Raw genomic sequence first — 199,154 nt, 5'->3', positions numbered from 1 at the left:
AATGATTGTCCTTTTCTTGCCATAAAAAAATCCCCTCCAGATAAAACAGTATTGAGTCCATCATATCAGATGGACTCTTTTTTTACTGTCTACCTATAGGGGATAATACCATCATTCACTCTTTTTTATCACAATTATCTACTTTCCACTTCAACTGAAACTACTCGATCTATCTCTTTCAGGGAACTATATAACTCTGTTGTATATAAATCTTCTGGAGCTAAAATAACCATCTCTAGTTGCTGAAATGCTCCACTATCTATATCTTTAATTTTCACGCGTTTCACATGCATGCCTAAATTTTTAATTTGCTTAAATATACCATCTAACTCATGATGCTCTTTAACAGTAATTTTTATAGATAAATCCTTTTGTCTTAATGAATACGGTCCTGCAATTTTCACAAGTTGCGGAAGTACATTAATCGCTAAAATAATTAAAACCATCGCAACTGTCGCTTGTAAATAAAATCCCGCACCAATTGCGATCCCTAAAGCTGAAGCAGCCCACACCATAGAAGCTGTTGTTAATCCAGAAATAACGTCATTACTTCTTCGTAAAATGACACCCGCGCCAAGAAAACCAATTCCACTAACAATTTGAGCGGCCAGTCGCATCGGATCCATATTTGTATGTCCTGGAACAGAATATACATGTACAGATTCAATTGAAACCATCGTAATTAAACAACTTGCTACAGAAATAACCATACTTGTTTTCACACCAAGTGGTTTATTCTTTAGCTGCCTATCTATCCCGATGAATAATCCTAAAAAGAGTGCTAAACCTAATTTGAGTAAAAATTCATATGACATATTCCCATTCTCCTTACTTTACAATGTTTCCCTTAGAATAACTCACTATAACTCTTTTATGATATCAATTCCAGTCTTTTCTATTCATTTAACGTAAAAAACCGAAAAAACATTTATAACGATGTTTCTCCGGCTTTTTATTACACTTTAGATTCTTCTTTATTTCTGATCTTTAATCTTAATTTCTGCATCTTTGTAGAATGCTAATTTACTGTCATTATACTCTTTTGTAAATTTGTTAAACTGCTCTTTCGACTTTTGTGCTTCCACATTTAATTCATTAACAGTTTTAACTTTTTCACCGATTTCTTTTAATTTCGTTTCTTTTACTTTTAATTTTTCATACAGTTCTTTTTCAGTCGCTAACACTTTCGTGTAATTTTCATTCATCTTTTGGAATGCATCATAACGATTCTTATACGACTCTTCTACTGCTTTTGCTTGTTTTTGTAACTTCTTATCTTCAATCTTCTCTATATTACTTTGAACAGACTTCGTTTCCTTCTGTGCTTTTTCTAGCATTTCTTTCTCACTTTTCAATACTTTTTCACGATCGTCTACATTTGCAGTAGCTTGCTCTATTTTCTTCACAACTGCTTCATTATGTTCTTTACCTTCTTGCAAAATTTGAGCATATAATTCTTGCCCTTGTTTCTCTAATTGCTCTAATTTTTTTGCTTCATCCACTAAAGATTTTTCTTGTGTTGCTGCTGTTTCAAAAGCTGTATATAGATTTTCTTCTGGCTTTTCACCGAAACAACCTGTTAAAAGTCCTACTGATAATGCTCCAACTACTGCTACTTTTCCATACTTCAACGTTCATTCCTCCATTACATACGGTTATCATGCCAGAAGTTCACTGGGAAGTGACTCTCTTCATGATAAGCTTCAAACTCATAACCTTTTTCTTTTAGTCCCTTTAAAATTGCTGGCACAGCAGCAACTGATTGCGGGTGAATATCATGCATTAAAATTACTTCTTGTGGTTTTGTTGCGTTTGTTAATACGTTTTGAGCAATTTGTGCTGCAGCTGCATCAACTGGCATTTTATTGTATCTCCAATCTAATGAATCAATTGTCCAATCCCATACTTTAAATCCGCCTTCTACCACTTTATTTCGAAGACCTTCATTCAATCCAGGCATCGAACCATATGGAGGACGTGTTAATTTAGGTGATTTCCCAATAATATTAGCGATTAAACCTTGATCTTCTTTCATCTCATTTACATACTCGCCATTTTTATATAACTTTGCGAAATTATGTGTCATACTATGCATGCCTACATAATGACCCTCAGCATTTTCACGTTTCACTAAATCAGGAAATTCTTTTACATTCGCTCCAATTAAAAAGAACGTCGCCTTCGCATCATGTTGTTTTAGCGTATTTAATAATTCAGCCGTATATTTCCCTGGTCCATCGTCAAATGTAAGATAAGCAACTTTTCTTTCTTTTCCATTAAAACGACTTGGTGCCGTTTTATTCATTTCAACTTTCGGCTGTTCACTTGCAAGCTGCACTACATTTTCTTGTTTCGCAACAGCTTTTGCTGGTGAAGTAATTGATTGAAACATGTAATACCCAATAGCTACTGCGGCAATCGCTATTAAAACGACTACTATTTGTTTAATTTTTAAAGCTTTTTCCATTCTATCGAATTCCTCTCCCTATTAATCTTATATATAAATCGCCCAATATAATTATACATCTATTTATTTTTATTTCACCATATAAATAGATTTTATTTGTATTATAATGGGAGTTTTATCAAAATTGTTGTTCCTATTCCTTCTTTGCTTGTAACACTAAGCGCACCGCCATGAAGCTCCACCATTTTTTTAACGATAGCTAAACCAATACCTGCACCTGCAGCATGATTATTAATTTGGTAAAATGATTGCTCAATATATGGTAAATGTTCTTTAGCAATTCCAATCCCTTCGTCTCTTACCTTAATCACTGCTTGTTCTTCTATTTTAGTCGCTTCAATGTGTATTGTACTTTTTTTATGTGAATACTTAATTGCATTTTGAACAATATTCAAGAAAACTTGCTTTAGCCTATTTCGATCTCCCATCAATTCAATTCGGTCTATAGTAGTAATAAATTGAATTTCCTTCTCTTCCGATTTAGGAGTTAATTGCCAAATCGTCTCCTCTAGTATATCGTACAATTGCACCTTTTGTTTATATAAATTAAAATGATTTGATTGTAATCTTGAAAAATCTAACAATTCTTCTACTAAATGAATCAACCTATCTGTCTCACCTGAAATAATGCCCATACCTTGCTTTATTTCTTCTTCTGTTAAATGATCTACTGTTTTTAACGTCTCACTCCAACCTTTAATTCCTGTTAAAGGCGTTCGTATTTCGTGCGAAATAGAAGCAATGAATTCATTTTTCATCTGCTCAGCCTTATCTATTTTATAGGCCATATAATTTAAACTATGTGCCAAGTCACCTAATTCTCCAGGATAATCTTCTTTAATTTTTTGCTTTAATGTGCCTTCTGCAATTTGTGAAGAGGCTTGAATAATGGATTCAATTGGCTCAACAAATGAATTTGCCAAACGTCTACTAATTAAGAAGACGACTCCCGAAATAACAATACCTACAGAAATAGTAAACGTAATAATTTCAATAATCTTTTTATTTACATTTGTTAAAACAGTCGTATATTTTAAAACACCAATAGTTTGTCCTTGATGTATAAGTGGGCTTAGCACCTCTAGTTGTTTTTTATTACCTTTCTTAGTAACTTGATTATACATTTCACCTTCTAATAATGATTGTGGAATATTGACTTTACCTTCTATCTTTTCACCACTTGAAGATTGTATAACCGAGCCGTGACGATCAATTAACTGTAATTCTGTTCCTTCTAATTGAAAGCTACTAATTATGTCACCACTATATTCTTGTAACCGAATAAAGTATAGTGAATTGTATTCTGAAAAAAAACGTGTACTCGTTTTCGCATGAGACTCTATATATTGCACAATACCATTATAATAGTATCGATAAATTGAGACTGAAAATACAACTTCAAATAATACAAGCATAAGTGTAATGACCGTCATAAAATATAAAGTCACTTTCCGTTTCATCTTATACTTTCCTTCCACACATATCCTTTTCCCCACACCGTAAGAATAAATTCAGGTTCTGATGGATTACATTCTATCTTTTGACGTAACCGTCTCATATTTACATCTACCACTTTCGTCTCACCTACATAATTGGTTCCCCAAATCATATTTAAAATTTCATCACGCGAAACTGGCTTTGAAGCCTGATTCATTAAATACTGTAATATCATATACTCTGTAGGTGTTAAATCGACTAATTGTCCATCTTTATACAATCTTTCTTCTATAATATTTAACGAAAATGGACCTGACGTAACAATATTCGTTTTTTCTTCATGTACTTCTATTCTTCTTAATAAAGACTGTATACGTGCAGTTAATACTACTGGACTAAACGGTTTTGCAATATAATCATCTGCACCTATTCCTAGTCCTTGCACCTTATCTTCATCTTGTACACGTGCGGTTAACATAATAATACCCATTTTTTTATTTTCTTTCCTGATAGCCTTACAAACTTCTAAACCATTAATCCCCGGTAACATTACATCCAGCAGTGCTATATCAACAGTTTGTTCACTCAAAATTTGTAACGCTTCTTCTCCAGTAGTAGCTTCTATTACATAAAATCCAGCACGTTTTAAATTCAAAACAATAAAGCTACGGATTGTTAATTCATCTTCTAAAACTAAAATTTTTGACATAATTCTCACCTCCTACTCTTGTTGATAATCCGCTAGCGGTTTTATATATGCTTTCACTTTTTCAAATTTTGATTGCTTCGGTACTGCATATACGTGAGAAGCCGTTTTAATTGCTGCGCTGTAGCCTTTTATATTGAACCATTCTTTCCGCTTAAAAATATGAACTTCAAGCCATATTTCATTTGTTCTTGTATCCAAAAACTTTTGAGAATTTGATTCTTTTTGCTGATCTGGTATTGTAATTTTCCCTATTAACTCTTTAGGGATTTTCACATAATACCCTTTTTCTATATCTATATATCGTTCTTCAATTGGTTTAATTCCAGATTCACTCCACTGTATGTAACGTTCGAAAAGCGGACTATCACCATGTGATTTATCTTCCCAACCTTTTGGGCGTACAGTACGAACAAATTCAATAATGCCGTCTTCATTAACATCTTTACTTTCTACAACATATTCATTAAATAAATCTTCTTTCCCATCTATAGGTAATACTTCATAATGATCCTGATCAAATTTTGCTACATAAGTTATACCTGAATGAGCCCCTGTTCCCGCATCGATTACAACTGCCTTTAATGATTTAGAAATACGACCCATTTGTATTCTTTGAATACTATTTATATACGGATCAAATGTAACCTCTGACAATACCTTAAACTTTTCAATGAACTGAACCTTCAACTGTTCATCTTTCATATGCGAAACAAGGCTTATGTCTTTAAAACCATTTTTGTTTAAATCATCTATAAATAACTTTGTATACTTCTGTCTATAAAATTCCTTTATATCGTCACTCTCATCGGAAAAAACATACATTGTGTTTTCTAATAAATCACGATTGGTAGTTATTCCTATCAATAGTTCCCTTTCCCCACTCCCTGTGAAATCTCCTACCTCAACAATATCTACTTCTTCCCCATCAAATGTATAGGTTGACTTCATATTCCATCCATTATTTTTCTTCTCATATACGGCTAAATATATATGATAATCTTCATTAGGTATTTTATATACGATGACAGCTTCTTTTTTATTATCTCGCTCGAAATTCATTGACCATGTCGTCTGTTTATCTCTATTAGACATTGGAGTAAGTAAGCGATAATTAACAGGTAAATCTTTATCAATTTGTTCCTTTAATTCATTAATCCATTTTTCATTTGTAGGAGCTTCCATTAGACTTGTTGGAGCTTCAGACATTTTACATCCAGTCAATATAAAGATAATTCCCATCATGCTTAACCATTTCTGCATATGATATCTTTCCTTACCACAAATTTTGAATATGTCCTTTTACTTTTTTACCTATCCATTATACTCATACATATGAGTATAATTTTTCTAAACTAAAAAATCGTTACAGAAAAGTTACAAATACATTCCAAAAAAAAAAGATTGGCAAAAGCCAATCTTTTTTTATTATTCATTTCGGACTGATTTTGGCGTTACACCTAAATGATCATTTAATTTTTTTGAAATATCTTTTACATTTTTTTCATTTGGAATGTAATAATAAATACCACCGATACGTTTATCTGTGCCTTCTATTTGCAATTTTTCCATTTCCAAATTAGATCCTGCCATATTTTTTGTAATGGCAAGCATATCGTCAAATGTTAAGTTCGTTTTCATATTTTTATCAACCGCATCTAGTAAAGAGCCCATTTTGCTAATTGATTGAACAGACATCGCTTTTTTGGCAATTGCTTCTATTACAAGTTGCTGTCTCTGTCCACGCATTGCGTCACTATCAATTTTACGCGTTCTTGCAAGTGCAAGTGCTTGTTCTCCATTTAAATGTTGGTAACCTTTTTCTAAATGGATCATACCAGCTTGGTCTTTACTATCTTGTTCAGTGAAAGTAACTGGTACATCAATATCAATACCACCAATTGAATCGACAATTTGTACGAATGATTCAAAGTTAAACTTCACATAATAATCAACAGGGACATTTAAGAATCTTTCCACCGTATCGCGTGTGCTTTCTACGCCACCAAATACGTGAGCATGAGTAATTTTATCTAATTTTTTTCTAGTTGGAATATAAACACGTGAATCACGTGGAATACTTACTAGCTTAACAGACTTATCATCTTTATTAATTGTTGCTAATAAAAGTGCATCTGTTCGAACTGCTTCGCCATATTGGCTTTTTCTCATTTCACTTCCATCTACACCCATGATTAATATTGAAATATTATCCTTTAAAGGTTCAACTTCTTTATCACGCTTTGATGACTTTTCAATTTTCGCATACGCATCATTTACAACAGCTTTTGCTTTATTATATATAAACGAACCATATCCTACTCCTCCAAAAATAAGTAGGAAAAATGGAATTAATATGAACCATTTTATTGACTTTCTTTTAGAACGCTTTTTATTACTTCTCGTATTTTGTTCTAATTCAGAGCTCATACCCATTCGCCTCTCTTTCTCTTTACCAAGTATAATGTAAGTCTATTTATCTTCATATTGAATTTCCTTTCACTAACCTTACAATTTTGTAAGGTTACTACTTAAACCCAATACGTATTCCATTTCACATTATACTCTCGTACTTATTTTTGGCAAGTCACTATTTACCAATTTCAAAAATTTAGCACTTCGTAACATGCGGATTTACAAATTTATTAACTCTTTCATTTTAAATTAGAATGTCTTTTTCCTAACAAACGATATGAATAAAGAATTCAGCTAATTATAAAATCTCTATGAATACAGTATATTTAACTTTATTATTTCTCAAACGGCGTATACACACTTTTCTTCCCCTGATTATCAATGTAAGCCGACTTTGCTTTTATTTTCGTCTTTTCTACTTCCATGTCTTCATTTGAGAAGTTCACAATGATTTTAATATCTTTTCCATAAGAAACAGATTGTACTAGCTTATCTTCTGACAAATACGCAAAATTCGTCATCTCTTCTTTTACTGCTTTTTCATGAACTTCATTCCAAACTTTTAGATGCTCTGTAATTTCTTTTTTATGTTTATTCCACTCTACTTCATCTAAATGGTACAACGGAGGAACATTATACAATAATTCAGACAGCATTCGATTTCCAACTTCATCTTTTACCTTTAAACTTCCCCATTCCCAATGATGCGTTGTAATAACGGAATCATTGTATACTAATTTATATAATGGTACTGAATATACTGGGTTTAAATATACTTGTTTATATTCTTCTTTCAATGGTACTTGTTTTGCATATTTTTCAGGCACATTTTGATTTGGTGACCAATATCCACCGACATAATACGGACTTGTTTTATTTTTCCGCATATCTTCATCGTCCCATTTAATAACAGGTGTTTCAATTCCGTGTGCAAATGCAATCGTACTACTAGCAAAATCATTTCCACCTTCAGAACCAACGACCATACCCTTTTCTTGCGCAATGTAGTCCATTCGTTTTAAACGTGCTTTTAAATCTTGCTCTTGTGTCGTTATATGTTTCGCTGAATAGTCATCGTAAATTTCACCTGTCGCATCACAATCAATAAACCATGAATTATATTTAGGACCATTTTGTAATATATCATTCATGCGTTCCTTTACACTAGGCAGCGATAAAGTCGGGTTTAACTTGCGACCTCTGCCTAAAAAGCCTTGCACCTTTTCTCCGTTTTTCTTCGTTACAGTAGCCTCTTCATATAATGATGGGTCATTAAAGGATGCTGTGTTCCAATTTTTATCACTTTTTTCGTGAATGGAATGATATGAATCATACGGACCAACTAAATACCCCATTTCCTTCGCTTTTGTCACGAAATTAGGTTGCATAAATCCTTGTTCCCAGTTCGGCAGACCAATCCACGCTTTTTCTATTCCTACCTCTTTCATTTCCTTTAGTATGTCCGTTCCATCTGCATTACCCCATTTACTTACCTCTTCAACCGCATCACCAAGTAGCGACTTTAATAAATGCTTATTTAAGCTATACAATTCTGTGTTCGTTAAGTGACCTACACCTTTCTTTAATAGCACACTAGCTTCCTGATCAACGTTTTGAAAAATATCCTCTTTATAAAATTCCTTCATGGATAATACTTCGTTTATATAACGTAAAATAACATTTTTTTGATACTTATCAATGAAATCTTGTTTACTTACTTGATCTAATACATTCAGTTCCCCAGGCTCTGAACTATTCTTTTGAATAAGTTCTTTTATATGACTAAACAGCGGGCTATTTATTTGCTCCCTTAGTTTTGGCCAATTTATATTATTTTCTGATAGACCATTTTGATTCCAAAAATAAAAATGCGCCGCTCCATATAACTTTTCGATTTCTTTATTTTTTCTAGCCTTTTCTTGTAATGTTTTAAATTCACCTTTTCGAACAATATCATCCTTATACAGTTTAGCAATGCTTACCGCATCATTATTTGTCACATATAATTGAAATCCATATGTTTTATTTTTATTTATGCTCGGAAATTCATGTGTAAAATCAAATCCTATTTTCGGATCCGAATGAAACTTCAATTCATTATTAAACATATTGTTTGCAATATATACAATTGAATATTTCGAACCATTTAATGCGAAAAACTTCATAGAAAATGATTCAGCAAATGAATATGCATCATCCTTTAAAAACTTCTTCCAATTCTCATCATTGCTCGGAATTTGCTTACCCTCCCATAACGGAAGTGTATAATTTTCAGCTTCTACTTTCGGCCATGTAAAGCTTTCTGCACCAGTCGATTCCACTTCAATGTTTAAGTGGTCTTTTTTCTTTTCTACTTTTATTTTCACTTTTTGATCTGGATATTCCCACGATGTACGATCCTTTTCTTTTTTTACATTCGATACCTTCATTTTCGGTAGGGGTTGTGATGCCTGTTCCTTTACCCCCTCATGTTCTACAGTTAATGTGAATGTTTCTGGATTTACATCATAAGTAAAATCTTTATACGTCGATTTCTTTATTTTAGACTCTTGTACAGCATTACTACCTTTTACGTCACAACCGACTAAAGTCGAAAATGGCATAGTTGTTAGAAGACATATCGCTATCATTTTTTTCATCCTCTGCACCTCCACCAATGAATATACAGGTGGTTTGTTACAGGAATGTGGCAAAAAATAATAGAGCTAGCATTTTGCTAGCTCTATTTAGAGTATTAAAAGTTGATATGAACAACTATAATTCGCTTAGAAGATATGTAATACAGTAACTGCATTTTTTCTCAACAATTATGAAACTAAACAAATTAAAATTTTAACAAGCATTCTTCAACTGAAAAAATAAGTGTATACAATGTATCCTAAAAGTAGTACTAAAATGATTATTCCTGTACCTTTCCAATTCATACCGCCTGTTATATCAACTGGACTACCCGTTTCCGCTCTATTGAGTCCGTCACGTAAAGAACCCATAGGATTACTTTTTAATTCACTTTGTCTCATACGCTCTCTTTTTTCTTCTGGTGACTCTTTATTCATTTAATCACCTCCAAAATGAATGCACTCTTTACTTACATTATTCAAAATCAACATTTGTTTTATATTTTTTCCGAAAAAACCTAATTTAAAATAGGTTTGCAACGTAAAGAAAGCTAGCCATGCCAGCTTTCTTTACGATCCAATATGCTCTTCCTTATTTACAATAATACCTTTATGGTCGATTTCAAGCTCACATACTTTCATATCTGTAAATACTCTCGCTAATTGCTCAGCGATTTCTTGACGTTTCTCATATGGCGTTAATATAAAAATAGATGGTCCCGCACCGCTAAGTGCTGTACCGTACGCACCAAATTCTTTTGCGCATTTACGAATAGATGGTAATAACGGTACGAGTTCTAAACGATATGGCTCGTGAAAATGGTCTCTCTCCATCATTTCACCTACAACTTCCCACCGCTTTTGACATAATGCAGCTACTAATACGTTACTTATCGCACTAGCTTTAACTGCCTCATGAAACGGAAACATCTTTGGTAATACAGATCGACTTTCATCTGTATTTAATTCTTCATTCGGAATAAGAGAAATTACCCCTAACTCCTTGCTCTCAATTCTTACGACGGAAATATCCTTTCCATCAAGTGCTCCGATTACAGTTCCACCTAATATAGAAGCAGCAACATTATCAGGATGTCCTTCAAAATTTGTAGCAATTTGAACTTTTTGATCAGCAGTTAAGTTCAAATTGCCTAGTTGATTCGCAAGTTCTATCCCAGCTACAATCGCTGATGCACTACTTCCTAGCCCTCTTGTTAATGGGATATTACTAGTAACTTCTATTATATGGGGTGATATAGAAGGACAGACTTTACATGCCGTGCTAACGATTAAATTTTTATCGTCTGTCGGAATTGATTCTTCAAAGGAATGGATTACTTGCCATTTATCAGCTTTTTCTTTAACCACCACATCTAAATACAATGACAAAGCTATTCCAACTGAATCAAATCCAGGACCAACATTTGCCGTACTAGCAGGGACACGAACACTTAATGGTATCACGACATAATCACCCCTTTAATATGATCTTTAATCTGTTCTATATCATTTGACAAACTTGCGATGTCTAGTTGATTTGAAGAAATAGCGATATCAGGATCCTTCAAACCATTTCCAGTTAATACTGCAACAACTGTTTCTCCCTTTTTGATTTTTCCAGATTTAACATGTTTAATTACGCCAGCTAATGAAGCATTTGATCCCGGTTCAGCGAAAACTCCTTCAGTTTTTGCCAATAACCTATACGCATGTAAAATTTCTTCATCTGATACCATATCTATTTCACCACAAGACTGCTCGGCAGCCTCTACTGCATACGACCAACTTGCTGGGTTACCAATGCGAATTGCTGTTGCAATTGTTTCAGGCTCTTCAATTACATGCCCTTTTACAATTGCCGCTGCTCCTTCTGCTTCAAAGCCATGAATTCTTGGCTTCTTATAACCTTTTTCTTTCTCATATTCACAGAAGCCTTTCCAATATGCTGTAATATTCCCTGCGTTCCCAACAGGGATAGCTAGAACATCTGGTGCATTTTGCAATTGGTCACAAATTTCAAATGCTGCCGTTTTTTGTCCTTCAATTCGATAAGGATTCACTGAATTTACTAATGTAATCGGTTCTTCTGCAGCAATATTTCTTACAGCCTTAAGTGCATCATCGAAATTCCCTTCTATTGAAATAATTTCAGCTCCATAAGCGACCGCTTGCGCTAATTTTCCATGCGCAATCTTTCCTTCAGGGATTACGATTATACATTTCATCCCAAGACGTGCCGCATATGCTGCAGCTGATGCTGATGTATTACCTGTTGATGCACAAATGATTGCTTCTGAACCTTCTTCTTTCGCCTTAGCAACTGCCATCACCATACCACGATCTTTAAAAGAACCTGTCGGATTCGCTCCTTCGTACTTACCATATAGCTGAATCCCTAATTGCTTTGATATATTTAATAACGGAATAAGAGGTGTATTTCCTTCCATTAAACTGACATCAGGTGTGTTTTCATTCACCGGTAAATAAGAAGCATATTGTTTCAATAGTCCTTTATACATATTGTTTTTCCTCCTCAATAATGTAGTAACTGTTTATTTCACTTGCGACAGCTTCTATCGCTCCTAAAACTCGTTCGAATTGATACTTGGAAGTTCGATGTGTCACAACAACAACTTCTGCCAGTTCACGGTTTAAAGGTAATTGAATAACTTCTTTTAAACTTACAGAGTAATTAACGAAACATTCTGTTATTTTTTGCAACATCCCAGGCTCATCTCGTAATGAAATACGCAAGAAATATTTCGAAACTACTTCTTCATCACCTTGTAATTCATAAGGAACTGGTTCTTTTAACGCACTTTTATTTTTCGGCACTTGATTCATATTTTTAACGATGGAAATAATATCACTTACTACAGCAGAACCAGTTGGCAACTTTCCAGCTCCAGGTCCGTAAAACATTACTTCTCCTACCGCTTGACCGTGAACATATACTGCATTAAATTCATTATTCACATTTGATAATGGATGCTGGCTCGGTAAAAGCGTCGGTTCTACACTTAAATGAATGGCTGATCCTTGTTTTTCTGCTTTCCCAATTAACTTCATAGTAAATCCTAACTTTTCAGCCATTTGTAAATCTTCTTTTTCGACATTTCGAATCCCTCTTACTTGCACATCATCTAATGAAACATTCATCGAAAAACCTAAGTTTGCAAGAATTGCTACCTTTCTCGCCGCATCTAGTCCATCTACATCTGCTGTCGGATCCGATTCTGCAAAACCTAATTTTTGCGCTTCCTGTAAAGCCTCTTCATAAGACCATCCATTTTGACTCATTTTTGTTAACATATAATTTGTTGTACCATTTACAATTCCCATTATTTTTTCAATTTGATCTGATGCTAGCCCGTCAGTTAGTCCTCTTAACACTGGAATACCGCCTGCTACGCTCGCTTCATAACATAAATCACAATCATTATTGTTCGCCAGTTGAAGAAGCTCTGCACCGTATACAGCCATTAAATCTTTATTTGCTGTCACGACATGTTTCTTATTTCGTAAAGCCTTAACAATATGCTGCTTCGCTTCTTCAATTCCGCCCATTACCTCTACTACAATATCAATATTCGAATCATTTAGAACTTCATCTGCATGACTTGTTACTGCAATCCCGTCAATACAAACATCGCGTTCTTTTTCCAAATCACGTACAACGACTGTTTTCACTTTCACTTCGTATCCTGTATCAAGAGCGATTTTTTTATAATGTTCTTTCAAAATATGAACAACACCACTTCCGACCGTACCTAAACCTAATACCCCAACATTTATAACGTTATTCATCTTCTAATCTCCTCCTACAATTTTATTATTTATCTCTATCAATCACCTTGCTCTGCTTTTTAATCATGCAGGTGGTGGTTATTTCCGTACGTACAAATCGTTCCATGTTACTGCACCTCCTTTCAAAGTAAAAAAACACACCCATCCCTAGGAAAGGGACGAATGTGTTTTCGTGGTTCCACCCTTGTTCCAATCTAGACGTATTTCTCCCTAGATTGCTCAAGTTCAGATAACGGCTGATACCGTCAATAATTACTAGATTACTCGTTCACTATTGAAGTTCAAAGGTGGTAAAATCATTTCTCGTGTTAGGAAGCTCACACCCTTGACTTCCCTCTCTGTAAACCGTAAAAATGATTTCGTGTCCTTATCATTACTTTTTCGTTCATGTTTATTTGTTAACTCATTATACTCGCATAAAAAACAAAATCAATACTATTTTTTAATTATTTTAAATTTTCAATCTCTAAATCCGTAAAAAAACACACTCATCCCTAGGAAAGGGACGAATGTGTTTTCGTGGTTCCACCCTTGTTCCAATCTAGACGTATTTCTCCCTAGATTGCTCAAGTTCAGATAACGGCTGATACCGTCAATAATTACTAGATTACTCGTTCACTATTGAAGTTCAAAGGTGGTAAAATCATTTCTCGTGTTAGGAAGCTCACACCCTTGACTTCCCTCTCTGTAAACCGTAAAAATGATTTCGTGTCCTTATCATTACTTTTTCGTTCATGTCTATTTGTTAACTTATTATAGTTATCAACTTTTTAAAAAGCAAGCCTATTTTTACTAACTATTTTCAAGAATTTTTTTTATTATATTTCACAATAGCATTATGCAACTGCCACTCAATTTACCTATTTTGTCATTTCTCCAGTTTATAAATCAACGGTTCATATATAAAGTGAAACTTTAATCAGTGGGGATTTTGTTCATCCCCACTGATTATTAGCCTTCACCAATCGGGCTTTTACGGGCAGTTGATCCCCACCTGACTTCTTTGTTTTCGCTGAATTTTGAGGTAGGGGTCTTACCACCCGTTAATGCGGGATAAATCCCCCATTCTAAAACCCGTACACATCCGCTCTACAAAGCTATATCAATAAAATTTTTAATACAATCTTTTTGTATAACTTTCTTCTAAAGAACGTGCAACATCTTCTTCTGAAGTATTCACTTTCGCATGCTCCAGCAACATTTTTGCTGCTGATGGTAACTCTTTTTTATTTAACCAAGATTCTGGATCCCACATCTTAGAACGAATAAACGCTTTTGCACAATGAATATAACACTCTTCTATTTCAACAACAATTCCAAGCAACGGATTGCGTCCATTCGCCTGCATTTCTTTCAAAATTTCTTCGTCGTTTGTAATATACGCTCGGCCATTTATTCTGAGTGTCTCCCCAAGACCTGGAATAAAAAAGATTAGTCCTACACGTGGATTTGAAATAATATTCAAAATGGAGTCTATACGACGATTTCCTGGTCTTTCTGGAATGATAATATTATTATTATTGAGTACGTATACAAATCCAGGTGCATCTCCTCGCGGCGAGGCGTCACACTCCCCCAACTGATTTCCAGTGGATAATACTAGAAAAGGAGATTTAGAAAGAAAATCTATGCAATGGTGGTCTAATGATGAAATGACTTTTTTCAACGCTCGCTCACTTGGTTGCCCCAATATTTTCCGTAACTCTTCCTCTGTTGAAATAATTGATTTTATTTCCGTACGCTCTATCCCCACTTATAACCACTCCTTTTTCTTTATTTTTCCAAAATTCAATACAAATATTGTATAATAAAATTTGAGGAAAGGGGAATTAAAATGACAGAGTGGTTAACAATATTTGATCCTGAAAGAAATACACTTGGGAAGAAATTACGTGATGAAGTGCATCGTGACGGCGATTGGCACGAAACATTTCATTGCTGGTTTGTAGAAAAAGATACTGAAGATATGTTTTTATATTTCCAATTACGCTCTAAAAATAAAAAAGAAGCTCCATGTATATGGGATATTACTTCAGCTGGACATATTATGCATGATGAAGATGTACAAATTGGTGGTCTTCGTGAAATTGAGGAAGAATTAGGGCTTTCCTTTCAAACTAATGATTTAACATACAAGGGAATCTTTAAAATAGATTATGAAATTTCAAATCTTACTGATCGCGAGTTTTGTCATATGTATTTTCACAACGTCATCAATCCACTTCCATTCGCACCAGGTGAAGAAGTAGACGATGTGATGAAAGTACATGCAACTTCTTTTCTACAACTATTAAAAGGAGAGATTTCATCTTTAACGACTATTTCAGTCTTAAACAATACACCGATTACGATAACATTTGAAGATATTTATCCGTATGATCTTGCATACTATGAATTTGTTATAGAGCAAGGAAAAGAATTATTAAAAAATAATAGTTTATAAATAAAATAGGACTCCTAGCATAATATTGCGTAGAGTCCTATTTTTTATTATTGTTCAAGGATTTTTAATCTACTCTCTACTTGTATAAATAAACGAATGATTAATAACAGCATAACCACTATAATCGCTATTATTGTATGTGGATATCTAAACAGTATACTAATAACACTTCCAATTAACATCATGATAAATCCGTTTTGCTTCATCACTTCTGCACTATACCTGTTACCCGCATCCCATAATTCCTTATTTTTCATAGATCGTTTCGTACGATAACCATATGCCGCATTAATATCGGTCGGTGGATTTTTTTGAAGAATAATTGCCGCAAGTATAAAAATAATACCAATCAATATGCTTATTCCTATGTTTACTAGTGCATCAATCAATTATATCCCCCCTAACTTACACTTTCATTATACGACATAACCCTTATTTTCCTAATTTATAACACATTCACTTTCTTTCTTTTGATGTCTGGAACATACTTGGAAGTGTTACAAAACGTGCCCCTTTCGTTTTTAACTGCGGAATGATTTTGTCTAGTGCATCAACAGATCCTTGTAAATGCCCACCTGGAGTAGAATGCTGCAGTATGACACTACCTGGAAATGAATTCCCTAACACATTATTTGTAATCGTATCGGCACTTACACCTTTCCAATCAACTGTATCAACACTCCACTGTACAATCATAAAATTTTGCTCAGTTGCCCAATTCAATTGATTTTCAAGTATTTCACCATACGGTGGACGTATAAATTTAGGCGCATAGCCGGCTAAACGTTTTAATATTTCTTCCGTTTTTATAATTTGATTACGGTACTCAGCGTCATTTACTTTCGCTAAATTCGGATGACTGTACGTATGATTACCAATTACATGCCCTTCATTTGCAATACGCTTTACTACATTCGGAAATTTTTCTGCGTTTTCACCAAGTAAGAAAAAAGTAGCTTTTACATTATGTTGTTTTAACTTATCTAATATTTTTGGCGTGAATTCTGAATCTGGTCCATCATCAAATGTAAGAGCTACTTCCGCTTTATTATACGGTCCTGAAAATGCGTACGCATATTTTTCAACCCATGTAAATGGTGTCCACGATCCACGATCATCTGCTTTCATTTGTACTTCATAGCTTTGAGGGATATATGCGTATGGCAATGCGCTTATATAATCTCCATAATAAAATGAGTTATATGGCATATAAGCATACGAAACATCTCGTTCTAGTCCCCATTGATATGGAGCAAACATTTCTGGCGAATAAAAATAATACATGATAAAAAACCTCCCTAAATTTTCATATGTGATTCATCTGCACTTTGTTAGAGAAATTGTTATTCATAAACAAAAATAAGACTGTCCTTAATTAGGACAGTCTTACTGCTTACTATTATTAATAAATCGATGTACTATCTTTTGGCAAAGCTTTCACATGTTTTAAATAGTTCGTCACTTTATCATCATCATCTTGCGGATATTGATATTCATATTTGTTAGCGATTTCGTTCGCCACTTCCCTAAATAAATTACCCATAACAAAGAATGACTCCCATATGTTTTCATATTCTGCATTAGAAAATGTTCTTTTAAATTGCACCCACATATCTTTTTCAATATATTGCTCGAAATGCTTTCCAAACTTCCCTGTATTAACTGTAAAGTCTGTTTTCATACCAATATGCCATTCTAGCATTACGATGAACATATCTCGCACTGGTCCTTCAAGCATTCCTTTTGCATAAGAAAGTTCCTCTCGCCATAACCCTTTTGCGATATTCGTACTACACCACCAAAATTCATTACAACAATCCAAAAACTCTTTTTCTGTAGGCTTTTTTATTAAGTAATCCTTATCGCTTGCTGGCGGGAATTCTTCCAGACAATTATCTTTATCAAGAAGCAGTTTACTTAAACTATCTTGTCCAACGAACTTTTTTATTAACTCAACTAGAACTAGCGTTAAATCAATCCGATTCCCATCCATGAACTGCATTAAATATGGAAACTTCCCGTCTTCATCTGGTGGAACTAACGACATTTCTTCTGGCATTTGTACAATCATTATTTCTCCAAATCTATGAATCCAATTATGATTAGACGTAAAAGATTGTATATCATTTACAACATACATAATATCATAGTCTTGAAAACAATCTCTTTTCACATTTGGATTTACACGCGATCCATTCAGGATGACAGCTCGAATTCTTTCATCCTCTATTGCTGTATTTATAATTAAATCTAACATTTCTTTTTCAGTTCTCATCTACTTATAGCCTCCAATTTTTTAATATACAATATAGTGTTATGTATATTGGAGGTCCACGAGCTAGTCTCGTTATACACGATACATGTTATAATTTTTGAAACTTCTTTTTCATTCCTTTTCCCTCCTTACATCACTCTTTTACAACTGCCATTCCTTTCAATTTACCAATGCTTTCTACCATTCACTTTTAATTATACCGAAAATTCTGTCTTGAATACAAAAAATAAAGAAGGGACATCTACCCCTTATAGAATAGATATCCCTTCTTTTAAAGTTAAATTTAATTCCTATGGATTAGTAGACCAAAGCCCAGCAGATTTAATAAATGTACGTTTATTTAATTTCAGCTGCGCTACGATGAATTCTGCAATATCTTCTGCTTGCATTACTTTATCAGGGTTTCCATCAGTTAATCCTAAATCTACAGCCATATCAGTTGCTACTGTACTTGGAGTTAAAGCTGTTACACGAATGTTATGTTTGCGAACTTCCATCGCTAACGATTCTGTTAAGCCAAGGACACCAAATTTAGAAGCACTATATGCACTTGTTACAGGTGCGCCTTTTTGTCCTGCTGTAGATGAAATGTTAATGATATCACCAGATTGTTGTTCAATCATGCTCGGTAAAGCTGCACGAGTTGCATAGTATACACCCATTAAGTTTACTTGAATGATTTTTTCCCAATCAGCAACGTCTAGTTCTAAAAACTTACCGAATTTAGAAATACCAGCGTTATTAATTAAAATATCGATAGATCCTAAACCATTTTTTAACGTTTCAATCGCAGTTGTTACTTCTTCGTATGAAGAAACATCAGCAGTTGCAATAACGGCTTTTACACCTTCTGCTTCTACTTCTTTCGCTACAGCTTTTAAGTTTTCTTCTGAACGAGCTAATAAGCCTACATTTACGCCTTCTTTCGCTAATGCGATTGCTACAGCGCGACCAATCCCTCTACCTGCTCCTGTAATTAAAGCATTTTTACCTTGTAATAATTCTGCCAAGTATAACACTCCTTAATCATCTCAGTTATGTATTATATTAAAATTGTATCTATGTTTATGTAAAAAGGCAATGATGCACTTTCATGTGCGTAGGTTACTTGTAGGTAACTATAGAAAGTTTTTATTTATAAGTTTCATTTTTTTACCATTATTCATGTAAAATAAAAACAAATCCAGCATAGGGGAGTGTATGAGTATGAAAAGAAAAAAATGGTTCTTGTTACTAACTGCAGTCGGACTATGTATCATATTGTTTGCACTGTACTTTATATTTGGTAACCCACTAAATTATAAAGTAATAGAAAAAGATACTAGCCATTATCTCCATACTAAAAAAGGTTATAAGCAAAAAGAGATACAAAACATAACCGGAAAATATACTCCCCTTTATAATATTGGCTATTATGCAACAGTAGTATATAAAGACGAACCATATTTCACCTACTCTTATACATACGATGATAATAAAAAAATAATACAAGACAACGGTATTTTAGGAAGACACACTGAGTCATTTGAACATCTTAATTTAAACTGGTCGTTGTTTGACCAGTTAGTAGATGGTATTCATACAAACTTGCAAGGAAGAGGTTTAAGAGAAAAAAAAGATTATTCTATACGACACGTTCAATTCATTGATATAGATGACGATAAAAACGGTGCGGAAGCATACGTTGACTTTAAGAAAGATAAAGAATCCGATTACTCATATCGTATGAATAGCGAAGGAAAAGCTTATCAATATAATTGCAGTAACGGTAAATGCATTTTTAAAGAGAAATAGTGTTAGAAGGTTCTCCTTCTAACACTATTTCTCTTCATGATTCGGCATACGCACAATAAATTCAGTACCTTTTCCTTCCTCACTCTCCACTTTTATCTCTCCTTGATGAAGGTCGAGTACTTTCTTTACAATAGCTAAACCTAAGCCACTTCCCCCATAGGCACGATTTCGTGAAGAATCCGCTTTATAAAAACGCTCAAAAATATGTTGTTTCTGTTCTTCTGATATACCAATTCCTGAATCACGGATACGCACTTCCACTACTGTCTCATGTTCCTTTAACTGAATAGTAATCGTACCACCGCTTGGAGTAAATTTAATACTATTATGAATTAAATTAATCCACACTTGACTCATACTTTCTTGGTCAGCAATAACATATACTTTTTCTAAATCTAGTTCTAACTCAATTTCTTTTTCAGCCCAGAGTGGTTCACTATTTAACACAATTTGCTTTAATTGTTGATCTAATCGATAGCTCACTCTTTCTGGTGTATACTCTTCTGATTCTAAAAGAGTTAGCTTTAGTAAATTTTGACTTAGTTTAGATAATCTCGTTGTTTCAGTTTCAATAATGGTAAGATAATGCTTTCTTTTTTCCTCAGAAAGATTATCGTCTTGTAGTGCTCTAGCAAATCCTTTTATAGAAGTTAACGGTGACTGTATTTCATGAGAAACATTCGATACAAACTCTTGTCTCATTTTCTCCATCGTATTCAGTTCATCTGTCATATCATTTATACTTTTTACGAGCACGCCAATTTCACCATCATACTTTTCTTCATTTCTTATTTTTACGGAGAAGTCTCCTTTTGCAATTTTTTGTATCGGTTCAATAATAGTCCAAATCATCGCCTCTCGTTTTGGTCTCATTAATATTCCAATCAATGTCCAAATAAGAATAATAAAGACAAAACCGACCATATCACTAATTAGAAAGGCAACAAACGGCGATACGTTTACGTCAAAAGCATTCAATAAACTAGTTGCTACATAAAATGCGATAGACCAAATGATAGTAAGAAAAGAAAAGAGCGCTAATACCGCCCCAAATACTTTCAGCATCTTCAACTTACTCATTCGTTTTCTTTTTCTCATTTACTTACCTCTAAGCGATACCCTAATCCTCTTATTGTTTTAATACTAAATTTCGACTGCTCTTCTTGAAACTTCTCACGTAACCGATTAATATGAACGTCTAGTGTACGTTCATTTCCTTCAAAATCATATCCCCATATTTCTTCAATTAATTGCTCTCTCGAACAAGTTCTTCCCGATTTAGACCCTAAAGTAAAGAGCAGCTCAAATTCTTTTAACGGTAACGTAACCGTTTGTTCTCCAGATGTAACTTCGAATGTTTTACGATTTAATAATACATCTCCAACTTGAATCGATTGCGAAACAGTAATTTGGTAACGTTTCAATAATGCCTTTACTCTCACTACTAGTTCTATAGGATCAAATGGTTTTACAAGATAATCATCTGTCCCAAGGTGAAATCCTTTTACTTTTTGTGATGTTTCCCCTTTGGCAGTTAGCATCAGAACCGGGATATCATAGTATTTTCTTAATTCAAAACATACATCAAATCCATCCATATTTGGCATCATGATATCAAGAATAACCATATCGACTTTTACGTCATCCATTTTCTGAAGTGCATCTACTCCATCAATTGCCTCATATGTTTGAAAACCTTCTCGTTCTAAAAATACAGAAACGAGTTCTCTAATGTGTGGATCGTCGTCTACTATTAAAATTTTAGGTATCAAAGGAACCATTTCCTTTCTACTTAGCATCTAATATATTTTTTAAAAATGAATCATCAGTGGAGTAAAATCCCACTGATGATTCATTTTATAATGCACCCTCTTTAATTTTCAATTGCTGCGTTGCAAACTCACGATACATATCATGCGTCTGTAATAATTCATCATGCGTACCACTACCTGTAAGATTCCCTTTTTCAATAAAGATAATTTTATCTGCATCTACAACAGTAGAAAGTCTATGTGCAATCACTAATGTTGTTCTGCCTTTCATTAAGTTATTTAATGCTTTTTGAACGACAGACTCAGATTTACTATCTAAGCTTGAAGTTGCCTCATCGAGCATAAGAATTTGCGGATTTCGAAGTAACGCTCGGGCAATAGCAATTCGCTGTCTTTGTCCCCCAGAAAGCTTCACACCGCGTTCTCCAACTTCTGTTGCATAACCGTTTGGTAAGTCATGAATAAACGCATCAACATATGCCATTGCAGCTACTTTTTCAATTTCTTCATCCGTTACTTCGCCCTCGACACCATAACAAATATTATCACGAATCGTTCCATCAATTAACGGACTATCTTGTGATACGTAACCGATTTGACGTCGCCATGACTCTAATGAATAACTCGTAATTGATTCTTCCCCTAATTTAATGGCGCCACTAGTTGGCTCATAAAAACGTTCCAATAATGAGAATAACGTTGTTTTCCCACTACCACTTGGTCCTACAATTGCTGTCACTTTTCCAGATTCAATTGTGAAATCAATATTTTTCAAAACTTGCTCTTCTTCGTTATACTCAAAATGTACATTTTCAAGAACAATCGGTTGCTTAGCATTTGTCACTTTCACACCAGTTTCATGATCTTCTACTTCATATTCTAAAATCGTACTAATTCTTTCCGTCGCACCAATTGCCTTTTGGAATTGTGTAAAGAACATAGATAATTGACTCATCGGCATTACAATTTGAACTAAATACAAAATAAACGCTACAAGTTCACCAGTTGTTAATGCACCGCTAGAAACTCGCATCCCGCCATATCCTACGATAATAACAAGTAGTGCCATTAAAACAAACGACATAACTGGCGAAATTAATGCTTGCACTTTTCCTTCTTTCAAACCAAATTGTAATAACTTTTGTATACCTGTATTACCCGTTTCATATTCTCTTTTTTCTGTATTTGAAGATTTCACTAAACGAATTTCTGATAACACTTGCGTTAACACACTTGTAAAAGATGCCGTTTCATCTTGAAGCGCTTTTGAAATCTTATACATTTTTCGTCCAAGTGGAACTAAAATTAACACAGACAACGGAATAACCGTTAAAAGTAACGCAGTCATTTTCCAATCTAAAACAAATAATACAATTAACGATCCAACAATTGAAATACCGCCTGTTAATAAGTTTGACAAATGCTCAGAAATTAACGTTTTCACTACACCTGTATCATTCGTCATACGGCTAATTGTATCACCTGTTCTATTTTGATCGTAATAAGATACCGGCAAGATAAGTACCTTTTTCCACAAACGTTCTCTTAGTCCCGCTACAATCTTCTGCCCAATATAATTTAGTAAATATATAGACAACCCTGCCGCAATAGTTTGCATTACAAAGAAAGCAACTAATCCAACAATTTGTCCTGCACTAATTGAAGAAAGCGAAAAATTATCTACTAATCCTTTTGTAAGCATAGGAATAAATAAACTCGCTCCCGTAGAAAGCAAACTCATTAATAACGCAAAAACTAAAATTCCTTTCGGAGGATTTGTATCTTGAATAAGGCGTAAAAACTGCCTCCAACTCCCTTTTTTCTTCATTTCATTTCTAACTTCCATTCCTGTTCATCTCCTCGTGGTAAACCAAACTGTTCTTTCTAAAATTAGAATACGATACAAATGTAAACTGAATGTAAACACACTTTTTCTATTTTTACAAAATATACATAAAAACTCATCTTTACAACAGATATAAATATCTGATATTATTACCTGGTACTTAATATTATTCTATGTAAATTATAGATAAATAATTTACAACACGATATAAATCTCCAGTTAGTGAAAGGAGTATCCTTTTTGCAAACAAATATACATTCTGAAAAGGAAACAATTATTTTTATTCATGGATTAGTTGGCAATCGTCGCGCCTTCAAAAAGGAGCAAAAACGTTTTTCTTCCTCCTACAACATTATAACTTATGACTTATTAGGTCACGGTGATGATAAAGGAAAAGCAATCGACTTTTCATTACAGCGCCTCGTAGATCAATTATTAAACTTATATGAGCAAGAAGATATTAAAAAAGCACATATTTGTGCGCTAAGTTACGGCTGTTACATCTCTACAATTTTTGCACAAATGCATCCAGAAAAAGTATTAAGTATTTGTCATATTGGAGGACATTACAATAACCCTTCTCGTTTATATAATGTATTTCAAAATTTTTGGGAGAAGCGAGGAGATGAATACTCTAAATGGCTCTCTCAATACGCAAATACTATTTTTCCAAGCGGTATACTAAAAGCAAATCCGTTCGCAGTCATTTCAAGAAATATTTACTACCGTTTCGGATTACAATTACATTCATCCATAATTGCCCAGTCATTACGACATAGGTTAGAATTCGATTTAAAATCTAAATTAAAATCACTTCCTCACCCTATACTATGGGTAATGGGAGAGCATGATCATCTCTATAAATCTTGTCTATTTGATTTGAAATCTATTTTGCCTAACGTTCTATATAAGGAAATACCGTTAGCGGGACATGCAGCGAACTTATTTCGCCCTAACTATTTCCATGACTTATATGATCGATTTTTAAATGGAAAGTTAAAATAAAAACTATTAAACTTCCAATTTATTTAACTATAAAAAGGCTTCCCAAGTTTCCTTGGAAAGCCTTTTCTCTATACGAAAAGTATATAAAACTACTTTTTCTTAGTATGCTTTTGTGTAACCTAATAGGTGCTTGCTCCAGTAAGAGTTACTTACAGAACTAATACGTACACCAGTTGCATCTGTTTCTGCACTAATGAACTGACCGTTTCCTAAGTAAACACCCATGTGAGAAGGACCTGATTTATAAGTATTTTGGAAGTATACTAAATCACCTGGTTGTGGATTGCTAGTTTTTGTTTTAGAGCTCCAGTATCCAGCAACTGTTTGACGAGCTCCTTTATGACCAGTTTGATTTAATACGTAGTGAATGAATCCACTGCAGTCAAAACCAGCAGGTGTTGTACCAGCAGTTCTGTATGGTGAACCATTTAAAGATCTAGCGAATCCAGCGATTGAAGATGTATCTCCACCTGTTGTTGGTTTTTGTACGTCTTTACCTGGTTGTTGAACGTTATTTGTAACATTATTGTTATTTGTAACGTTGTTTACTCCGCCTTTTACAAACTTAACGAAGTCTGCACTTACGTAACCTGTGCGGCCGTTATGGTTAATTTTGTACCAACCATTTTCAGCACCAGTAACGTTTAATACTTTACCATTTGTTACTCCACCGATTACAGCGTTGTATGTAGCTGGGCCTGTACGTACTTTTAAAGCACCAGTGTTAACAACATAAGAACCACCAGTTTGAACTGTTGTAGTATTGTTGTTTGTAGTTGGTTGTTGTGTTTCGTTAGATACAGCAGAACCACCTTTTGTTACGAAGTCTTTGCTTACGTATCCAGTTCCACCATTGAAGTTGATTTTAAACCAATCTTGTACTTCACCTACAACTTGTACTGTTTTACCTTTGTTTACAGAACCTAATACTGTATGAGATGTACTTGGGCCTGTACGTACGTTAAGTGAAGAAACGTTTACTGTGTAAGTACCTGTTCCTTGTTGAACAGTCGTTCCTGTTTTGCCACCAGTTGTTACGAAGTCACCACTTACATAACCTGTTTGACCATTTACGTTTACTTTGAACCAACCATTTTCTTGTCCAACTACTTGTAGCACTTGGCCTGATTTTACTTTAGAAATAACGTTATGTCCTGTACCAGCACCTGAACGAACATTTAATACATCAGCAGTTACTGTGTATTTTAATTCAGAAGTTGTTTCTACAGTTTTTGTTTCAGTTACAGTCGTTTGAGTTTGAGTTTGAGTTTGTCCATTAATTTCTTTTAGCGCTTCATTTGAAACTTGTGCATGAGCAGAATCCATTCCTGGAACTGCAACGCCAGCTACAGAAGCTGCTGCTAAACCTGCAATTACTTTTTTCATAAGTTGTCTTTACTTCCTTTCCCTACTATCCTCTTAAAAAAAACTAAAACTTTAATACTTTACAATATTATCAAAGTAAAATATTCATCCAGTTCCATTTTTTAGCAAGAGTTTTATTTTTCACACGTAGTTCATTTTAAATGAACAAAGTGAAATCCGTGTGAACTTCATGTGAACTTTATCATTAAACACAGTGTTTTTGCAATGGTTTTTTCAAATTTCTTATATATCGCATAAAAATTCGACATTCCATTTAATATTTTAATATAAAATATCCCTTTTCTATCTATTATAAAAAATTCTATTAACCTAATACAAACTCAAGTATGTATTTCCTTATAAAGCTCCTTACATAAAGTATACTTTCATCATGACAAAAATCACTCTATTTATCAATAGTATAATATTTTTAGAAAACTAAATTTCTATACTATCTACAATTTTGAAATAATTTGACGAATTGTAAGATTTATTTCACAAAAGCCATTTCTCCTTTAAAGAAAACACACACTATATCAACTGTTCTCTTTTTCTTATAATGGAATTTATAGGATATTTATAGTATTATATACATATCTTAATAAACAAGAATTTTAGCGAATTGATTAAAGTTTCATTCCCTTATAAAATGAAACTTTAATCAGGAAGGGTTTTATACATCCTCCGCTAATTATTAACCCTCACCACTCGGGCTGCCCATTAATGCGGAGTTTTATTGGAATAAAAAGAGGAGGCATATTTGTGAGAAATATAATAGATGATCCAATACAAAAAAACATAGAGCTATACTATGCTTTTATTCAATTCGTTTCAATGATAACATTACAAAAAGTATCAGCTATTGAAACACGTAAAAACGAATTAAAAAATCAGATGAAAAATGCCGGACAAAAAAACCCTTATTACGTATAAAAAAAGGTGAACAGGTTATATTCCTGTTCACCTTTTTAAATTATTTATAAATTTTCACACGGTCCTCTAGCGGTTGGAATTCTTTTTCACCAGCATGTACTACCGGTTTACCAAATGGCATTTGCGCAATAAGTTTCCAATTCTCTGGAACATCCCACTCTTTTCTCACTTCTTCATCAATTAGCGGATTGTAATGCTGTAACGTAGCACCAAACCCTTCAATTTCTAAAGCTGTCCAAATTGCAAATTGTAACATTCCTGATGATTGCTGAGACCAAGTTGGGAAATTATCTTTATATAATGCAAAGTTAGCTTGAAGGCTTTCCACTACTTCACTGTCTTCAAAATATAAAACCGTTCCATAACCACTTTTAAATGCATTCATTTTTTCTTCAGTAGGTGCAAAGTTATTTTCAGGTACAATTTTTCGTAACGTTTCTTTCGTAATATCCCATAATTTATCATGTTGTTCTCCTAATAAAACAACAACGCGAGCACTTTGAGAATTAAAAGCTGAAGGTGTATGTTTTACAGCATGATAAATCACTTCTTGAATTTTCTCATCAGAAACTACTTGCTCTTTACTAATTGCATAAATAGATCTTCTGTCTTCAATTGCTGAGTAAAAATCTTTTGCCATCATAATTCCCTCCAATTTTCAATTGAGGCTATTTCATATGTATATATCATATTACGCCCCTCAAACTTATTATTAATAAGCTTATAACTTTATAATATCACAGCAACAAATAAACTCAAATGTTAACACTTGTATTTAGACTCTTTTTCCTTTTTAAAATGAAAATAAAAAGACTGCTCGTTGTTATCTAAAATTAGTAACAACGAACAGTCTTACTTATGTAGCGATCTAGATTCGTATTTTACTTACTTAATTAACTAATCCAAATGCATACGACATTAACTTATTCGTCTCTGTAAAACGTTTTGTTTTACTTGATGTCCCCATGACCACTGTAATAATTCGATTATCACCTTGCTTTGCAGTCCCCGTAAAACAGTATCCTGCACTATCTGTAAATCCAGTCTTTAGTCCGTCCATTCCTTCTATATATAAACTTTTATTATTTTTATTTAACATGTCGTTTGTGCTTATAACATTAATATTATTAAATGCTAGCTGACTTTGACGTAAGTGAGTCACTTCTAATATTTCCGGATAATCTTTTATAAGATGATACGCCAATTGTGCTACATCACCAGCCGTCATTTTTGTTTCACTTCCATCTGGCTCTTGTAATCCAGACGCATTTGCAAATTTAGCATGTTCCGACATTTTTAACTGTTTCGCTTTTGCATCCATAAGCTGAACGAAATCTTTCTCCGATTTTGCCATATGTTCTGCTAAAGCCACAGCCGAATTATTAGCTGACTCAATCATTAATGCATGATATAAATCTTTAACAGTTAATGTGTCATTAACTTGTACTGGGATTCTCGCTCCTTCTGTTTGTGCCGCCTTCGCACTCATTTTTACTGGATCTTCCCAGCGAACTTTCCCGTTATGTATACTCTCTAGTAAGAGATACGCTGTCATCATCTTAGACATACTAGCCGGTGCAAAAGCTTCATTTTCATTATATTGATAAATAATATCTCCATCACTCGCATCGATAATCATAGCTGCTTTTGCGTTAATTTCTGGTGGGATGTACTTTGGCGGGACTACTTTTTCAGTAAATCCTGCTTTAGGTAGTTCTGCCACTTGCAAAGGTTGTCCCTCTACATTCGCTATGCTCTTTTGATTTCCTTGGAATAAGAACCAACATATCCCTAAAATAATAACTAATAGGACTGTCATCCTTCCCCATTTTAACCGATTCATTTCAAAACTCCTTTAGCAAACCTTTTATACACTCACATTTAACCTTAACAACAATTCCTTTATATAGTCAAGGTAAAAGGTATATTTATTCATATACAGCAATGATTATTTTAATTTATTTATGTTAAACTTACAATATTAAAACGTAAGAATATTTAATAATAAAATCTCGTAAATAAAGCGAAACTTTAATCAGCCCTCCCAATCGGGCTACCCGTCAAATAGCGAGATAAACTATTTAATAGAAGGGATTCATACAAATGCTACTTCCAAAAACATTAAAATACGGAGACACAGTTGGGATCTACTCCCCTTCTTCACCAGTAACCTACACTTCTCCAAAAAGATTTGAACGAGCAAAATCTTACTTACAACAGAAAGGGTTTCATATATTAGAAGGTTCATTAACAGGTCGATATGATTTTTATCGTTCTGGTAGTATACAAGAGCGTGCTGAGGAGCTAAATGTCTTAATAAGAAATCCTAATATTTCTTGTATTATGTCAACAATTGGTGGGATGAATTCAAATTCAATATTACCTTATATTGATTATGATGCTTTTCTAAAGAACCCTAAAATAATGATTGGGTATTCAGATGCAACTGCTTTATTACTAGCAATTTACGCCAAAACAGGAATCCCTACATTTTATGGACCAGCTCTCGTCCCTTCCTTTGGCGAATTTGAACCTTTTGTTGATTGCACATACAAATATTTTGCTGAAACTTTACTACATGATCATTCTCTTCCTTATCATATAAAACAACCATTATTTTGGTCAGATGAATTTATTAATTGGGAAGAAAAGACGAAGGAGAAAGAACTTCGACCAAACGATTGGATTTCAGTAATTGATGGAAAAGCTACTGGGCGTATTATTGGCGGGAATTTAAACACGATACAAGGAATTTGGGGTAGCCCCTATATGCCACATATTCAAGAAGGCGACATTCTCTTCATTGAGGACAGTTCAAAAGATGCAGCTACTATTGAAAGAAGCTTTTCATTACTTAAAATTAACGGTGTATTCGATAAAATTTCAGGTATCATTCTTGGAAAACATGAGCAATTTGATGATTGTGGTACAAATCGAAAACCTTTTGAAATACTATTAGAAGTACTTCAAAATCAAAGAATTCCTTTTCTAGCTGACTTCGATTGTTGTCATACACATCCAATGATTACCATGCCTATCGGTGTTCAAGTAGAGTTGGATGCAACAAATAAAACGATACATATTGTAGAACCTTGGAATAAATGAATGCATAGCTTCTATTGTTTTACAATAAAAGCCATGATACTATATAATTTGGAATGTGAAAGATTAAACAAAATATGTTCCAATATCTAACACTAGAAAAATTAGGTATAAATATATATTTATATGCAAAAGAGAGTGAATAAATGAAACCAACTATTAAAAATTACGTATTTTTACATGTAGCTTTTTTGATATATTCTATCATTATGGTTTACATGAAATGGGCAGCTAAATTCCCCATTGCTTCCATCTCATTTTTTGTTGCTTATTTCGGATTAGTTATACTTTTATTCGGATATGCAATTTTATGGCAACAAGTAATTAAACATTTCGAAATTTCAAAAGCATATTCACATCGCGGGATTATTATACTGTGGTCAATGCTTTGGTCAGTATTTCTATTTGGAGATACGATTCAGTGGAATCATTTACTTGGTGCAGCTATTATTATTGTCGGAATTGTGGTGGTGACAAAAGATGAATAGTTATATGTTATTATTTATTTTCGGGATAATTTTAGCTAATTACTCACAAATATTATTAAAAAAAGCTACTTTGCAACAATACGATTCTAGAATAAAAGAATATGTGAATCCTTATGTTATTATCGGCTACTCTTTATTTGTAATTAACGCCGGATTAAATGTTATCGCCATGAAGGGTATGGCATTAAAACAAGCATCAGCATTAGAATCCTTAAGTTATATCATCATATTAATTTTCGGTTGGTATTTCCTAGGAGAAAAAATAACGAAACGTAAACTCATCGGCAACATTATTATTATCGTTGGTGTAATCGTTTATTGTATCCAATAGTAAAAAGCTCCGTTTATCACAAACGGAGCTTTTTACTATTGACCTAAATTTTGCACTTTATCTTTCAAATCTCGAACTTGATCTACCGTCTGCATAAGCTCAGAGTTTTTAAATTGCTCTACATCCACTTTTCCTTCTTCTATCTTTGTCATCGCCGTATCAATTAACGTATTTAACTTTTCGTTATATCCGACGATTTGTTGGTGAATATCCTTTGCTACATCAGGTGGCGTTAATTCATTGAATGCGGGTATATCTTGTTTAATTTCACTAAGCTTCGTTTCTAATTCTTTTCGAGCCTCGCTATCATTAACGGCCTTGTCTGCTAATGCTGGTGCATCATTTGCAAATGCACTTATTTCATTTACATAATCTGTCGCCTTTTGAGCATAATCTATGGAGTTCTTTCCTTCCTCCACTATTGAACATCCCATTAAACCAATTGAAACTATAAATACTAATAAAATTGATTTTATTTTCATTTTAGACTCCCTTCGTCTTTATCATTGTCTGTAATTTTCTCTATACATAACTTCTAGCTAAATTGTTTATAACCTTTTTCAAATAGCTATTTATCCTCTTACATGCCCTATTATCGTTACAACATCTATTTCTATATGTACGCTTATAATATCTTCAATTATATCCATATATCCTTGTCCTATAGCTGTTCCATAGTGTAATGTAAGCCCCTTCTTTCCATACACTGACTTTGGCACTGAAAAAATAAATCTCCTCAAGTTTCTTTCATCAGCTGGTTCCATTATTAAAACAATCCCATCCTCATCAAACATATACGCTCGCCCTCCAACTTTACATTCACTATGGCTCAGTATTGCCTTGGTCAGCAAAATTTAAAACACAATAAGTTAAGATACTCTCTGCTCTATCATAAAGTGAAACTTTAATTAGCCCTCACCAGTCGAATCTTTATCGGCAAATAGCGGGATAAAGTGAAAGTTTAATCAGTGAGGATTTTGTTCATCCCCCACTGGCTATCAGCCCGATTCCCACCTAACTTCTTTACTTCCGCTGAATTTTGAGGTAGGGTCTTACTGCCCGGCAAATAGCGAGATAAAAATAAAAAACATTCATTCTTTTTTGTTAAGAATGAATGCTTTTTAAAAAATCAATTTCTAACTCTAGCATCTTTTTTTGACGAGGTTTTACTTTCCTTACGGGAATTCCAGCGTAAATATACCAATCATCTAAACTCTCTTTTACCATACTCATCGCGCCGACTGCCGTACCTTCTCCTACAATTACATTTGGAAAAATAATAGAATTGGCACCAATAATCACATGTTTTTTTAAAATAACTTTTTCTGCTTTCACATTCCTATATTGATTCGGGACGGTTGGCCCCATTAATGTATTTCCACTGAAATCATCAAGTACTGCATATACGATTGTTTTAGCTGAGATGTTTGCAAAATCATGCATTTCAATCCCAACTTCCCCTCCATATAACGCTGTATACGCTGATATGTGCGAATAACTTCCAATTGTGATTTTACCACTTAAAATGCAAAAATCATCAATTCTTACATGATTGCCAACTGATATAGCACTTGGATTATATATACTTGCTTTTTTACTAACCAATACATTTTTCCCAACAGATAAAAATCCAACTTTCTTTAGTTCTTCTTGACTATAAAAACTATTCATCTACCGACACCACCTTCTGCTCTAAACAAATTACAATTTGCTCTACTAGTTCTTTCGTCATTCCTTCCCATAAAGGTAAACTTACGATTCGTCTTGCTATTTTATTCGTCTTTGTTAAATCTGTAGACTTATAGTTTTTAAAAAGAACTTGTTGGTGGCAAGATGGTGAAAAGTATAATCTAGCTTCTATTTTCTGTTTTTTCAGTTCTTCTATTACTTGTATGTTGCGAACTTCTTCTGGACAAATGATAGGCATAAATTGGTGAATAACCGCTTCTGTCTTTTGGACTTTCCACCCTTTTTTCATTAACCCAGTATTTTGTAACAACTGTTTATACCATTCAGAAATACGGCTGCGTTCTTTTAATTTTTGATCCCACTTTTTTATAGTCGCTATCCCAATAGCTGCTGCGTATTCAGACATTTTACAATTAAACCCCATCATCGTACATTCACGATTTTTATCAAATCCGAAATTCCCCATTCTTTTAATACGTTGTATATCTTCTTCGTTTTTACTATATATGAGCCCTCCTTCACCAATTCCGAACGGCTTTGTTGCATGAAAGCTATATACGATCATTCCACTAAAATCTTGACCGTAATGCATCCCTCCATTCATTAAACCAAATCCCGGCGCCGCATCTACGACAACCGGAATCCCCTTCTTCTCTAATTCTTCATATTTTTCTAAGTTCATCCATGATCCAAAAGTGGCGTACGGGACAACAATCGCAACCTCTTCTTTTAATTCTTCTATCTTATCCAAAAGTACGGTTTTATCCATATACCAATCATCTATTGAAATATCAATAAAGTAAGGTTCCAGTCCACACCAAATAGCGGCTAAGGCAGTCGCAGGGAATGTAAAACTAGGCATGAGAGCATACTTTCCCTTTCTTCTTTTCTTTAGTTGAATAGCCGCCATTAACCCTAACGTTGCGTTTGCTACTGTTGTAACAGCTCCCCTGTTTTGAAAAAATGACGACATAATTGTTTCCTCAAAACGTTGATTTATAGGTCCATAATTCGTATATATGTGAGATGTATCAATTTCCTTCAATTCGTCCAAATACTCACTTACAGGTACAGTTGAAGCACGTAAAAAAGGAATATTCTCCATATCTATCTATTCCTTCCTATCATTTTCGGACAATATAGAGCATATCTGTTTCAGATAATCCAAATTTCCTAGCACTTTTCATTCCTTGTTTTTCCGCTATGTTATATAATTCTACCTTAAATCCTGCATTCATTAATCGTTGAATAAATCCCGATTGATTGTAAATTCTCACATGATCTTCTTGACCAAAAGCTAATTTCCTCAATTGTGGTGTTACAATTAATTCATTCTCTATAATAAAATCTACATTCATTACGATCGGTACTTGAATAATTCCCCATCCATTTGGCTTTAACACTCTATATAACTCTCGCATTGCTTTGTCATCATCAGGAACGTGTTCTAACACATGGCTACATAATATTACATCAAAAGTATTACTATCATATGTAATCCTTGTAACATCAATTTCCTTCATTAATGGATCCTTTGGTTCTAAGTCACCACATACATACGTAATATTTTTATACTCGTTAAACCAATCTCTTAACTTCGCTTCAGGTGCAATATGAAGCATTGTATAGTTTCTATTTAACAAGTCCGTTTCCGTTTCAATGTACGCACGATACAATCTTTCACGATCCATCGAATTGCAAACTGGACATATCCCTGTATCTTTATTCCACATCTCAAATTTATATTTCGGAAAATCATAATGCGCTGGCCAAGGTGAAAATTTTTCAAATTGTTGATTGCAATATTGACAATAACAAGATTCTTTCTCAAACATATGAGCAACTAACTTGTTTAACCCTTTTTTTATCTTTTCATTATAAATTTGATCTAGTTCGCCATTTCTTACTGCATCCTTAACTATAAATCCCGCATTTTCTAAACAATAAGATAAACTCTCTTTATACTCACTTTCGGAGCTTAAAAATCCACTATTATATGCATCTATAATTAATTCAATCCACTCTTCAATTGTCATTAAAATAAAATGCATTTGTTTTTGATTTTGTCCACTATGTTGTCTAAAATAACTAAGAGGTTCATGTATATAAACTACTTTTCCTTTCCTCATCATATCTAGCCAAGTTGCAATATCGTTAATAGCAGAATACGCCTTTCCTTTAAAATACCCAAACTTCCCGTCAAACAATTCCCGATTAAACAAAACAGTTGTCGGCTCACCAACTACATTTTTCAAATTTTTCAACATATAATTCCCTAATTCTTTTCCTTCAAAAAGCGTAGTTTCTTTCGCGATTTTCATATTTAATATTGAAGGTGGTAATATCTCTCCATTCTCATCAATCAGTTCACGATATGACGTCACAAATGAAATATTTTCTAACGTCAAAAAGTATTTCATCATTCTCTCGATCTTTTCATGATGAAATAAATCATCATCTAATAAAAAGTTTATATAGTCCCCATTCGCAAGTTCTACACACTTATTAAAGTTTTCGGCAACTAACGGCGTTTCATTTTTAACATATGTAATACACTCATATTCACGTAAATACGGTTGAATCATAGCATTGACTTCATTATTTGTACTGTCGTCAGAAATAACAATTTCAATATTTTCATATGTTTGATTTAGAGCGCTGTTGAGTGCCAATTCCAAGTAATAAGGTCTATTGTACGCAGGAATAAGTATGCTTACTTTCGGTAAAGGAGAATTATTATTTATATGTTGTTTTTTCTTTTCTATGTTTATTTTCTTTTCTTTAATTTTTTGATAATAGTCTAATGTATATAATATCGATGATGGAACTATCCTTCTTGCGTAATCTAGAAAATTAGTTATCGCTTTGTCTAACTCTTTTTCGGTGGATAAGAAACCATATTGTTCTCCTGCTAGAATACTATGTGAAAAATCTTCTAATCCATCCATCATTTTATTAGATTCATTTAACTGTTGATCTGGATGTAATCGAAAGTAACTAAGTGTCTCTGCTATATATACTGCTTTTCCTTTACTTAATAAAAATAACCATGAAGCTATATCTACGTTACATAAATACCGCCTCTTATCAAAAATCCCATATGGTTCTTGTAAATCATTTTTACGAAATAAAACTGTTGTCGGTTCTCCAATATAATTTTTTTGATCCACAATTACCTTATTTCCTAATTCTGTTCCCTCTATAATGGTATCCTCTTCAAATAAACGGACAGTCGAATAAATATGTCGCAGTTCTTTCCCTTTATCATCAATGACTTGACGATGAGATGTTACAAGCTTAATTTCATTATCTAAATCATTGAAAAAATACTTCATCATTTTTTCAATTTTATTCACATGAAATACATCATCATCCATTAAAAAATTTATATACTCACCGTTCGCTTCATTAAATAACATTAACGCATTTTCAAATTGTCCGAGAGTTGACCTATTTTTTATATAAATAATATTTGAATGATCACATAAGTATTTTTGTAACAATTTTTCTGTTTCATCATTCGTGCTGTCATCTCCAACTATAATTTCTATATTAGGGTACGTTTGTTCTAACACACTACATAACGCCTTTTCAAAGTAACTAGGACGATTATACGTAGGAATTAATACACTTACCAACGGAAGTTGCTCTACCATTTCTTCAGTTCTTTCAATACGAGTTCTCATTTTAACTCTCTCACCTCTTCGCATATTATTTATATACGCGACACAAAAATCACATTACTTTAACTGTATGGAGCCTATATACTTTTATGCAAACAGGAAACAAAATATCATACTTTTCGTTCCTGAATAAACATATTTAATAATGCGGACATTTTATTTGCACCTTTTTTATTCATATGATCACTATCATAAAAATCATCGTCACAAAATAATGGCGAATCAAATAGATCTATAATTTGAAAAGAATATTGAGTTTGAAAATCATTTATAACTTTATAAAAATCTTCTTTTAATTTCTTACTACTACAATTGAAATAATGTGAAGTAACAGGGAACACAACAATTAATGGCTTTATATCGTTTTTTAACAGTAATTCTAAATATTTCTTAAAAATCATTTTATTTTCAACTAAAGTATGAGGATACGCCAATTTAGCATGTGAAGCTGCTCTTATTTTCCCGTGTTCTTCAAAAGGAATATGAAGAGAAGTAGTATTCCATTCAGCATTTATCCAAGGCAGCGTCAATGATTCATCTTTTAGTTCGTCTAATAAAATATATTCAAAATGCAAATTAAAAATAGAAAGAAGTGGTTTCGGAGTATTTAGATGTGAGAATCCATCAGTGGGTAGAGGAGAATGAACTACAGTATGATGACCATCTTGAAACAATGGATAATATACTTTGTGAATTCTATATGATTCAGATGATAACGACATATCAAAGTAAAACGAGAAATAGGCTATTCCTATTAAACAATATTGAAATGAATGATTGTTTGATAAAAGTTGTGACGCTATTAAATAATCATAGTATAGATCTTGCGATGGAAGTGTTAATTTTATTGACTTTTTTGAGAGAAGCTCCGTACTTATGCCACAATGTGGATAAGACAAACCGGTAGCAAACAATTCATACGTCGGATCACTCTTTGTTTTTTTCATAGAAATGTATAAAGACATAAGATCTGGATTTATTTGATAGATAGAAATTAATTTATCCTTCCATTCATACATGTATTTTGTTAAATTAATAATTTTTGAACTTTGCACGCCCCTATTTATCAAGTCATTTGTAAGTTTTTCTGCGTCCCCTCTCCAAATGACTATATATTGAAAAGAACTTTCTATACGAACAACATCTGAAACGTCTACAACATGAACTATTGTTTTACATTTATTTTTGTCTAACGTATTTCGAATCCTCTCCCCTGATAACTCATCACTTAAAACAATGATTTTATATTGCTCCTTCATGTACATCCCCTCCATTATATGTATAATATGAAATTCATTTTTAATTCGTAACAATCATATACACCTGCAATCTAACAAAAAAAATAGCTCCACCATTAGGCGTAGCTATTTTTACAATTATTGCTTATTCAAATCATATTCCTTTATCTAACTCATAAAGTTTACGATACTTTTCATTTTCTTTCAGAAGTTGTTTATGACTACCTTGCATGACAATTTGGCCACGATCAAGGAATATAACTTCGTCTACATGTTCTATTCCTACAAGATGGTGCGTAATCCAAATAACCGTCTTTTCTTCCGTTGCAGAAAACATTGTTTCGATTAAAGACAATTCTGTTTTTGGATCTAAACCGATAGTCGGTTCATCAAGTACAATAATTGGTGTTTCTTGCATAAGAGTTCTAGCAAAAGCAACCCTTTGTCTTTCCCCACCAGAAAACCGCTTTCCCATTTCATGCATTTTTGTTTGTAATCCGTCTGGAAGAGAAGTAACATGTGAAGCTAATTGTGCTTTCTCTAAAGCTTTCCATATCTCTTCATCCGTCGCCTCCGGTTTGCCAATTCGTACATTATTTCCAATTGTCGTATCAAACAAATGCGGCTTTTGATTTAATACAGAAATATATTTAGATAAAAGATTCGTATGAGCTCGTTCACCATTCAATACAACTTGGCCATTTACTGGGCTTAACGCCCCTGTTAACAATTTTAGTAAAGTAGATTTCCCTGTCCCACTTCTCCCTAAAATAGCAATTTTCTTCCCTGCTTTTATTTGTAATGATACATCTTTTAATACAATCTCATTACTATCTGGATAACTATACGATACGTGATTCAGTTCAATATCTACATGTTTTGGTTCAATATAATCTTTCTCTCCATGCAAATCCGTTTCATCATGTAAAACACTATCACTTTCTACGCCATTAAGACGATGGGTAGATTCTACGTACGACGGTATTCGATCGATGGCATCTGCAATAGGAATAAGCGCGTTTGTTACAGATAAAGTCATTAATACGAAAGCTGCGATAACTGTAGGAGCAATTTGTTCACTTGCCGCTTCATTCCCAGTCCATATGATCATCGAAATAACTACAATACCTACTACTAATTGAATGATACTGTCCCGAATATGATACCAGCGTTTCACTCTCTTTTCGATTTTTAACAACTGATCATTTTGTTTTACATACTCATTAATAAATTCATCTTTACGACCACTTGCTTGCCAATCAGATAATCCAAAAACAGCATCTGTCAGTTGTTGATACAAACGGTTTCTTCCTTGCTTTAAAGTAACATGATGTTTCTTCATCAAAAGTAATGATACAAACGGAAGAAGAAAAACGATAATAGCTAACATACAACCTACAATAAGTGCAAAAACAAAATCAAATGCACCGATAACAAGTACGAAGATACTATAAACAACTAGCGCTAATATGCTAGGAAATATTGTACGTAAATATAGGTTTTGCAAATGCTCTATATCTTCGGATAACACTCCTAACATATCACCCGTTTGAAATCGAGAACGGAAAAATAACGCCTGTGGTTCTACTATTCTATATAGCCTCGTTCTCATTTTTTCTAATATACGTAGTACGACATCATGTCCGACTAGGCGCTCTATATAATGAAATACAGCTTGCCCTATACTAAACGCTCTTGTTGCAACAATAGGAACATATACAGCCATTACATTTTCTGGTCTAAGAGCAGATTTTGAGATCAAATAACCTGAAATAAAAAGTAACATCGCTCCTGAACTAACTCCAAGAAGACCAAGGAAAATAGTTAAAGTCATTCTACCTTTATTTTGTTTTATATAAGGTTTAACCCAGTTACTCATTTCTCTCCCCTCTCTTCCCTATGAAAATGTAATGTCTCATTCTCTAAAAGTTCTTCATACGTCCCACTTTCTTTCATTTCCCCTTTATTTAGAATAAGAATATGGTCCATTTGTTTCATCCAATGTAGACGGTGAGTTGCTAAAAATACTAACTTTCCATTAAATAGACGTAACATCGCTTGCTTTATTTCAAATTCGGTTTCAATATCAAGATGTGCCGTAGGCTCATCTAATAAAATGATTGGTTTTTTACTTAAAAGCGCACGCGCCATAGCAACACGCTGTTCTTGTCCGCCACTTAGCATACGTCCACCTTCTCCAATTCTTTCGTGTATCCCATTTGGAAGTGATGTAACGAGTGAACGAAGGCCGACTTCATTAATAACTCTTTCAACTTCTTCATCTGTTGCATTTGTTTCATAAAAACGAATGTTATCCTTTAATGAAAGCGGAAAAATATAAGGTTGCTGCGGAATATAAGCAATATTTTTTTGCCAATCTTCACGAGTAGATCCATCAACTTCTACACCATTTACTAACATCTTTCCACTCGAAGGAGATAAAAAACCTGCTAATACGTCGATTAACGTCGATTTCCCTGCACCACTTTCACCAATAACACCAATAGCACCGTTACCTTCCCAAGTAAAATTAATTCCTTCTAATATAGCCTTTTCAGATTCAGTATTATTAACTTTGATATCTTGTAATTTCAAGCTACTAGAGGCATTCCATACTATATCTTCATTTAAATCTTTCTTTTGTATTCCTTTTTGTTGTTGCAAAATCTCTTCTATTTGCTCCATCGCAATTTGTCCATCTAATGTCGCATGATAATTTGCTCCCACTTGTTTAATCGGCAGAAAATATTCCGGAGCTAAAATCAAAATTGTAAGGGCTGGTAATAGTATAATCGTTCCATCTATTAAACGTATCCCTAATCCAACTGCCACAAACGCAATTGATAAACTCGTAAAGAAATCTAATGCAAAAGAAGAAAGAAAAGCAACTCGCAAAGTACGCATCGTTGCTTTTCTATATCTTTTACTTACTTTTTCAATCTTTCCTTCGTGCTGTTCACTTTTCCCTAAATACTTTAATGTTTCTAAACCTTTTAACGTATCTACAAAATGATTCGAAAGTACACGATATATCTCATACTGACTATCTGCCATTTTTTGCGCTGCTAATCCGAGAAGAATCATAAATATGATCACGATAGGAATCGTTACAACTAAAATGATTCCAGACTCAATATCTAGCGTAAAAACATATAGTACAATTAGACCTGGAACGATACTACTTCTAATCATTTTAGGAATCGTTAATTCAATATATGTTTTAAATTTCTCAATCCCCTCAATTGATAAGGTAACCAGATGACCAGTTCCAACAGTTTGAACATACCTTGGACCTAATGTGAAATATGCCTCTATCAATTGTTTTCTTAGTAACGACCCTGTTTTTTCAGCAAAACGTTCCACTAATATTTGTGATGTTCGAACTACTATGTTACGCGCTGCAAACGCGATACCAAAATAAACAACTTCACTTAATATTGTTTGTACTGTCTCTCCATGAAATAAAAACGTAATAGCTCGTGCTAAAAAGATTGTTTGCGCAATAATACTAAAAGCTTCTAAAATACTAATAATCGTTAACGCTACATATAAAATACGGCTACCGGGATAAGACGGAAGTCCTCTTTTTCTTTTCATTAGTACTCCAAATCGTTGTCTGACTTAACAGGTTGTCTAAATACATAATAACTCCATATTTGACTTCCGATAACGAAAGGCAAAATAGCAATCGCAAAGTAAGTCATAAGTTTTAATGCATAAGCTCCTGATGCTGCGTTGTAAATTGTCAAATCATTCATTGCCCCTAAAGAGCTAATCATAACACGTGGGAACATACCGATAAATACACTCGCACTTAGTAAAATGATCGTTAAACTCGTCATAAAGAAAGCCCAACCATCTCTTCTTCTTTTATTTAATAAAGTGGACACTAATAGTGCTACAAAAGCTCCGATTGGTACCATAATCCATTCTGTTCCATGAGCAGTGAAAATGTCGGTTTTCCATAACCCCACACCAGCAAAAACAAGAAGTGTAATTAATGAAAATGGTGCAATTTTTATTGCAGCAATTCGTGCACGTTCTCTCAATTTACCAGTTGTACGTATCGTAAGAAATTGTAATCCGTGAACAATACATAGTAGGAGAAACATTACTCCTCCAAGTAACGCAAATGGATGAAGTAATTGCAAGAATCCACCTACAACATTTTTACTCTCATCAATAGGTACACCTACCATAAAGTTTGCAATCGCAACTCCCCAAAGGATAGGAGGTAACATACTTCCAATAAACATCCCCCAATCCCATGCACTCTTCCATTTATGATTATCTATTTTCGCACGAAATTTAAAGGAAACACCTCTTAAAATTAAAGCAAGAAGCATAAATACAAATGGAATATAAAAACCACTAAATAAAGTTGCATACCAGTGCGGAAATGCCGCAAACATGGCTCCACCAGCACAAACAAGCCATACTTCATTCGCGTGCCAGAACGGTCCTATTGTATTTAAGTAAACTCGTTTTTCAAAATCATTCTTTCCTAAAAACCTCGAAACCATTCCTACACCAAAATCGAAACCTTCCAGTACAAAGAATCCAACAAACAAGATTGCAATAACTAAAAACCACAACTCATTAAGAGATAACATACTCTTCCTCCTTATCAAATGGATCATGGCTTTGATAATCCTTTTTCGTTTTCTTATTCGTGTGGCCCTTAATGGTACGAACGAATAAGTACACACAAATTCCACCCATAATTAAATACATTGATGTGAATGAAATAAGTGAGAATAATACTTCACCGAATGTTACATTTGGTGATACAGCATCTTCTGTTTTCATTACACCAAATACTACCCAAGGTTGACGACCCATTTCAGTCATAATCCACCCTACTGTATTACCGATGAACGGAAGAGAAATTGCATACACCATTAATTTTAAATACCACGTTTTTTCAGCTAAACGATCTTTTCTTGATAAGAACCATCCGTAAGCTCCTAGAAGAAGCATGAATGTTCCACTCATTACCATCGCTCTAAAACTCCAAAACATTGTATGCACTGGAGGAATATAATCTCCAGGTCCATATTTTTCCTCATATTGTTTTTGAATTTGATTCATCCCTTCAACTTGACCGCTAAACTTATCATACGATAATAGACTTAGCATATAAGGGATTTGAATTTCAAACGAATTTTCTTTCTTCTCTGTATCAATTTTCGAAAATACTGTAAATGGTGCTGGATCCTCACTTGTATTCCATAGCGCTTCAGCTGCCGCCATCTTCATTGGATGTGTCTTAATTAATTGTTGCGCTTGTGCATGACCAAAGAATAATACAAGCGCCGTTGTAATTGTTCCAACAATGATAGAAATTCGGAAAGATTTTTTAAATACTACAGTTTCTTGTCCTTTTGTAATTTTCCATGCACTTACACCAGCAATAAAGAATGCACCTGTTGCAATTGCCGCTGTAATTGTATGCGGGAATTGTACCCATAGTTGTGGGTTTTGAATAATGGCTAAGAAATCATTCATTTGCGCACGACCATCAGCTGCCATTTCATACCCGACAGGTGACTGCATAAATGCACTTGCAGTTAAAATCCAGAATGCTGATAACATCGTTCCAATTGAAAGGAGCCAAATACACATTAAGTGAATTCGCTTCGGTAATTTGTCCTCACCGAATACCCATAAACCTAGGAATGTAGACTCAATGAAAAATGCCAGTAATCCTTCAATTGCAAGCGAGGGACCAAATACATCACCTACAAAACGTGAATACGTTGACCAGTTCATACCAAACTGAAATTCTTGTAAAATACCTGTTACTACACCTACTGCAAAGTTAATAAGGAATAATTGCGTCCAAAACTTTGCCATCTTCTTATATACCTCTTGCCCTTTTACCACATACAACGTTTGCATGATTGCAATAATAAAAGCTAAACCAATTGACAGCGGAACAAAAAAGTAATGGAAAATCGTTGTTGATGCGAACTGTATTCGTGCCAATTCGAGCGTTTCCATACTAAAATCACTTCCTTCATAGTTTTTATAATAAAAGTTAATTGAGCAATCTTATCAAACTCAATTATTAAGAAATACGAAAAGACAAAAACATTTTGTATGTATTGTCGAAAAATATGAAGTTTCAGTTTTTCAAACTATTGTAATGCTATTTTTTACCTTTTCACTATTTCTGTAGTGTTTTATTCGTTAATCGAATTGTATAATATACCTGCATAGTAAATTCAGGTTATTTTTGACGTATTATTGACATCATTTTGTCTGAAATATGTCTTTTGTCATTTTTTTGAATCAGATTTTTCTCATTAGCAAAATGTGTTTTTTCAATATACTTCTTACTTTTATATCTATAAAACAATCGTTTTTTCTTCATACGCTTGACTTTTACTCGGAAAAATGTCCTCGAAAGCACCCACGATAAATGCTTATTTTTTGTCAAGAGAAAAATGTATTTTCAAAATTCAAACTCGAAATAATGTTATTCAAAAATAGAAAACAACTTCCCTCTTCCTCGACTAAAAGTTCATTTTTTTGTCATTTTTCCAGAACAAATAAAAAAACTGAGAGTCGATTAAACTCTCAGTTTTTTTATTTATTTTGCTGTATGTTTTCTAACGGCTGGTAAAATTTCAGTAGCAATTAATTCAATATTTTTCACAATTTTATCAAATGGTACACCGCCAAAATCAATTTGTGCCATAAAGCGTTGTTGGCCAAACAATTCATATTGGTAAAGCATTTTCTCAATGATTTGTTGTGGGCTACCAACCATTAAAGCATCACGGTAATCTATTGCATTTGTAAATTGCTGTTTCGGATACCCATCACCGCGCAGTGTAAGCATACCAGCATTAATGTGAGGGTAATATTCACTAAGTGCATCTTGTGAATTTTTTGCCGTATAAAATAAACTCGTTGTCGCAACTGGTAAACTAGCTGGATCAAATCCGCTTTGCTGAGCAGCCTCGCGGTAAGCATCTACTGACACTTTAAAGTTAATTGCTGGACCACCAAGTGTTGTTATCATCATTGGCACACCTGCACGTCCTGCTTTAATTGCACTAGCTGGTGGACCTCCAACTGCACGCCAAATTGGTAAGTTATTATTTTTTGCTCTTGGAATCACCGATGCATGTGCGAGTGGTGCTCTAAACTGTCCATTCCATGTTACATGTTCCTCGTTATTAATTTTTAATAAAAGATCCATCTTCTCTTCGAATAATTCTTCATAATCATTCACGTCATAACCAAGTAAACTATATCCTCCAATACGAGATCCACGACCAGCCACAATTTCTGCACGTCCATTAGAAATCAAGTCAATTGTAGCAAAATCCTCATATACTCGTACCGGATCAGATGTACTTATTATCGTTGCTGAACTTGCAATTTTTATATTTTTCGTAGCTTGTGCAATAGCTCCTAAAATAACTGTATGAGCTTGTGTTGTAAAATGTGTTTGATGACTTTCACCGACAGCAAACACATCAAGTCCTGCCTCATCTGCTAACTTAGCTGTTTCAATTAGTTCGTGAATTCTTTTCTCTGGCGTAATTTTGTCCCCATTATGTGGATTTAAAACATGATCACCAATTGAATATAATCCAAACTCAATTCCTTTTCTTGTATCTATACGGTATTTTTCCATAGTTACTCTCCCCTTTAATAAAGTAGTATTAGTTTTTTTCTAAAAACGTTGGTAAGTCAAGTTTATCTCCGTATTACCTACACCATCACTTGATTAGTCAATTGATGGTGTAAAAAAAATTACTCTTGCGGTAATTCTTTTTTTTCACTATGCTTATGAACTTTCGTCATCAGCTCATATAATATTTTCTGCTCTTCTTCATTTAATACATCATCAAAAAACGAAGATTGAAATGCAAGTTGCTCTGGCAATGCTCTCTCTAAAGCCGCTTCTCCTTGCTCTGTAAGACTAATTGTTTTCGTTTTCCAATCTTGTTTTCGTACAATATATCCTTCTTTTTCAAGACGAGTTAACATTCGAGAAATGCCACCTTGTGTAACAGTTACCTTTTCAGCTAACTCCATTTGTGTTAGTGGTTGATACGTACGTATTTGCAAAAGCACATCAAATTGAGCTGTCGTTAAATCAAAACGTTTTAAAAACTCATTTGACAATTGATTACTTTGGTTCGTAAATCGTATTAAACGTAACCATATTAATGATCCTATCGTATTATCACGCATGTTTGATCACTTCCTAGCGTTAATCTTACTATCACTTTACCACTCAAGTGATAGTAATGCAAGAGAAAATCACATTTTTTATATAACTCAACTTACTTTTACTTAACTAAAGGCATCACTCGTGTAGTATTAGGTCTACTTGCCATTCTCTACATCTTCATAAAAAAAGGATTAAGCCCCAACGCCAATCCTTATCATGCATTTATTTTTTGTTTTCAAAACAGTATGTTTGAAATTCACACCATCTAATCTATTATTTTCTTTTATCGTAGCGTAAATTCATTTAAGCATACCGTCTTCATGTAAAACCTGTATAAGTTTGCATAAAAAACCCTTGTTTACACCAATTGGGCTTTTACAGGATATATCATTTAAGTTCTACCTTTACTTCCTCTTTAGACATAACATCAGGTCTATAAATTAATTCAAGATTAGAATCACCTTTTTTCGCTTCAAACGTTATGGCTCCTGTTATCTTACCGTTTGGATCTACATCTTTAATTTTAAAAACGTTTTTATTACTAGTTGAAAATGTATGGTCCACGATACTTCCATCTCCTCTTTCAAGGTAAAAATCTAATGGATTAATTCTAACTTTTTGATTACCAATATTCTCTACTGTAACATGAACAATAACAAACTCATTACCTTTTTCCAGCTTATCATATTCTGCCACTTGTGCTATTTGTACTTTATGGACTGTTAATTTTTGATTTCTAATTTGAGTAGTTTTTTCAACATTATATTCTCTTGTATCTTCATTCTTCGTATTTTCTTTTTTGGCACTACTTTGCTCTTCCTTCTTATTATTTGATACAGTTTTAGCTACTTCTTTCTTCTCATCACATGCCGATAAACTGAAAGCTAACGTCCCTGCTAAAGTGACTGTTGCGATTTTTTTAAACATAAATTCCCTTCCCCCAATGTAAAAATGATAAAAATCCCCAAAAACTATATATTATACTAACAGATAAATGAACAGCATATTGTCGTTATGTGTCGAATGTAATAAGGCTATGTATAAATATGAAGTCTTACTTTGCTTCATCTCTCAACTGTTCGACATATGATAAAATTTTAACAATAAGACATCCACCTTACTTACGAACTCTTTATTCCCATAACTATGTGTATCATAAATTTTTAAATAAGAAAAAATTAAAATAAAATGATAAAATTAAACAAATCACTAATGTAAAGGTGGGCAGAACATGCATATTTCTAAACAATTTATAAAACCATTCCCTGAATATGAAGACATATTTTATGATGATTTGGAACAACATAAAAAGCACTTTTTACCCATTTGTTCTATAAACTTACAATGTATTGAACCGGAATTGGACGAATGGGTACATATTGTGTCAGCAAAAGAAATCCATGATGGTTGCGTGGGTGATTTCACCAAACCATTTCACACAAATTTTACGAAAGCAGATACATTAGGATTCGATGTCATTAATGGAAAATATAAATTTGAAGCGGATTGGAATTATTTCGAAATCGAACAAAATAATTCTGACATAATAGAACAAGCCTATGAGAGTAATAAAAGAGATTATCAAATCCGTAAAGAGTATTTTCAACGTAATCAAAAAATTTATCCTTATTCTAGCTTAGGAAAAGAAATAACATCTGTAGAAGTATTAGAACAAGAGTTTGTTGAAAAACAAACAAATGGCTGGGGATTAAATTATCCTGTGGTAAATGGTATCCTAGATGATGTTCGTTTTATGACAGAAGAAGGTGAAGAATTATTAGAAGACTGCGATAACGAAGACGAAATTTTTGACTTTACGAATCTTCTATATGTACCAAAAGATGAATATGGACATCCCTTTACATATGTTGGATTTGTTACAGGATATTATTTTCAAGCTTATGGTGCCGATCGTATTTACTTATTCTTTAATAAAGAATTAAGAAAAGCAGTAATTTGTTTTGAATATACATAAGATAATTAAGAAAAGTCCATTTTGAACATTATTACTTGAATCAAAATGGATTTTTTATAAATAATTTATTTCTATTTCAATTCCGCATCTACTGTGAAATGTGTAAAACCTCATATAATGTAATATCCTCTATCTCTTCAATTTCAGGCTTTACTTCATAAAATTCAAACTGACTATATCCCCACTTATCTGGGTTATACACTATTACATTCCCTTTACAATTTTCTGTATTCTGGACATTCTTATTAAAAAAGTTAAATTGAGTTTCAATCAATGAATTCTTTTGAGAAATACTCCCCACGTATTCAACAACATACTTACATTTCTTAAAATCATCACTTAGATTAACAACTAATGGAGCACCTATATGTATTTGTTGCCAACCAAACGATTGTAAAATATTATCGTAATACCCTTCAAAGATAAATTTATTCATCCCTTCATGCCCATTCCAAATATATAAAGGTGCATAGCAGTTATAAAAATTCCCGTCTTTCTCCGTTTCCGTAATTAAATAAGCTTTAAAATTTAGTGCTTGGAAACCATCAGTTTTATAACCATTATCCTTTACCCTTTTCTTAATAATTTCCATGTCATAATCCTTTGGCAAAATGACCTTATATTGCATTCCAATCATGTTTATCACTCGCTTTCAATCTTATATACATTATGATAAATCGATAAGTAGCTAACGTAAAATAGGTATAAATTATGTTTGGTATCATTTATAATGATAGTGCATAAGGGGCTGAGATATATGGAAATAAATGATCTTATTATATTCAAAACTGTAGCCAGTGAGGGTTCTATTAGTAAAGCTGCTAAAGAGTTAGGTTATGTTCAACCGAACGTAACTGAAAGAATCAAAAAATTAGAACAAGAATTAGAAACACCCTTACTACATAGAGATAACAAAGGCGTTTCCTTATTACCTTCTGGTGACATTTTATTAGATTACACGAATCAAATATTAACTCTATTAGAAGAAGCGAAAGATAAAATTCAAACAAGTGGGTCTTCTTATATAATCGCGACGTCACAATCGATTTTGACTAATTATTTAAGTAAGCGTATTAAAGAAAATTTCATGAATTATCAAATATATGTAGAAAATAGTAGTCATTTGCCAAAATTACTGCAGCAACAAAAAGTTGATATGGTCATCACTTATGAGGATGATTCTGGTGCAGGTTTTAAAAAAGTATTTACTACTTCAATTTCTATAGGCTTACTAAAAGATCAAGAAAAATGTATCATTGACTATTCAAAGGAACTCTTCTTCGTTAGCAATGACAAAAAGTGCCCTTTTAGAAATAAGACGATACAATTTCTAAAAGAAAATAATTTATCTCAGCGTCAACTTCAACAATTAGATTCTTATTCGCTTATGGAAGAGTTTATTCAGGACGGAAAAGGGATAGCCTTTTTGCCGATTAAAAATGATAAATTGGTACCAATTGAAGATGTTCCAGTTGAGAAATTAGCTGTTCATTTTTTTACAAATCAAAACTCTTTCAAACAAATCCCTGATGAACTATTCGGTTAATAAAAAATCCCTCCTTTATGAATCTAAAAGAGGGATTTTCATATTCTATACAATTGATTTTTCACACATTTTGCTCCACTTCTGCACTTTTCTCCTTCTTATTCCGCTTCATATTCTTCAGTCCCTTAACCGTGCCAACTAATCCTTTCGGGAAAACTAGCAATACGATAATGTACAATAAACCAAGAATAATCGTCCATCGTTCAAAGATCGGATACTCTGTAGCTAGTTCTGATAAATAATATTTTAGAGATTCAATAATTCCAGCTCCTGCAATTGCTCCAATTAACGTTCCACCCCCACCAATCATCGTCATCAATAATGCATTTAATGTCATTTCAATTGAAAATACAGTCGTATTAACAAAACGCAATGTGATAACAAATAAACCACCGCTAATCGCAGCTACTACTCCTGCAACAATGCTAGCAATAATTTTATAATGAAGCACTTTATATCCTAGTGCTTCAACACGTTGCTCATTTTGGGAAATTGCCTTTAATACTTTTCCAATAGAAGATTTGGTGAAAAGACGTAACAGAACAAAAATGATAAGTAAACATATAAGTGTTACATAATAAAACGTAAAACGATCACGGAATACGTCTGGTACACCAAATGTAAAACCATCTCCTCCGTGAGTAAGCCCACGCCATTTTTCAGCAAGTACAAAAAATAACTGTGAAATAGCAAGTGTTAACATTGCATAAAAATGACTTTTCAATCGTAAAGAAAGCAAACCAATTATATAACTAACGATTGCTGAAACGATAATTGCAGCTACTATTCCAATTAAAAAGTTCGTTATTGATACGCCTTGTCGATCAAATAAAAGCGCTACCCCATATGCTCCTATCCCAAAGAACATACAATGACCGAACGATACAATTCCTGTATACCCAAGTAATACATCAAAACTCATTGCAAAAATAGCAAAGATGAAGATTTGAGTGAACAAAATTAACAGGCTCCGTGAATCATTTACGAACGGAAATACACTTAAACAAATGAGCATACATACTCCGAAGTATACTTTAATTCGGTCCGATGTGTTGTTCACCATTTCACCCCTTTTCACCAACAAGTCCAGTTGGCTTCACTATTAAGAAAAATAGTAACATTAACATATTAATTGCAAGTGATAAATCTGGTATAAAATACGCTGTAAAAGCACCAGCTAATCCGACAATTAAAGAAGCAATAGCTGAACCTTGAACGCTTCCTAATCCACCGATAATTACTACTATAAAAGCTAAAATTGCATACTGCATGCCCATCTCGGCGAAAATAACGCCCGAATACGGTGCTAATAAGAATCCTCCCAAAGCTGCCATCCCTGCCCCTAATAAAAAGACGAAAGAAAATATCGCTTTTACATTAATACCAAGCGCTTGAACCATTTCTTTATCCATTACACCTGCACGGATCATAAGACCTATCTTCGTCTTTTTGAGTAATAGTAGTAGTGCAATGTAAATAATTATCCCAATCAAAATAACAAATAGACGATATTTAATTAATATAATACCTCCGAATGTAAAACTTCCTTGTAACCATAACGGTAATTTTGCACTAATAGGGTTTGGCCCCCAAAATATTTTAATACACTCACTAAGAACGAGCATTCCTCCAAGCGTAACGAGCAGCTGTCGAACATGATTTCCATATACCGGCCTAATAAGAAACCTTTCTAAAATAAATCCTAGGAACATTCCCATGGCTACTGCTCCAACTAAAGCTAATATATAACTTCCTGTCACATTAAATAACCAAACACCTGTAAATGCTCCCCATGCAAATAAACCACCGTGTGCAAAGTTTAAAACGCTCATTAAACCGAAAATAAGTGAAAGACCTGATGCTAACAAAAAAATGAGCATCCCTGTTGAAATCCCATTTACAAATAAATTGATTAACACATCCATCCTTTTCACCTCGGATTCATGTTAAGAGATTCCTAAATATTTATGACACATTTCCTTATCCTTTTTTAATTCATTCATAAAACCGTTATGAACAATTCGTCCGTTATCCATAATGTAAAAATAATCGCCAATTTGACTGGCCATCATAAAATTTTGCTCAACAAGTAAAACTGTTGTTTTCTCTTTCATCTTCAAAATAGCTACCATTAATTTCTCCACCATTATCGGGGATAGCCCTTTGCTCGGTTCATCAATAAGTAATAATCCATCACTATTAATAAACACTCTTGAAATAGCCAACATTTGCTTTTGCCCTCCGCTCAAGAGCCCACTTTTCTTATTCCAAAACTGCTTTAAATCCGGAAATAGTTCCAGCATCCACTCTATTTTCCCTTCTACTTCCTCACCTTTTCCCCTAGCAAGAGCGAAAGTTTCTTCTACTGTCAAATCATGAAAAATACCTTGATTTTCTGGTACATACCCTATTCCTTTCCTTGAAATTAAATGTGTAGGTAATCCACTCACTTTTGCACTATCATAATAAATTTCACCATCTGCAATGCGGTGAAACCCCATCACTGAACGTAATGTCGTTGTTTTCCCTGCCCCATTTCTACCAAACAGTACAGTAATCGTCCCTTTCTCAACAGCAAGAGATACTCCTTGCAAAATATGAAACTGATCTAAATACGTTTCTATATTATTCACTTGTAATAGTGCCACTATATAATCCCCCTAAATAAGCACTTTGTACACGCTCATCTTTCATAATTTCTTCTGGCAATCCTTCAGCCAATAACTCTCCATGAAATAAAACGATAAGATGATCTGACAAACCTAGTATCATATCCATTTTGTGTTCGATAAGTACAATTGTGCTCTCTGGATGTTTCTTAATATTTTCAATCACTTGTAATATAGCAGGGACTTCCTCAACCGAAATACCTGCCGTCGGCTCATCAAGTAATAACACATCCGTTTTTAAAGCTAATAACATCGCAAGTTCTAGCTTCCTTTTCTCTCCATGTGCCAAATCTTTCGCTAATACGTTCTCTTTTTCATGAAGTAATACTGTTTTTAAGAAACGTCTCGCCTCTCCAACTTGTTGCTTTAATTTTGCTGAACTCGGGAAAAAACTATAGTAATCTTGTACGAATGATTGAACACTTAAACGGACATTTTCAAGTACCGTTAATTCTGGGAATATGTTTGTAAGCTGAAAAGAGCGACCGATTCCTAAGCGTGTTCGATCTGAAATCGATAGTTTTGTAATATCTTGCCCTTTAAAATACACTTCACCTGTTGTGGGTGAAATCTGTCCACTTAGTAAATTAAATAACGTTGTCTTCCCCGCACCATTTGGCCCAATAATAGAAATGAGCTTTCCTTTTTGGACAGTTAAATTTACATCTTTAATAACTTGATGTTCACCAAAAAATACACTAAGATTTTTCGTCTCTAGCAAATGTGTCACGAAATCCCTCCCTTTAAAGCCGTGAGTATGAAAGAAATATGTATAAAGAGGGTCCCCCCTCTTTATACAAAAACAACAGAAAATTCAGTCTATTTATTTTGAACTGGTGGTTCTGTTTCTTTCATCGTTAATTCTCGCTCTAACACTGGCACCGGATAATCAACACCGTCTTGCTTTTTCAATGTGATAGAATACAGTGTCTGCATCGCTTGGTGGTCCTTCTCTCTAAACTTCATCTTTCCTTTCGGTGTATCAAATTCCATTCCTTCCATTTTCTTAATCAAGGTATCTACATCTGTATCACCTTTTGTTTTCTTTAAGGCTTCTACAATAGAAATTGCTGCTGACATTCCTCCTGCTGTAAACAAATCTGGCACTGCACCATTAAAACGTTTTTTATGCTCTTCAACTAGCCAATCATTCACTTTATTTTTTGGAAGTGTGTGATAATATACAGAAAAACCTTGCATACCTACTAATGCATCCATTGTTTTTAATGCTGGTATATCTGGCGCACCTGTAGAAATTTTAATACCTTGCGCTTCCACATTCATATCTTTCAACTGTTTCCAAGGTGAATTTGCCCCTGCCCAAACGATAAATAAATAATCTGGTTTTGAACTAATGATATTTTGAATATTCGCTGTAAAATCTGTTGAATTTGTATCCGCGTATTGCTCATTCACAATGTTCGCACCTAATTTTTTCGCACCCGCTTTAAATGCAGCAATCCCTTCACGACCAAAAGCGTTATCTGGGGCAAATGTTGCAATCTTTACATCTTTTTTCGCAATTGCTGCTGCTCCTGCAATCGCATCTTGTGAGGAACTTCTTCCAGTTCTAAAAATATATTTATTCCAGTTCTTCCCGGTAATACTATCCGCAACTGCCGGTTCTACAACCATAATCTTTTCATATTCTTCAGCCAGTGGTAAAACCGCTAACGTATCACTTGAACTAGACGATCCAACTAAAAAATCAACTTTCTCTTCTTCTAATAACTTCGTAGCTTTTTTAACTGCTACATCCGCTTTCGTTTCTGTATCTTCTACAACAAACTTAATCTTTTTCCCATCTACTTTCCCAGTTCCACCAGTTGCATAATCTAACCCTAATTCAAATCCGTTCACTGTTTGTTTTCCATACGATTCTAGCGGTCCTGTTAAAGAAGCAAGGACTCCTACCTTAATCGTTTTTTCATCCTCTGTACTTGTTTTCTTTCCTGAACAAGCTGCCGTTATTAATAACGAACCTAAAACACAACCAGTAAACATTGTTTTTAGCCACTTACGTTTTTTCATCGACATTGTGATCCTCCCCATACTTTACTTTCTGATAGAATCAAACACGCCAAAATCCCCTGTCCGTAATCATGACTAACTAATTCGATAGATAATGGAAAACTCTTGTAGTACCCTCTACATTCGGCACAAATATATAATCACCTTCCTATGTAATGGAAACGGACATACAATCAATATATATTCTGCAATCCAATTGAAAATACTGTTTCATTTCAGTAATGACCATACAAAAAGACTAACTTATTTTTAAGTTAGTCTTTTCCCCTTAATTAGAGTTAAGTTCTACTTTCTCTAACCCTTCAGCCAATTGTTTCTTATCTAGTCCTTCTCCTATTACTACTAAGTTTGTCGGGAAACCGAAGTCTTGTTCTAATAAAGTTGGTACTCCGAACGAATATTGGAATAGGTGAGGGTATTTATCTCCATGGAATTTCACAAAACCTTTCACTCGATAAATACTATCTGGTAAATTCGAAAGCCATTCATATAATTTGTCTTGATCAATCGGTTTCGTAAATTGATATGTCATTGTTTGTATATGTAAATGCTGTTTGACATGTAGTGTCTCGTGTTCCTCATCATTTGGAAATTCTGCTTCTTCTATATCTTTTAAAGATATATTACAATACTTTGTCTCATACATTTTCGCATGATCATTTATTGCCTTTACTTCTTCAAATACTGTATTCTTATCTTCATCTGTTAGTAAATCTGCTTTATTAACAAGAATGTGACTACCAAATTTCAGTTGCTCATGCAATAGCTGTTGTACATTTGCACTTAATATACTTCGATTTAACCACCTTACTGCATCTAAAACGACTACAATTGATTTCACTTCCAGAAAAGGAGCTAAAATTGGCGAGACACACGCGTCTAACACTTCAATTGGATGCGCAACACCTGTCGTTTCTATATAAATTACATCTGGTCTTTCTTGTTGGTATAACGAATGTAATTGTATTTCAAGCTCTTCTTTTAACGTACAACAAATACATCCTTTAAGAAGTTCTCTTAAAACATTCTCTTTTCCAATAATATCTGTATCTACTGAGTATTCACCAATTTCATTCATTAATACTGCAACTTTTCTATTCTTCTTTTTCTCTGCTAACAATAAATTTTGTAATAATGTTGATTTTCCACTACCTAAAAAACCACCTAATATATGAATCTCCACTTTATTCATTCAACCGACCATCCATTTCTTTACTTCAAATGTATTCAAAGCGTAATAATTACGATTTATATTTATCATTTTATTAAAAGAATGACCATTTGTAAATATAAGAGATTCACTGTTCATTTACTTCATATGCAACTCTAACTCCAGACTCAATTGCCCCTTGCATCCATCCATGTGTTAATGTCGTATGCTCTCCTGCAAAATGTACTTTTCCAGATGGTGGTATAATATACGGAAATAACTCGAGCTCTTGGCCTGGTTCGAAAGCTGTAAATGCACCGCAAGAATACGGATTTTTACTCCAGCTAAAAGATGTTCCAGTGACAAACTCACTATAGACGATGTCACCGTATATTTCCGCTAAATTTTTTAATGCGTACCGAATACGATCTCTTTGCGGGAGACTATCCCATGTTAACGCCTCATCTGCCCACGTATAACTTGCTATAACGATAGCTGGTCCTGGAGTATGAATGCCATAACTCGGATAGTATGTAAACCGTATCGGTAAATCAGTAATAGATTTACCGCCACACTGTCCCGCTTTCTCCCAAAATCTACTTTTAAACTCTATTGCAATTTTAGTTGCAGCAATATAATTTAATTCACGAATTGCTCTTTTTTTAAAATAAGAGAATAAATAGTATGGCTGAACTTCTACAAATCTTAACGCTGAAAATGGAATTGTAATAATAGCAAAATCACTTGTTATTGTAAATTGCTCTAACGTTTGTTCATGATTTCCTTGTAACATTACTTTATTATCTTCTTGTATAATTTTATCAACCTTATACGGCATTAAAATATGTTCCCTTAATTGTGGTAAGAATGCATTCGATAACTTATCCATTCCACCAGTTATTTCATAATATTTCGTTGTTGAAGTAAAGAAAATCATTTCACGTAATACTTCAATTAAGGACATTCCCATATAAGCTTCCATATCAAGAAGTACCCCAATCATATCTATCGCACCATCTGAATAATACTCCATTAAAAATGAACCAAGCGAATACGTTTTATACTTTTTTTCAACGATAAGCCAGTTTTTATCAGGATCCTTCTTAATGTAATTTAGTATTGGTTCTAATACTTCAATCATTAGCTCTTCTGCCGTTTTTCCTCTTTCTTTATCCAAAACCGGATATTCAAGTACACTTGGATCATTTTCAAACACATTCAATCTCGTTTGAATGTTATTCGTATAAATGATATCTGCAAAAGTTTTATTTATAAAAAGGTTTAAAGGTAGTTTAAATTTATGAATATACGCTAAGGTTAACTTATGGGTGTCAGGGATTCTCATCGGTCCCGCATTAAAATATAAACCCACACTAAATGGTTCCCGAATCGTATACACTCTGCCACCTATTCTGTTATTTGCTTCTATAATCGTTACTTCGTGCCCAGCCTCTTTTAATAAAGAACCTGCAACTAATCCAGAAATCCCTGCACCTGCAATCGTAATCCGTTTTGGGTTATTCTTTTTAACAAGCCCTGCATGAATAATATGAAGCATTTCTTCCATTGCTAATGGATTCCCCATGCCATTTCCCCTTTTACAAAGGATTTTACTGAATTATATTCGGTTCACTGAATTCCTATGTTTTGTTCGCGGGTTTGCACGGATAGATTTTCAAATACTTGAATATCTTTTATAAAATGTAATAAACTAGATATGACTCTATAGAAGTAAGACGTATTATCTTACATAATAAAATCAATGAAATTGCGAGGAATTTTGAAATGAAAAAAGGTATTAACCGTGTTGTATTAGTAGGAACAGGAGCAGTTGGATGTAGCTATGCTTACTGCATGATTAACCAGGCTGTAGCTGAAGAATTTGTTTTAGTCGATGTAAATGAGGCAAAAGCTGAAGGGGAAGCAATGGACTTAAGTCATGCTGTTCCATTCGCACCAGCTCCAACTAGAGTATGGAAAGGCAGCTACGAAGATTGTAAAGATGCTGACCTTGTAGTTATTACAGCTGGATTACCACAAAAACCAGGCGAAACACGTTTAGATTTAGTTGAGAAAAACGCTAAAATCTTCAAACAAATCGTTCGCAGTATTATGGATAGCGGATTTGATGGCATCTTCTTAATCGCAACAAACCCTGTAGATATTTTAACTTACGTAACTTGGAAAGAATCTGGTTTACCGAAAGAACGTGTAATCGGTTCTGGTACAACGCTTGATTCTGCTCGTTTCCGCTATATGTTAGGTGAGTACTTCGATATTGGTCCACACAACATTCACGCTTATATTATCGGAGAACACGGCGATACTGAGCTTCCTGTTTGGAGTCATGTTTCCGTTGGTATCCAAAAACTACAAACACTGCTTGAAAAAGACAACACGTATAATCAAGAAGATTTAGACAAAATTTTCATAAACGTCCGTGATGCAGCTTACCATATTATTGAGCGTAAAGGCGCAACTTATTATGGTATCGGTATGTCACTTCTACGTGTTACAAAAGCAATTTTAAACGACGAAAATAGTGTATTAACTGTATCAGCTTACTTAGAAGGTCAATACGGTCAAAAAGATGTTTATATCGGGGTACCTGCTGTTTTAAATCGCGGCGGTGTTCGTGAAATTTTAGAGGTTGAATTAAGTGAAGATGAAGAATTAAAATTCGACCACTCTGTTCAAGTATTGAAAGAAACAATGGCTCCGGTTCTTTAATTAAGATAAAAAGCAATCCAATTTATTTTGGATTGCTTTTTATTTTCATTATCTCCTATGACTTTTTAGTGATTTTCTATCACTTCTTATTTTTTAGTCGCATCCTCATTATTTATATCAAGTACATCTAATAAAAAGATAAAGATTGGTATCCCGATAATAAGCCCCCATATTCCAAGGAAATGCTCTGAGAAGATAAGAATCATAAATGTGTAGAATATTGGTAAATTTGTTTTTGCAGACATAAACTTCGGATTTAAAAAATAACTTTCAAGAGCATGGATTACTGTTATGAATACGAGTATGTATACTACGTACATAACTCCGCCTACGTTGTAAGCAATGATACAAAGTGGAAACAAAGAAATAATCACACCTGCAACAGGAATCAACCCTAGTAAGAAAATCATAACAGCTAATACAAGTAGCTGTGGAAATCCTAAAACGATTAATGCAATGACAGTAAGAATACAATTTACAACGGCAATTAAAAACTGAGCCTCAATTACTTTGCCGAACGATCTTGCAAATCTTTCACCAAAATATGCAATTTCTTCATAAAAGATTTTTAACTTACTATCTTTAAACTTTGATGTAAATGTAATAATACGCTCTTTTTCTAATAAGAAAAACAAGCTTAAAATTAGAGATAATAATATTTGTAAACTTACCTTTCCTATATTTGCTATTGATTGATATATGACGTCTACACCTTGTTCTATATATTTTGATACTTCCATCCCATTAATTGTCGAAAGTGCATATTTAACGATTTCATTATCAGGTGGATTTTGAAAAAACAGTTTAAATTGATAAATTAATTGTGAAATTTGTATCGTCAGCACAGGTAAATATTTATATAATGTTGTGCCTATAAAGGAAACTAGTATTATATATAAACATGCAATAACAATTTTCCGGTTTACTTTCAATTTTCTTGAAATAAAACGTTGAAATCGATCCATTAAAAACGTCAGTATAAACGTAATTAATATTAAATTAATCATACTTTTTAATGCGTATAATACAAGCGCTACTATTATTAAAACGAGAAACCGTTGAAACCCTCTACTTCGAAAAAAACTCTTTACTTCATTCATTAAGAATTAACCTCCCCCTTCAATGGATGGAAATTGAATATATTACATTTTATGAACTCCTATAGACAATCTTTCTTACTAATTGAGAAGAATCCTTTTTTTCTTTTCATATTGTTAGATTCGTTTAACTGGAATCCACCAACATAATTTCGGTGGCAGTTATTTTTCATATAATCTTTTATAAACTAGGTGATTTTCTATTTTTGGACTGCTGTTCATACGCATATCCAATATTGAAAAGCTCTTTTTCACCAAACTGTTTCCCTACAAACACTACACCGATTGGTTCTCCATTTTTATCATATCCAGCAGGAACCGCTAATTCCGGATAACCAGCTACAGCTGATAGAAGGACTTCATCGTTATTAATCATAACTAGAGCATCCAAACCTTTTTCTACTAAATACCTATCTAGCTCTTTTCTTGCATTTTCTTGACTCGTTTGCACTACGTTTTCAAACTCTTCTTTCGTTATAGCAGATTTTTCAGACCCTTCAATTAATGTTTGTCCGTATTTTATTCGTCTTTTACTATCCTTTTTATTAAACGCTATAATCTCTTCTAACGATTTTACCGGTACATTCTTTTGCTGTGAAAGATAGTCGTTTACATTATGCTTGAACTCATATTCTAATGTTTGCAAATTATCTACACCCTCAGCACTTAACTGGATATTATCAGTTAATATCGCACCTGCATCTTGAAGGTCTTTTCTAATTTTTTCTACTACTACTTTTCTATTTTCATCTTGTTGGTCTACAGAAAAAAGAAGCCCTATCTTTTTCCCTTTTAATCCATCTATTGATAAATCCTTTGTATAATCAATTCTTTCTTTATCTTTCATTTTTTCTGTCATAACATCTTTTTCGTCATAACCTATCATTGCATTAAATAACGTTGCTACATCTTTTACTGTTCTTGCCATAGGTCCTGCTGTATCAAGAGTTTCAGCTAATGGAATAATTCCTGTTCTACTTACCATACCTAAAGATGGACGTAACCCAACTACTGATTGCTGCGCCGCTGGTGCAACAATCGATCCCGTCGTTTCTGTTCCAATTGCAAGCGGCGCAAAATCTGCTGCAACTACTGTAGCAGATCCTGAACTTGATCCTGAAGTATCGAATGTAATCGGACCGTACGGGTTTAAATTTTGTCCTTTCTTCCCGCTATACCCGCTTGGCATTTTAAAAGATAAATAGTTCGCCCACTCAGACATATTCGCTTTTCCTAAAACAAATGCTCCTTCTTCTTTCAACTGCTTCACAATTGTTGCGTCTTGATCTGCAATCCAATCTTTTAATACATAAGTTCCTGCACTAGTGGGCATCACTTTTTCCGTCTGTACATTATCTTTTACAACGACAGGAATACCATATAAATTCGAATTTTTGTTTCTACCCCGCTCTTGATCTAACTTTCTTGCTTCTTCCATCGCATTAGGATTTATCTCTGTAACAGAATTTAATGTTATTCCATTTTGATCATGTTCTTGTATTCTAAAGAGATAAATACTCGTTAATTCTTCATATGACAACTTTCCATCATCAATCATTTTTTGAAGCTCATCTACAGTCGCATTTACGACTTCTCTTTCTTTTATCTTTACATTTTCTATATTGATTCCTTTAAGCTGATTATGTATCGGTTGTAGCACTCTTTCTTTATCATATACAATACGCTCAGGTTCCTTTGGAAAATAATTTTTATACACGTAATATCCGCCGGCACACGCTAATAAGACAATGCCTCCAGTGATAGACAGCGTTACCTTTACCCATTTCTTCATGTTGCTTCCTCCACTCTATAAGATGCTTAGCTATACAAAAAAGAGAGTTACCTTTTACTTAACTCTCTCCAATCAAAATGCTAAATGAAAAAATGAAAGATTTCAATCTAATTACTTCTTTTTTTGCATTTGCTTTGCTAACATTTCTTTCACTTGATTATACGTTAACCCTGAATTTTTATTTAAACGCTTTACTTCCTCAACATCAGTACCTACCACTGTATATTTTTTCTCATCATTCATTTTTCTAATTCCCTTCTCACCGTATTATTTCTTATATTTCTTCCCTAAATGCGCATAAATTAACACCACTACAAAAAAGGAAGCTGTTTTTAAGCACAGCTTCCTTCTCGTTACATATTGTATTTCTTAATAAAACTTCACTACATCTTCAGTAGGCAAGAACGTTCTTTCTGCTGGTTGTTCGTTTGATTCACCAAATGGCATTTGACCTACTAAGCTCCACTCTGCCGGAATGTTCCAAGTTTCTTTCACTTCAGCATCTACGATTGGGTTGTAATGTTGTAATGACGCCCCAATTCCTTCAGCAGATAATAGCATCCACACAGTATGTTGTAACATCGCATTTCCTTGATGAGACCAGAATGGGAACTGATCTTTGTATAATGGGGCATTTTCTTGCATTTTTTCTACAGTTGCTTGATCTTCAAAGAATAGAACTGTTCCTACACCTGCATGGAAGCCTTTTAGTCTTTCTACAGTCGCTTCAAAGTTTTCTGCTGGTACGCGTGCTCTTAGTGTTTCTTTAACGATATCCCAAAACTTTTCATGCTCTCCATCCATTAATACAACCATACGACCACTTTGCATATTGAAAGATGTTGGTGCGTGTAAAGCTGTTTTTAACACTTCTTCAATTCTTTCTTTCGTAATTGCATCGTTTTTTGTTACTTTACGAATTGAACGGCGGTTCACGATTGCTTCTTTTAAGTTTGTTGTAGTTGCTGACATTTTAATTCCTCCAAATGTTTGTTTTATAATTTATTTTGTTATTTCATAACAAGCGAATTAGCAATATCCATCGGTATTACATTGCATACCTTCAAATGAATTTGTTTTATCCTTTTCAATTTCTTTATCAATGACCCTTTCTAGTGTTTCTTTACTAGCAAGCCCTTGAATGACTTCATCTCCAATCATGACAGTTGGAACAGCCATAATATTCGCTTCATCATATGCGTGTTGAATTGCTTCTTGATGCTTTTCTTTATATTTACGAGTTACTAAAGCATCTTTAAATTCCGCCTCAGGAAGTCCTACTTCTACCGCTAATTTTGTTAACACATCAATATCTTCAATGTTTTGCTCTTCTTGGAAAAATGCTGTGAATACGCGGTGATGATACTCATTACCTAGTCCACGTTCTTTCGCAAATTGACATCCTTCGAAAGCTAAATGTGTATATGGATGTGGTGAAACACGTGGCAAGCGCATATCAATTCCTAACTTCTTCGCTGTCGGAAGAATGAAAGCATCCCATGAACCTAATTTTTCTGGTTCATTCCATGGATCTATTTTTGAATATGGACTTGGACGTAATTCAAATGGCATCCATTCAATCTCTACATCTTTCTCTTTCGCTACCTCATCTAATGGACCTTTTGCTAAAAAACAAAACGGACATATAAAATCTGAGTATACTTTCATTTTTACAGTCATAACTTTTACACCTTACCTTATCGTTGTAATCAAATCAGTTACATTAATGATAAAAAAATATAAATATTATTTAAGCATTCATTTTTTCTTGCAAAGTTTCAAACAACTGCCCCATCGTAATATTTCTCAAAACTTCTTCCATCGCGGATTGTGCTTGAATTAAAATAATTTCTAACACCGCTTGAATATTCGCCCCAATTGGACAATCTGGATTCGGTTGCTCGTGAATATGAAATAGCTTGTCTTCTTCGACTACGTTCACTGCATGATACACATCTAACAATGTGATTTCATGTAAATCCTTTAGTAATCCCGCGCCACCCGGTCCACGATTTACGTAAACAAAGCCAGCTTGTTTCAAGTACGACATGATTTTACGAATGACTACTGGATTTGTATTGACACTCTCAGCCATATAGTCTGAAGTACAAAGTGAAGATGGATTGTTTTTTAAAATAGATAAAATATGAACAGCTATGGAAAAGCGGCTACTAATTTTCATCATAATCACCACCTCGATGTAATCATTATAGTTACAACTTAAAAATAAGTCAATCCTTTTCATAGATTTTTTATAAGTAAATTAAAAAGTGCCCCATTATGATATATGAGACACCCCTTTTTATTCTGCAAATAGCGCTTGAAATTCTTCAATAAATAGCTGTACAGCGATTGAAGAATCCTTTAATGAAGGAACAGCTAAAGCAATTTCTCTCCATACTTGCGGTTCCAATTCTCTCGTTTGCACATTCTGTGGTAAATTCGTTAAAGATAATTCAGCTAATATTGCAATGCCTAATCCTTCTTGAATCATATTTAAAGCTGTAGTAACGGTAGAAATTACATACTCAGCCCGAAGTGGTACGTTGGCTTGTTTAAACATATCAATGATGGGTGGTTCGTATCCGCCCTTACATAATATGATCGGTTCATTCTCCAAATCACGAATTGTAATAGAGTCCTTCTTACAAAGAGGATGATCCTCTCTTAAGATAGCAACCATTTTTCCCTTCGTTAACGGGACAATCTCCATCTCTTTATTAGGCAAAATAACAATTCCTATATCAACAACCCTCGATATTAACCAATCTTCAACTTCTTTAATTGTTCCTTCACAAAGAACGACCTCTAAGCTCGGATACTTCTCCTTAAAATGGTTTATCATTTTCGGTAAGAAATGTGCAGAAGCACTCGGAAAACTCCCAATTCGAATCGTCCCCACTTCATGTCCTTTCTCCATCGCAACTTCTTGTTCAATCTTCTCTACACCGTTCAAAATCTCTCTAATATGTACAAGAATTCTGTTTCCTACATCCGTAACGAGTAATCCTTGTCGTTTATCACGTATAAGAATCGTAACTCCTAACTCTGACTCAATACTTGAAATGGCATGACTTACAGCTGGCTGCGTCATATTTAACACCCTGGCAGCCTTCGTAAAACTACCTAACTCAATAGTTTTTATTAATACTTGCAGTTGTGTAATAGTCATAACTAATCACTTATACTCCTTATAAAAAAGATTCATTTTATTTATTACATTCGATATCATATCATAGTGAAATGAATAACAACAAGGAGGTCTTACCGTGACACAGCTTTCTCGAACTAAGACGGCCATAATCCTTACCTTTCTCGTTTTCATGTGGGGAATCAATTGGCCTTTATCTAAGTTTGCCCTGCATTATACACCACCCGTTTTATTTGCAGGCGTTCGAACTTTAATTGGAGGATTCATTTTACTCCTTTTCGCTCTACCCAAATATAAAGAATTACATTTAAAAGAAACGTGGCATTTATATGTTATTTCTTCTTTACTTAACATCATTATATTTTACGGGTTACAAACTGTTGGTCTTCAATATATGCCTGCTGGGTTATTTTCCGCCATTGTATTTCTACAACCAGTTTTACTCGGTATTTTCTCGTGGATATGGCTTGAAGAATCAATGTACGGCTTGAAAATTTTCGGGCTTGTTCTTGGATTTATTGGTGTAGGTGTTATTAGCTCAAGCAGTTTAACAGGACATATTTCTGTTATTGGAATCCTTCTCGCGTTAGGATGCGCTATTGGCTGGGCACTTGGCACAGTATTCATTAAGAAGACTGGTCACCGTGTTAATGCCATTTGGATGGTAACAATTCAGCTTCTTATCGGTGGTCTTTGTTTAATCGGATTTGGCTCAGAATTTGAAAGTTGGTCTAGTATTGCTTGGAGTATGCCATTTGTTAGTGTACTACTCTTTATTTCATTCTTTGTTATTGCAATGGGGTGGCTTGCATACTTCACACTCGTTGGAGCTGGTGAAGCGAGTAAAGTAGGGGCTTATACATTCCTTATTCCCCTTATCGCTATTATTGTAAGTTCAATCTTCTTACATGAAGCCATTACAATGAGCTTATTTATTGGCCTATTATTTATTGTTGTGAGCATTTGTTTTGTAAATATAAAGCCGAAAACACTTGCTGTAAGGCAGCAGGTTGAAGTGAAATAAATATGAGAAAGAGCCTACTATTTGTAGGCTCTTTTTTATATCTTATTTTTTACGACGCACTACAAAAACACACGCACCTACCGAAGATACAATTGCCAAAATAGATAAAACAATTGCTATCAACTGCATATTACTAGTACCTTCATTCTTTTCTACATTAGATACTTCACCATGTTCTCCTGTTAATGACGTACCTTTTGCAATTGTAGTAAGTGAATGCGGTTTTTCAGCTTTCTCATCGCCTGTCCATTCAACAATTTCTCCGTCTTTATATTGTTGATATGCATCCCAAGCTATTTTTTGTTCTTTATCCGGATTTTTAGCGACGAAAGTAAATCGCTGGAACTGACCGGGTAAAATCCCTTCTCCTATTGCTTCCCATACTACAGTTTTCACTTTTCCGGCATTATCTTTCTGCTCTTCCATTTTCCACCCTGGCACTGGTTCATACTGTTGGAATTCCACACCAGACGGTATTTTCAGTGTAACTTTTGTTGTTGCTATATTCTTTTCAACTGGTACTTTTATCGTGTAAGTCTCCCAAGAACCGATGTCAGAAGTTGCTGGCTTCACAGTAACGTGCGCACTAACAGGTAACGAAAACATTCCCATTGTAATTGCTGTTGCGATCATTGTTGTTCCTAATTTTTTTATACGTTCCATTTTCAATTAGCTCCTTTTTATCTATCCCTACTCTTTATCCCGCTATTCGCCGGGTAGCCCAATTGATGAGGGCTGCTTAAAGTTTCACTTTATCTGCCACCTACAATAAATTTATAATCCGTATCGAAGCTATCAAGCGATTTCGTTAATCCATGTACTTGTATATTCCAGTTTCCTGTCATGTTAATATACATACCTTCTGCTTCATATTCTCCCGGTGAAACTGCCGAAACTTTAAATGATCCTTTTCCCATATTCATATCTAACGATTGAGTCGTTAATATAATTTGTTCCATATCAGTAACGGGTTGTCCGTTCTCATCCTTTAAAGTAATATGGAATATATTTTGTCCTACTCTATTAGGACTTACATTTAGCGTCATTTCATATCCATTATCTAATTGTTTACTCTCTGTAAAAGGTCCAGTAGGAGGCATCGGTGGTGTTTGTACGTTTGTCATAAAAGCTACGATGACGAAAATGATAATTCCAATGATAAACTCTACTTTCACCGTAGCACCTAATCCTTGCTCCGCTCTCATTTTCCCTTTCACATAATGAATAATTCCCAATATCCCCATGAAAACGAATAAAAGTATCTTTGCTAGTAAAGCTAATCCATACTTCGTATCAAATAACGAGTGGATTGTTGGAATAAAAAATGTACTGTTAAAAAGACCTGTTATTAAAATCACAATGACAGCGCATGTTGCCCACGGTGAAAAACGCTTAATCATATACCAATACATATTCCATTTGTTATCCTCTTTACGTAACAGAAGAATAATAGACGATAAACCACCAATCCATAATGAAGCTGCGAATAAATGTAAAAAATCCATAACAACAGCAATATCTTTAAACTTTAAACCATATGCGTGACTATTAAATGCTTTCATAACAAGTATTCCAATAAACAGCACTATTGGAATACTCCATACTTTAAAAGACGATAGCTTCTCACGCCTCATCGCAAAATACGTAACGATTATAAGCGAACTAATGAGAACCATTTGAGTAATCCAAACATAACTAAAAACAGAAAGCTGTAACGTTTCTTTTAATAGTAAAGGATTGAATGCTTCTAGCCATGAAACATCAGCATTTATTTTCGCTTGCAGTGGTAGATTGAATAACAAGCTAGTAAATATCCCTAATAAGGAAATCCATATTATGTTCTTACTCCTTGATCGAACCGAGGTTGCATTCCCTTTATACATAATAAGATTAAAGAATAGCACTCCTATAAATAGTGAGAAACTTGTATATAAAATTCCACGTTCCATGATCATATCAATTTGCGGAACATATCCCATCTCTTCTACTTGTATATCATCTGCTCCAGCTTCCGCTAATCCAATACGGAATGGAATAACTCCTTGAATGGGATGTCCATCAGCTGAAATAGCTTTCCACTGAATAGAGTAGAGACCATTTTTAAGATTCTCTTTCAATCCAGCTTCTAATAGCTTTTTATTTTTTTTATCAATATGAGCATCTTTTAAATCGACCCTTTTACCTGATGTATCTCTCACGTACAATGTATTAAAACTTGAGATTTGTATGTCCTCATCGAACTCGATTTTCACAACAGACGGTGCTTTCTTCAATGTTTCATTTTCAGTAGGGTTTGATTTCACAACGTATGCATGAGCAGATGCACTTTTCGGTATCAATATGATAAGCACACATGCAAGTAATAACAATGTCCCTAACCTTTTCATTACTTTCACACTCATTTCACTTCTTTCTTCCTCATCGCTATATTTTCATTATTTTTACTTCCCGAGTTTGATTCTTGGGCAAAATATTAACCTGATTAAATATAAACTTCTAGAAAGTATAACTCTTTATTTCTCTTCCACCTCTAAACTTCCAATATAATAGTAACTATTATGATAGATACAACTTACATTTTTAAAGCCGATTGTTATTATATCATAAAATATATTTATGTAAGTTATCAAAGAAGAAAAGTTATCGTGAATCATTTGTGAAGAAAATGTGAAATACATAAATAAAAAGGTATTACGTTATTACGTAACACCTTTAAAAAAATATCCCTCTTCTATTTCTCTTCCGGATAATCACAATACTCGATAATCGTTCCTTCAGTATCCGCTGGGTTAAGATAAATTAACCTTCTACCGTGCTTATTAATGCGTAGTGTATGCTCTAATGTCCGAATACCTTGTTCTTTTAACTCTTCTAGAGCCACCTCTAAATCATCAACACGATACGCAACGTGATGTACACCTTTACCTTTTTGTTTTATAAATCGGGCAATTGGTGAAGTGGTGTTATTTGTCGGTGCAAGTAATTCAATTCTATCTCCATCCACTTCAAGAATGGCTACTTCACTTTCTACACCTGTTGCCTCACTTACGTAACGATCTATTAATTCTCCTGATAGAACCTGTTGTTTTGTTTCAAGATAGTTGTACATCAGAAGGTATATAACCCCCTATTTTTCAGCTTTAATTTTGAAATAGTTACAACAAAGTTGCTCCTTGTATGCTTCCATAATTAATTAATCAAGGTAATTATTAAAACAACATAGTTGTACACTGCACATATATTAGAAGAATATTCAAACTTTACTTATCTCATCGCTGGAGTGTTACATATATGTAATACACACTTGTATAGCGTCACTTTACCCATAAATTCCCACAATCGGAAGCATAAGTTGGCCAGAAAACACTTATTTTTGTAGGTGATTATCTAATTATTTAACGGAATTGGAAGGATAAGTTGGCCATGAGTTAATTATTAACCCATAAGCTTTCCGTGTGTTTTATTCATGTAGCTTTGGCATAATGTTTAGTCAAATTGATACGAATAACCTTAATAAACGAGCAAATGGAACTGACGCTTCCGTTAGTTAATAGTTCACTTTGCCCTCTTGATATGCTTTCTTTACCCGTTCAATTTGAGCAAGGTGTCCTTGTATATGTTGAAGAACTTTCAATTGAAAATAACCTATAAACCATTTATTAATAAAGTTGTTCTTTGGCAGGTTTATCCAAATATATATAGAAAGTATGAAAAAATAGATTTTAACCTGACCAAAGGAGATGAAGAAATTGTTTAAAAAAATCGGTATAGGAGTATTTTCTACAGCAATTGTATTAAGTACCAGTATAGGTTTTTCAGGTATTGTATCAGCAGATAGTCCATCTGCAAATGAACAAGTTAGGAATGGAGGTTTTGAGGATGGGCTAAATAACTGGATTTTATCTAATCCTAATTCTTCTACCGAGAATATTGGAAATTCTGAACCAGGCAATCACTATCTGAAATTAATGCATACAGACACAGCCTATCAGCTTGTTACTGTAAAGCCGAATACAGAATATACATTATCATTTGATATAGCGGGAAGTATAGGTTCTCCAGCAGAAGTAACAGTCGGTAATCTGAATGCCACTCAAGAAATAGTTCCATTAACAAAGAAGCAGTATACAGGATTTAAGCCGGAACATTATGAGATGAAGTTTAAAACAGGTGAGGATGTGTCAAACTTTGCTGTTAAACTTGCTTCCACAGCAAATGGAAGGGCTAAGTTTGATAATGTACAGTTAAAGGCAAATGAGAAATCTTATGTTTTAAATATGGATTTTGATCACAATTCAAGTTTAGAACCTCTTAAACCATTTGGTAATATAAAATACAATATTGAAGAGAATGCAGGAGTAAATAATTCTAAAGGGCTTCATGTAAACGCATCAACCGGTTCAGCATTGTTTGGATCCATAAATTTGAAACCTAATACTACCTACATACTGTCCGCATCTGGAAAAGTAAATACTCCTAGTTCAGAAGTATGGGTATCAGTAGATGTTAATGGAAGAGGCATAGCTAGTTTGGGATTCAATTCCTCACAGTATGAGCAAAAATCGGTCGAATTTACTACTCCAAATTCTACTAATTCAAGTGAATTCTACATTTATCATCTTGCTGCGTTCAGCTTTGATGTCAATCTTGATGATATTGTACTAGTTGAAAAGTAACCATAATAAAAAATATATTTCTATTATTGACACATGAAAATAATTTTAGAAATGAACCGCTATATCCATATCGACTAGATACTTTGAAATATTTATGGGAATTCAGTTCGTTTTTTCATTTTTAGGATTTTTACGTTTAGACACGGGTTGACCTTTACGATGTATGTTAAGAGCTATATTCTCCAAAAAACTATATGAAAGGAGTATCAAAGCTGGAAATTATAATCTACGCTACTTTTAAAAAATGTTTTTAGTAATGATTTTATTTATATAACTAGGAGGGGGAACATGAAATTAATATCAAAAATAGTAATGACTGCGTTAATAGTATTGAGTACATTTGCATTCAATTTAGGTGGAGAATTTGATAAGAGTTTTCTTTCTACCCCAAAAGCATATGGGGATGTAATCAAGGCACTTCCACAAAATGCGTCAAAGATAGAGTTAGATTATGCTCCTAAGTATGACTACGACACAGACGGGTGTTATGCGACTGCAGCAATTTCTCCAGATGGCACGACTAACCCTGGCCTAAGTTTGGGCGGTTCCCCGGAAAGTGTCTGTAGAGATGTTAACCGACTGGAAAATTCAAACACTTATTCTCGGGCCAAATCAAATAATGGTTGGACTGCCATTATGTATGCGAGTTACTTTGAGAAAGATCAACAAACTTCGGGCCCTGTTGCGCTTGGACATCGAAATGACTGGGAACACACAATAGTTTGGGTTAAAGATAGTCAGGTTCAATATGTAACTTATTCAGCACATGGTAATTGGTACACTAACCCTCGCTCAAACGTTAGATTCGATGGAAACCACCCGAAAATTGTATACCATAAGGACGGCGGCTTGACACATGCTTTTCGCCTGGCTAATAGCAATGACGAGCCGCCAGAAAACTATTATCACCAGTGGCTCCAACTACCAATGGTTGGTTGGAATGGCTATCCAAGCCTAGCTATTCGAGAAAAACTAATGACTACGAACTTTGGATCTGCAACACTTGAAATCAAAGATGGAAATTTTGAAAGATCCCTTGCTAGTGCAAAGCCACCCATTAACTTTGACCCTTACGCACCAGAACTAGAAGATGGTGGTACTTATCAAATAGTTTCTACTTTAAATAATAGTAGTGTCGTTGACTTAAATCAAGCAGATGGAAATGTTCAATTATGGCAAAATGGCAACGCTAATAATCAAAAATGGAAGCTAGTATATGATTCAAATAAATTAGCATATCAAATTAAAAATATAGCAAATCAAAATTTAGTATTAGCTTGGAATGATCTTAATGGTTCCAATAATGTGATTGCTACATCTAATCAAAATAAGGAAGAGCAATATTGGATACCAACAGAAGCAGGAAATGGATATTATTATGTAAGGAATAAGAAGGATACAAACAAAGTGTTAGATGTAAGTGGCTATGGTACTGCAAATGGAACAAATGTTACAGTATATAATTTCCATGGTGGTAATAATCAAATATTCAAATTATCTAATGTAACAGGGAGTTTAGCAGGAGAAGTGGAGTCACTTTATAAGGCACAGCCTGGTCAAAGCAGTAGATCAAGTAATAATTTTTCACTTGAACATCTTGCAGCAGGTACCAAAGTACGAGTTGTTTTAGAAGGAGCAGGTGCTACCTCTTTGTCATTTAGCGTTGCAAAAGATATACGTAACGGTTCAGACCGTGGGATTTGGTCAAATGTTAGAGATGGTTCTATTCTAACGATCCCTTCAGGAGATGATAGAAAGAATTTGTATATCGCAGGTCCTCCTAGCGGATATACTTCTAACGGTACATTTAAAGTGAAATTTTACGCTCTTCCAAACTAAAAAATATTATAACGTTTCTATTCCCTTTATATTAATCTAATTAGAAAATGAGTATGCATACTTCAAAAAATTATTTCGGCTTGCTCGATTGGATTAACTATATTAATAGGAAATATAGTGTTTTGTTGCAAAGTTTTGTTAAGAGATAAAAGGGTGGAGATAAGTACAGCTGAAAAACCGAAGTCTGAGCAATGACTTCGGTTTTTTTATATAGGCCGAGTGATGGAGGAGCTGTTCTGGCCTGCAGCAATATTTCCTAATAATAGATTTTTGTATTTTTAATGACTAATTGTCTATCCAGTTCTGTTGCAAAGTTTTTTAAATGAAGTGTAAATCTATATTGATAAATTTATTACAAAATTAGCTATAAATGATTCGAAATCCTAAAGTAAACTTTTACCCAAAAGTTTACTTTGGATTTATTTCAATCACTGTGTTTATAACATTTCTTCGTATTTCGAATAAACATCCCAAAAATTATACATTCAAAACATCACATCTTCTTTTAAACACTTAAAGACGACTTTAAAAATACTCTTCAAATCTTGGAAGCATAAGTTTGCCGCAAACAAAAAGAAGCATAAACTTGCCGTTCCGACAAACTTATGCTTCATATTACATATAGCAAGAAAACAGATATCTTTTGAAAAGATATCTGTCTGTTGTAAGCACATAGCAAATACATAAACAAAAAGGGTATTACGTTATTATGCAATACCCTTTTCAATAATAAAATCCCTTTATTTCTCTTCTGGATAATCACAATACTCAATAATCGTTCCTTCTGTATCCGCTGGGTTCAGATAAATTAATCGTCTGCCATGTTTATTTATTCGGAGTGTATGCTCTAATGTTCGAATACCTTGTTTTTTTAATTCTTCTAAAGCTACATCTAAATCATCGACATGATATGCAACGTGATGAACACCTTTCCCTTTTTGTTTTATAAATCGGGCAATTGGTGATGTTGTATTATTCGTCGGTGCAAGTAGTTCAATTCTATCTCCATCCACTTCTATAATAGCGACTTCACTTTCCACACCTGGTGCTTCACTTACGTAACGATCTATTAATTTCCCTGATAGAACCTGTTCATAAAAACGTATCGTACTATCTATATCACGAACTGCGATTCCGATATGATCAATTGCTTTTTTCATTTTATTTCCCCTAATACTTTATTTTTATTCATTATTAATAGTAACAAAAAAAGTTATAGAAACAAGCGTTTTGTTTCAAGATAGTTATACATCATAAAGTATATGATTCTCTGTTTTTCATTTATATTTACAAACATTTACAATAAAGTTATTCCTTAACTGCCTCTATAATTAATCAAGACGATTATTAAAACAATATAGTTGTACACTATATATATTAAAAATTATACTTCTCTCTTAGTCCAATAAATTCTTTCTGCATTTCAGGGTTTTTAAACTCGAAACATTTAACGGATCCATAACTTCGTATGTTATTTTTAATAATTTTTTCTCCTTTATTAATCAATATAGGGATAATATATTTAATTTTTCGCAACTGATAACCTTCTCTATCTTCAGTATGCATCTGTAAATACTGTACAGTTTTAGGTGTTCTCTTTTCATATCCTGTAAACCCCTTTATACCTAACTCTTTTGCTACTCGATTTTTAGTAACATGTATTGGAGGCTCAATCTGGTATAATTTATCTAAAATGCCTCTTGATTTATGTAAATATTCTTGATCTTTTTCCGGCCAATTCACTTCTCTATAAGTGTTAGAATTGTTATCACGCCTATATTTAACATTCGGCTTATTTTCCATTATCCATTTTTATACAGCCATGCGATTAAATTCGTATCAATTCTTTTTAGATGCATGATTAAAAAATCAGGATGTTTTTCTTTTAAATCTAAATATCTCCTTCGATTTTGATGTTTTAATTCTTCTTGTCTATCCTCAAGACACAATTCATTTTTTAAATGATAGTTTACTTTAGCACCGTATGTACCTAATATTCTCGCTATCTTAGCAATTGATAGTTTTTCAACATATCTTAGCTCAAATAGCTTATCTCTCCAAATTTTTCCGTATTTTTCAATTTTCCAATACGTTTTTTCATCGGAAATATGATCCGGCACCAATTTAGAATAACTAAATCCACAATTACATTCGAAAACCCCTTTTATTTTATCTTTAAATGTTTTTATTTCGACTGTTTTTATAATACGAGTATTATAATGTTCTGCTGCTTTATTCAAACAAATATATGGTCCTTCGCCAAAAGGATTAATTTTCCCCTCATTATTTTCAGTTAGATTTTTCACGGATTTACCCAAAAAAATAGTAAGTAATATATGTCGGATAGGATGAAACGAAGTATAATGAGTTCTAATTAATTTGATAAGCCAACAATTCGCACTATCTGTGATTGTTGAATTCATAAGAATTAATAATTCTTCTCCATAAAACTCTAAAAAATCTTTAAGTAACTTTTTTCTATCAATTAAATCATTTTTATTTATATATCCTTTTTGGGTTAAGATTGTACGATATATTTGATTCACATCTTTGAAATTGTAATTATTATTAGCTAGAAGAATGCTTTCTTTAGTTATATATTTAAGATACATTTTAGTCCTATCCGAATAAGCTACTTCCTTTCTTACTATTGGACAGTTCTCAATAGTAGGTGGCTCTAAATATTGGGTATTACTATATTTATATACCACAGTACTATCTAACAAGTATGTTTCATGTCTCTCACAAATAAATACACTAGGTATCTGATGTTGTAACCTCCAGTACGTTTCTCCAAACTTTTCATAATCGTCAGCTACACAACACGGACAATACTTAAAGTACTGATTTTGTATTGTTGTATATACTCTTGTTCCAATAAGACTTATTACATTAACATTCCCACCATTGCACATAACATCCCATACTTTTTCTTTTATCTCTTTTCCAAAAAAATTTGTATAGTAGAAATACAAAGTATTTCTTTTTATTAAAGAATCTACAGATGGATATGCAAATATGTTTAATCGTTTCATTATGTTATTTAAAGAAGTAGGTAAATCAGTACTAATTGTCCATGATTTACCTGGAATCAAATCTTTTCTTCTTATACTCAACTTTCTACTTGGACTACCTATATGGTTATAATAACGCGCAAAAACACTATAAATAAGCTCATCTTCATATAGACTTGGAAAATACGGTAACAAATAAACGCCTCCCTATGACTATAAAAAAACTACCCATAACATTATTTATAAACCTGTATAATAAATAAGAATACTAATATTATCACTCTTCCATTTAAGAAATTTATTTTAGAGGTTTTTTTATATAACCATTTTCAAATAATGTCTCATAAGCTGACTGTTTTTTCTTTTTCCCCTTATTAATAAATGATTGTAAAACATTTTCATTAAACAATTCATTTTTACTTTTCTCTGTTTTTGTTTCATTGTTACTAATTTGTTGAAGCGCTTCCTTCATTAATTGCGCAATCGTAAAGTTAGGAAATTTATTTATTACGCTCTTAGCTAATTTTTCGGCATTTATTTCATTTACTTCTAAATTCATCAGAGCTAAAATCAATTTTTCTAATTTATTTAACTCTTTGCTTTGACGTTCTTTTGATATTCTTTCCTTTTTCTCTTGGATTCTGGCTTTCATATCAAGTATTGAATGTTGATTTGACATATACTCTTGTAAATCTAAAACTATAATATCTTCATATTTTGCAATTTCCGATTCTATTCCAGATTTAAGTGCATTCAACATTGGTTGAACAAGCTTTAAATCTTCTTTAACTACTTGTTTAATTAAGCCGAATGAAATTTTTTCTATACCCGTTTCAATAGCCCGCCCCTGTGCTAATATAAATATTTTTATTGCTATATCTATAATCCCCTGACTTTCTTCATATATTAAATTAATAAAATCTTGATTAAGTTCGATATGTTCTTTTGTCCACTGATAATCCCATACACTTGAAATCAAAACCTCCCAATCTTCAGAATTATCAATTTGCTACCAAACCATATCTCCTTGACCACTTCCACGACGCGCCTGTCTAAAATCCTTCTGTAGAAGGGCCCTTGCTCTCATTGTCCCGATCATCATAACAGGTATTCCAATTTCATTAATAAGTGTCACGAAAAAGTTCATCATCTTCTCAGATGCATCACCTTTTGTAGATAAAAGATGTTGTATTTCATCAATGATTAAAACACCTAGACAATGTAATCTTGCAATTTGTCCCATTCTTGTTACCATTGAACTTACTGAATTAGGGGATCTACCATATTTTTTGAAATAATCTGTCCCTATCAATGAATCTATCTTTTCAAAAAAGTTTTGACATAATGATTTTAAAGAACCGTCATGCGGACAATTCAGCTTTAACCATACAATTTGAATTGTGTTAATTGGATACTGATGAATAATTAATTGTGGATATAAAGATAAAATTCTCTCTATAGCGGTAGATTTCCCAACACCTGGGAACCCCATTAATGTAAAACTAGATGCAGTTGACCTTATGACTGGTGATAAACCTATTTCTTCTTTTTCAACCAATTTTTGATGTAGCTCATTTAATACTTGAATATGTTGCTTTTGTAAAGGATTACGATTTACATAACCATAACGTAAAAAACGAGAAAACCTTCTTTCTAAATCTAGAGTTTGACCAATTGGTTGAAAGAAACGAGTTAATCGTAATAATGCATGATACCTATGATGTGCAGATAAGTTTTTTTCTTTTTCTTGATAAGCTGAAAAAAAGCTGAGCTGATCAAAAGCCTCTTCGTACGATAGTATACTTGGTAAAGCCTCTATTAAAGGATTACTAGTTTAATTAAAAATATTAAATAAATAGTTATTCTTTTTTCAAATTCACAATAGACAGTTTTCTCTTTTAATCCCCAGCTCAATTATAATTCGTTTTTGTAAAGTAATCTTTTCTAAAGATAACCCCAAAAACCCCCATTTTTGTGTAACAAAATGGGGATGAAAAAGAAAATCATCACTAATACACCTATATATACTGTAATCTTTCCAATCCAGAAATTGGAGACCTATTTGGCATAGAAGGCCGAACTTCTACAAAAGCAGGCATTATGCTGGATGGTAATTCTGAGATTGCAACAGCCAATTGACCTATATCTTGTGGGCGCATTTTCCATTCATCATTTTCCATCGACCTGTTGGCAATTGCTCCTAAGGATAGGTGACTAACACGTATTCCTTCGTATCTTAAATCTTGTATTGCTGCCTCTGCCATTGCGTGCAAAGCAGATTTTGTACTTGAATATGCAACACCTTGCTCAAAATAGTATTCACCCGCATGGCTTCCAATGAATATGATTAGCCCTTTACTCTGCTTTAGCATAGGGGCAGTAAACTGAATCAACCATAATGGGGCTGAAAGATTTGTACTTATACTGTCTTGCCAATCTTGTTCTGTTATCTTTGAAATGTTATTAAATCTTCTTATACCTGCATTATTTATTAATATATCTATTTTCCCATATCGTCTAATTATCTCGGCAACAGACTTTTCAATATCTATCTTTTGTGAAAGATCACATTTAATTTCTTCTAACCATTCTTCTTTACACAAAGTCCGATTCAATCCAATAACCTTATGCCCTTTTTCCGCAAATGATTTTGCAATTCCGTATCCCAAACCGCGATTTGCACCAGTTATTACTATTATTTTCACTTCAAAACACCACCTATTTTCTCAAAATGTTATTTTTATAACTTAGATGGCACATTAATGTTATAAAAATAATTATTAAAGTTTGCTAAAAAATCATTAATTTGTTTTTCTTTTTCACATAATGATTTTTTTCTTTTAACTATTTTTGCTGAAATCTCTTCAATTTTTTCATAGACTATTAATCCATTTTCGGCAAGTGTCTTACCTGACTGCACTATTTCCACAATACAATCCGCCATATTCAATACTGGAGCAATTTCCACCGAACCATTTAAATGTATCACTTCTATATCATGGTATTGCTGATCAAAATATTTCTTTGTAATTACAGGATATTTACTTGCTACAGATTTTACATCTCTTATATTTATTCCAGGTTTTGCACATACACACAGTTCACACTGCCCAATTTTAAGATCAAGTATATCTACAAAACCTTCACCCTTTTCTAATAGTAAATCACTTCCTACAACGCCTAAATCAGCAATCCCTTTCTCTAAAAAAAGTAAAATATCTACTGATTTTACCAATACAAAGCGCAAATTTTGTTCACTTAACTCAAAACACAGTTCACGCGAACTCTCTAAATCTACGGGGGTATTAATCCCACTTGCTCTTAGAATCTGCAAGGTTTCTGATAATAAGCGTCCCTTTGAAAGAGCAATTGTAATAAACTCTTCATTAACTGACAAAGTGATTCCTCTCTTCATAGAAAATATAAAATCAAATGTTAATAATTTTTCATTTTCTTCTTTGTTTACTTTTTAATCAGTACATCTTCTATACGTAAAACTTCAAATGGAATTAACACTCCTACACTTTTAATTCTCCCTGTTAAGTGCCCAATAACAATGTCTGAGGTACATCCCAATAACATGTAAGCATCTGCCTGATTCATATGATTTGCTTGAGCTATTATCTTTGTAGAAGTATCTACGCCCATCTTAACAGCTTCTTCAAATGTCTCCCCAAAGCCAATTATTACAAGTCCTTGTTCTACCTGTAAAATGGGAGTAGGAATATTATTTTCAAATATATTTACATTTATGTGTAAAGTGCCTGATGCCTCTAAAGCAATCCCTGAGGGTTCTCCATTTCCTTGTAAAGCATGTAAATCACCAGCGTATAATAAACCACCTTCGACAGCTACTGGTAAATAAATTGTTGTTCCTTCAACCAACCAGCGGATATCTAAATTCCCTCCGTATTTACATGTTGCACCATTTCTTGTTCTAAAGGGATCAGCTAGTCCTATCCCTCCCAAGCTAGGTCTAACCTGTAAATCAATTCCCTCAAAATCTATCCTATTATTTTTAATCTCTATTTTCTTATAATTTCGTTCTGTGAATTGACCCTTCAAAACTCCTGAAGAACGCGAAATACATGTATATGCATGCTTTGCTAAATGAATATTTTTAATTTTTATAGCTACCGTCATTCCTGGCAATGCTCCATTGATATAAACTGGCCCTGTAAACGGATGATGTTTGCCTTTATTAATTACATTATTTAGTTCCTCTTCATTATCCGTCTCTTGTGAAAATGCATTCATGATCTCCATTGAGATTTCTTGACCTGGATTTACATATAAAACCGGTTCTCTCTCTGGAGATAACTCAAAACTAGCTGTATCAGTTGAGTATTCAATAAAATTCACATCTACATTATTCATCTTATTATTTCATACTCTCTACTGGCATTATACGTTTCAATATTTCTTCATAAGCATGTACCAAGTCCCCTTTGTTGTAACGAAATACATCTTTATCTAGAGATTGGTTTGTTTCTATATCCCAAAGACGCATACCATCTGGAGAAATTTCATCTCCTATTACCAACTCACCTGCTGCATTTCTTCCCATTTCGAACTTAAAGTCAACTAATTTTACTCCTCTTTCCAAAAGAAAACCCTTTAAAATAGCATTTAATTCAAAAGCTATCTCTCTTATAACTTCTATTTCTCTTTTAGTAGCAATGCCCATTGCAACAATGTAATCGGAATTCATCATCGGATCGTTTGAATATTTGAGGTCTAACTTTAAAATAGGCTGATTAAAAACTTGTCCATATTGGATAGGATAATTCCTTACAATTGAACCAGCTGCAATATTTCGAGGAATTATCTCCAATTTAATCATATCTAATTTGTTAACTTTCATTCTCCCCATTCCTATATTGGATATATAATGATTCGGTACCCCTTTTTTATGGAGCAACTCAAATATGTGAGAAGAAAATTCACATCTTAGTATTCCAGTTCCTATAATTCGAGCATTTTTATTTTGTGTATAAGAAGATACACTATCCAAAAAATGCATGATAATTGAATCATTTTCCTCACCATGATACATCGATTTTGATTTACCACATGTATATAACAAACCGTTTTTTGTCATTAGATTCTATCCTTTCCCTTTATAAGTTATAGTCTTTATATAGAAAAAATCCCACGTAAAGTGTGTGCTACACCATCATTTTCATTTGTTGGTGCAATACAATTCGCTCTTAATTGCACATCTTTTCCAGAGTTCCCCATAGCAACCCCCATACCAACTAGTTCTAACATTCCAATATCGTTTTCTGCATCACCAAAGGCCACTATGTTTGAAAGTGGGACACTGTAGTGATTCGCTATCCACTTTACAGCCGCTGCTTTCCCTGCATTTTTACACAAAATTTCTAACCAAACTTTACGGGAGTCAGAAAATGTATAAATTAAGTGTTCCTTGAATTGTTTTTCCAAAATTCTGATAATAAATTCGGTATTCCCCCTAACGATCAACTTAGATAAATGGTCATCTAAAAAAGTAGATGGATATCCTATTGCATGTGGTGGACACCCCGCATCAATCCAACACTGTACATCTTTATCTATTACATCCACCCAAAATTCGTTATTTTTTTCAGCTAAAAAATTTTCAATGCTTTTTTCTTCTCTTAATACTTCAAATAATTTTTTCACTATGGAAATATCAATCATATTAGACGTAAGTATTTCACTTTTTCTATTATCAAAAATTAATGCCCCATTGTAACAAATGCTAGGAGTATCAAGTGCTAATTCTTTTAAATAAGTTTCTATATCTCTTGGTGCTCTTGCCGTTGCAAGAATAACAGGTATTTTCATTTGATTTAAAGATTGTATAGTCTTTAATGTCCTATTACTAATCTCTTTATTATTGTTTAGCAAAGTACCATCTAAATCACATATGACAACTTCAAACATAGAATTCATTTTAAGTAGCTCCTAAAAAAGAATTAAAACTTCTCTATTTATCTAATTATAGTTAATACTTAATTTGATATTTATAAAACAAGAAAGTATCCACCACTAAATATTTTTTATCTAATGGTGGATACTCTAAGTTTGTACAAAATCTACAATTTATGTTTATGCTGCTTTGTTTAATCCCTGTTTCTGATTTAGCACTGAAAATCCGTATTTTACAAATGTTTCTTTTACTTGGTCCGTTTGAAGATAGTTATAATATTCTGTAGTTTCAACTGGAGACGGTGTCGCTTTAAGAACACCCATTGGATAAATAATAGGATCATGTAAACTAGAATCTGCTGTATCAACTATTTTTACTTGAGGTGAAATGAGTGCATCTGTCTTATACACAAGCCCAGCATCAACTTGCTTCGTTTCGATCAACGACAATACATGTCTTACGTCAGTTGCTAATACAAATTTAGGTTTTAAAACTTCATACAGGTTCAGCCCTTCAAATACTTGTTTTGCATACATTCCAGCAGGTACTGTTGCAGGATTACCAATAGCTATCTTTTGCACATTATTTGTGTTCAAGTCTGAAAAACTATGCACAATATTATTTTCGATTGGTGTTGCCAATACTAATTCATTCCCTAAAAAATTAATAGCTTGGCTCGGATTGATATACCCCTTTTCAACTAGGGGCGTGAAATTTTTTTCGGCAGCAGAGATAAATAGATCTGCCGATTGACCTTGCTCAATCATTTGTTGAAGTGAGCCTGAACCACCGTAAGTGAAAGTAAACTTTACATTTCCATGAGTTTTCTCATAATTAGCTGTAACTTCCTCTAAAACATCTTTTAAACTTGCAGCAGCAAATACTTTTATCTCAGTTTTATTAACATTTTCTTCCGCCAGAGCAGGAGAGAATCCTGTAAAAATTGCGAGCATAAAAACAGAAACAGCACATAATAAAAATGATTTAATTGTTTTCATAATTTTTCTCCCTTCTTAATAAAAGACAATAAATAAATTACCTACAAAAAGTACTTTAGTATCTCCTCCTTTTACCAAAAGCATTACTTGTACAAAATTTAATTCTTGCAAACAGAACATACCACAACATTCTCACTATAGTTTAAATTCTAATTTTTCTATATTTTCAGATTTAATTTTTGAGAAACATTTGTACAATAATATCCACTCAATTTAAACAAGTAAAGTATTGTGGATCCTCATTTTTTTTGAAAAAATGTAATAAATGTTTATGAAATAACAATATCCCATGTCGAAATATGCGATTTTATTTCATAAGAGAAATTTTTTGCGAAAAAAAAAACTGAAAATACTCAAACTTAATTATATCTAGTTATCTTTAATTATGTTTAGTTATAATCCGTTATACATTGAAATCTGCGAAGAAATATATTCCAATTAAATCAAAATTATTGTATACTTCTTTTTGTATTTTCAGAATAATAAAAAAGGAGGTGTTACAATTGATTTCATATTAATACGTACTTACATTTACCAACAATAAATTCGAAATACTCAATGTGGAACATAACTTCAAATTAGTATGTTTTTAAAAGAAGTTTATTGGTTGGATAGTCTGTAGAATTTTATACTGGACTGGTTTCATTATAAGAACTACTACCTCCTTTCAGTTAAAAATACAGTCTATAAACATAAACCATTTACTTGTATATTAAATAACTTTCTAATCTATGAAGGAACAAACACAAAAGGCTTCTCTCCAAAATATTACTGTTGAAAATACGCCAGACACTAAGAATTATTTCAAGCATGTGGAAGATCACTAAATATATTATTTTTCCAATTTACAAACCACTAATCATTGGGAGAAAAATTATTTAAACCGCATTATAAAATACACTTAAGAACTGAATATATTAATTTTAAGTACAAGTTGCTACAAACTTATAAAAAAACGTTCTTAATACAGATCAATCACTACTATAACAATACCAATCTTAATAAAGAGGTGGATAAAAATGAAAACATTTGATAAGTATTGTTCCTTTACTTTCTTTTCATACTTTGCAACATTTGCTATTGTAGTTCCGCTAACCGGCCTTTTTTTAAATCAGTTACACTTTGGTAGCAAAGAGATAGGGATAATCCTTGGCATTTCAATTCTAGCCAGAATACTAGGACCATATGTATTCCTACTGATATCAAAACTAAATAGAAATTTAGCAAGCATATACCTTATACAATGCGTTCTCCTTTTAGTCGTTCTGTTTGTTGGTACTCAAGTTAAAAATAGCTTGGCTATAGTTATAGCACTCTCCTTACTAAATATTTTTTGGATATCTATTTTACCCAACATAGAAACCATTTCATTATCAAAATTAAATGGTGACATGAAACGATACTCAACCATTAGAATGTGGGGAAGCATCGGATTTATTTTCTTTTCAGTTTGGGCAAGTCATGCTCTTATTAAATTCGGCCCACTATCTTTTTGGTTTATATTAATATTTTTAGGGTTTATGTTGTTAATCTCCTCTATTCTACTAATTCGCCTTGAACCAATTGAGGTTACGAAAAAAAAATCAAAAAGTATTTTTATTGAAAGAAAACTTTTGCTTTTTTATTCTGTATTTTTCTTATTTGAATTAACACATGCACCTTATTATGGATTCTTTTCTATTAAGTTGTTGGAAAATAATTATACTGGTTTTGCAATAGGTTCATTAATTGCTTTTGCAGTTATATGCGAAATTGTTACTTTCGCTTATGGTCATAGGCTTCTAAAATATATGAATGTTTCATCTATTCTCTTATTGTGCTCTATTTTAGGTATTCTAAGATGGACATTAATAGAACTTTTTGTCGGAAGCATCACTTTATTAGTAATTTCACAGTTAATGCATGCTTTTACCTTTGCTTTATATCACATTTGTGCTATGAACATTTTAAGTTTAAATGCAGACCAAGATTTAATTAGCCAAAGACAAACTACCTACACAGTTCTTACCATGGGTATAGGTGCTGCATTAGGAGCTTACCTGTCCGGCTTGTTCTGGGACGTTAAAATTTTTAAATTCTCATCTTTCATATCAGTTGGAGTTAGTTCACTGGTTATTAGTATAATACTTGTTTTGTTAATAATGAAAAAAGAAGCAAACCAAGCCCTAAATACTCCTACCGAGAGTAATATGTAATTATATAGAGGACAATCCTTGTTGTAACAAACCTAAGAAAACCACATGCAAAACATTAAATAATACAGTTTAATCTTTAAAAACAAATTCTCTTATTCAATATCTAAATAATTTTCCTTAATTTTCAAAAATAAAATCATATCAGAATTTCTGTATTTAAAAGAAATTTTATCAATACCTTTTTTCAGTGAAAAAGTTTAACATATTAAAAAAGATTCCAGTATAACCCTTATATTGAATTTTTTTGATACCCAACCCTATTACTTTATAAGTGCCTTTTCATAGATCATAAAGGAGGATAATTATGTATAATCATGTGATACAGCTATTAGATCAAGCTAATATTTCTTATCAGCAATACGAGCATGAACCCAATTTGGATTATGATACAGATAGAGAAATACGAAAAAGATTTAATTTAGAAGGAGTTCCAAGTAAAAGTTTATTTCTAAAAGATAAAACCGGACATAATTATGTACTAGTTACGATTGAAGGCGAGAAATTAGATTCAAAATCAATGAAAGAACTAATTGGCAAGAGGGTTTCAATTTGTTCAGCTGAAGAGTTGATTGAAAAGACTTCCTGTGTCCCCGGTTGTGTAGCCCCTTTCGGATATCAGGATGAGGTTACCCTTATTATAGATAAAAAGATCTATAATTATAATAAATTTCTACTATCTCCAGGCGTACCTGAGTTAACAATTGAGATACACACAGAGGATATCAATAAAATTTTAAATATAGTGAAAAACAACATTTTAATTTATGAAAACAATCAATGATTTTATACTCACAATAAGGAGGGATTACAGTGGTAATCCAATTAACCAAATCTTATTTGTATAATCAAAATAGAATTCTTGATGAAAAGAACAACGATTTCTTAGAAAACTGGAAAATAAACGCTTACAACAGTTTCCACAAAAGTATTATGGATAATTCTAAACCGTTTCCTTGCTATTTTGCAGTAGATTCCGAAAAACATGGTTGGTCCAGATATCTTTTTATTGATTCAGCTTATGATCAAAAAGAGCTACTAAAGCTTAGAGATGGAATTTATGAATATATAAAGACATATCAGCAAATTGCAAAACGGACCACGCTAGTAATCTTCTTCAAACCCTCAAGTAAGCAATTACTAGCAGAAGAATATAAAAAACAATTTTGGAATGTACTACAATTTTTAATCGAAAATGATCCTGAACCATGGAATCCAGAAATCCCAACAGATCCTTACCATGCTAAATGGGAATTTTGTTTTGCTGGAGAACCTATATTTGTAGTTTGCCGAGCACCTATATATGCTGAAAGACAAAGCAGATATACAGAGAACGGTCTTGAAATTACCCTTCAACCCCGCGGAACCTTAGATGATATTACAGGTGATACCAAACAAGGAAAACAAGTCCGTAAAGTTATTAGGAAACGCTTATTAGCCTACGATAATATTTCAATGCATCCAGATATAGGTGATTATGGTGCTGAAAATTCACATGAGTGGAAACAGTATATTTTGCCTGAAACAAATGAAGAAAGCGTAATGAGATGTCCGATTACAGGTGTAAAAAAACATGATTAGCATGATCTTTAGTTATATATTGTTAGGTGTTTCCCTTTCTGCTCCTGTGGGTCCAATCAATGTGGCTCAAATAAATAAAGGTATTAAAAATGGATTTTGGAGTGCTTGGTTTGTTGGATTAGGTGCCATGTCAGCTGATGTAATTATGATGTTACTCATTTATTTTGGGGTTTCCACTTTTTTAACAACTCCAATTGCTCAACTCTGTATTTGGATTTTTGGTTTTATTACCATGCTTTACTTAGGATATGAAAGTATTAAGGATGCTCCTAAACAAGTGCATCATTCCTTAACTGGGGAAAAAGAACATCCTCTCAAATCTTTTTTAGCAGGATTTGCAATTGCAATTTCAAATCCATTAAACATTGTATTTTGGATAGGAATTTACGGTTCTGTTCTTACTAGTGCAATAAATACAATTGGAAAAGAACAAGCACTATGGTATAGTACAGCTATTTTTGCAGGTATTATGCTATGGGATTTATTCATGGCTACATCCATACATTTTGGTAGACGCTTTGTAAACGCTACTGTAATGAAATGGATTTCCATTTCAGCAGGTGTTATTTTAATTTGCTTTGGTATTTATTTTGGCTATGAGGCTGTACTAATAATCCAACAGTTAATTTAAATAAAGTTGCGAAAATACCCCTTTGGAGTTGATGATCCAAAGGGATATTTTTCATTCTTAAGTTTGCAACTGATTGGTTTGAATGTAAGCTCAATTATGTTTATAAAATTTTTCACGGTTTGAACTCATTTAAAGTGTACATTTTCTGGGGGTTTTTTAGCATATATACAGCAATTAAATCTCCCTTACCTCCTGTTTTTATAGTGCCTTTACATAGAGTTTTAATTACATTACCCTTCATGTTTGGTATAAAGCTGTGTGTTTTGTATACTCAAAACTTGCGTTAAAAGGGGACAATTATTGTTAACTTCTGACCCTTTATTCTGATTTGAGCAATGTATACTAAATATGGAGGTAAATTAATGTATGTGCCAACAAGGCTGCTAATATTATGGTAACTGATGAAAGGGGATTTTATAATGAGCAATTCAAAAAAGTGGAATCAGGTAGATACATATATTACAAATCAATTGTTACCCCAAGACCCAATTTTTGAAGAAATATTGGCAACGAATGCCGAGGCTGACTTACCAGCAATAGACGTTGCTCCCAATCAAGCAAAATTTCTTCACTTACTAGCATTAATTCAAGGAGCTAAAAGAATATTAGAAGTTGGAACTCTAGGCGGCTACAGTACTATTTGGTTAGCCCGATCCTTACCAGAAGATGGGCACTTAGTTACTCTTGAATTAGAAAATCACCATTCAGAAGTTGCAAAATTGAATATCGAAAGGGCTGGCCTATCTAATTTAGTAGAGGTGAGAACTGGACCTGCTCTTGAAACAATGTCGAACCTGTATAATGAAGGAGCCGAGCCATTTGACATAATTTTCATTGACGCCGATAAACAAAATAACGCGGAATATTTGAAATGGGCACTTAAATTATCTCGAAAAGGTACTGTAATTATAGGGGACAATGTAGTTCGAAATGGAGAGATAGTAAATTCTATTAGTACCGATTCTAATGTTCAGGGAGTTCGCCATTTTTTTGATACTCTTGCATCTGAACCGCAATTATCTTCAACGGCAATACAAACTGTAGGAAGCAAGGGATATGATGGATTTAGTATAAGTGTAGTACTTTGATATTCAGAATATTCAATAATTATAGTTTGTCAACCTTTTTTATAAAAGAATGATTCGCGTGAATATAGAAAAATACAGCTTGTTCAATCGTTCTTTCAAAATATACTTTCTCTACTTTCCTCTTTCACCAAGAGTTATTAAGTTAATTTAATCCAATTTTATTCAAAAGCTACACCAACATTTATTATAAGAAATCTGCTCTATAAACTTTGAAGAAATAAAAAGAAAAAGAGTGTTTTGAAAAAAATTTTTATCAAGACACTCTTTTTTATTTAATTGAATTGTTCTTTTATAGAATTATTTAATAGTTTTTTATTTAGAGTCAACTTTTTCATTTTACAATAGTTAAGCATTCCATATCTAATAATTTAAAAATATATTGATGGATTTTTAAACATTTAATTATGACTTAGGCTGTATAATTCAGAAAGTTTCTCCAACTTATTTATGATCTCTATTTCATATTCTATATCCATTGGAATACTTTCTTTAGAAAATGGCGCTAATTCTGGATGATGTCCAACCATTACTGAATATGCAGCATGTTCGAACATACTTATATCATTCGCATCATTTCCAAAAGCTACATATTCCCCTTCTTTGACCCCTAATACCTGTAGTGCATTCCATTTATGAATACCTTTTGGACTAATGTCTATTACATTCTCATTTCTATGTTTATGCACAACAACATCTAATAAACTTAGACTCTGTGATAATTCTTCCATATTGCTCGCTGTAAGGATTAAAATCTTAACTATCGAATTTAAAGAAGTCACCTCAACAGATTTAGCAAGTTTAGCTGGATCTAGATTATTAAGTATAGAATGATTATCCGGACCAGTATATGCATAATCCCAATCACCGTCAATTAAATAAGTTGCTTGAAATTCATTTATCAAAGCAAGAATCTTTTTTAGTTGCGATTTCTCAAACTCTTTTGAATAAATTAATTTTCCGTTTTGAGAAATTAAAGAACCATTTCCGCCAATCAATGTATATTCGTGAAAGCGCGGATGTATCACAGGTAGCATGTCACGAATAGGTCTTGCAGAAGCAAATATAACTTCGTGACCATTTTTACTAATGTTATCTAAACATGCAAGAATTTTTTCTGAAACTGGTTTTCCCTTAAAACAAATTGTACCATCTAAATCAAAGACAAATTTCAAAATTTGCACTCCCCTTCTTACTTCTCCTAGATTATATAATAACTCAAAAATAAACAAAGTGATTTTACTTTAAGTTACTCACAGTTATTCACTCTACCCAATGCTGATCTATCATCTACCTTCCCCTCTGCTTATCTATAATGTCTTTAAAATAAATCAAACATAAATTTAATAGACTATGTAGATTTTTCAAATTATTAACAAAGAAAACATATCATATCAATTCTATTAATTGCAAAATTATTTTTTTCTTTGTTTTCAGGATAAAAACCTTTTGGTAGCTTTATTTCTTAGTTACAACCCTTGATAGCCTTACAATTTAATAAAAGATTTTCACTTCATTAATCATAAAAATTATCATCTTAACAAACAAAATAAAGAATATTCCGAATTGATTAAACAAATATATATCCAGTTATGTTTTGTTATATTTAGTTATGTTTCGTTAAAATAAGTATTGTTTTATATCTAAAATTATTGTTTAATATAATTTAGTTATAACTGGAAAATAGGTCCATATCTATAAATATATATTTTTCAACCATTTTTTCTCTTTTCTCTTCCAGCAACCAGATCACTCACAATAATATGAAATATCAATTACAAGAAAATTAATATTACAAATAAAAGTGAATCTAGGAGTGGCGAAATGACTAACAGTACTATAAAAAAAATCATCGAAGATAGATATAAATTTTATACAGCGGCCTTAGCTACAGAAAATATTATTTGGGATAATGAACTCAATGCGTGGCTTGTTTTTGATTACACCAATATCACTCAACTACTAAAAGATTCTCGATTAAAGGCTAATCGAAAAAAACAATTCATCGAAAAGCTAGATATACCTGTTGAGTATAAAGATAAACTCTCTAATTTTTACTCTAGATGGTTAATGTATATGGATAATCCTGAGCATAAGGAATTACGTAAACACGTACAAGTACCTATCAATTTAACAAACTCTATTATAGAAGAGTTAGCTAAATCTTCTACACTCAAAGTATTGAATTCTCTGAATAAAGATAATGAATTCATTGACGTTATTAATGAAATAGCTATACCGTTTACAGAAAACACTCTTGCTAATTTATTGGGCCTAGATGTAAACGATTATAAATTAATTCTACAAGAAGCTTTCAAAGCTGTGGATTTCCTTTGGATTCCGGTTCCTAGTTTCGAAGACTCACAAAAAACTGTTCACTCTATTGATAAAACCTATAGTATTATTTCTGAAATTCGTGACCAACAAAGATACGAAAAAAACGGTTTATTCGATTTAATACTGAAAAATGTAGATCAAGTAGAAGATAGTTTAGCCCTAATCGCGAATGTAACAGTAGATGGACATGAACCATTTCTTAGTGCTGTAAAAACATTAATGTATCTTTACATACAAACGCAGAATGATAAATTACCTCATAATAACCCTTACAGTTTACTAACATTAGAAAATATAGTTGAAGAATCTTTAAGAATGGAATGCCCTTTTCCCTATTGTGCACGTGTTGCTAATGAAGATATACCTTTAGAAGATAAACTCATTAATAAAGGTGATAGAATTATTTTGTTTATCTCTTCTGGAAATAGAGATCAGAGTAAATATGAAAACCCAAATGAATGCCAAAAACGATCAAACACCCCTCCAATCTTAAGTTTTGGAGCTGGTTCTCATTACTGTGCTGGTGCAAATCTAACAAGAAAATCACTAAAAGTATTTTTAAATACCATACAACCTTTTATAGAAGATAAGTCACTTATTATTGACGATCTAGAATGGAACGATACTTTTGGATTTAGAACAATTTCAACTTTGAAAGTCACAATAAAAACGAAGTATCCAGTTAATCTATAAAAAATTTGAACAGAGGAGACTTATGTCATGACAGAATGGATTTATACTCACTTTAATATGACACACTACAATACAACCATAAAAAAAGAATTACTAGCTGCTCTAACAAGTTTCTTCACTGTTTCTTATATAGTGATTGTAAATGCCTCCATATTAAGAGACGCAGGGATTAGTACAGAGGCATCTGTAGTAGCCACTACTCTAACATGCTTTTTAGGTTGCCTTATAATAGGTTTTTGGGCAAATTCCCCTCTCGTAATTATTCCTGGAATGGGAGAAAATATATTCTTTTCCTATACAATTGTTCAATCTTTAGGACTAAATTGGCAGGAAGCTTTAGGCGTCGTATTAGTATCAGGCATTATTTTCACACTGATTACATTTACACCTTTTTCTAGACTTTTAATCAACTCTATTCCACACTCCTTAAAAAATGCTATTACCGTAGGAATCGGCCTATTTTTGACCTTTATCGGACTTCAGAAAGGTGGACTTATTACAGATTCTTCTGTAACAATAATTGGATTGGATAACCTATTTAAAGCAAATACATTACTTACAATTTTCACACTGGCATTAGCTGTAATCCTTTTTATTTATAATATCAGAGGTGGATTTTTAATCGTTATAGGAATTAGCACATTGGTTGCAGCCCTTTGTGGCATAACAAAATTAGATCCTTCCTATAATATGGGGTCTTTATATGAGCATTACCCAGCTGTGTTTAATGCTTTTTCTTTTGCACAAGTAAAAAACGCCTCCTTTTGGACAGCTACCTTTTCTTTAACAATGATTCTATTATTTCAAAATCTAGGAACCATACAAAGTTTTGAAAATGACAATAAACGTTTCAATCGAGCTTATCAGGCAACCGGGATGTCGAACATTTTCGCTGGGGTTTTTGGTACTAGTTCTACTGTAGCTGGTTTAGAAAGTGCTGTGGGAATAGCGGCTGGTGCAAAAACTGGTTTATCCTCTATTTTTGTTGGCTTATTATTTCTCATCTCATTTTTCTTTATGCCTTTTATAAAAATGATTCCAGATGGAGCCGTTGCACCTATACTAATTATTATTGGAAGTTTAATGTTAAAAAGCATAAAAGAGATTGATTTTGAAGATTTCTCTGAATATTTCCCTGCTTTTCTAACAATTATTATGATCCCATTAACTTACAATATAGCTGATGGTATAGCTTTTGGTTTTATATTTTATCCAATAATAAAACTTCTAACTGGAAAAAGAAAAGAATTAAACAAAACCATTTGTGTTATCGGCCTATTATTCTTATTAAACTACCTACTATCTTATTAAATGGTGATTATTAACACAAAAAAAAACTGCTTTATAAAGCAGTTTTTTTTGTGTGTAAGGCCCATCTATAAATAGTTAACAAGTTTTTAATATCTTATTATTATAAATAAAAACAAGTTATTAAATCTACCTAAAAAGATTCATATATCGTGTTTCCTGTCAATGTTAAATCGTATCCTCCAATAGACTCTAGTTCCTGTTTAAAATCTGTTGAATGCAGTATTTCTTTAATCTCATTAATGATTTTAACATTACTCTCATTTTTTAAGATAATAAGATCATACTGTTCTTTTATTAATGGAACGAATTCAACCTTTGTAATATTGGCTACATTTTCAATCCCTATTCCCACATCCGCTTTATTCATAGCTACGCTAGTTGCAATACTAAAATGGCTATTTTCTTCGTAATCATAACCTTTAATATTTGTTCTATGTATATTATGAATACGTAACTGTTCATCTAATAAAACGCGTATACCCGCTCCAACTTCTCTATTCACTATCTTTACATCTTCTCTACATAAATCTTCCCAAGTTTTGATATTCTTTGGATTACCTTTTTGTACATAAAATCCTACATTTCTTAAAAGTAAATTAAAAATTATATACTGGGAATTTGTTAAAATTCTTTTAGTGTAGGGAATGTTATATTCTTTAGTATCACCATCAAATAGATGTAGACTGACTATACTTCCTTCACCTTTATACAAACGAATCAAACTTGTAAGACTTCCATCATAAGCTCTTAGCATTCTTTCTCCCATACTACTCTCCATATATTTCCCTAGTATGTCCAATGCCATATCTTGCCCACTAATTACAATTACATTCGTTAAATTATGTTTTTCAGATAATTGAGCGGAATTTTTTAGGCTCCCTGTTTTACTTTGCTCTATGTATTTCTGTAGATCTTCTACATCAATTCGAACTTGCCTACCTATTCGATAAGATGGCAGTTCCCCTCTTTTGATAAGTTCATAAACAGTTAATTTAGATATTTTCAACTTCTTTGCAGCTTCTTCTGCTGTATATGACTCGTTCAAAGTTTCATTCCCCCAATCTCTTAAATTTATCATATAACATTTGTCTCTATTTTTCCAAGAAGTATATTTGCTGCAAAGTAAAATACACTTAAATTAATTTTTTATAAACTGAACCATTTCTTTCTTCTATCATGAACTGATTACATACTTAATTTTCATAAAAAATGCTGTTTTATAGTTTTTCTCATTGTTTTTCCCCATAAAAAAATATTTTAAAACTTCTCTTCACACGTAGTTAATTAAAACTTTAACGCCCTATATTTAGGGCCTTTATTTAATCTCAATTGAAGTTTTCATTAAGATACCTATAATTTATTTCTCAACATAATACACCTAGAATTTCCATTCAGTAAATGGTAATATATAGACATCTCAATTACGCTATTTCTTGTAGCTAGAGCTTGTTTCAGGGACAGGCTCTTTTTTTATTTTCTATATAAAGATCTAATAAAGAAATCTTAAATTAGTAACTGGTACTCTCCTTCAAATTTCCATTTAATATTTAACCTAATAATTAAAAATCATTCTGTAACCATAGAACTCTAACCTTTACTAATTCTTCAAAATCCCCTTAAATTCCATTTTTGAAATTGCAAAAAAGCATAACGTAAAGTTATGCTTTTTCCCATATAATCTTATATTATTTTAAGTGTACATCTTTCATGTACCATGTATAACTTTGTTGTAGAATGAACAACCTTCTTGTAAAGTATACAACTTTGTTGTCACTTCACACCTGTTCATAAAAACGTATCGTACTATCTATATCACGAACTGCGATTCCGATATGATCAATTGTTTTTTTCATTTTATTTCCCCTACTACTTTATTTTTTCTCATTATTAATAGTAACAAAAAAAGCTATAGAAACAAGTTCTATAACTTTTTTTATTTAACCTATTTTCTTATCCGCTCTAGTTGCTGGTTGAACTTGGTTTTTCACTTTTAAAATGCTAAGTCCATATCCGATAAATCCACCGATAATCGCTGGGAAGATCCAGCCTAATCCTACTTCCTGCATCGGAAGGAATTTAGTGAACACTTGGCTTACTACTTCAATGTTAACTCCAGCTGCACTTAATCCATCGAATAAGCTGATGATAAATGTTACGATTAAGCTCACTTGATAAACTTCAGCTCTTCCTTTGAATAATGAATGGAAGAATGTTAAGAAAATCAATACGATTGCTAGTGGATAAATTGCTGTTAATACTGGAACAGAAACTGCGATTAACTGTGTTAATCCTACATTTGCAACAATTGCACTAAATACACATAGCGTGATTGCAATTGCTTTGTAAGGAACATTTGGGAATAACTTATGGAAGAATGAAGAACATGCTGATACAAGTCCCACACTAGTTGTTAAACAAGCTACTGTAATCATTAATCCTAATAATACTCCGCCATATGATCCGAAATAGTAGTTAGAAACTTTCGCTAATACTTCTCCGCCGTTCTCTAAATGTCCAAGCTTTGCAACACTTGAAGCACCCATATAAGAAAGTGCTGTATAGATAATTGCTAAAATAGATGCTGCAATAATTGTCGCTTTTGCACAAACGACCATAATTTGTGTTTTCGTTTTCGCACCTTTTTCTTTAATAGCATTGATAATGATAATCCCGAATACGAATGATGCAAGCGTATCCATCGTTAAGTATCCTTCTTGGAATCCTTTAAAGAATGCATGTGATGTATAAGCTTCCACTGGTGCTTGCATATCTCCAATCGGATGTATAAAAGCAACGATTACTAAAATACCGATGAAAGTCAACTTAATTGGTGTTAAGATTTTTCCAACAATATCGACAATTTTCGCGGGATTTAGCGAAAAAAAACAAGTGATACTAAAGAATATAATTGTGAAAAGAATTAAAGGTGTAGAACCTACTCCTTCTGGCATAAACGGTTTAAGACCAATTTCATAAGAAACATTTCCTGTTCTCGGTATTGCAAATAACGGACCAATCGCTAAGTATAAAACTGTTGTAAACACAATCCCAAACACTGGGTGAGCACGACTAGCTAACGACTGCAAATCATCTTTACCTGAAAAACCAAATGCTAGCACACCTAGTAATGGTAATCCAACACCAGTTACTAAAAATCCAGCGTTAGCAATCCATACATTCTCTCCTGCTGATTGACCAAGCATCGCTGGGAAAATTAAATTTCCCGCTCCAAAAAATAGTGCAAATAACATTAATCCAATAACTACTATGAACGAAAACGGTACTTTATTCGCCATAATATAACCCCCATTCAAGTTTCCTTATCTCATTTTCCAATTTTAACTAATTGAATTTTCTGAATATTTAATTTAAGTATCAACTATTCTTGAACTCATTATAATTTGCTATATAATATTTTGCAATACTATTTTCGAACTTTTCTTTTATTTTATAAATATACATTTTTTAACATGAAAAATAGACTAAAAAACCAACATGGTCATCCATGTTGGTTTTTCCATTTACTATCATGAATTAAAATTTTGCTGCTACTTTTTTAACGTTTTCTAGACCTTCTTCAACAATTTGTTGTGAACGATCTGGATATTGATTGTGTCCTTCAATTACAACTGTCTCTGGATTTGTAATTCCCCAGAATCCAAGTACCGTTGTTACGTAATTAACTGCCATTTCCATAGGAGCCATTTGCTCTGAAGAGTAATCTGAACCACGAGCACCTAACACAACTACTTTTTTACCACCAACTAAACCTTCTGGGCCATTTGCTGTATATTTAAACGTTTTTCCAGCTTGAGATAAGTATGAAATATATGTGATTAATGGCGCTGGTACTGTAAAGTTCCATAATGGGAATGCAAATACAACCTTATCAGCTTCTAAAAACTGATTTAAATATTGATCTACTGTAGCAACTGCCTTCTCTTCTTCAGCAGTTAACTCCATGCCTTGGCTACGTTTATATCCACCTGAAATCGCGATATTTCCGTAATAAGGAAGATCTAATGCAAATAAATCTAATTCCGTAATTTCTGTATTTGGATTTGCTTCTTTATAAGTACTTACAAATGTTTCATACATTTTTGAACTAACTGCTTGCTCCGCTGGACGATCGTTTGCTTTTACAAATAATACTTTTGACATTGTTTTATTCTCCTCTACTTTTGTATTTTCTTCTTTTTTACCAAATAACGAGCTAAATAATCCCATTTTTTTCACCTAAACTTTCTTATCATATTCATTATTCATCATCACAAAAATTCTTATTCTAAGAAAAAGTTCCAATAGATACCTTAAGTAAAGATACAAAAAACTTTTTGTTATTTAATTACCTTATGTAAGTGATTTTAATATAGTCACTTACTTTAGTCAAGTAACTTTTAATGAAAAATAAAATCTCAATTTAAAAATATTAACTAAAATACAATTGAACACCAAATACATCTTTATTACTTGTATAATAAACTTTGAGAGGAAAATTCATATATAGAAAGGATTTATTCATGAGCACTATAGAAAAGATTCAAACTTTTATTATTCTTTTTGCTGTTACATGCGGCATCGTACTCGGACAATTTAATATGATACATACGTATTCAGACAAATTTATTGTCCCCTTCTTATTTTTCATGCTATATGGATTATTCCTCAGCATTCCATTAAAAGAAATAAAAAACGGATTTCGCAATTTAAAATTTGCTGGAACAAGTCTTACTATTAACTTCTTATGGACACCTTTACTCGCTTGGGGGTTAGGAGCACTATTTCTTTCCGATCATCCAGCACTTTGGGTTGGATTTATAATGTTAATGGTTACTCCATGTACAGATTGGTACTTAATCTTTACTGAAATAGCGAAAGGTAATGTAGCACTTTCTACTGCAATTTTACCTGTAAATTTAATTTTGCAAGTACTGCTCCTTCCCATTTATTTATTTTTATTTGCTGGTGTCATGAAAACTGTAGCGATTTCTGTTTTAGTAGAAAGTATTGTTATCGTAATCGTCTTACCATTTATACTTGCACACGCTACAAAGTTCATTATGAATAAAATGAAAAAAGCTGAAACTCTCGAGAATAAACTCATTCCGTTTTTCAGCTCTGCTCAAATTGTATTTTTAAGTTTAGCAATAGTAGCGATGTTTGCATCACAAGGTAAATATTTACTGCAAAATATGAATGTCGTTTTATTATTACTCGTTCCTGTTCTATTGTTCTTCATCATTAATTTCTTACTAGGACAATTTATCGGGCGCATCATGCATTTATCTTACAAAGATACAGTAAGTCTAAGCTTAACAACGTTAGCAAGAAACTCACCTGTTGCACTCGCTATCGCTGTAACAGCTTTTCCAAACGAGCCTCTTATCGCACTTGCACTCGTTATTGGACCATTGATTGAGTTACCGGTACTAGCTTGTGTGTCACAAGTTTTGTTGCTTATTAAGAAAAAACGGCAATATGCATAATAAAAAACGTCCCATTTTGGGACGTTTTTTATTATGGAAAGATTACATACAACACTTACTTCTTATTTATCAATACAAATGAAATTACCGAAACTACAAACGTAATAATACCAATTATAAATTGATCGGCTCTAAAAATTTTATATGTTATAGAGAATTAACTTTTCGTTACATTAACAGATCCTTTCTAATTAAAAATGATAGGAAACGTAAATATAACGAAAGCTGCCCAAAGTCCGTATATTGGCAAATACTTCGTAACGGCATCTTGGATAGCTTTTGGTCCTGATTTATTTTGCAAGAAACGCATATAGGAAAACATAATCCAAATTAAATTTGCCCAGACCAGTATGTTTACACCTAAAACAGCAAGTCTATTAGGTGTAATCCCGTAAGAAGAAAGTCTGAATACTATGGCTGACAATGCGACAGTGTCAATAATAAGCGCCAGAACAATTAAGGAAAAATTTATATAATCTGAAATGTTCTTTTTCTCGTCCGAGTCACTCTCAACGATAGAAAATATAGTAACAGCCAATACGCCAAGCAGTATTCCGTTGAAGGCCATTAGGAAATTGCGATCCAAGAATGGATTTTTCCCGATCCAAATTACCGTTATAAGATAGATAAGCAACGTGATCAGGACGAGAGGACTAAAAATTTTAGATATGTATGGTGTAATATTTTTAGCAAGCTTAAGATTCATTGATACTAAGTATGCAGTCACAATAGCGAGAGCCGCTGCTCCAAATAAAACAACATTACTAAAATAGAATTCTCCTATATCTAAGTCAACAAAGCTAAATAAACGCATGGTGAATACCGCAAGTATCATTCCGCTCACTGCCATGCTCCCGTAGAGAAGACAATATTCTAAATTAAATTTAATATAGGCTAATCTTGTACTGCCTTTTGAATATTCATTTCCTGTAAATGCAAGCCCTACTAAGACCCATAAAAATATAGGAAGATGTAAATACGCAAGTATGGTACTGTCTTTATAATTTACTGGCAGCGTATTAAGATAATACCCGGAAATTAGGAACAACGCTGCAAGGGAATAAATAATACTTTTTTTCGGAGTATTATTGTAAACAAAATAAGCAGCAATAAAGGGAATTACACCAAAAGCCAAGTTAATTGGAGCAATTGCTTCCTGCTCAACAAAGTGGAAAATGATCCTGGTGCTTATGCCGGCCAGAATAGCTAAAAGGCCCATGAATAAGAAACCTTTTTGAAACAAAGATGTTTTTTCTTTATTTACTTTCTCCTTGAAATGCAACCTTTCATACCAAGCACCTAGAACTTGAGAATCAGGGTTTTGGTCCCATGCTTGTGAGAATGCTTTTTTAAAAGCTTTCGGATCTTTTCTATACATCTTCTCCAACTCATGGGGGTTATCCATATTTTTAACAATCAAATTGTTAATGTTCATAGTTATACCTCCTCTAATTTTAAAAATAAGGTTGTTACCTTTTAACAAAAGCACCTCACTCATTTATTATGATTTTGATTTTAATACAAATTTTATCGTTTTACAATAAAAAATTATTATTTAAAGGATTTTTTTTATCGTTAAATTTTATATAAAAGAAAAACAAAAGAGCATGACAGTTTTATGTCATGCTCTTTTAACAAATTAATTCTCAAATACAAAATTAATCTTATTATCTTTCCACTCTAATTTCGCATCAAACGTTTTCTCGCCCTTTTTAAAGCCTTTAATTAAATCAGTCTTTTCACCTTTTAAGAGCTTTGTCATATTCTTTTGCGAAATTGTTTTACTTAATATCTTCTTTGAAATGGTGAAATCACATTGCGTTGTATTATAGTTAGAACAACCGTAAAACGTTGACTTATCAATTACATCGCCATCACATTTTTTACAGCTACCAACCTTTTTACCCGTTGTAAATTTCGATCCTTTTCGTTCAATCGATTCAACATGTAGTCCAGTGAAATCCCACTTCTCAGACATTTCCACTGCATCTTCAATAATTTTAGCTGATAGCTTTTTCGTCTGTTCCATAAATGTAGCTGGTGAAGCTGTACCTTCACCAATTTCCGCAAGACGTTGTTCCCATTTCGCAGTCATTTCTGGTGAAGCTAGTATTTTATCACCAATTGCGGTAATTAATACTTTTCCTTTATCAGTCGCATACACTTGGTTTTTCTTTACATCTATATACTTACGGTCTTTCAGCATCGTAATAATACCTGCGCGAGTCGCTTCCGTACCTAAACCTTCTGTTTTCTTTAATACTTTCTCCAGCTCTTCATTCTCTAAATACTTACCAGCTGTTTTCATTAACGTAATAAGTTGTCCTTCTGTATAGCGCTTCGGTGGCTGTGTTTTTCCTTCTTTCACTTTCACCTTTACAACTTTTCCTTCTTCGCCTTCAGCTACAATTGGAAGAATGGTTTCGTCATCTTTATCGTCTTGGAAAATAACTTTACGCCAACCTTCTTGAATTTGCTGTTTTCCTTTTGAAATGAATTCAGCACGTTCATCTACAAGCGTTACAATCGTTGTATAGTCAAAGATTGCAACTTCATAATGAGCTGCAATAAGCCTTCTTACGATCATATCGTATATTTTCTTTTCATCACCTGATAGTCTGCTTGGGTTTGTAACTTGCTCTGTCGGAATAATTGCGTAGTGATCTGTTACTTTCTTTTCATTTACATAACGCTTGTTATTCATAATGGATTCAACCGGAGCCGGTAATAAGCCTTTATATTCATCAAACTGACTTAACTTCTGTAAAATATCAGGGAACGTCGCTGCTTCTCCTTGTGTAACATAGTTAGAATCTGAACGTGGATAAGAAACAATCCCTTTTTGATAGAGTGCTTGCGTTATATCAAGCGTCTTTTTCGGTGAAAACTTAAAGGCTTTATTTGCCGTTGCTTGCAGTGATGATAAGTTAAATAAAAGTGGCGGCTGAAACTCTTTACGCTCCGTTTTCATTTCCTTCACAACAGCCGGTTTTCCTTGGCAAAATGCCGCAATTTTATTCGCCATATCAGGGTCTTTTAAGCGGGATTCATTATCCTTTTCCCATTTTCCGTCATATTTCTTTCCTTCTATATTAAAGGTTGCAAACACTTCCCAGAAAGGCTCTGACTTAAAGTTTTCAATTTCTTTCTCTCGCTTTACAATCAATGCTAACGTTGGTGTCTGGACACGACCAGCAGAAAATACATCATTCATTCCTTTTTTCTTTAGCAAAATACTAAAGACACGTGATGCATTCATACCAACAACCCAGTCAGCACAAGATCTTGTGTATGCTTCGTAATACGTATTAATTGTATCTGATTCATCAAGTAGATTTTTAAACCCTTGGTAAATAGCTTGCTTCGTTAAAGACGAAATCCATAGACGCTTCATCGGCTTTTGCACGTTACAAAGATTAATAATATTTCGTACGATCAGTTCCCCTTCACGCCCAGCATCGCCTGCGTGAATAATTTCTGTTACCTGTGGATTATGTAACAGCTGTTTCACAACGTTAAACTGTTTATACTTCGACTTTGTTACTTCAAATTGAAAACGCTCTGGAATCATCGGTAACGTATTAAGTGACCATTTTTTCCACTCTGCGTGATAATGCTCTGGATTACATAACTGCGTCAAATGACCAATTGCCCATGTACAGTACGCTCCATTTGGAAATAACTCATTCGCTTCTACCTCTAAATATCCATCTTTCCGGCGATATTTAAACTGTGAAACAAGAGCCAACCCTTGATCTGGTTTCTCGGCAATAATTAATTTCATTTTATAACTCCCTATCTGTATTCCAGTGTTACTTTCATTGTCTATATGTTTAGAAGCGATGATAAAACAACAATCTTATTTATCATTCGCGGTTTGTCTCGCAAATGGGAGACCTATAATATTATACGCTTATTCTTTATGGCTTCACAATAGAAACTCATAATATAACAATTTCTTTCACATGCTTATAATTAAAAAAGACGCCCTAAAAAATCAAGCGTTCCTTTGCTTACATCTATGAAATTGTGCAGATAATATGCAAATATTAATAAGCATAAGTACCCTCCATATAAACATATGATGAAATGAACGATAGGACAAGGAGGTATCATAATGTTTGCTTATACGTTAACTACCTTAACACTTTGCTGTACTTCGATTCTTATTACATCCTATATTTCTAAACGTAAGGGTACCCTAATGGAGTATATGGTATTTATTATGTCTTTTAGTATGAGTATCGGTTTAAGTATTGTTTTTTACTTAGGCATTCTCTTTAAGGAGGAATTACTATATTCTACTTTGCTTGCTATTTCAATTAGTGGTTTTATCGGCTTTTTAATCGGTCTACGTTTTCACCTATATACCGCTTTAGAAGGAATGTTCTCTGGATTAATGGCAAGTATGATGGGAGCAATGATTACAGAAATGTTAAACGCTCAACAAGCTCATAGTATATTGTTCATTAGCCTTTTACTTACTATAACGATTACTATGTCCTGTGTGATTCAATTATTATCGGAGAACTTTTCTACTTTTATCCAACAGCGTTTTTTGTCATTACTTTCAATTAGTGTAGTAATTATCGTTGCCGTATTCGCGACATTCCCAGATCATACTCCCTCACCTACATCCGGGCATGATCAACACATACATTAGTACTTGCAACAAAAATGAATAAGCAGCTATCCATAGGATAACTGCTTAATATTACTCTGGCTTATTAGGAATGTTTCGGTTTGGAACATAATCCGATTTGTAATCTGTATATTTTACTTCTGTTACCATCCCAGCTGAAGCATGGTGTAAATCATGACAGTGGAACATCCAATCGCCCGGATTATCTGCTACAAAGGCTACTTCATATTCTTCTCCCGGTTTTAAGTTCAATGTATCTTTCACAATTGGAGAACCTTCTATCGGTTTTCCATCTTTACTCAATAACTGGAAGAAGTGACCATGTAAATGCATTGGATGATCGTCCATTTTAGAACCATTTACTAATTTTACTTTTACTAAATCACCCTTTTTTACTTGAATTGGGTCAATATCTGGAAATACCTTTCCGTTAATTGTATATACCATTTCATTTCCATTCATTTGCGTATTTAAGTCCATATTATATGTGGCAGTATACTGCTGATTTAACGTGAAACTACCTAATTTTTTAGCACCATATTTCGTCATATCTAATTTCGGTAATTTTTCTTTTTCATCTGCTTTATCTTTCATCTCTTTGCTGCCATCATATTCAATAACAGCTTTCATTCCTTTTGCACCTTTATTTTCTGAATGGTCTTCAACATACCATTTCCCCGAATTGTTAGCAGTAAATTCAACATCATAACGTTCACCCGGTGCAATTGAAATTACTTTATCCCCTATAACTTTTGGATCGTTTATTGGTTGACCATCTGTCGCAATTACTTTTATATCATGACCGTGAACATGTATATCATGTGATAGATAACCAGCATTAACGAGTCGAAGACGAACTTTATCTCCCTTATTCAGTTTCAATGGCACTACTAAATCACCGCTTTTTCCATTGATTGTGAATAAATCATACATACTCATATCATGACCTTCCATCTTCATATTTCCATGGTCCATTCCTGCCATATTGCCAGAGTCTTTTTGATCACTGCCCATGTCCATACCAGAATGAGCCATGCCGTTCTTATCATCATTCTTTTCCTCATTTTCATTACCTTTAGATTTATTACCTATTTGCCCTTTTGTCATTTCTTTTAACTGCTTATTCATTTCTTCTTTATCTGTAACCCATTCATCCAACATTAATGTGTAATCTTTATCATATTTTTCCTTTGTATCTTCTACAATAAGCGCTCCATACAAACCTCTATCTAATTGATTTACAGAATCTTGATGCGAGTGATACCAGTACGTTCCTGGTACGTTCGCTTCAAATTCGTAAGTGAAACTTTTTCCTGGTTCAACTGCATCTTGTGTCACACCTGGAATTCCATCCATGTTATTTGGGACAGGATATCCATGCCAATGAATAGATACTGGTGCAGATAATTCATTTTTTAATGTCACTTTCACCTTTTCACCTTTTTTCACCCGAATTTCTGGACCAGGAGATGAGCCATTAAATGTCCAGACTGGAACAACAACACCGTTACTTAATTTTTGCTTTTCTTCTTTCGCTATTAAAGTAACTTCTGGTCCTTTTTCAACCTTCAATGGTGTTATAGCTGTTTCAGTCTGTAGTGTTTTTTTATCATTCATATTTTTATGATCATTTGTTGTATTTGTCGTCACAGAACAGGCAGCAATTAAAAATATTGCAGAGACTGTAATGACTGCTAATACAAATCGCTTCATGGAAAATCCCCCCTTTTTCTTTTTCAAAATCATTATAGAAGTTGATTTTCAAGAAAATAAGGAGATGTAATTAGATCTTACGTAAGCTAATTGGAAGATTACTAAAAGCGGAGACATTACAAGAGGCGAATATTTTAAAAATACATAATGCTTTCCTTGTAGCGACTATATTAGCCGTTCTCGTATTTGTTTTGACGTTATTTCTTAAGAAACAATAACACTGCTATTATTAAATAAGAAAAATGTAGCTAAAATGCTCTTCACAAAAGAACTTAGATTTTTGTATAATAAGAACTAATGTTCTTTACAGACAATGGACTCAAATTACACAAATATATCAAATAGAAGAGGATTGATATACGATGAAAATTGATAGACCAAAAATTTCACCAGAGTTATCTTCAAAGAATTTTCAAGATATTTTTTATGAAGAAGATCCAACATTAGAAGTCTGTGAAATTATAGACTCCACTTTCGAAAATGAATGTGTAGATAGAGTGCGATTGTATGATGCAGTGATAAAGAATTGTAAATTCACTAATACAGACTTTAGCAATATTGATATTACAGATGTTTGTTTTGAAAACTGTGATTTATCAAATGTTAATTTAAGCAATTCTTCTGTTCACAGAGTCGAATTTAAAAATAGTAAATTAATCGGAGTAAATTTCACAGAATCTAGCTTAGGAAATGTTAAATTTGAGAATTCAATTTTGAATTTAGCAGCATTTGGAAATTCTAAACTAGAAAAAATTATATTTAATGAAACTTCATTAAATAATGCAGATTTTTTTGACTGTAAACTTAAAAAAGTTGAATTCCAATTATGTAGTCTTGATGAAGCTAATTTTGATCAGACATCACTGAAGGGGATAGATATTAGTTCTTCTACCTTTGATACACTTACAGTTTCAGTGAACGATTTAAGAGGATGTAAAGTATCAACATATCAAGCTGTTCAGTTTGCTACTTTATTAGGATTAATAATTAAAGATTAGTATTTCGAAGAAAAGAACCCTATCCCGAATCATGGATTTTTTAATTGTCCACGATTCGAGATAAAGTTCAAATAAATTAGTGATGACTCTTTTATTATTTAACTACAGCTTGGTTTCCTTTTACATGTTCATTATTTACACTCATAAATTCTTCAATTTCTTCAACTTCTCTAATGATATCTTTTGACAAGTTTTCATACCCGTCTTTCGTTACAAGAATGTCATCTTCAATACGAATTCCAATTGATTCTCCTTCAATATAAAGACCAGGTTCAATTGTTATAACCATACCTTCTTCTAACATTCTATCTTTATATGTTCCTACATCATGTGTATCTAAACCAAGGAAATGGCTGACACCATGATAATAGTATTTTGATAACTCTTCATCTTCTTGAATTAAACCAATTGCTTTACACTCTTCTGCCAGTACCTTTTTTGTATGCTCATTTAATGCAGCGAACTTTAATCCTGGCTTAATAAGCGCTGTTGTTTCTTTTAATGCTTTTAATACAATATTATAAATTTGTTTTTGACGACTAGAGAATGTTCCATTTGCCGGGAATGTATAACTAATATCAGCGTTATAGTAGTCTTTTTGAGCACCTAAATCTAGTAATACTAAGTCACCATTTTGAATTTGTGCATCATTATCTTCATAATGAAGAACTGTAGCATTTTTCCCACTCGCCAAAATTGTATTGAACGCATGGTGCTTAATGCCAGATGATTTCAGTGTAAAATCAAATTGAGCTTCTAATTCATACTCCATCATGCCTGCTTTTGCATTTTTTAACACATTGTAAATACCATCTTTCGTTACAGCAATCGCTTCTTTAATAATTTCAATTTCTTCCTCTGTTTTAAACACTCGTAATTCACAAATGTTCGGATATACATTACCAATTGTTACGTGTGGGTATTTTTCTCTTACATGTTTAGCAAATGCTAATGTTTTTGTCTCCGTACCATTCCAATCACGACGTTCTATATCTAAATATAGATGCTTCGCATTTTCTGTAAAAAGTATATTTGACATTGTCTTTTCAAAGCTATCTAAATATACAACTTTCTTTATACCTGAAATTCCCTCTGCTTCTTCGCTAGAAACTGTCTTCCCAACCCATTTTTCCATTACTGGATCTGATTTTCCAATGAAAAGTGTCTCTTCTACACTATTCCCAAACTTTTTCAGCATAAAAATAACATTTGGTTCATCGATTCCCGTTAAGTAGTAAAAATTACGATTCGGTACAAATTTATAATGTGCATCAGCTGACATATGCGGTGCTTGTCCCGCAAATAAAACCGTAATAGATCCCTCTGGTAATGTGTTTGCTAATCGTTCTCTATTTTGAGAAAAAAATGTTGATTTCATAATAATCCCCCTAGTGTTCTATGTATGCTTGTGAAACTAATCATCAATACAATTCATTCTATTATTGTTATAATTTTTCGTCAATTTTTAACTAAATTTTAGATATTATTGACACAAACAACTAAATAAGTTACAATAACTATAAATTAGTAAGTTGCTAATTTAATTTAAAGCAAGAGGTGAACAAAATGCAAAACATTTTATTCCGTATTAATGAATTATCAAAAAAAGAAAGAACATCTGGATTAACAGTTGATGAAAAACAAGAACAACAAATGTTGCGTCAAAACTATACACAAACATTTCGTGGAAGCTTAGATTCCATTTTATTAAACACAAAAATTGTTGATCAAAATGGTCTTAACGTTACACCAGCCGCATTACAAGATGCTCAAATACGTTTAAAATTAAGCAAATGAGTTCCGCGCTAAAGAATTTTAATAAAACATAAACAGAGCTGGATTTCCTATATAGAAATTCCAGCTATGTTTATTGTCTTTTCTAATTTAGTAAACGAGCGATACATCGCAATTCTCCACGACACAATCATCGCAAATGCAAGTAAGAAAAACATTCCGCTTAACTCTGCCAAATCAATCGATTGACTTAAATATGATTTCAACGCTACTCGTACAGCTAATAATCCGACTAAAATAAATATAAATGCTTTTGACGGTTTCATATATATTTGTTCGTCTCTTATTTCAAACTTCGTTGTTTTTATAAGAAATACAGAGAAAATAAGCCCTGCAATAATTGCTTCTATTATTTCTAACGACGTTAATCGGAATTCCGGTAAAAAGTACATCATTGCTCCAGTACTCATAAAAATTGGCGGCTATATAATTTTCTTTTTCGTTACCGGTTTTTTCGCTGCTTTAAAGCGCAGAAACATGACACCAACAGCCATACAAACCGCTAAAATACTTGATAAAAGTGCTATCATACTCTTCCCACTCCTATCTATTTAAAAGACTTTTTGAGCAAAATCATAAACCAATAAGTAACTACATGCCACATTATAGAATTTCTTCATTATATTCCTCCTGCTGTAAACTTTCCATATTCGCTGCAATCATTTTACGCAAAGTTTATGAACGGAATATGAACAAAAAAGCCATTCTGCAATTAATAATTGCAAAATGGCTTTTTAACTTATTTTAAATCGTCAATTGTGAAAGCACCTGGAAGTAATTGCTCAACAGTCACTTCTTTTTCATCACCTTTTACATTCGTTAGTAATACAGGCATTTTCGGATCACAGAATTCAGCAATTACTTGTCTACACGCACCACATGGTGAAATAGGTCCATCAGTTTCTCCTGTAATAACTAAATAACTAAAATCGCGCTCCCCTTCTGATACCGCTTTAAATATTGCTGTTCTTTCTGCACAGTTACATAAACCATAAGAAGCATTTTCTATATTACAACCAGTATAGATTTTCCCTTCTTTCGTAACTAACGCTGCGCCAACAGGAAATTTAGAATACGGAATATACGCTTTCGATAACATCTTGTTTGCTTCTTCAATATATTTTTTCTTATCCATATTATTTCCCCCTCAAAGTAAATGAAATGATGATTAGTCAGTAATAACTGTATGAACTAATTTAGGAGCCACTGCTGTTTCAGCGATAGAGATGTTCTCATAAATTTTTGCTTTTACATCTTCTACATTTTCACGGTTTGCGTAGATTGTTACGAAAGGCTCGCCTTCTTTTACTGCATCGCCAACTTTTTTACGTAACATTAATCCTACTGCTAAATCGATTTCATCTTCCTTCGTTGCACGACCTGCACCAAGTAACATAGCTGCAATGCCAATCTCATCTGCAACAATGTTAGAAATAACACCTGAAGTTTTTGCAGGTACATCAATTACATACTTCGCTTGTGGCATTTTTTCTGGATTGTCTACAATTGAGCTATCTCCGCCTTGATTGCTTAAGAACTCTTTAAACTTCTCAGTTGCTTTTCCGTTCTTCATCACTTCAATTAGCATTTCACGAGCTTCTTCTAACGTATTTGCTTTTTTCGCAAGTACGACCATTTGACTTCCTAATACGAGTACTAATTCTGTTAAATCTTCTGGACCTTCACCTTTTAACGTATCAATCGCTTCTTTCACTTCTAGAGCATTACCAATCGCAAATCCAAGAGGTTGTGACATATCTGAAATAACTGCCATTGTTTGACGTCCTACGTTATTTCCGATACGTACCATTGCATGTGCTAATTCTTTTGCATCTTCTTCTGTTTTCATAAATGCACCAGCACCTGTTTTTACATCAAGTACGATTGCGTCAGCACCAGCTGCAATTTTTTTACTCATAATTGAACTTGCGATTAAAGGAATTGAGTTAACAGTTCCTGTTACGTCGCGTAATGCATAAATCTTTTTATCTGCAGGTGTTAAGTTTCCTGTTTGTCCAATAACAGCTACTTTGTCACGGTTTACAATATCAATGAATTGTTCTTTCGTAATTTCAACGTGGAATCCTTCTACCGCTTCTAATTTATCAATTGTTCCGCCTGTATGTCCTAAACCACGACCAGACATTTTTGCTACTGGTACATCTAAAGCAGCTACTAACGGTCCTAATACTAATGTTGTTGTATCACCAACACCGCCAGTTGAATGTTTGTCTACTTTAATTCCTTCAATTGCTGATAAGTCGATCGTTTCTCCAGACTCAACCATCGCCATCGTTAAATCTGCACGTTCGCGATCTGTCATATCTTTAAAGAAGATTGCCATTGCAAGCGCACTCACTTGATAATCAGGAATACTTCCGTCTGTATATCCATTAATAAAGAATTTGATTTCTTCAGTCGTTAATTCTTTGCCGTCACGTTTTTTTGCAATAATATCTACCATTCTCATTACAATCACCATTCCTTTTTATATTATATAAATCTATTAAAATAATAAGCCAACGATTGTTGCTGATAAGAAACTTACTAATGTTGCACCGAATAGTAATTTCAAACCAAATCTTGCGACTACATTCCCTTGCTTTTCATTTAAGCTCTTAACTGCCCCTGCAATAATCCCAATTGAAGAGAAGTTTGCAAATGAAACTAAGAATACAGAGATAATCGCTGTCGTTCTATCTGAGAAATTAAAGTTTCCTTGTGCTAAATCTGTCATAGCGACAAATTCATTTGATACTAATTTTGTTGCCATAATATTTCCGGCATTAACTGCTTCATGCCAAGGTACACCCATAATAAATGCAAATGGTGCAAATGCATAACCAAGAATTTCTTGGAATGAAATACCGATTACACCTTTAAATACTGCATTAATGAATGCGATAAGAGCAACGAAACCGACTAACATAGCTGCTACTGTAATCGCAACTTTAAATCCATCAATAATGTATTCCCCTAATACTTCAAAGAAGGTCTTCTTCTCTTCTTCTTGTACTTCTAACATATCTTCTTCCTCAGTAACTTCATATGGGTTAATGATAGAAGCAATGATGAAACCACCGAATAAGTTAAGCACTAAAGCGGTTACAACATATTGTGGTTTTAATAACACCATATATGATCCAACGATAGACATAGAAACTGTAGACATTGCTGATGCACATAATGTATACATTCTTTTCTCTGGCAATAACCCTAGTTGTTTCTTAACTGAAATAAATACTTCAGATTGTCCTAAAATCGCAGATGCAACAGCGTTATATGATTCTAGTTTCCCCATTCCATTTACTTTACTTAATGCTAGACCGATAGATTTCACAATAATAGGTAATACTTTAATATGTTGCAAAATACCTATTAAGGCTGATATAAATACGATTGGCATTAATACACTTAAAAAGAACGAAAACTCTTTTTGATTTACTAATCCACCAAATACGAAATTCACACCGTCAGCGGCATATTTTAATAGCTCTCCAAAACCATCTGCTATTCCGCTAATTAATATATTCCCTACACTTGTATTTAATAATAGAAACCCCAAAATGAATTGTAATATAACCATCGTTATGATTGGACGATATTTGACTTTCTTTCTATCATTACTAGCAAGCCAAGCGATACCTAAAATCAATACGAGGCCAAAAACACCGATTAAGTATTTCATAAGCCGTTTCCTCCCATTCGTATCCGCTTACATTTTTTCAATTATTAAAGCAATAGATATACTTTAAACGTATATCTATTGCTTTAAGCTTTTATCGATTAGTAGTTATCTGTAGCACCTTTTGCATCATTTAATACGATTGCAACACTAGCACTTGCTCCAACGCGAGAAGCTCCAGCAGCTACCATTTTGTCTGCATCTTCACGTGTACGAACACCGCCAGATGCTTTTACACCAACGTTTGGTCCTACTGTTTTACGCATTAATGCGATATCTTCAGCAGTTGCTCCGCCAGTTGAGAATCCAGTTGAAGTTTTTACGAAATCAGCACCAGCTTTTACTGATAATTCACAAGCACGTACTTTCTCTTCATCTGTTAATAGGCAAGTTTCAATGATTACTTTTACAAGAGCTTTTCCTTTTGCTGCTTGTACTACTTCATAAATGTCTTTTTCAACAAGTTCGTTGTCGCCATCTTTCAAAGCGCCTACGTTGATTACCATATCAACTTCAGTTGCACCTTTTGCGATAGCATCTTTTGTTTCAAATGCTTTTGTTTCAGTAGTGCTTGCTCCTAATGGGAAACCGATTACAGTACAAACGTCTACATCATGTCCAGCTAGTTCATCAGCCGCTAATTTTACCCATGTTGGGTTAATACAAACAGAAGCGAATTTATATTTCTTTGCTTCTTCGATTACTTTCATAACATCTTCTTTAGTAGTATTAGCTTTTAAAATTGTATGGTCAATTAACTTTGCAATGTTCATTATCTTCACTCCTCATATCTTTTAACAACTTCATTCTAACTCTTAGTTGAACAAATGTAAATACACTTTTGAAATTTTGTTCATTCTTTTTTAAAAAGCATTTTCTTGTAGTAAATAAAGCGCATTCTAACAAAGAACAGTTCATATATAATCAAATTTTCTATGTTAACAATGGTAGTATGTATCTCCATATCCATAATTATTTTTAAAAAGGCAAATTGTGTTCAAAAAAGACTCCTATCATTCATACATAACAAAATAAAAGGAGTTCTCAATATGTTAATTTTGAGAACTCCTTTTATTTCTAACCTTTTTGATAATGTAACAGTTCTTTTGCTGTATGCTGATCGATAATTAATACATTTGCATACCCGCCACGTAACGCACCATCAATTGCTTTTATTTTTCTATTACCACCTGCAACTAAAATAGAGCGTTTCTTTAATTTCAGTTCCTCTAACTCAATTCCAATGGTACGCTTATTGATTTCTTCACTACTAATATTTCCGTCACCATCAAAGAAACGTGAACAAATGTCACCGACCGATTGTTTTTTGAGTAAATTTGTTTCATCCTTATCGAAATAACCTAATCGGAATAATAGCGCTTCGTCTCGCACTGTTCCTACAGTGAAAATTGCAATATTCGCTTGTTTTCCCATTTCGATAATGTGATGAATATGTCGATCCTGCTCCACTAATTCTTTTGTCACTGCATTATCAAATATAACCGGAAGAGGTAGATTTCTTGGCGTCGTTTGAAAAGCATCTGCAAATAAAGCTATCGTCTCATTCGCATATGTATTTACACTTGAATGACTAATACCACCTTTTAGCTGGACAACCTCTACCCCTTTTACATGTTGCGGTACGATTTTTCTAGCGATTTCATACATAGTCATGCCCCAGCTTACACCAACAATATCACCGTTTTTAACCGTCTTTTCCATATACTCAGCAGCATATTTACTTATATACTCTGTAATCGTTGCATATTCCGGCACTGGAGAAAATACCACATGTGCCTCTAACAAGTTGTACTTTTCTTTCAGTAAATTCCCGACGTTATCTAAATCAGCAAATGGATCAGCGATGCTAATTTGAACAAACCCTTTTTCTTTCGCGTACTTTAACAATCTAGAAATCGTCGGTCTTGAAATATTTAATTTATTAGCAATTTCTTGCTGACTATAATCTGATTGATAATATAATCTTGCAACTTCAACGCTTAATTGTTGTTTATCTTTTTCCATAGTAACTCATTACAAATCCCTTCCTGTATTTCCCTTTCGTTACAAGCATTATACAGCTTTATGCAAAAAAATTCGACTACCGAATTTTATCTAACTGAACTTCTATTCCACTTATTATATACAATGAAACCTTATTGTGTAGATTTACAAACCCAATATAGAAACACTTAAAACATATAAATCGGTTTATATGTAATTCTTTATTGCTTTTCCTGTAGTAACGATAACAAAGCCGTTCAATAAGAAACATGAAACATCGTCTAAAAGCTATTCAAATACCCCTCATAAACAAAAGATACTGTTCATAAGGGGTATGTATTCAATTTAAGTTTATAAAAATCGGATGGAAACACTGCAAGTTCTCACTTATTTAGAATAAGAGAAAAGATGATGTTTTATTTGTTCAATAAAATAATGATGGTGTATATTATCGTTAGATACGCGACTTGCCATAATAGCTCCCTCCATTGAAGATGCAAGAAAAGAAGCGAGCGATATAATATCTATATCTTCTTTAAGTTCTTGTTTCTCTATTCCTTCTTTTATGAGAGAAGCCATTAACATTACTGTATCATCATAACCTTTTGCTGCTGCTTTTTGTAATTCTGGAAATACTCCAGTACTTTCAATTGCGCTATTAAGTAATGGACAGCCTCCAGCAATAGGAGGATTATTAGCTGCATCTTGATATACAAGGAAAATTGCAAGGATTTTATCGATTGCTGTCTTTTTATTTTCCATTGCTTTATGAAAATGACTCCACATAATCTCACCACTTTTGTCATAGGCAGCAAGGACAATTTCTTCTTTACTTTTGAATCTACGATAAATAGATCCTTTAGGTAGTTCAGTAGCTGTCATTATATCCTGTATGGATGTGCGAGTTATCCCATTAGTATTAAATAAATATAAAGATGTTTCAATAATTTTTTCTTTAATCTTATCAACTTTAGTCATACTTTGTAATCCTCCTAATAAAAACGAGCTTAATATTCCAGGTGATATTTACCATCTATTTTCTTGAATTTTTTTGTAAGTATAAATAAGTTTGGAACAAAAATATATTATCCATCCCTATATTATGTGAACCTCAAACAATACAGTTTGAAAAGAGGTAATCAAATTGTATTATCTATATCATTCAAATAAATTTTCTGTCAAAATTAACATGTCCAATTATTTAATTCAGTCCTGTTATACAACTAATTTCACCTACAATTGTAGAAGGTGTAAAAATATATAGTTAATTTTAACGTATAGACTATGATTATTATATATAATTTTTATTAATATGTTTAGCTAAAGTGTTTGAACTACTCCCACTTTCACTTCGTATATTAGGATATCTCCCGCAGTCCTTGCAGTTAAAAGCCTTATCACTTCATTCTATAAAAAGCTAATTGTCAAAAATTAATGAGTACTGAAATTTGCTTGTAAATAAGCAACTGAGATATAAATATATTTGTTATTTACCATTTTTATTTTATTAATAATTTATAAAAGGGGTTTAAAAAACTAGAAACTTATAGTATCATTAGTTTCCGAACCGAACGGTCCGGTTCGGTATTAAATAAATATATTTTAGAAGGAGAACCTAATGCAGCAAGAAAAATCAAAGATTCTAAGTAACTTAATTATGGAGGTAATAAAGTGAACTTTATAAAAATGAATAAAAAAGAAATTATTATGCTAATAGTTTATACAATGTTTGCACTACTCCAAATTGGCTTGTTCATATTATTTGGCCTATCACTTTTAACTAACAGTAATTTAGTTGAATCAGAATTTGCTCTTAGTGCCATCGGTTTGACTGTACCTGCTATTGTAGGAATAATTTTCTTTAGGAAAGAAATTATTGAAAGTTTTACTTATTTTAAAGAGAAAACAATTTTGAAAATAGTAAGCATTCCTATGGTGGTTTTACTTATGGTAATTGTGGAAAATTCTATTATGCATTTTCTAAACATAGGTCAGCCAGAGAACCAAGAACAGGTCCTTACAAGGGGCGCAGAGGTGCCTATTATATTCACATTACTTCTATTTGGGATTATAGGGCCAATAATTGAAGAAATCATATTTCGTCATATATTAGTGAATCGTTTTTCGGAATATGTTGGTACTGCTATTGCATCCATCGTTTCGATTATAATTTTTGCAGGTCTTCATTCAAATCAACTTTCGGATCTTGCTATATATTTACCTGGTACGGTGATGCTTACTGCGGCTTATCTTATTTCTAATAGATCCCTTGCATATGTTATAGCGATACATATGTTAAACAATTTTATTCCTTTTATTTAATTGCATATGTCATAACAAGACATATGTAATTGAAGGTTTTGATGCAAAAATACTCTATGTTTCTATCGAGTATTTTTGGTACCAGAACCACTTTTTCTAAAGCATAAGAAATCTTATCAAAACTACAACTTATTAGGAGAGTATCGGTTATGATTGTAACAACAACGTCTGGAATTCAAGGTAAAGAAATTATTGAGTATATTGATATTGTAAATGGTGAAGCTATTATGGGTGCAAACATTGTCCGCGATTTATTCGCTTCAGTTCGTGATGTTGTCGGTGGCCGTGCTGGTGCTTATGAAAGTAAGCTAAAAGACGCTCGTGATATTGCAATGGACGAAATGAAAGAACTTGCAAAACAAAAAGGTGCGAACGCTATCGTTGGTATTGACGTAGATTACGAAGTTGTACGTGATGGAATGTTAATGGTTGCTGTCAGTGGTACAGCTGTACGTATATAAGTAAATAAAAAAACGGTTCCTCCCTTGGAATTTATACTTTGAGGAGGGGCCTGGTTCTGTTGCAGATTTTAAAGAATAAAAAGAGATGTTGATAAAGCATTATACGTCGAAAAAACACAGTTTGAGTGTAAACTGTGTTTTTTTATATAGAAGCCTCATCCCATCACTATCAAGCTAAAATTTTGTGTTAACTTGTAAAAAATGTACATTTTTTACTTTGGGGTAATTTTGAATCCTTAAGCTTATGGGCATGTGCTGGTACCCTCTAATACTGTACAAATTTTTTATAAATGGTTGTAAGGTTCTACGTTTTTGACCATTCTGTACAACGATAACTTTGGTTTATTGATTTCACCTGTAATCTGGTAGCCTATCCTCTGATACAATTTAATGGCAAGTTGGTTCTCTTTCTTTACCGTCAGAGAGCATTTGGCAAAGCCTTGCAGCGAAGCTTGTTCCTCAGCAAACTCAATTAATCTGGTACCTATCCCTAGTCCTCGACTTTCGGGCAGTAAGGCAATTGTTCCGATGTGAAACTCGTCATCTTCTCCCTCCTTCAAGGTAAACATGGAATAAAGCATTTTGATATTCAGAATGTTATAAACAACAAAACCCAGCTTCCGGAACGAAAGCAGCTGTTTAAAAGTGGGCCAGGCAAGACGATTTAAAACGGGTATGGGATAGCAAGTAATCATCCCTAAAGTTTTCCCGTCCATTTGAGCTTCATAGGCGTATTGATGACTAAAACGGTTGTTCTCCTGCCGCCATAGCTTACAAAATGTCCAATCGACTGTGTTCTTCTCCTCAGATCCTGCAAGTGGAAACGCCATGTATTCCAATGCCATTACATTTAGCTGGGCGCCGACCATGGATTGATGAACAGCCTTTACAATAGAGATTTTATTCATTATCCTATTGCTCCTTTTCACTTTCTATATTATTAATATTAATTATCATGGATTTGAATCAGTTCACTTCCCTCTCAATTCATCCTTAGCTTTGAAACCATAATAAAATGTATTTAAAACAAGCTCTGCAGCAGATTTTTTAGCCACATTTCCTTCATGTACCTGTTCCCAGGTATGGAAAAGCAGAGCATAAAGCGTATTCAAAATCCATTCACTGCTAACTGTTTGCTGAAAGTAACCTCTTTGTTGTAGCAATTCAATAACGCGTCTTAAGGGTTCCCTCAGCTTCTCTTCTGCTTCACCTAATTCTTTGTTGTTAAATACAGATGCATCATGACCTAGAAAATAGATTTTGTCACCTAAAGGGATTAACGCTTCAATGAGTTCCGGGATATAGTTTTCGCTTCTTTCCTCATCCAGTGGAATCTGGTTTACAGTATCACTTACCAGTTGTATAGCCCGATGGCCCAAGAACAGCATCAATTTCTCCCTGCTTTCGACGTAGCGATGGAGTGTAGCAATTCCAATTCCCGCATATTCCGCAATTTCATTCATCGAAGCAGTAGGATTTTCAACAAGCAATATAGTAGCTGAATCAAGAATTGCATTAAATCTCGCTTCCTTCAACGCTGACAAGTCTTTCTTCATCGTCAATCTCTCCCTTTTTCTGTATAAAGTCGTCATTTTTGATAGATAAATATATCATTTGATATTATAATAAACAATCTCAAATAAAGTGTCCAGCTGCTGAATGTAGCTTTTCAAAAAGAATTATATTCCTGAAACTGATAGTACTTTGAATGTTTCATTTTTAGCATTTCATTATTTAGATAACGATGAAGAAATTAAATTCTTTAATGTAATAAATACAAGAGCCAAAGGAAATGGTACGAGTTACTTTCTGCATAAAGTTATCGGTTTATTTTAAAATTCACTTCTGGGTATTTGGTTATCAGCCTTTTAAGGGTTGAGCCGTCATCCTTCTGTTTTACATACTGGTCAAAAAATGCCAGGCTGAATTCGTTAATAATACGATGAACTTCCTTTGGATTTTCACCTGGGCTCTGCAACAGAGGTGAGAACAAATGTAAATCGGTAAAGCTTGTATGATCCGTATGAGGAATGACTATTGACATACCACCGCCAGCTAACCCGCGTCCGTATCGCTCCCTCACTTCAAAGGGATCTGCTTCATCAGGCTCTTCTGCATTCATGAGCAGAAATGGTTTTCCAATGCCACTTTCAGGCAAGATTTCACCATACAATGTACCATCCATATTGATAGCTGCTTTGACACGAGAATCTTTTGCAAGTATTTGTGCTGCGGTAGCTCCACCGTAAGAGTGGCCAAACATTCCAATTCGCGAGGTATCCAGTCTTCCTGTAAAGAAACCGGTCTCATCGTTTTCGTTAAGTTTCTCTATCTGATTAAGGACAAAGCTGACATCTTCCTCCCATAATTTTATGTGACTATCTCCTTCATCAGTTAAATTGATGGGCTGTACGTAAGCAGTTCGACCACCTGGAAAGACGGTAGCTGCAGCATCAAAGGTATGATCGATACTTAGAACAATATATCCTTGACTAGCCAACTCCTCAACTTGAAACGTGTTTTGATTACGAAAACCATTAAAACCATGAGAGAAGAGTAATATGGGATAGTGATTCTCTGAGTCTGAGAGTTGTAAATCCATAAACGAATGAGACTTTACCAATTCCATGTGGCTGAATGCAAATGCAGGAATAGACAATGTTTTTTCCAATCCCTTGGAGAGCTCATTTATGTTACGAATATAAGGTTCTGGATCCCCCTTGCTTTTTTCAGCTGCAGGATACCAAATTTGCACCATCAGTTCGCGCCGATCGTTTGGATTTTTTGAATATGGTTCATTTCTCTGATGATCAACCCAATGATATAGCTTCGTACCGACCCTATGTGGACCAGTTGGTTCTTCAAATGAAAATACTGGCATAAGTAAGGGTAGCGCAACTGCTACAGACAAATAGATACATAGTAACGAAGTCTTAACTATGAATATACCCGAACTTCTAAAGCCCTTTTTCCGCCCAGCTAATAAATAGCATAAAATTAAGATAACTGGGGATACATATGCCGGAATCATCTGCCACCTAAAACCTTCTGCCAATAACTGAACTGTAACCATTACAACGGCAATCAAAGTAGCTAATTTAGACCACTTTTTCGTTTCTCTGCCTATTAACAGTATCCAACTCAATAGACTAAAATTCACTACTATCAAAACAACTTCCCAGAAATTCATTGGCCTATCTCCTTTGCATGCATTTTACTTCTAATTAAAGAGGTAGTTTTCAGCCTAAGCAAAAGCAGATGAAACACCTATATAGTTGCACCAATTATGCTTAGTAACCGTTTCATCCACTCTACTCCTTTATTCAAATTAAAAACTTAAAATGCCCAGCTACCTTTACGAAAAATTGGTTCTACAGTTCCATCTGGTAGAATACCGTCAATGTCCATCTCACTGCTGCCAATCATAAAGTCCTCATGTGTTACTGAAATATTTGCCCCTAACGTTTCAAGCTGATCGTTTTCTAAATCTCTTCCACCCTCTAAGCAAGTTGGATAAGCTTTACCAATCGCTAAATGGTTCGATGCATTTTCATCAAACAATGTATTAAAATATAAAATTCCCGATGCTGAAATTGGTGATTCATGTGGTACAAGTGCTACTTCACCTAAATAGCAAGAGCCTTCATCCACATTAATAAGCTCTTGTAATAAATCATGTCCTACCTGTGCTTCAGCTTTAACAATTTTTCCTTCTTCAAATGTCAGTTTAAAGCCATCGATAATATTCCCTTGATAAACTAATGGTTTTGTATTGCTTACATAGCCATTTACACCTTGTTTCATCGGTAACGTATAAACCTCTTCTGTCGGCATATTAGCCATAAAGATAGTATCATCAGGAGTTTTACCACCTCCAGTAACCCATTTATGCTGTGGTGCTAATGCAATTGTTAAATCAGTACCTGGCGCTGTATAGTGAAGCTTCATATATTTTTTATCGTTCAGTAGGATCGCACGAGATTCTAAATTTGTTACATGTTCACGCCATTTTTCAATAGCACTGCCGTCACCAATACGAACAGCTTTAAAAATAGCCTCCCATAATGCTGGTACTTGATCCTCAGTTGCTAAACCTGGGAACACCTTCGATGCCCACTTTGGTGAAGGAACTGCTACCATCGACCAAGCTATTGAATCCTTCATTACGGCGTTGCGATTGTTTCTCAGAGCAGCTCCTGCTACCTTTTGATAGGTAGCTAGACGATCAGATGAAATACCTGTAAATTTATCAGGATCTGTAGCATCTATCATTAATAGTGCTCCTTTACATTCGATCAGCTCATCATTCATTTTGACTATCCACTCTGGGAAGCGATTAAATTCTTCATCTGAGGCATAATCAAAGTAAGCACGTTCCATTTCTTCATCCGAAAAATTAACATGAACACGCCCTGCCCCAGCCTTATAAGCCTCTTTCACAACTATACGGGCGAAATCCAATGCATCCACTGATGTATTGACTAATAAGTATTGCCCTGGTTGAATATTGACACCGATTTTCACCGTAAGTTCTGCATATGCTTGTAATTTTTCTTCAAAAGTCATATTATTTACCTCGCTTTTATTAAATTGGTTTTGAATTCCCCTCACTAACTTACTTTCATACCATACTTTCTGAACAGGTTTTCTCAGAATTTCCATTTTCTATTTTTTACATTTTTTTATCAGGACATGATAACAACTAATGGATTTTTTCTACTACTCATATATTTAATTTCTAAACTTTGATTCAATTAATATTGATTTGTTTTTCAAAAAATCTAATCGAAGGGTATCAAACACTACATAAAGTTATAGAGTTCTTTATTGTGAAAACTCACTCAGTTCTTCCCAATCTTTTCAATGCTGCTGTACCTAAAGACTTACCATCAATGGGGCGTTTAACATTCTCAATCACTCCTTTATCTTTACAAAAGCATTTTTGATAGATAAACATATCATTTGACATAAGATTAAATCATTTTAAATGAATTATCAAGCTATAAAATTTAATTTTAAAAAAATTCGGTAAAAAACCATATAAAAATAGATTCTATCAAAGGGAGCGATAACGAGAAGATTTTTATACACACATGGATAAAACACATGACAAACTTATATATAATTGCAAGTTCAACTCTCACAAAAAACAGGATAAAAAAATAAACAGCAGAACTAGTCCACTGTTTACTTCGCCACGCCTTCATGTAATTTTTCTGTATAATCCTTTACATCTTTCCAGCTATCTTTCGCTGTATGTAAATCTTCTTTTATAAACGTAAACTCTTCCGGACTAATTCCTTTTACGTTTTGTAGTAAATTATTATATTTTGCACCTACTGTATACCATTGATTTGATATGTTTTGTAGTGCTGTAATTGCTGCATCAATTGTTTCTGTCATGTTTGTTGTTTTATTTTTTACATCAGTCAAAATTAAGACTTCTGCTTGCGCTCCTGAAATTCTATCTTTTAAATTAGCGATTTCTCTTTCTGCATTTGCGATATCTTTTTTCGCAACCGCGATCATTGGCCCGCCAGCAAGACATGTTATTAGCGCTACGCAAAGTACGCCACCAGCAATGACCATATCATTACTCTTTTTAATTGAATCGTTATATGTATTTATTTGTTGCTCTAAAGCTGGAATACCAGCATTCGTACTTGCCAATATCGCTGTTAACTGATTTGTATCCTCTTTGAAACTATTTGTATCTTTCGCCATTCTATCGCGAAAAGCTTTCAAATTCCCTAATAATCCATCTACCTCATTTTGATTCTTTACAATATCCGCATACAACTTTTCTAAATCCGCTTTTAATTTTCCGCTATCCTTTTGATCAATCGCTATTAACATGTCATTATAATACGATTGAAAAGTATTATTGTAATTAATAATATTTTGATCCGTTTTCATAATTTGAGGCTTCATATTATTTAACCAATATGCTGCATTAACTTTGGCATCTCTTTGATGCTGAATCATATTCCCTTTAAATTCACTATTAATCGAACTTATTTTACTTAAATCCGTCTCTTGTTGATTTTGAATTAATTTTGCATATGAATCCATTGCAAATATACTTGATGTTGTTTGTGCCATTACTTCTTGGAATCCAGCTGGTCCAAGAGAATAGTTTTTCACATTTTCTTGTAGCACCTTTACATTTTGTTCTGCTGCAAAAGGATGTAAAGGAAATGCGTTACTCGTTGCCACCCCAGCAATCATTACCGCTAAAAGACATTTTTTATAAAATCGTTTCTGCATATTTTTCACCTATTCTCTTTATAAGGATATCAAAAGCTCCTGCTCACAACTGAACAGGAGCTTCAAATCATTCATCAACACTTAACGCTCTAACGATTCGTATTCGATTATGCTTTTTTCGTATCTACTACTTTAATATCTTCAGCATAAATCTTTTCTGCATAGTCTTTAATGTTTTTCCAGCTATCTTTCGCAATGTTTAAATCTTCTTTAATGAAAACTAGGTCGTTTGGACTAATAGAATCTACATTTTGAAGTAAAGAATTGTATTTTGATCCCATTGTGTACCATTGGTTTGAAATATTTTGTAACGCTGTAATTGCAGTATCAATTGTATTTGTTAAATACTCTGTTTGTGTTTTAATGTTCGTTAATCCTGCTACTTCTAATTGCGCAGTTGTAACTTGTCCTGTTATCTTTTGAATTTCTGCTTGTGCATTATCAAGCTCTTTCTTCGCTAATACGATTCCAGCTGTACCACCGCCTACAGCTGCTGCACCACCTGCAATTAATGCTACTCCTAGCGGTGTTCCTGCGCCCGTAGCAATAACTACTGCACCACCGATAATTGCAATTGGTCCTAGAGCTGTCGCAACAGATGAACCGATAATAATTGCATTATATTTACTAATTGCTTCATTGTACGTTGTAATTTGATTTTGCAGAAGCGGAATCCCTGCATCTTGACTAGCTAATATAGATGTAATTTGATTTGCATCACCCTTGAAGTTTTGCGTATCCGAAGTCATTTTATTTCGGAATTTCTTCAAGTCTTCTACTAACTGATCCACTTGTGCTTTATTTTCATTAATACTACTTGATAATCTAGTTAAGCCTTTCGTAAGAGTCGCTTTATCCTTTGCATCAACTGCAGCAACTAAAGTATCATAATAGTTTTGGAATTTCGTATTGTAGTTAATGATGTTTTGATTCGTTGAAATAAGCTGTGGCTTTAATACATCTAACCATTGCTTCGCATTTCCTCTAGCTGTATCTTGATGCTGAATCACCTTTCCTTTTAAAGCTGCATCAACAGTCGATACATTTCCAAAGTTAACATTACCTTGTTTAATAATTGTTAAAGCATACAGATCCATTACTAAAGCATTTGAACCTGTTCTTTCCATTGCATCTTTCAAGCCTTCTGGTCCTAATGAATATTCTTCATAGTCATTATAAGCTTTTGCTACCGCATGAACTGGAGCTTGTTTCACTGTACTTTCAGCTGCATACGTATGAGCCGGCATAATATTTCCTGCTGCAAATACTGCCATCAGTGCTGATAGAGCCATTACTTTATAAGGTTTTTTTGTCATTTTTCTTCTCTCCCTATATCGCTAATTATTTTTCTGTTTAATGTACTTCAACGTTTGTAACGTAATCTTCAAATTGATTTGTTTGCTTATTCATTTCATCACTTACTTTTTTAATTTGATTGAAATGTTTTTGAAGTAAACTACTGTCTGTATACGTGCCTTCTTCAACATTCGTTTGAATTTGGATCATATTATTATTTAAAACTTTCCAATCCGTTAATAACGTTTCTAAAGTTGTAATTTGACGATCAATTAATTCTGTAAAGCTATTTACTTGATCTTCAACGAATGTAATTTGAGTCGCCTCTGCTTCAGTTTGTGATAACTTTTGAATAAGTGGTAATAACTCTTTTTGCTTTTGTTGAATGCGAAGAGCTGCTTCTCTCGTTTGACTATCTGCAGCATTTACAATTTCATTACTTAAAGTACCGATAGAAACAAAATCAATTGTTTTCGTTTGTGCAGTTTGATTTGTGATTGTAAATACTTGTTTACCGATATTAATAGAACCTTTAATGATTTCTTGAGGTCTATTCAAAATAGTAGTTAGTTCAGCTTGAATTTCTCCTTGAATTCTTTTAATATCTTCTCTTAATTTCACAATATCTCCACTTGATCCTTGTAGTGTTTTTATTGCTTCATCGGCTTTAATTGATAAGTTGTTACTATCTTTGTCTAATACTGTTTTAAATCGATTTAACTCTAATAAATCTTGCTCCATACTCTCTTGGATGCTCTGTACTTGCAATTGTAATTTTCCATATGCACTCATAAAATCTGCTTTTGCTTGCTGATCTTCATTTACGTTTCCTGCTAGTTCATAGAGCTTACTATAATAGCTATTAAATCTAGTGCTGTATCTCATCATCTCTTGATTTAAGTCAATTAGCTTCGGATTATATTCATCAATCCACTCTCGTACATTCGCCTTTGCAAACTTTTGATGATTCGTTAAGCTACTCATCGCATTTACCTTAATGTCTGGCTGTTGCAAAATAATTAATCCGTATGCTTGAATAAGCGGTGATTGTGATCCTAACATTCTAATTGAATTGGATAATGTATTTGGAGCAATTACATTTTGCGCATATACTGTTTTCACTTCCGTTTGCCCCTCCTTAGCGTAAGCGCTTACAGGAATGAAGCAACTCGTAGATACTGCTGTAACCAATAACCCTGTAATTAAAGTCTTTTTCACTTTAACTCCTCCTATGTATTAGCAACTATTACTATCGCATTTTATTATTCTATTTTCTTGCCCATAATTTGAGATGGTTAAAATAGAGAACGTTCTCACCTTGATCTATGTATGAACCATCTCTCCCAACTGTTATTGCTACAGTACTTACTTATTGTTGTAAAACTTTTCGTATGTGTTTAGTATGAATAATATTGTATAAATTTTCTATTTCATCGAAATTCCCACATTCACACAGTGAATATATTACATAAAAATATTATTCATTTTAAACTAAACAACATACGTAAATATGAAATTTCGTTTTGTTTTCATATAAGTTTTGTACTGTAAGGTCATTTAAACACAGCTGTTTATATAACGTAAAGAAGTATTTTCATTCCCTTTATTTTCAAGCTTTCATGTCCTTATTTCAAAATATAATCCGATTCACTTTATCGATTGAAATATCTACATATCACAACAGAAAACACTACTTGCAAACAACCGGTAAAATTATATTGATATAATTTTTAACCCCGTATGCAATTATGCATAGCATATACACAAAAAGGATAGCTTCATTTTCATGAAACTATCCTTAAAAAATCTTCTTATTTTTTCAAATGATATGGAACTGTCGTAATAACAACATTTCTTTTATAAAGTAAATACGCACGTATGAGTAAACTGGATTGATTATGAAGAATGTTATGCCAACCTTTTTTCGGAATGAACTGTGGTATAACGACCGTAACGCGGTAATTCGATTCACTTGCCTTATATTGCACTGTATCAATGAACTTCGTTAACGGCTGAATAATACTTCTATAATGAGAATGTAATGTAACAAGCCTTACTTCAGGTTGCCACACCTTCCATTTCTCTTCAAATTTCTTTTCCTCTTCTCTGTCAAAAGCAACATATACAGCGATAACTTGATCTGCAGAAAGAGATTTCGCATAGTTCAATGAATTTTCTACTACATGCGTCATACCTGCTACAGGAACGACAATTACATTCCCCTCAATTGGAATAAGAGGTTCACAAGTTTTTAAACTTAATTGATCACCCACTGCATCATAATGCTTCTTAATTCGATGAAACAAGAAGATAATAGCAGGTAAGAAAATAAGAATCGACCAAACTTGTGCAAATTTAGTTAAAAAGAACATGCTCATTACGATAAAACTAATAACTGCACCAATTAAATTAACCGTTAATTTTAAAACCCATCCTTCAGGTTTTTCGCGAAGCCACTTTAATACCATCCCTGTTTGAGAAAGTGTAAATGGAATAAATACCCCTACTGCATATAACGGAATTAAATGTTCTGTTTGTCCTTGGAAAGCTACAATTAAAATAATCGAAGCAACTCCAAGTATTATAATACCGTTTGAGTAACCTAGACGGTCTCCTCTAATCGTAAACATTCTCGGTATGAATTTATCTTTTGCGAGGTTAACCGCTAATAAAGGAAATGCAGAATAGCCTGTATTAGCTGCGAGAATTAATATTAAAGCTGTTGTACCTTGTATGAAATAGTACATGAAATTACGTCCAAATGTTTGTTCAGCAATTTGAGAAACAACTGTTACTTCTTTACTCGGCGTCACTCCGTAATAATAAGCTAAAAATACAATTCCTGAAAATAACACAGCAAGTAATGCACCCATTGCAAGCAATGTTTTTGCAGCATTGTTTGGCGCAGGATCTTTAAAGTTCGGAATTGCGTTTGAAATTGCTTCAACACCTGTTAAAGCAGAACTACCTGATGCAAATGCTCTTAACAGTAAAAACAAACTAATACCCGCAACCGGCGTTCCGATCGGCGTGTGTAAAGTTGGTGAAACGTGACCAGTCAAAATATTATATATGCCTACACCAATTAATATAAATAGGGCTAAAACAAATAAATAAACAGGATATGCTAAAACAGAAGCTGATTCCGTTACTCCTCTTAAATTTAAGATCGTAATAAATATAACAAATATAATCGCAATGATTACATTATGTGCATGTAAACTAGGAAAAGCAGATGTTAGCGCATCTGTACCTGCAGATACACTTACCGCAACAGTTAAAATATAGTCGACTAATAAAGATCCTCCAGCAATTAAGCCTGGATTCATCCCTAAATTTTCTTTTGATACAACATACGCTCCCCCGCCATGCGGATAAGCAAAAATAATTTGACGATAAGATAAAATAAGGGCTGTCAATAATACTAATACCCCAACAGCGATCGGAATGGAATACCAATAAGCGATCGCTCCCACACCTGCTAAAGCAATTAAAATTTGTTCTGGACCGTAAGCAACTGATGACAATGCGTCAGAAGATAAAATAGCTAAAGCTTTCGTTTTATTAAGCTTTTGTTCTCCAAGCTCTGTTGATTTTAACGGTCTTCCAATTAAAAATCTTTTAATAGATGAAACCAATGCTGTCCACTCTCCAATAATTTTGTACGAACTTTTCTGCTTGTTACAGCCAGTAAACGATTTCTTCAGAAAACAAAAAATGTCTACAAGCCATAGCGAAATAGACTTGTAGACATTATTTTTTTTGTCGCACAAGCTCCACCTTCCTTCTCAATATAACGCTTACGAGGTTAGCTGTCGGATTCGGGCCTATGAGTAGCCCTACCTTTTTCAAGGATTCACCCCATCGGATTATGTACTAATCCGTAAAAACGGGTCCCCCGTACCATGCGGTTTCAGCGATTTAGAAAATTGAAACTGTGGATTATAATACTCCTTTATTTTCAAAAAGTAAACAAAAATTTTTAATAAGAAAAAAATTAAAATGATTGCGCATAATCCGCTGAGAAATATACATAATGAATATTAAAAATCCGCAAAGGAGACCCATATGTCTAAAGAAAAGAAGCCTATTTTTTCCGATTCATATTTAGATGCAGTAGCAAATGAAATTAATCAGTTATATGGTAAACGTGAACAGGAAATAAATTTGACAGATAGAACGAAAAGAAATAAATAATTTGTCATACAAAAAAATAAAAAAGATAGCAATACACTTATATATTGCTATCTTTTTTATTTTTTCATACATCTAATTCTATTACGGATTTGTTAAAGGTCATCTCTTCGTACACCTTTAAATTTTGATATATAGATTCTAATAATGGTGCCGCTATAGAAAATTTCTCTGCTACATCCAGTAAATATCCTTGCAAGTGCTTCCCTTCAATAAACGAACCCTTTTCCATATCACGTTGCATTGATGACTTCATATCATACGAAATTTTATCAATCGTTTTCATATGTTCCTGGGCAATATTAGCCTTTACTGGAGCTCCTAATACTCTCATGATTTGTACAGATTCCTCAAACACATTACGGATAAAATCACGGCCGCCTTCACTTTCACGGATTGGTCCAATTGGTGCACGCATTAACGTTGTCACACCTGACATTACAGTAATAAATAAATATTTATGCCACATATCTTGCGTAATATTTTCACTTAAAACAAAACTAGATTTCGTACCTGAAAATGCTTTAGAAATATGCTTTACTCTCTCTGAATTTTGAGACTTAATTTCTCCAAACACAAGTCTGTTGGCAGCGCTGGTTTGTACAATTTCTCCTTGATCGTTTAACGTCGTCTCGATAAAGCATAAACCGCCAATTACTTTTTCTTCGCCGAATTCTTTTTGTAATAGCGATAAATGAGCGATACCATTTAACAATGGAATGATTACAGTATTTTCGCCAACAAACGGCTTCAAATCTTGAATTGCCTCGTTTAAGTGATACGCTTTTGTTGAAAATAAAATAACATCAAATGGAGAAGTTCGCTCTTCTTTCGTTATTAATTTCGGTCGGAAGGAAAAATCCCCGTTAACACTTCGGATTACAAGTCCTCTTTCCTCTAATTGTTTTTTCCGTTTACTACGAACAATAAACGTGACATCTTCTCCCTTCTCGACTAATCTGCCACCAAAAAATCCTCCGACTCCACCAGCGCCTAATACTAAAATCCGCATACAGCATCCCCCTTTTCAAAATACAATTTTATAACTTTTAGTATACATAACATTATACATGTTCCCTGCTAAATAAGCTGAATTTTCACTCTCAATTGAGTATAAAAGAGTGGTTATTTTCAAATAAATTTGGGCATGTTGTTTCTATAGCAGATATGGAAAGGACACAATGTAGATGGAGGCAATACAATCAATTGAGGAAAAAGGTGTAGCAACAGCTATATTTCAATTTATATTCCCGTTTTCGTTTAAAGCTGGATATGAACCAGAGATGTTCCCTTTCTTACAAAAAAACGATTTTCGTCCTTTTCGGCTCGATCATCTCGATGATGAAAATACATATTATGGGGAGTTTAAAGTTTCACATCAAAATATGGAAGCATACTATCTTTCATTTACAAATAAAATTCTCTTTCCTCACTCAGAGCATCAAAAGGGCTTGCAACGTTATTCAAAGGACCTTAACTTAACTGGACATTTAACAACAAACCTTATTTCAATTCCATTCAAGATACACTCTATTGATGTCACACTTTGTCCTTATGAACTTGGCTTCTTAACAATTCGAACAGAAGTAAACACTGCTCCAAACATGACTTTATCTGAAGCAATCGAATTCGCTGCTCGCTTCCGTGTACTTGAAACTAAAAATGATACAAATGAGACTATTTGTATTGAATGTAACGGAAAAAAGTATTCCCAAGTTGAAAAATTCATTTTTGGTTATTTATTTCATGGTGTAACTGATTTCTTTGAAAAGAAGAGATTAAGAAGTTCATACTTTCAAACCTTCCCTTTCTTCGAAGACCAAAGAATGTACGTCCAAACTTTATTGTCACTAAAAGAAGGTATGGAGCTTAATGAAGTGGATGTTTATCGTACTTCTAGTCTTTCCGGATTAACAAGTGATGGTAAGCCATATGTGAGCGCAAATAACCTTCCTTACATTCATGACTATTTAAAAAAACACGCTTACCAGAGATGGGCTCCAAATCGTTATTTCATAATGGAAGAACATATTTTTACATGTGTAACAAATGAAGGAGAACGCGAAATCGCTAAACTTGCTAGTCAAATGTACGGGGAATTTTATTACGCTTTATTATTAAACCTATTCCATAAAATTGTTTTATTAAAAATGGCGAACGCCTATGCTGAGCTAAATATTGAACAAGATACTAATGAAATAGAGAAATTAATTTATTCGATCAATTCGTTCACTGCTAATTATTTTTCTTTAGAATTAGTATCCCAATCACAGAGTGAAGATATTTTCTTCCGCTTAAGAAAACTTTTTAATATTGAGGTTCTATACTCGAACGCGAAACAAAATCTTGATAGTTTGTTTAAATATCAAGAAAATGTCGCCTCTAAAAAAGATAGCCTTTTATTATTAATTTTAACGCTCTACTCTGTAGTGGGCCAAATGTTAGGGTTTACTATGATTGACCTTTTAAGAAACACCGATTCAAACAAAATATCGTCACCTCTTGAATTTTTCGCTCTATTAATTGCGATTAGCGGCATTGTCATTTCACTTATTTTAGGAGCCCAAAGTTTATACCAATGGGGTCTACAACATAAACGAAGAAAAGCTTGGGTAAAACAAACGGTACTTTCTGCCGTTAAAGAGAAAGAAGATAAAAATTAAAAAAGATTATTTTCAAATTCTTAGCCCGCTGCAGTAAGTGAATTTTTATCAGCGATTTTCCCATTATATCGGCGCAACTCGAAATATATCAGCGATTTTTTTAATATATCGACTTATCGACAAAAACCGACAAATAACAGGACCGGATAATAAAAAAAGGGTGCTCCAAAATTAAACTTGGAGCACCCCTTTTATTATACGAATTCAGTTTACTTCCCTGCTTCGATTTGCTCTAATGCAGCAGCTACTTGCTCTTCCGTTAATTCATGCTGTATTACGTAGCGGTTACGTGGACTTACACGACATTCATGAGAACATGCACGTAAATATTTCGCTTCGTTTTCTTCAGAACATAAAATTTTCTTATTACATTCTGGATTTGAACAGTTTACATAGCGCTCACAAGGTTCACCTGTAAAGTGGTCTTTACCAACGATAACATGTTCTTTTTGGTTTACTGGTACAGCAATACGCTCATCGAACACGTAACATTGTCCATCCCAAAGCTCACCTTGTACCTCTGGGTCTTTTCCGTACGTTACAATTCCGCCGTGAAGCTGACTTACATCTTCATAGCCTTCACGAACTAACCAACCAGAAAACTTCTCACAACGAATTCCGCCTGTACAATAAGTTAAAATCTTTTTACCTTCAAGTACTTCTTTATTTTCACGAATCCAATCTGGTAATTCACGGAATGATTCGATATCAGGTTTAATCGCACCTTTGAAGTGACCTAAATCAAACTCATAATCATTTCGTGCATCAATGATAACTGTATCTTCTTGTTTCATTGCTTCATAAAAATCTTTTGGCTCTAAATACTTCCCAGTTATTTCGTGTGGGTTAATGTCATCTTCTAGACGAAGTGTAACTAACTCTGGACGAGGACGCACGTGCATTTTCTTGAATGCATGACCATCAGCTTCATCTATTTTAAATACGATACCGTCAAAACGTGGATCATTGTTCATTGCTTCCATGTATTTCTCTGTTTGTTCTACAGTTCCAGAACAAGTTCCGTTAATACCTTCTTTCGCTACAAGAATTCTTCCTTTTAATTCAAGTGAATTACAAAATTCTAAATGCTCTGCCGCGAATTCTTCTGGGTTTTCAATTGTTGTGTACATGTAATATAGTAATACTCTGTATGGTTTTGTAGTTGCCAATGTATTTCTACCACCTATCTAATTTTTAAAATCATGTATAAGTTAACGTTCATATCAAAACATATATAATAAGAAAATGAATCCCATTTTCTTTTCTTTATACTATTTTCTATCAGTTAACAAAAATAAAAAACAAGATTACACATCAAAACACTATGGTTATGTTGTAATCCCAATATATTATATATCATACAAATGCAATTCCATCAATTAATATGCTGGATTATCGGCTTTATGTTCACATAAATTTCAAAATTGACCCTTTAATTTATTATGTTTCCCCACGTCATCACACCATAAACTCCCAATTTATTTTACGTTATCACACCATCCATTGCATAAAGGCATATAATTTGCATTAAGGAAACTTTCGTGTTCAAATGAAATTATCATATAACATATCTAAATGTATTGAAATAATGAGTAAGAATAAATACAATAATTTCATCAAGTTAACATTTTAAAGGGGAAAACTACTATGAATAAAGATATAACAAAAGATGAACATCTCCCTTCTGAAAGTACAACCGTACAATCAGCTCACTTAGCTTTAAGTGGAGAAACAAAAGGCTGGAAAAGACTGTTACCATTTTTAGGACCCGCTTTTATAGCGTCCGTTGCTTATATTGACCCTGGCAACTTTGCTACAAATATCGCAGCTGGTTCACAATATGGATATTTACTATTATGGGTTATACTCGCTTCTAACTTAATGGCTGTATTAATCCAAACTTTATCAGCTAAATTAGGAATTGCTACAGGAAACAATTTACCCGAAATAGCTCGTGAAAACTTTCCAAAGCCTGTGTCTATCGGTTTATGGATACAAGGTGAACTAGTTATTATGGCTACAGATTTAGCGGAATTTATTGGAGCTGCATTAGGACTTTACTTACTATTTGGAATCCCGATGCTACCTGCCGCTTTAATTACAGCAGCCGGATCATTTATTATTCTTGAGTTTCAACGTAGAGGATTTCGTCCACTAGAAGCTATTATTACAGGAATGATTTTCATTGTAGTAATTGCTTTTGGGATTCAAGTTTTTTATGCAAAACCAGAATTAAGTCCCCTTCTTTCAGGACTATTTATTCCAAAATTCCAAGGTGTAGACAGTATATTACTTGCAGCAGGGATTTTAGGTGCGACAGTTATGCCGCATGCAATATACTTGCATTCTGCATTAACACAACGCCGCGTGGTCGGAACAAATGATGAACAAAAGAAAAAGATTTTTCGTTTCGAATTTATCGATATTATTATTGCAATGGTTATTGCTGGAGCAATTAATGCAAGTATGTTAATTGTTGCTGCTGCACTATTCTTTAAAAACGGCTTGCACGTTGAAGATTTAGATGTTGCTTACACTCAATTTACCAACTTAGTAGGTCCTATATCAGCTGCTTTGTTTGGAATTGGGCTCTTATCAGCAGGACTATCTAGCTCTTCTGTCGGTACAATGTCGGGTGATATTATTATGCAAGGTTTCATTCGCATGCATATTCCGTTATACTTACGCCGATTTATTACAATGATTCCACCATTAGTTATTATCGCTTTAGGTGTAAATCCAACTTACGCTCTAGTCATGAGCCAAGTCGTCTTATCATTCGGTATTGCATTTGCACTAGTGCCACTTATTATGTTTACAAGTAACAAAAAGATTATGGGTGCACTCGTTAACCACCGTATAACAACATTTATCGCTTGGATAATTGCAGCACTCGTTATCGTTTTAAATATCTTCTTACTGTATCAAACATTTGTAGGGTAATGAAAAAAGGGTATTCCAATTTTAATTTGGAGTACCCTTTTTGGATGAAATGATTTTCTTCTAGTTACCACTTGTGTATATCCCTCTTTCCGGCATCATGACACCATTTTCAGTTCGAAAGTAAAGTGGCAATCCTTCCGCAAAAAACATACTTACCTTGGACGGATCTTGCCTTTGATGATGAATATGTAAATGCGGCTCACTTGAACTTCCTGAGTTACCGACTTGAGCAAGAAATTCTCCTTCATTTACATGTTGTCCTTCTCTCACATTAATTGATCCTTTCTTTAAATGGGCAAGAATTAAAAATGTGCCCGTTTCATCTAGTCGTAAATAAATATGATTCCCAGCCATTGACTGAAAATTATCCGATCCCGGAACTAAATCTTGTTCATTATTATTAATTGATACAACCGTCCCAGAAGCTGGTGCCATTACTTTCGCTCCATATATTCCGTAATCCTCTAACTTACTACTTTTCACTTCAGCAGGTGGAATGAGAATATCATATGCCCACCTTTCATTTGGTTTTATAACGTGATAGTTCATTTCTAACCGATCACCACCCCAACCTATTAATGCTCGCTCATTCAAAGGAAAACGAACTACTGCTTTAGGACTCATCGATTGTATATCTGCTGGATAAGCAATTCTACCTATATTAGCAAACCAACCGACAGGCCAAGCTCCAATGATAGAAAACAGAATGATTAAAAATAGCGTTCTATCTATCCGCTTTCTAAAAATGCCTTTCCAAAAAAATATTATTACTGATCCTACCAAGAGGAAAACTGAAATAAAACTAAAAGCCTGTATACTCCACCAAACAAAAACTGATGTAACACCATTAGCTACATAAACTAAGATCCAACTTATAATTAAAAAAGAAACTATAATTACTAATAAAAATGCCTTCCACATGTCGCGTCCCTACTCTCATATCCTTTTTCTCAATGATACAAAGTAAAAATTACGACATATAAAAGAAATACTTACGACTTTCTTACTTTTTTATACTGCGGTAATTTCACAGTAAAAACTGTTTCTTTATCGTTACTACGTACAGTGATATCCCCTTGATGGAGATCGGCTATACTTTTTGAAATTGCAAGTCCTATTCCTTTCCCGCCCGTATGAGAACTACGTGATTTTTCACTACGATAAAATTTCTCAAAAACGTAAGGAAGGTCCTCTTTCGGAATGCATTGTCCAAAATTTTTAATTTCTACTTCAACATTCATTGTTTTATTGGAAATTTCAATTGCAATTTCCTTTCCATCTTTTCCATACATAATACTATTACCTATTACATTTTCAAATAGTCTCACTATAAGTGCTACATCAACTTCTACATGTAGCACTTCATCACTTTTAATATAAAAGCTCATATTAGCATCATCTAATTGTGGTACAAAGTCAATCATGATTTGTTCAATTAATGCTTTCATATCTACTTCATCTTTATGTAATTCAATCTCTCTATAATTTATTTGACAGTATTCTAATAAATCATCTATTTGATGTTTTAATTCATAACTTTTTCGCTTTAATATACTTACATACTGTTCACATTCCTCTCCATTCGAATGAAGTTTATTTCCTAACAGGTCCGCATAACCGATTAAAGATGTTACTGGCGTTCGTAAATCATGAGAAATATTACTAATCATTTCATTTTTCATTTCCTGTGATTTTTTTTCATTCTCGATAGACTCTTTTAAGCTTTTCGCCATTCTATTAACATTTGCCGCTAGTTCACCAATCTCGTCATTTTTCAAAATAGGTATATGTATTTCAAAATTACCGTCACTTATTTCCTTCAGGTTCTTGTTAATTTGAGACAACCTTTTCATCAGTGTTTTTGTCATACATGCAAAGTATGTTGTAGTAAAAATCAAAAAAACTATAAAATATAAAAATGAATATTTTTCCTCTAAAACATTAACCTGACTATATATATTTCCAACTAAAATTTGAAACACTATTATACTTACAGTCGCTAACAAGATGCTACATATGAATGCGATAAAAAACTTAGCTCTAATGCCTTGTAATGATTTAATCTTCAATTTTATATCCGACTCCCCAAACATTTTGTATAAACTTCGGTTCTTTTGGATTCTCTTCAATTTTATTTCTTAATCTTGCGATATGAACCATTACTGTATTATTACTTTCATAGGCTCTTTCGTTCCAAACGCTCTCATATATTTCTTCAATTGTGAACACACGATTCCTTGCAGCTGCCATTAAGTGTAAAATATCATATTCAGTTTTCGTAAGATTGATTCTTTCTCCATATAACATTACTGTTCTCGACACTTCATCTATTTCTAAACCTCTAATATTTATTTTCTTTTCCATTACTTGGGGAGCATTTTGATTGAAATATGTATACCTTCTTAATTGAGCTTTCACTCTTGCTATAAATTCAATTGTACTGAACGGCTTCACAATATAATCATCTGCCCCAGTACTAAATCCAATTACCTTATCTACATCCGATGATTTCGCGCTTAAAAACATAATTGGTAAACTATGTTTCTCTCTAATCCTTCTACAAAGTTCTATACCATCCATTTGAGGCATCATAATATCCAAAATAGCAAGTTGAATACTGTTATTATTTATTATTTCTAAAGCCTCTTCTCCGTTATGAGCACTAAAAACTTTAAAACCTTCTTGTTTTAAATTCACATTAATAAATTGAATAATATCTTTATCGTCATCTACAATTAATATCGAATTTTTTTCCATTTCCAAACCTCTTTTTTGAAATATATTCCACATCTAAGTTTATCATAAATCAAATCTACCCTTACACCTTGAATAATCTTTATTTTCAGATTAAATTATATAATAACAAATACATTCTATTTTCATGTGAAAAGGAGCGAAAATATGTTTCCTTTATTAAAAACTGAAAGACTCATTTTAAGAGAACTTACCGAAAAAGATGCACCACGTATACTACAATGCTTTTCTAATACTAATGTACTGCGCTATTATGGCCAAAAACCGTTACAAGATGTTGATCAAGTGAAACAAATCATTCATAACTTTAAGTTGAGCTACAATGCAAGAAGCGGTATAAAATGGGGAATCGAATTAAAAGACAAGAAAGAACTCATCGGTACCATTGGTTTTCACGATTGGTCTTCCGAGCATAAACGAGCCAATATAAGTTATGCCTTTTTGCCTGAACACTGGGGACAAGGATATGCGACTGAAGCTGTTTCTGAGGTTATATCATACGGTTTCCATACGATTCATTTAAAGCGGATCGGAGCAATTGTATTTCTTGAAAATGAAGCTTCCAATAAAGTACTATTAAAATTAGGCTTTGAAAAAGAAGGCGTTCTAAAAAATTATATGTATCAAGATGACATTCCCTATGATACGAATTTTTATTCTTTATTAAAATCGGTTTAGTAGAATACATGTGTAAAAAACTTGTTTCAGTACAACAGTTATAGGTAGCGAATTTTTAATGACGGATGCGAAGTACTATACATTATAAAACATTAAAAAAGGGCTGTGAGTAAGCTTTTACTCATAGCCCTTTTTTATGTTCTTTTTCTGTTTTCGCAATGCTTTTGGTACGTATACGCAGAAAGGCTCACTTTCCATATAATCCCCCGTCATTGCATATGCTCTAGAACGAGATCCCTCACAAACACCACACTTTCCCTTATACTTGTCAGGATTACGAAGATTTTGAAAAACAGGGGAGTTTCGATAGATTTCAGCTAGCGAATTTGTTCTAATATTCCCGGTTTTAATCGTCAATACCCCACTTGGATATGTTTCTCGGTATAAAGTTAAGAAATTAGGAATTTTTCATTACTCTAAAAATACGCTATTTAACTGAAGACTATTAAATTAAGTTTCTTAAAATTATATTTTTAAAGTCTTTCAACATCATTACCTCTTTTCTAAAACCATAAAGAACGTACTATCTGGTAGCGTAACAGCATTCCCAGACTCATCTGTAAACTCGATTTTCTCGCTAAGATGGTTTGTATATCCATCCTGCAAATAGTTCATAGCTTGAACGATATTTACTTTATCTCCAAAGATACCCTTTACGAAGTCCTTATAGTCGTTTGGCGTAAAAATTCCAAACTGCTCCTGCACTTCATGAACAAAGGAATCCTCACCCCAAGTATACGTATATAAGAACTCCATTGCATCATTAACAGGCATTTTGACTGTATTGTCTGCAAGTACCTCATACTGGATTATACGCCCCTTAAATTCTTGGACATACTGCTCTAAGAACTTCATTCCGCCTGCATCTTTAAAACGAATCACCCGCATTAACCTTTTATCTTCGGTCATGATGCCATCACGAATGATAATACGGCCTCCTGGCTTTAACACCTCATAAGCACTCTGCAGCCCCTTTTTAATTACTTCATGATTAAATTTCCTACCTTCATACTCGATATAAGAGAACAGCTCATGAAGGATAGAAGAATATACAATCGTATCAACCGATTCTTTTTCAAATGAGCTGCTTAAATTGATTGCATCCCCTTTAATGACGTTCCAAGAACGCCCCTCGTTCTGCTTCTTCTTTTTCAACGTATCAATCACGTTTTCGGAAATATCGATACCGTAGATTCGTTTATCCTCGGTCTCTTCTTCAATCATGTCTAGCATGACACCACCACCGGCTCCGACATCTACAATCGTATCTCCCTTTATATAATCAAGAATAATTCGTTTATCATCAGCCGAGCTATTCATATGCTCCAGATACACTTCTTCGTTATGGAATCTATCATATGCATCCTTTCGTAACCCGAAGAAATCAAACAGCAGCACATTTGCCCGAGCATGCATCATATCTATCTTTTCTGCCTCTACACAGAAGGTAATTAACGCCTCACCTACAGCAGAAAACCGAAACGACACATACGCAGTCTTCATATCTTCATCGACTTTAACCTGAAAAGAAACATGCGTTGTATTCGGTTTCTCGTTCTCACGGTACTCCCGTAGATACTTCTCAATAACTCGCTTACGATACACGTTGTCCTTTTTTTCGCCTTTGAAATCATAATGTAGCTGCTGCATCAATTTCTCGAAATGTATATGCTGAACTTTTCTAGTGCCTATCTCATTCTTTAACATAACAAAAACTGTCCAAATATCCTCAAAGCTAAGAGCATGCATAGAAGGTTCTACATACCACAAATCCTTATTAGATAGGAATGTTTGAACGTCACTCTTCTCGCTCCCCATAATTATATCTTTTTCAAATGCTGACTCCTTATGTTTTGGCGTGAGTCTATGTATACGAGAAGTAAATGGCTCCATATAACCATCAAACAGACCATCAATTGTAATCTTCACATCGTTCTTCACTTCACTCCACAAAGCTTTTGATACGCCCTCAATAATGCATTGGTTAAGATAGTATAGAATCTCCTTTAACCTAACGTCTCCGTATTCTTCTTTATATGTGTTAATTAAATCAACATGAGAGTCCAAACGAGCCTCCCCGCGTATATACTGCCCGATTAATCCATGTGTTCTAATTAAATCTTGAATAAACAAATACTCAGTAGAGTTTAAGTTTGTCTCTACACGTTCAATAAACTGAATATCACTAAAGATATCAGCAGAACCCTCGTTATGTACCAATAGATTAATCCCTTTTTTCTTCCATTGCTCCCGCTGTTTTAAAGATCCTACCTTTGCAAGCTCACTATACGTTAGTACCTTTTCAATAATACGATATGCTTCTTCATCTAAAGACAGTCCATCCAACACTTGCAGCGTACGGTGTACATAGTACAACACCGCATCTGTTTTTAATGCACCAAGTACTTGTACATTCTCATAGTTTTGATGTATCTCCTCTGCCTCAATTAGATGCTTTAACCACGTAGGGATTGAAACAGAACTCCCTTCAATATATGTATTTAGAACTTCAATGCTTTTCAACTTATTTCCCCCCATATATAATCAATATCGGTAGTAAGATCTAGTACACCTTCTCCAAAAAGAGCATCACCTTATGTCCCTTCTCCTAAATACTACTACTTGCTTTTTACCATCTACATCTCTTTCGAATAAAAATGTATCAAACCCAGTCTTTTTATCGTGTAAAAGAGAGTTATAAATTCCGTTACTACCACGCCAAGGTTGTAACATATTTTTTGTTGATCTCTTATTTTAACTTCATTAGGAATTTCGGAAGATCACCTCTTAAATTGATAAACATATGTTGTGACAGAATCAACTGAAAATGGAAACGGCAAGCGGGTGCACTCCACTTACCGTTTTTTCATAGCTTAGTATGTATTTGAATTTCTTTTGCTTTCTCTTTTTCACCCTTCACGCGTACAATTAAATCATATGATCCGGATTTTGAAGCTTCAAAAGAAAGCAAACCTTCTTTTTGAGAAGTGATTTCTTCTTCATAAATAACCTTATCATCTTTTGTAACTTGTAATAAAATCGTACCTTCTTCAACAGCTGCTTCATAAGGGATTTCCACATTTCCTTTTTCAGCTTTAAGTGTTTGTACATCGTAATACCCTTGCAGAGAACCAATTTTTAAAGTCGTTTCGCCATTTTTTTGAACCTTTGTAACTTGTGTCGCTGTATTGCACGCGCTTAACAATACAACAAGAGTGAGAATCATAAATAAACGTAATGATTTCATAGAAATTCCCCTTTTTTATGTATATGTGAATTAAGATTCATTCTTTAACTATTTCAAAAACACCAACACCTAAAAAGAAGCACTGCTTTTCTTCAATTTCTTTTTTAAATAATTTTTGAAACTCTAATCATTAAAAACCCTACTTTTTCTTACTTTAATTGTTTCTAAAATGTAGAAAAGAACCCCTAAACCAAATATCTTTTCAGCATTAGAAATATTATTACCTAATTTAATAATAGGTACATTTAATCCGAATCTTTCGCTCCATTCCAAAGGCATATATCCTCTTTTACAGTTTATTAATATCCGGTTATCCATTGTACGAAAAGAAGTTTCGAAAAAATCAAATTCAACTTCTACTTCAGAAAGTCTTATCTCTTTTTCATTCATTAAAGAACCACGTACCATTCCAAATCCTTGTATCATATTTTCTTTAAACATACCTACACAATTATAATTTGAGTCATAAATAGCCCAATCATAGTTTTCAACTTCACTATGAAAATATGCAAGAGTTTCCCCATCCTTTGCTTCCAATCCAATAACTTGCTTGTTTTTTAAAAAAGGTAATTTTGAAGAAATTATATCAGTTGAAACCATAGTTGTTCCTACTATATAGGCCCCATCGGGAGTATATAAACCGTAATGTTTATTATTTTGAGGTAATTCTAGTAAAACATAAGTATCAATATCCCAAAACTTCAAATCATTTTTAGCTATATTCTCTTCTAATAAGTTCCCTTTTCTTAATTGCCAAAATCCAATCCCCCCAAAAACAAACGAAGCTATAACCATAAATATTATTTCTCCCCAATTAACATCACCCCAACTATTATACAGACAATATAATCCAAAGAGAAAAATCCCTGTCCCAATTAAACACTTAAACCGCCCCCTTTTTTTATAATACTCAAATAATTCCACACAAACACCTCTATCAATTCATCTTAATACCCCAAATTACCTTTTAAGTATACCAAGGACAAAATATATAACCTAATATTTTTTTATATAATTAAAAACAAACATAGTTACAGAAAGAACATGCTTGTATGCTGATCTGTACTACATTCCCTTATTCCTTGTATGCTATATTTCTATTCTTCTCTTTACTTAAACAAACTGCTCAATATTATTTGTTGCAACTTCTTATGAATGTGTAACTACAATTTTGCACTTCTCTTCTTTATATGCTAGGAACACCACCAAAGGATTTCCCGGTCCTCTGTAAAAAAAACCTTACTTTTAAAAAGTAAGGTTTTTTGTATTTATTCATTAGCAATATAAGCATTCTTATAAGTATAAATACCACCAAATTGATGTTTTTCAATCCCTTTTACATAATCCTTTTGTACATACGCTGAGCCAATATGATAAAGCGGTGCCACAGCTGCATCTTCTAATAATACCTGCTCGGCTTCTCGCAACGCTTTCCATCGATTTTCCGTATCTAGTACAAAATCCGTTTTCGCTTTCTTTATTAATTCATCGTAACGAACATTAGAATAATTCATTTTATTATTCGGATTCCCTGTCGTAAATAACTCTAAATAACTAATTGGGTCTTTATAGTCAGGTCCCCAATTTGCCATAGTTATATCGTAATCACCTATTTGTTCTAACTGTAATTTTTGCTTAAATGGCTGTTGTTTAATTTGTATCGTTAACCCTTGCAAATTCTTCTCTAAATCACCTTTTATATATTCTGCCATACGTATTGCATTATCTTGTTCGAACGTTAAGAACTCTAGGTTTACTTGCTCTACTCCAAGTTCTTTTTTCGCTTCTTCCCAAACTTTTTTCGCAGTTTGTAAATCATATGAAGAAAGATCTCCGTTTTCTTTTCTAAAATCTTTACCAGTCACTTCATTTACATGACCAACTGGTACAAGCCCACTTGCAGGTTTTGCTCCGTTATTAATAAAGTGAGCAACGAAATCATCTTTATTTAACGCTAATGAAATAGATTGACGCACCTTTTTATTTGCTAACGCGTTATTTTTTTCATTAAAACGAAGCATAGCAATTCCAGGATCACTCGACATATGTAATTCCTTATTCCCTTTATACTTGTCTACAACTTGCGAATTAATAGGTACTCGATCCAAATCTCCGGCTTCATATAAATTTACAGCTGTCATTGTATCCTTTAGGATATGAAAGTTTATTTCATCTAATTTCACTTTCTTTCGATCCCAATATGTAGTATTTTTCTTTAATTGAAACTCTTGTTCATGCTTCCATTTTTCTAATACAAATGGACCGTTATATATGAGATTACTAGGTTCCAATGCATAATTGTTTCCTTGTTCTTTCAAAAATGATTCATGCTGTGGTAAGTATATAGGTAGTGCTAACAACTGTAAAAAATACGGGACTGGCTGTTCGAGTTCAACTTCTAACGTATAATTATTTATCGCTTTAACCCCAAGTGCATCAAGAGGCATTGTTCCCTTATTGATCTCTTTCGCATTTTTTACATAAAAGAGCATGGACGCATATTGAGAGGCTGTTTCAGGGTTAATTGCACGTTTCCAAGCAAATATAAAATCATTTGCTGTTACATTATCCCCATTTGACCATTTTGCATCTTTACGCAAGTCAAATGTATATTTCTTACCATCTTCACTTCTTTTAAACGATTTTGCTATGGCTGGAGTAGGCTGATCTTGATCGTTTAATACATATAACCCTTCAAATATATTCTGCATAATGTGTGCTGATGTACCATCCGTTGTTTTCGCAGTGTCCAGAGAAGGAATTTCTTCTGATACTGTTACATTTAACACTTGTTTTTTAACCTCTATGTCACTTTTATCCGCTTTATTATTACAAGCTGTTAATAATAAAGATGTAACAAGTGCCATTACCATTAAATGGCTCTTTTTTTGCTTCATGAGTTGTTCTCCTTAAATATAAAATATTATAAAGCGTAATATATTATAGCAGAAATACTAACAGAAAGATGCGACATTCTTTTGAATATTTATTCGTTCAAGAAAAAAAACTATCCTTTTAAAAGGATAGCTTTTTCAACTGCCACATAATTATCTATCTTTGCAGACCTCGTTTATAACGACGTGCTTCAAATATAATACGCTCTTCATCTAACGTTTTACATTCGCCATTCCAAACGACACGTTTTCCGTTAATAATTACATCGCTTATATCTTTTCCACTAGCAGCATATACAAGGTGTGATAACACTTCATCTGCTGGTTGTAAATGCGGCTTATTAGACGGGTCAATCGTAATAAAATCAGCACACTTACCAGCTTCTAGTGACCCGGTTTGTTTCATGCCGATTACTTCAGCAGCTCCTTTTGTCGCAAGTGTAAGAGCTGTTTCAACTGGTAAAGCTGTTGCATCTTGGTGAATACCTTTTTGTAATAAAGTCGCTATGCGCATTTCTTCAAACATGTCTAAATTATTGTTAGATGCAACACTATCTGTTGCAATTCCTACTTTTATTCCTGCTTCTAGCATCGCTTTTACATTCGCTATACCAGAACCTAGTTTTAAATTACTATTTGGGTTATGTGCTACTCGAACATCATGTTCTGCTAAAAATGCACGCTCATCATCATTTAATACTACACCGTGTGCAATAACTGCTGGGCGTTTAAACAATCCACAGCTCGCTGCATATTCTACTGGACGTTTTCCGTACTGTGCTTCAATATCACGTACTTCACGCTCTGTTTCAGAAAGGTGGATATGAACCATTGTTTGATTCTCTACTGCAATACGAGCACACTCTTCTAACAATTCTGTACTACATGTATATGGACTATGTGGTGCAACCATCGTAGTTAACATGCCACTTTCTTTATAATAACGCTTCACATATTTCTCAGCTTCTTCAATCGCTTTCTTTTCATCGTTTTTCGTTCCGAAGCTAAATAAAGTCCTTGAAACAGCAGCTCGCATCCCGCTCCTTGATACCGTTTCCATAATTGCGTCTTGATCTACTCCAATTGGATTAAACATGTCAGAGAATGATGTTGTACCACTTTTCACCATCTCAAGTAATCCTAATTCCGTACTAGCGACCGCAATTTGGGGAGTAAATTGACTTTCCAGTGGCCAAATTCTCGTCTCAAGCCATGGCTGTAATAACATATCATCTCCAATACCTCTTAGGAGACTCATTACAACGTGTGTATGTGTATTTACAAGCCCTGGTAAAACCCACTTTCCTTTCATGTCAATTACTTCATCTACTTCAAATTCATTAGCGAATTCTCCGCTCTTTACATCTATAATTTGATCATTTTCTACAATGATATATCCATTTTCTATCACTTCGTTTTGTTCATTCATCGTTACAATTGTAGCGTTTACATAAGTTGTTTTCAAAAGTATTTCCCCTTTCAACTCTATGAAGTTCCCTTTAATAAGTTACCACCATTATAGTAACTTATTAAAGATTAAGAGTCAAAAGATAATTTTAATTCTTTCGTTATTTTTCCCTTCAAAATGTTATATTGCTTTTCATTTGTATCTGCAAATGCTTCTTCCCGATTTGACTTTTCATCCATATAATTCAATTTCCCATTGAATTGAGTCTCTGTAAAATCAAATCTCTGCCCATCTATAAAGTTATAAAAGTGCCATACCTCTCTTACTTTTGTCTTTTTAATTTCTCCTCCGTATATGTCTTGAACGACAAGAGCTGTAACACCACATTGTCCCTTTGCTGGGTTTTCAATTGTCCACTTTGAACTCGTTTCAATCGACCACGATTTTATTAGTGCTTCATATATTCTTTTTTCCTTTACATCATCCATTCTAATCTTCCCCTACTATTAATAGTTTTACACATCATATTTCAAAAGAGGCAGTACACGCCCCTTAAAGACAGTTGATGGTGTCTCTCCTATTAACTGTGCTCCCATTTTCAAGTAATATCCTTTTGCATTCGGATCACTATCAATTGTAAAACTTTTTAATCCTAGTTCATTGGCTTTTTCTATTACATACTCCCAAAGTATTTTCCCGTAACCTTTTCCTTTGTAATCAGGATGAATGTACAAGAAATCGAGAGCTTTATCATTACGTAAAAATGAGAAAAAACCAATCTTCGCATTATCGTTTTCTAAAACATATAAAAAATTATTTTTTATGTATTCTTCTGTAATTGTTAAATCTTCCTTACAAGCAAGTATGAATTCTTCACTATAATCCCACGTTGCTTTTGATTGTAGTGCGAGTTCACTTAATTCATTTGCTTCACTTAATAACGCTTCTCTTATCTTCATGATTCTTTTTCCTCACCTTCGATATGTAAACTACTAAATTGATTCGGAAAGCACTTCAAAAAACCTTTTATTTTCATAAATTAGAGATTATTTTTATAAATCTTTATTATAACCAGTACAATTTTCAACAATTTTTTTAAAGAAAAAGAACGCCATCCCTAAAAGTTGGCGTTCTCTTTTTCTAAAATTTAATCTTCAAACCCACTCATTCATTTTACTATTTTGTACGATACAAACCTATACAGTTTCTACTACCGCTTCAAGCATTGTTCCATTTTTAGCATAATTCGTATGCCAAGAAAAAGCTTTTTCTAAAATATGAGGAGTTTGTCCACCTCTTGTTTTTGCTTCTTCGTAATAAGCTCGTAGTTGATCACGATACATTGGATGTGCGCAATTCTCAATAATAAGTTCCACTCTTTCTCTTGGCGCAAGTCCCCTTAAGTCGGCATACCCCTGTTCAGTGACGATAACATCTACATCATGTTCAGTATGGTCTACATGAGAAACGAAAGGAACAATACTTGAAATGTTACCACCTTTCGCAATCGATTTAGTAACAAAGATAGCTAAGCGTGCATTTCTTGCAAAATCACCAGACCCACCAATACCATTCATCATTTTTGTACCTACAACGTGAGTAGAGTTAACATTTCCGTATATATCTAATTCTAATGCAGTATTAATTGAGATTAATCCAAGGCGACGAATGATTTCAGGATGATTGGAAATCTCTTGCGGACGCATCATTAATTTGTCACGATATTTTTCAAATTTAGAAAATACTTGTTGCATTTTCTCTTCAGAAAGCGTGATAGAACAACAAGAAGCAAAATTGACTTTTCCAGCATCCATAAGATCAAAAACTGCATCTTGTAAGACCTCGGAATATACTTCTAAATCTTCAAATTCTGAATCTAACATTCCATGCAATACGGCGTTAGCCACTGAACCAATTCCTGATTGTAACGGCGCTAAACGATTTGTTAATCGGCCTACTTTGACTTCTTCTCGAAGGAATTCTATTAAATGCTGTGCCATAATAACAGTTTCTTCATCCGGAGGAACAATTGTCGATGGCGAATCCAATTGATTCGTAAACACAATTCCCTTTACTTTTTCAGGATCAATTGGAATACCGATTGTTCCAATTCGGTCATCTGTTTTCACAAGCGGAATTGGAAGCCTCTCCCCTTGTTTACCTGGTTCATATAGATCATGTAGCCCCTCTAATTGCGCGGATTGAGCCATATTCATTTCAATAATAATAGACTTAGCATTTAAGGAAAACGCTAAGGAATTTCCAATTGAAGTGGTTGGAATAATCATTCCGTCCTCTGTAATCGCAACCGCTTCCAAAATAGCGAAATCTATATCCAGAACGTCAGCACGGAGTAACTCTGCTGTATGAGACAAGTGTTGATCCACAAATAAAAAGTCTCCGTTATTAATTCCTTTTCGCATAGTCGCGTCAGCTTGGAAAGGTAATCTTTTCCCTAAAATTCCTGCCTCAGCAAATAATTTGTCTACATCCGATCCTAAAGAAGCCCCAGTATAAACATTTACTTTAAAAGATTCATCATTCTTAACTCGGTTTACAAGCGCAAATGGGACTGCTTTCACATCACCTGCACGTGTAAACCCACTTAAGCCTAAAGTCATTCCACTTTGAATCCAGGAAGCTGCTTCTTCAGGTGTAACTACCCGATTTTTTAGACGTTGATCTCTGATTCTATCTAAATTGTTCTCCATATGTAATCCCTCTCTCATTGAATATTCATAATTATTTTACACATTAACACTATCAAAAAAGGGATTTTAGTATACAATGCCGAAAATTCAGACAGAACAGCAAATCTAGGTTCTAAAGCAGAAAAATTTAGAATCCTAGAAGTTTACGGAAATAACTAGCGTATGATTGACTAACTGGTACTCTCTCACCATTATCCATTGAAAGTAAAAAAGTAGAATGGGTATCAGGATAAATTGCTTTAATATGATTAACATTTACAATAAACGAACGGTGACATCTAATAAATGAATCTTTCGGAAGCAAGTATTCGAATTCTTGTAGAGAGTATTTATGTGTTCCTGATAACTCTTCTGAATTCACGTACGTCTTTTTATCTTTAGCCTCTAAATACATAACCTTTGAAAAAGGAACCGGAATCCAGCCGTCTGTTGTTTTTAAAGTAACGACTGACTTTCCATCCGTTAAAGCTGGATAAATTGCCGTTACGCACCCTTCAAGCTTTCCATTGTTTGAAAATGGTACAGCCATTCCATGATAAGGAATACCAAAAACATCCCGATTCATAAACTCAGAGGTTTTTTGATTCATCACCATCGCTTTATGAGCAATCGTTCCTTCCTTTATAGGATCCCCGACACTAATCTTTAAATCAATTCGTTTACTTGGCCGATAGTAAATATATTCTTTCGTATTCGAAACAGCAATTGAAATTTCATCTGAAAATAATTCCCCAACAACATCTAGTAATAAACCTAATGTTCTATCTTCCATTCTATTAACACCTCATTCACTATTATACTACTATTATGAACGAGCATCTGTTGCTTTATAAAAAGTTTGATTTTAAATTACTTTTAAAATTAGTTTTATTCACTATTACTTCGTTACTACAAAAAACCTCACTTCAGAAAAGTGAGGTTTCCTCTCATACAATATTTTTTTATTTTTTATTAAGTAAAGTGAATTTAAGAATTTATTGCCCCTATTTCTGTATAATAGATAATCCCAAACTACAAACAGTTTGGGATTATCTTTCTCATTTATTATGCGCATCTAACCACGAAATTAAATCTTTAAATACTTCATCCTTATTTACTTCATGAAACATTTCATGTCTACCATTTTCATATAAACGTAGTGTCACGTCTTTCACACCACATTTTTTATAGTTTTCATATACTTCTTTTACACCTTTCCCCATATCGCCAACAGGATCACGATCACCAGAGAATATATGTATTGGAAGATTCTTTGGCGTCTTCTTGTATTCTTCTAGTTTATTTACTTCTAATACACCAGAAAATAATTCTCGGTAAAAACTCGTCGTACAAATGAAACCACATAACGGATCCGCAATATATTTATCAACTTGATTATTATCTGAAGATAACCAATCAAAATTTGTACGATTAGGCTTAAAGTTCGAATTAAAGTTTCCGAATGATAAAAAGTTTAGCATCGGACTTTTCGTTTTTGCCCCACGCAATTTCATTTCGATTGTTGCTACTTTATGACCAATAGCTCCTAAAAGCCCTGGATTTCCACCTGTTCCTGAAATCAGAAATCCATCATATAATTCGCCTCTAAGTTGTACAGCACGTCTTGATAAAAAAGAACCCATACTATGTCCAAGTAAAAACAAAGGACTTGACTGCTCTTCTTTTATCTTTTCTGAAACAAAGATAACATCCGATACAACTTGATTCCACCCTATATTTGGTTCAAAATGACCATAGTCTTCTTCTTTTTTTACTGTTTTCCCATGTCCTTTATGATCATGCGCATAAACACCATACCCTGCTTCCAATAAAGCATCTACAAATTCTGTATACACCCCTGCATGCTCTGTCATGCCATGTGCAATTTGAATAATTCCTCTCGGATCTCCTTCTGGTAACCACTTACGCAAATAAATTTCCGATCCATCCAATGCCGTAACGAAACTTTCCTGTACATTCATTTCGTCAGCCCCCAACTCTATTATGTATAGCTTTAAGAAAATGAATATCCATTCACTTTTCTTATTTTATATTATATGTAATTGCTTTCATTATGACAAATGATGTATTTTTCAGACTTGCTTTTAAACTAATTTCTTGACGAATTCAAAATAAAATTATATAGTTACTTACATAAAGTAACTATATAATTTTTAGGAGGTTCCTACTATTATGATGCCATCATTATTTTTAGCACATGGTTCGCCTATGCTCGCTATTCAAGATACAGACTATACACGATTTTTAAAAACACTTGGAGAAACATATAAACCGAAAGCAATTGTTATTTTCACTGCTCATTGGGAAAGTGAAGTATTAACGATTTCCTCATCAGATAACGAGTATGAAACAATTTATGATTTTGGAGGTTTTCCCCCTGAGTTATACGAAATCAAATATCGTGCGAAAGGCTCTTCTCATATTGCATCTATTTTAGAAACAAAATTTAAGAACAAAGGTATTTCAGTCCATCATAATATGACGAGAGGTTTAGATCATGGTTCATGGACACTCCTGCACCGCATGTATCCAGAAGCAAATATTCCTGTCGTGCAAATATCAGTCAATCCATTCCTTTCTGCAAAAGAACAATTTGAAATTGGAGAAGCACTTAAAGGACTCGGACAAGAAGATATTTTAGTAATCGGGAGTGGCGTTACCGTTCATAATTTACGAGCACTGAAATGGAATCAAACTACACCTGAAAAATGGGCAATTGAATTTGATGATTGGATTATTAAACATATGCAGAATAACGATAAAGATGCATTGTTTAATTGGGAGAAAAATGCTCCTCATGCACAATTAGCAGTACCAAGAGCAGAACATTTTGTTCCTTTATTTATCGCTATGGGAAGTGGTGAAAATAGCGGTGAAGTCATTCACCGTAGTTACGAGCTTGGTACATTAAGTTATCTTTGTCTTCGATTTTAAAGAAAAGGATGAAGCACATGCTGCTTCATCCTTTTTCTTTTTCATTCACTTAGTTAACTAACTTCCAAATGTCGTTTCTCTGATACCTCTTCGTTCTTATTATGAAAATAAACCCAAATACACGCAATAAATAATAGTGAAGATGTAGAGAGGAAAACATATTGGAAACCTGCATGCGCTGCAATTTGTCCCCCGAGCACTGGACCAATCATATTTCCTAAAAACTGAAATGATTGATTATATCCAAATATTCGTCCCGTAACATGGGTTGGTGTATGTTGTTTTAGTAGAGTTTGTACGGAAGGTAATAATCCTGCTTGTGCGATACCTAATAAAAATCGAAGAATTAATAGTTGCCAAGCTGACGTTACAAATGCTTGCGGGATAAAAATAATTCCTGCAGCAAATAACGCTACAACTAACGTTTTTTGAGGACCGATATGATCTGATAATCTTCCTAGTCTTGGTGCTGCCAAAATAACTGCTAATCCTGTCGCTGACATAACTGCACCCGCAATTGTTTCAATATGTGCAGTATGAGGACCTACTAAATTTTTCACGTACAATGTAACAATTGGTTGAACTGACATATTAGCAAGTTGAATAATAAATGTTGTTACAAATAAACTAATAATTAAATGCTTCGCTGGGACCATCGTCCATACTTTTTTCGGCTGTGTTTTTTTTGCTTGAGCAGAGTGATTTTCTTCATGCAGGAAGAAAAAAACGATGAGAAAGGAAAGGAATAAAAAAGCTCCCGTAACAAGAAAGACATGACGCATTCCAATTAACTCAGACAAATAACCTCCAAGTAACGGGCCAAGTAACGAACCGCTCACACCACCAGTTGAAATTGTGGAAATCGCCCAACCTGAATGTTCTTTCGGAGTTTCTGCTGCAATAAATGTCATCGCTGTTGAAAGGAAACCAGATACTGCTCCCATTAAAAATCTTAGTGCGACTAGTTGATACACATCCGTTACAAACCCCATAAGCGTCATAATAATCGCCATACCGAGGCTAGCACGAATAAGCATCAATTTCCGTCCATGTATATCACCAAGCTTTCCCCATATTGGCGATACGATCGCACCCATTAAAAATGTTACACCAAATGCAAGTCCCGACCACTGTGCAATGCTTGAAGTGCCAGTTACTCCTAATTCCTCAATATAAAAAGATAAGAAAGGAATTACTAAACTCATACCGGCTGCAGTGGTAAAACAACCTAGCCAACAAATCATTAAATTCCGTTTCCAGCTGGCCATTTTCACACCTTCTTTCTTTAGATACCCATTCTACACCCTTTCTTGTAAAAAGTTTAGTAATTTGCTTTATATGCAAGATTTACTACAAAACCCGCTATTTTCCAGTAAAAATCACTACATCTCTACATCATTTTCATAATAAAACCAACTCCTCTATATGAAGTTGGTTACTTATTATCTATCGGTATTAAACGAGCATTACAATTTCTCTCGTAAAACTCAATGGGACCTGCTTGTCCAATAATCGCATATTCATATCCATCTTGCTTCATATTATATAAACAATGATGCAATAATTCTTTTCCTACACCTTTCACACGATTTTGTTTCGCTATGCCCATTGGACCAAACAAGCCTTTCTTTCCTCTCACTACATCGTAACAGGCGAAACCAACTATTACTTCCTCCTGCTGTGCAATATAGATAGGTAACTTTTCGTTATATGTCCGAAATCCATAATCAACCGACTGTAACCACCGTTCACCAAATTCATCCACTACAAATCGTGATAACTTATCAAAATCAGAAGGACTAACTCTTCTTACATGACAAAATAATGTATTATAAATAGATTTAAAACTATTTAAATCAACCGCTAAGTCTCTCGGTGCAGCTGTAATACGTAATATATCTTCTTGCATTTGTGTATGTATAAATCCACCAATATTTGTATCTACATGAAATAATGCATACATAACATGTCCTTCATTTACTACTACTTGCTGAAAGCGTTCCATACGTTTCTTCGCTATTTGTAAAATTTCTGTCGCCTTATAAGATAGTTTATATTGCCCTATTTTTTTATACTCTTGATTATGTAAATCGAATTGTTTTCGTAACGAAAGTTTTTCTAAAAAATCTGGACCGACTTTGTGAAACAAATACATAAATAACTCAGCGCAAACTCCTGTACCTTCTTTACACATACCTATAAACAGATGGACTGGGTGAATTATGTTATACTCACTCTCTTTTGCTGCAATCTCCAATATTTTATGCACACGTTTTGTAAATTGAAATTCCTCCATATGTGTTTCCATCCTCTACTAATTTACTAACAAACCATAACCATAAATAATTGAAACAATTACACCCACTACCAATATACCTGGAAGTAAATTTGCCACCTTGATTTTAATAATACTAAGCAAGTTCAATCCAATAGCAGATATCATAATGCCGCCCGTAGCCGTCATCTCCACTATAAATTGGTTCATTAATTCTTTCGGGACAAAACTATTAATTTGTGTTGCAAAAACTGCAATACCACCTTCATATAAAACAACTGGAATTGCCGAAAATACTACGCCAATTCCTAGAGTTGTCGTTAATATAATAGAAATAAATCCATCGATAATCGCCTTTGTAAATAAAATATCATGATTTCCGCGAATCCCACTGTCAAGTGCACCAAGTATCCCCATCGCGCCAATTGCAAAAATTAAAGTAGCTGTTACAAAACCTTCTGATATGCTACCTTTCCCTTTCGATCCAACTTTATTTTCTAGCCAATCCCCTAAATGTTTTAACTTTTCTTCTAATTGTAACCATTCTCCAATTACCGTACCAATCACTAAACTCAGTATGACAACAAGAAAGTTTTCACTTTTTAATGCCATTTGAAGCCCAAGCACAGTAACCGCTAAACCGATTGCGTGCATTATCGTCCCTTTCATACTTTCTGGAATCCTACTAAATAATTTACCAAGTAAAGTACCAAATATAATACAAATTCCATTTACAACTGCTCCTAATATAACCATTTCTCATTCTTCACCCTTCGAATTCTTTATTTCTATATTTTGGTTTATACATTGATTTACAGGTTATCTATATGTTAACTTAATATTGAGAATATTAACAAATGTTTTCCACTACATAACCCGCTATTTTTTGTAACTTTAATTACCTTTAATAGATTCAGTGTTAATTTAATTGCGGGATAATATTAAAAGGGAAGGTATATATGAAAACTTTACTAAAACGATTTTTGTTAATAGCCTTTTTCATTACACCGATTGTTTTATTAATCAATTACTCTTTTATTTCAAAAGCAAAAGACAAACCCGATTTGCAAAACAAATCTAGTAAAACCGCTTCAAAAAGCGAAAAGAAAATAGAAGACCAAGAAATCACACTCACCTTCTCTGGTGATACAATGTTTGATTGGCAATTACGTCCTATAATCGAAAAGAATGGGGCTGATTACCCATTCCAACATGTAAAAGAAGAAATAAAAAAAGCTGATATTTCTTTTGTGAATTTAGAGTCGGCATTTACAACGAAAGAAAAGAAAGCACCTGGGCAACTGTTTTGGATTAAAAGTGATCCATCTACACTACAAGCTATTAAAAACACTGGATATGACATCGTAAATATTGGGAATAACCACACACTTGATTATGGGCAAGATGGATTATTAGATACGATTTCTCACGTAGAAAAATTAAAGTTCCCTTACATTGGAGCCGGAAAAAATGCGAAAGATGCATATACAGCACGAGAAATGACCGTAAAAGGGAAAAAGTTTAAATTTCTTTCCTTCGTTCGATTTATGCCTGATTCTAATTGGGTAGCTGGTGAGAATAAACCTGGCGTTGCGAATGGCTATGATTTAAATCTTGTAACAAAAACAATTAAAGAACAAAAGAAAGATGCAGACTATTTAATCGTCTATATGCATTGGGGCGTTGAAAAATCAAATCGTCCGGTAGAATACCAAAAGCAATATGTACCTAAAATGGTTGAAGCAGGAGCTAACGCAATTGTCGGGAGCCATCCACATTGGTTACAAGGGTTTGAGTATTATAATAAAGTTCCTATCGCTTACTCATTAGGTAACTTTTTATTCCCGAGTTATGTGAATGGGAAAAGCGCTGAAACTGGCGTATTAACTTTAACTTTTAAAGGAAAGGATGTCCAAATGTCATTCAATCCTTATATCATTCGCAACAACCAAGTTTCCCCTGTAAATGAAGGAGAAAAGAAAAAAGCTCTTCAATATTTACAAACAATTTCAACTGATGTAGAAATTGATGATACAGGGAAAATAAAAAACAAACGAAACTAGACAGCTCAAGATCTATTTCTCTGTAATATACTTTACAGAATAGGTGATAAACATGCTGAAAGAGTTATTAGAAAATATAAACCTCTTAGAAAACATCTATAAAATGTCTATAGCAATCCTGCTTTTATGTTCCTTTTATTCTGTGAGACTATTTAAAAAAATAAAGCGAGAGAGAAATCTTACTCCTTTTGAATTTACAATGTATGTAATCATTCGTATTGCGATACTCTTTTGGTTAGCTAGCTTTATTCTTCTTGAATTTAATGAGTACCTAGTTTAACTATAAAAAAGATAGAACAAGCACTATATTCCCTCGCTTGTATCTATCTTTTTTATTTACATTCTAACTCTTTCCTTCTATTAAATAAGCAAATCAAACAAAACAGGGTTTTTATTAAGTTCCATAAATTGAATATTATTTTCTTTAAAGCGAGTAATTAATTGCTCATAATCTTCTTTATGTTTTAATTCTACGCCGACTAATGCTGGACCATTTTCTTTATTATGTTTCTTAATATACTCAAAGCGCGTAATGTCATCTTCTGGTCCTAATCCTTTATCAAGAAATTCTCTTAGCGCACCTGAACGCTGCGGAAATTCAATGATAAAGTAATGTTTCAGTCCTTCATAAATGAGCGAACGCTCTTTCATTTCTTGCATTCTATCAATATCATTATTTCCACCACTTAGCGTACATACAACTGTTTTACCTTTTATTTCATCTCTATATAAATCAAGCGCTGCAATAGAGAGTGCACCAGCCGGTTCAGCTACAATCGCATTTTTCTTATACAGTTCTAAAATCGTCGTACAAACTTTCCCCTCTGGTACTAAAATAATATCGTCAATTACATCTTTACAAGTTTCAAATGTTAACTTTCCTACTTTTTTAACAGCTGCCCCATCAACAAAGCTATCTATTTTCTCCAATGCTACATTTTCATTTTGAAGAAAAGCCTCTTTCATAGATGCAGCTCCCATTGGCTCTACACCAATAACCTTTGTAGTAGGACTAACACCTTTTACATATGTACCAACTCCTGATGCTAATCCACCACCACCGATTGCTGTAAAGATATAATCAACCGGTTTCTCCATATCATGCATAATTTCAACTGCCACTGTCCCTTGACCAGCAACTACATACGGATCATCAAACGGATGAACAAATGTCATTCTATTTTCTTCACAATAACACTGTGCTTCTTGGAAAGAGCTATCGAATGTATCACCAACTAATACAATCTCTGCGAAATCACCACCGAAAAATTGTACTTGTGATACTTTTTGTTTCGGTGTTGTTGTGGGCATAAATATTTTTGACGGAATCTTCAATAAATTACACGTATAAGCAACTCCTTGCGCATGATTACCAGCACTTGCACAAACAACACCGTTTTGTAACTTTTCTTTCGGTAAACTTTGAATCAAATTGTATGCACCACGAATTTTGAAAGAGCGAATTAATTGTAAGTCTTCTCGTTTTACATAAACGTCACAATCATATTTCTCAGATAAAACTGTATCACGTTGTAACGGTGTTTTAATAACGATATCTTTCATGCAATTATGGGCCATTAAGATATCTTCAATTTTCACTCTCTCCTTTACCTTTTGCACCATTATATATCATCCTTATCTCTTTTAAATTGGCTCAATCAAAATGTGGGATTTTCAGAACAGCCCCTGTATTCGCCGATGTTACCATTTGTGCATAACGTCCAAGCCAGCCAGTTTTCACTTTTGGTTCTGGTCGTTTCCATTCTTTTTTACGCTTATCTAATTCTTCATCACTCACTCTTACTTCTAGTAAGCGTTCTTCAACATCAATACATACAATATCCCCTTGTTCAAGAAGTGCAATCATCCCGCCCGCTGCTGCTTCTGGTGAAATATGTCCTACTGAAATTCCACGTGAAGCTCCAGAAAAACGTCCATCTGTTAATAATGCAACCTCAGCACCTAATCCCATTCCAGCAATTGCTGATGTTGGGGCTAACATTTCTGGCATACCAGGCCCACCTCTTGGTCCTTCATAACGAATGACAACTACATCTCCTTTTTTCACTTTCCCAAGCATAATGCCCGCAAGTGCCTCATCTTGTGAATTAAAAATAACGCAAGGCCCTTCAAAACGCTTTACCTCTGTTGCACCGCTTTTAATAACCGCTCCATCTTTAGCAAGATTTCCTTTTAATATACGTAAGCCCCCCTCTTCACTATGAGGGTTTTCGAGAGAGTGAATAACCTCCTTATCTTTAATCTCTGCCTCAGCGATATTTTCTCTTAATGTTTGCCCAGTAGCAGTTATTCGATCAAGATGAAGTACTCCTTCTTTCCGGCTCATCTCTTTCAAAATTGCACTAATCCCGCCCGCACGATCAATATCTTCCATATGCCAATTTGAGGCTGGACTTACTTTACATAAATGAGGTACACGTCTTGAAACTGCATCAATACGGTTCATATCATAATCTAGTCCTGCCTCTTGTGCGAGTGCTAGCGTATGTAATACTGTATTCGTTGATCCACCCATCGCCATATCAAGTGCAAAAGCATCGTCAATTGCTTCTTCTGTTACAATATCACGCGGCTTAATATCTCTTTCAATTAAAATTTTCAATTTCTCTGCTGCTTGTTTAATTAACTCTTCACGTCTTGGATCAATTGCTAAAATACTCCCGTTACCAGGAAGAGCTAAACCTAATACTTCACATAAACAATTCATAGAGTTCGCGGTAAACATACCCGAACAAGAGCCACAAGATGGACAGCCATGATCTTCAATATCTTTTAATTCTTCTTCTGAAATTTTCCCAGATTGATAAGCTCCTACTCCTTCAAAAACAGAACTCAGATCAACAACTTCTCCTTTAGATGTTTTTCCTGCTGCCATCGGGCCGCCTGAAACAAACACAGTCGGAATGTTAATACGTAGTGCAGCCATCATCATACCTGGTGTAATTTTGTCACAGTTTGGGATACAAATCATGCCGTCAAACCAGTGTGCATTTACAACCGTTTCTACTGAATCTGCAATTATTTCACGACTCGGAAGAGAATAACGCATACCGATATGTCCCATCGCAATACCATCGTCAACTCCAATTGTATTGAATTCGAATGGTACCATACCTGCCGCACGAACTGCCTCTTTTACAAGTTTCCCAAACTCGTTCAAGTGTTTATGTCCTGGAATAATTTCAATAAAAGAATTACAAATCGCTATGAAAGGTTTATCAAAATCTTCATCTTTCAAACCAGTTGCTTTTAATAAACTACGGTGCGGTGCTTTATCAAAACCTTTTTTAATCATGTCACTTCTCATCTTGTCAAATCCCCTCTTACATATTTTTCATTTATACTCTCTTACTCTATTTCTTTACTAATTCTTTCGGTGCATGAATCCAGCTCATCATTTCACGAAGCTCTGCTCCCACTTTTTCTAATTGATGATTTTGTTCTGCTTTTTTCATTGCGTTATACGTCGGACGCCCTGCTTGATTTTCTAAAATCCATTTCTTCGCAAATTCACCTTGCTGAATTTCTGTCAGAACACGCTTCATTTCCTTCTTCGTTTCATCTGTAACAATTCTCGATCCTGTTACATAATCTCCAAACTCTGCCGTATCTGAAATAGAATGGCGCATAGTCGTTAATCCACCTTCGTACATTAAGTCAACAATTAGCTTTAATTCATGCAAACATTCAAAGTATGCAATTTCAGGACGATATCCACCTTCCGTTAACGTTTCGAACCCGGCCTTCACAAGTGCAGTTACCCCGCCGCAAAGTACAGCTTGCTCACCGAATAAATCCGTTTCGGTTTCTTCTTGGAATGTCGTTTCAATTACCCCCGCACGTGTACACCCTACACCTTTTGCATACGCCAGTGCTACATGTAGCGCTGTTCCCGTCGCATCTTGATGCACTGCGACTAATGCTGGAACACCATTTCCTTCTTGAAATACACGGCGAACGAGATGACCTGGACTTTTTGGCGCGACCATCGCTACATCTACGTAACTTGGCGGATTAATTTGTCCGAAGTGAATGTTAAATCCATGTGAGAAAAGTAACATTTGTCCTTCAAGGAGATTCTCTTCTACTTCTGATTTATATACATGTGCTTGCTGTTCATCTGGCAATAACATTTGTACAACTTGTGCGGTTCGAACCGCTTCTGAAACAGACATTACTTCAAACCCATCCGCTTTCGCTACTTCATACGACTTACCAGGACGAACACCAACTACAACCTCTACACCAGAATCACGTAAATTTTGTGCTTGCGCATGACCTTGTGATCCATAACCAACTACTGCAACAGTTTTTCCTTGTAATAACTCTACATTTGCATCTTTTTCATAATATGTTTTCATATTCCATACACTCCTTATAATTTATTTACTTGCAGAACATCAATTAATTTTTTCAACTGACTAACAAGTAATGTCGCTTCATTTTCAGTACAAACTGCTGTGAGTTTCATTTCAGAAACACCACTAGTATCTCTTTCTTTTAAATGTAAAGAAGAAATATAATAACCACGCCGAGCAAAAATCCCACTTATACGTAATAAGACGCTTGGCTCGTTATGAATAACGAGTGAAAAAGTATGACTCATTCTTCCCACCTCTTCATAATCATTTCGTTATTCCCTTTGTTTGGCGGAATCATCGGAAATACGTTTTCACCTTCTTCTACACAAAAATCAACTACGACAGGACCTTCATAAGCAAATGCTTCTAACATCACTTGTTTTGCCTCGGTTGAATTTGTTGCTCTTAATCCCTTTACTCCATAAGCTTCTGCTACTTTCACAAAATCTGGTGATCCAATTTTTGATTCTGATAAACGATTTTCATAAAACATTTCTTGCCATTGCCTTACCATCCCTAAAAATTTGTTATTTATGATAAATACTTTTACAGGGATGTTATTTTCAGCAATTGTTTGTAGTTCTTGAATGTTCATTTGAAAAGAAGCGTCACCTGCAATACAAATGACAAGTTCTTCTTTTTTAGCTAGCTGAGCACCAATTGCTGCTGGAAAACCAAACCCCATCGTTCCTAATCCTCCAGAGGTAAGGAACGTCCGAGGTTTTCTTGCTTTATAGAAGTGAGCAGCCCACATTTGATGCTGACCTACTTCTGTTGTGACAATCGCTTCACCATTCGTTAATTCACTTACTAAGTTGATCACATGCTGTGGTTTTAACTCAGATTCTTTTTGCTTATAAGAAAGTGGATATTCTTCTTTCCATGTCTTTACTTTCTGAAGCCATTCGTCTGTTTGTGTATAAATAGACATATGTAACAGCATGTGTAACGCTTTTTTTACATCACCAACAATCGGATGTTCTACAGTTACATTTTTATGAAACTCAGAAGAATCAATATCAATATGTACTTTTTTCGAGTTTGGAGAAAAAAGTTCTAATTTTCCTGTTACACGATCATCGAAGCGAACACCTAATGCAAGTAGTAAATCACATTCTGTTACCGCCATATTAGCAGCGTATGTCCCATGCATACCAAGCATCCCTAGAAACAATGAATCATCCGGTGGATATGCACCAAGTCCCATTAAAGTTGAAACGACTGGAATACGGTTCTCCCTTGCGAATTCGAAGAGTTCATCGGATCCACCTGAATGAATGACACCTCCTCCAATATAAAGAAGTGGACGCTTAGATTTTGAAATTGCTTTAGCCACCTCTCTAAGTTTCATGCTGTCTGGTACAAATTCTGGTTTGTACCCCGGAATATCAACTTCTTCATTAAAGAAACTGGTGACTTTTGCATTTTGAACATCTTTTGGAATATCAATTAATACTGGTCCCGGGCGCCCGCTTTTGGCGATGTAAAAAGCTTCTTGCACAATTCGTGATACATGATTCACATCACGAACCTGGTAATTATGCTTCGTAACAGGTACTGTAATTCCGACAACATCCGCTTCTTGAAATCCATCTTTACCAATTAAAGGCGTTGCAACTTGCCCGGTAATGACAACTAAAGGAATCGAATCCATATAAGCGTCTGCTAAGCCCGTAACTAAATTTGTCGCCCCTGGGCCAGAGGTAGCAAAGACTACCCCGACCTTTCCAGAAGCTCTCGCATATCCTTCAGCCGCATGAATGGCAGCTTGCTCATGACGAGTTAAAACATGTTTCAAACCACTTTCGTATAACGCATCGTATACTGGTAAAATCGCTCCGCCTGGATAGCCGAAAACGGTCGTTACACCCAATTTCTTCAAACATTGAATCACGTGCCCAGCGCCTGTCATTTCTTCATACTGTAACTTCTCATACGCTGTATACTGCTGCTTCATTTCCATTAACTCCTCTCCTTATTTATGCTAAGCTTTCCGTCAGCCCGGGAACACGTACTCCTCTTTCTCTCGTTAATTTTTTAAATTCTTCGGTCAATTGTTTCGTTACACTTCCTGGTTTCCCATCTCCAATTTCTCTGGAATCAACTTTTACAACTGGAATTAACTCCGCTGCTGTTCCTGTTAAAAATACTTCATCCGCTACATATACATCATGGCGAGTGAACGGTCTTTCCTCACACGGAATACTCAGTCGCTCACATAGCTCGATAACACTATTTCTCGTAATACCTTCTAATGCTCCTAAATAGGATGGCGGGGTTAAAACTTTTCCATCTTTCACAACGAAAACATTATCACCAGAACCTTCACAAACATATCCTTGTTGATTTAACATAAGAGCCTCTAACACTCCTGCTTGTGCTGCTTCAATTTTTACAAGTACGTTATTTAAATAATTCATTGACTTAATACGTGGATCTAACGCATCTGGCGTATTACGTCTTGATGCAACAGATACAACGCTTAGCCCATTATCATAAAATTCTTGTGGGAATAACTTTAATTGTTCTGCAACGATAATTACGCTCGGCTTCACACAACTTCTCGGATCGAGCCCTAAGTCACCTTTTCCTCTTGAGACAATTAAGCGAATGTAAGCATCAGTATATTCGTTTTTTTGGAGTGTATGTAAAACTGCTTCTTCCATTTCTTCTACCGTCATTGGAATTGTTAGTAAAATAGATTTCGCTGATTCATACAATCGTTTCACATGTTCTTTTAAACAAAATACATTTCCTCCGTAACTACGAATCCCTTCAAATACACCGTCTCCGTATAAAAAACCGTGATCATATACTGAAACAACTGCCTTTTCTTTTTCTACAAATTCCCCATTCATGTAAATGTACTGGTTTCCCATCTCACATCGCTCCTCTTTTTTTCTCTATTTTTTGCAATCTATTTCTACATCGATTGCTGAGATGAGTATTTTTAACAGAATATTCAGTATATAAACCTTAAAAATATACTCGTCTCAACAATCGATTACTTACATACTTGTAGCAATCCATTGCTGAGACGAGGGAATCGTGGTACCACTCAGCTTCCTTATACTTCTCACGAAATATAAGCTCTGCAAGTCCAATTAGACTTTTGTTTTTCTATCGGGAACAACCCCGCTACTTTTTACTAGTTTTCAAAAGTAGTGCTCCAAGGTGATTTTCAATGAGTGAATTGTTACCACCCTCACAGCCTCGGGGCAGCTCTCTGAAACAATCTTTATCATTTACTCTCCTCTTCTACGCATTCTCTTCTTCTATTTTTAAAAATAAAAACTCTCGCCTCAGCAATCAACTACTACAATTTAGTAGCTTTGATTGCTGAGGCGAGAGTTTCGCGTTACCACTCAGCTTCCTTATACTTCTCACGAAATATAAGCTTTGTAGGTCCAATCAGACCTCCGTCCTTTTACCGGAGACGATGCCGCCGCCCTCTACTCAGTTTCCCTTTCGCAAGCGATGCTCCGAGGTGATCTTCAATGATTCGATTGTTACTACCCTCACAGCCTTGGAGTAGCTCTCTGAAACGATCATAATCATCTACTTTCCTCTTCTTTGCATATACAACATATAAAGTTAGAAAATTCTTAATTAACTTTTATTTGTTACACGTATTATAGGACGTTGTTCTTTTCGTTGTCAATATGTTTTTTTCAAAAAAATCAAAATTCATTCTATTTATTTTTTCTCAAATCAAAATTGGAATGCATTACTTACATACACTCATATATTACTTAAGTATGTTTGCATTACTACATAAAGAAAAACTTATAAAGTTTATGAGGAGATGAGGAAACTATGTTAAAAGGGAAAGTAGCGTTAGTTACAGGAGCAAGCCGAGGAATTGGACGAGCGATCGCTAAACGTTTAGCAAATGACGGTGCATTGGTTGCTGTTCATTACGGTAGTCGAAAAGATGACGCTGAAGAAACTGTTCATGAAATTCGATCAGATGGTGGCCAAGCTTTTTCTATCGGCGCAAATCTAGAATCCTTACACGGTGTAGAAAACCTTTATAACGCTTTAGATACTGAATTACAAAAGCGCACTGGTGAAACACAATTTGATATTTTAATAAACAATGCTGGCATTGGTCCTGGTGCTTTTATTGAAGAAACGACTGAACAGTTTTTTGATAGAATGGTTTCAGTAAATGCAAAAGCTCCATTCTTTATCATTCAACTAGCACTACCACGTTTACGTGACAATAGCCGAATTATTAATATTTCATCCGCTGCCACCCGCATTTCTTTACCTGATTTTGTTGCATATAGTATGACGAAAGGCGCTATTAATACAATGACTTTTACGCTAGCAAAACAGCTTGGAGCACGAGGAATAACGGTGAATGCAATACTTCCAGGATTTATTAAAACAGATATGAATGCAGAACTCTTGAGCGACCCGATAATGAAGCAGTACGCTACTACTATTTCCGCTTTCAATCGCTTAGGTGAAGTAGAAGACATTGCCGATACTGCTGCATTCCTTGCTTCTCCAGACAGCCGCTGGGTTACTGGACAATTAATTGATGTGAGCGGAGGATCTTGTTTATAAAAAACATATATTTTCAAATCTTTTTTATTGCGCAATAAAACAATTTATATAATACTATATAAAACATATACATTTAGGAGGATTACAGCAATGTCCGAAAAAACATACGAACTCGCAACCTTCGCAGGCGGTTGCTTTTGGTGCATGGTAAAACCATTTGATGAACTTCCTGGTATTCATAAAGTACTTTCTGGCTATGCAGGAGGTCATGTAGAAAATCCAACATATGAACAAGTAAAAGCTGGAACATCTGGACATTTAGAAGTTGTTCAAATTACATTCGATCCTTCTATTTTTCCTTATCAGAAATTACTAGACTTATATTGGCCACAAATCGATCCAACTGACGATGGCGGACAATTTTTTGACCGTGGTCCATCTTATCGTACCGCTATTTTTTACCATAACGAAACACAAAAAGGGCTTGCTGAAAAATCAAAACAAGCTCTTGCAGAAAGCGGTATGTTTAAAGATCCAATCGTGACTGAAATTCGTCCTGCTGCACCTTTTTACGAAGCAGAGGAATACCATCAACATTTCTATAAAAAGAATCCAGAGAAATATGCTACTGAGCAAAAGGAATCTGGGCGTGAAGACTTTATAAAAGAAAATTGGCAAAAAAAATAATAAAAACGCATCGTGCTTTTTGAGTACGATGCGTTTTTATTTTTGATAAAAGTACCATACAATTAATAGAACAATTGCTGTTAGTGACCAAAGTACTATCTCGTTTTTCACTCTATTCTTTTTCTTAGTCATTTCATTCTCTCCTAATAACTATTAAACATATTCAATTTTTTCTTTGTTTAATTGTCCATCTTATATACGTGAATACATCCTTACAAATTCTAATAGCAAGACCACCAATAATTCCGATTGCAATGGAAATTACTAGCATCTGTCCAAAACTAAAAGAATTTGTGTACATTATGTAGAGAACGATACATATAAGTAAAACATCCGGTAAAGAAAGTAAAAACCTTTTAAGCATTCCTTTATCTCCTCTATACTTTTTAATTTATATCTTCTACTGTAATTTTGAAATAAAATTTGTTCAAAAATTCCATTTATACCCTCATTTTATGAAAAATAATAAGAATCCCTTTTCAAAAGAGATTCTTATTCAGCAGATTTAGGTTTAATTATTTTCTACATATCCTATTCCATAATTACTCCTAAAATAGAATAATATTACTAATGATTTATTGTAAATTGACTATTTGCCAGGCAACCGAATGTCGCGCCAGCTACCTACATCGCATTGGCCAAATTCATTATTACCTACCGCGATCACCGTGCCGTCTGATTTTAGTCCGACTGTATGTGCACAACCAGCCGCTATCGCTACAATATCTCTCCAATCACTTACGTTACATTGACCATACTCATTCCAACCCACTGCCACCACGGTACCGTTTGATTTTAGTCCGATTGTATGATTCGTACCAGCCGCTATTGCTACAATATCTCGCCAGCCACTTACATCACACTGGTTATGTTTATCATTCCCCACTGCTGTCACCGTACCGTCTCGTTTAAGACCAACAGTATGAAGATACCCAGCCTTGACCGATACAATACCTCGCCAGCTACTTACATTGCATTGACCATATCGATTATTCCCCACAGTCGTCAATGCGCCGTCCAATTTAAGACCGACTGTATGCCAGTCACCCGCTGTGACTGCCACAATACCTTGCCAACTGCTTACATTGCATTCTCCTTCTTTATTTCGGCCCACCGCTACTACCGTGCCATCCGATTTAAGGCCAACGGTACGACGCCACCCCGCCGCAACCTCTACAATATTATGCCAATCGTTTACATCACATTGTTCATGCTTATTCCAACCCACTGCTACCGCAGTACTGTCACATGTAAGACCGATTGTATGAGCATTACCCGTGTTCGTCGCCATATGAACATTGCCCACTGCGATTGCTTCAATATCGCGCCAATCACTTACATTACATTCCCCTTCTTTATTCCGGCCCACCGCTACTACCGTGCCATCCGATTTCAGGCCAACTGTATGACAACGCCCCGCCGCTATCATATCTTTGGGCCATCGCTTCACTTTTTCTTTCGATAAAAGGTAATCCATGTTTTACCTCCTTGCATATAAGCAACTGTATCATAATAGATATTTTTATCAAATTTCATTATAAATCTACATTTACAAAGAAAGCTTATTTTACTTCTTCAAAAAAACAAAAACCTCCAGTTTAAATACTAGAGGTTTTCTCGTTATTTTTTTAATCGCTCAATAAAATCATGTAATTTATCAAGTGACTTCATATTCTGATTGCAAGCTACACCATCTTTGCAAATGTAGTTTCCCTTTTTAACGAAAGTTCCTGGTACATCGCCTTTAATTTCAACTAAAAACATTCCTACTTCTTCATGTCCATGACATAACGAACAAATGCTTTTTTTATTTAAACTTTGGAACGTTCCTTGCAGACCAACAAATTTATTTTTATCATTTTTCGCTATAATAAATTTCCTGCTTGACCCCTTATCAATCCAGCTTAAATAAGATATTTCTTTCATATCCATTTCTTCCATATCAGGAAGTTTTAACTTTTTCGCTTTAGGAAATAATTTTTTTAATGTTTGTGCTGTAACTTCTTGAAACGGAATTACATACGGATTTATTTTCATTAAAAATGATTCTGCATCTTCTCTATTTTGAACTGTTAATACCGTATCAATTAACTCTTTCTGTTCATCCGTTAAATTCTCAAATACATGTATTATCTTTTCAATCGCAAGCGATTTTAACGCTTGAATTACACCTCTATCATTTGCCGTTGCATGCCCGTTTGCTAAAATATAAGCTTGTGATTTTATAAAATTATATTGATCACTTCTAATAAACGCTTCCATCTTTATCACTCCATACAAATTGTTGATCTAGTTTTATTGTATACAATGATTACGTTTTTTGATATGTAAAAGATAACTTAGAAACAAACATTACATATATCACTTATTCTCTACCGCTGCATTTTCTGACAAAAGAAGCCATCATCTGCTTTCCATTCCGCATATAATACGTCTTCAAATTTAGTAATTCCTTTTTGCTTTATTTGTTTATAAAGCCACCCTTCATCAAATCCTGCTTCCCTCAAATTATCCTTAACTACTTTCCCATCACTAATTAATGAAATTGGTAAGTATACAGGCTTATGTTTTAAACTTAAATCATTTATAGTAGGAGATTCGTATTTACTTTTTTTCAGAACGCTTATGTTTCCATTAGGTTCCAATATCATATATTCAACTTCTCGGATTGAAAATATATCTTTTTGTTGTCTTAACATTTGTTGTAATTGGTTAATATCCAAATGATTTGATTTTAATTGTTCTCTATCAATATGCCCATTACGAATGATAATAGAAGGGTATCCTTCAAAGAACTTTCTTGTCCTTCTAAATTTTTGTGTTATTGCTTCTATTGCGTAAATTAATATTACCCATACAAAAACAGCGTATAAAATAGACCATACTCTCACCTCAGGATCATATACAGTGTTTCCAACTAGTTCTCCGATTACAATCGCAGAAATAAAATCAAAAGGGGTTAGCTGTGATATTTGTGTTTTCCCTAATATTTTAGTAGCAATTAATAAAACAAAAAAACCAACAAAAAGTTCTATCGTTATTTGTCCAAGATGATTCATATGTGTTCACCTTTCTATAATATGAAATATAACGTTTTTATTCCTATTCACATTTCTATACAATACTATTGCGATTCATTTTTTCTATTATCATGCCCATTCACACGCTATATATCCAATACATACAAAGCAAAAAGAGTCTAGCTCAAAATAATATTTGAACTAGACTCTTTTATGCTCATTTAGAATACACAATCTTTTTAATCGTTTCCCCAGAAAGAAAATATTTTTCTGCAAGTTGATGAATAGCAATCCCACTTTTAAACGCTTCTTTAATTGCTTTATTTCTTTCATCTAGTTGTTTTCTTCCGCCAGATCGTGTACCCCATTTATAATGTTTCGTTTCTTGTTTCGGAATGTAAATTGTTTCACCTTGTATATACTTTTGAATTTCAGTAATTAAACTCTCTGGTAAAACAGCATTAGCTTTTACGTATTTCATTTCTGCTCGCCCCTTATTTTTTATGGTTCATTTCAATAAGGTGCAAAGCCAAATATAAAAAATGATACGAGCTCATATAGGCGATTGTATATTACTTGTCTACCTCACGCAAAGTATCGCCATTTCCATACTTGGCTTTGCATGAGACGTTGCAGTGTCTGGCAATTGAATTATAATCACCATATAAACACCTCCTAATATACCTTTTGCATTTTATTATATGATAAATTCCTTCTCCTTGCATCCACACCCTTCTTAAAGCACGAAATTACTTAGTTTGATATAATACTTTTTAATTGAATTAAAAATCATTGTGAGGTTACATTATGAAGAAAAAAATTATCATTACAATCGTTACACTATTCTTTATTATCACGGCATTATTCGGAACATACAAATTGATGAACGCAAGAAGCTTTCAATTATTTGGAGATTTAACACAACGCGTAGAAACAAATGAAAAAGTGATTGCTTTAACTTTTGATGATGGCCCTACTAACAATGTAAAACAAATATTACCGCTACTAGATAAATACAACGCTAAAGCTACTTTCTTTTTAATTGGAAATGAATTAGAGCAAAATTTATCGTTAGGAGAAGCTATCGCGCAATCTGGGCACCAACTCGGAAACCATACATATTCTCATAATAGAATGGTTTTCAAAACACCTTCTTTTATTAAAGATGAAATAGAAAAAACGAATTCATTAATCCGCCAAACAGGATTTACAGACGAAATTGATTTTAGGCCCCCTAACGGTAAGAAGTTAATAGGGCTGCCATATTATTTAAATAAAAACAATATCGAAACAATCACATGGGATCTTGAGCCCGATACTTTTTATAAATCTGCGGCTGATAAAATTAAATACGTTAATAAAAATGTAAAACCAGGTTCTATCATTTTACTGCACTCTATGTATGATGAGTCAAATGAAAATTTACAAACGATTGAAGGTATTTTAGATTCTTTATCTAAGAAGGGCTATCAGTTCGTAACAGTAAATGAATTGCAAAAAAGAGCAAAATAAAAAGGTAGCGTATCTTTGTATGATACGCTACCTTTCTTTTTATATAATGCCAAGTACATTTAAGAATACGATAATAATCGCAATTGGTGCGATATAACGAAGTAAGAATAACCATAATACGAATAGTTTATAACCTTTATTTTTACTTACACCTAGCTCTTTCATTAATACATCTTTCTTCATTTTTAAAGGAACAAAGATAGAAACTAATAATACACCAAGTGGCATTAATACGTTACTTACTGCATAGTCCGCTAAATCAAAGACTGTCTTCCCGAAAATCTTCAGATCACTTAATATACCGAATGATAATGCTGATGGTATCCCAACAACGAAGATTAATAACCCTACGATTAAGGCCATTTTTTCACGTTTCCCTTTACCTTTTGATGTTAACGATGCAACACTAATTTCTAACATCGAAATTGCTGATGTAATCGTAGCGAAGAAGAATAGTAATAAGAAAACGATGAAGAATAATTTTCCGAATGCCATTTTACTGAAAATAGCTGGCAATACGATAAATAATAGTCCTGGTCCTTGAGATGGTTCCATTCCAAATGCGAACACAACTGGGAAAATTGCAAGTCCTGCAAGTAATGTAATAACAAGAGTTAAGGCTACGATAGAAAATGCTGAACGTGGTAAGCTTTCTTCTTTCGGTAAGTATGAGCTATACGTTACCATAACGGCTACCCCAACAGATAATGAGAAGAACGATTGCCCCATTGCGTATAAAATAACTTCTGATGTTACATGTGAGAAATCAGGTTGTAAGAAGAAACGAACGCCTTCTCCAGCACCATCTAACGTAAGTGCACGAACGATTAATACAAAGAATAAAACGAATAGTGCTGGCATGAAATATTTATTTACTTTTTCAACACCATTTTGTACACCTTTACTTACGATGAAAATAGTAATAAGGATGAATAATAGCTGTGATCCAACTGCTAAATATGGATTGGAAATGATTTCACCAAACGTAGCTTCGTATGCTCCATTTCCTTCCCATAGTCTACCTGTAATTGCATTCCATAAATATAATAAAATCCAGCCTCCTACAACACTGTAGAAAGAAAGTAATATGAAACATGTTACAATTCCTAATTTACCTAACCAAGGCCATAACGTTTTAGGAGCAATCTCTCTATATGCATCGACAGCCTCTTTTTGTGTACTTCTTCCAATAACAAATTCAGCTAATAATAGCGGTAAACCAATTAATAATGTGAAACCGATGAAAATTAGGAAGAACGCTCCGCCTCCTCCAATGCCGGCCATATATGGGAATTTCCAAATCGCCCCAAGACCAATTGCCGAACCTGCTGCAGCTAATACGAAACCTAATTTCGATGTCCATTGCTGTGAATTCATTTGTTAATCTCCTCTCTATCTCTTTTTCTTTGTTACAATTCGGTATTTATATTGTTCTATCAATACTCTTTTCTAATACGTTCACTTCCTCCCTAATAATAAAAAAACGCCCCTACGTAAATACGTAGGGACGACAAAATTATCGCGGTACCACCCTAGTTGTGAAGAACACTAAGAAACCACCTAAATAAAAACGCCCCTACGCAAAAACGTAGGGACGATAAAATATCGCGGTACCACCCTAGTTATGAAGCCACACCAAAGTTAGGACCTAAATAAAAAACGTCCCTACGTAAATACGTAGGGACGATAAATATCGCGGTACCACCCTAGTTGTGAAAAAATCTTCACCACTTTATTTGATAACGGTATAAACTACCGTCTTTCATTTCCTCAAAATATGAGATTTATGAAAGATGCTCCAGGACGAACTTCACGAATAATCTATATACTGATTCACACCAACCATCAGCTCTCTGAAATAGGGAGATATTCACTACTATACCCTTTCATTGCCCAAATATTATTTTCCGAATTGATTACTATCATTTTTATCACACATTAAAAATAGTGTCAACTTATATTTCGAATTTTTATGTATTACAATCTATTTAAAAATTCGAAATATAAGTTTTAGTTTAGAAAACAAGTAGCTTAGTACATAACGAATTCTAACAGGCAATAGAAAAAGAATTACGTATTATTGATACTTATTCAATAATACAAATCATCTAGAAACATAACCTGTCTCTCTGTATTCATTTTTTAAGAGTTTGATGGATACCAAGAAAATTTCGCATCACTATCCAGTGGTCTATTTTTCGTTTCTTCTTTAATTACACGAAACCATTCATTTAGAATTTGATTTTTGGGCAATTGAGCAGCAAGGCTATCTTCCCAAATTATATGTGAGAACCAGGCTTTCGTTTCCCATTCAAACTGCAATTGTGCGAACGAAATTATAGGGTGATCAGCTCCACGAAATTGCTCATTTACTGCATTTGAAACTTCTGGAGCTTGCGGTAACAACTCGTTCTGAATTCTATTTCTTATCGTCTCATTTTCTAGCTGATCCCAGAAATACAATTGCCCATTTATTTGATAAAAAATATCAAATGAAGCCTCACCTTTCTTCAAATTCAATAACACGAAGGCACGTTCCACATCATTGTCAGCCGCTTTTACAGCATTAACAATTATATTTTGTGCCATTGATACCCAGTAACTAGTCGCTTCCTCTACCGGTGATTCAACATACAATTCTTCACTTAATTCATGAAGAGTAGCTTCTTGCTCATTTACTTTTTCAACTTTTTTAAAAAACCTATTAAAAAACCCCATAACTTCCCCCTTATTACTATTTTCTATTTCACAAAATAAAAAATAGATTTTTCTTGCTCATCCACATTTACTCCTGGCGCGTATGTATGAACTTGTTGCAACACTTCTTCTATTAGCAACTCTAACTCCTGCACACTTTTTTCTGGATTCCCTATTAATGTGTCCGCCATACGTTCATATAATTTTTCAGGTTTAATAGTCATTCGTTCCACATTATTAGGCATCCATTTAAACGCTGGATGATGTACGTACATTTTATTCAAACCAAATAAAACACCGAATATGTTCCTTTGTACTTCGCAAATAACGTCATAAAGCATAAGCCAATCTTTCCGTTTTAAAAGCGCCTTTCGATTGTGCCAACGATTACTTAACCATAGATTTTCTGAAATCATCCGTTTTGCTAGTTCATCTGGATATGCCGCTACTTTTTCTTTTAATTCATTCACTTTCCCTTCTCCATACAAACTAACACCATCATGAATGGATGATACAATACATTGTTTTTCATAACTTATATCATATTAATCCACCACATCCGAAATCACTTTCTCTACTGTCTCTGTTAAAAAGTTACTAATCTCTAATTTAATTCCCTCTTTCGTTAAATACGTTTCCGACCATTCTTCTTCCTCATACGGATGATACGATAATATTTTCCCATCAATATGATAAATAGGGGTCCTACGATCCTCATCTTCCGGCGGTGTTGACCATAAAATATGTAATTCTATATCTGAATGTTCATCTTCAAGCTTTCTAGCTACTGAACCCGCTAAAATAATAGCTTCTACTTTCGGATTTTTCCTATAAATCTCTGACATCTCTATCGCTTTCTCTTTTAATCCCATTTCATTTCCCCCTAAAATTGCAGTAATCCCCTATATTTCATTTATCTATTTCGATATTACAGCTTGCATTACCTTTTCAAATTCCTACTTAATCATATTTCTATCCAATAGCGCTGAATAACTTCACCAGTACGAGAAGAAACTACTTCATTTTCTAACACACCTCCAACCTTTTGAATCGTTTTAGCAGAACCGATATTGGATTTATCGCAAGTTATTAATACTTTCTGCAATCCTAATTTTTGCGCTTCAGCTAATGCAAGTTGTAGTTGTTTCGTAGCGTAACCGTGGCGACGTTTATTCGGATGGACACTATATCCAATATGACCGCTTTCCCGTAATAATTCTGGATTTAATCTATGTCTAATATTCACAAAACCTATAAGTTCCCCTTTTTCAAAACTTAAAAACTGACTAGATGGCACTCGATTAGCTAGTAAATTTTCTCCTAGTTCTTGTTTACTCACTTTTTCAAACCATTCATCAAGAGAATCAAAGTTTTGTAAAGAACTACTTCCATGTGGTTGTTCCCCTGAGTGTAAAAACGCTTGTCTATACGCCGTAATATGCTCACTATATTCATGGATTGGTTTTAATAGTTTCATTGTTCTTCTCCCCCTCTTCATTCCATAAAACAAACACCTTAATAGCAGCTATTCACTATTAAGGTGTTTCTATCCTTTTTATTCAAATAACCCCATGCTTAAATAACGTTCACCTGTATCAGGCGCAATACATAAAACTTTTTTACCAACGCCTAGGCGTTTCGCTATCATGATTGCAGCGTAAACAGATGCTCCAGAAGATGGCCCAACTAATAATCCTTCTTGTCTAGCTAAGTTTCTCATTGTCGTTAAAGCCTCTTCATCTGCAATTTGAATAATTTCGTTATACACTTCTGTATTTAAGTTTTTCGGAATAAATCCTGGGCTTGTTCCTACTAGTTTATGAGGACCTGGTACACCACCGGATAAAACGGGAGATCCTTTCGGTTCCACTACTGCAATATATAAGTTTGGCAATTTCTCTTTTAACATTTCACCAGTCCCTGTAATCGTTCCGCCTGTTCCTGCCGTTGCAACAAAAGCATCAAGCTCTCCATCCATTTGTTCGTAAATTTCAAGTGCAGTCGTATAACGGTGAATATTCGGATTAGCTGGATTTTCAAATTGTTGCGGGATAAAACTATTAGGTATTTGTTTTTGCAGTTCTAACGCCTTCGCAATTGCTCCTGGCATTCTTTGTTCTGCTGGTGTTAAAACTACTTCTGCTCCGTATGCTTTCAATAAATTAATACGCTCTTTTGACATATTATCTGGCATAATTAAAATCGCTTTATACCCTTTAGCTGCTGCATTCATCGCTAAACCAATCCCTGTATTCCCGCTTGTCGGTTCAATAATTGTATCTCCTGGTTTGATGAGACCATTTTCTTCTGCAACGTGAAGTAAATTATAAGCAGCACGGTCTTTCACACTGCGCGATGGATTAAACATTTCTAGTTTCACATACACATCTGCTGCGTCTTCCGGAATAAATTTAGATAATCGGACGACAGGTGTATCTCCTATTAATTCCGTAACGTTTTCACACAATTTCATAGCGCATCCCCTATTCTATCGTTTTCTTATCACTTGGCAGTAACCATGAAGTGAGTCCAATTAATGGTAGACAACTACATAATAGCATAATAAATTGCAGGCTATATATATCTGCTAATTTCCCAAGAACTACAGCACCTAATGCTCCAAGTCCAAATGCAAGACCTACGATTAATCCTGACACCATTCCCACTTTTCCAGGCACAAGCTCTTGTGCATATACAACAATTACACTAAAACTACTTGAACTAATAAAACCGATACATAAAAATAACGGTACGACCCACACAAGTGAGACATGTGGTAATAACAGTGCAAGTGGCGCTGAACCTAACATTGAAAATACGATGATATTTTTCTTACCAAATCGATCTGCTAACGGTCCTCCGAAGAAAGTGCCTAACACACCAGCAATCATAAATGCGAATACGAAATACTGGGCATTTTTTATAGATAAACCGTAATGCTCTATTAAGTAAAATTGATAGAAATTCCCGATACCAGCACCGTACCAAGAGCGTACAAAAGTAAGAAAAACAAGAAGTATAATAACGAATTTAATGTGTGTACTTACAATTGCATTTTCCGCCTCAAGTGCAGCCCTCTTCTTCCTTCTTACAGCACCGGTTGCTAATTCATTTTTGTACCAATTCGATACGAAAATTAATAATACAATTCCTACTGCTGCAAATGCTGTAAAACCTAATGAACCAATTTGACCGAGTGGAACGAAAATTAGCGCTGTAAAAATAGGAGCTAAAGAATTCCCCGTGTTTCCCCCAACTTGATAAATTGCTTGCGCTAACCCTCGTTTTGCACCTGCCGCCATATACGCAACACGAGCGCCTTCTGGATGAAAGACCGCGGAACCTAAACCAATAAATAAAACAGAAATAATAACAATAATAAAGTTTGGTGCAAACGCGAGTCCAATCATTCCAAGCATACTTGAAAACATGCCGAGTGGTAATAAAAATGGTGACGGCTTCTTATCTGAATACATACCAAACACCGGTTGCATAATCGATGACGTCATATTTAATGCAAACGCAATCCACCCTACTTGCATATAGGATAAATTCATCGTTTTTTCCAAAATAGGAAACAACGCCGGCACAACTGCTTGCATCGAATCATTTAAAAAATGCCCAAAGCTAATCGCAAATAAAATTCGATATATTGTCGGTGTTTCTACAGTTTTTTTGTGTGAAACTGCCTGCATATGTGAATCTCCCCTTTCTGTACAAAATATATATTTATTACAGTAGGTGTAATAAATTCTGACTTTTGAAACATTTCTATTCTATACTGCTTTCATTTCTTTTTCCAGAAATATAACTTAACTCCCGTCATTGGCTTGCATCCTTGTAACTTTCAGCGGTAAAACAGTACAAAAAAAGACAACCCAATCACATACTGGGTTGCCTCTTACATTAAATTGTAAAATGCTTATACTTCTCGTAATCACTCGTCTTACATTCTATTTGTAATTTGGTACCTTCGTTTTCGTAACTCGTAGATAAAACGTGTGCATGATTATTGAAATACGAAACTACCTGTCCTTGATCATATGGAATTAACATTTCACACTTCGTATATTCTTTATAGATGTGTGAGCGAATCATTTCTACAAGTTCTTCAATTCCAACATGTTTCTTCGCTGATAAATAAACGCGATCTTCTTGCACTTTCGGAATTTCAACATCTACCATATCTGATTTATTATAAGCATAGATCGTTGGAATATTTTCTACTCCAATTTTCTTTAACGTTTCATTTGTAATATCAATTAATTGTTCATAATTTGGATTTGCGTAATCTACAACGTGAATAAGTAGGTCTGCTTCCGCTACTTCTTCTAACGTTGAACGGAACGCCTTCACAAGATGATGTGGTAATTTACTTACAAATCCAACTGTATCTGTTAATAAAAATGATTTATTATCTGGCAAATCAATATTTCGTACAGATGTTTCTAACGTCGCGAATAACATATCTTTTTCAAATACTTGTTTTTCTTCTGTACCATTATAAATTTCAAGCATTGCATTCATCGTCGTTGACTTTCCTGCATTCGTATAACCTACTAATGCTACAACAGGTATTTCATTTTTCTTACGCTGCTTTCGCTGCGTTTGACGCTGGGCAACGAGCGCTTCTAAATCTTTATTCAAAACTGAAATTTGTTCTTCAATTTTACGACGGTCTAACTCTAACTTCTTTTCACCGACACCTTTATTTTTCGTACCAACGCCGCCGCTCTGTCTCCCTAACGATTCACGAAGACCGATTAAACGAGGCATCATGTACTGAAGGTGTGCTACTTCTACTTGTAGCTGTGCTTCTTTCGTTTTCGCACGTTGCGCAAAAATATCTAAAATTAAAATGGTACGATCAATTACCTTACAATCTAAATCCTCTTCTAAATTTCGAATTTGTGAAGGAGATAATTCATCATTAAAGATAACCATATTCGCATCTATTTCTTGTACATACGCTGCAACTTCTTCAATCTTTCCTTTTCCGATATAATGCGATGGATTTACTCGTTGTAAATTTTGCGTTACTTGCCCAATTACCTCTACATCACAAGCTTCCGCAAGATTTGTTAACTCTTCCATTGAATATGCAAAATCATCTTCATTACCTACATTTACTCCAACTAAAACTGCTCTTTGTAATACTTCTTCCATATATTTATTCCTCCATTTCGATTACGTAAAATAAAAAACACAGGTCGCTGCCTGTGTTTTCGTAAACGGATAAGGGTTCACCAAAGAAATAGAAGAAAGCTATGCTTTCATCCTATTTTATAGTCAAAAAGTCCCCAGATTGTATACGTATCCACGGTAAGTGTTCACTTATACAATCCCATTCTATTTATAAAGGCAAAACAAAAAGAGGGCGTATTCGTCCCTCCCTCTTTTTCACATATAAGCTTAATAAAGGGTTCCTTTAAAATAGGCAGACCAATCCCGTTCACTCTGTACACAGACAGAGCCTTTGAGCGCTATTCAATTATTGGCACAAAGTATTGAGACGTAATCTGATTAAGATCAAAGGAAGCCCCTCCGTTCATTTTAAGTTACATAAAGTGTAGCATAAGTAATTCGCTTTCACAAGGTTTAACAACCTATATCACACGAAAGAAAATCTTTATATTTTTACTTTAATCGTCATTTTTTGCGAATTTTTCTCACAATAAAAATAACAAAAGCAATTATCAATTTTAGAAACTTCTCGTATATTATTTTTACAGCACTCGCCAAATTCTTTCATAGTAAGTTAAGTATTATCGTTTTAATACAACAAAAATCTTTATTGACATTTTTATAACCTGATATTAGTATCAGGTTATAAAAATAAAAGTTAGGAGATGTTTCTATGCATTCTAAATCTCGTATTACTGCAATTGGTACTTATGTTCCAGATCAAATATTGTCTAATAACGATTTAGAAAAGATGGTCCATACGAATGATGAATGGATTGTACAAAGAACAGGAATGAGGGAAAGAAGAATCGCTAGCGAAGAAGAATACTCCTCAAACTTAGCCATTAAAGCAATTAAAAATTTATGTACAACATATAAGAAAAACTTAGAAGATGTCGACTGTATCATTGTCGCTACTACTACTGCTGATTACGTTTTCCCTAGTGTTGCTTGCCAAATACAACAATACTTCAACATACCTCATACACTAGCTTTTGATTTAAATGCAACTTGTGCTGGTTTTACATATGGACTACACGTCGGTAATAGCTTAATCACTTCTGGATCACATGAAAAAGTACTTGTCGTAGCGACAGAGACATTATCTAAAGTTACTGATTATAGCGATAGAACGACCTGTATTTTATTCGGTGATGGTGCTGGAGCTATTTTATTAGAAAGAGATGAAGACACCCCAAGCTTTATCGCTGCTCACATGGGAACAAACGGTGATGGCGGCATTCATCTATATAGAACAAACTTATCTACTACTATGAATGGCACACCACTGCAAACAAATGAAAAAATCGTTCAAAATGGAAGAGAAGTATATAAATGGGCAACACGTACAGTGCCAAAAGGCATAAAAGATTTAATACATACCGCAAATATGCAAGTAGATGATATAGACTGGTTCATACCCCACAGCGCTAACTTACGAATGATTGAATCTATTTGCGAAAAATCTCAAATTCCAATACAAAAAACATTAACGAGCATGGAATATATGGGGAATACCTCTTCAGTCACCATTCCACTCGCTTTAAATTTAGCTATAAAAGAAGGAAGGTTAAATAACGGAGACACACTTTTACTATACGGATTTGGTGGCGGACTTACGCATTTAGGACTTATTGTAGAGTGGAATTTAATTTAAGTGTATAAAAAGAGGTTCTAGCCAGTAACTAGAACCTCTTTTTCATTTAATTTCTTGCCCCTTTTCGAGACCATATCACAACAGGAATAAGTAATAACGCTAACACGCCTCCAGCCAATGACAATGCCGCATAACTTGAATTCGCTACTACCATACCTGACATTGCTCCACCAGAAGCTCCAGCTAGCGCAATAAAAACATCTATTTTCCCTTGTGTTTTAGCACGTGTAGACGGTGTTGTGGAATCAACGATTTGTGCTGTACCACTTATCAATCCGAGGTTCCATCCTAGCCCAAGTAAAGACAGAGCAACGATTAATAATAATAAAGAATCACTTGGCGCTATCGCCGCTATGACACCCGCTGCAAGTAAAATCACTCCACCAGCTATGCTCATTGTAGTTCGGCCAATTTTATCAATTAACATTCCTGTAACGAGAGATGGAAGATACATTGCACCTACATGAAAACCTATCACAAGTCCTACTGCACTTAAACCGTGACCGTGGTGTCCCATATGAACTGGCGTCATCGTCATAATCGCAACCATCACTATTTGCGTAAGTATCATTACGATTGCTCCAACTGTAATACCTCGTTTATTTTCTTTCGCTTCTTCTGTTATTGGTTGTCCTTTATATGTATGTTCCTGTTTATATCTTTCTATTATGTTAGCAATAATCAAAGGATCTGGACGAAGCATAACAAAAAGAACTAGACCCGCCAGTATAAATGCTGCTGCCGATAGTATGAACGGACCTGCAAGTTTAGGAACTCCAATTGAATGAGCAAAACTTCCCATTACCCCTACTAAATTTGGTCCTGCAACTGCACCGAAAGTCGTCATTACCATCGTAATACTAACAGCCGTTGCTCTCTGCTTCTTATCTGCTAAATCTGTACCTGCATAACGAGCTTGTAGATTCGTGGCTGTACCAGCACCATATATAAGTAAAGAAATAAGTAAAAGAATAATACTATTTGTTAAAGCTGCCATTACAACACCAATTGCTCCAAATCCACCTACTATAAACCCTGTTGCAAGACCTATCCGGCGTCCATATCGTTGCGAAAGCTTCCCTACTATGAAAGCTGCTAATGCCGATCCTAATGTAAACATAGCAGTTGGTAATCCTGCAAACGCATCTGTTCCAAGCATTTGCTGCGCAAGAAGTGCGCCCACTGTAATACCAGCAGCTAGTCCTGCACCGCCAAACATTTGTGAAATGCTGACGATTATTAACGTTCGTTTGTATAGTTTTTGTTGCTCTTCTTCTGTGTACACATGATTATCTATTAAAGCCCCTGCCTTATCTAGCAATTCCCCATCCTCCTTTTAAAATTAATCCCTCTTGTTAATGTACTATGTATAACGTTACATATTCAATGGCATTTTCCATTCCTTCCTTTCATTCTAAAAAACTTTCTAATCATAATCGACTTATCACATGCTATATTAAAAATACTACTATTCACAATATGCAAGGAGAAAACAATGAAAAAAACAGGCTAATAGCAGCCTGTTTTCCTTTACGCTTCTTCTACTATCCTTCCCTTTCTCTTTTTACTCAAAGCTTTCCCTTCCCAAAACAACAAACTTACGAAAGCACAAATTAAAATAATTGGCACACTTGCTTTATATAAATCTGTAAAGCTCATAGCCATCTGATTCTTGGCATAATGATTCACATCATTTGAAAATGTGAGTACCTCTTTCTTTATACTTTCCTCTTGTTTTTCAACTTCTTTTGTCACTTTCCTCATAACTTCTTCTCTTTTTACATCTCTATATTCTACTGGAACTTTTCTTAATATTTCATCCGTCTTGTCGCGAATCAATTCTTCCTTTTTCTCTTTACTTAATCCCATTGTCATTGCATTTTGTTTCTTATTTATATTCGACTCTAAACTTTGATTCTCTATTTTCTCTTTAGTCATTTGTAAAATTTCAGTTTGCTCAGTACTATTCACATGAATAGTACGCACCTTTTCTTCTGCATAACGATATACTTTTTCTTTATTTACAGTTAAATTGTGAGTTAAGTTAGAGACAAATATTGCGACTGCCAATACAATTCCAACTTGTCGTAACATTGATACAACACTTTGAGAAGCAGTTAACAATTCTCCTTCAAACGAAGACGCACTTAAAACTGTAATTGGCCCCACTACTAAACCATATCCAACACCTAATATCATACATGGAATAATAATTTCTATATTTGTTGAATGAACATCAATCATTTGTAACCAATAGTAGGAAAGCCCCATAACAAGAAATCCTGACAAAATAATAGTTACTTTTCCGAGTTTTTTAATTAAAGTTGCTGCAACTGGTGAGACAAAAAATATCATTGCTGAAATAGGTGTCACTAAAAAAGCCGCTTCAATTTCCGTTCGACCTTGTAGTTTCGTCAAGAACGTTGGAAGCAATACAGTAACTCCAATTAAAAATAAATTACTCAATATAACAACGATCGACGCTCCGACAAACATTCGATCTTGAAATAACTTTAAATTCACCATTGGGTTATAAATCTTTCGTTCTACTAAAATAAATAGAATAAGAGAAATAGTGCTAATTGCATAACAAGACAAAGCAATATTACTTTGCCATCCCCATGTATTACCTTTTACTAATATGAGAGTAAATGAAAAAATTGCTGTGCTACTTAATAGTAGTCCTATCCAATCTATTTTTGAGATAATACGTTCTTCATTTTTTATTTGTAGCATGATGCAACATAACACGATTCCTATTATACAAACCGGAACATTAACGAAGAACACCCATCTCCATCCTAAATTTTGCGTAATAATTCCACCTATTACTGGTCCCATAGCAGCTGACAATCCTTGTGTTACTCCTAAAATTGCAAGCGCAACATGCCTCTTAGCTAATGGCATAGCTGATACACCAATTACCATACTTGTTGGAAATAAAATCGCTGCCCCAATACTTTGTATAAAACGAGAAAAAATAAGAAAATCACCTGTATTAGCAAAAGCGCAAAGTACCGATCCACCACCAAAAATCACCAGACCCAGAATATACATCTTTGCTTTTCCAAAGATATCAGCTATCCGCCCTAACGGAATGGCAAGTACTGCAATCGTCATTGTATAAACATTTAATACCCAAGACATCTTTTCTAACGAAGTATTTACACTCGATTGTATTGCCGGTAAAGCTATATTCATAATTGTCGTATCAATCATACAAAGAAAGATACCTAGACACATTAAAAAGACAATCTTAATACCCTTTGATTGCTCCATCTTTATATACCCCTTTATTTATTGTGAACGCGTTTTTCATTCTTCTGTTTTATTGTTTTCTTTCGCCTCTAACTCTTTTAATTTTTTCTTCAAAGTCTCCACTTGTGCACTATACGATGCAATACCTACATCTAGTGAAATTTCTTCGACGAAAGTAATACCTACTCTCCACTTTTCATATTTCAATCGAAGATCTGCAATGTACGCTTCTTTTCTTTCAATTTCATCTTTAATCCATTTTTTTATTGTTACATCATCACTATAGTTACCAAAATACATTCTCATTAAAAAATCCGAACGTAAAACATCCTTCTCTACAGGCGTCTGCATGTATTGATAAAACTCTTCACGTCCTTCATCTGTAATAAAGTACATTTTCTTATTCGGTTTCCCCTCTTGCATGACAACCTCTTTTTTTATTTTCCCTTCATTCTCCAATTGTCGTAACGTTGGATAAATCATTCCAAAACTTCCATCAAAAAAATGAGTAAATACGTCTTCAAACACAATTTTAATATCGTACCCAGACAATTCCTTTTCCATTAATAAACCTAAAACAACATCTCTTCCCTTCAAAGTAAAACCCCCACACATTATATAATCAATAATCATATTAACAATGTTAATATGATTATTGATTATATACCTTATTCTGTTAATTGTAAAATGTTTCTAAATAAAAAAGCCCCATAATTTGGTTTCACCAATTCACAGGGCCATTTTCTTTTTTACTCTTTCACACCTACATCTTGCAAACTTCAATATCCTCTTTCATTTCATAATAATAAGAAGGCAATTCTATACCATGTTCTAAGAAATAATCCTCAATGAATGAAATAATAATTTTTAACGTTTTCACACGAGCATACAATTTATCGTTACTTTCAATAATATGCCACTTCGCATTTGGCTTACTTGTTTTTTCAAACATGTCTTCCATCGCTTCAACATATTCATCCCATTTTTCACGATTACGCCAATCTTCATCTGTAATTTTCCATCTTTTCAAAGGATTTTTCTCTCTATCTTTAAATCTCTTTAACTGTTCCTCTTTACTTATATGGTAGAAGAACTTCCCCATTATGTAATGGTCATCTGTTAGTAGTTTTTCAAAATCATTAATCTCATCATATGCTCTCATCCACTCTTCCTTTGTAGCAAAACCTTCAACACGCTCAACTAACACACGACCGTACCATGAGCGATCAAAAATAGTAATTTGCCCGTACTGTGGAATTTTGCGCCAGAAACGTTGCAAATAATGGTAACGTTTTTCATGAGGTGCAGGCGCTCCAATTGGATCTACTTGGAACCCACGTGGGTCAAGATGTTCCGTCACCCGCTTAATTGCCCCACCTTTACCAGCCGCATCCCATCCTTCCATAACAAGCATAACCGCGATTTTTTCTTCTTTCAAAATTTGTTGTAATGCTAATAAGCGCCTTTGATATTTTTCGAGTTTCTTATTGTACTTAGATTTTGATTCAATTTTTTTCGTTAAGTCTACTTTAGCAAGATGTCCATTTTCCATAAAACAAATCCCCCTTGTTGTATGACAATGTTATTTTAACATATTTTTGGCAATTTTTTCATATCCTAAAAAGCTGTGTAGAAACATCTCTACACAGCTTCCCTCTCTAATTTCACATATACAAGCACATTTAACTACATTAAAATAAATAATTTATACGGAACTCTTAGTATATTCTTTTTATTAAAACATAAAAATAGCCCTTTTAAAAAGGGTAGCAATCTAAGTATAGAAAAAACAAATTTATTCTTTCTTACTACATACGTAATTATGCCAGCTATAAGAGTAGTGAATAATATATTAATTCACTACTCACAATACCCACTTTACATTATATGGTATATTTACTCGTAAAAAGAAGATAATAACAAGTAAATCCATTAAAGAATGGGAGCTCTTAAAAAATGAAACGAAAAATATTAACTCTCTTTACGCTTATATGTTTAGCACTACCAATGCAAGCTAGCGCTTACACATTTCAGTCACTACCGATTGCGTCAAAGTCTAAACAATGGTATGTCGAAATTGATAAATCTCATAACTCAAACAAGCAAGCAATCCAGCCGAAACAAGGTGTATTTGATACGTATAGTTTACTCGTAAAAAACATCGGTCATGATGTATCAAATGTATCTGTGGAAATACTTGATAACAATCCTACCTCTAAAGCTACCTTTAAACCTTCTACACCTAATGAAAACATTTCTAAAAGTTATACAAGCTTTGACTACATGGTATTCCCATTAGACTTTAATAGTCATAATTTTAAAGTTGTAATCACTTGGGAAGAAAAGAATTTCTCTTATAACGGCCATCCGGTAAATGAAGGTAAAAAAATGAAACAAACATTTGTATTTAATGAAGAATAAGTCCTAATTTCTTTAGGGCTTATTCTTCTTTTTTGAAACCTACTTGTATCGCTTCCGTCACTTCTTTTGTGATTTCTATTTTTGTTGCTTCCATACTAATTTTTTTGTGCCAAATGTGTATGGAAGGCTTTTCATTACAAAGATGTTTTATTAATACTAGTTGATTATATGCTAAGTTATTTTCTATATAGGTCTAGCCCTCTTTTCCCATATAATCAATTAAATCGACGAATACTCGGTACAGACAATGCTATTCCAATTGTTAAAATTACTAAACTAGCTAGTGTTATAATAGTTATCTCGCCACCTATGACAGTAGCTAACCAGCCTACAACTACGTATCCTAATGGCAATAAAGCAAAAGAACCCAACATATCAAGGCTTGCCACTCTTCCGAATGCTTCTTCTGGTACAAGCTCCTGTAAACTCGTTTCCCAAATGAGTCCAAATATCATCATGCCAAATCCTTCAATTGCCATTAAGAATATTAAAGCGGGTGCCCAAGAAATGAATGGCATAATTAATAAAGCAATGCCACTCATTAAAACACCTCCATAAGCCAGTAATCCTCTCTTATGCCACAGCTCTTTCCCACCAAATATTAATGCGGCAATTACAGCCCCACCACCAGAAAAGGCCATGCCAAGTCCATACACGTAAGCTTCAAAATGATGATGAACATTAAATAACCATGGAATTAATACGACGATAATACCGGCATAACAAATATTTATAAAAGAAAAAACTAAAATTGTAATCCACAGCCACGGATGACTTTTTAAAACTAAAACACCTTCCATAAACTCTTGTTTGTAATTAAGCTTACTCTTTTCAATGGGTTTTACTTTTTTAAACTTAATTTCTTTTAAAAATAATAAACATAAAAATGATAATAAGTACGTTGCTGCATCTAGTCCGAAACCTATCCCTGCAGATGCAACCGATACGATTAACCCACCAAGTGCTGGCCCAATTAATCGTATACCTTGATTACTCATTTGAGTGAGTGCGTTAGCTGCATTACGAATTTCAGGGACGAATACTTTCGCCCTTACAGCAGAATATGCTGGTTGGAATATCCCTTCCATAAGTCCGTATATGGCAACGAGAATATATAAAATCGTAATTGTTAATAAATCCATAAATATAAGCGATGCAAGTAATAGCATTAATATACAGCGGATTATATCCGTAAATAACATTAACCTAACCCGATCAATTCGGTCTACAATTAAACCCGCAAATGGTAAAGCAAGAATATTAGGTAGCATGTACATTGCCATCGTCATCCCCATTACAACTGTTGAACCAGTTAATGAATACACAGCAACTGGAAGTATGACCATAGTTATCGAACTACCTAAGGCCGAGAGTAATTGTCCAATCCATAAAAACTTAAAGTGCGTTGATACTTTAACTGGTAATAATAATTTTCCAATATAACCTAAACTTTTCTCCTTTTGTATTTCCCCTTGCATGTCTCTCCCCTCTTTTCAAATGACTATAGAATACATAATATATGACTGAAAATTTATAATATTATATTTCTAATTATATAAGAAACAATTATGTTATGGTAAAATTATCAAAAAAATATAAAGGAGAATACATCATTATGCCTCCAAATTCACATAACATCGAACATCAGATCTATACAATGTGTATGATCCAACGTAACAATGAAGTTTTACTCATAAAACGCCCCAACCATCGAGGTTTCCCTGGCTACATCGCTCCTGGCGGCAAAGTAGATTTCCCCGAAAGTATCGTTCAAGCCGCTATAAGAGAAGTAAAAGAAGAAACCGGATTACTTGTTTCGGATTTAATTTTTAAGGGATTAGATGAATATGTAAATCCGAAAGGGAATGTTCGATATATGGTATTTAACTATTGGACAGACTCATTTGAAGGTGAACTTCTTTTGAACCCTCCTGAGGGTGAATTATTATGGATACCAATCGATACAGCACTAAAGCTACCTATGCAAACTTGGTTTAAAGAAAGATTCCCATTATTTTTTGAAACAGGCACTTTTGAAATTCAACGTGTTTGGGATAATGAGCTAGATAAACAAGTTGCTATAAAAATTACACATACGTAAAAAAGCTTGGAATCTCTCCAAGCTTTTCTTACTTCTCCTCTACTTTCTGAATCTTATAATCAATTTCTAAAAACTTAACTCCAAATATCCACATTCTATGATTAGCTTCTAGTATGTGATCCGTGCGCTCTTTTATAATAAAAGTCTCTGCTAATGGTAAACGGATTGTTAAGAACCGAGTATGTAAATAAATCCCCTCATCTCCCTGACCATTTTCTCTTAACTTACTAGTAATGATTAAATCATGACTATCATTATATAGTTTCAAAATACCAGTCATATTCGAATAAGGTAAAGGTAAGGCGATATTCATATATGTCTCATTCTTATTTGTATGCTTTGAATAAAGAGCTACAAAAATAGATTCACCTGCTTCATTTTTCCTTATCCAAGCCCTTACATTCTCTCTTCCATCTTTCTCATCTATTACACTAATGATAGAGCCATGCATCGTTTCCCAATTGCCGCCCATCCCTAAATGTATTTGTTCCACACGCTTACTCATTTTCTCATAGCAAAGTGCGAACGGACGGAACCAACGAGCCCATTTAATATTCGATTGCAATTCATACTCTGCTGTATTTTCATAAAAATGAATCATACTTAAAGGAACCTTCGTCACATCAAATGCCTCACTATGAAAGTCATTTACTTTATCAACTAAACCGTTGTATTCCTTACTGTCTACTAAATTGCTGCTATATAAATAAGCCTCACCAATTACCACATTTCCTCTTAACTTACTCATTGGTTTCCCATAGTATTTATAATTCGGAACACTCTTTTCAATCACCCAGCCGATAAATGCCGGTAAAGCTACTCCAATTCCATTGACAACACCATGAATCCAAACCATTTGAGCAATTGTAATCGTCATTACATGCTTCAAATTTCCGTATGAATATATAAGTGAGAACATAATTGTAACCATGAGTGTACTAGACGAAACGATTAGAAGAATCTTTGCACTGATAGCATTAAATTTTGCTCTCCAAACGTAAAATCCATACCCATAAATTGCACATAAATATAGGAACACTGCAAAAAATTCAAATATTCTTGAGTATGTAATTCCTATTGCAACTGTCATAGGTGAAATCATGATGATAAACATAATAGCATCATACACTTTACTTCTCTTTTCTCTTTTTCTCCCTATTAAACCAGCTGATAATGGCAATAGAAACGCCGAATAATGAAAATGTGCAGCTGTGAGTAAAACAATGTCAGAGCTAAAATGCATAATTGAAAGTTTTGCTACTGAAGCAAAAAACCAAAAACCACCTAAAAACAAATAAATAAACGCACTATCTATGGCGATTTCTTCTAACGGCTTCCATCCTCTTTCTAGCAATCTACGTACACCAAATAACGCAACAATTCCTGTATATACAAACCAAACTAGCGCAAATACATTGTAATTTGTGACGAAAGCTAGCATTGCACAAATTGCTGCGATTGGATATAAAAACGATACGAATTTATAAAATAATAAATACGATCCATCTCTTTTTCTTTTATCAATAATACAAAGTGACATTGGTATAAATAATAAAACAGATAATAATATAATTGCTTCAACAGGATTTATATTCGACCACTCATATATTAGAAAAACAACATAACAAGCAAGCCCAAATATTATATTTTTCATATCGTTTATTTCCTTTCCACAAATGTTCCCTTATATGAAAAAAGCGAGCCAATTAACGGGTTTCGTACTTGTACATGAATTCTAAAACACTGTAGTGTTGCATCATAACTTTCAACAATTTTTGCTTCACCATACAAAAATTTTGGTAACGGCATTTTTCTTCCAAACATATAAAACCATTGTTTCTTTGAAGAAATATGCATTGCCCCTAACTCATCGATATGAAAATGCAGTGTAGAAACGAGTAAATGTGGTTCGCCAAAATAATCTACAATTTCATTTTTGTTTTCATCAAACTGCATAACTGCATTAAAATATCTTTTCTTATTATGGAAATAAAAAGTACGGTTCCACCTTACTAATTCTTGTCCATATTCATCTCGCTCAGCTATGTTTTGTATCGTAAATGGAATTCCCTCTCCTCGTTCCGAGAAAAACATTCGAAACTTCGATGCAATTTTCAATATAAATTTCACGAAAAAAGAGCCACCGTAAATTTCATCCATCTTTCCTTCCCCTGTAAAACTATTCTCTTCTGTAATCGCATAACGCTTCTGCAATTCAGGATGAAGATTTTTATAGGTATCCCCTAATAATCGTTCATACATATTAGCCATACACTTATCCCTTTCTCGCCCTCTTACAATTTTTCGCGCTTGGTAAATCGAAACTATTTATATAACCGACAATTGATAACCCCATTAGAAGAACATTTAATGTAATCGGATTAAACGGTCCTGTAAAGCTTGCGATATTCGTAAATCCTGCCGCTAACGTTAAAACTAGTAATACAATAATATGCAGTATAAATAATTTTCTTTTTGTTAGTGGCAACAGCCATACGACACCGAAAATTATTTCTAACACCCCAATTATTTTAAGTATACATACACTACTTTCATTTGAACCAATTAATACAGAAAGCATCTTTACTTCTTCTAAATGAGTAAACAGTAGTTTTGGCACTATCCCTTGATATATCCATACAAAAGCAAATAAAAAACATACGAGCCAATACGTCATTGTTCTTCTAATTAGTAATCTAGGATGAAGCCCCTTTTCTAACCATAATTTTAAGGCATCAAAACTCCAAGCGGTCGCCCAACCTAATAACGGACGAAAAATATAGGAATCTATTACATTTCCTATACGACCAAATCTTGTCTCATAATCATATTGTGTCTCAAAATGAATATATTCTTTATTGGGCGTATACTTCCAATAACCACGTCCTATTTGAATAAGAGATAATGTATTATCCGTCCAAAATTTTAAAGAGGAAATTCTTTCACCAGTCTCTTTTCTTATTTCACCTATTGATTCCCCTTCTCCAGCTATTTCAAGCCCAAATCCAATCTTTGTTTTATACAAAAACTTCTGTGGTTCTCCTTCTTTTTTCTCTAAATACGAAATTTCAGTAAAGCGAGCATCCCACTCTGTATGTATATCTGGTTCTTGCGTATATTCCCATAATTTTTCCATCGTCGTGTTCATTTTTGTCGCAACATAAATAGGCTGTTTCCTTTTCATTCTCCCCACCTCCTATGCACTATAAGTTTAATGTACATGCAATGAATTTATTTTGCTACATTTTTCACAAACTCCCTCAGAAAAAAGAAAGAATTTTTAAAATATGTATAAAACACTTGATTCCCCGAAAAATTTAAATTATTATAAAACAAATGTTACCAACAACTTCATAAATCAAACACTCTCGCCTAAAACGTGAGATAGAGGTTGCGATACTTATGAGTATTCTAATGGAGACACAGAGATGTCTATGAACTTAGATGAAAGGAAGTATTGCCGAAATTGATAAATTTCTCTGCATTTATCAATTGGGGCTGTTTTCGAATAGAAACAGAACTGTCATATGTACAGACGTGTACGTATGAAGAGCTATCTACAAAAAAGAGATATCATTTTTTATGATATTCCTTTTTTGGCGGTTTTTTTATTAGCTCCGTTTTCTGTTTCCCTTTTCCTGTAACAGCACCATCCTCACTTATTTGAGATGGTGTTTTTTGTTTGTCTTTCTGGTAACTACAGGAGTATTGGGATTTATATATTTCCTAATCTATTCTTAAAAATAGACGAAAGAAGGAATTTGTAATGGAAACAATTGTTCAAAAATTCGGTGGCACTTCTGTCGGAAGCGTCGAACGCATTCAACATGTAGCAAATTTAATTATTGAAGAATATGAACGAGGTCATAGCGTTGTCTCTGTCGTTTCAGCAATGGGAAAAAGCACGGATGAACTTGTCGCACTCGCTAACGCAATTACAGAAAATCCAAGTAAACGCGAAATGGATATGCTTCTATCGACAGGAGAGCAAGTAACTATTTCATTATTAACGATGGCACTACAAGCAAAAGGGTATAACGCGATTTCATTAACAGGATGGCAAGCTGGTATTACGACAGAATCTGTACATAGTAGTGCACGGATTACTGAAATTAATACAGATCGAATTCAGTCTTATCTTACTAAAGGCACGATTGTTATTGTAGCTGGTTTCCAAGGAGTCAGTGAAGATTTTGAAATTACAACGCTTGGACGAGGCGGTTCTGATACAACTGCTGTCGCATTAGCTGCTGCACTAAACGCAAAAAAATGTGATATTTACACAGATGTGACCGGCGTATATACGACGGATCCACGAGTTGTAAAAGATGCTTATAAATTAGATGAAATTTCTTATGACGAAATGTTAGAACTTGCAAACCTCGGTGCTGGTGTATTACACCCGCGCGCCGTTGAGTTTGCTAAAAATCATAACGTAGTTTTAGAAGTTCGCTCAAGTATGGAACAAGAAAACGGAACAATTGTAAAAGGAGAATGTAACATGGAACAACAATCAATCGTTAAAGGTATTGCATTTGAGGATAATATTACACGTGTCACAATTAAAGGACTAGAACAAGGCTCGCTTTCAACAGTTTTCTCTACATTAGCAGCAGCACACATTAATGTAGATATCATCATTCAAAGTATTACAAATGAAGGAACTGTACATCTCTCCTTCTCCATTCATTCGAATGATTTAAGAGAAACTTTAGAAGTTTTGGAACAAAATCAAGAAACTCTTCACTATGAATCTGTAGAACATGAAAATCACTTAGCAAAAGTATCAATCGTAGGATCTGGCATGGTATCTAACCCAGGTGTCGCTGCAAATATGTTCACTACTTTAAAAGAAGAAGATATTCATATTAAAATGGTAAGTACATCAGAAATTAAAGTGTCTGTCGTTATTGACCGCCTTCATTTAGTAACAGGCGTTGAGGCGCTGCATCAATCATTTATGGCGAAAATTGAGCCTTTCGTGCAAATGAGCTAATTTGATATGTTTAGTAACGCTTATAAAAAAAACATATTAATCTACTTCCTTCCTATTAAATAAAAAGCTATTCGTTAACAAGATGCTATATGATATATTAAAAAACACCTTGTCACATTTTCCTATACTGTGACAAGGTGTTTTTGACTGAAAGGAATTTGTAACTACTTAGTAGTATAATTATGAGGATAATTAAATAATAAACTTTTATACATAAGGAGATAAGACTATGGCAAAAAACAAATTACTACGAATGGACAATGTCAGCATCGTTGTAGAATCCCTTGATAACGCAATCTCTTTCTTTGAGGAGATTGGCTTGAATCTCGAAGATCGAGCAAATGTCGAAGGTGAATGGGCTGGTCGCGTAACTGGACTCGGTTCTCAGTGCGTAGAGATTGCTATGATGGTCACTCCAGATGGCCACAGCCGAATTGAACTTTCGCGATTTCTCACCCCTCCTACTATAGCAGATCACCGAACAGCTCCTGTAAACGCCCTCGGTTATCTACGCGTCATGTTCACTGTCGAGGATATTGACGAAATGGTATCGAGACTCACTAAGCATGGTGCAGAGCTCGTTGGCGAAGTAGTTCAGTACGAGAACTCGTATCGTCTCTGCTACATTCGTGGAGTCGAAGGAATTTTAATCGGTTTAGCAGAAGAACTCGGTAATAAATAAGTAATGTTTTATAAAAAAGAGGGAATAGCTCTATATTTAAGCTATTCCCTTACTTCTATTAAAACAGATGAATGTTTTCTTTCTTGCAAGCTTCACGTAAATCGTCAGGCCATACAGAAGATTGAACTTCACCGATATGTGCTTTACGTAAGAAGTACATGCACATTCTTGATTGTCCAATGCCACCGCCGATTGTTAATGGTAGTACGTCTTCTAGTATACCTTTATGGAAATCATACTCACGTTTGAAGTCTTCACCAGTTTTCGTTAACTGCTCATCAAGTGATTTACTATCAACACGAATTCCCATTGATGATAACTCAAATGAAGATTGTAGTACTGGGTGCCAGAATAAAATGTCACCGTTTAATTTCCAATCGTCATAATCAGCTGCGCGTCCGTCATGCTTTTCACCTGAACGAAGTGCATCACCAATTCCGATAATGAAGACTGCACCGTGTTCTTTTGCAATTGCATGTTCACGATCTTTCGGTGTTAATTCTGGATATTTATCTTCTAATTCTTGAGAAGTAACGAAAACAATTTCTTCCGGTAAATACTTTCCAAGGAACGGATATTTTTCAAATAAGTGATCTTCTAAATCTTTGAATATTCCATAAATTGTTTGTACTGTTTTTTGTAAGTATTCAACAGTACGCCATTCTTTTTGAACGATTTTTTCCCAATCCCATTGGTCAACATAAATGGAATGCGTTGCATCAAGTTCTTCATCACGACGAATCGCGTTCATGTTTGTATATAAACCTTCACCAGCTTCATATCCGTATTCATGTAATGCAAATCGTTTCCATTTCGCTAGTGAATGAACAATTTCTAATTCTTCTCCTGAATGTAACATATCAAATTCAATTGGACGTTCTACACCGTTTAGGTGATCGTTTAATCCTGATTTTTTCGTTACGAATAATGGTGCAGATACGCGGAATAGTTCAAGGCGTTTTGCTAATTGGTCCTCGAAAAATGTTTTAACTTCCTTAATTGCGATTTGAGTCTCTCTTACTGTCATTAATGATTGATACATGGTGGTTTCCTCCTAAAATGTTTGGATGTTGTGAAAAGAAGCCAACAAAAAAAGCCCTTCTTTCCCAAAAAACTGGGACGAAAGGCTTTGGTTCCGCGGTACCACCCAAATTAGCAACAGAGGTTGCTCACTTATACAATACGGAGATGAAATATCTCGATACTGTTCTTCTTGTAACGGCGAAGTTCCCGGCTAAGTCTACTTTCCTATAAAGGATTTCGGTTAGCAACTCCAGGAGGTTCTTCATAATAGGCTTCGTATCAGGCTCACACCACCCCTGACTCGCTTAAACTACGTCCTACTACTACTCGTCCTTTCATAGTCGTTTTGTTGTCACATCTCTGAAACATTTTATTAATGATTATTCTATACAAAAAATAAAGAAAGTCAACAAAAAGTTTTAAAATGTTTTTCAATTCTTTATTTTACGGCTTTATTGATTGTTGTTAATTTAACATCTTTACTTTTTCTGCCTCGTCAATCCCAAAAATGTTTCACTGACCGAAACTAACGTATACACAACAATTAATGTGATCGTTCGGAATATAGAATCTGCAGTATTTCTTATTATTTTCATTTTCTTTATAATTCCTTTCAGTTTACTTGCAAATTCATGTTATACTATAGCATTCAAGCAGTTTATTTTTACTTACAGCAATCATAGTCATTTATAAAGAGTATTTTCTAAATCATTGACTATTATCAAATAAGATTTTTATATAACGGAGTGATCATATGAGTAAAACGAAAGCAAAACCGAAAAAAGGTGTAGGACAAGGTACAGGAAGTAAAGGATGGAACCGTTGGCAATCAAGTGCAAAGAAAAAGGCAGCTGCCAAACCCTACAAAAGTAAAGGTACAAAGAAGTAATTTAAATAACATTTGATTTCTTTACTTTGCACAAAACAAAATATAATTATTACAACAAAAAGCTATGCTTTCACATGTGAAAGCATAGCTTTTTCATATTAAATCATTAAAATATCTCTTATTTCTTCCTCCGTAATGGATGCTAATTTTTCTTCTCCTGGCTCAATCACTTCAGCAATTAAATTTTTCTTACTTTCTTGCAGTTCATGCATTTTCTCCTCAATTGTTCCGTGGGCTACTAGCTTTATAACTTGTACTGTATTTTTTTGCCCCATTCGATACGCTCTATCAGCCGCTTGTTGTTCAACAGCTGGATTCCACCATAAATCGTATAATATTACTGTATCTGCACCAGTTAAATTAAGTCCGGTACCACCAGCTTTTAAAGAAATGAGAAATAGATCCCCTTCTCCTTCGTTAAACCGATTGCACAGCTCTACACGTTCCTGTGCTGGTGTACTCCCGTCTAAATAAAAGTATGGAATTGCTTGGCGATTTAACTCACGACCAATAATGGAAAGCATCTTCGTAAATTGAGAAAAAATTAATATTCTCTTCCCTGTACTTCTACATTCCTCTAAAATCTCTAACAGTTGTTCAAATTTAGCTGAACTTCCTTTGTAATCATCAACAAATAAAGCAGGATGGCAACAAATTTGTCGCAATCTCGTTAAACCAGCTAAAATTCTAATTTTATTTTTACGTAACGTATCTTTGTCTAAATGCTTTAACGTTTCTTCCCTTAGCTTCGCTAAATAAGCAGCATAAAGACTCTTTTGATCGGGTAATAACTCCGATGATTGTAAGTGCTCTATTTTCTCTGGCAACTCATTTAATACGTCCCCTTTTAATCGTCTTAATACGAATGGTTTCACTCGCTTCGCTATATCTTCACGCCTTAAATCACCGAACTCTTTTCTTCCTGGTAATAATTCTGGGAAGACGACATGGAAGATAGACCATAGCTCTTCTAATGAATTTTCTACAGGTGTACCCGTTAGCCCAAAACGGTATTCAGCTTGAATTGTTTTCACAGCTCTTGCCGTTTGCGTTGTAGGGTTTTTAAACGCCTGCGCTTCATCAAGGAATAGTGTATGAAATGGTCTTGCATACAATCTTATATCTCTTCTCAGTAATGGATATGACGTAATTACAACATCAAATTCCGTTATATCTTTCAAAATTTTCCGGCGCTCTGCTTGAATTCCATCTGCAATAACTGCTCTAATATGCGGGGCGAATTTTTTCAATTCACTAAACCAATTATAAACAAGAGATGATGGTGAAACGACTAATATTGGCAGTTTCTTTTCTCGAATCTCAGTCAAAACAGAATCTATAAAAGCAATGCTTTGCAACGTTTTTCCAAGTCCCATATCATCTGCTAAAATACCGCCAAAACGGTAATGAGCAAGTGTTTTCATCCATTCGAACCCATATACTTGATACTTTCTCATTTCTGCATTTAAAGTATTTGGCACAGCAAACTTTAATTTTTTCGGGTTTTGAATGTTTTCTACTAACTCTTGAACAGAATCATCCAAACTTAAAACATTGCCTTCATGAAGTCCGTTCATCCATTTTACACTTCGAATAAGCGGAACATTTACCTCTTCTCCATGTAAAAATTCTTTCCGAATACCTGATTCTTTTATAAACTGATTAATTTCATTAAACTCTTTACTCTCTAGCGATAAAAACGAACCATTCGCCAATCGATAATATTTACGTTTCTCTTCAAGGGCCGCTAATACACCTTTAATTTCTGCTTCTGGTATTCCTTTTATATCAAAACGAAATGACAACCAATCAATCCTTTCTTTTCTTCTCACTCTAATAAGAGGAACTGCATCCCCTTTACTAATTCGCAATTTGATTGCTGTCGTCGCATAAATATCAACTAAACCTTTTAATGTTGGCACAACGTGATATAAAAAGTTATACTCAGCTTCTTCATTATGCATAAAGTAACCGCCTTCTGTTTTTGCAAAAGCACTTTCACTCATAATGTCTAAAATCTCTTTTTCCTTTTTCTCATCACGATTAAAAACAGACGGCTGTCCATCCTCTTCTAGCGGATTAATCATGACGTTCCCATAGTGAAATTCAAGACCTGCTAATAAGCGATTTTTCACGCGGTCTAAATACAATTTCGCTTTTAGCGAAGGTGTTTCAACACGATCCGATATTACTTCATCAATGTGTACAGTTCCGAGCTTCATTAATCCTGGTACAACTTTCGCGACGAAATGTTCCATCTTACTTTCTGGAATATAAAACTGATTACTATTTGAGCGACTCATCATCTTTTGTAATTCAATAAGTCGCATACAATCTTCAATGTGTAAGTGATATAATTTCCCATCGTAAAGTGCATTGTTATACATATCCATAACTTGTACACGATTTAAACCCTCTATATGAAGTGTAAATCCGCCATTATTTCCCTTCGTAAATTCAAAGTGTAACGGCAACACCCCTTTTGAAACTTGTAATCCCTGAAACAGTTGTTCATTTTGTTTCAGCTGTACATATTCAACTTTAGAAAGTGAAGAGAGCATATCTTTCCATGAAGCTGGTGGTATAAATATCATACTTTCATCTTGTTTCGCGTGTACTTCTAGCGTATCTTCATACATTTTTTCGTTATGATACATTTTAATGAGCTGCTGAATAATCGCATCCGTTTCTTGTTTAAAACTATGTACATCTGGTGTATATGTAAATTCATTTGAACAATGCAAAGACTCTCTTTTCTCCACCTTAGAAAGAAATTCTCTAATATGATTTATGAAATACACTTTGGCAAGTTTCAATTGAATTCCAAGAAGAGCCCCACCACTTCTCGTAGCAACTGGTGTACATATAAACTCAATATCTAATATTTCACGTGTATCAAAACGGTGTTGTTTACTTTTTGGCCTCAGTGGTTTGTCTGCAAACAGCTGAAACATACCACTTGTCAATTGATCATTTCTGCTACTAGTGGAGCTCATTCTACCTGTTTGTTGATTATGGTTTATTTGTATTAATACTGCTGCAACATGTTGACAGTACGTTTGAAAAGACGCTAATGAAGGACAACTACATCTTGCAACAACATCACCCTTTTTGGCTTTTGCTACTGTAACATGGAAATCCTCGTTCCCTTTTACTGTCGCCTCACAAATTTCTTTATTTTCATCGTACTCATCTATTATCACTTTATTTGATTTATAATAGGCTTCACCTCTTTTATATGAGGTCTCTCCGCACACTTCTTTAATAATCGATTTATTCAATGTGAAACTCATCGCTTTGACACTTCCTTAATATAAAACCATTTTCTCTTACTTAACATTTTACATGCTCCACGAGAAAATATAAAATGTTGATTTAACAAAAGAAGATGCTTATTTATAAGCATCTTCTTCACTCTATCTCCATCAACCTCTTCGCCTCAAAATACAACACTTGAATAAACTTTTTCGTATTAATTCGCGTATGACCAGAAGATGCGAGTTCATCTTTCGTCATTTCTGTCATCCGTTTTCTAACTACGGTAAAATCGAAAAATTTTGGAGCATAGCTTTCAAATTTTGGATTTGAAAAGTCTGTTAATCCTAAAGAAGCCAAATGATTTAACGACTGATAAATAGCTCGACGTACTCTTTGTTCAGACGCTTTTTTCTCTTTATCAATATCCGCCTCTAAAGCTAAATCCCCTAATTTTCTTATCGTAATATGATGGAAAATTTCTTTTAACGCAGGAAAGCCAAACTCAAATGTCTGTGCCTTTTCTTGACCATATAAATATTCCAGCATACTAAGTAAATCTTTACTTCCATTCTCTCCCGCAATACCGAGTTCTGATAGTAAAAAGCGCCCTAAATCCCCTATCTTTTTTCCTTCTTGCACTGGTTCAGTACGCAATTGCGGCTTTTCCCACTGAAACACGTTATTCAATGATTTTTGAATATCATGTATAGAACGCTCCAATCTAATACGCTCCATCACTTTGCGTACAACAGATACAACTTCGATTTTGTTTAATGGTTTTGTAATATAATATTCTACACCAAGTGTATATGCCTCACCTATAAGCTGCTTCGATTCCACTTGAGAAATCATAATGATTTTCCCCGTGAAAGTTGACGCAATGTGACGAACTGTTTCAATTCCGTCCCTCATCGGCATCAACAAATCAATAAATAAAATATCTACTTTTTTAAAATTTAGTTGATCCGCTTCAATAAAAGCTCCGTCATCCGCCTCACCAATTACTTCTCCAAGATCTCCATCTTCAATAATTTGCGAAAGCATCGAACGGAAAACTTCATCATCGTCTACGATATAATAAAACAAATCTATTCCCCTTCCTGCTTTAAACTATCCTCTGGTAAACAAACGATAAACTTACATCCTCTTTTATTTTCTCGGTCTTCTAATTTCACTTCTCCGCCTAGCTCTGTTACCATTTCATTTATGTAAGAAAGCCCAATACCAGTTGACGGTGTTCCCGTTTGATCATACTTGGAAGTAAATCCTGGCTTAAATACTAATTTCTTATACTTTTGTGTAATACCAGGCCCATCGTCAATTACTTCAAAAAATATATGCTGATTTCTTTTATATAGCTTAATAATAACGAAACCTTTATCTTCAATTGCTTCAACTGCATTTGCAACTAAGTTATTAAAAATTGATAGCACTGTATACACGTGGTATGCAGCATGCTCACCTTCTATATGTTTAGAAAAACGTATATCCTTTTCTAGCATTTCAGCATACTTCTCGTTTATTCTAACAATCATCTCTGCTAACTCATGTCCTTCTACATATTCAGCCACATTTTTATCTAATAACAGTTTAGATAATCCTGCAAATATCCTTTGATTATCCTTTTTTATTTCATGCACTTCCCCCGCTATTTTCAATGCCGTTTTACTACTTGAATCAGCGCTTACTTGTAAATTTCGATATAGTTGATATGCTTCTTGTGTAATTAACTCCGCATTTTGTAACGTCTTTTTCAAATGAACAGATTCCACATATAAATTAGAAAGATGCATTAACATATTTTCATTTTCTTTTCGAACTTGCGATTCTTTTAATTTCGTTTCATATAAATTCATCATATTTAAAAAACCAAGTGCAAAGAAACTACGAAAAATAGCAATAATAATAAGTTTATTCACTTCAGAAATCGTTATTGTTGTACCTAGTACTAACATGTGATAAAACGCAAGTTCTGACATACTTGCAACAATTTCAATTGAAATTCCAAGGCATCCAATAATGATTGGTTTCTGATGGAACTTATTTACCCTACAAAGCGAAAAAAAACTGCCATAAATAAAATAATAGAAGAACACAGGATAACGCAAATAAAATGATTCTGTCATATGAAATGAACCTTGCATGATCCAGTCAAGACATACTCGGAATAAGACTACAGATATACCAACAAGAATACCTGCAACTCCTGCTGGTACTCTTCTTAAAAATAATAATAAAAAGAAGAATAGCGGTGTACCGAAGCTAACTCGAAACGTATCATTAAAGGGATGAAAGTTCAGCTCCCCAGCAATCGGAACAACGACCATTAATATAATTAAAAGGGACATATCTTTCTTCCATAATTGATTCCAATTCAAAGGTGACACTTCCTATACTTTTTTTCAGTAGTAAAAGTGAAAGCCCGCTTATTGTTATAAACGGGCTTTTTTTCTATATTCTAACCTTTTCTACCGCTTTTATTTGGCGATACTCTGGCTTCCACATTGCTTCTTGCACTGCCATCTTGATATCGTTATCACTTAAGTTCACTCTTGCAATACCTTCTGCAACTGCAACTTTCGCTACTTCAATTGCAACCATTTCTGAGATATTACGTAATTCTTCGACCTCTGGTAAAATAGGTGCTCCTGGCTGACTTGTATCTACCATACTTGCAACTGCTTCAGCAGCCGCTGCGAACATTCCATCCGTCATGACGCTTGCTCGTACTACAATTGTTCCAAGACCAAGCCCTGGGAAAATAAGTGCATTATTTGATTGTCCAATCACATACGTTACACCGTTATATGTAACTGGTTCAAATGGACTTCCTGTTGCAACTAACGCTCTTCCTTCTGTCCACTCGATTAAATCTGCTGGTTTTGCTTCAGCAAGTGGCGTTGGATTCGACATTGGTAAAATGATTGGTCTTTCTACGTGAGAAGCCATTTCTTTAATAATCTCTTCTTTAAATGCACCTGCAACAGTAGATGTACCAATTAAAATTGTCGGTTTTACATGTTTCACAACTTCAGCAAGTCCAATCACATCATTTTCTTTCCACTCACTTACTTCTGCTTCTTTTCTTGCGTACGGAATTTGGAAATCAAGAAGATCTTCCATATTATCTGTAACTAACCCGTTACGATCAATACACCAGAAACGCTTATATGATTCTTCTTCAGATACACCTACGCGGACCATCGCATCTCTAACTTGATCTGCGATACCGATTCCAGCCGTACCAGCACCAAATACAACAACGCGGTGTTCACTTAGCGGTACACCAGAAGCTTTCACTGCCGATAATACTGCCGCAAGTGAAACTGCACCTGTACCTTGAATATCATCATTAAATGTACAAACATCATGACGATATTTATCTAAAATTTTTCGTGCGTTACGAGAGCTAAAGTCTTCCCAATGTAAAAGTGCTTTCGGGAATTGTTTGTTTACCGCTTGTACAAACGTATCAATAAATTCATCGTAAGCTTCACCTGTTATACGAGGGTGACGATTTCCAATATAAAATGGATTGTTTAATAGCTCCTCACGGTTTGTACCTACATCTAAAATTACTGGTAATACACGACTAGGATCGATTCCAACTGCAGCAGTGTAAACAGCTAATTTTCCGATTGCGATGTTAATACCACCAACGCCCCAGTCACCAATTCCTAATATGCCTTCTCCATCTGTTACAACGACTAAATCAATGTTCTCAGCTGTTGCACCGATATTGGTAAATGCTTCTTCGATACCTGATGAATCGTTAATTGATAAATAAACGCCACGTGGTTTACGATATTCATGACTATATCTTTGAATTGCTACACCGACAGTTGGTGTATATACAATCGGTAACATTTCACGTAAATGATCTGTTAATATACGATAAAATAATACTTCATTTCGATCATGTAACGCAGTTAAGTATACATTCTTTAATAAATCATCCGGCTGAGAACTAAATTGTTCGTATGCTCGGCGTGCCTGTTCTTCTAACGTTAAAACCGCTGGCGGTAATAACCCTTTTAAACCTAACTCTTCTCTTTCATTTTGTGTGAAAGCTACCCCTTTATTTAAAAGTGGTGTTGATAATACTTCTGCTCCTCTTAATGTTGTTTCTAATGCACCATTAGAAGCTACTGTAAACTTGCTCATAACATCCCTACCTCTATTCATATATAGCATTTCTATATTGTAAACAAAAAAGAGGGGCTTGTCCCCCCTCTTCTTTTAATTTTTCTTTAAAAGAGTTGCTCCTGCAATCCCTGGGTGCGTCATTTCGAATGGATCTAGAATTAACTCTAAGTCTTCTTGTGACAGTACACCATTTTTCACACAAAGTTCTCGAACGGATTGCCCTGTCGCGATTGCTTCTTTCGCAACG

At 34.0% G+C, this 199,154-nt stretch carries 175 protein-coding genes, 6 pseudogenes, 2 riboswitches and 5 other annotated features; of the genes and pseudogenes, 42 read left to right on the top strand and 139 right to left on the bottom strand.

The window, feature by feature from the left end:
- Positions 1 to 134: 134 nt before the first annotated feature.
- The 13 genes from MR136_RS19455 to MR136_RS19395 form a co-directional block, all read right to left on the bottom strand.
- A complete protein-coding gene (locus MR136_RS19455; RefSeq protein WP_000119510.1) occupies positions 135 to 815 on the bottom strand; it encodes an MgtC/SapB family protein in 681 nt (226 codons plus the stop codon).
- A gap of 159 nt (positions 816 to 974) precedes the next feature.
- Entirely contained in the window at positions 975 to 1,631 is a 657-nt protein-coding gene (locus tag MR136_RS19450; RefSeq protein ID WP_000873570.1) for a YkyA family protein, read from the bottom strand.
- 14 nt (positions 1,632 to 1,645) lie between these two features.
- Positions 1,646 to 2,467: a peptidoglycan-N-acetylglucosamine deacetylase gene (locus tag MR136_RS19445; RefSeq protein ID WP_000409484.1), complete on the bottom strand. Its 822-nt coding sequence runs from the start codon at positions 2,465 to 2,467 to the stop codon at positions 1,646 to 1,648.
- Between the two features lie 101 nt (positions 2,468 to 2,568).
- Positions 2,569 to 3,927, bottom strand: coding sequence for a sensor histidine kinase (locus MR136_RS19440; protein ID WP_002183481.1), 1,359 nt, complete (start codon positions 3,925 to 3,927; stop codon positions 2,569 to 2,571).
- The gene (locus MR136_RS19435) at positions 3,924 to 4,613 is read right to left on the bottom strand and encodes a response regulator transcription factor (protein ID WP_000036074.1); all 690 of its coding nucleotides are present in this window, start codon (positions 4,611 to 4,613) and stop codon (positions 3,924 to 3,926) included. Before MR136_RS19435 ends, MR136_RS19440 begins: the two co-directional genes overlap by 4 nt.
- Before the next feature lie 12 nt (positions 4,614 to 4,625).
- A complete protein-coding gene (locus tag MR136_RS19430; RefSeq protein WP_001174869.1) occupies positions 4,626 to 5,873 on the bottom strand; it encodes a hypothetical protein in 1,248 nt (415 codons plus the stop codon).
- Between the two features lie 165 nt (positions 5,874 to 6,038).
- A complete protein-coding gene (locus tag MR136_RS19425) occupies positions 6,039 to 7,040 on the bottom strand; it encodes an LCP family protein (RefSeq protein ID WP_002182662.1) in 1,002 nt (333 codons plus the stop codon).
- Positions 7,041 to 7,360: 320 nt separating this feature from the next.
- Positions 7,361 to 9,664, bottom strand: coding sequence for a glycoside hydrolase (locus MR136_RS19420; RefSeq protein ID WP_242259561.1), 2,304 nt, complete (start codon positions 9,662 to 9,664; stop codon positions 7,361 to 7,363).
- A gap of 207 nt (positions 9,665 to 9,871) precedes the next feature.
- Complete coding sequence (locus MR136_RS19415) at positions 9,872 to 10,081, bottom strand: DUF6366 family protein (RefSeq protein WP_001031476.1); 210 nt, start codon at positions 10,079 to 10,081, stop codon at positions 9,872 to 9,874.
- A 132-nt stretch (positions 10,082 to 10,213) separates the two neighbouring features.
- Positions 10,214 to 11,107, bottom strand: coding sequence for a homoserine kinase (thrB, locus tag MR136_RS19410; RefSeq protein ID WP_000612682.1), 894 nt, complete (start codon positions 11,105 to 11,107; stop codon positions 10,214 to 10,216).
- Positions 11,104 to 12,162, bottom strand: a complete 1,059-nt coding sequence (gene thrC / locus MR136_RS19405; RefSeq protein ID WP_000276434.1) for a threonine synthase — start codon at positions 12,160 to 12,162, stop codon at positions 11,104 to 11,106. Before thrC ends, thrB begins: the two co-directional genes overlap by 4 nt.
- Positions 12,155 to 13,450, bottom strand: a complete 1,296-nt coding sequence (locus MR136_RS19400; protein ID WP_001066905.1) for a homoserine dehydrogenase — start codon at positions 13,448 to 13,450, stop codon at positions 12,155 to 12,157. Before MR136_RS19400 ends, thrC begins: the two co-directional genes overlap by 8 nt.
- 151 nt (positions 13,451 to 13,601) lie before the next feature.
- Positions 13,602 to 13,833: a binding site (T-box leader), on the bottom strand.
- 115 nt (positions 13,834 to 13,948) lie between these two features.
- Positions 13,949 to 14,180 (bottom strand) — a binding site (T-box leader).
- A 384-nt stretch (positions 14,181 to 14,564) separates the two neighbouring features.
- Positions 14,565 to 15,203 carry a pyridoxamine 5'-phosphate oxidase family protein gene (locus MR136_RS19395; protein ID WP_000510725.1) on the bottom strand — a complete coding sequence of 213 codons (639 nt, stop codon included), beginning with the start codon at positions 15,201 to 15,203 and terminating at the stop codon, positions 14,565 to 14,567.
- Positions 15,204 to 15,284: 81 nt separating this feature from the next.
- On the opposite strand from MR136_RS19395, the gene MR136_RS19390 reads away from it, so the two are divergent.
- Positions 15,285 to 15,893, top strand: a complete 609-nt coding sequence (locus MR136_RS19390) for an NUDIX hydrolase (RefSeq protein WP_000141357.1) — start codon at positions 15,285 to 15,287, stop codon at positions 15,891 to 15,893.
- A gap of 47 nt (positions 15,894 to 15,940) precedes the next feature.
- Here the strand turns inward: MR136_RS19390 and MR136_RS19385 are convergent, their stop codons facing one another.
- From MR136_RS19385 to MR136_RS19370, 4 genes are all read right to left on the bottom strand, one after another.
- Positions 15,941 to 16,279, bottom strand: a complete 339-nt coding sequence (locus MR136_RS19385) for an SdpI family protein (protein ID WP_025118474.1) — start codon at positions 16,277 to 16,279, stop codon at positions 15,941 to 15,943.
- Positions 16,280 to 16,349: 70 nt separating this feature from the next.
- The gene (locus MR136_RS19380; protein ID WP_000291203.1) at positions 16,350 to 17,177 is read right to left on the bottom strand and encodes a peptidoglycan-N-acetylglucosamine deacetylase; all 828 of its coding nucleotides are present in this window, start codon (positions 17,175 to 17,177) and stop codon (positions 16,350 to 16,352) included.
- A 118-nt stretch (positions 17,178 to 17,295) separates the two neighbouring features.
- Positions 17,296 to 18,168, bottom strand: a complete 873-nt coding sequence (locus MR136_RS19375; protein ID WP_242259560.1) for an aminoglycoside 6-adenylyltransferase — start codon at positions 18,166 to 18,168, stop codon at positions 17,296 to 17,298.
- Between the two features lie 290 nt (positions 18,169 to 18,458).
- Positions 18,459 to 19,178, bottom strand: a complete 720-nt coding sequence (locus tag MR136_RS19370; protein WP_000818985.1) for a 3-ketoacyl-ACP reductase — start codon at positions 19,176 to 19,178, stop codon at positions 18,459 to 18,461.
- Positions 19,179 to 19,374: 196 nt separating this feature from the next.
- On the opposite strand from MR136_RS19370, the gene MR136_RS19365 reads away from it, so the two are divergent.
- On the top strand, positions 19,375 to 19,962 hold the full coding sequence (locus MR136_RS19365) for a DUF3139 domain-containing protein (protein WP_000823541.1): 588 nt from the start codon (positions 19,375 to 19,377) through the stop codon (positions 19,960 to 19,962).
- 24 nt (positions 19,963 to 19,986) lie between these two features.
- Here the strand turns inward: MR136_RS19365 and hitS are convergent, their stop codons facing one another.
- The 3 genes from hitS to MR136_RS19350 all read right to left on the bottom strand — a co-directional run bounded on the left by hitS (position 19,987) and on the right by MR136_RS19350 (position 23,580).
- Positions 19,987 to 21,060 carry an envelope stress sensor histidine kinase HitS gene (hitS, locus tag MR136_RS19360; RefSeq protein ID WP_001231627.1) on the bottom strand — a complete coding sequence of 358 codons (1,074 nt, stop codon included), beginning with the start codon at positions 21,058 to 21,060 and terminating at the stop codon, positions 19,987 to 19,989.
- Entirely contained in the window at positions 21,057 to 21,734 is a 678-nt protein-coding gene (hitR, locus tag MR136_RS19355) for an envelope stress response regulator transcription factor HitR (protein WP_000612411.1), read from the bottom strand. Before hitR ends, hitS begins: the two co-directional genes overlap by 4 nt.
- An 85-nt stretch (positions 21,735 to 21,819) precedes the next feature.
- Positions 21,820 to 23,580, bottom strand: coding sequence for an ABC transporter ATP-binding protein (locus MR136_RS19350; protein WP_000453882.1), 1,761 nt, complete (start codon positions 23,578 to 23,580; stop codon positions 21,820 to 21,822).
- A 240-nt stretch (positions 23,581 to 23,820) separates the two neighbouring features.
- On the opposite strand from MR136_RS19350, the gene MR136_RS19345 reads away from it, so the two are divergent.
- Positions 23,821 to 24,585 carry an alpha/beta fold hydrolase gene (locus tag MR136_RS19345; RefSeq protein WP_078421567.1) on the top strand — a complete coding sequence of 255 codons (765 nt, stop codon included), beginning with the start codon at positions 23,821 to 23,823 and terminating at the stop codon, positions 24,583 to 24,585.
- Positions 24,586 to 24,684: 99 nt separating this feature from the next.
- Here MR136_RS19345 and entFM read toward each other — a convergent pair whose 3' ends face one another.
- Complete coding sequence (gene entFM, locus MR136_RS19340) at positions 24,685 to 25,971, bottom strand: enterotoxin EntFM (protein WP_000755513.1); 1,287 nt, start codon at positions 25,969 to 25,971, stop codon at positions 24,685 to 24,687.
- Between the two features lie 741 nt (positions 25,972 to 26,712).
- Between entFM and MR136_RS19335 the strand changes: the two genes are divergently transcribed.
- The gene (locus tag MR136_RS19335) at positions 26,713 to 26,883 is read left to right on the top strand and encodes a hypothetical protein (protein ID WP_001244279.1); all 171 of its coding nucleotides are present in this window, start codon (positions 26,713 to 26,715) and stop codon (positions 26,881 to 26,883) included.
- 40 nt (positions 26,884 to 26,923) lie between these two features.
- Here the strand turns inward: MR136_RS19335 and MR136_RS19330 are convergent, their stop codons facing one another.
- Positions 26,924 to 27,526 carry a nitroreductase family protein gene (locus MR136_RS19330; RefSeq protein WP_001987122.1) on the bottom strand — a complete coding sequence of 201 codons (603 nt, stop codon included), beginning with the start codon at positions 27,524 to 27,526 and terminating at the stop codon, positions 26,924 to 26,926.
- 246 nt (positions 27,527 to 27,772) lie between these two features.
- Entirely contained in the window at positions 27,773 to 28,726 is a 954-nt protein-coding gene (locus MR136_RS19325) for a D-alanyl-D-alanine carboxypeptidase family protein (RefSeq protein ID WP_001080871.1), read from the bottom strand.
- Positions 28,727 to 28,986: 260 nt separating this feature from the next.
- Between MR136_RS19325 and MR136_RS19320 the strand changes: the two genes are divergently transcribed.
- The 3 genes from MR136_RS19320 to MR136_RS19310 all read left to right on the top strand — a co-directional run bounded on the left by MR136_RS19320 (position 28,987) and on the right by MR136_RS19310 (position 30,804).
- A complete protein-coding gene (locus tag MR136_RS19320; RefSeq protein ID WP_000926339.1) occupies positions 28,987 to 29,988 on the top strand; it encodes a S66 family peptidase in 1,002 nt (333 codons plus the stop codon).
- A 143-nt stretch (positions 29,989 to 30,131) separates the two neighbouring features.
- Positions 30,132 to 30,473: an EamA family transporter gene (locus MR136_RS19315; RefSeq protein ID WP_000805125.1), complete on the top strand. Its 342-nt coding sequence runs from the start codon at positions 30,132 to 30,134 to the stop codon at positions 30,471 to 30,473.
- The gene (locus MR136_RS19310; protein WP_001089867.1) at positions 30,466 to 30,804 is read left to right on the top strand and encodes an EamA family transporter; all 339 of its coding nucleotides are present in this window, start codon (positions 30,466 to 30,468) and stop codon (positions 30,802 to 30,804) included. Before MR136_RS19315 ends, MR136_RS19310 begins: the two co-directional genes overlap by 8 nt.
- Positions 30,805 to 30,839: 35 nt before the next feature.
- Here MR136_RS19310 and MR136_RS19305 read toward each other — a convergent pair whose 3' ends face one another.
- The 13 genes from MR136_RS19305 to MR136_RS19245 form a co-directional block, all read right to left on the bottom strand.
- Complete coding sequence (locus MR136_RS19305) at positions 30,840 to 31,286, bottom strand: DUF6376 family protein (protein ID WP_000695197.1); 447 nt, start codon at positions 31,284 to 31,286, stop codon at positions 30,840 to 30,842.
- Between the two features lie 90 nt (positions 31,287 to 31,376).
- Positions 31,377 to 31,598: a hypothetical protein gene (locus MR136_RS19300; RefSeq protein ID WP_242259559.1), complete on the bottom strand. Its 222-nt coding sequence runs from the start codon at positions 31,596 to 31,598 to the stop codon at positions 31,377 to 31,379.
- A 310-nt stretch (positions 31,599 to 31,908) separates the two neighbouring features.
- Complete coding sequence (locus MR136_RS19295; RefSeq protein WP_078421617.1) at positions 31,909 to 32,475, bottom strand: acyltransferase; 567 nt, start codon at positions 32,473 to 32,475, stop codon at positions 31,909 to 31,911.
- Positions 32,468 to 33,598 (bottom strand): DegT/DnrJ/EryC1/StrS aminotransferase family protein, encoded by a 1,131-nt coding sequence (locus MR136_RS19290; RefSeq protein ID WP_078421618.1) that lies wholly within the window; start codon positions 33,596 to 33,598, stop codon positions 32,468 to 32,470. The genes MR136_RS19295 and MR136_RS19290 overlap by 8 nt, the downstream gene beginning before the upstream one ends.
- 19 nt (positions 33,599 to 33,617) lie before the next feature.
- Complete coding sequence (locus tag MR136_RS19285; protein WP_001260410.1) at positions 33,618 to 36,179, bottom strand: glycosyltransferase; 2,562 nt, start codon at positions 36,177 to 36,179, stop codon at positions 33,618 to 33,620.
- A gap of 107 nt (positions 36,180 to 36,286) precedes the next feature.
- Entirely contained in the window at positions 36,287 to 37,435 is a 1,149-nt protein-coding gene (locus tag MR136_RS19280) for a hypothetical protein (RefSeq protein ID WP_000664267.1), read from the bottom strand.
- A 133-nt stretch (positions 37,436 to 37,568) separates the two neighbouring features.
- Positions 37,569 to 39,293, bottom strand: coding sequence for a thiol reductant ABC exporter subunit CydC (gene cydC, locus MR136_RS19275; RefSeq protein ID WP_000073645.1), 1,725 nt, complete (start codon positions 39,291 to 39,293; stop codon positions 37,569 to 37,571).
- Positions 39,290 to 41,011, bottom strand: coding sequence for a thiol reductant ABC exporter subunit CydD (cydD, locus tag MR136_RS19270; RefSeq protein ID WP_000824039.1), 1,722 nt, complete (start codon positions 41,009 to 41,011; stop codon positions 39,290 to 39,292). The genes cydC and cydD overlap by 4 nt, the downstream gene beginning before the upstream one ends.
- On the bottom strand, positions 41,011 to 42,027 hold the full coding sequence (cydB, locus tag MR136_RS19265) for a cytochrome d ubiquinol oxidase subunit II (RefSeq protein ID WP_000950083.1): 1,017 nt from the start codon (positions 42,025 to 42,027) through the stop codon (positions 41,011 to 41,013). Before cydB ends, cydD begins: the two co-directional genes overlap by 1 nt.
- On the bottom strand, positions 42,014 to 43,417 hold the full coding sequence (cydA, locus tag MR136_RS19260) for a cytochrome ubiquinol oxidase subunit I (RefSeq protein WP_000448870.1): 1,404 nt from the start codon (positions 43,415 to 43,417) through the stop codon (positions 42,014 to 42,016). Before cydA ends, cydB begins: the two co-directional genes overlap by 14 nt.
- Before the next feature lie 592 nt (positions 43,418 to 44,009).
- Positions 44,010 to 45,065: an LLM class flavin-dependent oxidoreductase gene (locus MR136_RS19255; RefSeq protein WP_017673429.1), complete on the bottom strand. Its 1,056-nt coding sequence runs from the start codon at positions 45,063 to 45,065 to the stop codon at positions 44,010 to 44,012.
- A gap of 119 nt (positions 45,066 to 45,184) precedes the next feature.
- On the bottom strand, positions 45,185 to 45,628 hold the full coding sequence (locus tag MR136_RS19250) for a MarR family winged helix-turn-helix transcriptional regulator (protein ID WP_001205510.1): 444 nt from the start codon (positions 45,626 to 45,628) through the stop codon (positions 45,185 to 45,187).
- Between the two features lie 367 nt (positions 45,629 to 45,995).
- The gene (locus tag MR136_RS19245) at positions 45,996 to 46,535 is read right to left on the bottom strand and encodes a DUF4352 domain-containing protein (RefSeq protein WP_000473156.1); all 540 of its coding nucleotides are present in this window, start codon (positions 46,533 to 46,535) and stop codon (positions 45,996 to 45,998) included.
- A gap of 304 nt (positions 46,536 to 46,839) precedes the next feature.
- Here MR136_RS19245 and MR136_RS19240 point away from each other — a divergent pair, with 304 nt between their 5' ends.
- A complete protein-coding gene (locus MR136_RS19240) occupies positions 46,840 to 47,583 on the top strand; it encodes a hypothetical protein (protein WP_000548215.1) in 744 nt (247 codons plus the stop codon).
- A gap of 88 nt (positions 47,584 to 47,671) precedes the next feature.
- On the opposite strand, the gene MR136_RS19235 is transcribed toward MR136_RS19240, so the two are convergent.
- Positions 47,672 to 48,220, bottom strand: a complete 549-nt coding sequence (locus MR136_RS19235; RefSeq protein WP_017673431.1) for a DUF4865 family protein — start codon at positions 48,218 to 48,220, stop codon at positions 47,672 to 47,674.
- A 120-nt stretch (positions 48,221 to 48,340) separates the two neighbouring features.
- On the opposite strand from MR136_RS19235, the gene MR136_RS19230 reads away from it, so the two are divergent.
- The gene (locus tag MR136_RS19230; RefSeq protein ID WP_242259558.1) at positions 48,341 to 49,129 is read left to right on the top strand and encodes a LysR family transcriptional regulator; all 789 of its coding nucleotides are present in this window, start codon (positions 48,341 to 48,343) and stop codon (positions 49,127 to 49,129) included.
- Between the two features lie 61 nt (positions 49,130 to 49,190).
- Here the strand turns inward: MR136_RS19230 and MR136_RS19225 are convergent, their stop codons facing one another.
- The 7 genes from MR136_RS19225 to MR136_RS19195 all read right to left on the bottom strand — a co-directional run bounded on the left by MR136_RS19225 (position 49,191) and on the right by MR136_RS19195 (position 56,564).
- Positions 49,191 to 50,144 carry a branched-chain amino acid ABC transporter permease gene (locus MR136_RS19225; protein ID WP_031312207.1) on the bottom strand — a complete coding sequence of 318 codons (954 nt, stop codon included), beginning with the start codon at positions 50,142 to 50,144 and terminating at the stop codon, positions 49,191 to 49,193.
- A 49-nt stretch (positions 50,145 to 50,193) separates the two neighbouring features.
- Positions 50,194 to 51,054 (bottom strand): branched-chain amino acid ABC transporter permease, encoded by an 861-nt coding sequence (locus MR136_RS19220; protein WP_000382805.1) that lies wholly within the window; start codon positions 51,052 to 51,054, stop codon positions 50,194 to 50,196.
- Between the two features lie 21 nt (positions 51,055 to 51,075).
- Positions 51,076 to 51,777, bottom strand: a complete 702-nt coding sequence (locus MR136_RS19215; protein WP_242259557.1) for a branched-chain amino acid ABC transporter ATP-binding protein — start codon at positions 51,775 to 51,777, stop codon at positions 51,076 to 51,078.
- The gene (locus MR136_RS19210; protein WP_242259556.1) at positions 51,755 to 52,528 is read right to left on the bottom strand and encodes an ABC transporter ATP-binding protein; all 774 of its coding nucleotides are present in this window, start codon (positions 52,526 to 52,528) and stop codon (positions 51,755 to 51,757) included. The genes MR136_RS19215 and MR136_RS19210 overlap by 23 nt, the downstream gene beginning before the upstream one ends.
- A gap of 89 nt (positions 52,529 to 52,617) precedes the next feature.
- Positions 52,618 to 53,835 carry a substrate-binding domain-containing protein gene (locus MR136_RS19205; protein WP_000061996.1) on the bottom strand — a complete coding sequence of 406 codons (1,218 nt, stop codon included), beginning with the start codon at positions 53,833 to 53,835 and terminating at the stop codon, positions 52,618 to 52,620.
- 262 nt (positions 53,836 to 54,097) lie between these two features.
- Positions 54,098 to 55,021, bottom strand: a complete 924-nt coding sequence (locus MR136_RS19200) for a CobW family GTP-binding protein (RefSeq protein WP_001044939.1) — start codon at positions 55,019 to 55,021, stop codon at positions 54,098 to 54,100.
- A gap of 106 nt (positions 55,022 to 55,127) precedes the next feature.
- The gene (locus tag MR136_RS19195) at positions 55,128 to 56,564 is read right to left on the bottom strand and encodes a flavin monoamine oxidase family protein (RefSeq protein WP_242259555.1); all 1,437 of its coding nucleotides are present in this window, start codon (positions 56,562 to 56,564) and stop codon (positions 55,128 to 55,130) included.
- Between the two features lie 200 nt (positions 56,565 to 56,764).
- On the opposite strand from MR136_RS19195, the gene MR136_RS19190 reads away from it, so the two are divergent.
- A complete protein-coding gene (locus tag MR136_RS19190; RefSeq protein WP_000715321.1) occupies positions 56,765 to 57,709 on the top strand; it encodes an L-lactate dehydrogenase in 945 nt (314 codons plus the stop codon).
- Between the two features lie 86 nt (positions 57,710 to 57,795).
- Here the strand turns inward: MR136_RS19190 and MR136_RS19185 are convergent, their stop codons facing one another.
- The 7 genes from MR136_RS19185 to MR136_RS19160 form a co-directional block, all read right to left on the bottom strand.
- Positions 57,796 to 58,809, bottom strand: a complete 1,014-nt coding sequence (locus tag MR136_RS19185; protein WP_001006597.1) for an AI-2E family transporter — start codon at positions 58,807 to 58,809, stop codon at positions 57,796 to 57,798.
- A gap of 178 nt (positions 58,810 to 58,987) precedes the next feature.
- Positions 58,988 to 60,598 (bottom strand): amidase family protein, encoded by a 1,611-nt coding sequence (locus tag MR136_RS19180; RefSeq protein WP_017673434.1) that lies wholly within the window; start codon positions 60,596 to 60,598, stop codon positions 58,988 to 58,990.
- A 111-nt stretch (positions 60,599 to 60,709) separates the two neighbouring features.
- Positions 60,710 to 60,841 (bottom strand): hypothetical protein, encoded by a 132-nt coding sequence (locus tag MR136_RS28460; RefSeq protein ID WP_000997344.1) that lies wholly within the window; start codon positions 60,839 to 60,841, stop codon positions 60,710 to 60,712.
- A 126-nt stretch (positions 60,842 to 60,967) separates the two neighbouring features.
- On the bottom strand, positions 60,968 to 61,570 hold the full coding sequence (locus MR136_RS19175; protein WP_001277023.1) for a nitroreductase family protein: 603 nt from the start codon (positions 61,568 to 61,570) through the stop codon (positions 60,968 to 60,970).
- A 57-nt stretch (positions 61,571 to 61,627) separates the two neighbouring features.
- On the bottom strand, positions 61,628 to 62,278 hold the full coding sequence (locus MR136_RS19170) for a DsbA family oxidoreductase (protein ID WP_000216673.1): 651 nt from the start codon (positions 62,276 to 62,278) through the stop codon (positions 61,628 to 61,630).
- A gap of 70 nt (positions 62,279 to 62,348) precedes the next feature.
- Complete coding sequence (locus MR136_RS19165) at positions 62,349 to 62,780, bottom strand: Rrf2 family transcriptional regulator (protein WP_000704073.1); 432 nt, start codon at positions 62,778 to 62,780, stop codon at positions 62,349 to 62,351.
- A 120-nt stretch (positions 62,781 to 62,900) separates the two neighbouring features.
- Positions 62,901 to 63,770, bottom strand: a complete 870-nt coding sequence (locus MR136_RS19160; protein WP_000156743.1) for a LysR family transcriptional regulator — start codon at positions 63,768 to 63,770, stop codon at positions 62,901 to 62,903.
- A 97-nt stretch (positions 63,771 to 63,867) separates the two neighbouring features.
- Between MR136_RS19160 and MR136_RS19155 the strand changes: the two genes are divergently transcribed.
- Positions 63,868 to 64,773 (top strand): DMT family transporter, encoded by a 906-nt coding sequence (locus MR136_RS19155; protein ID WP_000192812.1) that lies wholly within the window; start codon positions 63,868 to 63,870, stop codon positions 64,771 to 64,773.
- 42 nt (positions 64,774 to 64,815) lie between these two features.
- Here MR136_RS19155 and MR136_RS19150 read toward each other — a convergent pair whose 3' ends face one another.
- The 3 genes from MR136_RS19150 to MR136_RS19140 all read right to left on the bottom strand — a co-directional run bounded on the left by MR136_RS19150 (position 64,816) and on the right by MR136_RS19140 (position 67,882).
- The gene (locus tag MR136_RS19150; RefSeq protein ID WP_000439685.1) at positions 64,816 to 65,436 is read right to left on the bottom strand and encodes a YcnI family copper-binding membrane protein; all 621 of its coding nucleotides are present in this window, start codon (positions 65,434 to 65,436) and stop codon (positions 64,816 to 64,818) included.
- A gap of 89 nt (positions 65,437 to 65,525) precedes the next feature.
- Entirely contained in the window at positions 65,526 to 67,175 is a 1,650-nt protein-coding gene (locus tag MR136_RS19145) for a copper resistance CopC/CopD family protein (protein WP_139365896.1), read from the bottom strand.
- A 329-nt stretch (positions 67,176 to 67,504) separates the two neighbouring features.
- Positions 67,505 to 67,882 (bottom strand): VOC family protein, encoded by a 378-nt coding sequence (locus MR136_RS19140; RefSeq protein WP_017673436.1) that lies wholly within the window; start codon positions 67,880 to 67,882, stop codon positions 67,505 to 67,507.
- A gap of 640 nt (positions 67,883 to 68,522) precedes the next feature.
- Here MR136_RS19140 and MR136_RS19135 point away from each other — a divergent pair.
- A complete protein-coding gene (locus tag MR136_RS19135; protein WP_078421582.1) occupies positions 68,523 to 69,449 on the top strand; it encodes a carbohydrate binding domain-containing protein in 927 nt (308 codons plus the stop codon).
- Positions 69,450 to 69,737: 288 nt separating this feature from the next.
- Positions 69,738 to 71,288, top strand: a complete 1,551-nt coding sequence (locus MR136_RS19130) for an NPP1 family protein (RefSeq protein ID WP_103621453.1) — start codon at positions 69,738 to 69,740, stop codon at positions 71,286 to 71,288.
- A gap of 740 nt (positions 71,289 to 72,028) precedes the next feature.
- Here MR136_RS19130 and MR136_RS19125 read toward each other — a convergent pair.
- From MR136_RS19125 to modA, 10 genes and pseudogenes are all read right to left on the bottom strand, one after another.
- Positions 72,029 to 72,448: a VOC family protein gene (locus tag MR136_RS19125; RefSeq protein ID WP_017673912.1), complete on the bottom strand. Its 420-nt coding sequence runs from the start codon at positions 72,446 to 72,448 to the stop codon at positions 72,029 to 72,031.
- 217 nt (positions 72,449 to 72,665) lie between these two features.
- Positions 72,666 to 73,091, bottom strand: a complete 426-nt coding sequence (locus tag MR136_RS19120; RefSeq protein ID WP_017673913.1) for a hypothetical protein — start codon at positions 73,089 to 73,091, stop codon at positions 72,666 to 72,668.
- A complete protein-coding gene (locus MR136_RS19115; protein WP_061457064.1) occupies positions 73,091 to 74,497 on the bottom strand; it encodes a TnsD family Tn7-like transposition protein in 1,407 nt (468 codons plus the stop codon). The genes MR136_RS19120 and MR136_RS19115 overlap by 1 nt, the downstream gene beginning before the upstream one ends.
- A gap of 103 nt (positions 74,498 to 74,600) precedes the next feature.
- Positions 74,601 to 76,130 (bottom strand): annotated as a pseudogene (locus MR136_RS19110) (ATP-binding protein); the annotation flags it as partial.
- 190 nt (positions 76,131 to 76,320) lie between these two features.
- Positions 76,321 to 77,007: an SDR family NAD(P)-dependent oxidoreductase gene (locus tag MR136_RS19105; protein WP_000692393.1), complete on the bottom strand. Its 687-nt coding sequence runs from the start codon at positions 77,005 to 77,007 to the stop codon at positions 76,321 to 76,323.
- 35 nt (positions 77,008 to 77,042) lie between these two features.
- Entirely contained in the window at positions 77,043 to 77,699 is a 657-nt protein-coding gene (hisG, locus tag MR136_RS19100) for an ATP phosphoribosyltransferase (protein WP_098512112.1), read from the bottom strand.
- Between the two features lie 65 nt (positions 77,700 to 77,764).
- Positions 77,765 to 78,679: an acetamidase/formamidase family protein gene (locus MR136_RS19095; RefSeq protein WP_031312327.1), complete on the bottom strand. Its 915-nt coding sequence runs from the start codon at positions 78,677 to 78,679 to the stop codon at positions 77,765 to 77,767.
- A gap of 4 nt (positions 78,680 to 78,683) precedes the next feature.
- The gene (locus tag MR136_RS19090; protein ID WP_000164571.1) at positions 78,684 to 79,403 is read right to left on the bottom strand and encodes a phosphoribosylaminoimidazolesuccinocarboxamide synthase; all 720 of its coding nucleotides are present in this window, start codon (positions 79,401 to 79,403) and stop codon (positions 78,684 to 78,686) included.
- A gap of 35 nt (positions 79,404 to 79,438) precedes the next feature.
- Positions 79,439 to 80,242, bottom strand: coding sequence for a Cof-type HAD-IIB family hydrolase (locus tag MR136_RS19085; RefSeq protein WP_001087478.1), 804 nt, complete (start codon positions 80,240 to 80,242; stop codon positions 79,439 to 79,441).
- Positions 80,243 to 80,398: 156 nt separating this feature from the next.
- Positions 80,399 to 81,217: a molybdate ABC transporter substrate-binding protein gene (gene modA, locus MR136_RS19080; protein WP_017673918.1), complete on the bottom strand. Its 819-nt coding sequence runs from the start codon at positions 81,215 to 81,217 to the stop codon at positions 80,399 to 80,401.
- A 1,019-nt stretch (positions 81,218 to 82,236) separates the two neighbouring features.
- Between modA and MR136_RS19075 the strand changes: the two genes are divergently transcribed.
- The 5 genes from MR136_RS19075 (at position 82,237) to MR136_RS19055 (ending at position 86,709) form a co-directional block, all read left to right on the top strand.
- Entirely contained in the window at positions 82,237 to 83,412 is a 1,176-nt protein-coding gene (locus MR136_RS19075) for an MFS transporter (RefSeq protein WP_103621451.1), read from the top strand.
- Positions 83,413 to 83,716: 304 nt separating this feature from the next.
- A complete protein-coding gene (locus MR136_RS19070) occupies positions 83,717 to 84,193 on the top strand; it encodes a YbaK/EbsC family protein (protein ID WP_000282322.1) in 477 nt (158 codons plus the stop codon).
- Positions 84,194 to 84,222: 29 nt separating this feature from the next.
- On the top strand, positions 84,223 to 84,990 hold the full coding sequence (locus tag MR136_RS19065) for a YqcI/YcgG family protein (protein ID WP_017673922.1): 768 nt from the start codon (positions 84,223 to 84,225) through the stop codon (positions 84,988 to 84,990).
- Positions 84,983 to 85,621: a LysE family translocator gene (locus MR136_RS19060; RefSeq protein WP_078421669.1), complete on the top strand. Its 639-nt coding sequence runs from the start codon at positions 84,983 to 84,985 to the stop codon at positions 85,619 to 85,621. The genes MR136_RS19065 and MR136_RS19060 overlap by 8 nt, the downstream gene beginning before the upstream one ends.
- 419 nt (positions 85,622 to 86,040) lie before the next feature.
- On the top strand, positions 86,041 to 86,709 hold the full coding sequence (locus tag MR136_RS19055; RefSeq protein ID WP_017673924.1) for an O-methyltransferase: 669 nt from the start codon (positions 86,041 to 86,043) through the stop codon (positions 86,707 to 86,709).
- 398 nt (positions 86,710 to 87,107) lie between these two features.
- Here MR136_RS19055 and MR136_RS19050 read toward each other — a convergent pair whose 3' ends face one another.
- Complete coding sequence (locus MR136_RS19050; protein ID WP_098771820.1) at positions 87,108 to 87,881, bottom strand: HAD-IIB family hydrolase; 774 nt, start codon at positions 87,879 to 87,881, stop codon at positions 87,108 to 87,110.
- 649 nt (positions 87,882 to 88,530) lie between these two features.
- On the opposite strand from MR136_RS19050, the gene MR136_RS19045 reads away from it, so the two are divergent.
- Both MR136_RS19045 and MR136_RS19040 read left to right on the top strand, forming a co-directional pair.
- Entirely contained in the window at positions 88,531 to 89,736 is a 1,206-nt protein-coding gene (locus tag MR136_RS19045) for a cytochrome P450 (RefSeq protein ID WP_103621449.1), read from the top strand.
- A gap of 27 nt (positions 89,737 to 89,763) precedes the next feature.
- A complete protein-coding gene (locus MR136_RS19040) occupies positions 89,764 to 91,047 on the top strand; it encodes an NCS2 family permease (RefSeq protein ID WP_061457053.1) in 1,284 nt (427 codons plus the stop codon).
- Positions 91,048 to 91,177: 130 nt separating this feature from the next.
- Here the strand turns inward: MR136_RS19040 and MR136_RS19035 are convergent, their stop codons facing one another.
- The 4 genes and pseudogenes from MR136_RS19035 to MR136_RS19020 all read right to left on the bottom strand — a co-directional run bounded on the left by MR136_RS19035 (position 91,178) and on the right by MR136_RS19020 (position 95,274).
- Entirely contained in the window at positions 91,178 to 92,125 is a 948-nt protein-coding gene (locus tag MR136_RS19035) for a substrate-binding domain-containing protein (RefSeq protein ID WP_031312318.1), read from the bottom strand.
- A 700-nt stretch (positions 92,126 to 92,825) separates the two neighbouring features.
- Positions 92,826 to 92,900, bottom strand: a pseudogene (locus MR136_RS19030) (VOC family protein); the annotation flags it as partial.
- Positions 92,901 to 92,984: 84 nt separating this feature from the next.
- On the bottom strand, positions 92,985 to 94,343 hold the full coding sequence (gene brnQ, locus MR136_RS19025; RefSeq protein ID WP_001284786.1) for a branched-chain amino acid transport system II carrier protein: 1,359 nt from the start codon (positions 94,341 to 94,343) through the stop codon (positions 92,985 to 92,987).
- Between the two features lie 238 nt (positions 94,344 to 94,581).
- Positions 94,582 to 95,274 carry an FMN-dependent NADH-azoreductase gene (locus MR136_RS19020; protein WP_000522517.1) on the bottom strand — a complete coding sequence of 231 codons (693 nt, stop codon included), beginning with the start codon at positions 95,272 to 95,274 and terminating at the stop codon, positions 94,582 to 94,584.
- Between the two features lie 293 nt (positions 95,275 to 95,567).
- On the opposite strand from MR136_RS19020, the gene MR136_RS19015 reads away from it, so the two are divergent.
- Positions 95,568 to 96,533 (top strand): arsenic resistance protein, encoded by a 966-nt coding sequence (locus MR136_RS19015; protein WP_000103810.1) that lies wholly within the window; start codon positions 95,568 to 95,570, stop codon positions 96,531 to 96,533.
- Positions 96,534 to 96,720: 187 nt separating this feature from the next.
- On the opposite strand, the gene MR136_RS19010 is transcribed toward MR136_RS19015, so the two are convergent.
- Together MR136_RS19010 and topB are read right to left on the bottom strand one after the other, a co-directional pair.
- Positions 96,721 to 97,968, bottom strand: coding sequence for a DUF4153 domain-containing protein (locus MR136_RS19010; protein ID WP_078421605.1), 1,248 nt, complete (start codon positions 97,966 to 97,968; stop codon positions 96,721 to 96,723).
- 204 nt (positions 97,969 to 98,172) lie between these two features.
- Positions 98,173 to 100,317, bottom strand: coding sequence for a DNA topoisomerase III (gene topB, locus MR136_RS19005; protein ID WP_000766771.1), 2,145 nt, complete (start codon positions 100,315 to 100,317; stop codon positions 98,173 to 98,175).
- A 333-nt stretch (positions 100,318 to 100,650) separates the two neighbouring features.
- Between topB and MR136_RS19000 the strand changes: the two genes are divergently transcribed.
- Complete coding sequence (locus MR136_RS19000; protein WP_017673929.1) at positions 100,651 to 101,196, top strand: hypothetical protein; 546 nt, start codon at positions 100,651 to 100,653, stop codon at positions 101,194 to 101,196.
- Between the two features lie 51 nt (positions 101,197 to 101,247).
- Here the strand turns inward: MR136_RS19000 and MR136_RS18995 are convergent, their stop codons facing one another.
- Positions 101,248 to 102,888 carry a multicopper oxidase family protein gene (locus MR136_RS18995; RefSeq protein ID WP_088338954.1) on the bottom strand — a complete coding sequence of 547 codons (1,641 nt, stop codon included), beginning with the start codon at positions 102,886 to 102,888 and terminating at the stop codon, positions 101,248 to 101,250.
- Between the two features lie 362 nt (positions 102,889 to 103,250).
- Between MR136_RS18995 and MR136_RS18990 the strand changes: the two genes are divergently transcribed.
- Positions 103,251 to 103,886 (top strand): pentapeptide repeat-containing protein, encoded by a 636-nt coding sequence (locus MR136_RS18990; RefSeq protein ID WP_000687265.1) that lies wholly within the window; start codon positions 103,251 to 103,253, stop codon positions 103,884 to 103,886.
- Between the two features lie 94 nt (positions 103,887 to 103,980).
- Here MR136_RS18990 and MR136_RS18985 read toward each other — a convergent pair whose 3' ends face one another.
- Positions 103,981 to 105,264 (bottom strand): aminopeptidase P family protein, encoded by a 1,284-nt coding sequence (locus MR136_RS18985; RefSeq protein ID WP_242259554.1) that lies wholly within the window; start codon positions 105,262 to 105,264, stop codon positions 103,981 to 103,983.
- 188 nt (positions 105,265 to 105,452) lie between these two features.
- Here MR136_RS18985 and MR136_RS18980 point away from each other — a divergent pair, with 188 nt between their 5' ends.
- Positions 105,453 to 105,683, top strand: coding sequence for a DUF896 domain-containing protein (locus tag MR136_RS18980; RefSeq protein WP_001179621.1), 231 nt, complete (start codon positions 105,453 to 105,455; stop codon positions 105,681 to 105,683).
- Between the two features lie 47 nt (positions 105,684 to 105,730).
- On the opposite strand, the pseudogene MR136_RS18975 reads toward MR136_RS18980, so the two are convergent.
- The 7 genes and pseudogenes from MR136_RS18975 to MR136_RS18945 all read right to left on the bottom strand — a co-directional run bounded on the left by MR136_RS18975 (position 105,731) and on the right by MR136_RS18945 (position 112,347).
- Positions 105,731 to 106,210 (bottom strand): annotated as a pseudogene (locus MR136_RS18975) (CcdC family protein).
- 209 nt (positions 106,211 to 106,419) lie between these two features.
- Entirely contained in the window at positions 106,420 to 106,815 is a 396-nt protein-coding gene (locus tag MR136_RS18970) for a cytidine deaminase (protein ID WP_000358533.1), read from the bottom strand.
- A 33-nt stretch (positions 106,816 to 106,848) separates the two neighbouring features.
- Positions 106,849 to 108,150 (bottom strand): pyrimidine-nucleoside phosphorylase, encoded by a 1,302-nt coding sequence (locus MR136_RS18965; protein WP_001983022.1) that lies wholly within the window; start codon positions 108,148 to 108,150, stop codon positions 106,849 to 106,851.
- 36 nt (positions 108,151 to 108,186) lie between these two features.
- Complete coding sequence (locus MR136_RS18960; protein ID WP_000876188.1) at positions 108,187 to 109,368, bottom strand: NupC/NupG family nucleoside CNT transporter; 1,182 nt, start codon at positions 109,366 to 109,368, stop codon at positions 108,187 to 108,189.
- A 98-nt stretch (positions 109,369 to 109,466) separates the two neighbouring features.
- Positions 109,467 to 110,138 (bottom strand): deoxyribose-phosphate aldolase, encoded by a 672-nt coding sequence (gene deoC / locus MR136_RS18955; RefSeq protein WP_017673935.1) that lies wholly within the window; start codon positions 110,136 to 110,138, stop codon positions 109,467 to 109,469.
- A gap of 304 nt (positions 110,139 to 110,442) precedes the next feature.
- Positions 110,443 to 111,390: a sugar-binding transcriptional regulator gene (locus MR136_RS18950; protein ID WP_000409781.1), complete on the bottom strand. Its 948-nt coding sequence runs from the start codon at positions 111,388 to 111,390 to the stop codon at positions 110,443 to 110,445.
- 366 nt (positions 111,391 to 111,756) lie between these two features.
- Positions 111,757 to 112,347 carry a TetR/AcrR family transcriptional regulator gene (locus MR136_RS18945; protein ID WP_000169640.1) on the bottom strand — a complete coding sequence of 197 codons (591 nt, stop codon included), beginning with the start codon at positions 112,345 to 112,347 and terminating at the stop codon, positions 111,757 to 111,759.
- Positions 112,348 to 113,040: 693 nt separating this feature from the next.
- On the opposite strand from MR136_RS18945, the gene MR136_RS18940 reads away from it, so the two are divergent.
- Together MR136_RS18940 and MR136_RS18935 are read left to right on the top strand one after the other, a co-directional pair.
- Positions 113,041 to 113,691, top strand: a complete 651-nt coding sequence (locus tag MR136_RS18940; RefSeq protein ID WP_001009308.1) for a CPBP family glutamic-type intramembrane protease — start codon at positions 113,041 to 113,043, stop codon at positions 113,689 to 113,691.
- A gap of 149 nt (positions 113,692 to 113,840) precedes the next feature.
- Positions 113,841 to 114,152, top strand: a complete 312-nt coding sequence (locus MR136_RS18935) for a heavy metal-binding domain-containing protein (RefSeq protein WP_000637505.1) — start codon at positions 113,841 to 113,843, stop codon at positions 114,150 to 114,152.
- 284 nt (positions 114,153 to 114,436) lie between these two features.
- Here MR136_RS18935 and MR136_RS18930 read toward each other — a convergent pair whose 3' ends face one another.
- The 8 genes from MR136_RS18930 to MR136_RS18895 all read right to left on the bottom strand — a co-directional run bounded on the left by MR136_RS18930 (position 114,437) and on the right by MR136_RS18895 (position 125,353).
- A complete protein-coding gene (locus tag MR136_RS18930; RefSeq protein ID WP_001033856.1) occupies positions 114,437 to 115,060 on the bottom strand; it encodes a GNAT family N-acetyltransferase in 624 nt (207 codons plus the stop codon).
- Between the two features lie 63 nt (positions 115,061 to 115,123).
- Positions 115,124 to 115,708, bottom strand: coding sequence for a TetR/AcrR family transcriptional regulator (locus MR136_RS18925; protein WP_000710981.1), 585 nt, complete (start codon positions 115,706 to 115,708; stop codon positions 115,124 to 115,126).
- Between the two features lie 263 nt (positions 115,709 to 115,971).
- Entirely contained in the window at positions 115,972 to 117,342 is a 1,371-nt protein-coding gene (locus MR136_RS18920; protein ID WP_017657309.1) for an alpha/beta hydrolase family protein, read from the bottom strand.
- A gap of 146 nt (positions 117,343 to 117,488) precedes the next feature.
- Positions 117,489 to 118,718 (bottom strand): aminopeptidase, encoded by a 1,230-nt coding sequence (locus tag MR136_RS18915; RefSeq protein ID WP_017673936.1) that lies wholly within the window; start codon positions 118,716 to 118,718, stop codon positions 117,489 to 117,491.
- A 621-nt stretch (positions 118,719 to 119,339) separates the two neighbouring features.
- The gene (nheC, locus tag MR136_RS18910; protein ID WP_078421602.1) at positions 119,340 to 120,419 is read right to left on the bottom strand and encodes a non-hemolytic enterotoxin NHE subunit C; all 1,080 of its coding nucleotides are present in this window, start codon (positions 120,417 to 120,419) and stop codon (positions 119,340 to 119,342) included.
- Between the two features lie 107 nt (positions 120,420 to 120,526).
- Entirely contained in the window at positions 120,527 to 121,735 is a 1,209-nt protein-coding gene (gene nheB, locus MR136_RS18905) for a non-hemolytic enterotoxin NHE subunit B (protein WP_000162976.1), read from the bottom strand.
- A gap of 37 nt (positions 121,736 to 121,772) precedes the next feature.
- Positions 121,773 to 122,933, bottom strand: coding sequence for a non-hemolytic enterotoxin NHE subunit A (gene nheA, locus MR136_RS18900; RefSeq protein WP_000751828.1), 1,161 nt, complete (start codon positions 122,931 to 122,933; stop codon positions 121,773 to 121,775).
- 593 nt (positions 122,934 to 123,526) lie between these two features.
- Positions 123,527 to 125,353: an APC family permease gene (locus MR136_RS18895; protein WP_000254901.1), complete on the bottom strand. Its 1,827-nt coding sequence runs from the start codon at positions 125,351 to 125,353 to the stop codon at positions 123,527 to 123,529.
- Between the two features lie 144 nt (positions 125,354 to 125,497).
- Positions 125,498 to 125,644: riboswitch (cyclic di-AMP (ydaO/yuaA leader) on the bottom strand.
- A 139-nt stretch (positions 125,645 to 125,783) separates the two neighbouring features.
- Here MR136_RS18895 and MR136_RS28455 point away from each other — a divergent pair.
- The gene (locus MR136_RS28455) at positions 125,784 to 125,912 is read left to right on the top strand and encodes a hypothetical protein (protein WP_000031873.1); all 129 of its coding nucleotides are present in this window, start codon (positions 125,784 to 125,786) and stop codon (positions 125,910 to 125,912) included.
- A gap of 64 nt (positions 125,913 to 125,976) precedes the next feature.
- Here the strand turns inward: MR136_RS28455 and panE are convergent, their stop codons facing one another.
- The gene (gene panE / locus MR136_RS18890) at positions 125,977 to 126,921 is read right to left on the bottom strand and encodes a 2-dehydropantoate 2-reductase (protein ID WP_017673939.1); all 945 of its coding nucleotides are present in this window, start codon (positions 126,919 to 126,921) and stop codon (positions 125,977 to 125,979) included.
- A gap of 175 nt (positions 126,922 to 127,096) precedes the next feature.
- Between panE and MR136_RS18885 the strand changes: the two genes are divergently transcribed.
- On the top strand, positions 127,097 to 128,572 hold the full coding sequence (locus MR136_RS18885; RefSeq protein ID WP_078421292.1) for a hypothetical protein: 1,476 nt from the start codon (positions 127,097 to 127,099) through the stop codon (positions 128,570 to 128,572).
- 209 nt (positions 128,573 to 128,781) lie between these two features.
- On the opposite strand, the gene trhO is transcribed toward MR136_RS18885, so the two are convergent.
- Positions 128,782 to 129,741 (bottom strand): oxygen-dependent tRNA uridine(34) hydroxylase TrhO, encoded by a 960-nt coding sequence (gene trhO, locus MR136_RS18880; protein ID WP_000246231.1) that lies wholly within the window; start codon positions 129,739 to 129,741, stop codon positions 128,782 to 128,784.
- A 478-nt stretch (positions 129,742 to 130,219) separates the two neighbouring features.
- On the opposite strand from trhO, the gene MR136_RS18875 reads away from it, so the two are divergent.
- Complete coding sequence (locus MR136_RS18875; RefSeq protein WP_048656561.1) at positions 130,220 to 131,515, top strand: Nramp family divalent metal transporter; 1,296 nt, start codon at positions 130,220 to 130,222, stop codon at positions 131,513 to 131,515.
- 60 nt (positions 131,516 to 131,575) lie between these two features.
- On the opposite strand, the gene MR136_RS18870 is transcribed toward MR136_RS18875, so the two are convergent.
- From MR136_RS18870 to MR136_RS18860, 3 genes are all read right to left on the bottom strand, one after another.
- Positions 131,576 to 132,436 carry a M23 family metallopeptidase gene (locus MR136_RS18870; RefSeq protein WP_000265296.1) on the bottom strand — a complete coding sequence of 287 codons (861 nt, stop codon included), beginning with the start codon at positions 132,434 to 132,436 and terminating at the stop codon, positions 131,576 to 131,578.
- 71 nt (positions 132,437 to 132,507) lie between these two features.
- A complete protein-coding gene (locus MR136_RS18865) occupies positions 132,508 to 133,608 on the bottom strand; it encodes a HAMP domain-containing sensor histidine kinase (protein ID WP_162837403.1) in 1,101 nt (366 codons plus the stop codon).
- Positions 133,574 to 134,272, bottom strand: coding sequence for a response regulator transcription factor (locus MR136_RS18860; protein WP_000414517.1), 699 nt, complete (start codon positions 134,270 to 134,272; stop codon positions 133,574 to 133,576). Before MR136_RS18860 ends, MR136_RS18865 begins: the two co-directional genes overlap by 35 nt.
- Positions 134,273 to 134,416: 144 nt before the next feature.
- On the opposite strand from MR136_RS18860, the gene MR136_RS18855 reads away from it, so the two are divergent.
- Positions 134,417 to 134,947 (top strand): GNAT family N-acetyltransferase, encoded by a 531-nt coding sequence (locus MR136_RS18855; protein WP_017673941.1) that lies wholly within the window; start codon positions 134,417 to 134,419, stop codon positions 134,945 to 134,947.
- Positions 134,948 to 135,064: 117 nt separating this feature from the next.
- On the opposite strand, the pseudogene MR136_RS18850 reads toward MR136_RS18855, so the two are convergent.
- The 11 genes and pseudogenes from MR136_RS18850 to MR136_RS18800 form a co-directional block, all read right to left on the bottom strand.
- Positions 135,065 to 135,322: pseudogene (locus MR136_RS18850) on the bottom strand (SPASM domain-containing protein); the annotation flags it as partial.
- A gap of 117 nt (positions 135,323 to 135,439) precedes the next feature.
- Positions 135,440 to 137,485, bottom strand: a complete 2,046-nt coding sequence (locus MR136_RS18845; RefSeq protein WP_002025623.1) for a class I SAM-dependent methyltransferase — start codon at positions 137,483 to 137,485, stop codon at positions 135,440 to 135,442.
- A gap of 328 nt (positions 137,486 to 137,813) precedes the next feature.
- Entirely contained in the window at positions 137,814 to 138,194 is a 381-nt protein-coding gene (locus tag MR136_RS18840) for a BA_1872 family lipoprotein (protein ID WP_000838922.1), read from the bottom strand.
- A 123-nt stretch (positions 138,195 to 138,317) separates the two neighbouring features.
- Complete coding sequence (locus tag MR136_RS18835) at positions 138,318 to 139,118, bottom strand: hypothetical protein (RefSeq protein ID WP_002164570.1); 801 nt, start codon at positions 139,116 to 139,118, stop codon at positions 138,318 to 138,320.
- 344 nt (positions 139,119 to 139,462) lie between these two features.
- Positions 139,463 to 141,091 carry a peptide ABC transporter substrate-binding protein gene (locus tag MR136_RS18830; RefSeq protein WP_000810614.1) on the bottom strand — a complete coding sequence of 543 codons (1,629 nt, stop codon included), beginning with the start codon at positions 141,089 to 141,091 and terminating at the stop codon, positions 139,463 to 139,465.
- Between the two features lie 154 nt (positions 141,092 to 141,245).
- The gene (locus MR136_RS18825) at positions 141,246 to 142,571 is read right to left on the bottom strand and encodes a bifunctional S-methyl-5'-thioadenosine deaminase/S-adenosylhomocysteine deaminase (protein ID WP_031312322.1); all 1,326 of its coding nucleotides are present in this window, start codon (positions 142,569 to 142,571) and stop codon (positions 141,246 to 141,248) included.
- Positions 142,572 to 142,624: 53 nt separating this feature from the next.
- The gene (locus tag MR136_RS18820) at positions 142,625 to 142,984 is read right to left on the bottom strand and encodes a YunG family protein (RefSeq protein WP_000342907.1); all 360 of its coding nucleotides are present in this window, start codon (positions 142,982 to 142,984) and stop codon (positions 142,625 to 142,627) included.
- 27 nt (positions 142,985 to 143,011) lie between these two features.
- A complete protein-coding gene (locus MR136_RS18815; protein ID WP_000701907.1) occupies positions 143,012 to 143,455 on the bottom strand; it encodes a GNAT family N-acetyltransferase in 444 nt (147 codons plus the stop codon).
- 237 nt (positions 143,456 to 143,692) lie between these two features.
- Positions 143,693 to 145,207: an acetyl-CoA hydrolase/transferase family protein gene (locus tag MR136_RS18810; protein ID WP_017673947.1), complete on the bottom strand. Its 1,515-nt coding sequence runs from the start codon at positions 145,205 to 145,207 to the stop codon at positions 143,693 to 143,695.
- Positions 145,208 to 145,334: 127 nt separating this feature from the next.
- Positions 145,335 to 145,979, bottom strand: coding sequence for a LytTR family DNA-binding domain-containing protein (locus tag MR136_RS18805; RefSeq protein ID WP_000390210.1), 645 nt, complete (start codon positions 145,977 to 145,979; stop codon positions 145,335 to 145,337).
- Between the two features lie 265 nt (positions 145,980 to 146,244).
- On the bottom strand, positions 146,245 to 147,168 hold the full coding sequence (locus MR136_RS18800; protein WP_061457034.1) for an alpha/beta fold hydrolase: 924 nt from the start codon (positions 147,166 to 147,168) through the stop codon (positions 146,245 to 146,247).
- Between the two features lie 211 nt (positions 147,169 to 147,379).
- On the opposite strand from MR136_RS18800, the gene MR136_RS18795 reads away from it, so the two are divergent.
- Positions 147,380 to 148,141: a DODA-type extradiol aromatic ring-opening family dioxygenase gene (locus tag MR136_RS18795; protein WP_000982899.1), complete on the top strand. Its 762-nt coding sequence runs from the start codon at positions 147,380 to 147,382 to the stop codon at positions 148,139 to 148,141.
- Positions 148,142 to 148,194: 53 nt separating this feature from the next.
- Here the strand turns inward: MR136_RS18795 and MR136_RS18790 are convergent, their stop codons facing one another.
- The 3 genes from MR136_RS18790 to MR136_RS18780 all read right to left on the bottom strand — a co-directional run bounded on the left by MR136_RS18790 (position 148,195) and on the right by MR136_RS18780 (position 151,172).
- The gene (locus MR136_RS18790) at positions 148,195 to 149,409 is read right to left on the bottom strand and encodes a multidrug efflux MFS transporter (RefSeq protein ID WP_000179303.1); all 1,215 of its coding nucleotides are present in this window, start codon (positions 149,407 to 149,409) and stop codon (positions 148,195 to 148,197) included.
- Positions 149,410 to 149,576: 167 nt separating this feature from the next.
- A complete protein-coding gene (locus tag MR136_RS18785; RefSeq protein WP_017673948.1) occupies positions 149,577 to 150,437 on the bottom strand; it encodes a GNAT family N-acetyltransferase in 861 nt (286 codons plus the stop codon).
- A gap of 18 nt (positions 150,438 to 150,455) precedes the next feature.
- Entirely contained in the window at positions 150,456 to 151,172 is a 717-nt protein-coding gene (locus MR136_RS18780) for a DUF554 domain-containing protein (protein WP_000236030.1), read from the bottom strand.
- Positions 151,173 to 151,375: 203 nt separating this feature from the next.
- On the opposite strand from MR136_RS18780, the gene MR136_RS18775 reads away from it, so the two are divergent.
- Both MR136_RS18775 and MR136_RS18770 read left to right on the top strand, forming a co-directional pair.
- The gene (locus tag MR136_RS18775) at positions 151,376 to 152,479 is read left to right on the top strand and encodes a CapA family protein (RefSeq protein WP_000854536.1); all 1,104 of its coding nucleotides are present in this window, start codon (positions 151,376 to 151,378) and stop codon (positions 152,477 to 152,479) included.
- A gap of 52 nt (positions 152,480 to 152,531) precedes the next feature.
- The gene (locus MR136_RS18770) at positions 152,532 to 152,759 is read left to right on the top strand and encodes a hypothetical protein (protein ID WP_000910604.1); all 228 of its coding nucleotides are present in this window, start codon (positions 152,532 to 152,534) and stop codon (positions 152,757 to 152,759) included.
- A gap of 80 nt (positions 152,760 to 152,839) precedes the next feature.
- On the opposite strand, the gene ilvA is transcribed toward MR136_RS18770, so the two are convergent.
- The 6 genes from ilvA to ilvE are packed head-to-tail and all read right to left on the bottom strand — an operon-like array spanning position 152,840 to position 159,740.
- On the bottom strand, positions 152,840 to 154,102 hold the full coding sequence (gene ilvA / locus MR136_RS18765) for a threonine ammonia-lyase IlvA (protein ID WP_000250327.1): 1,263 nt from the start codon (positions 154,100 to 154,102) through the stop codon (positions 152,840 to 152,842).
- Positions 154,103 to 154,133: 31 nt separating this feature from the next.
- Positions 154,134 to 155,807, bottom strand: a complete 1,674-nt coding sequence (ilvD, locus tag MR136_RS18760) for a dihydroxy-acid dehydratase (RefSeq protein WP_001255813.1) — start codon at positions 155,805 to 155,807, stop codon at positions 154,134 to 154,136.
- 46 nt (positions 155,808 to 155,853) lie between these two features.
- Positions 155,854 to 156,861 carry a ketol-acid reductoisomerase gene (gene ilvC / locus MR136_RS18755; protein ID WP_017673950.1) on the bottom strand — a complete coding sequence of 336 codons (1,008 nt, stop codon included), beginning with the start codon at positions 156,859 to 156,861 and terminating at the stop codon, positions 155,854 to 155,856.
- Between the two features lie 14 nt (positions 156,862 to 156,875).
- On the bottom strand, positions 156,876 to 157,106 hold the full coding sequence (locus tag MR136_RS18750) for an ACT domain-containing protein (protein ID WP_000019909.1): 231 nt from the start codon (positions 157,104 to 157,106) through the stop codon (positions 156,876 to 156,878).
- The gene (gene ilvB, locus MR136_RS18745) at positions 157,103 to 158,818 is read right to left on the bottom strand and encodes an acetolactate synthase large subunit (protein WP_061457051.1); all 1,716 of its coding nucleotides are present in this window, start codon (positions 158,816 to 158,818) and stop codon (positions 157,103 to 157,105) included. Before ilvB ends, MR136_RS18750 begins: the two co-directional genes overlap by 4 nt.
- A gap of 22 nt (positions 158,819 to 158,840) precedes the next feature.
- A complete protein-coding gene (ilvE, locus tag MR136_RS18740) occupies positions 158,841 to 159,740 on the bottom strand; it encodes a branched-chain-amino-acid transaminase (RefSeq protein ID WP_061457029.1) in 900 nt (299 codons plus the stop codon).
- 151 nt (positions 159,741 to 159,891) lie between these two features.
- Positions 159,892 to 160,131: a binding site (T-box leader), on the bottom strand.
- Between the two features lie 546 nt (positions 160,132 to 160,677).
- Here ilvE and MR136_RS18735 point away from each other — a divergent pair.
- Together MR136_RS18735 and msrA are read left to right on the top strand one after the other, a co-directional pair.
- Positions 160,678 to 161,436 carry an SDR family oxidoreductase gene (locus tag MR136_RS18735; protein ID WP_017673951.1) on the top strand — a complete coding sequence of 253 codons (759 nt, stop codon included), beginning with the start codon at positions 160,678 to 160,680 and terminating at the stop codon, positions 161,434 to 161,436.
- Between the two features lie 90 nt (positions 161,437 to 161,526).
- Positions 161,527 to 162,063, top strand: a complete 537-nt coding sequence (gene msrA, locus MR136_RS18730; protein WP_001291883.1) for a peptide-methionine (S)-S-oxide reductase MsrA — start codon at positions 161,527 to 161,529, stop codon at positions 162,061 to 162,063.
- Between the two features lie 163 nt (positions 162,064 to 162,226).
- On the opposite strand, the gene MR136_RS18725 is transcribed toward msrA, so the two are convergent.
- From MR136_RS18725 to MR136_RS18705, 5 genes are all read right to left on the bottom strand, one after another.
- A complete protein-coding gene (locus tag MR136_RS18725; protein WP_000919314.1) occupies positions 162,227 to 162,427 on the bottom strand; it encodes a hypothetical protein in 201 nt (66 codons plus the stop codon).
- Positions 162,428 to 162,652: 225 nt separating this feature from the next.
- Complete coding sequence (locus MR136_RS18720; protein ID WP_000385088.1) at positions 162,653 to 163,540, bottom strand: RCC1 domain-containing protein; 888 nt, start codon at positions 163,538 to 163,540, stop codon at positions 162,653 to 162,655.
- 143 nt (positions 163,541 to 163,683) lie between these two features.
- Entirely contained in the window at positions 163,684 to 164,325 is a 642-nt protein-coding gene (locus MR136_RS18715; RefSeq protein WP_000387072.1) for a FusB/FusC family EF-G-binding protein, read from the bottom strand.
- Positions 164,326 to 164,435: 110 nt separating this feature from the next.
- Positions 164,436 to 165,122 carry a DUF421 domain-containing protein gene (locus MR136_RS18710; protein WP_001015964.1) on the bottom strand — a complete coding sequence of 229 codons (687 nt, stop codon included), beginning with the start codon at positions 165,120 to 165,122 and terminating at the stop codon, positions 164,436 to 164,438.
- A gap of 178 nt (positions 165,123 to 165,300) precedes the next feature.
- Positions 165,301 to 165,564 carry a CD3324 family protein gene (locus MR136_RS18705; protein ID WP_000878326.1) on the bottom strand — a complete coding sequence of 88 codons (264 nt, stop codon included), beginning with the start codon at positions 165,562 to 165,564 and terminating at the stop codon, positions 165,301 to 165,303.
- Positions 165,565 to 165,890: 326 nt separating this feature from the next.
- On the opposite strand from MR136_RS18705, the gene MR136_RS18700 reads away from it, so the two are divergent.
- On the top strand, positions 165,891 to 166,595 hold the full coding sequence (locus MR136_RS18700) for a polysaccharide deacetylase family protein (RefSeq protein WP_000726858.1): 705 nt from the start codon (positions 165,891 to 165,893) through the stop codon (positions 166,593 to 166,595).
- Between the two features lie 39 nt (positions 166,596 to 166,634).
- On the opposite strand, the gene MR136_RS18695 is transcribed toward MR136_RS18700, so the two are convergent.
- The 7 genes and pseudogenes from MR136_RS18695 to hflX all read right to left on the bottom strand — a co-directional run bounded on the left by MR136_RS18695 (position 166,635) and on the right by hflX (position 174,458).
- The gene (locus tag MR136_RS18695) at positions 166,635 to 167,972 is read right to left on the bottom strand and encodes a sodium-dependent transporter (protein ID WP_017673954.1); all 1,338 of its coding nucleotides are present in this window, start codon (positions 167,970 to 167,972) and stop codon (positions 166,635 to 166,637) included.
- A gap of 299 nt (positions 167,973 to 168,271) precedes the next feature.
- Positions 168,272 to 168,494 (bottom strand) — a binding site (T-box leader).
- Between the two features lie 243 nt (positions 168,495 to 168,737).
- Positions 168,738 to 169,313: a hypothetical protein gene (locus MR136_RS18690; RefSeq protein ID WP_000505543.1), complete on the bottom strand. Its 576-nt coding sequence runs from the start codon at positions 169,311 to 169,313 to the stop codon at positions 168,738 to 168,740.
- A 23-nt stretch (positions 169,314 to 169,336) separates the two neighbouring features.
- Positions 169,337 to 170,164 (bottom strand): annotated as a pseudogene (locus tag MR136_RS18685) (DUF4037 domain-containing protein).
- Positions 170,165 to 170,256: 92 nt separating this feature from the next.
- Positions 170,257 to 170,769: a GNAT family N-acetyltransferase gene (locus MR136_RS18680; RefSeq protein WP_000771270.1), complete on the bottom strand. Its 513-nt coding sequence runs from the start codon at positions 170,767 to 170,769 to the stop codon at positions 170,257 to 170,259.
- 78 nt (positions 170,770 to 170,847) lie between these two features.
- A complete protein-coding gene (gene cysK / locus MR136_RS18675) occupies positions 170,848 to 171,765 on the bottom strand; it encodes a cysteine synthase A (protein WP_017673957.1) in 918 nt (305 codons plus the stop codon).
- 10 nt (positions 171,766 to 171,775) lie between these two features.
- Entirely contained in the window at positions 171,776 to 172,987 is a 1,212-nt protein-coding gene (locus tag MR136_RS18670; protein ID WP_001149399.1) for an MFS transporter, read from the bottom strand.
- Between the two features lie 211 nt (positions 172,988 to 173,198).
- On the bottom strand, positions 173,199 to 174,458 hold the full coding sequence (gene hflX, locus MR136_RS18665; protein ID WP_000393284.1) for a GTPase HflX: 1,260 nt from the start codon (positions 174,456 to 174,458) through the stop codon (positions 173,199 to 173,201).
- Between the two features lie 691 nt (positions 174,459 to 175,149).
- Between hflX and MR136_RS18660 the strand changes: the two genes are divergently transcribed.
- A complete protein-coding gene (locus MR136_RS18660; RefSeq protein WP_078421306.1) occupies positions 175,150 to 176,133 on the top strand; it encodes a ketoacyl-ACP synthase III in 984 nt (327 codons plus the stop codon).
- 46 nt (positions 176,134 to 176,179) lie between these two features.
- On the opposite strand, the gene MR136_RS18655 is transcribed toward MR136_RS18660, so the two are convergent.
- From MR136_RS18655 to MR136_RS18640, 4 genes are all read right to left on the bottom strand, one after another.
- Positions 176,180 to 177,454, bottom strand: a complete 1,275-nt coding sequence (locus MR136_RS18655; RefSeq protein WP_000884513.1) for an MFS transporter — start codon at positions 177,452 to 177,454, stop codon at positions 176,180 to 176,182.
- Positions 177,455 to 177,663: 209 nt separating this feature from the next.
- Positions 177,664 to 179,412 carry an MFS transporter gene (locus tag MR136_RS18650; protein ID WP_017673959.1) on the bottom strand — a complete coding sequence of 583 codons (1,749 nt, stop codon included), beginning with the start codon at positions 179,410 to 179,412 and terminating at the stop codon, positions 177,664 to 177,666.
- A gap of 36 nt (positions 179,413 to 179,448) precedes the next feature.
- Positions 179,449 to 179,988 (bottom strand): PadR family transcriptional regulator, encoded by a 540-nt coding sequence (locus MR136_RS18645; RefSeq protein WP_000678334.1) that lies wholly within the window; start codon positions 179,986 to 179,988, stop codon positions 179,449 to 179,451.
- Positions 179,989 to 180,154: 166 nt separating this feature from the next.
- Positions 180,155 to 180,943, bottom strand: coding sequence for a polyphosphate kinase 2 family protein (locus MR136_RS18640; RefSeq protein WP_017673960.1), 789 nt, complete (start codon positions 180,941 to 180,943; stop codon positions 180,155 to 180,157).
- A 404-nt stretch (positions 180,944 to 181,347) separates the two neighbouring features.
- Between MR136_RS18640 and MR136_RS18635 the strand changes: the two genes are divergently transcribed.
- On the top strand, positions 181,348 to 181,812 hold the full coding sequence (locus MR136_RS18635) for a hypothetical protein (RefSeq protein ID WP_017673961.1): 465 nt from the start codon (positions 181,348 to 181,350) through the stop codon (positions 181,810 to 181,812).
- A gap of 215 nt (positions 181,813 to 182,027) precedes the next feature.
- On the opposite strand, the gene MR136_RS18630 is transcribed toward MR136_RS18635, so the two are convergent.
- Positions 182,028 to 183,290: an MFS transporter gene (locus MR136_RS18630; RefSeq protein WP_017673962.1), complete on the bottom strand. Its 1,263-nt coding sequence runs from the start codon at positions 183,288 to 183,290 to the stop codon at positions 182,028 to 182,030.
- A gap of 137 nt (positions 183,291 to 183,427) precedes the next feature.
- On the opposite strand from MR136_RS18630, the gene MR136_RS18625 reads away from it, so the two are divergent.
- Positions 183,428 to 183,913: an 8-oxo-dGTP diphosphatase gene (locus tag MR136_RS18625; RefSeq protein ID WP_017673963.1), complete on the top strand. Its 486-nt coding sequence runs from the start codon at positions 183,428 to 183,430 to the stop codon at positions 183,911 to 183,913.
- A 28-nt stretch (positions 183,914 to 183,941) separates the two neighbouring features.
- Here MR136_RS18625 and MR136_RS18620 read toward each other — a convergent pair whose 3' ends face one another.
- The 3 genes from MR136_RS18620 to MR136_RS18610 are packed head-to-tail and all read right to left on the bottom strand — an operon-like array spanning position 183,942 to position 187,097.
- Positions 183,942 to 185,567: a YndJ family protein gene (locus MR136_RS18620; RefSeq protein WP_017673964.1), complete on the bottom strand. Its 1,626-nt coding sequence runs from the start codon at positions 185,565 to 185,567 to the stop codon at positions 183,942 to 183,944.
- Between the two features lie 5 nt (positions 185,568 to 185,572).
- The gene (locus tag MR136_RS18615; RefSeq protein ID WP_000002651.1) at positions 185,573 to 186,184 is read right to left on the bottom strand and encodes a DUF4166 domain-containing protein; all 612 of its coding nucleotides are present in this window, start codon (positions 186,182 to 186,184) and stop codon (positions 185,573 to 185,575) included.
- A 4-nt stretch (positions 186,185 to 186,188) separates the two neighbouring features.
- Positions 186,189 to 187,097, bottom strand: coding sequence for a DoxX-like family protein (locus tag MR136_RS18610; protein ID WP_000823944.1), 909 nt, complete (start codon positions 187,095 to 187,097; stop codon positions 186,189 to 186,191).
- 193 nt (positions 187,098 to 187,290) lie between these two features.
- Positions 187,291 to 187,477, top strand: a riboswitch (Lysine riboswitch).
- A 202-nt stretch (positions 187,478 to 187,679) separates the two neighbouring features.
- Between MR136_RS18610 and MR136_RS18605 the strand changes: the two genes are divergently transcribed.
- Positions 187,680 to 188,909 (top strand): aspartate kinase, encoded by a 1,230-nt coding sequence (locus MR136_RS18605; RefSeq protein WP_017673965.1) that lies wholly within the window; start codon positions 187,680 to 187,682, stop codon positions 188,907 to 188,909.
- 229 nt (positions 188,910 to 189,138) lie between these two features.
- On the top strand, positions 189,139 to 189,591 hold the full coding sequence (locus tag MR136_RS18600) for a VOC family protein (RefSeq protein WP_017673966.1): 453 nt from the start codon (positions 189,139 to 189,141) through the stop codon (positions 189,589 to 189,591).
- A gap of 58 nt (positions 189,592 to 189,649) precedes the next feature.
- On the opposite strand, the gene asnA is transcribed toward MR136_RS18600, so the two are convergent.
- Entirely contained in the window at positions 189,650 to 190,633 is a 984-nt protein-coding gene (gene asnA, locus MR136_RS18595) for an aspartate--ammonia ligase (protein WP_000284917.1), read from the bottom strand.
- A 70-nt stretch (positions 190,634 to 190,703) separates the two neighbouring features.
- Positions 190,704 to 190,962, bottom strand: a binding site (T-box leader).
- A gap of 406 nt (positions 190,963 to 191,368) precedes the next feature.
- On the opposite strand from asnA, the gene MR136_RS18590 reads away from it, so the two are divergent.
- Positions 191,369 to 191,503: a DUF3934 domain-containing protein gene (locus MR136_RS18590; protein ID WP_000047588.1), complete on the top strand. Its 135-nt coding sequence runs from the start codon at positions 191,369 to 191,371 to the stop codon at positions 191,501 to 191,503.
- Positions 191,504 to 191,601: 98 nt separating this feature from the next.
- Here MR136_RS18590 and MR136_RS18585 read toward each other — a convergent pair whose 3' ends face one another.
- The 5 genes and pseudogenes from MR136_RS18585 to MR136_RS18565 form a co-directional block, all read right to left on the bottom strand.
- Positions 191,602 to 194,796: an SNF2 helicase associated domain-containing protein gene (locus MR136_RS18585; RefSeq protein ID WP_242259553.1), complete on the bottom strand. Its 3,195-nt coding sequence runs from the start codon at positions 194,794 to 194,796 to the stop codon at positions 191,602 to 191,604.
- A 118-nt stretch (positions 194,797 to 194,914) separates the two neighbouring features.
- Complete coding sequence (locus tag MR136_RS18580) at positions 194,915 to 195,847, bottom strand: response regulator (protein ID WP_000500302.1); 933 nt, start codon at positions 195,845 to 195,847, stop codon at positions 194,915 to 194,917.
- A gap of 2 nt (positions 195,848 to 195,849) precedes the next feature.
- Entirely contained in the window at positions 195,850 to 197,148 is a 1,299-nt protein-coding gene (locus MR136_RS18575; protein WP_002023846.1) for a sensor histidine kinase, read from the bottom strand.
- A 64-nt stretch (positions 197,149 to 197,212) separates the two neighbouring features.
- Positions 197,213 to 198,925, bottom strand: coding sequence for an oxaloacetate-decarboxylating malate dehydrogenase (gene malS, locus MR136_RS18570; protein ID WP_031312324.1), 1,713 nt, complete (start codon positions 198,923 to 198,925; stop codon positions 197,213 to 197,215).
- 75 nt (positions 198,926 to 199,000) lie between these two features.
- A pseudogene (locus MR136_RS18565) lies at positions 199,001 to 199,154 on the bottom strand (aspartate ammonia-lyase); the annotation flags it as partial.

Origin of the sequence: Bacillus cereus group sp. BfR-BA-01311 (genome assembly GCF_022664295.1) — a bacterium.
Taxonomy (GTDB): domain Bacteria; phylum Bacillota; class Bacilli; order Bacillales; family Bacillaceae_G; genus Bacillus_A; species Bacillus_A cereus.
This window is presented reverse-complemented; position numbering and strand designations above follow the sequence as displayed.

What these genes read in the sequence shown, in the direction of transcription:
- MR136_RS19455 (WP_000119510.1), bottom strand. Translation starts at nt 815, where the DNA reads ATGTCATATGAATTTTTACTCAAATTAGGTTTAGCACTCTTTTTAGGA.
- MR136_RS19445 (WP_000409484.1), bottom strand. Translation starts at nt 2,467, where the DNA reads ATGGAAAAAGCTTTAAAAATTAAACAAATAGTAGTCGTTTTAATAGCG.
- MR136_RS19440 (WP_002183481.1), bottom strand. Translation starts at nt 3,927, where the DNA reads ATGAAACGGAAAGTGACTTTATATTTTATGACGGTCATTACACTTATG.
- MR136_RS19435 (WP_000036074.1), bottom strand. Translation starts at nt 4,613, where the DNA reads ATGTCAAAAATTTTAGTTTTAGAAGATGAATTAACAATCCGTAGCTTT.
- MR136_RS19430 (WP_001174869.1), bottom strand. Translation starts at nt 5,873, where the DNA reads ATGCAGAAATGGTTAAGCATGATGGGAATTATCTTTATATTGACTGGA.
- MR136_RS19425 (WP_002182662.1), bottom strand. Translation starts at nt 7,040, where the DNA reads ATGAGCTCTGAATTAGAACAAAATACGAGAAGTAATAAAAAGCGTTCT.
- MR136_RS19420 (WP_242259561.1), bottom strand. Translation starts at nt 9,664, where the DNA reads ATGAAAAAAATGATAGCGATATGTCTTCTAACAACTATGCCATTTTCG.
- MR136_RS19415 (WP_001031476.1), bottom strand. Translation starts at nt 10,081, where the DNA reads ATGAATAAAGAGTCACCAGAAGAAAAAAGAGAGCGTATGAGACAAAGT.
- thrC (WP_000276434.1), bottom strand. Translation starts at nt 12,162, where the DNA reads ATGTATAAAGGACTATTGAAACAATATGCTTCTTATTTACCGGTGAAT.
- MR136_RS19400 (WP_001066905.1), bottom strand. Translation starts at nt 13,450, where the DNA reads ATGAATAACGTTATAAATGTTGGGGTATTAGGTTTAGGTACGGTCGGA.
- MR136_RS19390 (WP_000141357.1), top strand. Translation starts at nt 15,285, where the DNA reads ATGACAGAGTGGTTAACAATATTTGATCCTGAAAGAAATACACTTGGG.
- MR136_RS19380 (WP_000291203.1), bottom strand. Translation starts at nt 17,177, where the DNA reads ATGTATTATTTTTATTCGCCAGAAATGTTTGCTCCATATCAATGGGGA.
- MR136_RS19375 (WP_242259560.1), bottom strand. Translation starts at nt 18,168, where the DNA reads ATGAGAACTGAAAAAGAAATGTTAGATTTAATTATAAATACAGCAATA.
- MR136_RS19365 (WP_000823541.1), top strand. Translation starts at nt 19,375, where the DNA reads ATGAAAAGAAAAAAATGGTTCTTGTTACTAACTGCAGTCGGACTATGT.
- hitS (WP_001231627.1), bottom strand. Translation starts at nt 21,060, where the DNA reads ATGAGAAAAAGAAAACGAATGAGTAAGTTGAAGATGCTGAAAGTATTT.
- MR136_RS19350 (WP_000453882.1), bottom strand. Translation starts at nt 23,580, where the DNA reads ATGGAAGTTAGAAATGAAATGAAGAAAAAAGGGAGTTGGAGGCAGTTT.
- entFM (WP_000755513.1), bottom strand. Translation starts at nt 25,971, where the DNA reads ATGAAAAAAGTAATTGCAGGTTTAGCAGCAGCTTCTGTAGCTGGCGTT.
- MR136_RS19330 (WP_001987122.1), bottom strand. Translation starts at nt 27,526, where the DNA reads ATGATGGCAAAAGATTTTTACTCAGCAATTGAAGACAGAAGATCTATT.
- MR136_RS19325 (WP_001080871.1), bottom strand. Translation starts at nt 28,726, where the DNA reads ATGAATCGGTTAAAATGGGGAAGGATGACAGTCCTATTAGTTATTATT.
- MR136_RS19320 (WP_000926339.1), top strand. Translation starts at nt 28,987, where the DNA reads ATGCTACTTCCAAAAACATTAAAATACGGAGACACAGTTGGGATCTAC.
- MR136_RS19315 (WP_000805125.1), top strand. Translation starts at nt 30,132, where the DNA reads ATGAAACCAACTATTAAAAATTACGTATTTTTACATGTAGCTTTTTTG.
- MR136_RS19310 (WP_001089867.1), top strand. Translation starts at nt 30,466, where the DNA reads ATGAATAGTTATATGTTATTATTTATTTTCGGGATAATTTTAGCTAAT.
- MR136_RS19305 (WP_000695197.1), bottom strand. Translation starts at nt 31,286, where the DNA reads ATGAAAATAAAATCAATTTTATTAGTATTTATAGTTTCAATTGGTTTA.
- MR136_RS19300 (WP_242259559.1), bottom strand. Translation starts at nt 31,598, where the DNA reads ATGTTTGATGAGGATGGGATTGTTTTAATAATGGAACCAGCTGATGAA.
- MR136_RS19295 (WP_078421617.1), bottom strand. Translation starts at nt 32,475, where the DNA reads ATGAATAGTTTTTATAGTCAAGAAGAACTAAAGAAAGTTGGATTTTTA.
- MR136_RS19290 (WP_078421618.1), bottom strand. Translation starts at nt 33,598, where the DNA reads ATGGAGAATATTCCTTTTTTACGTGCTTCAACTGTACCTGTAAGTGAG.
- MR136_RS19285 (WP_001260410.1), bottom strand. Translation starts at nt 36,179, where the DNA reads ATGAGAACTCGTATTGAAAGAACTGAAGAAATGGTAGAGCAACTTCCG.
- MR136_RS19280 (WP_000664267.1), bottom strand. Translation starts at nt 37,435, where the DNA reads ATGAAGGAGCAATATAAAATCATTGTTTTAAGTGATGAGTTATCAGGG.
- cydC (WP_000073645.1), bottom strand. Translation starts at nt 39,293, where the DNA reads ATGAGTAACTGGGTTAAACCTTATATAAAACAAAATAAAGGTAGAATG.
- cydD (WP_000824039.1), bottom strand. Translation starts at nt 41,011, where the DNA reads ATGAAAAGAAAAAGAGGACTTCCGTCTTATCCCGGTAGCCGTATTTTA.
- cydB (WP_000950083.1), bottom strand. Translation starts at nt 42,027, where the DNA reads ATGTTATCTCTTAATGAGTTGTGGTTTTTAGTTATTGCAATCTTGTTT.
- cydA (WP_000448870.1), bottom strand. Translation starts at nt 43,417, where the DNA reads ATGGAAACGCTCGAATTGGCACGAATACAGTTCGCATCAACAACGATT.
- MR136_RS19255 (WP_017673429.1), bottom strand. Translation starts at nt 45,065, where the DNA reads ATGGAAAAATACCGTATAGATACAAGAAAAGGAATTGAGTTTGGATTA.
- MR136_RS19250 (WP_001205510.1), bottom strand. Translation starts at nt 45,628, where the DNA reads ATGCGTGATAATACGATAGGATCATTAATATGGTTACGTTTAATACGA.
- MR136_RS19245 (WP_000473156.1), bottom strand. Translation starts at nt 46,535, where the DNA reads ATGTTTAAAAAAATCGCAACAGTCACTTTAGCAGGGACGTTAGCTTTC.
- MR136_RS19240 (WP_000548215.1), top strand. Translation starts at nt 46,840, where the DNA reads ATGCATATTTCTAAACAATTTATAAAACCATTCCCTGAATATGAAGAC.
- MR136_RS19235 (WP_017673431.1), bottom strand. Translation starts at nt 48,220, where the DNA reads ATGATTGGAATGCAATATAAGGTCATTTTGCCAAAGGATTATGACATG.
- MR136_RS19230 (WP_242259558.1), top strand. Translation starts at nt 48,341, where the DNA reads ATGGAAATAAATGATCTTATTATATTCAAAACTGTAGCCAGTGAGGGT.
- MR136_RS19225 (WP_031312207.1), bottom strand. Translation starts at nt 50,144, where the DNA reads ATGCTCATTTGTTTAAGTGTATTTCCGTTCGTAAATGATTCACGGAGC.
- MR136_RS19220 (WP_000382805.1), bottom strand. Translation starts at nt 51,054, where the DNA reads ATGGATGTGTTAATCAATTTATTTGTAAATGGGATTTCAACAGGGATG.
- MR136_RS19205 (WP_000061996.1), bottom strand. Translation starts at nt 53,835, where the DNA reads ATGTCGATGAAAAAACGTAAGTGGCTAAAAACAATGTTTACTGGTTGT.
- MR136_RS19200 (WP_001044939.1), bottom strand. Translation starts at nt 55,021, where the DNA reads ATGAATAAAGTGGAGATTCATATATTAGGTGGTTTTTTAGGTAGTGGA.
- MR136_RS19195 (WP_242259555.1), bottom strand. Translation starts at nt 56,564, where the DNA reads ATGGGGAATCCATTAGCAATGGAAGAAATGCTTCATATTATTCATGCA.
- MR136_RS19190 (WP_000715321.1), top strand. Translation starts at nt 56,765, where the DNA reads ATGAAAAAAGGTATTAACCGTGTTGTATTAGTAGGAACAGGAGCAGTT.
- MR136_RS19185 (WP_001006597.1), bottom strand. Translation starts at nt 58,809, where the DNA reads ATGAATGAAGTAAAGAGTTTTTTTCGAAGTAGAGGGTTTCAACGGTTT.
- MR136_RS19180 (WP_017673434.1), bottom strand. Translation starts at nt 60,598, where the DNA reads ATGAAGAAATGGGTAAAGGTAACGCTGTCTATCACTGGAGGCATTGTC.
- MR136_RS28460 (WP_000997344.1), bottom strand. Translation starts at nt 60,841, where the DNA reads ATGAATGATGAGAAAAAATATACAGTGGTAGGTACTGATGTTGAGGAA.
- MR136_RS19175 (WP_001277023.1), bottom strand. Translation starts at nt 61,570, where the DNA reads ATGTCAGCAACTACAACAAACTTAAAAGAAGCAATCGTGAACCGCCGT.
- MR136_RS19170 (WP_000216673.1), bottom strand. Translation starts at nt 62,278, where the DNA reads ATGACTGTAAAAATGAAAGTATACTCAGATTTTATATGTCCGTTTTGT.
- MR136_RS19165 (WP_000704073.1), bottom strand. Translation starts at nt 62,780, where the DNA reads ATGAAAATTAGTAGCCGCTTTTCCATAGCTGTTCATATTTTATCTATT.
- MR136_RS19160 (WP_000156743.1), bottom strand. Translation starts at nt 63,770, where the DNA reads ATGACTATTACACAACTGCAAGTATTAATAAAAACTATTGAGTTAGGT.
- MR136_RS19150 (WP_000439685.1), bottom strand. Translation starts at nt 65,436, where the DNA reads ATGGAACGTATAAAAAAATTAGGAACAACAATGATCGCAACAGCAATT.
- MR136_RS19145 (WP_139365896.1), bottom strand. Translation starts at nt 67,175, where the DNA reads ATGAGTGTGAAAGTAATGAAAAGGTTAGGGACATTGTTATTACTTGCA.
- MR136_RS19140 (WP_017673436.1), bottom strand. Translation starts at nt 67,882, where the DNA reads ATGTACAACTATCTTGAAACAAAACAACAGGTTCTATCAGGAGAATTA.
- MR136_RS19130 (WP_103621453.1), top strand. Translation starts at nt 69,738, where the DNA reads ATGAAATTAATATCAAAAATAGTAATGACTGCGTTAATAGTATTGAGT.
- MR136_RS19125 (WP_017673912.1), bottom strand. Translation starts at nt 72,448, where the DNA reads ATGAAAAAAGCAATTGATCATATCGGAATCGCAGTTCGTGATATAGAT.
- MR136_RS19120 (WP_017673913.1), bottom strand. Translation starts at nt 73,091, where the DNA reads ATGGAAAATAAGCCGAATGTTAAATATAGGCGTGATAACAATTCTAAC.
- MR136_RS19095 (WP_031312327.1), bottom strand. Translation starts at nt 78,679, where the DNA reads ATGAATAATGTAGATGTGAATTTTATTGAATACTCAACTGATACAGCT.
- MR136_RS19090 (WP_000164571.1), bottom strand. Translation starts at nt 79,403, where the DNA reads ATGACAAAAAACGGTTTGTTATATACATGTGGTAAATCAAAATCGATG.
- MR136_RS19085 (WP_001087478.1), bottom strand. Translation starts at nt 80,242, where the DNA reads ATGAATTCTATGTTTGAAGTTGTCATATGTGATTTAGATGGTACTTTG.
- modA (WP_017673918.1), bottom strand. Translation starts at nt 81,217, where the DNA reads ATGAAAACAATTAAATCATTTTTATTATGTGCTGTTTCTGTTTTTATG.
- MR136_RS19075 (WP_103621451.1), top strand. Translation starts at nt 82,237, where the DNA reads ATGAAAACATTTGATAAGTATTGTTCCTTTACTTTCTTTTCATACTTT.
- MR136_RS19070 (WP_000282322.1), top strand. Translation starts at nt 83,717, where the DNA reads ATGTATAATCATGTGATACAGCTATTAGATCAAGCTAATATTTCTTAT.
- MR136_RS19060 (WP_078421669.1), top strand. Translation starts at nt 84,983, where the DNA reads ATGATTAGCATGATCTTTAGTTATATATTGTTAGGTGTTTCCCTTTCT.
- MR136_RS19055 (WP_017673924.1), top strand. Translation starts at nt 86,041, where the DNA reads ATGAGCAATTCAAAAAAGTGGAATCAGGTAGATACATATATTACAAAT.
- MR136_RS19045 (WP_103621449.1), top strand. Translation starts at nt 88,531, where the DNA reads ATGACTAACAGTACTATAAAAAAAATCATCGAAGATAGATATAAATTT.
- MR136_RS19040 (WP_061457053.1), top strand. Translation starts at nt 89,764, where the DNA reads ATGACAGAATGGATTTATACTCACTTTAATATGACACACTACAATACA.
- MR136_RS19035 (WP_031312318.1), bottom strand. Translation starts at nt 92,125, where the DNA reads ATGATAAATTTAAGAGATTGGGGGAATGAAACTTTGAACGAGTCATAT.
- brnQ (WP_001284786.1), bottom strand. Translation starts at nt 94,343, where the DNA reads ATGGCGAATAAAGTACCGTTTTCGTTCATAGTAGTTATTGGATTAATG.
- MR136_RS19020 (WP_000522517.1), bottom strand. Translation starts at nt 95,274, where the DNA reads ATGGGATTATTTAGCTCGTTATTTGGTAAAAAAGAAGAAAATACAAAA.
- MR136_RS19015 (WP_000103810.1), top strand. Translation starts at nt 95,568, where the DNA reads ATGAGCACTATAGAAAAGATTCAAACTTTTATTATTCTTTTTGCTGTT.
- MR136_RS19010 (WP_078421605.1), bottom strand. Translation starts at nt 97,968, where the DNA reads ATGAACATTAACAATTTGATTGTTAAAAATATGGATAACCCCCATGAG.
- topB (WP_000766771.1), bottom strand. Translation starts at nt 100,317, where the DNA reads ATGAAATTAATTATTGCCGAGAAACCAGATCAAGGGTTGGCTCTTGTT.
- MR136_RS19000 (WP_017673929.1), top strand. Translation starts at nt 100,651, where the DNA reads ATGTTTGCTTATACGTTAACTACCTTAACACTTTGCTGTACTTCGATT.
- MR136_RS18995 (WP_088338954.1), bottom strand. Translation starts at nt 102,888, where the DNA reads ATGAAGCGATTTGTATTAGCAGTCATTACAGTCTCTGCAATATTTTTA.
- MR136_RS18990 (WP_000687265.1), top strand. Translation starts at nt 103,251, where the DNA reads ATGAAAATTGATAGACCAAAAATTTCACCAGAGTTATCTTCAAAGAAT.
- MR136_RS18985 (WP_242259554.1), bottom strand. Translation starts at nt 105,264, where the DNA reads ATGAAATCAACATTTTTTTCTCAAAATAGAGAACGATTAGCAAACACA.
- MR136_RS18980 (WP_001179621.1), top strand. Translation starts at nt 105,453, where the DNA reads ATGCAAAACATTTTATTCCGTATTAATGAATTATCAAAAAAAGAAAGA.
- MR136_RS18970 (WP_000358533.1), bottom strand. Translation starts at nt 106,815, where the DNA reads ATGGATAAGAAAAAATATATTGAAGAAGCAAACAAGATGTTATCGAAA.
- MR136_RS18965 (WP_001983022.1), bottom strand. Translation starts at nt 108,150, where the DNA reads ATGAGAATGGTAGATATTATTGCAAAAAAACGTGACGGCAAAGAATTA.
- MR136_RS18960 (WP_000876188.1), bottom strand. Translation starts at nt 109,368, where the DNA reads ATGAAATACTTAATCGGTGTTTTTGGCCTCGTATTGATTTTAGGTATC.
- deoC (WP_017673935.1), bottom strand. Translation starts at nt 110,138, where the DNA reads ATGAACATTGCAAAGTTAATTGACCATACAATTTTAAAAGCTAATACT.
- MR136_RS18950 (WP_000409781.1), bottom strand. Translation starts at nt 111,390, where the DNA reads ATGGAAAAAGATAAACAACAATTAAGCGTTGAAGTTGCAAGATTATAT.
- MR136_RS18945 (WP_000169640.1), bottom strand. Translation starts at nt 112,347, where the DNA reads ATGACTAAAGTTGATAAGATTAAAGAAAAAATTATTGAAACATCTTTA.
- MR136_RS18935 (WP_000637505.1), top strand. Translation starts at nt 113,841, where the DNA reads ATGATTGTAACAACAACGTCTGGAATTCAAGGTAAAGAAATTATTGAG.
- MR136_RS18930 (WP_001033856.1), bottom strand. Translation starts at nt 115,060, where the DNA reads ATGAATAAAATCTCTATTGTAAAGGCTGTTCATCAATCCATGGTCGGC.
- MR136_RS18925 (WP_000710981.1), bottom strand. Translation starts at nt 115,708, where the DNA reads ATGAAGAAAGACTTGTCAGCGTTGAAGGAAGCGAGATTTAATGCAATT.
- MR136_RS18920 (WP_017657309.1), bottom strand. Translation starts at nt 117,342, where the DNA reads ATGAATTTCTGGGAAGTTGTTTTGATAGTAGTGAATTTTAGTCTATTG.
- MR136_RS18915 (WP_017673936.1), bottom strand. Translation starts at nt 118,718, where the DNA reads ATGACTTTTGAAGAAAAATTACAAGCATATGCAGAACTTACGGTGAAA.
- nheC (WP_078421602.1), bottom strand. Translation starts at nt 120,419, where the DNA reads ATGCAGAAACGATTTTATAAAAAATGTCTTTTAGCGGTAATGATTGCT.
- nheB (WP_000162976.1), bottom strand. Translation starts at nt 121,735, where the DNA reads ATGACAAAAAAACCTTATAAAGTAATGGCTCTATCAGCACTGATGGCA.
- MR136_RS28455 (WP_000031873.1), top strand. Translation starts at nt 125,784, where the DNA reads ATGTCTAAAGAAAAGAAGCCTATTTTTTCCGATTCATATTTAGATGCA.
- panE (WP_017673939.1), bottom strand. Translation starts at nt 126,921, where the DNA reads ATGCGGATTTTAGTATTAGGCGCTGGTGGAGTCGGAGGATTTTTTGGT.
- MR136_RS18885 (WP_078421292.1), top strand. Translation starts at nt 127,097, where the DNA reads ATGGAGGCAATACAATCAATTGAGGAAAAAGGTGTAGCAACAGCTATA.
- MR136_RS18875 (WP_048656561.1), top strand. Translation starts at nt 130,220, where the DNA reads ATGAATAAAGATATAACAAAAGATGAACATCTCCCTTCTGAAAGTACA.
- MR136_RS18870 (WP_000265296.1), bottom strand. Translation starts at nt 132,436, where the DNA reads ATGTGGAAGGCATTTTTATTAGTAATTATAGTTTCTTTTTTAATTATA.
- MR136_RS18865 (WP_162837403.1), bottom strand. Translation starts at nt 133,608, where the DNA reads ATGTTTGGGGAGTCGGATATAAAATTGAAGATTAAATCATTACAAGGC.
- MR136_RS18860 (WP_000414517.1), bottom strand. Translation starts at nt 134,272, where the DNA reads ATGGAAAAAAATTCGATATTAATTGTAGATGACGATAAAGATATTATT.
- MR136_RS18855 (WP_017673941.1), top strand. Translation starts at nt 134,417, where the DNA reads ATGTTTCCTTTATTAAAAACTGAAAGACTCATTTTAAGAGAACTTACC.
- MR136_RS18845 (WP_002025623.1), bottom strand. Translation starts at nt 137,485, where the DNA reads ATGGGGGGAAATAAGTTGAAAAGCATTGAAGTTCTAAATACATATATT.
- MR136_RS18840 (WP_000838922.1), bottom strand. Translation starts at nt 138,194, where the DNA reads ATGAAATCATTACGTTTATTTATGATTCTCACTCTTGTTGTATTGTTA.
- MR136_RS18830 (WP_000810614.1), bottom strand. Translation starts at nt 141,091, where the DNA reads ATGAAGCAAAAAAAGAGCCATTTAATGGTAATGGCACTTGTTACATCT.
- MR136_RS18820 (WP_000342907.1), bottom strand. Translation starts at nt 142,984, where the DNA reads ATGGATGATGTAAAGGAAAAAAGAATATATGAAGCACTAATAAAATCG.
- MR136_RS18815 (WP_000701907.1), bottom strand. Translation starts at nt 143,455, where the DNA reads ATGAAGATAAGAGAAGCGTTATTAAGTGAAGCAAATGAATTAAGTGAA.
- MR136_RS18810 (WP_017673947.1), bottom strand. Translation starts at nt 145,207, where the DNA reads ATGGAGAACAATTTAGATAGAATCAGAGATCAACGTCTAAAAAATCGG.
- MR136_RS18805 (WP_000390210.1), bottom strand. Translation starts at nt 145,979, where the DNA reads ATGGAAGATAGAACATTAGGTTTATTACTAGATGTTGTTGGGGAATTA.
- MR136_RS18800 (WP_061457034.1), bottom strand. Translation starts at nt 147,168, where the DNA reads ATGAATGTACAGGAAAGTTTCGTTACGGCATTGGATGGATCGGAAATT.
- MR136_RS18795 (WP_000982899.1), top strand. Translation starts at nt 147,380, where the DNA reads ATGATGCCATCATTATTTTTAGCACATGGTTCGCCTATGCTCGCTATT.
- MR136_RS18790 (WP_000179303.1), bottom strand. Translation starts at nt 149,409, where the DNA reads ATGGCCAGCTGGAAACGGAATTTAATGATTTGTTGGCTAGGTTGTTTT.
- MR136_RS18785 (WP_017673948.1), bottom strand. Translation starts at nt 150,437, where the DNA reads ATGGAGGAATTTCAATTTACAAAACGTGTGCATAAAATATTGGAGATT.
- MR136_RS18780 (WP_000236030.1), bottom strand. Translation starts at nt 151,172, where the DNA reads ATGGTTATATTAGGAGCAGTTGTAAATGGAATTTGTATTATATTTGGT.
- MR136_RS18775 (WP_000854536.1), top strand. Translation starts at nt 151,376, where the DNA reads ATGAAAACTTTACTAAAACGATTTTTGTTAATAGCCTTTTTCATTACA.
- MR136_RS18770 (WP_000910604.1), top strand. Translation starts at nt 152,532, where the DNA reads ATGCTGAAAGAGTTATTAGAAAATATAAACCTCTTAGAAAACATCTAT.
- ilvA (WP_000250327.1), bottom strand. Translation starts at nt 154,102, where the DNA reads ATGGTGCAAAAGGTAAAGGAGAGAGTGAAAATTGAAGATATCTTAATG.
- ilvD (WP_001255813.1), bottom strand. Translation starts at nt 155,807, where the DNA reads ATGAGAAGTGACATGATTAAAAAAGGTTTTGATAAAGCACCGCACCGT.
- ilvC (WP_017673950.1), bottom strand. Translation starts at nt 156,861, where the DNA reads ATGAAAACATATTATGAAAAAGATGCAAATGTAGAGTTATTACAAGGA.
- MR136_RS18750 (WP_000019909.1), bottom strand. Translation starts at nt 157,106, where the DNA reads ATGAGTCATACTTTTTCACTCGTTATTCATAACGAGCCAAGCGTCTTA.
- ilvB (WP_061457051.1), bottom strand. Translation starts at nt 158,818, where the DNA reads ATGAAGCAGCAGTATACAGCGTATGAGAAGTTACAGTATGAAGAAATG.
- ilvE (WP_061457029.1), bottom strand. Translation starts at nt 159,740, where the DNA reads ATGGGAAACCAGTACATTTACATGAATGGGGAATTTGTAGAAAAAGAA.
- MR136_RS18735 (WP_017673951.1), top strand. Translation starts at nt 160,678, where the DNA reads ATGTTAAAAGGGAAAGTAGCGTTAGTTACAGGAGCAAGCCGAGGAATT.
- msrA (WP_001291883.1), top strand. Translation starts at nt 161,527, where the DNA reads ATGTCCGAAAAAACATACGAACTCGCAACCTTCGCAGGCGGTTGCTTT.
- MR136_RS18725 (WP_000919314.1), bottom strand. Translation starts at nt 162,427, where the DNA reads ATGCTTAAAAGGTTTTTACTTTCTTTACCGGATGTTTTACTTATATGT.
- MR136_RS18720 (WP_000385088.1), bottom strand. Translation starts at nt 163,540, where the DNA reads ATGGATTACCTTTTATCGAAAGAAAAAGTGAAGCGATGGCCCAAAGAT.
- MR136_RS18715 (WP_000387072.1), bottom strand. Translation starts at nt 164,325, where the DNA reads ATGGAAGCGTTTATTAGAAGTGATCAATATAATTTTATAAAATCACAA.
- MR136_RS18710 (WP_001015964.1), bottom strand. Translation starts at nt 165,122, where the DNA reads ATGAATCATCTTGGACAAATAACGATAGAACTTTTTGTTGGTTTTTTT.
- MR136_RS18705 (WP_000878326.1), bottom strand. Translation starts at nt 165,564, where the DNA reads ATGAAATACGTAAAAGCTAATGCTGTTTTACCAGAGAGTTTAATTACT.
- MR136_RS18700 (WP_000726858.1), top strand. Translation starts at nt 165,891, where the DNA reads ATGAAGAAAAAAATTATCATTACAATCGTTACACTATTCTTTATTATC.
- MR136_RS18695 (WP_017673954.1), bottom strand. Translation starts at nt 167,972, where the DNA reads ATGAATTCACAGCAATGGACATCGAAATTAGGTTTCGTATTAGCTGCA.
- MR136_RS18690 (WP_000505543.1), bottom strand. Translation starts at nt 169,313, where the DNA reads ATGGGGTTTTTTAATAGGTTTTTTAAAAAAGTTGAAAAAGTAAATGAG.
- MR136_RS18680 (WP_000771270.1), bottom strand. Translation starts at nt 170,769, where the DNA reads ATGAAACTATTAAAACCAATCCATGAATATAGTGAGCATATTACGGCG.
- cysK (WP_017673957.1), bottom strand. Translation starts at nt 171,765, where the DNA reads ATGAAATTGTGTGAAAACGTTACGGAATTAATAGGAGATACACCTGTC.
- MR136_RS18670 (WP_001149399.1), bottom strand. Translation starts at nt 172,987, where the DNA reads ATGCAGGCAGTTTCACACAAAAAAACTGTAGAAACACCGACAATATAT.
- hflX (WP_000393284.1), bottom strand. Translation starts at nt 174,458, where the DNA reads ATGGAAGAAGTATTACAAAGAGCAGTTTTAGTTGGAGTAAATGTAGGT.
- MR136_RS18660 (WP_078421306.1), top strand. Translation starts at nt 175,150, where the DNA reads ATGCATTCTAAATCTCGTATTACTGCAATTGGTACTTATGTTCCAGAT.
- MR136_RS18650 (WP_017673959.1), bottom strand. Translation starts at nt 179,412, where the DNA reads ATGGAGCAATCAAAGGGTATTAAGATTGTCTTTTTAATGTGTCTAGGT.
- MR136_RS18640 (WP_017673960.1), bottom strand. Translation starts at nt 180,943, where the DNA reads ATGGAAAATGGACATCTTGCTAAAGTAGACTTAACGAAAAAAATTGAA.
- MR136_RS18635 (WP_017673961.1), top strand. Translation starts at nt 181,348, where the DNA reads ATGAAACGAAAAATATTAACTCTCTTTACGCTTATATGTTTAGCACTA.
- MR136_RS18630 (WP_017673962.1), bottom strand. Translation starts at nt 183,290, where the DNA reads ATGCAAGGGGAAATACAAAAGGAGAAAAGTTTAGGTTATATTGGAAAA.
- MR136_RS18625 (WP_017673963.1), top strand. Translation starts at nt 183,428, where the DNA reads ATGCCTCCAAATTCACATAACATCGAACATCAGATCTATACAATGTGT.
- MR136_RS18620 (WP_017673964.1), bottom strand. Translation starts at nt 185,567, where the DNA reads ATGAAAAATATAATATTTGGGCTTGCTTGTTATGTTGTTTTTCTAATA.
- MR136_RS18615 (WP_000002651.1), bottom strand. Translation starts at nt 186,184, where the DNA reads ATGGCTAATATGTATGAACGATTATTAGGGGATACCTATAAAAATCTT.
- MR136_RS18610 (WP_000823944.1), bottom strand. Translation starts at nt 187,097, where the DNA reads ATGAAAAGGAAACAGCCTATTTATGTTGCGACAAAAATGAACACGACG.
- MR136_RS18605 (WP_017673965.1), top strand. Translation starts at nt 187,680, where the DNA reads ATGGAAACAATTGTTCAAAAATTCGGTGGCACTTCTGTCGGAAGCGTC.
- MR136_RS18600 (WP_017673966.1), top strand. Translation starts at nt 189,139, where the DNA reads ATGGCAAAAAACAAATTACTACGAATGGACAATGTCAGCATCGTTGTA.
- asnA (WP_000284917.1), bottom strand. Translation starts at nt 190,633, where the DNA reads ATGTATCAATCATTAATGACAGTAAGAGAGACTCAAATCGCAATTAAG.
- MR136_RS18590 (WP_000047588.1), top strand. Translation starts at nt 191,369, where the DNA reads ATGAGTAAAACGAAAGCAAAACCGAAAAAAGGTGTAGGACAAGGTACA.
- MR136_RS18585 (WP_242259553.1), bottom strand. Translation starts at nt 194,796, where the DNA reads ATGAGTTTCACATTGAATAAATCGATTATTAAAGAAGTGTGCGGAGAG.
- malS (WP_031312324.1), bottom strand. Translation starts at nt 198,925, where the DNA reads ATGAGCAAGTTTACAGTAGCTTCTAATGGTGCATTAGAAACAACATTA.